Annotated in this window: 216 protein-coding genes, 5 tRNA genes, 1 rRNA gene, 1 other RNA gene and 2 riboswitches (1 of these 225 only partly in view); of the genes, 71 read left to right on the top strand and 152 right to left on the bottom strand. The window is 68.7% G+C overall.

Annotated elements, in window-relative coordinates:
* From KIH31_RS14705 to KIH31_RS14650, 12 genes are all read right to left on the bottom strand, one after another.
* Positions 1-49: the 5' portion of a histidine phosphatase family protein gene (locus KIH31_RS14705; protein WP_214427878.1), read on the bottom strand. It extends 638 nt beyond the left edge of the window; 49 of the gene's 687 nt are visible here — the first part of the coding sequence; it begins with the start codon at positions 47-49; the stop codon falls past the left edge of the window.
* The gene (gene rsfS, locus KIH31_RS14700) at positions 46-444 is read right to left on the bottom strand and encodes a ribosome silencing factor (protein ID WP_214427877.1); all 399 of its coding nucleotides are present in this window, start codon (positions 442-444) and stop codon (positions 46-48) included. Before rsfS ends, KIH31_RS14705 begins: the two co-directional genes overlap by 4 nt.
* Before the next feature lie 20 nt (positions 445-464).
* Positions 465-2,135: a hypothetical protein gene (locus tag KIH31_RS14695; RefSeq protein ID WP_214427876.1), complete on the bottom strand. Its 1,671-nt coding sequence runs from the start codon at positions 2,133-2,135 to the stop codon at positions 465-467.
* Positions 2,136-2,142: 7 nt separating this feature from the next.
* Positions 2,143-2,820 carry a nicotinate-nucleotide adenylyltransferase gene (gene nadD, locus KIH31_RS14690; protein ID WP_307857663.1) on the bottom strand — a complete coding sequence of 226 codons (678 nt, stop codon included), beginning with the start codon at positions 2,818-2,820 and terminating at the stop codon, positions 2,143-2,145.
* A gap of 4 nt (positions 2,821-2,824) precedes the next feature.
* On the bottom strand, positions 2,825-3,064 hold the full coding sequence (locus KIH31_RS14685) for a hypothetical protein (protein WP_214427875.1): 240 nt from the start codon (positions 3,062-3,064) through the stop codon (positions 2,825-2,827).
* A 106-nt stretch (positions 3,065-3,170) separates the two neighbouring features.
* Positions 3,171-4,508 (bottom strand): glutamate-5-semialdehyde dehydrogenase, encoded by a 1,338-nt coding sequence (locus KIH31_RS14680; RefSeq protein WP_214427874.1) that lies wholly within the window; start codon positions 4,506-4,508, stop codon positions 3,171-3,173.
* Positions 4,509-4,517: 9 nt separating this feature from the next.
* Positions 4,518-5,672, bottom strand: coding sequence for a glutamate 5-kinase (proB, locus tag KIH31_RS14675; RefSeq protein ID WP_214427873.1), 1,155 nt, complete (start codon positions 5,670-5,672; stop codon positions 4,518-4,520).
* A complete protein-coding gene (gene obgE / locus KIH31_RS14670) occupies positions 5,659-7,260 on the bottom strand; it encodes a GTPase ObgE (RefSeq protein WP_214427872.1) in 1,602 nt (533 codons plus the stop codon). Before obgE ends, proB begins: the two co-directional genes overlap by 14 nt.
* Before the next feature lie 100 nt (positions 7,261-7,360).
* On the bottom strand, positions 7,361-7,624 hold the full coding sequence (gene rpmA / locus KIH31_RS14665) for a 50S ribosomal protein L27 (protein WP_021470683.1): 264 nt from the start codon (positions 7,622-7,624) through the stop codon (positions 7,361-7,363).
* A gap of 52 nt (positions 7,625-7,676) precedes the next feature.
* Positions 7,677-7,985 carry a 50S ribosomal protein L21 gene (rplU, locus tag KIH31_RS14660; RefSeq protein ID WP_214427921.1) on the bottom strand — a complete coding sequence of 103 codons (309 nt, stop codon included), beginning with the start codon at positions 7,983-7,985 and terminating at the stop codon, positions 7,677-7,679.
* Between the two features lie 282 nt (positions 7,986-8,267).
* Positions 8,268-9,749: a bifunctional hydroxymethylpyrimidine kinase/phosphomethylpyrimidine kinase gene (locus KIH31_RS14655; RefSeq protein ID WP_214427871.1), complete on the bottom strand. Its 1,482-nt coding sequence runs from the start codon at positions 9,747-9,749 to the stop codon at positions 8,268-8,270.
* 40 nt (positions 9,750-9,789) lie between these two features.
* Positions 9,790-9,890: riboswitch (TPP riboswitch) on the bottom strand.
* Positions 9,891-9,911: 21 nt separating this feature from the next.
* Positions 9,912-12,887: an Rne/Rng family ribonuclease gene (locus tag KIH31_RS14650; protein WP_214427870.1), complete on the bottom strand. Its 2,976-nt coding sequence runs from the start codon at positions 12,885-12,887 to the stop codon at positions 9,912-9,914.
* Positions 12,888-13,340: 453 nt separating this feature from the next.
* Here KIH31_RS14650 and KIH31_RS14645 point away from each other — a divergent pair, with 453 nt between their 5' ends.
* On the top strand, positions 13,341-13,994 hold the full coding sequence (locus tag KIH31_RS14645; protein WP_214427869.1) for a vitamin K epoxide reductase family protein: 654 nt from the start codon (positions 13,341-13,343) through the stop codon (positions 13,992-13,994).
* Positions 13,995-14,075: 81 nt separating this feature from the next.
* Here the strand turns inward: KIH31_RS14645 and ndk are convergent, their stop codons facing one another.
* The 6 genes from ndk to KIH31_RS14615 all read right to left on the bottom strand — a co-directional run bounded on the left by ndk (position 14,076) and on the right by KIH31_RS14615 (position 21,052).
* A complete protein-coding gene (gene ndk, locus KIH31_RS14640) occupies positions 14,076-14,492 on the bottom strand; it encodes a nucleoside-diphosphate kinase (RefSeq protein ID WP_214427868.1) in 417 nt (138 codons plus the stop codon).
* A 44-nt stretch (positions 14,493-14,536) separates the two neighbouring features.
* Positions 14,537-14,974 (bottom strand): DUF4233 domain-containing protein, encoded by a 438-nt coding sequence (locus KIH31_RS14635; RefSeq protein ID WP_214427867.1) that lies wholly within the window; start codon positions 14,972-14,974, stop codon positions 14,537-14,539.
* A 4-nt stretch (positions 14,975-14,978) separates the two neighbouring features.
* The gene (locus tag KIH31_RS14630) at positions 14,979-16,340 is read right to left on the bottom strand and encodes a folylpolyglutamate synthase/dihydrofolate synthase family protein (RefSeq protein ID WP_214427866.1); all 1,362 of its coding nucleotides are present in this window, start codon (positions 16,338-16,340) and stop codon (positions 14,979-14,981) included.
* Positions 16,341-16,343: 3 nt separating this feature from the next.
* Positions 16,344-19,610 carry an isoleucine--tRNA ligase gene (gene ileS, locus KIH31_RS14625; RefSeq protein WP_214427865.1) on the bottom strand — a complete coding sequence of 1,089 codons (3,267 nt, stop codon included), beginning with the start codon at positions 19,608-19,610 and terminating at the stop codon, positions 16,344-16,346.
* Between the two features lie 323 nt (positions 19,611-19,933).
* Complete coding sequence (locus KIH31_RS14620; protein ID WP_214427864.1) at positions 19,934-20,677, bottom strand: SDR family oxidoreductase; 744 nt, start codon at positions 20,675-20,677, stop codon at positions 19,934-19,936.
* Between the two features lie 9 nt (positions 20,678-20,686).
* Complete coding sequence (locus KIH31_RS14615) at positions 20,687-21,052, bottom strand: DUF488 domain-containing protein (RefSeq protein WP_214427863.1); 366 nt, start codon at positions 21,050-21,052, stop codon at positions 20,687-20,689.
* A gap of 40 nt (positions 21,053-21,092) precedes the next feature.
* On the opposite strand from KIH31_RS14615, the gene valS reads away from it, so the two are divergent.
* On the top strand, positions 21,093-23,702 hold the full coding sequence (gene valS / locus KIH31_RS14610) for a valine--tRNA ligase (protein ID WP_214427862.1): 2,610 nt from the start codon (positions 21,093-21,095) through the stop codon (positions 23,700-23,702).
* Between the two features lie 285 nt (positions 23,703-23,987).
* Here valS and KIH31_RS14605 read toward each other — a convergent pair whose 3' ends face one another.
* From KIH31_RS14605 to KIH31_RS14575, 7 genes are all read right to left on the bottom strand, one after another.
* Entirely contained in the window at positions 23,988-24,602 is a 615-nt protein-coding gene (locus KIH31_RS14605) for a DsbA family protein (protein ID WP_214427861.1), read from the bottom strand.
* Between the two features lie 21 nt (positions 24,603-24,623).
* Positions 24,624-25,427 (bottom strand): RDD family protein, encoded by an 804-nt coding sequence (locus tag KIH31_RS14600; RefSeq protein WP_214427860.1) that lies wholly within the window; start codon positions 25,425-25,427, stop codon positions 24,624-24,626.
* A gap of 106 nt (positions 25,428-25,533) precedes the next feature.
* Complete coding sequence (clpX, locus tag KIH31_RS14595) at positions 25,534-26,820, bottom strand: ATP-dependent Clp protease ATP-binding subunit ClpX (protein WP_214427859.1); 1,287 nt, start codon at positions 26,818-26,820, stop codon at positions 25,534-25,536.
* A 185-nt stretch (positions 26,821-27,005) separates the two neighbouring features.
* Complete coding sequence (locus KIH31_RS14590; protein ID WP_214427858.1) at positions 27,006-27,674, bottom strand: ATP-dependent Clp protease proteolytic subunit; 669 nt, start codon at positions 27,672-27,674, stop codon at positions 27,006-27,008.
* 32 nt (positions 27,675-27,706) lie between these two features.
* Positions 27,707-28,303: an ATP-dependent Clp protease proteolytic subunit gene (locus KIH31_RS14585; protein ID WP_214427920.1), complete on the bottom strand. Its 597-nt coding sequence runs from the start codon at positions 28,301-28,303 to the stop codon at positions 27,707-27,709.
* A 229-nt stretch (positions 28,304-28,532) separates the two neighbouring features.
* Positions 28,533-29,930, bottom strand: a complete 1,398-nt coding sequence (gene tig / locus KIH31_RS14580) for a trigger factor (protein WP_214427857.1) — start codon at positions 29,928-29,930, stop codon at positions 28,533-28,535.
* A 63-nt stretch (positions 29,931-29,993) separates the two neighbouring features.
* Positions 29,994-30,066: transfer RNA gene (locus KIH31_RS14575), tRNA-Pro, on the bottom strand.
* A gap of 153 nt (positions 30,067-30,219) precedes the next feature.
* Here KIH31_RS14575 and KIH31_RS14570 point away from each other — a divergent pair.
* Positions 30,220-30,290: transfer RNA gene (locus tag KIH31_RS14570), tRNA-Gly, on the top strand.
* A gap of 190 nt (positions 30,291-30,480) precedes the next feature.
* Positions 30,481-30,930 (top strand): Fur family transcriptional regulator, encoded by a 450-nt coding sequence (locus tag KIH31_RS14565; protein ID WP_214427856.1) that lies wholly within the window; start codon positions 30,481-30,483, stop codon positions 30,928-30,930.
* Between the two features lie 35 nt (positions 30,931-30,965).
* Here KIH31_RS14565 and KIH31_RS14560 read toward each other — a convergent pair whose 3' ends face one another.
* The 4 genes from KIH31_RS14560 to KIH31_RS14545 all read right to left on the bottom strand — a co-directional run bounded on the left by KIH31_RS14560 (position 30,966) and on the right by KIH31_RS14545 (position 35,285).
* Positions 30,966-31,862 carry an Fpg/Nei family DNA glycosylase gene (locus tag KIH31_RS14560; protein ID WP_214427855.1) on the bottom strand — a complete coding sequence of 299 codons (897 nt, stop codon included), beginning with the start codon at positions 31,860-31,862 and terminating at the stop codon, positions 30,966-30,968.
* Positions 31,863-31,871: 9 nt separating this feature from the next.
* The gene (locus KIH31_RS14555; protein WP_214427854.1) at positions 31,872-32,354 is read right to left on the bottom strand and encodes a ribose-5-phosphate isomerase; all 483 of its coding nucleotides are present in this window, start codon (positions 32,352-32,354) and stop codon (positions 31,872-31,874) included.
* Between the two features lie 146 nt (positions 32,355-32,500).
* Complete coding sequence (locus KIH31_RS14550) at positions 32,501-33,481, bottom strand: hypothetical protein (RefSeq protein WP_214427853.1); 981 nt, start codon at positions 33,479-33,481, stop codon at positions 32,501-32,503.
* Complete coding sequence (locus tag KIH31_RS14545; RefSeq protein ID WP_214427852.1) at positions 33,465-35,285, bottom strand: gamma-glutamyltransferase family protein; 1,821 nt, start codon at positions 35,283-35,285, stop codon at positions 33,465-33,467. Before KIH31_RS14545 ends, KIH31_RS14550 begins: the two co-directional genes overlap by 17 nt.
* Positions 35,286-35,380: 95 nt before the next feature.
* On the opposite strand from KIH31_RS14545, the gene KIH31_RS14540 reads away from it, so the two are divergent.
* Positions 35,381-35,734, top strand: coding sequence for a hypothetical protein (locus KIH31_RS14540; RefSeq protein ID WP_214427851.1), 354 nt, complete (start codon positions 35,381-35,383; stop codon positions 35,732-35,734).
* On the opposite strand, the gene KIH31_RS14535 is transcribed toward KIH31_RS14540, so the two are convergent.
* Entirely contained in the window at positions 35,697-37,511 is a 1,815-nt protein-coding gene (locus tag KIH31_RS14535) for a chloride channel protein (protein ID WP_214427850.1), read from the bottom strand. The two genes, KIH31_RS14540 and KIH31_RS14535, sit on opposite strands and share 38 nt — an antisense overlap.
* A 113-nt stretch (positions 37,512-37,624) precedes the next feature.
* Here KIH31_RS14535 and KIH31_RS18170 point away from each other — a divergent pair, with 113 nt between their 5' ends.
* The 6 genes from KIH31_RS18170 (at position 37,625) to KIH31_RS14505 (ending at position 44,419) form a co-directional block, all read left to right on the top strand.
* Complete coding sequence (locus tag KIH31_RS18170; RefSeq protein ID WP_214427849.1) at positions 37,625-38,101, top strand: MarR family transcriptional regulator; 477 nt, start codon at positions 37,625-37,627, stop codon at positions 38,099-38,101.
* A gap of 2 nt (positions 38,102-38,103) precedes the next feature.
* On the top strand, positions 38,104-39,126 hold the full coding sequence (locus tag KIH31_RS14525; protein WP_214427848.1) for a cytochrome c oxidase assembly protein: 1,023 nt from the start codon (positions 38,104-38,106) through the stop codon (positions 39,124-39,126).
* Between the two features lies 1 nt (position 39,127).
* Positions 39,128-39,988, top strand: coding sequence for a cytochrome c biogenesis protein CcdA (locus KIH31_RS14520; protein WP_214427847.1), 861 nt, complete (start codon positions 39,128-39,130; stop codon positions 39,986-39,988).
* 48 nt (positions 39,989-40,036) lie between these two features.
* Positions 40,037-41,257: a redoxin domain-containing protein gene (locus tag KIH31_RS14515; protein ID WP_214427846.1), complete on the top strand. Its 1,221-nt coding sequence runs from the start codon at positions 40,037-40,039 to the stop codon at positions 41,255-41,257.
* A gap of 125 nt (positions 41,258-41,382) precedes the next feature.
* Complete coding sequence (gene pepN, locus KIH31_RS14510) at positions 41,383-43,935, top strand: aminopeptidase N (RefSeq protein WP_214427845.1); 2,553 nt, start codon at positions 41,383-41,385, stop codon at positions 43,933-43,935.
* 13 nt (positions 43,936-43,948) lie between these two features.
* On the top strand, positions 43,949-44,419 hold the full coding sequence (locus KIH31_RS14505; protein WP_214427844.1) for an OsmC family protein: 471 nt from the start codon (positions 43,949-43,951) through the stop codon (positions 44,417-44,419).
* A 40-nt stretch (positions 44,420-44,459) separates the two neighbouring features.
* Here the strand turns inward: KIH31_RS14505 and KIH31_RS14500 are convergent, their stop codons facing one another.
* Positions 44,460-45,455, bottom strand: coding sequence for an epimerase (locus KIH31_RS14500; protein WP_214427843.1), 996 nt, complete (start codon positions 45,453-45,455; stop codon positions 44,460-44,462).
* Between the two features lie 96 nt (positions 45,456-45,551).
* On the opposite strand from KIH31_RS14500, the gene KIH31_RS14495 reads away from it, so the two are divergent.
* Positions 45,552-46,196 carry a mechanosensitive ion channel domain-containing protein gene (locus tag KIH31_RS14495; protein WP_307857662.1) on the top strand — a complete coding sequence of 215 codons (645 nt, stop codon included), beginning with the start codon at positions 45,552-45,554 and terminating at the stop codon, positions 46,194-46,196.
* A 4-nt stretch (positions 46,197-46,200) separates the two neighbouring features.
* Positions 46,201-46,704: a globin gene (locus KIH31_RS14490; protein WP_214427842.1), complete on the top strand. Its 504-nt coding sequence runs from the start codon at positions 46,201-46,203 to the stop codon at positions 46,702-46,704.
* 36 nt (positions 46,705-46,740) lie between these two features.
* Here KIH31_RS14490 and KIH31_RS14485 read toward each other — a convergent pair whose 3' ends face one another.
* Both KIH31_RS14485 and KIH31_RS14480 read right to left on the bottom strand, forming a co-directional pair.
* The gene (locus KIH31_RS14485; protein WP_214427841.1) at positions 46,741-47,397 is read right to left on the bottom strand and encodes a hypothetical protein; all 657 of its coding nucleotides are present in this window, start codon (positions 47,395-47,397) and stop codon (positions 46,741-46,743) included.
* Positions 47,398-47,404: 7 nt separating this feature from the next.
* Positions 47,405-47,902 carry a thioesterase family protein gene (locus tag KIH31_RS14480; RefSeq protein ID WP_214427840.1) on the bottom strand — a complete coding sequence of 166 codons (498 nt, stop codon included), beginning with the start codon at positions 47,900-47,902 and terminating at the stop codon, positions 47,405-47,407.
* A gap of 94 nt (positions 47,903-47,996) precedes the next feature.
* Here KIH31_RS14480 and KIH31_RS14475 point away from each other — a divergent pair, with 94 nt between their 5' ends.
* Positions 47,997-48,905 (top strand): acyl-CoA thioesterase II, encoded by a 909-nt coding sequence (locus KIH31_RS14475; protein ID WP_214427839.1) that lies wholly within the window; start codon positions 47,997-47,999, stop codon positions 48,903-48,905.
* Positions 48,906-49,043: 138 nt separating this feature from the next.
* Here the strand turns inward: KIH31_RS14475 and ettA are convergent, their stop codons facing one another.
* The 3 genes from ettA to KIH31_RS14460 form a co-directional block, all read right to left on the bottom strand.
* A complete protein-coding gene (gene ettA / locus KIH31_RS14470; RefSeq protein WP_214427838.1) occupies positions 49,044-50,726 on the bottom strand; it encodes an energy-dependent translational throttle protein EttA in 1,683 nt (560 codons plus the stop codon).
* 67 nt (positions 50,727-50,793) lie between these two features.
* Positions 50,794-51,300, bottom strand: coding sequence for a single-stranded DNA-binding protein (ssb, locus tag KIH31_RS14465; protein ID WP_214427837.1), 507 nt, complete (start codon positions 51,298-51,300; stop codon positions 50,794-50,796).
* A 191-nt stretch (positions 51,301-51,491) separates the two neighbouring features.
* Positions 51,492-51,815, bottom strand: coding sequence for a hypothetical protein (locus KIH31_RS14460; RefSeq protein WP_214427836.1), 324 nt, complete (start codon positions 51,813-51,815; stop codon positions 51,492-51,494).
* Positions 51,816-51,994: 179 nt separating this feature from the next.
* On the opposite strand from KIH31_RS14460, the gene KIH31_RS14455 reads away from it, so the two are divergent.
* Positions 51,995-52,067 (top strand) — tRNA-Arg (locus KIH31_RS14455).
* Between the two features lie 81 nt (positions 52,068-52,148).
* On the opposite strand, the gene KIH31_RS14450 is transcribed toward KIH31_RS14455, so the two are convergent.
* Positions 52,149-52,958: a putative protein N(5)-glutamine methyltransferase gene (locus tag KIH31_RS14450; protein ID WP_214427835.1), complete on the bottom strand. Its 810-nt coding sequence runs from the start codon at positions 52,956-52,958 to the stop codon at positions 52,149-52,151.
* 128 nt (positions 52,959-53,086) lie between these two features.
* Here KIH31_RS14450 and KIH31_RS14445 point away from each other — a divergent pair, with 128 nt between their 5' ends.
* The 3 genes from KIH31_RS14445 (at position 53,087) to KIH31_RS14435 (ending at position 56,801) form a co-directional block, all read left to right on the top strand.
* Entirely contained in the window at positions 53,087-54,835 is a 1,749-nt protein-coding gene (locus KIH31_RS14445; RefSeq protein ID WP_214427834.1) for a diguanylate cyclase, read from the top strand.
* 90 nt (positions 54,836-54,925) lie between these two features.
* Positions 54,926-55,897 carry a DMT family transporter gene (locus KIH31_RS14440; protein ID WP_214427833.1) on the top strand — a complete coding sequence of 324 codons (972 nt, stop codon included), beginning with the start codon at positions 54,926-54,928 and terminating at the stop codon, positions 55,895-55,897.
* Between the two features lie 196 nt (positions 55,898-56,093).
* The gene (locus KIH31_RS14435) at positions 56,094-56,801 is read left to right on the top strand and encodes a YoaK family protein (RefSeq protein ID WP_214427832.1); all 708 of its coding nucleotides are present in this window, start codon (positions 56,094-56,096) and stop codon (positions 56,799-56,801) included.
* Here KIH31_RS14435 and KIH31_RS14430 read toward each other — a convergent pair.
* Entirely contained in the window at positions 56,794-57,486 is a 693-nt protein-coding gene (locus KIH31_RS14430) for a DUF4396 domain-containing protein (protein WP_214427831.1), read from the bottom strand. The two genes, KIH31_RS14435 and KIH31_RS14430, sit on opposite strands and share 8 nt — an antisense overlap.
* 118 nt (positions 57,487-57,604) lie before the next feature.
* Between KIH31_RS14430 and KIH31_RS14425 the strand changes: the two genes are divergently transcribed.
* Genes KIH31_RS14425 through KIH31_RS14385 form a run of 9 tightly spaced genes read left to right on the top strand, consistent with a single transcriptional unit; the run spans position 57,605 to position 66,837 of the window.
* Entirely contained in the window at positions 57,605-58,624 is a 1,020-nt protein-coding gene (locus KIH31_RS14425) for an SDR family oxidoreductase (protein WP_214427830.1), read from the top strand.
* Positions 58,621-58,971, top strand: a complete 351-nt coding sequence (locus KIH31_RS14420; protein WP_214427829.1) for a hypothetical protein — start codon at positions 58,621-58,623, stop codon at positions 58,969-58,971. Before KIH31_RS14425 ends, KIH31_RS14420 begins: the two co-directional genes overlap by 4 nt.
* The gene (locus KIH31_RS14415) at positions 58,968-59,426 is read left to right on the top strand and encodes a hypothetical protein (protein WP_214427828.1); all 459 of its coding nucleotides are present in this window, start codon (positions 58,968-58,970) and stop codon (positions 59,424-59,426) included. Before KIH31_RS14420 ends, KIH31_RS14415 begins: the two co-directional genes overlap by 4 nt.
* Positions 59,423-60,067 carry a gluconate 2-dehydrogenase subunit 3 family protein gene (locus KIH31_RS14410; RefSeq protein ID WP_214427827.1) on the top strand — a complete coding sequence of 215 codons (645 nt, stop codon included), beginning with the start codon at positions 59,423-59,425 and terminating at the stop codon, positions 60,065-60,067. The genes KIH31_RS14415 and KIH31_RS14410 overlap by 4 nt, the downstream gene beginning before the upstream one ends.
* Entirely contained in the window at positions 60,064-61,692 is a 1,629-nt protein-coding gene (locus KIH31_RS14405) for a GMC family oxidoreductase (protein ID WP_214427826.1), read from the top strand. Before KIH31_RS14410 ends, KIH31_RS14405 begins: the two co-directional genes overlap by 4 nt.
* A 2-nt stretch (positions 61,693-61,694) precedes the next feature.
* On the top strand, positions 61,695-63,488 hold the full coding sequence (locus KIH31_RS14400) for a thiamine pyrophosphate-requiring protein (protein WP_214427825.1): 1,794 nt from the start codon (positions 61,695-61,697) through the stop codon (positions 63,486-63,488).
* 6 nt (positions 63,489-63,494) lie between these two features.
* A complete protein-coding gene (locus tag KIH31_RS14395) occupies positions 63,495-64,601 on the top strand; it encodes an enolase C-terminal domain-like protein (RefSeq protein ID WP_214427824.1) in 1,107 nt (368 codons plus the stop codon).
* A gap of 35 nt (positions 64,602-64,636) precedes the next feature.
* Entirely contained in the window at positions 64,637-65,107 is a 471-nt protein-coding gene (locus tag KIH31_RS14390) for a hypothetical protein (protein ID WP_214427823.1), read from the top strand.
* Positions 65,104-66,837 carry a glycoside hydrolase family 15 protein gene (locus KIH31_RS14385; protein WP_214427822.1) on the top strand — a complete coding sequence of 578 codons (1,734 nt, stop codon included), beginning with the start codon at positions 65,104-65,106 and terminating at the stop codon, positions 66,835-66,837. Before KIH31_RS14390 ends, KIH31_RS14385 begins: the two co-directional genes overlap by 4 nt.
* Positions 66,838-66,846: 9 nt before the next feature.
* Here KIH31_RS14385 and KIH31_RS14380 read toward each other — a convergent pair whose 3' ends face one another.
* Positions 66,847-67,389: a response regulator transcription factor gene (locus KIH31_RS14380; protein ID WP_250546018.1), complete on the bottom strand. Its 543-nt coding sequence runs from the start codon at positions 67,387-67,389 to the stop codon at positions 66,847-66,849.
* 355 nt (positions 67,390-67,744) lie between these two features.
* On the opposite strand from KIH31_RS14380, the gene KIH31_RS14375 reads away from it, so the two are divergent.
* Positions 67,745-67,888, top strand: a complete 144-nt coding sequence (locus KIH31_RS14375; protein ID WP_214427821.1) for a hypothetical protein — start codon at positions 67,745-67,747, stop codon at positions 67,886-67,888.
* A 35-nt stretch (positions 67,889-67,923) separates the two neighbouring features.
* Complete coding sequence (locus tag KIH31_RS14370) at positions 67,924-68,421, top strand: universal stress protein (RefSeq protein ID WP_214427820.1); 498 nt, start codon at positions 67,924-67,926, stop codon at positions 68,419-68,421.
* Between the two features lie 21 nt (positions 68,422-68,442).
* Here the strand turns inward: KIH31_RS14370 and KIH31_RS14365 are convergent, their stop codons facing one another.
* The 11 genes from KIH31_RS14365 to KIH31_RS14315 all read right to left on the bottom strand — a co-directional run bounded on the left by KIH31_RS14365 (position 68,443) and on the right by KIH31_RS14315 (position 77,278).
* Positions 68,443-69,297, bottom strand: coding sequence for an NAD(P)-dependent oxidoreductase (locus KIH31_RS14365; RefSeq protein ID WP_214427819.1), 855 nt, complete (start codon positions 69,295-69,297; stop codon positions 68,443-68,445).
* A 9-nt stretch (positions 69,298-69,306) separates the two neighbouring features.
* Positions 69,307-70,317 (bottom strand): aldo/keto reductase family protein, encoded by a 1,011-nt coding sequence (locus KIH31_RS14360; protein ID WP_214427818.1) that lies wholly within the window; start codon positions 70,315-70,317, stop codon positions 69,307-69,309.
* A 66-nt stretch (positions 70,318-70,383) separates the two neighbouring features.
* A complete protein-coding gene (locus KIH31_RS14355) occupies positions 70,384-70,731 on the bottom strand; it encodes a VOC family protein (RefSeq protein ID WP_214427817.1) in 348 nt (115 codons plus the stop codon).
* A 72-nt stretch (positions 70,732-70,803) separates the two neighbouring features.
* Positions 70,804-72,594, bottom strand: a complete 1,791-nt coding sequence (locus KIH31_RS14350) for a GAF domain-containing sensor histidine kinase (protein ID WP_307857661.1) — start codon at positions 72,592-72,594, stop codon at positions 70,804-70,806.
* Between the two features lie 225 nt (positions 72,595-72,819).
* Positions 72,820-73,776, bottom strand: a complete 957-nt coding sequence (locus tag KIH31_RS14345; protein ID WP_214427816.1) for an alpha/beta hydrolase — start codon at positions 73,774-73,776, stop codon at positions 72,820-72,822.
* Positions 73,773-73,946: a hypothetical protein gene (locus KIH31_RS14340; protein ID WP_214427815.1), complete on the bottom strand. Its 174-nt coding sequence runs from the start codon at positions 73,944-73,946 to the stop codon at positions 73,773-73,775. Before KIH31_RS14340 ends, KIH31_RS14345 begins: the two co-directional genes overlap by 4 nt.
* An 87-nt stretch (positions 73,947-74,033) precedes the next feature.
* The gene (csrA, locus tag KIH31_RS14335; protein WP_214427814.1) at positions 74,034-74,324 is read right to left on the bottom strand and encodes a carbon storage regulator CsrA; all 291 of its coding nucleotides are present in this window, start codon (positions 74,322-74,324) and stop codon (positions 74,034-74,036) included.
* 53 nt (positions 74,325-74,377) lie between these two features.
* Entirely contained in the window at positions 74,378-75,196 is an 819-nt protein-coding gene (locus tag KIH31_RS14330; protein ID WP_214427813.1) for a sigma-70 family RNA polymerase sigma factor, read from the bottom strand.
* A gap of 296 nt (positions 75,197-75,492) precedes the next feature.
* Complete coding sequence (locus KIH31_RS14325; protein ID WP_214427812.1) at positions 75,493-76,638, bottom strand: cation diffusion facilitator family transporter; 1,146 nt, start codon at positions 76,636-76,638, stop codon at positions 75,493-75,495.
* Positions 76,638-77,000 (bottom strand): metalloregulator ArsR/SmtB family transcription factor, encoded by a 363-nt coding sequence (locus KIH31_RS14320; protein ID WP_214427811.1) that lies wholly within the window; start codon positions 76,998-77,000, stop codon positions 76,638-76,640. Before KIH31_RS14320 ends, KIH31_RS14325 begins: the two co-directional genes overlap by 1 nt.
* Positions 77,001-77,041: 41 nt before the next feature.
* Positions 77,042-77,278 (bottom strand): hypothetical protein, encoded by a 237-nt coding sequence (locus KIH31_RS14315; protein WP_214427810.1) that lies wholly within the window; start codon positions 77,276-77,278, stop codon positions 77,042-77,044.
* A gap of 129 nt (positions 77,279-77,407) precedes the next feature.
* Between KIH31_RS14315 and KIH31_RS14310 the strand changes: the two genes are divergently transcribed.
* On the top strand, positions 77,408-77,668 hold the full coding sequence (locus tag KIH31_RS14310) for a hypothetical protein (RefSeq protein ID WP_214427809.1): 261 nt from the start codon (positions 77,408-77,410) through the stop codon (positions 77,666-77,668).
* Between the two features lie 11 nt (positions 77,669-77,679).
* On the opposite strand, the gene KIH31_RS14305 is transcribed toward KIH31_RS14310, so the two are convergent.
* Together KIH31_RS14305 and mptB are read right to left on the bottom strand one after the other, a co-directional pair.
* Positions 77,680-78,090, bottom strand: coding sequence for a DUF3224 domain-containing protein (locus KIH31_RS14305; protein ID WP_214427808.1), 411 nt, complete (start codon positions 78,088-78,090; stop codon positions 77,680-77,682).
* A gap of 53 nt (positions 78,091-78,143) precedes the next feature.
* Positions 78,144-79,697, bottom strand: coding sequence for a polyprenol phosphomannose-dependent alpha 1,6 mannosyltransferase MptB (gene mptB / locus KIH31_RS14300; RefSeq protein ID WP_374224886.1), 1,554 nt, complete (start codon positions 79,695-79,697; stop codon positions 78,144-78,146).
* A 305-nt stretch (positions 79,698-80,002) separates the two neighbouring features.
* Between mptB and KIH31_RS14295 the strand changes: the two genes are divergently transcribed.
* The 5 genes from KIH31_RS14295 to def all read left to right on the top strand — a co-directional run bounded on the left by KIH31_RS14295 (position 80,003) and on the right by def (position 83,400).
* Positions 80,003-80,662, top strand: coding sequence for a hypothetical protein (locus KIH31_RS14295; protein ID WP_214427807.1), 660 nt, complete (start codon positions 80,003-80,005; stop codon positions 80,660-80,662).
* Between the two features lie 34 nt (positions 80,663-80,696).
* Positions 80,697-81,299 carry an oligoribonuclease gene (gene orn, locus KIH31_RS14290; RefSeq protein WP_214427806.1) on the top strand — a complete coding sequence of 201 codons (603 nt, stop codon included), beginning with the start codon at positions 80,697-80,699 and terminating at the stop codon, positions 81,297-81,299.
* A 155-nt stretch (positions 81,300-81,454) separates the two neighbouring features.
* Positions 81,455-81,530: transfer RNA gene (locus KIH31_RS14285), tRNA-His, on the top strand.
* Between the two features lie 112 nt (positions 81,531-81,642).
* Positions 81,643-82,797, top strand: coding sequence for an acyl-CoA dehydrogenase family protein (locus tag KIH31_RS14280; RefSeq protein ID WP_214427805.1), 1,155 nt, complete (start codon positions 81,643-81,645; stop codon positions 82,795-82,797).
* 30 nt (positions 82,798-82,827) lie between these two features.
* Positions 82,828-83,400: a peptide deformylase gene (def, locus tag KIH31_RS14275; protein WP_214427804.1), complete on the top strand. Its 573-nt coding sequence runs from the start codon at positions 82,828-82,830 to the stop codon at positions 83,398-83,400.
* 18 nt (positions 83,401-83,418) lie between these two features.
* On the opposite strand, the gene KIH31_RS14270 is transcribed toward def, so the two are convergent.
* On the bottom strand, positions 83,419-83,598 hold the full coding sequence (locus KIH31_RS14270) for a hypothetical protein (protein ID WP_214427803.1): 180 nt from the start codon (positions 83,596-83,598) through the stop codon (positions 83,419-83,421).
* A 170-nt stretch (positions 83,599-83,768) separates the two neighbouring features.
* On the opposite strand from KIH31_RS14270, the gene KIH31_RS14265 reads away from it, so the two are divergent.
* Positions 83,769-84,335, top strand: a complete 567-nt coding sequence (locus KIH31_RS14265) for a type 1 glutamine amidotransferase domain-containing protein (RefSeq protein ID WP_214427802.1) — start codon at positions 83,769-83,771, stop codon at positions 84,333-84,335.
* A 149-nt stretch (positions 84,336-84,484) separates the two neighbouring features.
* Here the strand turns inward: KIH31_RS14265 and rnpB are convergent.
* Positions 84,485-84,863: RNase P RNA component class A (gene rnpB, locus KIH31_RS14260), an RNA gene on the bottom strand.
* A 37-nt stretch (positions 84,864-84,900) separates the two neighbouring features.
* Here rnpB and KIH31_RS14255 point away from each other — a divergent pair.
* Positions 84,901-85,665 (top strand): YaaA family protein, encoded by a 765-nt coding sequence (locus KIH31_RS14255; RefSeq protein WP_214427801.1) that lies wholly within the window; start codon positions 84,901-84,903, stop codon positions 85,663-85,665.
* 13 nt (positions 85,666-85,678) lie between these two features.
* Here the strand turns inward: KIH31_RS14255 and KIH31_RS14250 are convergent, their stop codons facing one another.
* From KIH31_RS14250 to KIH31_RS14235, 4 genes are all read right to left on the bottom strand, one after another.
* Complete coding sequence (locus KIH31_RS14250; protein ID WP_214427800.1) at positions 85,679-86,857, bottom strand: zinc-dependent alcohol dehydrogenase; 1,179 nt, start codon at positions 86,855-86,857, stop codon at positions 85,679-85,681.
* 76 nt (positions 86,858-86,933) lie between these two features.
* On the bottom strand, positions 86,934-87,878 hold the full coding sequence (locus tag KIH31_RS14245) for a reverse transcriptase-like protein (protein WP_307857660.1): 945 nt from the start codon (positions 87,876-87,878) through the stop codon (positions 86,934-86,936).
* A 3-nt stretch (positions 87,879-87,881) separates the two neighbouring features.
* Positions 87,882-88,622, bottom strand: coding sequence for a zinc ribbon domain-containing protein (locus KIH31_RS14240; protein ID WP_214427799.1), 741 nt, complete (start codon positions 88,620-88,622; stop codon positions 87,882-87,884).
* 96 nt (positions 88,623-88,718) lie between these two features.
* Positions 88,719-89,633, bottom strand: a complete 915-nt coding sequence (locus KIH31_RS14235) for a Nif3-like dinuclear metal center hexameric protein (RefSeq protein ID WP_214427798.1) — start codon at positions 89,631-89,633, stop codon at positions 88,719-88,721.
* A 122-nt stretch (positions 89,634-89,755) separates the two neighbouring features.
* On the opposite strand from KIH31_RS14235, the gene msrA reads away from it, so the two are divergent.
* From msrA to epsC, 3 genes are all read left to right on the top strand, one after another.
* The gene (gene msrA / locus KIH31_RS14230; RefSeq protein WP_214427797.1) at positions 89,756-90,280 is read left to right on the top strand and encodes a peptide-methionine (S)-S-oxide reductase MsrA; all 525 of its coding nucleotides are present in this window, start codon (positions 89,756-89,758) and stop codon (positions 90,278-90,280) included.
* A 92-nt stretch (positions 90,281-90,372) separates the two neighbouring features.
* Positions 90,373-91,308, top strand: coding sequence for a cysteine synthase A (gene cysK / locus KIH31_RS14225; RefSeq protein WP_214427796.1), 936 nt, complete (start codon positions 90,373-90,375; stop codon positions 91,306-91,308).
* A gap of 44 nt (positions 91,309-91,352) precedes the next feature.
* Complete coding sequence (epsC, locus tag KIH31_RS14220; protein WP_214427914.1) at positions 91,353-91,943, top strand: serine O-acetyltransferase EpsC; 591 nt, start codon at positions 91,353-91,355, stop codon at positions 91,941-91,943.
* A gap of 76 nt (positions 91,944-92,019) precedes the next feature.
* Here epsC and gndA read toward each other — a convergent pair whose 3' ends face one another.
* Positions 92,020-93,456 carry an NADP-dependent phosphogluconate dehydrogenase gene (gene gndA, locus KIH31_RS14215; protein WP_214427795.1) on the bottom strand — a complete coding sequence of 479 codons (1,437 nt, stop codon included), beginning with the start codon at positions 93,454-93,456 and terminating at the stop codon, positions 92,020-92,022.
* A 246-nt stretch (positions 93,457-93,702) separates the two neighbouring features.
* Here gndA and KIH31_RS14210 point away from each other — a divergent pair, with 246 nt between their 5' ends.
* The gene (locus KIH31_RS14210; RefSeq protein WP_214427794.1) at positions 93,703-94,425 is read left to right on the top strand and encodes a FadR/GntR family transcriptional regulator; all 723 of its coding nucleotides are present in this window, start codon (positions 93,703-93,705) and stop codon (positions 94,423-94,425) included.
* Here KIH31_RS14210 and KIH31_RS14205 read toward each other — a convergent pair.
* The 6 genes from KIH31_RS14205 to KIH31_RS14180 form a co-directional block, all read right to left on the bottom strand.
* Entirely contained in the window at positions 94,422-95,510 is a 1,089-nt protein-coding gene (locus tag KIH31_RS14205; RefSeq protein WP_250546015.1) for an L-idonate 5-dehydrogenase, read from the bottom strand. The two genes, KIH31_RS14210 and KIH31_RS14205, sit on opposite strands and share 4 nt — an antisense overlap.
* A complete protein-coding gene (locus tag KIH31_RS14200; protein WP_214427793.1) occupies positions 95,500-96,279 on the bottom strand; it encodes an SDR family oxidoreductase in 780 nt (259 codons plus the stop codon). The genes KIH31_RS14205 and KIH31_RS14200 overlap by 11 nt, the downstream gene beginning before the upstream one ends.
* Positions 96,276-96,800 carry a gluconokinase gene (locus KIH31_RS14195; protein WP_214427792.1) on the bottom strand — a complete coding sequence of 175 codons (525 nt, stop codon included), beginning with the start codon at positions 96,798-96,800 and terminating at the stop codon, positions 96,276-96,278. The genes KIH31_RS14200 and KIH31_RS14195 overlap by 4 nt, the downstream gene beginning before the upstream one ends.
* Positions 96,801-97,191: 391 nt before the next feature.
* Positions 97,192-98,706, bottom strand: coding sequence for a glycerol kinase GlpK (gene glpK / locus KIH31_RS14190; protein WP_214427912.1), 1,515 nt, complete (start codon positions 98,704-98,706; stop codon positions 97,192-97,194).
* Between the two features lie 38 nt (positions 98,707-98,744).
* Entirely contained in the window at positions 98,745-99,494 is a 750-nt protein-coding gene (locus tag KIH31_RS14185; protein WP_214427791.1) for an MIP/aquaporin family protein, read from the bottom strand.
* Positions 99,495-99,649: 155 nt separating this feature from the next.
* The gene (locus KIH31_RS14180) at positions 99,650-101,398 is read right to left on the bottom strand and encodes a glycerol-3-phosphate dehydrogenase/oxidase (RefSeq protein WP_214427790.1); all 1,749 of its coding nucleotides are present in this window, start codon (positions 101,396-101,398) and stop codon (positions 99,650-99,652) included.
* A 211-nt stretch (positions 101,399-101,609) separates the two neighbouring features.
* On the opposite strand from KIH31_RS14180, the gene KIH31_RS14175 reads away from it, so the two are divergent.
* The 4 genes from KIH31_RS14175 to KIH31_RS14160 are packed head-to-tail and all read left to right on the top strand — an operon-like array spanning position 101,610 to position 105,398.
* A complete protein-coding gene (locus tag KIH31_RS14175) occupies positions 101,610-102,527 on the top strand; it encodes a sugar-binding transcriptional regulator (protein WP_214427911.1) in 918 nt (305 codons plus the stop codon).
* 60 nt (positions 102,528-102,587) lie between these two features.
* Complete coding sequence (locus KIH31_RS14170) at positions 102,588-103,427, top strand: aldo/keto reductase (protein WP_214427789.1); 840 nt, start codon at positions 102,588-102,590, stop codon at positions 103,425-103,427.
* A 1-nt stretch (position 103,428) separates the two neighbouring features.
* Complete coding sequence (locus tag KIH31_RS14165) at positions 103,429-104,316, top strand: alpha/beta fold hydrolase (RefSeq protein WP_214427788.1); 888 nt, start codon at positions 103,429-103,431, stop codon at positions 104,314-104,316.
* Entirely contained in the window at positions 104,313-105,398 is a 1,086-nt protein-coding gene (locus KIH31_RS14160) for a glycosyltransferase family 1 protein (RefSeq protein WP_214427787.1), read from the top strand. The genes KIH31_RS14165 and KIH31_RS14160 overlap by 4 nt, the downstream gene beginning before the upstream one ends.
* A 29-nt stretch (positions 105,399-105,427) precedes the next feature.
* On the opposite strand, the gene KIH31_RS14155 is transcribed toward KIH31_RS14160, so the two are convergent.
* From KIH31_RS14155 to pyrR, 14 genes are all read right to left on the bottom strand, one after another.
* Positions 105,428-107,533 (bottom strand): primosomal protein N', encoded by a 2,106-nt coding sequence (locus tag KIH31_RS14155; RefSeq protein WP_214427786.1) that lies wholly within the window; start codon positions 107,531-107,533, stop codon positions 105,428-105,430.
* A gap of 4 nt (positions 107,534-107,537) precedes the next feature.
* Complete coding sequence (metK, locus tag KIH31_RS14150; protein WP_214427910.1) at positions 107,538-108,746, bottom strand: methionine adenosyltransferase; 1,209 nt, start codon at positions 108,744-108,746, stop codon at positions 107,538-107,540.
* 85 nt (positions 108,747-108,831) lie between these two features.
* Positions 108,832-110,046, bottom strand: a complete 1,215-nt coding sequence (coaBC, locus tag KIH31_RS14145) for a bifunctional phosphopantothenoylcysteine decarboxylase/phosphopantothenate--cysteine ligase CoaBC (RefSeq protein WP_214427785.1) — start codon at positions 110,044-110,046, stop codon at positions 108,832-108,834.
* A gap of 30 nt (positions 110,047-110,076) precedes the next feature.
* Complete coding sequence (rpoZ, locus tag KIH31_RS14140; RefSeq protein ID WP_214427784.1) at positions 110,077-110,337, bottom strand: DNA-directed RNA polymerase subunit omega; 261 nt, start codon at positions 110,335-110,337, stop codon at positions 110,077-110,079.
* 38 nt (positions 110,338-110,375) lie between these two features.
* A complete protein-coding gene (gmk, locus tag KIH31_RS14135) occupies positions 110,376-110,969 on the bottom strand; it encodes a guanylate kinase (RefSeq protein ID WP_214427783.1) in 594 nt (197 codons plus the stop codon).
* Positions 110,969-111,286 (bottom strand): integration host factor, actinobacterial type, encoded by a 318-nt coding sequence (gene mihF / locus KIH31_RS14130; protein ID WP_214427782.1) that lies wholly within the window; start codon positions 111,284-111,286, stop codon positions 110,969-110,971. Before mihF ends, gmk begins: the two co-directional genes overlap by 1 nt.
* Positions 111,287-111,404: 118 nt before the next feature.
* Positions 111,405-112,109, bottom strand: coding sequence for a maleylpyruvate isomerase family mycothiol-dependent enzyme (locus tag KIH31_RS14125; RefSeq protein ID WP_214427781.1), 705 nt, complete (start codon positions 112,107-112,109; stop codon positions 111,405-111,407).
* 14 nt (positions 112,110-112,123) lie between these two features.
* Positions 112,124-112,918: an orotidine-5'-phosphate decarboxylase gene (gene pyrF / locus KIH31_RS14120; protein ID WP_250546042.1), complete on the bottom strand. Its 795-nt coding sequence runs from the start codon at positions 112,916-112,918 to the stop codon at positions 112,124-112,126.
* 175 nt (positions 112,919-113,093) lie between these two features.
* On the bottom strand, positions 113,094-116,393 hold the full coding sequence (gene carB, locus KIH31_RS14115; RefSeq protein WP_214427780.1) for a carbamoyl-phosphate synthase large subunit: 3,300 nt from the start codon (positions 116,391-116,393) through the stop codon (positions 113,094-113,096).
* Positions 116,393-117,628 (bottom strand): glutamine-hydrolyzing carbamoyl-phosphate synthase small subunit, encoded by a 1,236-nt coding sequence (carA, locus tag KIH31_RS14110; RefSeq protein WP_214427779.1) that lies wholly within the window; start codon positions 117,626-117,628, stop codon positions 116,393-116,395. Before carA ends, carB begins: the two co-directional genes overlap by 1 nt.
* Complete coding sequence (locus tag KIH31_RS14105) at positions 117,625-118,146, bottom strand: hypothetical protein (RefSeq protein WP_214427778.1); 522 nt, start codon at positions 118,144-118,146, stop codon at positions 117,625-117,627. Before KIH31_RS14105 ends, carA begins: the two co-directional genes overlap by 4 nt.
* Before the next feature lie 10 nt (positions 118,147-118,156).
* Complete coding sequence (locus tag KIH31_RS14100; RefSeq protein WP_214427777.1) at positions 118,157-119,506, bottom strand: dihydroorotase; 1,350 nt, start codon at positions 119,504-119,506, stop codon at positions 118,157-118,159.
* Complete coding sequence (locus KIH31_RS14095; RefSeq protein ID WP_214427776.1) at positions 119,503-120,504, bottom strand: aspartate carbamoyltransferase catalytic subunit; 1,002 nt, start codon at positions 120,502-120,504, stop codon at positions 119,503-119,505. The genes KIH31_RS14100 and KIH31_RS14095 overlap by 4 nt, the downstream gene beginning before the upstream one ends.
* Entirely contained in the window at positions 120,501-121,070 is a 570-nt protein-coding gene (gene pyrR, locus KIH31_RS14090) for a bifunctional pyr operon transcriptional regulator/uracil phosphoribosyltransferase PyrR (RefSeq protein ID WP_214427775.1), read from the bottom strand. Before pyrR ends, KIH31_RS14095 begins: the two co-directional genes overlap by 4 nt.
* A 193-nt stretch (positions 121,071-121,263) precedes the next feature.
* On the opposite strand from pyrR, the gene KIH31_RS14085 reads away from it, so the two are divergent.
* Positions 121,264-122,544: a PrsW family intramembrane metalloprotease gene (locus KIH31_RS14085; RefSeq protein ID WP_214427774.1), complete on the top strand. Its 1,281-nt coding sequence runs from the start codon at positions 121,264-121,266 to the stop codon at positions 122,542-122,544.
* 85 nt (positions 122,545-122,629) lie between these two features.
* On the opposite strand, the gene nusB is transcribed toward KIH31_RS14085, so the two are convergent.
* The 13 genes from nusB to KIH31_RS14020 all read right to left on the bottom strand — a co-directional run bounded on the left by nusB (position 122,630) and on the right by KIH31_RS14020 (position 135,708).
* A complete protein-coding gene (gene nusB / locus KIH31_RS14080; protein ID WP_214427773.1) occupies positions 122,630-123,040 on the bottom strand; it encodes a transcription antitermination factor NusB in 411 nt (136 codons plus the stop codon).
* Positions 123,040-123,603 (bottom strand): elongation factor P, encoded by a 564-nt coding sequence (gene efp / locus KIH31_RS14075; RefSeq protein ID WP_214427772.1) that lies wholly within the window; start codon positions 123,601-123,603, stop codon positions 123,040-123,042. Before efp ends, nusB begins: the two co-directional genes overlap by 1 nt.
* A gap of 156 nt (positions 123,604-123,759) precedes the next feature.
* Complete coding sequence (aroB, locus tag KIH31_RS14070) at positions 123,760-124,851, bottom strand: 3-dehydroquinate synthase (RefSeq protein ID WP_214427771.1); 1,092 nt, start codon at positions 124,849-124,851, stop codon at positions 123,760-123,762.
* Positions 124,848-125,471: a shikimate kinase gene (locus KIH31_RS14065; protein WP_214427908.1), complete on the bottom strand. Its 624-nt coding sequence runs from the start codon at positions 125,469-125,471 to the stop codon at positions 124,848-124,850. The genes aroB and KIH31_RS14065 overlap by 4 nt, the downstream gene beginning before the upstream one ends.
* A complete protein-coding gene (gene aroC, locus KIH31_RS14060; RefSeq protein WP_214427770.1) occupies positions 125,471-126,670 on the bottom strand; it encodes a chorismate synthase in 1,200 nt (399 codons plus the stop codon). The genes KIH31_RS14065 and aroC overlap by 1 nt, the downstream gene beginning before the upstream one ends.
* Before the next feature lie 26 nt (positions 126,671-126,696).
* The gene (locus KIH31_RS14055) at positions 126,697-127,593 is read right to left on the bottom strand and encodes a shikimate dehydrogenase (RefSeq protein WP_214427769.1); all 897 of its coding nucleotides are present in this window, start codon (positions 127,591-127,593) and stop codon (positions 126,697-126,699) included.
* Positions 127,594-127,596: 3 nt separating this feature from the next.
* Complete coding sequence (mltG, locus tag KIH31_RS18420) at positions 127,597-129,225, bottom strand: endolytic transglycosylase MltG (RefSeq protein ID WP_214427768.1); 1,629 nt, start codon at positions 129,223-129,225, stop codon at positions 127,597-127,599.
* Positions 129,222-129,869, bottom strand: a complete 648-nt coding sequence (gene ruvX / locus KIH31_RS14045; protein ID WP_214427767.1) for a Holliday junction resolvase RuvX — start codon at positions 129,867-129,869, stop codon at positions 129,222-129,224. The genes mltG and ruvX overlap by 4 nt, the downstream gene beginning before the upstream one ends.
* 7 nt (positions 129,870-129,876) lie before the next feature.
* Positions 129,877-132,558 (bottom strand): alanine--tRNA ligase, encoded by a 2,682-nt coding sequence (alaS, locus tag KIH31_RS14040; protein WP_214427766.1) that lies wholly within the window; start codon positions 132,556-132,558, stop codon positions 129,877-129,879.
* A 119-nt stretch (positions 132,559-132,677) separates the two neighbouring features.
* A complete protein-coding gene (locus KIH31_RS14035) occupies positions 132,678-132,911 on the bottom strand; it encodes a hypothetical protein (RefSeq protein ID WP_214427765.1) in 234 nt (77 codons plus the stop codon).
* A 33-nt stretch (positions 132,912-132,944) separates the two neighbouring features.
* A complete protein-coding gene (locus KIH31_RS14030) occupies positions 132,945-133,319 on the bottom strand; it encodes a DUF948 domain-containing protein (RefSeq protein ID WP_214427764.1) in 375 nt (124 codons plus the stop codon).
* Between the two features lie 146 nt (positions 133,320-133,465).
* Positions 133,466-134,101, bottom strand: a complete 636-nt coding sequence (rpsD, locus tag KIH31_RS14025; RefSeq protein WP_214427763.1) for a 30S ribosomal protein S4 — start codon at positions 134,099-134,101, stop codon at positions 133,466-133,468.
* 200 nt (positions 134,102-134,301) lie between these two features.
* Positions 134,302-135,708, bottom strand: a complete 1,407-nt coding sequence (locus tag KIH31_RS14020; RefSeq protein WP_307857658.1) for a replication-associated recombination protein A — start codon at positions 135,706-135,708, stop codon at positions 134,302-134,304.
* A gap of 132 nt (positions 135,709-135,840) precedes the next feature.
* On the opposite strand from KIH31_RS14020, the gene KIH31_RS14015 reads away from it, so the two are divergent.
* Entirely contained in the window at positions 135,841-136,509 is a 669-nt protein-coding gene (locus KIH31_RS14015; RefSeq protein WP_214427761.1) for an acVLRF1 family peptidyl-tRNA hydrolase, read from the top strand.
* Positions 136,510-136,590: 81 nt separating this feature from the next.
* Here the strand turns inward: KIH31_RS14015 and KIH31_RS14010 are convergent, their stop codons facing one another.
* Both KIH31_RS14010 and aspS read right to left on the bottom strand, forming a co-directional pair.
* Positions 136,591-137,355, bottom strand: a complete 765-nt coding sequence (locus KIH31_RS14010) for a GNAT family N-acetyltransferase (RefSeq protein WP_214427760.1) — start codon at positions 137,353-137,355, stop codon at positions 136,591-136,593.
* 26 nt (positions 137,356-137,381) lie between these two features.
* Positions 137,382-139,154, bottom strand: a complete 1,773-nt coding sequence (gene aspS / locus KIH31_RS14005) for an aspartate--tRNA ligase (RefSeq protein ID WP_214427759.1) — start codon at positions 139,152-139,154, stop codon at positions 137,382-137,384.
* A 130-nt stretch (positions 139,155-139,284) separates the two neighbouring features.
* Here aspS and KIH31_RS14000 point away from each other — a divergent pair, with 130 nt between their 5' ends.
* Positions 139,285-140,541, top strand: a complete 1,257-nt coding sequence (locus KIH31_RS14000; RefSeq protein WP_307857657.1) for an APC family permease — start codon at positions 139,285-139,287, stop codon at positions 140,539-140,541.
* A gap of 6 nt (positions 140,542-140,547) precedes the next feature.
* Here KIH31_RS14000 and hisS read toward each other — a convergent pair whose 3' ends face one another.
* Positions 140,548-141,891, bottom strand: coding sequence for a histidine--tRNA ligase (gene hisS / locus KIH31_RS13995; protein ID WP_214427757.1), 1,344 nt, complete (start codon positions 141,889-141,891; stop codon positions 140,548-140,550).
* 218 nt (positions 141,892-142,109) lie between these two features.
* Here hisS and KIH31_RS13990 point away from each other — a divergent pair, with 218 nt between their 5' ends.
* From KIH31_RS13990 to KIH31_RS13980, 3 genes are all read left to right on the top strand, one after another.
* On the top strand, positions 142,110-142,913 hold the full coding sequence (locus tag KIH31_RS13990; RefSeq protein ID WP_214427756.1) for a peptidylprolyl isomerase: 804 nt from the start codon (positions 142,110-142,112) through the stop codon (positions 142,911-142,913).
* A gap of 64 nt (positions 142,914-142,977) precedes the next feature.
* Positions 142,978-144,528 carry a DUF349 domain-containing protein gene (locus KIH31_RS13985; RefSeq protein ID WP_214427755.1) on the top strand — a complete coding sequence of 517 codons (1,551 nt, stop codon included), beginning with the start codon at positions 142,978-142,980 and terminating at the stop codon, positions 144,526-144,528.
* A gap of 97 nt (positions 144,529-144,625) precedes the next feature.
* On the top strand, positions 144,626-145,234 hold the full coding sequence (locus tag KIH31_RS13980; protein WP_214427754.1) for a hypothetical protein: 609 nt from the start codon (positions 144,626-144,628) through the stop codon (positions 145,232-145,234).
* A gap of 79 nt (positions 145,235-145,313) precedes the next feature.
* Here KIH31_RS13980 and KIH31_RS13975 read toward each other — a convergent pair whose 3' ends face one another.
* The 9 genes from KIH31_RS13975 to pdxT all read right to left on the bottom strand — a co-directional run bounded on the left by KIH31_RS13975 (position 145,314) and on the right by pdxT (position 155,213).
* Positions 145,314-147,704, bottom strand: a complete 2,391-nt coding sequence (locus tag KIH31_RS13975; RefSeq protein WP_374224885.1) for a bifunctional (p)ppGpp synthetase/guanosine-3',5'-bis(diphosphate) 3'-pyrophosphohydrolase — start codon at positions 147,702-147,704, stop codon at positions 145,314-145,316.
* A 171-nt stretch (positions 147,705-147,875) separates the two neighbouring features.
* A complete protein-coding gene (gene secF, locus KIH31_RS13970) occupies positions 147,876-148,913 on the bottom strand; it encodes a protein translocase subunit SecF (protein ID WP_214427753.1) in 1,038 nt (345 codons plus the stop codon).
* Complete coding sequence (gene secD / locus KIH31_RS13965; RefSeq protein ID WP_214427752.1) at positions 148,914-150,659, bottom strand: protein translocase subunit SecD; 1,746 nt, start codon at positions 150,657-150,659, stop codon at positions 148,914-148,916. It lies immediately after the preceding gene.
* A gap of 122 nt (positions 150,660-150,781) precedes the next feature.
* Positions 150,782-151,228 (bottom strand): preprotein translocase subunit YajC, encoded by a 447-nt coding sequence (yajC, locus tag KIH31_RS13960; protein ID WP_214427906.1) that lies wholly within the window; start codon positions 151,226-151,228, stop codon positions 150,782-150,784.
* 138 nt (positions 151,229-151,366) lie between these two features.
* Entirely contained in the window at positions 151,367-152,446 is a 1,080-nt protein-coding gene (gene ruvB / locus KIH31_RS13955; RefSeq protein WP_214427751.1) for a Holliday junction branch migration DNA helicase RuvB, read from the bottom strand.
* Positions 152,439-153,074 (bottom strand): Holliday junction branch migration protein RuvA, encoded by a 636-nt coding sequence (gene ruvA / locus KIH31_RS13950; protein ID WP_214427750.1) that lies wholly within the window; start codon positions 153,072-153,074, stop codon positions 152,439-152,441. Before ruvA ends, ruvB begins: the two co-directional genes overlap by 8 nt.
* Positions 153,075-153,192: 118 nt before the next feature.
* Complete coding sequence (gene ruvC / locus KIH31_RS13945; RefSeq protein ID WP_214427749.1) at positions 153,193-153,762, bottom strand: crossover junction endodeoxyribonuclease RuvC; 570 nt, start codon at positions 153,760-153,762, stop codon at positions 153,193-153,195.
* Between the two features lie 9 nt (positions 153,763-153,771).
* On the bottom strand, positions 153,772-154,527 hold the full coding sequence (locus tag KIH31_RS13940) for a YebC/PmpR family DNA-binding transcriptional regulator (RefSeq protein ID WP_214427748.1): 756 nt from the start codon (positions 154,525-154,527) through the stop codon (positions 153,772-153,774).
* Positions 154,528-154,529: 2 nt separating this feature from the next.
* Complete coding sequence (pdxT, locus tag KIH31_RS13935; RefSeq protein WP_214427905.1) at positions 154,530-155,213, bottom strand: pyridoxal 5'-phosphate synthase glutaminase subunit PdxT; 684 nt, start codon at positions 155,211-155,213, stop codon at positions 154,530-154,532.
* Between the two features lie 141 nt (positions 155,214-155,354).
* On the opposite strand from pdxT, the gene asnB reads away from it, so the two are divergent.
* Positions 155,355-158,063, top strand: coding sequence for an asparagine synthase (glutamine-hydrolyzing) (asnB, locus tag KIH31_RS13930; protein WP_307857656.1), 2,709 nt, complete (start codon positions 155,355-155,357; stop codon positions 158,061-158,063).
* Positions 158,064-158,209: 146 nt separating this feature from the next.
* Positions 158,210-160,225, top strand: coding sequence for a M3 family metallopeptidase (locus tag KIH31_RS13925; protein ID WP_214427746.1), 2,016 nt, complete (start codon positions 158,210-158,212; stop codon positions 160,223-160,225).
* Positions 160,226-160,268: 43 nt separating this feature from the next.
* On the opposite strand, the gene KIH31_RS13920 is transcribed toward KIH31_RS13925, so the two are convergent.
* Complete coding sequence (locus KIH31_RS13920; RefSeq protein WP_250546012.1) at positions 160,269-161,819, bottom strand: HNH endonuclease signature motif containing protein; 1,551 nt, start codon at positions 161,817-161,819, stop codon at positions 160,269-160,271.
* Between the two features lie 142 nt (positions 161,820-161,961).
* Between KIH31_RS13920 and KIH31_RS13915 the strand changes: the two genes are divergently transcribed.
* Complete coding sequence (locus KIH31_RS13915) at positions 161,962-162,192, top strand: PLDc N-terminal domain-containing protein (protein ID WP_214427745.1); 231 nt, start codon at positions 161,962-161,964, stop codon at positions 162,190-162,192.
* 122 nt (positions 162,193-162,314) lie between these two features.
* Here KIH31_RS13915 and pdxS read toward each other — a convergent pair whose 3' ends face one another.
* The 4 genes from pdxS to thrS all read right to left on the bottom strand — a co-directional run bounded on the left by pdxS (position 162,315) and on the right by thrS (position 166,559).
* Positions 162,315-163,229, bottom strand: a complete 915-nt coding sequence (pdxS, locus tag KIH31_RS13910) for a pyridoxal 5'-phosphate synthase lyase subunit PdxS (protein WP_214427744.1) — start codon at positions 163,227-163,229, stop codon at positions 162,315-162,317.
* A gap of 90 nt (positions 163,230-163,319) precedes the next feature.
* Positions 163,320-163,949 (bottom strand): phosphatidylinositol phosphate synthase, encoded by a 630-nt coding sequence (pgsA, locus tag KIH31_RS13905; RefSeq protein ID WP_214427743.1) that lies wholly within the window; start codon positions 163,947-163,949, stop codon positions 163,320-163,322.
* Positions 163,950-163,953: 4 nt separating this feature from the next.
* Positions 163,954-164,532: an HIT domain-containing protein gene (locus KIH31_RS13900; RefSeq protein ID WP_214427742.1), complete on the bottom strand. Its 579-nt coding sequence runs from the start codon at positions 164,530-164,532 to the stop codon at positions 163,954-163,956.
* Between the two features lie 17 nt (positions 164,533-164,549).
* The gene (gene thrS, locus KIH31_RS13895; protein WP_214427741.1) at positions 164,550-166,559 is read right to left on the bottom strand and encodes a threonine--tRNA ligase; all 2,010 of its coding nucleotides are present in this window, start codon (positions 166,557-166,559) and stop codon (positions 164,550-164,552) included.
* Positions 166,560-166,676: 117 nt separating this feature from the next.
* Here thrS and KIH31_RS13890 point away from each other — a divergent pair, with 117 nt between their 5' ends.
* Positions 166,677-167,120 carry a VOC family protein gene (locus tag KIH31_RS13890; RefSeq protein WP_214427740.1) on the top strand — a complete coding sequence of 148 codons (444 nt, stop codon included), beginning with the start codon at positions 166,677-166,679 and terminating at the stop codon, positions 167,118-167,120.
* 42 nt (positions 167,121-167,162) lie between these two features.
* On the opposite strand, the gene KIH31_RS13885 is transcribed toward KIH31_RS13890, so the two are convergent.
* The 4 genes from KIH31_RS13885 to KIH31_RS13870 all read right to left on the bottom strand — a co-directional run bounded on the left by KIH31_RS13885 (position 167,163) and on the right by KIH31_RS13870 (position 169,123).
* Positions 167,163-167,235, bottom strand: a tRNA-Val gene (locus KIH31_RS13885).
* Positions 167,236-167,335: 100 nt separating this feature from the next.
* Positions 167,336-168,199, bottom strand: a complete 864-nt coding sequence (locus tag KIH31_RS13880) for an NAD-dependent protein deacetylase (RefSeq protein ID WP_374224884.1) — start codon at positions 168,197-168,199, stop codon at positions 167,336-167,338.
* Positions 168,200-168,239: 40 nt separating this feature from the next.
* Positions 168,240-168,707, bottom strand: a complete 468-nt coding sequence (locus tag KIH31_RS13875; protein WP_307857655.1) for a peroxiredoxin — start codon at positions 168,705-168,707, stop codon at positions 168,240-168,242.
* Complete coding sequence (locus KIH31_RS13870; RefSeq protein WP_214427739.1) at positions 168,704-169,123, bottom strand: DUF3052 domain-containing protein; 420 nt, start codon at positions 169,121-169,123, stop codon at positions 168,704-168,706. Before KIH31_RS13870 ends, KIH31_RS13875 begins: the two co-directional genes overlap by 4 nt.
* Before the next feature lie 390 nt (positions 169,124-169,513).
* On the opposite strand from KIH31_RS13870, the gene aceE reads away from it, so the two are divergent.
* The 6 genes from aceE to fabF all read left to right on the top strand — a co-directional run bounded on the left by aceE (position 169,514) and on the right by fabF (position 177,470).
* Entirely contained in the window at positions 169,514-172,252 is a 2,739-nt protein-coding gene (aceE, locus tag KIH31_RS13865; RefSeq protein ID WP_374224883.1) for a pyruvate dehydrogenase (acetyl-transferring), homodimeric type, read from the top strand.
* Positions 172,253-172,386: 134 nt separating this feature from the next.
* Positions 172,387-173,637 carry a CdaR family transcriptional regulator gene (locus KIH31_RS13860; protein WP_214427737.1) on the top strand — a complete coding sequence of 417 codons (1,251 nt, stop codon included), beginning with the start codon at positions 172,387-172,389 and terminating at the stop codon, positions 173,635-173,637.
* Between the two features lie 100 nt (positions 173,638-173,737).
* Positions 173,738-174,694, top strand: a complete 957-nt coding sequence (locus tag KIH31_RS13855) for an ACP S-malonyltransferase (protein WP_214427736.1) — start codon at positions 173,738-173,740, stop codon at positions 174,692-174,694.
* Complete coding sequence (locus tag KIH31_RS13850) at positions 174,691-175,758, top strand: beta-ketoacyl-ACP synthase III (RefSeq protein WP_214427735.1); 1,068 nt, start codon at positions 174,691-174,693, stop codon at positions 175,756-175,758. The genes KIH31_RS13855 and KIH31_RS13850 overlap by 4 nt, the downstream gene beginning before the upstream one ends.
* A gap of 120 nt (positions 175,759-175,878) precedes the next feature.
* On the top strand, positions 175,879-176,124 hold the full coding sequence (locus tag KIH31_RS13845; protein WP_214427734.1) for an acyl carrier protein: 246 nt from the start codon (positions 175,879-175,881) through the stop codon (positions 176,122-176,124).
* Positions 176,125-176,234: 110 nt separating this feature from the next.
* Entirely contained in the window at positions 176,235-177,470 is a 1,236-nt protein-coding gene (gene fabF, locus KIH31_RS13840) for a beta-ketoacyl-ACP synthase II (protein ID WP_214427733.1), read from the top strand.
* Between the two features lie 99 nt (positions 177,471-177,569).
* Here the strand turns inward: fabF and KIH31_RS13835 are convergent, their stop codons facing one another.
* The 9 genes from KIH31_RS13835 to KIH31_RS13800 form a co-directional block, all read right to left on the bottom strand.
* Complete coding sequence (locus KIH31_RS13835; RefSeq protein ID WP_214427732.1) at positions 177,570-178,073, bottom strand: DUF3145 domain-containing protein; 504 nt, start codon at positions 178,071-178,073, stop codon at positions 177,570-177,572.
* Between the two features lie 240 nt (positions 178,074-178,313).
* Positions 178,314-179,240, bottom strand: coding sequence for a tyrosine recombinase XerC (locus tag KIH31_RS13830; RefSeq protein WP_307857654.1), 927 nt, complete (start codon positions 179,238-179,240; stop codon positions 178,314-178,316).
* A gap of 59 nt (positions 179,241-179,299) precedes the next feature.
* Positions 179,300-180,496, bottom strand: a complete 1,197-nt coding sequence (gene dprA / locus KIH31_RS13825) for a DNA-processing protein DprA (protein WP_214427731.1) — start codon at positions 180,494-180,496, stop codon at positions 179,300-179,302.
* 72 nt (positions 180,497-180,568) lie between these two features.
* Entirely contained in the window at positions 180,569-182,113 is a 1,545-nt protein-coding gene (locus KIH31_RS13820; protein WP_214427730.1) for a YifB family Mg chelatase-like AAA ATPase, read from the bottom strand.
* Positions 182,114-182,467, bottom strand: coding sequence for a YraN family protein (locus tag KIH31_RS13815; RefSeq protein WP_214427729.1), 354 nt, complete (start codon positions 182,465-182,467; stop codon positions 182,114-182,116).
* Positions 182,468-182,594: 127 nt separating this feature from the next.
* Positions 182,595-183,248 (bottom strand): RNA polymerase sigma factor, encoded by a 654-nt coding sequence (locus tag KIH31_RS18500; protein WP_374224887.1) that lies wholly within the window; start codon positions 183,246-183,248, stop codon positions 182,595-182,597.
* A complete protein-coding gene (locus tag KIH31_RS18495) occupies positions 183,206-183,613 on the bottom strand; it encodes a sigma factor-like helix-turn-helix DNA-binding protein (protein WP_374224882.1) in 408 nt (135 codons plus the stop codon). Before KIH31_RS18495 ends, KIH31_RS18500 begins: the two co-directional genes overlap by 43 nt.
* A gap of 73 nt (positions 183,614-183,686) precedes the next feature.
* Positions 183,687-184,010: a YciI family protein gene (locus KIH31_RS13805; protein ID WP_214427728.1), complete on the bottom strand. Its 324-nt coding sequence runs from the start codon at positions 184,008-184,010 to the stop codon at positions 183,687-183,689.
* Between the two features lie 112 nt (positions 184,011-184,122).
* Positions 184,123-184,542: a VOC family protein gene (locus KIH31_RS13800; protein WP_214427727.1), complete on the bottom strand. Its 420-nt coding sequence runs from the start codon at positions 184,540-184,542 to the stop codon at positions 184,123-184,125.
* A gap of 80 nt (positions 184,543-184,622) precedes the next feature.
* On the opposite strand from KIH31_RS13800, the gene KIH31_RS13795 reads away from it, so the two are divergent.
* Positions 184,623-185,033 carry a hypothetical protein gene (locus KIH31_RS13795; protein ID WP_214427726.1) on the top strand — a complete coding sequence of 137 codons (411 nt, stop codon included), beginning with the start codon at positions 184,623-184,625 and terminating at the stop codon, positions 185,031-185,033.
* Positions 185,034-185,069: 36 nt separating this feature from the next.
* Here KIH31_RS13795 and KIH31_RS13790 read toward each other — a convergent pair whose 3' ends face one another.
* The 13 genes from KIH31_RS13790 to KIH31_RS13730 all read right to left on the bottom strand — a co-directional run bounded on the left by KIH31_RS13790 (position 185,070) and on the right by KIH31_RS13730 (position 194,461).
* A complete protein-coding gene (locus tag KIH31_RS13790) occupies positions 185,070-185,396 on the bottom strand; it encodes a DUF2469 domain-containing protein (RefSeq protein ID WP_214427725.1) in 327 nt (108 codons plus the stop codon).
* Positions 185,397-185,403: 7 nt separating this feature from the next.
* Positions 185,404-186,186: a ribonuclease HII gene (locus tag KIH31_RS13785; protein ID WP_250546010.1), complete on the bottom strand. Its 783-nt coding sequence runs from the start codon at positions 186,184-186,186 to the stop codon at positions 185,404-185,406.
* 1 nt (position 186,187) lies between these two features.
* Positions 186,188-187,000 (bottom strand): signal peptidase I, encoded by an 813-nt coding sequence (gene lepB / locus KIH31_RS13780; protein ID WP_214427724.1) that lies wholly within the window; start codon positions 186,998-187,000, stop codon positions 186,188-186,190.
* Complete coding sequence (gene lepB, locus KIH31_RS13775; RefSeq protein ID WP_214427723.1) at positions 187,001-187,678, bottom strand: signal peptidase I; 678 nt, start codon at positions 187,676-187,678, stop codon at positions 187,001-187,003.
* A gap of 65 nt (positions 187,679-187,743) precedes the next feature.
* Positions 187,744-188,103, bottom strand: coding sequence for a 50S ribosomal protein L19 (rplS, locus tag KIH31_RS13770; RefSeq protein WP_214427722.1), 360 nt, complete (start codon positions 188,101-188,103; stop codon positions 187,744-187,746).
* Between the two features lie 227 nt (positions 188,104-188,330).
* Entirely contained in the window at positions 188,331-189,116 is a 786-nt protein-coding gene (trmD, locus tag KIH31_RS13765) for a tRNA (guanosine(37)-N1)-methyltransferase TrmD (protein WP_214427721.1), read from the bottom strand.
* On the bottom strand, positions 189,117-189,659 hold the full coding sequence (gene rimM / locus KIH31_RS13760) for a ribosome maturation factor RimM (RefSeq protein WP_214427720.1): 543 nt from the start codon (positions 189,657-189,659) through the stop codon (positions 189,117-189,119).
* Positions 189,660-189,770: 111 nt separating this feature from the next.
* A complete protein-coding gene (locus KIH31_RS13755) occupies positions 189,771-190,013 on the bottom strand; it encodes an RNA-binding protein (protein WP_214427719.1) in 243 nt (80 codons plus the stop codon).
* A gap of 1 nt (position 190,014) precedes the next feature.
* Positions 190,015-190,425, bottom strand: a complete 411-nt coding sequence (gene rpsP, locus KIH31_RS13750; RefSeq protein WP_214427718.1) for a 30S ribosomal protein S16 — start codon at positions 190,423-190,425, stop codon at positions 190,015-190,017.
* 203 nt (positions 190,426-190,628) lie between these two features.
* Entirely contained in the window at positions 190,629-191,072 is a 444-nt protein-coding gene (locus KIH31_RS13745; protein WP_214427717.1) for a hypothetical protein, read from the bottom strand.
* 87 nt (positions 191,073-191,159) lie between these two features.
* Positions 191,160-191,987, bottom strand: a complete 828-nt coding sequence (locus tag KIH31_RS13740) for a VOC family protein (protein WP_214427899.1) — start codon at positions 191,985-191,987, stop codon at positions 191,160-191,162.
* A gap of 66 nt (positions 191,988-192,053) precedes the next feature.
* Complete coding sequence (locus KIH31_RS13735; RefSeq protein ID WP_214427716.1) at positions 192,054-193,136, bottom strand: amidohydrolase family protein; 1,083 nt, start codon at positions 193,134-193,136, stop codon at positions 192,054-192,056.
* A gap of 128 nt (positions 193,137-193,264) precedes the next feature.
* Entirely contained in the window at positions 193,265-194,461 is a 1,197-nt protein-coding gene (locus tag KIH31_RS13730; protein WP_214427715.1) for an FAD/NAD(P)-binding oxidoreductase, read from the bottom strand.
* A gap of 432 nt (positions 194,462-194,893) precedes the next feature.
* Positions 194,894-195,001: riboswitch (TPP riboswitch) on the top strand.
* Between KIH31_RS13730 and thiC the strand changes: the two genes are divergently transcribed.
* Entirely contained in the window at positions 194,998-196,728 is a 1,731-nt protein-coding gene (gene thiC, locus KIH31_RS13725) for a phosphomethylpyrimidine synthase ThiC (RefSeq protein WP_214427714.1), read from the top strand. Its footprint overlaps the riboswitch before it by 4 nt.
* Positions 196,729-196,807: 79 nt before the next feature.
* Here the strand turns inward: thiC and KIH31_RS13720 are convergent, their stop codons facing one another.
* Together KIH31_RS13720 and ffh are read right to left on the bottom strand one after the other, a co-directional pair.
* On the bottom strand, positions 196,808-197,356 hold the full coding sequence (locus tag KIH31_RS13720) for an alpha/beta fold hydrolase (RefSeq protein ID WP_214427713.1): 549 nt from the start codon (positions 197,354-197,356) through the stop codon (positions 196,808-196,810).
* A gap of 51 nt (positions 197,357-197,407) precedes the next feature.
* Positions 197,408-198,994 (bottom strand): signal recognition particle protein, encoded by a 1,587-nt coding sequence (gene ffh / locus KIH31_RS13715; protein WP_214427712.1) that lies wholly within the window; start codon positions 198,992-198,994, stop codon positions 197,408-197,410.
* 319 nt (positions 198,995-199,313) lie between these two features.
* Here ffh and KIH31_RS13710 point away from each other — a divergent pair, with 319 nt between their 5' ends.
* Positions 199,314-200,747 (top strand): glucose-6-phosphate dehydrogenase, encoded by a 1,434-nt coding sequence (locus KIH31_RS13710; RefSeq protein WP_214427711.1) that lies wholly within the window; start codon positions 199,314-199,316, stop codon positions 200,745-200,747.
* 79 nt (positions 200,748-200,826) lie between these two features.
* Here the strand turns inward: KIH31_RS13710 and KIH31_RS13705 are convergent, their stop codons facing one another.
* The 4 genes from KIH31_RS13705 to smc all read right to left on the bottom strand — a co-directional run bounded on the left by KIH31_RS13705 (position 200,827) and on the right by smc (position 207,759).
* Positions 200,827-201,165, bottom strand: a complete 339-nt coding sequence (locus tag KIH31_RS13705) for a P-II family nitrogen regulator (RefSeq protein ID WP_214427710.1) — start codon at positions 201,163-201,165, stop codon at positions 200,827-200,829.
* Positions 201,162-202,538 carry an ammonium transporter gene (locus KIH31_RS13700; RefSeq protein ID WP_214427709.1) on the bottom strand — a complete coding sequence of 459 codons (1,377 nt, stop codon included), beginning with the start codon at positions 202,536-202,538 and terminating at the stop codon, positions 201,162-201,164. Before KIH31_RS13700 ends, KIH31_RS13705 begins: the two co-directional genes overlap by 4 nt.
* A gap of 264 nt (positions 202,539-202,802) precedes the next feature.
* Positions 202,803-203,954 (bottom strand): signal recognition particle-docking protein FtsY, encoded by a 1,152-nt coding sequence (ftsY, locus tag KIH31_RS13695; protein WP_214427898.1) that lies wholly within the window; start codon positions 203,952-203,954, stop codon positions 202,803-202,805.
* A 232-nt stretch (positions 203,955-204,186) separates the two neighbouring features.
* Positions 204,187-207,759, bottom strand: a complete 3,573-nt coding sequence (gene smc / locus KIH31_RS13690; protein WP_214427708.1) for a chromosome segregation protein SMC — start codon at positions 207,757-207,759, stop codon at positions 204,187-204,189.
* Between the two features lie 219 nt (positions 207,760-207,978).
* Here smc and KIH31_RS13685 point away from each other — a divergent pair, with 219 nt between their 5' ends.
* From KIH31_RS13685 to KIH31_RS13675, 3 genes are read left to right on the top strand one after another with little or no spacing between them, the layout of a single operon-like run.
* Positions 207,979-209,001 carry a 3-oxoacyl-ACP synthase III gene (locus tag KIH31_RS13685; protein WP_214427707.1) on the top strand — a complete coding sequence of 341 codons (1,023 nt, stop codon included), beginning with the start codon at positions 207,979-207,981 and terminating at the stop codon, positions 208,999-209,001.
* Positions 208,995-211,634: an alpha/beta fold hydrolase gene (locus KIH31_RS13680; RefSeq protein ID WP_214427706.1), complete on the top strand. Its 2,640-nt coding sequence runs from the start codon at positions 208,995-208,997 to the stop codon at positions 211,632-211,634. The genes KIH31_RS13685 and KIH31_RS13680 overlap by 7 nt, the downstream gene beginning before the upstream one ends.
* The gene (locus KIH31_RS13675) at positions 211,631-212,602 is read left to right on the top strand and encodes an NAD(P)-dependent oxidoreductase (RefSeq protein WP_214427705.1); all 972 of its coding nucleotides are present in this window, start codon (positions 211,631-211,633) and stop codon (positions 212,600-212,602) included. Before KIH31_RS13680 ends, KIH31_RS13675 begins: the two co-directional genes overlap by 4 nt.
* A gap of 56 nt (positions 212,603-212,658) precedes the next feature.
* On the opposite strand, the gene mutM is transcribed toward KIH31_RS13675, so the two are convergent.
* The 5 genes from mutM to coaD all read right to left on the bottom strand — a co-directional run bounded on the left by mutM (position 212,659) and on the right by coaD (position 215,714).
* The gene (mutM, locus tag KIH31_RS13670) at positions 212,659-213,621 is read right to left on the bottom strand and encodes a bifunctional DNA-formamidopyrimidine glycosylase/DNA-(apurinic or apyrimidinic site) lyase (protein ID WP_214427704.1); all 963 of its coding nucleotides are present in this window, start codon (positions 213,619-213,621) and stop codon (positions 212,659-212,661) included.
* A complete protein-coding gene (gene rnc / locus KIH31_RS13665) occupies positions 213,614-214,333 on the bottom strand; it encodes a ribonuclease III (RefSeq protein WP_214427703.1) in 720 nt (239 codons plus the stop codon). Before rnc ends, mutM begins: the two co-directional genes overlap by 8 nt.
* An 18-nt stretch (positions 214,334-214,351) precedes the next feature.
* On the bottom strand, positions 214,352-214,555 hold the full coding sequence (rpmF, locus tag KIH31_RS13660) for a 50S ribosomal protein L32 (RefSeq protein ID WP_055240805.1): 204 nt from the start codon (positions 214,553-214,555) through the stop codon (positions 214,352-214,354).
* Positions 214,556-214,579: 24 nt separating this feature from the next.
* A complete protein-coding gene (locus KIH31_RS13655) occupies positions 214,580-215,104 on the bottom strand; it encodes a DUF177 domain-containing protein (protein WP_214427897.1) in 525 nt (174 codons plus the stop codon).
* 121 nt (positions 215,105-215,225) lie between these two features.
* Positions 215,226-215,714 (bottom strand): pantetheine-phosphate adenylyltransferase, encoded by a 489-nt coding sequence (coaD, locus tag KIH31_RS13650; protein WP_214427702.1) that lies wholly within the window; start codon positions 215,712-215,714, stop codon positions 215,226-215,228.
* 97 nt (positions 215,715-215,811) lie between these two features.
* On the opposite strand from coaD, the gene KIH31_RS13645 reads away from it, so the two are divergent.
* The 3 genes from KIH31_RS13645 (at position 215,812) to KIH31_RS13635 (ending at position 218,486) form a co-directional block, all read left to right on the top strand.
* A complete protein-coding gene (locus KIH31_RS13645; protein WP_214427701.1) occupies positions 215,812-217,035 on the top strand; it encodes an aminotransferase class I/II-fold pyridoxal phosphate-dependent enzyme in 1,224 nt (407 codons plus the stop codon).
* Entirely contained in the window at positions 217,036-217,815 is a 780-nt protein-coding gene (locus KIH31_RS13640; RefSeq protein ID WP_214427700.1) for a spermidine synthase, read from the top strand.
* A 77-nt stretch (positions 217,816-217,892) separates the two neighbouring features.
* Positions 217,893-218,486 (top strand): hypothetical protein, encoded by a 594-nt coding sequence (locus KIH31_RS13635; protein WP_214427699.1) that lies wholly within the window; start codon positions 217,893-217,895, stop codon positions 218,484-218,486.
* Between the two features lie 27 nt (positions 218,487-218,513).
* On the opposite strand, the gene KIH31_RS13630 is transcribed toward KIH31_RS13635, so the two are convergent.
* The 5 genes from KIH31_RS13630 to KIH31_RS13610 all read right to left on the bottom strand — a co-directional run bounded on the left by KIH31_RS13630 (position 218,514) and on the right by KIH31_RS13610 (position 223,247).
* Entirely contained in the window at positions 218,514-220,142 is a 1,629-nt protein-coding gene (locus tag KIH31_RS13630; RefSeq protein ID WP_214427698.1) for an ATP-dependent DNA helicase RecQ, read from the bottom strand.
* Positions 220,143-220,252: 110 nt separating this feature from the next.
* Positions 220,253-221,092: a glucose 1-dehydrogenase gene (locus KIH31_RS13625; RefSeq protein ID WP_214427697.1), complete on the bottom strand. Its 840-nt coding sequence runs from the start codon at positions 221,090-221,092 to the stop codon at positions 220,253-220,255.
* A 141-nt stretch (positions 221,093-221,233) separates the two neighbouring features.
* Complete coding sequence (locus KIH31_RS13620; protein ID WP_214427696.1) at positions 221,234-221,809, bottom strand: DUF3618 domain-containing protein; 576 nt, start codon at positions 221,807-221,809, stop codon at positions 221,234-221,236.
* Positions 221,806-222,177, bottom strand: coding sequence for a phage holin family protein (locus KIH31_RS13615; RefSeq protein WP_250546020.1), 372 nt, complete (start codon positions 222,175-222,177; stop codon positions 221,806-221,808). The genes KIH31_RS13620 and KIH31_RS13615 overlap by 4 nt, the downstream gene beginning before the upstream one ends.
* A gap of 143 nt (positions 222,178-222,320) precedes the next feature.
* A complete protein-coding gene (locus tag KIH31_RS13610) occupies positions 222,321-223,247 on the bottom strand; it encodes a hypothetical protein (protein WP_214427694.1) in 927 nt (308 codons plus the stop codon).
* Positions 223,248-223,804: 557 nt separating this feature from the next.
* Between KIH31_RS13610 and KIH31_RS13605 the strand changes: the two genes are divergently transcribed.
* Positions 223,805-225,346, top strand: a complete 1,542-nt coding sequence (locus KIH31_RS13605; RefSeq protein ID WP_214427693.1) for an HNH endonuclease signature motif containing protein — start codon at positions 223,805-223,807, stop codon at positions 225,344-225,346.
* A gap of 170 nt (positions 225,347-225,516) precedes the next feature.
* Here the strand turns inward: KIH31_RS13605 and rrf are convergent.
* Positions 225,517-225,633 (bottom strand): 5S ribosomal RNA (rrf, locus tag KIH31_RS13600).

Here is a 225,633-nt window from a genome sequence, read left to right as displayed (position 1 = left end):
CTACTTTGCGGCGGCGCCGGGAGCCACCGAGGGAAGCGGCGGCCGTCATTCAGCCGCGGCGCCGCTGCCGGCGGGGGCGTCCTTGGTCTCAAGCTGCAGATCGACAGCCGGGCAGTCCTTCCAGAGACGCTCGAGGGCGTAGAAGACCCTGTCCTCCTCGTGCTGGACGTGGATGATGACCTCGGCGTAGTCGAGCAGCACCCAACGTCCCTCGGACCGGCCCTCGCGGCGCACCGGGCGGAGGTCGAGCTTGATCAGTTCTTCCTCGATACCATCGACGATGGCGTTGACCTGGCGCTCGCTCGGCGCGGACGCGATGACGAAGATGTCCGTGAGCGGAAGTTTGTCGCTGACGTCCAAGGCGACGATGTCCTTGGCGATTTTGTCCGCGGCGGCACGGGCGGCTGCCCGTGCGATCGCGACGGCTGACTCTGTGGCGGTCACTGCTCTCCTAGTGTGGTGGTTCAGTGGCCCAAGCCACTGATAATCATGATCAATCCGGCTACCAGCGCGACCGCGCCGACGGCCAGCACGGCAAGCTGCATCAGCCTGTTGCGGCGCACCCGGTCCAAACCGGCTGTGGCCGCGTCAAGCGGTTCGAGGCCGTGGGCGCTGCCCGCTGGCAGCGGCGGCAGTTTGGTCTGCTCCTCGTGCAGGTTTTCCGGCACGACCGGCGGCCGGGCGATGCCGGATTTGCGCGACCGTGCGACGGCCTCGGCCCGGGCCAGCACGCGCGAGCGACTGTCCTGCAGCTCGTAGCTCACTTCCCGGTCGCGGCTGGTCTGCGGCATCGCCTCGGTGGCAGGCGCGGCAGGACGTGCAGGCGCGGCGGGACGCGCCGGCGGCTGCTGCTTCGGACGGGCCGGCGCAGCCGGCGTCGATGCGGCCGGTGCGGACGCGCGCGGCGGCGCGGGCGCCGGGCGGGGAGCCGGTTGCTGGCGCGGGGGCTGCGGCCGGACGGGCGCGGAGGGGGCCGCGGTCCGTGCAGCCGGGGGCGCCGGTTGCACTGGCGTGGCCTTCGTTTCGGGTGCGTCCGCCGGCCGGCGCTCGCCCTGCTTCGGCTTGGCGGCGGGGCGCAGGCGCGAGGTCGCCGAGGTCACGACGGGCACGTGGGAGGTCGACGGCGGCCGCAGGATCGGCTGGTCCACCCCGGGCACGCGGATGAACTCCAGGGGGGTCACCATCGCGAGGTTATGGGCAGCGGTCGGGTCGTACCGGGACGGCTTGCTCGCCGCGTGTTCCTCCGCAAGCCGCTGCTTGGCTTCGGCCCGGCGGTTCAGCACGGCGGCACGCTCGGCCAGCGCCGTCTGTTCGGCGAGGATCTTCAGGTCCACCGCCGTGGGGTCCTTTTGCGCGGACGCGTCCATCATGGCGATCTGGTTCTTGGCCTGCTCCATGAGCAGGTCACGCGCTGCGTCCGCCTGCTCCGGAGTCATCGCTGCCAGCTCCGCCTGCTCCTGGGCCGCGGCCTGCTGCTCTGCCAGCTCGCGCGCCCTGGCGCGGCGGTCCCGGCGGCCGCCCTGGACCTTCGCGCCCTGGTCCTTGGAAGCAGCCGGCGCGGCACTCGCACCCGGCGCCGCGGCAGCGCCCGGCTTGGCAGAGGTAACAGGCACGGAGGACGCCTGTTCCGCAGGACGCCGGCTCTCCCCTGCCGGCTTGCTGGCCGGGGCGCTGGCCGGCTTGGTGTCCGGCTCGTCGGCGGGCGCGGCCTTCGGCAGGTTCCCGAATGGAGTGTCCGGCGGACTGGTGGGCATTGGCACAACAGGGATGAAGGAGGTAATGGGTGCGCGGTTGGCCTCTACCTGCTGCTGGCGGAGCGCGCGGCGGGACGGCAACGAGCCGCCGTTGTTGAGCTGCCCCTCCTTCTCGGCGAGCTCCTTCATGGCCCGCAGGGCCGCACGGTCGCGTGCCCGGGCCTGCGAGGAGCGTTCCGCCTGGCCTTCGGCGGCCGCGCCGGCTTCGGCGGGAGGCCGGTCAGAGGGGGCGGCTGATGCTGCCCCTGTGCCATCGCCTGCCTGGCTGGGGGCAGGAAGGTGCGGCACGGAGGGGTAAGCCCCGTCTCCCTGCCGCTGCTGAGCGTCCCGCGCTTGCCGTAGTTCCCTCCGGCTGCGGATCGGCTCCTGTTCCTTGCTCATGCGTAACTCACTCGGTGTTGGCTTCTCTTACTGTCAATTCCTGCAAACGTCCGGACCCGCGGATTTCTGCCGGGCCCCGGTACAGCCGGTACTTCGCGATGTACTGCACCACGCCGTCGGGCACCAGATACCAGACCGGATTGGCCTCGGCGACCCGCCGCCGGCAGTCGGTGGAGGAGATGGCCATCGCGGGCACCTCCAACAAACTTACGTCAGAGCGACCCAGATTATGCAGAACGTGTCCGGGCCGCGTGACGCCGATGAAGTGCGCCAGGGACCACAGCTCCTCCACGTCCTTCCAGGAAAGGATCTGCGCCATGGCGTCAGCGCCGGTGATGAAGTACAGGTCCGCGTCCGGGCGCATCCGCCGAAGATCACGCAGCGTGTCGATGGTGAACGTCGGTCCGGGCCGGTCGATGTCAACGCGGCTGACCGTGAAGCGCGGATTGGAGGCCGTCGCGATCACTGTCATCAGGTACCGGTGCTCGGCTTCGGTGACCTCCTGCTTGGCTTTCTGCCAGGGCTGGCCCGTCGGGACGAAGACCACTTCGTCCAGGCCGAACACGGCGGCCACCTCGCTCGCCGCGACCAGGTGGCCGTGATGGATCGGGTCGAAGGTTCCGCCCATGACGCCGAGGCGGAAGCGGCGGCCCCCGTTGGCGGAGGCCGCTTCGGCAGCCGGCACCTGCTTAGGAATGGGCCTGCGCCTGGCCGCGGTCGTGCTTGTTCGGGTGCGCACGGTGCGGGTCCGCGTGCTCCTCCACCGGCTCGTGCCGGTTGCCGAGGTTGGTGTAGGAGACGGTGACGAACATGAGCACCAGCAGCACCACGAAGATGGTCCCGCCGATCACGAACGGCGGCGCGATCGTCGGCGCTTTTTCCTCGGCCTGGCTCGCGGCAACGACCGCACTGAAGAACGGTGTCAGCATTCCTATCCCCTCCGGGTATTACAGTTTTCAATCCGGCGGCTGCCGGACTACATCTTTATCTGGTCCTATGTTACGTGGTCGCCCCATGCGGCCGGCACTTCGCCGCTCAGGCGCGCACCTGGCCTTCGCCCTGGACGACCCATTTGGTCGTGGTGAGCTCCGCGAGGCCCATGGGCCCGCGGGCGTGCAGCTTCTGCGTGGAGATACCCACTTCGGCCCCCAGGCCCAGCTCTCCGCCGTCGATGAACCGGGTGGAAGCGTTCACGACGACGGCGGCCGAGTCGATCTCGGCGATGAATCGCTCGGCGTTGGCCAGGTCGTTGGTGAGGATGGCTTCCGTGTGCCCGGTGGAGTACGTGCGGATGTGCTCAAGGGCCTCCTCCAACGAGTCCACCGTGCGCACGGCCAGGTCCAGGTCCATGTACTCGGTGGCCCAGTCGGCATCCGTAGCCGGCACGCCGGTCACTCCGGCCGGCAACAATCCCAGCACCGCGGGGTCCGCGTGCAGCCGCACACCCGCAGCGGCCAGCGCCGAGAGCACACCGGGCAGGACGGTGGAGCGGGAGTGCACCAGGAGCGTCTCGACGGTGTTGCACACACTGGGCCGCTGGGTCTTGGCGTTGAGCAGGACGTCAATCGCCATCTGCTGGTCCGCGGACTCATCGAGGAAGATGTGCACGTTGCCCTCCCCGGTCTCGATGACCGGCACCGAGGAGTTGTTCACGACCGTCTGGATGAGGTCACGGCCGCCGCGCGGAATGAGGACGTCGACGCGGCCGCGGGCGCGCATCAGGACGTTGGCGCCCTCACGGCCGTAGGCATCGATAGTCTGGGCGGCGTCAGCCGGCAGGCCCTCGGCCTCCAGCGCACCGCGGATCAGGCCGATCAGCGCCTCGTTCGTGTTGGCCGCGGCGCTGCCGCCGCGCAGGATGGCGGCGTTGCCGCTCTTGAGGGCGAGGCCGGCGATGTCCACCGTCACGTTCGGGCGGGCCTCGTAGATGGCGGCGACGACACCGAGGGGCACATTGATCTGCCGCAGGCGCAGCCCGTTGGGCAGCGTCTGTCCGCGCACCACGTTGCCGACCGGGTCCGGCAGACCGGCGAGGTTCTCCAGCGCGGCGACCAGTCCCTGGACCCGCTGCGGGGTCAGCGTGAGGCGGTCCAGCAGCGCGGCGCTCGTGCCGTTGGCCTGGCCGGCGTCGACGTCGCGCTGGTTGGCGGCCAGCAGCTCGTCCTGGTGGGCCAGGAGTTCGTCGGCGATCTTCCGCAGCACGCGGTCCTTGTGCGAACGGTTCGCCCGGCCAAGAGCCCTGGAGGCCAGGCGGGCGCGGTCAGCGATGCCGTACACGGCCGCGGCAAGACCGCCCTCGGCGGTCTCCAGCCGCTGGTCCGTGCCGCCCGTCGCAGAGCCGCCGAAAGCATTCTCAGTTGCGGGAAGAGTCATCCCTCAAGTCTAGACGAGGACCAAATCGTCCACATGCACGACCTCGCGCTCGAACTCCCTGCCCAGGGTCCGGGCCAGTTCCTTGGTGGACCGGCCCAGCATCTTCGGCAGCTCGCGCGACTTGTAGTTGACCAGGCCGCGGGCAATCACCTCGCCGCTGCGGTCCACCAGCTCCACCGGATCGCCGGCCTCAAAGGATCCCTTCACCATCACGATGCCGGCCGGCAGCAGCGAGCGGCGCCGGTGCTTCACGGCCGCGACGGCGCCGTCGTCGAGCACCAGCCGCCCGCGGACGTTGGCCGAATGCGCCAGCCAGAGCAGCCGGATCGGCTTGTTGGAGCCGACTGCGCCAAAGAAGGTCCCGACGTCCTCCCCCGCCAAGGCCTGCACGGCCTGCGGCGTCGATGTGACGAGGGCGGGAATCCCCGAACCCGCCGCGATGCTCGCGGCGTCGACCTTGGTGACCATTCCGCCGGTGCCCACGCCGGCTTTGCCGGTCCTGCCGATCTCGATGCCTTCGAGGTCCTCTGGCCCGGCCACGTGCGGTATGCGCCGGGCTCCGGCCTTGGGCGGCCCGTCGTACAGCGAGTCCACGTCGGAGAGCAGCACGAGGGCGTCGGCCTTGGCCATGTGGGCCACCAGCGCAGCCAGCCGGTCGTTGTCGCCGAAGCGGATTTCGTGGGTGGCCACCGTGTCGTTTTCGTTCACAATGGGCACGACGCCGAGGTTGAGCAGACGGGACAGCGCCCGGTGCGCGTTCGCGTAGTGCGTCCGCCGCATCAGATCCTGCGCGGTGAGCAGGACCTGGCTCACGGTCACGCCGTGGGCGGCGAAAGCCTGGGTGTACCGGGCGATCAGCAGCCCCTGCCCCACGGCGGCCGCCGCCTGCTGGGTCGCGAGGTCCCGGGGACGGCGTTCGAGGCCGAGCGGCGCGAGCCCTGCCGCGATGGCGCCGGAGGAGACGAGGATGATCTCGGTGCCCTGGTTGCGGCGCTCCGCGAGGGCGTCCACCAGGTCGACAAGCGCCTGTTCGGAGATCCCGCCCGCAAGGGAAGTCAGGGACGAGGAGCCGACCTTGACCACGATCCTGCCGGCCGTGGCCAGGCCGGCGCGGTCCGCGATCGGCTGCTTGCGGGCCGCGGGGGCGGTGCTAGAGCTCGTCACCGGCGCTGTCCTCCCTGTCCACGCCCTCCCTGTCGGCCTGCTTCACCGGCTGCTGGCGGCGGCCGCTGACAGATTCGGTCCAGATGCCGGCCTTGCGCTCTGCCTCGAGCTCCGCGCGGGCCGCCGACTTGGCGTCCTTGCGCTCTTGGTATTCCTCGCGCTTCTGTCCGCGCGTGGGCCGGGTGAATTCCTCCAGGCGCAGGTCGGTGCCGCGCGGGGAGGCCAGCAGCTCGGCGCCGCCCATCATGGTCGGCTCCCAGTCGAAGACGACGCCGTCGCCCTCGCCGATCACGACGGTGTCCCCCGGGACGGCTCCGCTCTTGAACAGCTGCTCTTCCACGCCGAGCTTCGCGAGCCGGTCCGCGAGGTAACCGACGGCCTCGTCGTTCGTGAAGTCGGTCTGCTGCACCCAGCGGACCGGCTTTTCGCCGAGCACGCGGAACAGCGGCTCCAAGTTCTTTTCCTCGCGCCGGATCCGGAACCCCGCGGCGTTGACGGCCTTGGGCCGCAGCACGATCCGCTGCGGCGCCGGCTCTGCTTCACGCGCGGCACGGGCGCCGGCGACGATCTCGGCCATCGCGAAGCTGAGCTGCCGCAGGCCTTCATGGCTGACGGCCGAAATCTCGAACACGCGGTAGCCGCGCTCCTCCAGCTCCGGGCGCACGAAGTCGGCGAGCTCCTCCGCCTCGGGCACATCGATCTTGTTCAGTGCCACGAGCCGCGGCCGCTCGTTCAACGGCACGGCCTGGCCGTCGCTCCCGGCGAAACTTGAGTCCACGGAATAGGCCGCCAGTTCCGCCTCGATTGCCTCGAGGTCACTGATCGGGTCACGGCCGGGCTCGAGCGTGGCGCAGTCGAGCACATGCACCAGGACGGCGCAGCGCTCGACGTGGCGCAGGAACTCCAGGCCCAGGCCCTTGCCCTGGCTTGCGCCCGGGATCAGGCCGGGGACGTCGGCGATCGTGAAGCGCACGTCGCCGGCCTGCACGACGCCGAGGTTCGGCACCAGGGTGGTGAACGGGTAGTCGGCGATCTTGGGGCGGGCGGCGGACATGGCCGCAATCAGGCTCGACTTGCCGGCCGACGGGAAGCCCACCAGAGCGACGTCGGCGATGCTCTTCAATTCGAGCACAATGTCGCGGGCGTCCCCGGGGATGCCCAGCAGGGCGAAGCCCGGCGCCTTGCGCTTCTGCGAGGAGAGCGCCGCGTTGCCCAGACCGCCCTGGCCGCCGGCAGCGGCCACGAACTCGGTGCCTTCGCCGACCAGGTCCGCCAGCACCTCTCCGCTGGGGGACTTCACCACCGTGCCCGAGGGCACCGGCAGCACCAGGGTCTCCCCGTTCTTGCCGTGCCGCATGTCCCCCTTGCCGCCTTCGCCGTTGGTGGCGTGGCGGTGCGGCGCGTGGTGGTAGGAGAGCAGGGTGGTCGTCTGGGAGTCCACCCGGAGGATGACGTCGCCGCCGTTGCCCCCGTTGCCGCCGTCGGGGCCGCCGAGCGGCTTGAACTTCTCCCGCTTGATGGAAACGCAGCCATGGCCGCCGGTCCCGCCCGAAACGTGCAGAACTACCCGGTCAACAAAGCTTGCCACGGAGGTCTCCTTGGAATGTGAAATGCAAAATCAGTTTAGTGGTGTTAAAACAACAAGTGGGACGGACCCGAAGGCCCGCCCCACCAGGTGAAGCTAATGACTACTCGGCTGCTGCCGCTGCGACGATGTTCACGACGCGGCGTCCGCGGCGGGTGCCGAACTCAACAGCGCCGGCCTCCAGGGCGAACAGCGTGTCGTCGCCACCGCGGCCGACACCGGCGCCCGGGTGGAAGTGGGTGCCGCGCTGGCGGACGATGATCTCGCCGGCGGAAACAACCTGACCGCCGAAACGCTTCACGCCCAGACGCTGTGCGTTGGAGTCACGACCGTTGCGAGTGGAGCTCGCGCCCTTCTTGTGTGCCATCTCTTGATGCCTGCCTTTTTAGTGTGGGGAACCGGGAAATCCTTCGATCGCCTTAGGCGATCGAGGTGATCTTGACCTTGGTCAGCTCCTGGCGGTGGCCCTGGCGCTTCTTGTAACCGGTCTTGTTCTTGAACTTCTGAATGACGATCTTCGGCCCGCGCAGATCCTCAAGGATCTCCGCCTCGACCTTTACCTTGGCCAGGTCCTTCGCGGCCGAGGTGATCTTCTCGCCGTCAACCAGAAGGAGTGCGGGCAGCTCAATGGTGCTGCCGGCTCCACCGGCGACGCGGTTCAGGGTAACGAAGTCTCCAACGGAAACCTTCTCTTGGCGGCCGCCTGCGCGGACAATCGCGTACACCACTTGGGAACTCACTTCTCTCGACGTTTTACAAAGTTTGCGTGGGGAACCATCAACGCCCTGGATGGGCAGATTTCCGGTTCTCGCTGTGCCTCAACGCCGCGGGCCCCGTATGGAAGGAATTGCCCAGTGTTGGCGTAAGCACCGAGGATCCAGACTACGCTAGACCGGCCCTCGGCTGCAAATGACACTAGCGGCGCCGCGCGGAAACTGATAGGAGCAGGTGCCCTCTCATCCGCGCCACGTCAGCACGCCATCCATCATAGTCGCCGCCGGGGCCACTACTCATGCATGCCGCTCCGGCGCGTCGAAAAACTCCAGTTCGTAGCGCGAGGACTGACGGAACACCGTGCGCATCGCCTCCCGCTCGGCGGCTCCCGCCACCCGGGCGGCCCGGTCGGTGAAGCCGACCGCTGTCCGCGTGGACGCGGCGAAGGCCTCGTCGGCATACGTTTGAAGCCACGCTGCGTAGGGGTGCGTGGCGGCATCGCGTCCGGCCAGGAAGGCTGCGTGGAGGTTCTCCCCCACATCCGAATACAGCCAGTAGCAGGGCAGCACGGCGGCCGTCAGCACGGCATAGCTGCCCGACCCGGCCACGGACGCCAGGTGGTCAAGGTAGGCCTTGGTGACCGGGCCTAGCTCGGATTCCGCCGGGTGCTGCTGCAGCCAGCTTCGGTGCAGCTCGGCCTCGACCTGCAGGCACACCTGGGCCGAGTTCGCCCAGAACAGCTGCTCTTCCTCGGTAGGGGCAAGGGCGCTGGCGCGGGCCAGGACCCGAGAGTACCCGTTGAGGTACCGGGCGTCCTGGGCAAGGTAGTAGGAGAACTTCCGCTCATCGAGGGTGCCGTCGCCGAGCGCCTTGACGAACGGCAGCCCGAAAATGCCCTCACGCAGGTCCGCGATGTCATCCCACAACTGCCGGCTGAAGTCATTGCCCTGCGGCGGCTGGTGCTGAAGGAGGTTCGCGAAGTGGTGGATAGGGCCGTGACCGGTGCCGACCTGGAGTTCGTCGGCGCGGGCCAGCGCTCCCTGCATCCAGTCCTTGACCCGCTGCAGCGATTCGGCCCAGTCGCCGGTGAGCACCTGCACGGTCGCCATGGCGGAGGACAGAGAGCAACCGGTGCCGTGGGTGTTCCGGGTTTCAATCCGGCGGGAGGAGAATTCCACCACCCGCTCCCCCGGCTCACCGGCGGCCCTGACCAGGGCGTCCGGGCACACCGCGCCGTCCAAATGGCCACCCTTGACCAGCACGGCCGCGCCCGTGCGGTCCGACAGGCGCAGGCCCTGCGCCACCGCCTCGTCCCAACTGTCCGCGCGCTGTTCGTCCAGCAGGACGGCAAGTTCGGGCAGATTGGGCGTGAGCAAGTCGGCACGCCGGAGCAGGGATCGCAGCGCGTCCTCGGCAGCCGGCTCGAGCAGCCGGTCCCCGCTGGTCGCCACCATCACGGGATCCAGCACGACGACGGGCGGCCGGACGGCCTCGAGCCAGGCCTCGACGGTGGCGATGACGGCGGCATCCCCGAGCATGCCGATCTTCACGGCGTCGATCTCGACGTCGTCGCTCACCGCCTCGAGCTGCTCGGCGAGGAAGGACACCGGCGGCGTGTGCACCGACCGGACTCCGTGAGTGTTCTGCGCGACCAACGCCGTCACGACAGCCATGCCGTACCCGCCGTTGGCGGCGATGCTCTTCAGGTCCGCCTGGATGCCGGCACCGCCCGTGGGGTCGGTGCCGGCGATGCTCAGGACTCGTGGGGTGGAACGCATGGGCCTGCTCCCAATGACGCGCGGCGGTGCACCACAGGCAGTTCGCCCGCCGCGACATCCCTCCGCTAGTTCGAACTAGTTCAGGTTCAACGGGTTTGGTTCTCAGCCCCGCCAGCGGCGAAGGCACCCCGTGTCACTGACTAACACCCTAGCGGATGCCGCTCACAGGTCCGACGCCGGCACCCCTACCCCAAGGATGATCGGAGCTTCGCCCTGGGGTTCGGCCTTCGCCGCCGCCGGCGGCGCCGCCACGTGCTCGTGGCTGTGGTCGGCCGAAGCGGCAGCCTCGCGCTGTTCGACGCTGGTCTCATTCGCGGCGCCCTGCGCGCGGCTTGCGCTGCGGTGCCTCCGGCCGCGGCGGCCGCGCTCACGGCCCGCGCCAACCTCCTCGTCGTGCTTCTCCTCGAGCGTGTCGAACGCCGAGGTGAGGATGTCCAGGCTCAGCTTCGGCTTTTCCTCAGGGGCGGCTTCACGGGCGTGCTCGGCGAACGGCAGCACGACCTTTTCCCCGCCGATCGTGAGCACCGCTCCGTTGGCATGCTCCTCCACCGCGACGTCGGCGATCTCCGCGACCGCTGACACGGGAACAGTCACGGTGTCGCCGGCATGTTCCTCCTCGCGGTGCGCGGCGTGGGCCGCCGCGGCGATGGTGGCCAGGGCGGCACGGGTTGCTTCGGCCTTGGCCTGCCGGCCGACCTCAACCGGTGCCTCGACCGGCGCCTGCTCGGCGGGAGCCTGCCCGCGGCCGCGGCTGCGACGCTTCTCCCCGCGGGTCGACTTGGGCTGCTCGGTACGCTGCTGGTGATGTTCGGCGGCCACGGTGTGGGCGCGGCGGTGTTCGACCGGCTCGTCGTGGGTGACGACGCCGCGTCCCGCGCAGGCCTCGCACTGCTCACCGAAGACCTCCAGCAGCCCGGTACCCATCCGCTTGCGCGTCATCTGGACCAGGCCGAGCGAGGTCACTTCGGCAACCTGGTGCTTGGTCCGGTCCCGGCCCAGGCACTCCACCAGGCGCCGGAGCACCAGGTCGCGGTTGGACTCGAGCACCATGTCGATGAAGTCGATCACGATGATGCCGCCGATGTCGCGCAGCCGCAGCTGGCGGACAACCTCCTCGGCAGCCTCCAGGTTGTTCTTGGTGACGGTCTCTTCGAGGTTGCCGCCGCTGCCGGTGAACTTGCCGGTGTTCACGTCCACCACTGTCATGGCCTCGGTGCGGTCGATGACCAGCGAACCGCCCGACGGCAGGAACACCTTGCGTTCCAGCGCCTTGTGGATCTGCTCGTCGATCCGGTGGGCCGCGAAGATGTCCTCCTCGGACGTCCATTTCTCCAGCCGGTCCACCAGGTCGGGCGCCACGTAGGTCACGTAGGCCTCGATGGTGTCCCACGCTTCGTCGCCGGAGACGATGAGCTTGGAGAAGTCCTCGTTGAAGACGTCGCGGACGACCTTGATGGTCAGGTCGGGCTCACCGTAGAGCAGCTCGGGGGCGAGCACCTTGGTGGAGCCGGCCTGGCTCTCGATGCCTTCCCACTGCGCGCGCAGCCGGTTGATGTCGTGCGTGAGTTCTTCCTCGCTGGCCCCTTCGGCCGCGGTGCGGACGATCACCCCGGCGTTCTCGGGGAGGCGGTCCTTGAGGATCCGCTTCAGCCGGTTGCGTTCGACGTCGGGAAGCTTGCGGGAAATGCCCGTCATCGAGCCGCCGGGCACGTAGACCAGGTAGCGGCCGGGCAGCGAGATCTGGCTGGTCAGCCGGGCGCCCTTGTGGCCCACGGGGTCCTTGGTGACCTGCACCAGCACCGAGTCGCCGGACTTGAGGGCGTGCTCGATGCGGCGCGGGGCGCCGTCGAGCTTGGCCGCGTCCCAGTTGACTTCGCCGGCGTACAGGACCGCGTTGCGTCCGCGTCCGATATCCACGAACGCAGCTTCCATGCTCGGCAGCACGTTCTGCACCTTGCCCAGGTAGACGTTGCCGATCAGCGAGTCCTGCTGGGTCTTGGAGACGAAGTGCTCCGCCAGGATGCCGTCCTCGAGGACCCCGATCTGGATCCTGTCATCACGCTGGCGGACCACCATCGTGCGGTCCACCGATTCGCGCCGGGCCAGGAACTCGGCCTCGGTGATCACGTGGCGGCGACGGCCCGATTCGCGGGACTCGCGGCGCCGCTGCTTCTTGGCTTCCAGGCGGGTGGAACCCTTCACGCTCGCGACCCGGGTGGCCGAGCTGTCCGCGTGCGTGCGCGGTGCCCGGACGCGGGTCACGGTGTTCGGCTCCTCATCGGTGCCGGTGAGTTCCAGGTCCTGGTCCCCGCGGCGGCGGCGCCGGCGGCGGCGCGAGACAACACCCTCGCCCTCGGCCGCGTCCTCGCCGGCGGCCTCGGTGCCTTCGTCTTCGGATCCGGAGGTCTCCTCGGCGCCCTGGTCGCGCTCGGAACGGTTGCGGCTGCGGCGGCCACGGCTGCGGCGCCGACGCCGGCCGCCTTCCTCCTGCTCGCCCTCTTCCTCTTCCTCTTCCTCATCGGACTCTTCGGCGGCGGCCACGGCCACCGGCCGGGTGAGCGCTGTCAGATCGGGTGCCTGAAAGAGGACGGACACCGGGGACAGCGAAACAGCACCTTCCGCGTCTGCTTCACGTGCCGGCTCCGTCGGGGCTGCTGCCGGCTCGGTGCTGGCGGCGGTTGCGGCAGGTTCGGCTGGGGCCTCGGGCGCGGCCTCCGGCGCCGTCACTGGCTCGGACTGTGCTTTGGCGCTGGAGCGACGACGGCGGGCGGGCGCCTTCACGGCCGCGGCAGAGGGTTCCGCTGCCTCCCCCGCAGGCTCCGGGACCTCGGCCGGCGCCGCGGTGGCGGTGTCCCCGGCTTCGGCGGTCGCAGGCGCCGGGGCGCCTTCGGCAGCCGTTGCCTTGCGGGAGCGGCTCCGGCGGGGGGCTTTGGCCGGCTCGGCCGGGACCTCGTCGGGGGCGGCACTGTCCGCGCTGCTTACGCTCTCCAGGGCGGCCGGCTCTGCGGCGGCCGGCTCTTCGGCGGCGGCCGTCTTGCGCCGGCTCCGGGTTGCCTTCTTTGGCGCCGCGGGGGCACTCTCGAGGTTTGTTTCAGTGGTGGTAGCTTCGGCTACGTCTTTTTCCTGCTCGATATCCATATGTAGGTACACTCCACCCCTGGCGGCGCCGCCACATCCAGCGCCCGAGGGGGCCTTAGTCGTCAATACCCGCGGGCGTTGACAGAAGTCGTCGTCATTCCTGCCAAGTCGCGCCGACAAGGGGCGCAGCAACCAAGGCAGGCCAGCGGCAACGGTTCTCGCCGCCGGACCTTCTGGCGGCGGGCTGCGGTGGATACCAAGGCCTGCGCGGATCGTCGTGATCCGTCCGGGCCCGATGCGTCACCAGCAAGCTGTGAAACGTGTCGCTGGACCGGGGGCCGCATGTGGATCGGCCTCCAGCCAACATCATTCTCTCACACGGGGCTGACGTGCGGCGGGATTGACGGTACGTCCTCACGTCCCGGACCGACAGCACCCAGCGTGCCCCCGGGCTCTGCCGATAGAATCGGCCCCAGCAACGGCATCATCCGCGGACGAAGGAAGCGATCAGTCATGGCCAGCAGCAAGGCGCCCGGAACCCACGAGCCGGAGGGCGCGGTCCTCGGCCGCCCCGCCGTCGAGATACCGGCCGCTGCGCGGGACAGGCCGTTCGGCTGGATCCTGCTGGTCACCGGTGTTGTGTCCTGGCTGGCAGCCGGCGCGCTGGTGCTGGAGCGCCTGGAGCTGTACAAGGACCCGAACCACATCACCAGCTGCGACGTGAACCCGTGGATCTCGTGCGGCCAGGTCATGAAGACGTGGCAGGCAGCACTGTTCGGCTTCCCGAACCCCCTGATCGGCGTTGCGGCGTTCGCCGTCATCATCACCACCGGAGCCGCGCTGCTCGCGGGGGCATCGTTCAAGCGCTGGTACTGGATCGGCCTGCAGATCGGCGTCACCCTGGGCATGGTGATGATTGTCTGGCTGTGGTCGCAGGCCATTTACGCGATCGGCATCCTCTGCCCCTACTGCATCGTCGTCTGGGCGATGATGATCCCGCTGTTCGTGTGGACCACCGTGCGGAACATCGTCCACGGTGTCCTCCCGCTGCCCCCGGCGCCGGCCCGCTTCCTGGCCGAGTGGGCCTGGGTCATCGTCGGCGCGCTGTACGTCGGCGTGATCGCCAGTGTCTTCTTCCGCTTCATTAGCGTTTTCGTCGGGGCCTGACGCCGGGCCCGGACAGGGCCCTGAAGACGCAGCAGGGGCGGCCACCGGATGGGTGGCCGCCCCTGCTGCGTCTTGGTGCGCCTAGCTGAACCAGATCCCGATCTCACGGGCGGCCGACTCGGGCGAGTCGGATCCGTGCACCAGGTTCTGCTGGACCTTCAGGCCCCAGTCGCGACCGAAGTCGCCGCGGATGGTGCCGGGAGCGGCGGTGGTCGGATCGGTGGTGCCGGCCAGTGAACGGAAGCCTTCGATCACCCGCTCGCCTTCGAAGACGGCAGCCACCACCGGGCCGCTGAGCATGAACTCCACCAGCGGTTCGTAGAAGGGCTTGCCGACGTGCTCCTCATAGTGCTGCTCCAGCAGCTCGCGGGTGGCATCGACCTTCTTCAGCTCGGCCAGCGTGTACCCCTTGGCTTCAATGCGGGCCAGGATCCGTCCGGCGAGGTTGCGGGCCACGCCGTCGGGCTTGATCAGGACAAGGGTGCGCTCGGTGCTCACAGTTGCTCCTTGGTTGGTCTTGGTCTCGGGTTTCCCTTGCAAGGCTACCCGTTTCCGGGATGCGCCTGCTCCCACTCGGCCTGGGCCTTCTCGCGGGCAGCGACTTCCCTGTCGATCCGCCGGCCGGTCCTGACCGCGTACCACCACGCCGCGGCGAACAGCACGCCGACAAGGAACATCATCGGTTCCACGAACCCGAGGCAGATCAGCACCAGTTGCAGGATCCAGCCCAGCAGCACGCCCCAGGGCTTGGCCATGAACGCGCAGGAGGCGACCAGGATGACGCTGAGCAGGAGCCCAGCGACGAGCGTCACGGCACCGGGAAGGTTTCCGGTGTGCTGGCCGAAGACCACAAGGGTGGCGAAGAACGCCACGAATGCTTCCAGCCCCAGGACTGTGGAGGTGAACATGACCCTCGTGGAGCGCCGCCGCTTCGGGGTGCCGGGGCGCCAGTCACGCTGGGCCTTGGTCAGCCGTGCCATTGGTTCACACCCCCTTCCCGAGCAGCGTGCGGGCCTCGGCCACCACGGTGATCGAGCCGGTGACCAGCACGCCTCCGGCCAGGTCCTCGTTGGACTCGGCCCGCTCCACCGCCCAGGCGATGGCCTCGTCGAGGGCAGGCTCGGCGTGCACGTTCTCCTCGCCGAAGCCCAGGTCGACGGCCAGTTCGGCCAGCTCCTCCGCAGGCACCGCGCGCGGGGAGGTGGACTGTGTGAAGCAGATGTCGCCGGCGAGGTCGCCGAGCGATTCCTGAAGCTGGCGCAGGATAGCCTCGGCGTCCTTTTCCTGCAGGATGCCGATCACCACCACCAGCTTGCTGAACGAGAACGCCTCCTGCAGCCCCTCGGCGCTGGCCCGGATCCCGTCCGGGTTGTGCGCGGCGTCGACGACGATGGTCGGGGCCGTGCGGACCACCTCGAGCCGGCCGGGCGAGGTGACCTGTTCGAAGGCTGCGTGCAGCAACTCCACGTTCAGTTCCTTCTCTCCCCCGCCCAGGAATGCCTCCAGCGCGGCCACCGCCACGGCGGCGTTCTCGGCCTGGTGGGCGCCGTGCAGCGGCAGCAGCAGGTCCTCGTACCGGCCGGCGAGACCCTGCACGGTGATCATCTGGCCGCCGACGGCGATGGCCCGCGACTCGACGCCGAATTCCACTCCTTCGAAGCGGAAGGGCACCTCCAGTTCCCGGGCCTTCTCCAGGAGCACCTGGGCGGCGTCGACCGGCTGGGCCGCACTGACCAGGAACCCGCCGCGCTTGATGATCCCGGCCTTCTCCGCCGCGATGTCCGCGACGTCGTCGCCGAGCAGCTCGGTGTGGTCCAGGGAGATCGGCGTGATGACGCTCACCGCGCCGTCGCCGACATTGGTGGCGTCGGTGATCCCGCCAAGGCCCACCTCGATCACGGCGACATCGACAGGTTCGTCCGCGAAGACGGCGAAGCCCAGGATCGTCAGGCACTCGAAGTAGGTCAGCCGGGGCTCGCCGTCGGCGAGGAGTTCACCGTCGACGATTTCCAGGTAGGGCCGGATCTCATCCCAGATCCGCACGAACGTCTCGTCGCTGACCGGTTCCCCGTCAATGCTGATGCGCTCGGTGACCTTCGTCAGGTGCGGGCTGGTGTAGCGCCCGGTACGCAGGTCGTGGGCGCGCAGCCCGGCCTCGATCATCCGGGCGGTGGAGGTCTTGCCGTTCGTTCCCGTCACGTGAATGATCGGAAAGGCCTTGTTGGGCTCGCCGAGGATTTCCATCGCCCGGAACAGCGGGGCCAGCCGCGGCTCCATCTTGTTCTCCGGGGCACGGCCCAGCAGTTCGGCGTACACGCTCGCCACCGAGTATTCGTCAGCGGTCATCTCTTATGCCTCCTGCTTCTGCACCCGGACACCGGCGACGCCCTCGGCGAGCACCAGCTCCAGGCTGAGGGTCTCGCCCTTGACGAGCTCCGCGTTGGCGCGCAGGGCCTCGAGGACCTCCGCCGGGCCCGTCACCGTGGTGCTGATCCGGTCGCTCACATTCAGGTCCGCGTCCTTCCGGGCCTGCTGGATGGAGCGGATCATGTCACGGGCGATGCCTTCGGCCTCCAGTTCGGGCGTCACCGCGGTGTCCAGGACCACGAACCCTCCCCCGGGCAGCACCGCGACGGCCTTCGCCGCCGCTGCTCCGCCGGCGGATTCGGCGACCACGGTCTCGAGCGTGTACTCATGCGGTTCGAGTTCCAGGCCGCCGGCGGTCACCGTGCCGGAGTCGCTGACCGACCAGTCGCCGGACTTGGATCCCTTGATGGCACGCTGCACGTCCTTGCCCAAGCGCGGACCGGCCGCACGCGCGTTGACCACGAGCTTCTGCGAGATGCCGAACTCCGCGGCGTCGGCCTGGTCCGCGTCCACGACCCGGACCGCCTTGAGGTTCAGCTCCTCCGCGATCACTGCCTGGTAGCCGGCGGTCAGCGAGTCAGCCGACGGCGCCACCACTGTCAGGCCGGGAAGCGGCAGCCGGACCCGCAGGTTGCCGGCCTTGCGCAGGCTTGAGCCCACCGAGCAGATCTGCCGGGTGCGGTCCATCGCCGCGACGAGCTCGTCGTTGGCCTCGAACTGCGCGGCGTCCGGCCAGTCCGCCAGGTGCACCGAGCGGCCGCCGGTGAGCCCGCGCCAGATCTCTTCGGACACCAGCGGCAGCAGGGGCGCGGCGACCCGGCAGACGGCCTCGAGCGCAGTGTAGAGCGCGTCGAAGGCGTCGGCGTCCTCCTCGAAGAAGCGCTGGCGGCTGCGCCGGACGTACCAGTTCGTGAGCATGTCCATGTACTCGCGCAGGGTGTCACAGGCGCCGGAGATGTCGTACTCGTCCAGCGCCGCCGTCATCTCCGTCACGAGCGCGCCGGTATTGGAGAGCAGGTAGCGGTCAAGGTCGTTGCTGTAGCCGGTGTAACGCAGCTGCGCCTCGTGCCCGTTGCCGCCGTCGGCCGAGTTTGCGTACAGGGTGAAGAAGTTCCAGCTGTTCCACAGCGGCAGCAGCACCTGCCGGACGCCCTCGCGGATGCCCTGTTCGGTCACCACCAGGTTGCCGCCGCGCAGGATGGGCGACGCCATCAGGAACCAGCGCATCGCGTCCGAACCGTCGCGGTCCAGCACCTCGGACACGTCCGGGTAGTTGCGCAGGCTCTTGGACATCTTCTGCCCGTCCGAGCCGAGCACGATGCCGTGGCTGATCACGTTGCGGAAGGCCGGCCGGTCGAACAGTGCGGTGGCCAGGATGTGCAGCGTGTAGAACCAGCCGCGGGTCTGGCCGATGTACTCGACGATGAAGTCGCCCGGGTTGTGGTGCTCGAACCAGTCCTGGTTCTCGTGCGGGTAGTGCACCTGGGCATAGGGCATCGACCCGGAGTCGAACCAGACGTCGAGCACGTCGCTGACGCGGCGCATCGTGGACTTCCCCGTCGGATCGTCCGGGTTCGGCCGGGTGAGCTCGTCAATGAACGGCCGGTGCAGGTCCACCTGTCCGTCGGCGTTGAGCGGCAGGCGCCCGAAGTCGGCTTCGAGCTCCGCCAGCGAGCCGTAGACGTCGGTGCGCGGGTAGTCCGGGTCATCGGACTGCCAGACCGGGATCGGGCTGCCCCAGTACCGGTTGCGGCTGATCGACCAGTCACGCGCGTTTTCCAGCCACTTGCCGAACTGGCCGTCCTTGACGTTCTCCGGGATCCAGTTGATCTGCTGGTTCAGCTCGACCATCCGGTCCTTGATCTTCGTGACCTCGACGAACCAGGAGGAAACGGCACGGTAGATCAGCGGGTTGCGGCACCGCCAGCAATGCGGGTACGAGTGCTCGTAGCTGGCCTGCCGGACCAGCCGGCCGGACGCCTTCAGGTGCTGCGTGATGGGCTTGTTCGCTTCGAAGACCTGCAGCCCGGCAATGTCAGCCAGTTCCGTGTGCGCGAAGTACGGCAGGAACTTTGCTCCCTCGTCCACCGAGACGATGACGGGGATGCCGTTCTCCTCGCACACCTTCTGGTCGTCCTCGCCGAAGGCGGGCGCCTGGTGCACGATGCCGGTGCCGTCGGTGGTCGTGACGTAGTCGGCCACGAGGATGCGCCAGGCGTTCTGCGTGCCCCATTTTTCGGTGTCGGCGTAGTGGTGCCAGAGCGGCTCGTAGCCGATCCCTTCGAGCTGGCTGCCCAGGTAGGTGGCCGAGACGGCGGCGTTCGCTTCCTCCGCCGAGGTGTATCCGAGGTCCTTCGCGTAGGAGCCCAGCAGGTCCGCGGCAATCAGGAACCGGGCGCCGGTGTGGGCCTCGGCCGCTGCGGGGCCGGCCGGGACGACGGCGTAGCGGATCCCGGGGCCGACGGCGAGAGCGGCGTTGGTGGGCAGCGTCCACGGCGTCGTCGTCCAGGCCAGCGCGCGCACGCCCGCGAGTTCGCGGCTGGTTCCGCTCTGACCCGCAAGCAGCGGGAAGGTGACGGTGACCGTCTGGTCCTGGCGCATCTTGTAGACGTCGTCGTCCATGCGCAGCTCGTGGTTGGAGAGCGGCGTCTCATCCACCCAGCAGTAGGGCAGCACGCGATAGCCGTTGTAGGTCAGGCCCTTCTCGTGCAGCTGCTTGAAGGCCCAGATGACGGATTCCATGTACTCGACGTTGAGCGTCTTGTAGTCGTTCTCGAAGTCCACCCAGCGGGCCTGGCGGGTGACGTAGTCCTTCCACTCGTCGGCGTACTTCATCACCGAGGCGCGGCAGGCGTCGTTGAACTTGTCGATGCCCATGGCCTCGATTTGGGTCTTGTCCGTCATGCCCAGCTGCTTCATCGCCTCGAGCTCGGCGGGCAGGCCGTGGGTGTCCCAGCCGAAGCGGCGTTCGACGCGGCGGCCGCGCTGGGTCTGGTACCGGCCGACGAGGTCCTTGGCATAGCCGGTGAGCAGGTGGCCGTAGTGCGGCAGCCCGTTCGCGAAGGGCGGCCCGTCGTAGAAGACGAACTCGTTGCTGCCGTTCTCCCCCGCACCGCGGTTGTCAATGCTGGCCTGGAAGGTGCCGTCCTCGGCCCAGTACTTCAGGACACGCTCCTCGATTTCGGGGAAGCGCACGGAAGCGTTGGCGGGAGTGTGTGCGGTACTGGCCTTCGGGTACTGCGGCGTCATGTTTGTCATCCTGGAAAGAGCTGGCGTGTGGGTGCTGTCAGGATGCGAGGACGGCTCCCGCCGCCGCCCCGGGGGGCCTTGGCCGGTACCGCGGTACCACCTCACTTGCTGTCCGCCGCCCCGCAGTCGCGGATACGACGGACAACCGCTCATTAGCGCTGTGACGGGCGTACCCGTCCGGTTCTACTGGCGGCCCGGGGGCCGTTTTCTTCCGGAAGCTCACCGGTGATGGCCGGGTCAAAGCTGGTGCGACCAGTCTACTGTGCCGCGTGCCCGCGCCGCCATTTCGGCGCGGGCACGCGGCCTGCTGAAACGGCGGGCTGCTACTTGCGGATCACCTTGTGTGCGGCGGCCTGCGCCACCGGCCGGATGACCACCTGGTCGAGGTTGATGTGGTGCGGGAGGTTGAGCGAGTAGGCAATCACGTCGGCCACGTCCTCGGCGGTCAGCGGCTTCTCGACTCCCTCGTACACCTTGTCGGCCGCGGCCGTGTCCCCGCCCAGGCGGTTCAGCGAGAATTCCTCGGTGCGGACCATCCCGGGCTCGATGTCGATCACGCGCACGTTGTGCTCGGCCTCTTCCAGCCGCAGCGTGTTGGCGATTGCCCGCTCGGCGTGCTTGGCAGCGACATAGCCGCCCCCGCCTTCGTAGGCCGTCAGCGCCGCCGTGGAGGTAAGCAGCAGGATGGTCCCCTCGCCGTTCGCGCGCAGCGCGGGCAGGAAGCCCTGGGTCACGCGCAGCGTGCCCAGCACGTTCACGTCGTACATGCGCTGCCAGTCCGCGACCTTCCCCTCGGCCACGCTGTCGACGCCGAAGGCCCCGCCGGCAATGTTGACCAGGGCGTCGATGCCGCCGCCGGCGAGCACTTCGTGCACCAGCCGGTCGACGTCGGCCTGGGCGGTGATGTCCGCGACGAGCGCGGTCGCGCCGGCTCCGGCGGCGACCTCCTTGAGCTTCTCTTCGCGGCGCGCGACGGCGATGACGTCCCAGCCGCTGGCGGCCAAGGCGCGGACAGCTGCCGCGCCGATGCCTGAACTTGCTCCTGTAACCACCACTCGTTTCGTCATGGTCCCAGCCTAGTCAGAGCCGACAATATCCGTGGAAAGGTACCGCTGCAGGATGCGAGCATGGTTGGATTCCTCGTCCCGCACTGAGTACAGCAGTGTGACCACCGGCTGCTCCGTCAGAAGCCGCTCGAGCCGGGCGACCGCCGGGTTGGCGTCCAGTTCGGCCAGGTACCGTTCGCTGAACTCCGCGAAATTTCCCGCCCCGGAGTGGAACCAGTGCCGCAGTTCGGTGGAGGGCGCGATCTCCTTCAGCCATAGATCCACCTGGGCTTTGTCCTTGCTCAGGCCGCGCGGCCAGAGGCGGTCCACAAGGACTCGGAAGCCGTCGTCGGGGGCAGGCTCGTCATAGATCCGTTTCGTGAGCGGCACATTCATACGACGCATGCTACTCGCGGGCCGTGAAAGAATTGGGCCCATGGCAGATCTCACCCCGGGCACAGACACGCCCATCAACGTTCCCGACCGTCCCGCACTCGAAGGGCTTGAGGCTGCTTTGACGCAGCGCTGGCGCTCGGAAGGTACCTACAAGTTCAATCCGGACACCACCCGCGAGGCCGTGTACTCGATCGACACTCCCCCGCCCACAGCGTCGGGCTCGCTGCATGTGGGACACATGTTCTCCTACACCCAGACAGACGTCCTGGCACGCTACCAGCGCATGTGCGGCAAGAACGTGTTCTACCCGATGGGATGGGACGACAACGGCCTGCCCACCGAACGCCGGGTGCAGAACTACTTCGGGGTGCGCTGCGACCCTTCGCTGCCCTACGACCCCGGCTACCGCCCGCCGGCCACTCCGGCGAAGAACGAGCGCGACTTCGACCAGATCTCGCGCCGCAATTTCATCGAGCTGTGCGAAGAGCTGGCAGTCGACGACGAAAAGGTCTTCGAGGACCTCTTCAGCACCCTCGGCCTCTCGGTGGATTGGGACCTGTCCTACCGCACCATCGACGACACCTCCCGCGCCGTGAGCCAGCGCGCCTTCCTGGCCAACCTGGCCGCCGGCGACGCCTACATGGCCGAAGCACCGACGCTCTGGGACGTCACCTTCCGGACCGCCGTCGCCCAGGCCGAACTGGAGGACCGTGAGCGGCCCGGCGCCTACCACCGCGTTGCCTTCCACGCCCAGGACGGCTCCAAGGTTTTCATCGAGACCACCCGACCGGAACTGATCCCGGCCTGTGTGGCCCTCGTCGCCCACCCGGACGACGAGCGGTACCAGCCGCTCTTCGGCAGCACCGTCACCTCGCCCCTCTTCGGGGTTGAGGTCGAGATCAAGGCCCACCCGCTGGCCAAGCCGGACAAGGGCTCCGGCATCGCCATGATCTGCACCTTCGGCGACCTGACCGACGTCACCTGGTGGCGCGAACTGCAGCTGCCCACGCGTCCGGTTGTCGGCCGCGACGGGCGCATCATCACGGACACTCCCGCCTGGATCAGCGGCGAGGCAGCCGAGCAGAACTACGCCGCCCTCGCCGGCAAGACGACGTTCAGCGCCAAGGAGGCCATCGTCGAGCTGCTGCGCGGCAGCGGCGACCTCGACGGGGAGCCGAAGCCGATCACCCACCCGGTGAACTTCTACGAAAAGGGCGACAAGCCGCTCGAGGTCGTCACCAGCCGCCAGTGGTACATCCGCAACGGCGGCCGCGACGCCGACCGGCGCGAGCGGCTCGTCGGACGCGGACGCGAACTCCAGTGGCACCCGGCCTTCATGCGCTCGCGCTACGAGAACTGGGTCGAGGGACTCAACGGCGACTGGCTGGTCTCCCGCCAGCGCTTCTTCGGCGTCCCGATCCCGGTGTGGTACCCGCTCGACGCCGCAGGGAACCCCGACTACGGGAACCCGGTGCTCCCCTCCGACGGGATGCTCCCGGTGGACCCGGCGGCCGAACCGGCGCCGGGCTACGACGAATCGCAGCGCGACGTGCCGGGCGGCTTCACCGGCGATCCCGATGTCCTGGACACCTGGGCCACCTCCTCACTCACCCCGCAGATCGTGGGCGGCTGGAGCCGCGATGACGAGCTGTTCGCCAAGGTCTTCCCCTTCGACGTGCGCCCGCAGGCGCACGAGATCATCCGCACCTGGCTCTTCTCCTCCGCGGTCCGGGCCGACGCCCTGCAGGATTCGGTCCCGTGGAAGCACGCGGCCATCTCCGGCTGGGTGCTGGACCCGGACCGGAAGAAGATGTCCAAGTCCAAGGGCAACGTCATCGTGCCGACGGACGTGCTCGAGGAATACGGCTCCGACGCCGTGCGCTACTGGGCCGCCTCGGCCCGGCTCGGCGCCGACACGGCGTACGAAATCGGGCAGATGAAGATCGGCCGCCGGCTGGCCATCAAGCTGCTCAACGCCTCCAAGTTCGTGCTGAACCTCGGTGCGACCGAGAAGTCCGTTCTGGCCACCGACGGCGACGTGCTGTCCAATCCGCTGGACCGCGCGCTGCTGACCCAGCTCGCCGACGTCGTCGCCGACGCCACGAAGGCGTTCGACGCCTACGACTACGCGAAGGCCCTGCAGATCGCCGAGACCTTCTTCTGGTCCTTCACTGACGATTACGTGGAGCTGATCAAGGACCGCGCGTACGGGGCTGCGGGGGACGCCGGCCAGGCCTCGGTGCTCGCGGCACTGGCGACCACGCTGGACGCCCTGCTGCGGCTGTTCGCGCCGTTCCTGCCGTTCGCCACCGAGGAGGTCTGGTCCTGGTGGCGTGCCGGATCGGTGCACCGGGCGTCCTGGCCGCAGCCGGTGGCTGTGAACGACGGCGACGTTGCCATGCTGGCGACCGTCGGTGCGGCCCTGAGCGGCCTGCGCAAAGCCAAGTCCGAAGCCAAGGTCAAGCAGCGCACCGAGGTCCTGGAGGCGACCATCACCGCCCCCGCCGGAGACGTCGCGCGCCTGCATGCCGGCCTCGGGGACCTGAAGGCCGCCGGCAACGCCCGGGAGATCACGCTCGTGGAAGCTGGCGGTGAGCTCACCGTCAGCGACGTCGCTCTGGCCGCTCCCGAGGAGTCGGTCAAAGCCTAGGTCGCCGCGGGATTAAAAGGGGAAGCCCCTTCAGCGTATACGCGTTGGAGGGGCTTCGACTTTTTGGTTCGGCTGTGACGTTCCGAGCCTCCCGGACTCCTTGGACTTTCAGGTCTTTCTGCCTCATCACCGGCAGTCTGCGGATGAATTTTCACCCATCCCAGAACACTGAATCCTTGGTGTCCGTTCCCGCTGTTCTTTCGTTCAGCGTGGATTAATTCTGCTCCTGCGTCGCGGCTTTCGCAAGAGGTTTTTTAGAGGACCGGCGCACACAAACCGCTGCGCTTAGTCGAACTCGGGGCTCGTCGTGCGGCTGCGCTTGAGTTCGTAGAAGAACGGGAACTCGGCCATCGCGACGGCGCCGTCCCAGATCCTGCCGGCGGTCTCGCCGCGCGGGATGCGGGTCAGCACCGGCCCGAAGAAAGCGGTGCCGTTGAAGGCGACGACGGGGGTGCCGACTTCCTGGCCCACCTTGCTGATGCCTTCCTCATGGCTGGCCCGGAGCTGGGTGTCGTATTTGTCCAGCTCGGCGAAGGCTGCCAGGTCCGCCGGGAGGCCGGCCTCGGCCAGTGACTCCTCAATCACGCGCGCAATGTCGCCGTTGCCCTCGTTGTGGATCCGGGTTCCCATGGCGTCGTAGAGCGGCTTCACAACCCCGGCTCCGTGCAGTTCGCTGGCGGCGGTGATCACGCGCACCGGCCCCCAGGCCTTCTTCATCAGGTCCTGGTAGCTTTCAGGCAGATCATCCTTGTCCTCGTTCAGGATCGCGAGGCTCATCACGTGCCAGTCGACGTCGAGGTTGCGCACCTGCGAAACCTCGCCGATCCACCGGGAGGTGATCCAGGCGAAGGGGCACATCGGGTCGAACCAGAAATCAGCCTTGTTGCGGGTCTCGCTCATCAATTTCTCCTTCGTCGCGGGTCAGCGCGGGGCCAGAGTGTCCTGGCCAAGCTTGTGGTTGATCATGACGCCGTCGACCATCTTGTCCTGCCACGCCCGGAACCACCCGGACGTCGAATCGAACAGCGGGGAAAGCCAGAACAGCAGACCCAGCAGGCCACCGGTCAAAGAGCTTCCCAAGCTCATAACCAAATAGCGCAGGAAAGTCTTCCCCCAGCCCAGGGGCTGCCCGTCCTGGGCGCTCACCAGCCGCAGGCCGAAGACGGCGAAGCCGAAGCTCTTTCCCTTCCTGGCCAGCCACCACCAGAGGAAGATCCCCAGTGCGAGCATCACGACGCCGAAAACGGCCATTCCGGTGAAGGCCTGCGCGGCGAACTGTCCGGCCACGGTCCGGCTCGTCGACGCCGGGCTGGTCGCGGAGTAGGACAACAGGTTTGCATAGGCCGGTCCGAGCGACGCGAAAAACACGACCAGTCCAATCACGCCGGTGATCAAGCCGTCCACGAAATTGGCCGCGATCTGCAGCCCGGCGCTGACCGGAGCAGCGTTGCGCAGCGCGGTTCCCACCGGCGCGTAGCCGCCGAAGACGCCCGGGCTCTGGTAGCCGGCGTAGGCGGCCTGTTGCTGCCACGGCTGCGGCGGTCCGTACTGCGGGGGCTGGTAGGACTGCTGCTGGCCATACTGTCCGGGCTGCTGCTCACCATACGGTCCGGGCTGCCGCTCACCATACGATCCGGGCTGCCGCTCACCATACGACCCGGGCTGCTGCCGGCCATAGCCGCCGGGCTGTTCGGGGCTGCGGTCGTCCGAGGGTGTATTCGACATGGGGGTTGCCTCCGGAGCTGATGGGAAGGACCCGGAGCGAACTCCGGGTCCTTGGCACTATACGGGACGGCTTGCTGAACCCCCGGCCGGCGGAGGCACCGAGGGATCAGGCCGTCTTGCGGCGCTTGACAACGTCGTGCGGGACCAGCGTCGGCTGTGCGACCTTGGCCACGACGTCCGCGGTGATGACCACGCTGGCGATGTCGTCCCGGCTCGGCAGGTCGAACATCACCGGCTGGAGCACGTCCTCCATGATCGCCCGCAGGCCGCGCGCACCGGTGCCGCGTTCGAGCGCCTGGTCGGCGATCGCGTTCAGCGCTTCCTCTTCAAACACCAGCTCGACGCCGTCCAGCTGGAACATCCTCTGGTACTGCTTGATCAGGGCGTTCTTGGGCTCGGCGAGGATCTGGATCAGCGCCGTCCGGTCAAGCTTCGAGACGGTGGTGATGACCGGCAGGCGCCCGATGAACTCGGGAATGAGGCCGAACTTGAGCAGGTCCTCCGGCATCACGTCCGCATAACCGTTGCCGTCGTCATCCTTCAGCGAGGACAGCGGCGCGCCGAACCCGATGCCCTTCTTGCCGGCGCGTGAACCGATGATCTCCTCGAGCCCGGCAAAAGCCCCGGCCACGATGAAGAGCACGTTCGTCGTGTCAATCTGGATGAACTCCTGGTGCGGGTGCTTGCGGCCGCCCTGCGGGGGCACGGATGCCACCGTTCCTTCGAGGATTTTCAGCAGGGCCTGCTGGACGCCTTCGCCGGACACGTCGCGGGTGATCGAGGGGTTCTCGCTCTTGCGCGAGATCTTGTCGATCTCGTCAATGTAGATGATTCCCTGCTCGGCCTTCTTGACGTCGTAGTCGGCAGCCTGGATCAGTTTCAGCAGGATGTTCTCGACGTCCTCGCCCACATATCCGGCTTCGGTAAGCGCCGTCGCGTCCGCCACGGCGAAAGGCACGTTCAACCGTCGGGCCAGCGTCTGGGCCAGATAGGTCTTGCCGCAGCCTGTCGGGCCGATCAGCAGAATGTTGGACTTGGCGATCTCCACGTCGTCGTGGTGTCCGCCGTCGACGAGCGATCCGTTCTTGGGCGCGTGCCCTGCCTGGATCCGCTTGTAGTGGTTGTAGACGGCGACGGCGAGCGAGCGCTTCGCCGGCTCCTGGCCGATGACGTATTCCTGCAGGAATTCGAAGATCTCCCGCGGCTTCGGGAGCTCGAAGCTGCCCAGATCCGCGACTTCAGCGAGCTCTTCCTCGATGATCTCGTTGCACAGCTCGATGCACTCGTCGCAGATATAGACGCCCGGGCCCGCAATGAGTTTGCGGACCTGCTTTTGGCTCTTGCCGCAGAAAGAGCACTTCAGCAGATCAGCGCTCTCGCCTATTCGAGCCATGTGGAGTTCCCTTCGTGTCTTACTCTCGCGCTGCGGCCGGTGCACCGGGTGCCCGGCCTGTCCCGAAGGACGATGCCTGAAAAACTGGCTAGCTCCACTGTAGGGCACATCACCGACAGAGCGGGTACAGCAAACGCCGGAGCCGCCGACTTTACGCGGGCGGCTCCGGCGTGTGCTGCCGGCGCCTACTTGGCGATGGCCGTGGCCTTGATCTTGCGGGAGTCCAGGACCTGGTCGATCAGGCCGTAGTCGCGGGCCTCCTCGGCGGTCAGGATCTTGTCGCGCTCGATGTCGTTGTTGACCTGTTCCGGTGTGCGCCCGGAGTGGCGGCCGAGGGTCGTCTCAAGCCAGCTGCGCATACGCATGACTTCGTTGGCCTGGATCTCGATGTCGGAGGCCTGGCCGCGGTCGCCGCCGGCGAGGGCGGGCTGGTGGATGAGCACGCGGGCGTTCGGCAGTGCCAGGCGCTTGCCGGGGGTGCCGGCAGCCAGCAGCACGGCCGCGGCACTGGCAGCCTGGCCCAGGCACACCGTCTGGATCTCGGGCCGGATGTACTGCATCGTGTCGTAGATGGCCGTCATCGCGGTGAACGAGCCGCCCGGGGAGTTGATGTAGAGCGTGATGTCGCGGTCCGGGTCCGTGGACTCGAGCACCAGCAGCTGGGCCATGATGTCATCGGCCGATGCGTCATCGACCTGGACGCCCAGGAAGATGATGCGGTCCTCGAAAAGCTTGGTGTAGGGGTCCTGGCGCTTGAAGCCGTACGGCGTGCGCTCCTCGAACTGGGGAAGCACGTAGCGGCTGGTGGGCATGTTCTGCGCGGATCCGCCGGCGGCGCTGAAGTTGAAGTTCATGGTGCTGGTCTCCTGGTGTGTCTCGGTGCCGGTCAGTTCTGCGCAGTTCCGCCGCCGCCCGAGACGGACCCGGAGTGCGCTGCGATCTTGTCGAAGAAGCCGTATTCAAGGCCTTCGGCCGCCGTGAACCACTTGTCGCGGTCGTTGTCCTTGAGGATCTGCTCCACGGTCTGCCCGGTCTGCTCGGCGGTGAGCTCAGCCATGACCTTCTTCATGTGCAGGATCAGCTCGGCCTGGATCTTGATGTCCGACGCCGTGCCGCCGATGCCGCCGGAAGGCTGGTGCATGAGGATGCGGGCGTTGGGGGTCGCGTAGCGCTTGCCCTTGGTGCCGGAAGAAAGCAGGAACTGTCCCATCGACGCTGCCAGGCCCGTGGCGACCGTGACAACGTCGTTCGGGATGAACTGCATCGTGTCGTAGATCGCCATGCCGGCCGTGATCGATCCGCCCGGGGAGTTGATGTAGAGGTAGATGTCCTTCTCGGGGTCCTCGGCCGAGAGCAGCAGCAGCTGCGAGCAGATGGTGTTCGCGTTCTCGTCCCGCACCTCCGAGCCCAGCCAGATGATGCGCTCGCGCAGCAGACGGTTGTAGATGTAATCGTCCCGGCTGGCCGGCTCAACGGCGGCCATGGTGGGGGCCGGTGTTTCGTTGGACATTGGTTGGTACCTCTCACTCGCTGTGGACTGGCCAAGTCAGACAATGCCTGCCTTCTGTTTCCTCTTTGGACAGTAGCCGTTCCGGCCCGCGTTTTGTTTCCGCAAAGCGTGCTGTTCGCTGACGGCGCACCAGTGCCGGAGCCGCTTAAACAACGGCCGCCGCCCTCCATGGTGGAGGACGGCGGCCGGTGGCGCTGCGGGACTAGAAGCGGGCTGCACCCGGATCGTCGGCGGCCGGGGTCTTGGCCTGCGCGGCGGTTTCTTCGGATGCCTCGGGAGCCTCTTCGGCAGCCGGAGCTTCCTCTTCACCCGCGGGGCGCACGAACTCGCTCAGGTCCACGGTCTCGCCCTTGCTGTCGGTGACCTTGGCTTCGGCCAGCACCACGGCGAGGGCCTTGCGGCGGCGGACCTCGGACACCATCATCGGGACCTGGCCGCTCTGGTCGATCAGCTGGGCGAACTGGTTCGGGTCCATGCCGTACTGGCTGGCCGTCGAGACGATGTAGTCGATCAGCTCGTTCTGGCTGACGCCGACCTCTTCCTTCTCCGCAATAGCGTCGAGGATGATCTCGTTCTTGAAGGCGCGCTCGGCGTTGGTCTTGACCTCGGCGCGGTGCTCTTCGGTGTCGTGGTCCTCGGCCTGCTGGCCGGCCTCGGCGTTGAAGTGCTGCTCGATCTGCTCGGTGATGACGGATTCCGGAACCGGAACCTCGATCATTTCGACGAGCTTGTCGAGCACCTTGTCGCGGGCTTCGACGCCCTGCTTGACGATCGCGGACTCCCCTGCCTGCTTGGCCAGGTCGGCGCGCAGTTCCTCAAGGGTGTCGAACTCGCTGGCCAGCTGGGCGAAGTCGTCGTTGGCCACCGGCAGCTCGCGCTCCTTGACAGCAGTGACCTTCACCGACACCTGCGCGTCCTCGCCGGCGTGGTCGCCGCCGACGAGCTTGGTGTCGAAGATTGCCGACTCGTCGACGGAGAGTCCGGTGACAGCCTCGTCGAGGCCTTCGAGCATGGTGCCGGAGCCGACCTGGTAGGACAGGCCCGTCGCGGAGTCGACCTCTTCGCCGTCGACCTTGGCGCTGATGTCGATGGTCAGGAAGTCGCCGTCGGCGGCGGGACGCTCGACCGGCTTGAGCGTGCCGAAGCGGCCGCGCAGCTCGTCGAGGGCCGTCTCCACGTCGGCGTCGGACGTCTCGGCGGCCTCGACCTCGACGGCGATGCCGCTGTAGTCGGGCAGTTCAACCTCGGGACGGATGTCGACCTCGACGTGGAACTTGAGCTGGCCGTCGGTGGCGGTCGGGTCCGGGACCTCGGTCACCTCGACCTCGGGGCGGCTCAGCGGGCGGATGCCCGTCTCCTGCACGGCGTTCTGGTAGAAGCCGTTCAGGCCCTCGTTGATGGCGGTCTCCAGGACATAGCCGCGGCCGACGCGCTGGTCGATCAGCTTGCTGGGGACCTTGCCCTTGCGGAATCCGGGGACCTGGATCTGCGAGGCGATGGTCTTGTAGGCCTCGTCGATGCTTGGCTTCAATTCCTCGAAGGGGACCTCAACATTGAGCTTGACCCGGGTGGGATTGATGTTCTCGACGGCGCTCTTCACAGCGGAGTACTCCTGGATTGGTGGATGATGGCGACTCCCCGGGCGGATGCCGGGCCAGCCGTGTCGGGGCGACAGGACTCGAACCTGCGATCTCCTGCTCCCAAAGCAGGCGCGCTAGCCACTACGCTACGCCCCGTAGTGCACAGGCTAGTCTAAAGCGAAAGCGAGCGGTGTTGCACATTTGACACTACCGGCCGCAGGTATGATTTAGTTATCTCCGGTCGCAATGACCGACGGCACGGATTGCGGGCGGTTCACCGCCATGGCGCACTGAAGGTGCCGGCCCTTCGGGGATGTAGCTCAATGGTAGAGCCTCAGTCTTCCAAACTGATTACGCGGGTTCGATTCCCGTCATCCCCTCGTCTGGCCCCTCTCCGGAGGGGCCTTCTGTTTTTAAGTCACTCGGCCTGCTTATTTGTACTGCGTCTAAATCTGTACTGCGTCTAAATCTGTACTGCGTCTAAATTTGTACAGCGTCTAAATTTGTACAGGGTCTAAATCTGGATAATGTGTAAGCACTCGAGCTGCGTCGACCCGGAGGAGGGCAGCGGTGACCGTTGATCCCCTTGCGCACCCGACGTCCGACGACGTCGCGGCCCGGCTGCGCTCCCGCGGGCTGCGCGTCACCGGTCCCCGGCTCACCGTCTACCGCACCCTGGCCCGGCTGGGCGGGCACCGCTCGGCCGACCAGGTCGCCGCGGCAGTGGCCGGTGACGGACCGGGCCTGCCCCGCACCAGCGTGTACAACGCCTTGAAAGCCCTCGCCGACGCCGGGCTGGTCGCCGCCGTCGACGCCGGCCCCGGGACCGCACTGTATGAGGTGCACGGCCACAGCCACCACCACTTCCTCTGCCGCCGGTGCGAGGCCCTCCTGGACGTGCCTGCCGCCACCCCGGTGCAGGACCTGCTGGGGCTGCAGCTGCCGGGAGCGGTCATCGAGTCCGCCCAGGTCGTCCTCCGCGGGGTCTGCCCGCAGTGCGCGGGCACTCCCGCGTCCTGATCCTGCGTCTGAGCTGGTCCTGGGTCCGGGACGAATCAGGCGGAGCCGCCCTGGCAGCCGGGGCACCAGTACAGCTTCCGGGCGGCCATCTCCGCCTGCGCCACCGGCGTCCCGCAGCGCCGGCAGGGCAGGCCCGTCCGCTTGTAGACATAGTGCGCGTCCTCGCGCGACGCCGGGCCGTCCGGGTTGCCGCGGTCAGCCGGCTCGGTGGTGACGATCCGGCCCTGGTGCACTCCGTCGGACATGCAGGAGCGCACCGTGCGCCAAAGCGCGAGCGCCTCGGCCTCGGGTACGCTCCGGCCGGGCGCCCGCGGGTCCAGCCCGCGCAGGAACAGCACCTCGGCCCGGTACACATTTCCCACGCCGGCGATGACTTCCTGGTTCATCAGCAGTTGCCCCACCGCCGCGGACTTCGCGCCCAGCCGGCGGGCGAACTCGGCAGCGCCGGCGCCGTCGTCGGCGTGCAGCGGGTCAGGACCCAGCCTTGCCGTGACCGCCGCCATCTGCTCCGCGGTCAGCACCTCGCAGGCCGACGCGCCGCGCAGGTCGGCCCAGCCGTGTTCCGATTCCAGCCGCACCCGGACCGCGCCAACCGGGGCCGGAGGACCGTTGTAGCCGCCGCCCCGCACGGAGCCGCTTTCCTGCTCCCCCACCCGTCGTGGCGCGCCGATGCTGGAGGCGCCGGCGAACGTCTCGTCCCCGCCGAACTCCCAGGCGCCGTAGAGCCCCAGGTGCACCCGCAGATGGAGGTCGTGGTCGAAATGCAGGAAGAGCTGCTTGCCGTGCGCCGACGCGCCCAGCAGCACGTGGCCATCAAGCAGCCGCGCGCCGTCAGCGAACCTGCCCTGCGGGCTCGATGCCCTCAGCGGCTGGCCGGAGAAGACCGATCCGAACTGGTGCGCCAGCCGGTGAATGGAATGTCCCTCGGGCATGACCGCTCGCTACTCGACGATTTCCCCGCTCGTCTCATAGACGGCAATCTTGCCGATCCGCCTGACGTGGCGCGGCGCCTGGCTGAAGGGGTGCGTCAGGAACGCTTCGATCAGCTCGGTGGCTTCTTCCAGCGAGTGCTGCCGGCCGCCCACGGCAATGACGTTCGCGTCATTGTGGTCCCGCGCCAGGCGGGCCGTGTCAATGTTCCACGCCAGCGCTGCCCGCACGCCGCGGACCTTGTTCGCCGCAATCTGCTCGCCGTTGCCCGAACCGCCCAGGACGACGCCGAGCGCGTGCACCCCGGACACCTGGTCGGCGACGACCGCTTCAGCGGCCCGGATGCAGAACGAGGGGTAGTCGTCCTCGGGGTCGTATTCTTTCGGCCCGTGGTCAACGACCTCGTAGCCCTTGGAGCTGAAATAGCCCACCAGATGGGCACTCAGTTCCAGGCCGGCATGGTCGGTGGCGATGTGGACGCGGGGGTAGGACACTGCAGTTCCGTTCTGCTCGGGAGGTGCTGCGGCGGCGCGGGCCGGGGACCCGTGCGGCCAAGGAGATTAACGCTCGACTCTAGGGTACAAGTTCCGCGGCGCCGGCCCGGTTCGTTACCGGGCCTGTACGTTACCGGGCCTGTTCGTTACCTCCCGGCTGACCCTGCGGCCCGGAGCACCGCGGCGAGCTCTGCTGCGCGCTCGGCGCTTCGCGTTCCGACCACGACGTCGGGGCCGCCGCGGCGGTGCACGACGACGACGGGCCCGCTGCCGACCAGGTAGGAGGAACCGGCGGCCGTGACCCGGTAGCCCCAGCCGCCGTAGTCGCGGGCGGTTACCTCCCGTTCCTCGGCGCCGGCCAGCTCGGAGGCCGGCACGTTCAGCACCCTGACCAGCCCGGCGACCGCGACTTGCAGGCCGCCTGGACCCGCGGCGACCCGGGCCGCGAGGAACGCGGCGGCGAGCAGCACCAGCAGGACCACCAGCACGCCGAGCCACCACGCGGCCAGCGCGGTCAAGGTGCCAACAGAGACCGCCATCATCACGAGAAGGGTGTATACCGTGCTTCGCGGGTGCAGCCAGTAGACCAGGCCGGATTCCTCCTGCTGCGGCGCGAGCACCCGGCGGACCGCCTCCTCGTCCTGTTCGGTCCAGCGCGGCGGCGGCTGGTAGACAAAGCCCATCGTGGCGCCCAGGCCGAGGGCGGCACCGGCTCCCATCGCAAAGACGATGCTGTCCATGCTGCCGGCCCGCGCGTCGGGCACGTCGAGCTGGCCGACCACCAGCGACGCGAAAACGGCTGCCAGCAGCAGGGCCACCGCCGTGCCCGCCCCCATCAGCATCCGGCTCAGCACCGCCGAGTCCCGGCGGCGCGCACCTTGGATCATCAGGACGGCGCCTCCGGCCACGATGCAGCACCCCGCAACCGCGAGCAGCACGGGCAGCGGCGCGAAGACATCGGCCCCGGCAGAGCCCCAATGCAGTGCCAGCGGATCAGGCAGGCGACTGCGGAGCAGCCAGGTCAGCAGGTCAAAGACGGCAGCGAGCACGAAGGGAAAGCCGATCGCGAAGCGCAGCGCCCTCCGGTCGAACCGTTCCTGCCGGAACCCCTCATCGCCCGGCCGCATAGCCTTGCATCCCGCGTGGATTGGCGGCCGCATACAGCACGCCGCTCGCCGGGTTCCGGCCCGCCACGCAGAGCCTGCCCAGGGACCAGTCACCGGCCCGGGTCACCCGGTGCCCGCGTTGCTCCAGCCCGGCAATGACCTCCTCGCCGAGCCGGTCCTCGACCACGGCGCCGGCCGGCTCCCAGGTGCGCGGCCAGAACGAGCCGGCGAGGGAAGTGGTGTGGAAAGCGGGCGCGTCGATGGCTTCCTGCGGCGAATAGCCGCCCACGATGGTGCGCAGCAGGTAGAGCAGCTGCCACTGGTCCTGCTGGTCCCCGCCCGGGGAGCCCAGCGCGGTGTCGGTCCGGCCGCCGCGGGAAAGCATGGTGGGGGTCAGCGTAGTGCGCGGCCGGCCGCCGGGCCGTAGCGCGGAGGGCGCCTCCGACTCCAGCCACGTCATCTGCAGCCGGGTCCCGAGGCAGAAGCCCAGTTCGGGCACTGTCGGGGAGGACTGCAGCCAGCCGCCCGACGGCGTCGCCGCGACCATGTTGCCGTGCCGGTCCGTGACCGCAAGGTGGCAGGTGTCGCCCCGGGTCTCCCCGGAGGCTCGGACCGTCGGCTCGCCCACCGCCCCGTCCGGCGCGGCGGCGGTTCCGGCGCGCCACTCGTCCTCGGTGAGGAGCTTGGGCAGGTAGGGCTCGACGCCGTCGATGCGGCCCGGCCGGAACTCGGCGGATGCGCTCTCGCCGATCAGCGCGCGGCGCTCGGCTGCGTAACCGGAGGAGAGCAGCTGCTGCAGCGGCACGCGGGTGCTGTCCTGCGGGTCCCCGTAGTAGGCGTCCCGGTCTGCCATGGCCAGCTTCAGCGCCTCCAGGATGGTGTGGGCGCCCAGCTCCGTAGACGGATCCAGATGCGCGTCGTCGAACCCGTCGAGGATCGCCAGCGTCTGCAGCAGGACGGGCCCCTGCCCCCAGGGACCGGTCTTGGCAACCCGGACGCCACGGAAGGTCGCGGATACTGCAGGCTCGAACCCGGCCCGGAAGGCTGCGAAGTCGGAGGCCCCGATCACGGCGGCGTGGTCTCCACCGGTCGAATGCCGGTGCGGCGTCTTCAGGAACGCCGCGGCTTCCCGAGCGACAAATCCTTCCCGCCAGGCTCGGCCTGCAGCCTCAATGCCCTCGCGCCGGCTCCCCGCTCCGGCCGCCTCGGCGGCAAGCCGTTCCAGGGTGCGTGCGTACGCAGGGTTGGTGACCAGCTCACCTGCCTCGGGGACGCGCCCGCCGGGCATCCACTGGGCGGCGGAGCTGGGCCAGTGCTGTTCGAAGAGTTCGCGGACGGCGCCGATGGTGGCCGTAACGCGCGGCGCGACCGGGTGGCCGCCGCGGGCGTAGCCGATCGCGTACTCCAGGATGTCCGGCAGCGGCCAGCTGCCGTGCTCGGCCAGCAGCGTGAACCAGGCCTCGACCGCTCCGGGCACTGCCGCGGCCAGCCCACCGGTGCCCGGGACGAGGTCAAGCCCTTCGCCGCGGAAATGCTCAATGGTCGCACCCGCCGGGGCCGGCCCCTGACCCATCAGCACCTTCGGCTCGGCTCCGGCGACGCTGATGAGGGCGCTCATGTCCCCGCCCGGCCCGTTCAAATGGGGTTCGACCACGTGCAGCACGAAGGCTCCCGCTGCCGCGGCGTCGAATGCGTTCCCGCCGCGTTCGAGCACCGCCTGGGCCGACGCGGAAGCCAGCCAGTGGGTGGAGGAGACCATCCCGAAGTTCCCTTGCAGGGTGGGGCGGGTGGTGACAGCAGGCGGCGGGGTGAACGGGAAGACCATGGAGCACAGCCTACGCTTCGGGGACCAACGGCTCTGCCGTTTCCGCCGGCTCCGCGCCAAACTGGGGTCGGGGCGGAAGCGTGGAGGAGCTGGCAATGAAGGCGTTGGAGCAGGTGGCCGTCGGGATGAGGGTGGTCGACGCCGGGGGCCACGAAATCGGCAAGGTGCACCTGGTCAAAGCTGCCGATCCGAAAGCCGCGGCGTTCGAAGCCCGGTTGGCCGCGGCGCCCGGCAGTCTGATCAATCTGGGCCTAAGCTCCATCGCCGGCCGCGAGCCGAAGGTGCCCCCGGAGATGGCCGTCCGGCTGTTCCGCGAGGGGTACATCAAGATCGACGCCGAGGGCTTCTTCGGCACCGACAGCTACGCCGCAGGGGACGTGATCGACAGGGTGGAGCAGCGCACCGTCCACCTCACGCTGACCCGGCACGAACTCGACGCACTGGAGTAGGCGCAGGGCGGGAGAGGACCCGGAGCACCGCGTCGGGGCTGATCCAGCCGCGCAGGACGCCGTCGCCGTCGGTCACCGGGACGCCGCCGCTGGCGGCAAAGTCGAGCACCGGCTGCAAGGCGGTGTCGAGGGTGTCGGTCAGCAGGACGGTCGCCGGCATCTCGACGACATCGGAAAGCCGCAGGCTGTCTTTGTCCTGGTCGCTGCCGAGCACCTCGGAGAGCCCCTGCACCGTGGCAAGGCCCTGCAACCGGCCGCCGGGTTCCGTAACCGGCAGCGCCGAGCGGCCCGAAGCGAGCAGCAGCTGCGCGCCGTCACCCACCCGGAGCGCACCGGAGAGGATGCCTCCTGTGCTCTCGTCCATGACCGCCGCGACGGTGGTCCCGCGCAGGACCTCGGTGCCGGGGTGCCGCTCGAGGTCCACGCCCCGGCGGTGCAGCTTCAGCGTGTAGATAGTGTCCTTGCTCAGGACCTTGGAGACACCGGTGGACACGACGATCGCGAGCATCAGCGGAAGGATGATGGTGTACTCCCCCGTGAGCTCAAACATGATGAGCACCGCGGTGATCGGCGCCCGGGCGGCTCCGGCGAACACCGAGCCCATCCCCACCAGCGCGAACGCGCCCACCTGGCCGTGCAGCCCCGGCACCAGCGCGCCCGCTGCCTCTCCGAAGGCAGCGCCGAGCATGGCCCCGATGAACAAGGACGGCGCAAAGACGCCGCCTGAGCCTCCGACGCCGATCGTCAGGCTGGTCGCCACCATCTTGCCCGCCAGGAGCAGGAGCAGGAAGCCCAGGGCGTAGCTGCCGCCGACCCCTGCCTGCAGTACGGGGTAGCCCACCCCGTACAGCTGCGGGAGTGCCAGCAGCAGCAGCCCCAGCAGGAGGCCGCCGACCACGGGACGGAGCCACTCCGGCCCCCGCCAGGCCCAGTCACAGAGGTCCTCGATCTTGTACAGCACGCGGGTGAAGCCGACGCCCACGGCGGCGGCGAGCAGTCCCAGCAGGATGAAGAGCGGGTATTCCCAGGCGGTTGACACTGCGAAGGGCGGCAGTTTCAGGAACGGATCGTCCCCGAGGAGGGTACGGCCGATCACCGATGCCGTCACCGAGGACAGGACCACGGCCCCGAACGATCCGGCTGTGAAGTCCGAGAGCAGCAACTCAAGCGCGAAGAACACGCCGGCGATCGGCGCGTTGAAGGTAGCAGCAATGCCGCCGGCCGCGCCGCAGGCGACGAGGGTCCGCACCCGGGTTTCGGGAAGACGGAAGATGCGCGCCAGGCTCGAGCCAAGGGCCGAGCCGATCTGCACGATCGGGCCCTCGCGCCCTACCGAACCTCCGGAGCCGATGCAGACCGCCGACGCCAGAGCTTTGACCACGGCGACCCGTCCGGCGATGCGCCCGCCGCGCTGGTTCACCGCGTACATCACTTCGGGGACGCCGTGGCCCCTGGCTTCCGGAGCGAAACGCTGCACCAGCGGACCTTGAATGAGACCGCCGACGGCCGGGGCAAGCACGACAAAGAAGGCTCCCAGGAGCGGAAGCCAGGGGTGGGCCGGGTGGCCGTGGCTGGCGGAGTAGTCAGCGGAGCCGGAGAAGAACCAGGTGGCAGCCGTGATCAGCCACCGGAACCCGACCGCCGCCAGCCCGGCTCCGGCACCGACGCACACCGCGAGCAGCGATAGCCCGGAGGAACTCGACCCCAGTCGGGCCCACATGGTCCTGGGCAGGCGGGCCTGGCGCTGCACGACGGGGGCGGTTGGCAAGGCGGACACGGCACTCCTCAAGCGTTGCGCGGCGCAACGGATGTACTGGGACAATGGTTGTACACCGATAATATATGTATGGTGATAAGAGTTTGCACCACCGCTATCGAAAGGTCGGGTCTGTGACCGCCACTGAAGCACGCACGGCCGGAGGACCCGTGGACCCTGCGCTGACTGCGTCACGGGCAATGGTGGGAGTGATTGCACGCTCGCTGGCGGGTATCGCCGACACTGTGAGCCTCCCCCAGTTCCGCGTCCTCGTCCTGCTCGCATCCCAAGGTCCGAGCCGGATGGGTGACCTGGCTCACCGGCTCGGCCTTCACCAGTCCAGCTTCAGCCGGACAGCCGACCGCATGGAGGCAGCCGGGCTCATCACCCGCCGGCCCAGCCCGGGAAGCAGGCGGGAAGTGCTCATCGAAGCTACGGACGAAGGCCTCAAACACGTCGACGACGTCACCGAGGCGCGGCGGAGGGACATCGCTGCCATCATGGAACGGCTCACCGCCGCCGAGCAGGCGCAGGTAGCTGCAGGCTTCGAACTGTTCGCACGGGCCGCCGGCGAACCGTCGGTGGCTGACGGCCTGCTGCTCGGGCTGTAGGGATGACACCGTTGTCCATGCCCGGCGGCGCCAGCGGACCCGGGATGACCGGGCCGATGTGGATGCCGGCGCTTCCCCCGACGGTCGAGCGGGTCCTGGCCTGGCACCCGCAACCTGTCCCGGTGCTGCCGCTGTTCGGCGCGTTCCTGCTCGGCGCCTATCTCACAGGGCTGCTCGTGCTGCACCGCCGGGGCGTGCGCTGGCCCCTCCCGCGGACAGTATTTTGGGTCCTCGGCATCGGGACCTTCCTCGCCGTGACGGCGACCGGCGTCGACGGATACGGGATGGAACTGTTCAGCGTCCACATGGTCCAGCACATGGTGCTCAGCATGCTCTCCCCTGTCCTCCTCGCCCTGGGGGCACCTGTCACCCTGCTGCTGCGGGCGCTTCCCGCCGGCCGGGGACGGCGCGGCGCACCGCGGCGGGCTGTGCTCTGGCTCCTGCACACCCGGGGCGCCCGCGTCCTCGCCCACCCCGCGGTGACAACGGCACTGTTCCTGATGAGCCTGTACGGGCTGTATTTCACCCCGGTGTTCGACTTCCTGATGGGAACCTGGTGGGGGCACAACCTCATGCTGCTCCACTTCCTTTTGATCGGCCTGCTCTACTTCTGGGGCATCCTCGGCGTCGATCCCTCCCCGCGGCAGGCATCCGGCGGGGTGCGCCGCTCGGCCCGGGCGGTCCTCCCCATCCTGGAACTCGCCGCGACCACGCCGTTCCACGCCTTCTTCGGCGTCGTCGTCATGATGTCCACCGGGCTGATTGTGCATTTCTACGCGGCACCCATACCGGGCTGGAGCATCCAGCCCCTCGCCGACCAGGCCACCGGCGGCGGCATCGCCTGGGGCTTCACGGAGCTGCCCACGCTGCTGGTCCTCGGCGCCCTGGTCATGAAGTGGCAGAAGTCCGAGGCACGCTCCACCCGCTCCGCGGAGCGCCGCAAGGGGCGCAACGGCGACGCGGACCTGGAGGCCTACAACGCATACCTGCGCAGCCTCGAGGGCCGCACGGAAGGCAGGAGCTGAGGTGACCGCACCCCTCGACGGAGGCTCGCCCCTCTACGCGTTCACGCTCGGGCTCGCCGCCGCACTCAACCCGTGCGGTTTCCCGCTGTTGCCGGCTTACCTCTCTCTGTTCAGCGGCGGAGCTGAAGGCCGGACCGCTCCTGTGGTGCCACGGGTGGCACGCGCCCTCCTGTCCGGGGCAGGGGTGACGGTAGGCTTCATCCTCGTCTTCGGCGCGCTGGGGCTGCTCATTGAAACAGGAGCCCAAATCGTCACCGAGTGGCTGCCGTGGGCGATGGCCGCGGTGGGGCTGGCCTTGGCCGCCGCCGGCGCCCTCACTCTGGCAGGCAGGCCGCCGCGCCTTCCGCTGCCCGTTCCGGGCGTTGCCGCGGGCCGCTCGCTGACGGCCATGGCGGGCTACGGCGCCACGTACGCCATTGGATCCTTGACCTGTTCGCTGCCGCTGTTCCTCGCCTCCGTCGGCAATGCGTTCCTGCGCCGAGGCTTTCTCAACGGGTTCTCGACCTACCTCGCCTACGCCCTGGGCATGGGCCTCTTCGTCACTGCCGCCGCAGTCGTGTCCTGCACGGCCGGGGCAGTGATGCTGCGCAGGTTCCGCTCAGCGGGCCGCTGGCTGCCCGCCTTATCCGGCATCGTGTTGTTCCTTTCCGGCGCCTATCTTGCCTTCTACTGGGTCTCGGAGCTGGTCTCCCCTGCCGCCGGTCCCGCAACCGCCGCGGCAAACGGCCTCCCGCAGGCTGCGGTCGCGCTGATCGGCGCGCATCCGCTCGGGACCGCCGCCGCACTGGGAATCCTCGTCGTCGCGTCGTACGCCCTCGTGGCTTACCGGTCGCTGGCATCCTCCCGGCGGCGCGCCCGCTGAACGGCCGGTCGCCGACCTCCGAAAACTCGCTGAAAGGTCCCATTCCCTATGACAGTCCCCCCACAGGACAGCCCCCAAACCTCCGGCGGCACCGGCAAAGGACCTGCCCTGCTGTGGGCAGCCGCCGCGCTGGCGATCGCTCTCGCAGTGGCCGGCATTTTCCTCACCGCCGGGGGCCACGGTCACCCCGCTGCCGCGGCGGCGGCTGCAGCGCCGGTCGAGCCCGGCATCAACACCGCCGCATCCGAGCTCATCCAGCTCGACGTCCTTCCCGCGCCGCCGCGCACCGCGCCCGACTTCCACCTCACGGACCAGCACGGCCGCGCTGTCAGCCTCTCCCAGTTCCGCGGCAAATCCGTCGTCCTCTCGTTCAACGATGACCGCTGCCAGGACCTGTGCACGCTTCTGGCCCAGGACGTGTCGGCTGCCAACCAGGACCTGGGCAGCGCCGCGCGGAACGTCGTCTTCCTGTCCGTGAATGTGAACCCCTTCCACCCCGCCGTCAACGACGTGAGGGCCTGGACCCAGGAGCACGGCCTCGGGAACGCGGCGAACTGGATCTACGCCACCGGCAGCGACGCGCAGCTGAAGGCAACGGCCGCCAAGTACTATGTCCCGGTCAGCACCGACCCGAAGACCGGCGAGGTGACGCACGGTTCGGAACTGTTCTTCATCGACCCGTCCGGCAAGCAGGTTGCGATGGGCCAGTTCGGCACCGAGTCAGCCAACACGGCGCTGTTCGCCCATGCCATGGCGCAGATGGCGGCAGACCTGCTCCCGGACGCCGGCTCCATCAGGGTTTCCGGACCGCAACCCGCCGAGGCCGCTGCCGGCACGCCGGCACTGAACCAGCCCGCACCCGGCTTCACGCTGCCGGTTCTTTCACAGCCGGAGAGCACCACCTCTCTGCGGGCGCAGCGCGGGAAGTACACGGTGCTCAACTTCTGGGCGGGCACCTGTTCGGCTTGCGTGAGCGAGATGCCCGCACTCGAGAAGGCCCACCGAGAGCTCGGGCCGGCCGTGTCCTTCCTCGGTGTCGACGTCGCCGACCCTGCCGGCTCCGGCACTGCCCTCGCGCGGCACTCCGGCACCACCTACCCGCTGCTTACCGACCGCACGGGCACGACGGCAGCCGCCTACGCGATTCCGGGACTTCCCTTCACCGCCATCATCGGCCCGGACGGAAAGCTCCTCGTGCGCCACCCCGGCACGTTCAGCACGCAGCAGCTCGAATACATTCTCAACACCCTCGATTCGTCGCTGAAATGACGGCACACCTCCGCACCGGCCCTCGGACCGTACCGGGGGCCCTGGTGAGAGAATGGCAGCATTGAGCGCCGGCGCCAATCCTGCCGGCGGCCACCCCAAACACTGGAGGCACAACCTTGCCAGGCATGAACCTGACGCGCGCCGAAGCCCGCGAGCGCGCCGCCCTCTTGAACGTCCAGTCCTATGACGTCAGCCTCGACCTGACCCGGGGCGGGAAAGTGTTCGGCTCCACGACGACGGTGAGGTTCAGTGCCGTGTCGGGAAGCTCCACCTTCATTGACGCCGTCACCAGCACGGTCCACTCGGTCACGCTCAACGGAGAGCAGCTGGACCCGGGACAGGTCAGCGACGGCGTGCGCATCCAGCTGCCGTCCCTCGCCGAGGAGAACGAGCTGACCGTCGTCGCCGACGCGCTGTACATGAACACGGGTGAGGGCCTGCACCGCTTCGTGGACCCGGTGGACGGAGAGGTGTACCTGTACACGCAGTTCGAGGTCCCCGATTCGCGCCGGATGTTCGCGGTGTTCGAGCAGCCGGACCTGAAGGCGCGCTTCCGCTTCACGGTCACGGCGCCGTCGCACTGGGACGTCATCTCCAACTCCCCCACCCCGGCGCCGGTCCAGGCGCCCTCCGGCGAGGACGGAGGCGCCCGCTCGGTCTGGTCCTTCGAGCCGACTCCGGTCCTGTCCTCGTATGTGACCGCCCTCATCGCCGGACCGTACCAGTCGGTGCGCGGCGAGCTCACCAGCGCCGACGGCCGGACGATCCCGCTGGGCGTCTTCGCGCGCAAGTCCCTGATGCAGTACATGGACGCCGACAATGTCTTCGATCTCACCCGCCGGGGCTTTGAGTTCTTCGAGGCGCAGTTCGGCACTCCGTATCCGTTCGAAAAGTACGATCAGCTCTTTGTCCCCGAATTCAATGCCGGAGCCATGGAGAACGCCGGGGCCGTCACCTTCCTGGAGACCTATGTGTTCCGCTCGAAGGTGACCGAATCCGTCATCGAACGGCGCGCCATCACCATCCTGCACGAGCTCGCGCACATGTGGTTCGGTGACCTCGTCACCATGAAGTGGTGGAACGACCTGTGGCTGAACGAGTCCTTCGCCGAGTACATGTCACACCTCGCGGCGGCGGAGAACACCGAATTCAGCCACGCCTGGACCACCTTCGCGTCGCTGGAGAAGTCCTGGGCCTACCGGCAGGACCAGCTGCCCACGACGCACCCGATCTTCGCCGAGATCAACGACCTGCAGGACGTGGAGGTCAACTTCGACGGGATCACCTATGCCAAGGGCGCGTCGGTGCTCAAGCAACTCGTTGCCTGGGTGGGCCAGGAGCAGTTCATGGCCGGCGTGCGCGAATACTTCGCCAAGCACGCGTACGCGAACACCGAACTGACGGACCTGCTCTCCGAGCTTGAGGCGGCCAGCGGCCGGGACCTGAAGCAGTGGTCGGAGAAGTGGCTGGAAACCGCGGGAGTGAACACCCTCGCGGCGGACCTGGACCTGGCCGAGGACGGCACGATCCGTTCCTTCGCCGTCCTGCAGAGCGCCATCGAAGAGCAGCCCACGCTGCGTCCGCACCGGCTCGCGATCGGCTTCTACGACCTCGCCGACGGCAAACTCGTGCGCACGCACCGCGAGGAGCTCGACGTCGACGGTCCGCGCACGGAAGTGCCGGAGCTCGCCGGCCTCCCCCGGCCCGCACTGGTCCTGCTCAATGACGACGACCTCGCCTACGCGAAGGTTCGGCTGGATGAGCAGTCCCTCGCGACGGCAAAGGCGCACCTGAAGGACTTCGACCGGTCCCTGCCGCGCACCCTCGTCTGGGCCTCCGCCTGGGACGGCGTGCGCGACGGCGAAACCTCCGCACGCGAGTACGTGGACCTCGTGCTCTCCAACGTCGCGTTCGAATCGGATTCCACGGTGGTGACCGTGCTGCTGCGCCAGCTCGCCACGGCACTGGACTACTACGTGGCACCCGAATTCCGGGACCAGGCCTCCGCGGACGCGGCCGGCCGGCTCCGGGAGCTGAGCGCCGCTGCGCCGGCCGGCTCCGACGCCCAGCTGCACTTCGTGAAGGCCTTCGCCCAGCACGCCGGCACGGCCGCCCAGTTGGACGACGTAGCCGGTCTGTTGGCGGGCAGCTGGGTTTTGGGCGGCCTGACCGTGGACCAGGACCTGCGCTGGGAACTGCTGACCTCCCTGGTGGCCGGCGGCCGTGCCGGCCAGTCCGAGATCGACGCGGAACTGGAGCGGGACCACACCGCCAGCGGCCAGCGTGCCGCGGCGGCCGCCACCGCCGCTGTTCCGACGGCCGAAGCCAAGGAAGCCGCCTGGCAGCGGATCGTCGTCGAGGGCTCGCTCTCGAATGCGATCCAGGGCGCCGCCATCCAGGGGTTCACCCGCGTGCACGACGTCGCGCTGCTGGAACCGTTCGCGGAGCGCTACCTGCAGGCGGTGCCCGAGGTGTCGAAGTCCCGCACGCATGCCCTGGCCCAGCAGATCCTCGTCGGCCTCTACCCCTCCCGGCTGATCAGCGAGGAAACGGTGCGGCGCACCGACGAGTTCCTTGCCGGCCTGGACCCTGAAGCTGCGGCCGTCCGGAGGACGCTGCTGGAGAACCGCGACGGCGTCGTCCGGGCCTTGAAGGCCCAGGCCGCCGACGCCCGCTGAGGAGGCAACACCAATGGTCATCGGCAACGAGCACTCCTACGAAGTGACAGTGCGCTGGACCGGGAACCGCGGCACGGGGACCTCCGGCTACCGCGCGTACGGACGGGACCATGAGGTCTCGGCCGCAGGCCTTCCGGCGCTGCTCGGGTCCGCGGACCCGACCTTCCACGGCGACAAGGACCGGTGGAACCCGGAACAGCTGCTCCTCTCGGCGCTTGCCCAGTGCCACATGCTCTCCTACCTGCATGTGGCAGTCAGCCACGGCGTGGTCGTCCTCGGCTACGAGGACACGGCCACCGGGACCATGGTGCTGAACCGGGACGGCAGCGGCCAGTTCACCGCCGCCACGCTGCACCCGCGGGTGAAGCTGGCGGACCCGGCGCAGGCCGCACTGGCGGATTCGCTGCATGAAGAGGCCTCCGCCAAGTGCTTCATCGCCCGGTCGGTCAACTTCCCGGTGGGACACGAGCCCAGCGCCGGCTAGCCGGGTAGCCGACTAGCCGGGCGGCTGCGCTGCTGACCCGTCAGGGCCGGGTCGCCGCCCGGAGGAGCGAGACCAGTTCGCGTTCCCGGGCGGCGCTCAGCCCTGCCTTGCGCGGCCGGTCCAGCCCCAGCTCCCGCTCGTACGCCAGGGCGGCTTCCACCGTCTCCTCCAGCGGCCGCAGCGTCAGACCCTGCTCAAGGGCCGCGGCGGCGGACCGGGAACCGAAACCCTCATAGCCGGACGGCAGCCAGAGCGGCAGCGATTCCTCGCCCGCCCAGGGCCTCACCCCCTGCGCCTGAAGCCAGTCCGCGGGCGCCGGGACTGCGGTGCCCTCGAACCCGGAGGCTTCCATCGCCGCGCCGAGCACCGTGCGCAACTCGGTCGGGCGGCCCACTGCGTTGAACGGCCCGGTGACGCCTTCTTCGGCCGCGTCGATGAGCCACGCCGCCAGATCCCGCACATCGATGACCTGCACCAGCGTCTCCGGGGTGTCAGGGACTACGGCGGGCTCGGAACTGCGCGCGAACCGCGCAGGCCAGTAGCCGAACCGGTCACTGCCGTCGCCCGGTCCGCCGATCAGGCCCGGGCGGCTGATGTGCAGGCGGGAGCCGACCGCCTCCACGCTGAGCTGCTCGCAGGCAACCTTGGCCTCGCCGTAGTCCCCGGGTCCTGCCTCGGCGCCCGAGTGGTGCGGCAGCAGCACAGCTTCCTCGCCCAGGCCCGGAACCGCATGGTCGGCGTAGACGGAGCAACTGGAGACATACGTCCAGTGCCGCGCCCGCGGCGCCAGCACTTTCAGCGCCTCGCGCACATGGCCCGGCTGCCAGGAGACGTCGACGACGGCGTCCCAGTCGCCGTCGAGCCCGTCGTAGGCGCGCGTACCATCGGAACGGTCCGCGGCGACCAGCGTGGCGCCTTCCGGGACACGCCCGGACACACCTCGCGCGAGGCAGGTGACCTCGTGGCCGCGCTGCACCGCTTCACGCGCGGTATGTGCCGAGAGAAAAACCGTTCCGCCCAGGATCAGGATGCGCATCCTCCCAGACTACAAAGCTAGGCTTGATGGGTCATTAGCTCCGGCCGCCGCCCACCGGGCCTGCGGCGGCCCCGACCAACCGCAGGAGGAACATAGGTGACAGGCAACTGGGAAAACGACTGGCACATACTGGCCGGCGCCGGCTGGGTCGTCCTGGTCGGGCTGCTCGTCTGGGCCGGCGCCCAGTTCGTGATCTCACGAATCGTCAACAGGATCACCAACGGGTACGCCATGTTCAAGAAACCCCACTTCCGCTGGGCGGCGCCGGTGCTGCGGACCCTGGACCACGCCCGCAGGGTGCAGCGGGCCGAGACGATCGGGTCCCTGCTGCGCAGCGTGATTACCGTCGTCATCGTCACCGTCGTGGTCATCACCGTGCTGCAGACCCTGGGCATGCCCGTCGCGACCCTCCTCACCAGCGTTGGCATCCTCGGCGTGGCCGTCGGCTTCGGCGCCCAGCAGCTCATCCGGGACTTCCTGTCCGGCATCTTCATCACCTTGGAGGACCAGTTCGGCATCGGGGACGTCATCGAATGCGGCGAGGTCGTGGGCGTGGTCGAGTCGCTGGGGCTGCGCATCACGCGTGTCCGGGGCGACGACGGCGCCGTCTGGTACCTGCGCAACGGAGAGATCCTCCGGGTCGGCAACCGGTCCCAGGGCACCTACGTGGCGCCGGAACCGGCCGGAGCGGGCCCGGAGACCTCCCCCGACGCTGCGCCCGAGCAAAAGGCTGGAGAATAGGGTTATGTCCGATTCCCGTGATCCTGCCGGCCCCCGTCCCGACGACGCCGAGGGGGGCACCCCCATCCCTTCCCGGTTCGGCGCGCCGCTCGCCCGGCTTGTGCCCGTCGGGCGGCCGTTGGACCAGCCTGCCTACACCGAAAACTTCTATGAGGCAGTGGGCGGACACGAGACCTTCGTGAAACTCGTCGATGTCTTCTACGAGGGCGTCGCCGAGGACGAACTGCTGCGTCCGATGTACCCGGAGGAAGATCTGGGACCGGCCAGGGAGCGCCTCACCCTGTTCCTGGAGCAGTACTGGGGCGGCCCGCGGACCTACCTCGAACGACGTGGACACCCCAGGCTGCGGATGCGGCACGCCCCCTTCGAGGTGACACCCCGGGCCCGGGACCGGTGGCTGGCCCACATGCGGACCGCCGTCGACGCACTGGAGCTCCCGCCCCTGCAGGAGGGCACGCTCTGGGACTATCTGGAGCGCGCGGCGCACTCGATGGTCAACAGCGCCTGAGCTCCAACAGCTCCGCCCTGCGGGTTGGCTGGCGGTTCAGAGGCTGGCTGCGGGGCGCACCAGGACATGGCCCTGCGCGGTGCTGATCCGCACCCAGCGGGCCTCCTCGTAGACGGACGCGGTGCCGCCGGGAGCCCAGAAACCGAGGGCGTACCCAGCGAACGCCGCCCCGGCCGGAACCTGCGGCGCGTCCGGCAGCGGCCGGCCCCAAACGGTTGCCCGGACATTGTTGACGATCAGTGCGCCTGGATTTGCCGGCACCGTGTCCGCCACATCGCGGACCCCTGCCTTCGCGGCGGCGATCAGTTCATCGGTGCCCAGCTCCCCGGTCCTTGACCAGCCGCCGCGCGGCGGGCTCACGGCCGCCCAGGCCTCGTTGGCGCCTACCGGCGGCAGCGGCAGGACGGCGTCGTCGACCCCCATCCGCGCGAGCCGGTCCGCCACGGACGCGAGCGGGACGGTCACATCCACCTCGGCCGGATCGGCCAGCGGCATGGTGCGCAGGCCCAGGATGGTCGGCATAGCCTCGCCCAGCAGGCGCGGGCGCATCACGCACACATAAGCGGCGAGGACCTTCCCGCCCGCCTGCAGGCGCACCGCGCCGTCCTCCGCCGCCCGGGCGCGGGTAACGAAGGTGCGCAGGTCCGCTGCGGTCCGCGGGTCGGCGAGAACCAGCTCAGCCGGGGTTGCCACCGGCGGCTCAGCCCTGTGCGGGGGCGGTGTCGCGGCGGGGCCGGTACGGAACGTCGCCGCCCAGCCAGGTTTCCAAGGCGTGGCGCTGGGCCTCGCTGAGCGGCACCGGCTTACCGGTCGCCCGGCTCACCAGCACCATGCTGGAGGAGGCGACGGCGTACACGGTCGAGCCGTCGTCCTCGGCCACCCGGTACCCGAAGTCGAAGCTGGAACTGCCGATCCGGGTCACCCAGATCTCGACATGCACCGGGTGGGGCCGGTACAGCAGCGGCGCCGAGTATTCAATCTCGTGCCGGGCGGCCAGCACGAAGTTTTCCTCGCCGACGAGCTGCTCGAAGGTCTGCTCGGCCGTCGCGCCGCCGCCGGCCGCGCTGCCAAGGGAGGTGTGGATCAGCTGGCTCCGGGCGTCCTCGAGGTAGGTGAAGTAGGTGGCGTTGTTGACGTGGCCGTAGGCGTCGACGTCGCGGAAACGGACCTGGAGCGGGAACTGCAGCGGTGCGGACATGTTTTCCATCTTCGCAGAGGCATAGCCGCGCCGTGGAATCGCCGGACCGGCTGCCGTTTTGGGTGCCCGCCCCGCGTCCCTTTAAAGTCATGCTATGAGCCTTTCCGCGGAGCTGCCGGACCCGACCGCCAACCTCTTGGAGTTGCTGGACCTGAGCAACGCCGACGGCGCGCAGACCGACGAGGACATCTTCGTCGGTGTGTCCGAGCGCCAGCCCCGGCAGCGCGTCTTCGGCGGCCAGGTGCTCGCCCAGTCCCTGATCGCAGCCATCCGCACCGTGGACGCGGACCGGCCCGTGCACTCGATGCACGGGTATTTCCTCCGGCCCGGCGATGCGGAGCAGCCGATCACTTTCGGGGTGGAGCGGCTGCGGGACGGCCGTTCGTTCTCGGCCCGCCGCTCGCATGCCTACCAGAACGGCGTGCCGATCCTGTCGATGATCGCCTCGTTCCAGACGCCGGACAGCGGGATCGACCACCAGGCCGCCATGCCGGAGGACATGCCGGACCCTGAATCGCTGCCGAGCACGGCGGACCTACTTGGCGGGTTCGACCACCCCGTGGCCAAGTCCTGGGCCAACGACCGGCCATTCGATGTCCGCCACGTCGACGGCGGCATTTACGTCAGCGTGCAGGGCGAGCGGGTGGCACAGCAGGCGGTCTGGATGAAGACCTTCGGCCCGATGCCTGAGGACCCGAACCTTCACCGCGCCGCACTGGCCTACGCGAGCGACTACACGCTGCTGGAGCCCTCGTTGCGGCGCCACGGGCTGAGCTGGATCTCCAAGGGACTGAACGTGGCCAGCCTCGACCACGCGATGTGGTGGCACCGGCCAGTGCGCGTGGACGAATGGCTGCTGTACGTGCAGGACTCCCCCAGCGCTCAGGGGGCCCGCGGACTGTCCACCGGCCGGTTCTTCAACCGCGACGGCGTGCTCGTCGCCTCGGTGGCGCAGGAGGGGATGATCCGTATTCCGGAGGGAACCCTCGCCGAGCACCGCTGACCGCAGACGGCGGTCGAAGCAGCACCCTGCCGGACGCAGAAATGACGCGGTTTCCCGCCTGCGACGCGCCATGAGGCGTGTCGCAGGCGGGAAACCGCGTCATCAGTGCGGAGCAGTTCTGTCGCGGCCGGGCAGGGCCTAGTCGCGGGTGAGGCGGCGGTGCGTCACCCGGTGCGGGCGCGCGGCGTCGACGCCGAGGCGCTCCACCTTGTTCTCTTCGTACGATTCGAAGTTGCCCTCGAACCAGTACCAGCTCGCCTCGTTCTCCTCGGTGCCTTCGTAGGCCAGGATGTGCGTAGCCACCCGGTCCAGGAACCAGCGGTCGTGCGAGACGACCACGGCGCAGCCCGGGAATTCGAGCAGCGCGTTCTCCAGGCTGCTCAGGGTTTCAACGTCCAGGTCGTTGGTGGGCTCGTCGAGCAGCAGCAGGTTTCCGCCCTGCTTGAGGGTCAGCGCCAGGTTCAGCCGGTTGCGCTCACCGCCGGAGAGCACGCCGGCCTTCTTCTGCTGGTCCGGGCCCTTGAAGCCGAACGCCGAGACGTAGGCGCGCGAGGGCATCTCGACCTGGCCGACCTGGATGTAGTCGAGCCCGTCGGAGACGACCTCCCAAAGCGACTTGTTCGGGTCGATGCCGCCGCGGGACTGGTCGACATAGGAGATCTTGACCGACTCGCCGATCTTCAGGTCCCCGCCGTCGAGCGGTTCCAGGCCAACAATCGTCTTGAACAAGGTGGTCTTGCCGACGCCGTTGGGGCCGATGACGCCCACGATGCCGTTGCGCGGCAGCGAGAAGGACAAGCCGTCGATGAGGACGCGGTCCCCGAAGCCTTTGCGCAGGCCGGTGGCTTCAATGACCATCTGCCCGAGCCGCGGTCCCGGCGGGATCTGGATTTCCTCGAAGTCCAGCTTCCGCGTCCGCTCGGCTTCCGCTGCCATCTCCTCGTAGCGGGCCAGGCGGGCCTTCGACTTGGTCTGGCGGCCCTTGGCGTTGGAACGGACCCAGTCGAGTTCCTCGGACAGGCGCTTGGCGAGCTTCGCGTCCTTCTTGCCCTGCACTTCGAGCCGGGCGCGCTTCTTCTCCAGGTACGTGGAGTAGTTGCCTTCGTACGGGTAGAGGTGCCCGCGGTCCACTTCGGCGATCCACTGGGCAACGTGATCCAGGAAGTACCGGTCGTGGGTCACGGCCAGGACCGCCCCGGGGTAGCTGGTCAGGTGCTGCTCCAGCCACAGCACGCTCTCGGCGTCGAGGTGGTTCGTCGGCTCGTCGAGCAGCAGCAGGTCCGGCTTCTGCAGCAGCAGCTTGCAGAGCGCGACACGGCGGCGCTCACCGCCGGAGAGGACGGACACGTCGGCGTCCCGCGGCGGGCAGCGCAGCGCGTCCATGGCCTGCTCGAGCTGGGAGTCGAGATCCCAGGCGTCCGCGGCGTCGATTGCTTCCTGCAGCTTGCCCATTTCTTCCAGCAGGGCGTCAAAGTCGGCGTCCGGGCTGGCCATCTCCTCGGAGATCTGGTTGAACCGCTCCAGCTTCGAATGGATCTCGGCGACGCCCTCCTGGACGTTGCCGAGGACCGTCTTCTCCTCGTTCAGGGGCGGTTCCTGGAGCAGGATGCCGACCGTGTAGCCAGGGCTCAGCCGCGCCTCGCCGTTCGAGGGGGTGTCCAGCCCGGCCATGATCTTCAGGATGGTGGACTTACCGGCACCGTTGGGCCCGACGACGCCGATCTTTGCGCCGGGATAAAAGGACATGCTTACGTCGTCGAGGATGACCTTGTCGCCCACAGCCTTGCGGGCCTTGGTCATCGTGTAGATAAATTCCGCCATGCCTTAAGGCTAGTGGGTCCCCGGGTGGAACACACATTCCGAAGCCTGGTCCCGGCGCAGGCTTCCGTCAGAAGACCGGCTCGGGGTCCGGCGCCTGCTCCTCTCCCAGCGGGGCCGCCGGCTCCCGCGCCTGCTCCGGCCCGCTTCCCTCCTCGGCTCCCGGAGCCGGCTCGGTCCGCGGCGCAGGCGAATTCCTGCCCGCGCCTTCGCCGCCCTTGGCGATGTCCCGCACGAAATTGGCCGAGCCCCACATCAGGTCATGGCCGAGCGCTTCGGCATCGATCTCGGTGGAGGTGAACTGCTTGCCGTCCTTCTCCCACTGCCGGATCCTCAGCCTGCCCACCACGATGACCGGCTGGCCTTTCTTGATGCTGCAGGACGTGTGGCTGGCAAGCTGCCGGTAGGCGGACACGGTGAACCAGTTGGTCGGTCCGTCGATCCAGACCCGCGCGTCGCGGTCGTACTTGCGTTCCGTCGCGCCGAGCCGGAATGAGGCCACCATGGTGCCTCCCGGCGTCGTCCTTGAGTTGACTTCCGTTGCCACAAAACCGCGGATGGTCATCGAATCGCTCATCGCTGCTGCCTTTCTCTGGGCCGGATCTTTGGGCCGGATCTCTGGGCCGGATCTTTGGGCCGGGCGGCCCCCGGCTGTTCCGAATGACACCAGCCTCAGCCAGACACCCGCCCGGAGGACAGCAGCACCGGTCCCTATGTGGACGGCCGCGCTCCGCTCCGGTGCTGTGGCGGACAAGCGGGCAGCGTGGCTCAGTGATGATGGGTGATGTTCAGATACACCGCGTCGCCTTCGACCCGGTCGACCGAGCCGGACTCCTCGTAGAAATCCTGCTCAAAGCCCGGGGCATTCACCTGGATGTAGCCTTCCCGGACCAAGTGCTGGCGCTCTTCGTCGGGCAGGTCCTGCGCTTCGCTGAACAGGTGGGCAAACCAGCCGGGCAGGTCACCCTCGCGCGGCCGGCCCTCGTCCGGGACCGCATCCGGGTCCCCGGCGCGCACCGTCCTGACCTTGCCGACCTTCTTGCCCGCTGCGTCGAAAACATCCATGCCCTCGCGCACTTCATTCAGGTCCATCGGGAACTCCCTTATCCTCGTTCCGGCTACATGGTGCGCGCCAGCATAGTCCCTGCCTCACGCCCGGTCGATAGGCCGAACGGCCGGGCGCGCGGCGTCGCAGCGGGCCGCGGCCGTTCCGCGCGGTGCGACTTGATATCGTAAGAAGCGGCCCGGAAGAAGCAGCTTTTCCGGGCTTAGCCTCGGTAGCTCAGCGGATAGAGCAGGAGCCTTCTAATCTCTTGGTCGCAGGTTCGATTCCTGTCCGGGGCACTCACGTCCCACTGATGCGTGCGCGCTCCCACACTGACGCACCTCCGCTCACCACAGCGCTTCCTTGAACGCGGGCGGGGCCTACGCGGAACCGGCAGCCGCAGTGCCGACGACGACGGTCCCACCGCGCGTCCGGGAAGAGATTGTGCGGGCCGAGAGCCCCGCACGGACGAAGGCTGCGGCGGTTTCCGGCGCCTGCCGCCGGCTGGTCTCGACCAGCAGCGCTCCGCCCGGGGAAAGCCACTCCGGTGCCTCGGCAACAACCCGTCGCTGGACCGCCAAGCCGTCGGAGCCGCCGTCGAGCGCTGCGAGCGGCTCATGAAGGCGGGCCTCCGGCGGCATCAGCGCGATCTCGGCCGTAGGCACATAGGGAGCGTTGGCGACGAGCACGTCGACGCGCCCGCGCAGGCGTCCCGGCAGGGCCTCGAACAGATCCCCCTGGCAGACTGCGCCGATGCCCTCAAGGTTGCGGCGTGCACACCGGACGGCGTCCGCCCCGATATCGGCAGCGAAAAGGTCGATCCCCGGCACGGCAGCTGCCACGGCGGCCCCGACGGCTCCGCTCCCGCAGCAAAGGTCCACGACCACGGTTCCCGGGCGGCCCAGCAATGCAGCTTGGCGCACCAGCAGCCGCGTCCGCTGCCGCGGCACGAAGACGCCGGGCTCGACGGCGACCCGCAGCCCGCAGAACCCGACCCAGCCGACGATCTGTTCGAGCGGCAGCCCGCCAACCCGCTGGCGCACCATGTTTTCAAGCTCCCCCGCTGATCCTGCCGCGGAACGCAGCAGCCGGGCCTCCTCCTCGGCGAACACGCAGCCGGCGGCGAGGAGCGTCGCCACGACGTCGTCGGGCGGCGTATCCGGGACAGGCGATGGCTGCTGCGAGCTCATGCGTGACTCCTCCACTGGCCGGGATGCTGCTGGAAACGTTAGCGGGCACGGCGGGCACGCGGAAGGCCGCTTAGCCCACTTCAGGGCGGCAATTCGGTGCGGCACCGGAGCCATTGGATACTGTGTAGATGGACAGCCGCACACCCGATCGCGCAGACAGCCGGGCGCATCCATTGTCCGGTCTGGAGCGGGCGGCGCTCGACCACATTCCCGCAATGGTTGGCTACTGGGACCGACACCTGCGCAACCGCCTGGCGAATGCCGCCTACACCGACTGGTTCGGTCTGGGACCTGAGCAGCTTCAGGGCATTCACTTGAGCGACCTGCTGGGCGAGGAGCCGTACGCCCAGACTCTCCCCTCCGTCCGGGCCGTGCTGGCGGGCAAGCCGCAGCTGTTCAGGCGCACCATGACGAACGCGGGCGGCGAGACCCGCGAATTCCAGGTGTCCTACGTGCCGGACGGGAGCGCCGCGCGAGTCCCCGGCTTCTTCGTCCTGGTCACCGATATCACCCGGCGCGCGTTGGCCGAACGCCGGGAACGGGAGAGCGCTGACAGATACCGCGCCCTTGCCCGCAGCGTGCCCGGCGTCTTTGTCCTGCTGTTCGACGCCGACCTTCGGTACATCATCGCCGAAGGCCAGGAACTGGCCACGTTCGGCCACCGCCAGGTCGAGCTTGAAGGACGCACCATCCACGAGGCCCTCGACCCCGGGCTCGCCGAAGAGCTTGAGCCGCGCTACCGGGCGGCTCTGGGCGGCCACGAGAGAACGTGGAAGCGAACCATTGGTCACCGCACCTTCACGCTGACGGCCGCCCCGGTCCGGTCCGGGGACGCCATCACGGCAGGGATCGTTGTTGCCGTCGACGTCACCGACCGGCTGCAGCGGGAGCAGACCTGGGCCGCGCTGCACGACATTGCCACGGCGGTGGCGCGCAGCGCGGCACCCGCCGACATTGCCGAACGCGTCGCATCCGTGCTGCAGGACCTTTTCCTGGTGGATGTGGCCGCAGTCGTGCGCTTCAGCGGTACGGGCACCGCTGAGATAGTGGCCATGGCACCGGCGCTGCCGGGCGCCCTGAGCCGACTTCAAACCTTCGGTCCCGCAGACATGTCGGCCGCTGGCCAGGTCGCTCTGACGGGCAAGCCCGCACTGGTGAATTACGCCCCCTCCGGCGGCCTCGCCAGTGAGCAGTTGCTGGCGGTCGGGTTCCACGCCGGTGCCGCCGCGCCGATCCGCGTGCACGGGGAACTGTGGGGCGCCATCTCGCTGGCCTCGACGTCGGCCGCGGGGGTTACGCCCGCCATGCTGGAGAGGCTGGCCGAATTCGCCGAGCTGGTGGAAATCGCGATCGGAAACTCCGAAGCGTGGTCGACTCTGGAGCTGCAGGCCAGCACCGACGGGCTGACCGGTCTGCCCAACCGCAGGGCCTTTGAGGAACGCCTGGCCAGCGAAACGGCCCGGGCAGCGGCAGTGGGCGGGGCGCTCAGCGCGGTCGTGCTGGATATCGACCACTTCAAACGCGTCAACGACGGCTTCGGGCATCCGGTGGGCGACACGGTCCTCGTAGAAGTGGCGGCGCGCCTGAAGCGGGTCGCACGCGAGGGCGAAATGATGGCACGTCTGGGCGGCGAGGAGTTCGTCTGGCTGTTGCCGGGAACCACCGGCGGGCATGCGCTCCAAGCCGCCGAGCGCGCCCGGGCCGCGGTGGCCACCGCCGCGTTCGGCGACGTGGGCTGGCTGACCGTCTCGGCAGGAGTATGCGAACTGGGCGACTCAGGGAACGACGGGCTGGTCGCCTGCGCGGACGAGGCGTTGTATGCCGCCAAGCGCACCGGCCGCAATCGCAGCCAGCGGTACGGCGCTTCGGCCGGCTGAGGGCACGCCCCATCTCACTTTCACGCCCCGGCGGCCGTTTTCCCTGCGAAGTGTTCACGACCAGGCTGCGAAGCTGAGAAAGAAGGAACCATGACCACCATCGCGATCCGGAAGCCCCGTCGAGTGCTCATCCAGTACCTGGCCCTGGCTCTCACCTGGGACGCCAGCTTTCTGTTCATCAAGGCGGGCCTCGAGGGACTCTCCCCGGCCCAGGTGGTTCTCGGCCGGCTGGTCTTCGGCGCCGCGGCTCTGGGGATCGCCGCCGCCGCGACCCGCCACAGGGTGGGCCTGCCAGTCACGGTCTGGGGCCACCTCGGCGTCGTGGCCGTGCTGCTGTGCGTCGTTCCCTTTCTGCTTTTTGCCTGGGCCGAGGAACACATCTCCTCGGGCCTGGCGAGCATCTTCAACGCCGCCACTCCCCTGATGACGCTGCTCGCAACGGCCGCCGCCCTGCGAGCGGAACGGCCGGGCCGGTTGCAGTTCGCGGGCCTCCTCACCGGTTTCGCCGGGGTCGTGCTGATCATCGCTCCCTGGGGCATCGCCTCCGGCACGGCCCTGGGCGCGGATCTCGCCTGCCTGGGAGCAACGGCGTGCTACGGCGCCGGGTTCGTCTACCTTCGTCGCTTCGTGTCGCCGCTGGGCCTGCCGTCCCTCGCGGTCGCGGCCGCCCAAGTGGGCCTGGGCGCCGCCATCATGCTCGTGCTGGCGCCGTTCCTGGCGGCCGGGCCGGTGCATCTCACTCCCCCGGTGCTGCTCGCCGTCGCGTCGCTTGGTGCCCTCGGCACGGGCCTGGCCTACGTGTGGAATACCAACGTGGTCGCAGGATGGGGTGCCGCCAATGCCTCCAGCGTCACCTACCTCACCCCGCTGGCGGGCGTGCTGCTGGGCGCACTCGTGTACGCCGAGCCGGTCAGCTGGAACGAGCCTGCGGGCGGCGCCGTCGTGATCCTGGGTATTGCCCTCAGCCAGGACCGGCTCCGCCCCCTTGTATCCGCCGTCCACCAGTTCCAGCGCCGCCGCACAGCCGGCCAGTCCGGCGACACGGCCGGGCTTCGGCAGTGAGGCTGGCGCCGGAGAGCAACGGAGCCGGCCCTGCCCCTGCTCCAGAAGTACTACGGGCGCACTGAAATAGGCGCCCGCCGCAGCAGCGCTGCGGCGGGGTGGACGACGGGTCCGTGCGAGAATCCGACAGGATGACTTCTGTTGGTCCCTGCACCGCTAGTCCCCGCTGATCCGCCCCGCGCCAGAAAGACCCGCCATGATTACCCGACTCCGTTCCGCCCACCAGCCCCGCGTCCACCTCGTGTTGATGCTGGTGCTCACGTTCTCGACCGGAGTCAACGACGCCGTGGGCTATCTGGGCCTGGACCGGGTGTTCACCGGCAACATGACGGGCAACGTCGTGATCCTGGCGATGGCCCTCACCGGCGCCGGTGGCCTGCCCGTCCTGGGCCCGGCGATCGCGCTCGGCTGCTTCCTGCTCGGAGCACTGGTGGCCGGCCGCACGCTCAGGGACGAAGCCTCCGGCTGGAGCCTGCGCACATCCGGTCTGCTGTCCTGCGTCGCTGCCGTCATGGCTGCCGTCGCCGTCGCCCTGTTTGCCCGGATGGACCAGGTAGAGCTGGCCCGCTACGTCATTACTGGTGCGCTCGCCTCGGCGATGGGGCTGCAGGCGGCCACGGCGCGGCACCTGAGTGTCAAGGAGGTCACCACCGTTGTCGTCACCTCGACCCTCACCGGCCTGGCGGCGGACTCACGGTTCGGAGCGAACACGGGCACCCACGGCGGCCGGCGTCTATGGGCCGTAGGGGCGATCATGGCCGGGGCCGCCGCCGGCGCCGCGCTGCTGCAGTTCCACCTGGGTCTCGGGGTCATGCTGTCGGCGCTGTGCACCCTGGGGGTGACCGCCGCAGGCGAAACGGCCCGCCGCGGCCACAACAGCCAGGAGCCTGCGCCCGCTACATAGCTTCCTTGATGCCGCGCCGAATCAGCCAGACATTGGCCGGCCACGCGGTGGCGAAACCGATGATCATCCCGATCTGCATCAGGAACCAGTAGACGGGCGAATCGGGGTGCAGGTGGGGCGCGGGAAAGAACACGAAGGACATCAGGGCCATCCACCCGAACAGGCCCACTTCGAAGGCGGACAGCGAGAGGATGTCCGCCTTCGCCGCTGCTGCGATGCCCTTGCGGAAGCCCAGGCCGCGCATGGGGGCGATGGCGAAGTACTGGAAGGCCAGGCCAAGCGCGACGGCGAGCAGGTAGTCTCCGACGTACTCAAACCACAGGGCCGTGCCGGCGATGCTGAGGCCGAGCCCGAACACGGCAAACTCGGCGATGATGTCGCCGAGGGTGCAGCCCGCTCCGCAGTGGCTCACACCCACGGCTACGGTGGCCCACTTGGGTTTCTCCGGGGGCTCCTCAAGGCCTTTCTCTTCCAGCCATTTGCGGCTCGTGACCCGGCCGAACCGCCAGTAGGCCCAGACCGCGGCGGGGCCGAAGTACAAGGCCGTCACCGGCCACACTGCCTCCATCACCCGCATCCGCAGGCGGTACCGCCGTGCGTAGATGTCGACGAGGATGACGGCCGCGCTGGCGAATGCGGCGGCGAGGAAGATCCAGGCCAGGACTGTGAGCCACAAAGGGGGCATCGACTCGCTCCTTTGGTTGGGAAGAGACTTTCAGGTTTTTCTAAGGGTACATACTATTGCGCACTCGCAACGAACTTGGATAGCTTAGTAAGGACCCCGTAACGAAGGAGCAGTCCCGATGAGCACAGGCCGCAGGATCGTCGTTGTCACCGGAGCCACAGGAGGGATCGGACGAGCGTCCGCGATCGCCTTTGGCCGGGAAGGGGCGGCAGTGGCCCTGCTCGCCCGGGGCGAAGCAGGCCTTGAAGGAGCCGCCCGGGAAGTGGAAGCAGCCGGCGGCCAGGCCCTGACCGTCTCCGTGGACGTAGCGGACGCCGCGGCCGTGGAAGCAGCCGCTGAGCGCGTGGAACGGGAACTCGGCCCGATCGATGTCTGGGTCAATGTGGCTTTCACCTCGGTGTTCTCGCCCTTCACCGAAATCCAGCCGGAGGAGTTCCGGCGCGTTACCGAAGTCAGCTACCTTGGCTACGTCTATGGAACGATGGCGGCGCTGAAGTACATGCGTCCGCGCAATCGCGGAACCATCGTGCAGGTCGGCTCCGCCCTCGCCTACCGGGGCATCCCGCTGCAGACCGCGTATTGCGGGGCCAAGCACGCCATCCAGGGGTTCAACGAGGCCCTGCGCTGCGAGCTGCTCCACGATCGGAGCGGCATATCAACCACCATGGTGCAGATGCCTGCCGTCAACACTCCGCAGTTCTCCTGGGTGCTGTCCCGGCTTCCGCACCATGCGCAGCCGGTACCTCCGATCTACCAGCCCGAAGTCGCTGCCAAGGGCGTGGTCTACGCCGCCAGCCATCCGCAGCGGAGGGAATACTGGGTCGGCGGCAGCACGGCCGGAACCCTCCTGGCGAACGCGGTTGCCCCGGGCCTGCTGGACCGCTATCTCGCCAAGACCGGGTTCAAATCCCAGCAGACCTCCCAAAAGCGTGACCCGGACCAGCCCGTCAACCTCTGGGAACCGGCGGACCAGGAACGCGACTTCGGTACGCACGGCATCTTTGACGCCAAGTCGACCGACCGCAGTTCGCAGCTGTGGGCTTCACAGCACCACGGCGTTGTGGGCGCCGCCGGCGCCGCCCTGCTCTGCACGGCCGCCACAGCGGGGGCTTGGCTGCTGCGGAAGGCAGCGCGGTGAGCCCGCTGGAGTTCCTGCGCGCCGGGTACGGCGCCGGGGAGCTGCTCGCGCCGGACGCCGTCGAAGGGCGCCTGCTGGGCCATGCCGCCGACCACCGAAGCAAGGTGGTGATCCGCATCCTCGGCGCACGCCATCTGGTGCAGGCGGCGCTCACCAGCGGCCGGGGTCCGGCCGCACACCGGGTAGGCGGAACGGTGGACCTGATTCACGCCGTCACCATGCTCGCACTCGCCGCGGCGGACCGCCGCCGGCGCAGGGCCGCCACCGTGAACGCTGTGCTCGCGCTGGTGTTCTCTGCTGCCGAATTCACCCTCGGATCAACCCTCAGCCACCGGAGGTCGCAATGAAGAAATCTCAGCTGCCGGCCGTGCCCGTGCACGGCGTGGACCGCCTGGTACGCAACGTCGAAACCGGAAGGTTCGAAAGATCCCTCTCGGGGCTGACCGCCGTCGGCGCGCTGGTGACCGCGGCGGAGATCTACTTCGAGCACGACAAGGCCAGCTTCGGCAACAAAATGATGTGGTTGCCCGTGGCACTCGGTCCGGTGGCTGCCGCGGCCGGTGTCGCAGGGGTCTTCAGCCGCCGCATGGCCAAGACCGCGCTGCCCTTGGCCAGCGCCGCCATCGTCGCCAACGGCCTGCAGGGAACCTATCTGCACGCGCGGGGTATTGCCCAGAAGCCGGGGGGCTTCTCCAATCTGCGCTACAACATGGAGATGGGGCCGCCGCTGCTGGCGCCCCTGCTGGTGACCATGGTCGGCGGCATGGGACTGCTTGCCGCCGTGCTGAGGCGGGAAAAATGAGCAGCCTGCCGCTCAGCCCGGCCGACGGCGGCGGGCGCTACCCCGGCTTCCGCACCCTGGACCAGTCCCCGCACTGGGACGCGGCCACCACCGAGGTGGTGCTGGCGAGGGTCGAACATCCGCCCGGCATCCGCTTCTTCGCCGCCCGCGAACAGGCTCTGGCGCAGGCACTGTTCGACCTGCTGCTGGCCCAGACCGGCGAGCCGCGCGTGCCCGTGCTCGAACTGGTGGACGCCCGCCTCGCCGACGGCGAGACCGACGGCTGGCACTACGACGGCATGGACCCCGACCCCCAGGCCTGGCGCGCCACACTCGCCGCCCTCGACGACGAAGCCCGCGCGGGCTCCGGCTCCGGATTTGTCGAGGCGGACGCCGACGCCCAGCGGGCGATCCTGCAGCGGGTGCAGGCCGGTGGCCAGGACGACTGGCACGGCTACCCGGCCTCGCATGTATGGAGCCTGTGGACGCGCTACGCCTGCACAGCCTTCTACTCCCACCCGTGGGCCTGGGATGAAATCGGCTTCCCGGGGCCCGCCTACCCCCGCGGCTACAAGAACCTCGGGGTGGACAGGCCTGAGCCGTTTGAGGTGCCGGACGCCCATCCGGCCGAAGACCCGGTGTCGAGAGGGGCCCGGTCATGACGTCCGTCCGGGACCGGAACGAATCCGCGTGGCTGCTGCCGCCCCACCCGGGCCAGAACCATCAGCTGCGGGCGGACATGCGGCGCTTCGCCGACGACGACGAGATCGACATCGCCATCGTCGGATGCGGAGCAGGCGGCTCCACCCTGGTGCAGCGCCTCGCACGCCGCGGCTGGCGGGCTGTTGCCTTCGACGCCGGCCCCTTCTGGGACCCGGAACGTGACTGGGTCAGCGACGAAGCCGGCTCGCACCACCTCTACTGGACGGAACCGCGCGTCATCGCCGGGGACGATCCGGTGCCGCTGGGTTCGAACAACTCCGGCCGCGGCGTCGGCGGTTCCATGGTCCACTACGCCGGGTACACCCCGCGCTTCCATCCCAGCGACTTCCGCACGCACACCGCGGACGGCGTGGGCGCCGACTGGCCGCTGTCCTACTCCGATCTGAAACCGTTCTACGAGGACATCGAGGCGGAACTTCCGGTCGCCGGGGAACCGTGGCCCTGGGGAGATCCGCACAGCTACCCCCACCGGCCGCACCCGGTATCAGGAAACGGCGAACTCTTCCTGCGCGGCGCCCGCGCCTGCGGCATCACGGCGAAAGTAGGCCCCGTTGCCATTGCGAACGGCCGCTTCGGTAACCGGCCGCACTGCATCTACCGCGGCTTCTGCCTGCAGGGCTGCAAGGTGAACGCCAAGGCCTCCCCGCTGATCACGCACATTCCGGATGCCCTGGCGCACGGCGCGGAAGTCCGCGCCGATTCCATGGTCAGCCGCATCGGGTTCGATGAGCGAACCGGCCGGGCGACCGGCGTGCACTACCTGCGGAACGGGACCGAGCACTTCCAGCGCGCCCGCATGGTCGCCGTCGCCGGGTACTCCATCGAGACCCCCCGGCTGCTGCTCAATTCGCGCTCGGCGCGCTTCCCCGACGGCATGTGCAACGACTTCGACCAGGTGGGCCGCTACCTGATGGTGCAGGGCGCGCCGCAGACGGCCGGACGGTTCGACGCCGAAGTGCGCATGTTCAAGGCGCCCCCGCCGGAAGTCAGCACCGAGGACTTCTACGAGACCGATCCCACCAAACCGTACAAGCGGGGATTCTCCATCCAGACCGTCTCCCCGCTGCCCATCACCTGGGCGGAGCACGTCGCGGCGCAGGGTCACTGGGGCACCGACCTCCGCCGCTACATGAGCGATTACCCGCACTGGGCCTGCCTCGGCGCGCTCTGCGAGTTCCTGCCGCTGGAAGGCAACCGGGTGACGCTCGCCGAGGAAACCGACCGCCATGGGCTGCCAGTGGCGCGGTTCAGCTACAGCCAGTGCGACAACGACCGGCAGCTGATGGACGCGGCCCAGGGCGTCATGGAACGGATCCTGCGCGCCGCCGGCGCCGACGAAGTGATCACGATCAAGCGTTTCGCCCACCTGGTGGGCGGGGCGCGGATGGCGGCCGACGAGAGGCACGGGGTTGTGGACCGCAATTGCCGCAGCTTCGCCGTGCCGAACCTGCTCATCACCGACGGCAGCGTGCTGCCCACCCAGGGAAGCGCCAATCCGGCGCTGACCATCATGGCCGTCGCGGCGCGGGCGGCCGCCAGCCTGGCCAACCGAGAGGAAGAATGATCATGGCATCCCAAACAGTGGCGGACTATCTGCTGGCGCGGCTGCGCGAGTGGGACGTCGAGAAGGTTTTTGCCTTCCCCGGCGACGGCATCAACGGCACACTCGCGGCCTTCGGCAAGGCGAACAACCAGCCGAAGTTCATTCAGGCGCGGCATGAGGAGATGGCCGCCTTCGAGGCGGTCGGCTACGCCAAGTTCACCGGCAAAGTGGGCGTCTGTATGGCCACCTCCGGCCCCGGCGCCATCCACCTGCTCAACGGCCTGTACGATGCGAAACTGGACCACGTCCCGGTGGTCGCCATCGTCGGCCAGACCGCCCGCAGCGCCATGGGCGGGTCCTACCAGCAGGAGGTTGACCTCCTGGCCCTGTTCAAGGACGTGGCGTCCGACTACGTGCAGATGGTGACGGTACCGGAGCAGCTGCCCAACGTCCTGGACCGCGCGATCCGCATCGCCCATTCGCGGCGCGCACCGACGGCGATCATCATCCCCTCGGACGTCCAGGAACTTGAGTACACGCCGCCGTCGCATGAGTTCAAAATGGTCCCTTCCAGCCGCGGGGTGGCCTGGCCGCAAATCCAGCCCGACGACGCGTCGGTGCGCGGCGCAGCGGCCTTGCTGAACGAGGGGCACAAGGTTGCCATGCTGATCGGCCAGGGCGCGCGCGACGCCGCGCCGGAAGTGATGCAGGTTGCCGACCTGCTGGGGGCCGGTGTCGCGAAGGCGCTGCTCGGCAAGGACGGGCTGCCGGATGAGCTGCCGTATGTCACGGGGTCCATAGGCCTTCTCGGCACCCGCCCGAGCTACGAAATGATGGCCGAATGCGACACCCTGCTCACCGTCGGCTCCAGTTTTCCCTACACGCAGTTCATGCCCAAGGAGGGGCAGGCCCGCGGGGTGCAGATCGACATCGACGGCGGCATGATCGGCCTGCGCTACCCCTATGAGTTCAATATCGTCGGCGACGCGGCGGCTACCCTTCGCGCCCTGATCCCCCATCTGGAGCGCAAGCAGGACCGCTCCTGGCGTGAGGATCTTGAGTCGAAAATCAGCCGCTGGTGGGAGACGATGCGGAAGGAGGCGATGGTGGAGGCTGACCCGGTGAACCCCATGCGGCTGTTCGCCGAGTTCTCCGACCGGATGCCGGACGACTGCATCGTCACGGCGGACTCCGGGTCCGCAGCCAACTGGTATGCCCGCCAGCTGAAGTTCCGCGGCACGGTGCGCGGCTCCCTCTCGGGCAACCTCGCGACCATGGGGCCCGGCGTCCCCTACGCCATCGGCGCGAAGTTCGGTCACCCGCAGCGGCCCGTGGTGGCCTTCGTGGGCGACGGCGCCATGCAGATGAACGGCCTGGCGGAGCTGATCACCATCCAGCGCTACTGGCAGGAATGGCAGGATCCGCGGCTCATCGTGGCTGTGCTCCACAACGATGACCTGAACCAGGTCACGTGGGAGATGCGGGCGATGGGCGGCGCACCGCCTTTCCGGGAATCGCAGGCCCTGCCCGACGTCGACTACGCCGCCTTCGCTTCCAGCCTGGGCCTGCAGGGCATCAGGGTCGACTCCCCCGAGGACCTCGGAACCGCCTGGGAGAAGGCCTTGGCTTCGGACCGGCCCACTCTCCTTGACGTGCGGACGGACCCGGATATCCCGCCGATCCCGCCGCATGCGACGCTGGAGCAGGCGGTGAACAGCGCGAAGGCCGTCCTCAAGGGCGACGACAGCGCCTGGGGCATCATCAAGGAGGGCGTGAAGACCAAGGCGCAGGAATTCCTCCCGCACAAGGAGGGGTGAGCGGCGATGACAACCGACGGGCCGACGCTCGGTCAGCTGGATGTCTCGGTCTACACCGTCCCGACCGACGCACCGGAGGCCGACGGAACGTTTGCCTGGGATGCCACCACCATGGTGCTCGTCCAGGCCCGTGCCGCCGGCGCCACCGGCATCGGCTGGACGTATGCACCGGCCGCCTGCGCGGCGCTGATCAAGGACCTGCTTGAACCCGCGCTCTCCGGCCTGGACGTCTTCAACATCCCGGCGGCGGCAGAGGCCATGGCCCGCGCTGTCCGCAACGCCGGCCGCACCGGTGCCTGCGCCTACGCAATCTCCGCGGTGGATTGTGCCCTCTGGGATCTGAAGGCGCGGGTGCTCGGGTTGCCGCTGCACCGGCTGCTCGGCACCGTCCGGGAGACGGTGGACGTCTACGGCAGCGGAGGGTTCACCAGCTACGACGAGCACCGGCTCCGCAGCCAGCTGGAGGGCTGGTCGCACGGCCAGGGCATTCCGCGGGTCAAGATCAAGATCGGCGAGGACCGGGGGCGGAATGTGGCCCGGGACCTGGCCCGGATCCGGCAGGCCCGGGACGCCGTCGGGCCGGACACGAGCCTTTTCGTGGACGCCAACGGCGCCTATACGGCCAAACAGGCGGTTCGCGTCTTCGACGCGGCCGCCGCGGAGGGAATCGAGTGGTTCGAGGAACCCGTATCCAGCGACCATCTGGAGGGCCTGGCCCAAGTGCGGCGGGCGGTAAGCGCGGACGTCGCCGCCGGCGAGTACGGGACCGACCTGTTCTACTTCGCGCGGATGTGCTCCGCGGACGCCGTCGACTGCCTCCAGGTGGACGTCACCCGCTGCGGAGGTATCACCCAATGGCTGGCCGCGAGCGCCGTGGCCGCGGCAGCCGGTCTCCAAGTCTCGGGGCACTGCGCCCCTAACCTGGCCGCCGCACCGGCAGCGGCCGTCCCCAATTTCCGGCACCTCGAATGGTTCCACGACCACGTCCGCATTGAGGACATGTTCTTCGACGGCGCCCTGGATCCTGCGGGCGGCTCGGTCCGCCCGGACGACGGGCGGCCCGGCAACGGACTGGAACTGCGCGAAGCGGATTCGAGGCAGTACCGGAGATGACCCTCCCCACCACAACCAACGAGAGGACCGAACCCGTGGAAAGCACCGACCGCGGCAACAGCCGCGCCGTGGAACGGCAACTGGCGATCTTCGATGTCGCCAAGCAAGGCCGGGGAAAGCGGGTCCCCGAGATCCGCCGACTGCTGCGGGGCGAGTTCCGGCGCCGGGGCCTTCCGCAGCAGCCGGACCTCTGGGTGGATGCCGTGGCCACCGAAGCTTCCTACGGCAAGCCCTACATCCTGGACTTCGAGGTTGCCGCGCAGGCCGACAAGGTCTCACCCGTCCCGGATGAAAGGATCCGGAAGATGGTGCACGAGCGGCCGCACCCGGAACCGGCCGAGGCCGCACCCGGGGCAGGGGGCCGCCAGACCCAGGTTCCCCCTCCCGGGGATGAGCACCGCGAGCAGCTGCTGGGCTATCTCGCGGTGGCCAGCGTGGTGGCCGTCTTCCTCCTCGGCCTCGGGGTGGTGGCGGCGAGCGAGTCCCTGCTGCGGCGGCGCCGATGAAGGACACCGTGCCGGTACAGGTCCTGCGGGAATACGCGCTGCTCGCGGACGGCGAGCGCGGAGCGCTGATCGGCCCCAGGGGCGACATCGCGTGGATGTGCGCCCCGCAGTGGCACGACGACGCCGTCTTCTCCTCGTTGATCGGGGGCGGGGGCGTCTTCTCCGTTACCCCCAGGGACGCCCGGATGGTGTGGGGCGGCCAGTACGAGGACGGCGCCTTGATCTGGCGCAGCCGCTGGGTGACTACCGGCGGCATCGTCGAATGCCGGGAAGCCCTGGCCCTGCCGTCCGACAAGGACCGGGCCGTCCTGCTGCGGCGCCTTCGGGTGCTCGAAGGGACAGCGCCCGTGCGGGTGAGGTTCGATCCGCGGCCCGGCTTCGGCCGCGACCGGATACCGCTCAGGCGCGACGGCGGTGTCTGGGCCGGGAGCGGTGGCGGCCTGCACGTGCGCTTGAGCGGTCTGGCCGGCGCGACGCTGGACGGGGACGGACTCACTGCCGAACTGGCCCTGTCCCCCGGCCGTGAGCACGACCTGGTGCTGGAGCTCTCCGCCGCCTCCCTCCCGGCCATGCTTCCCGCAGCCGGTGCCTTGTGGGAGTCCACCGAACGGGAATGGGCCGCGGCCGTGCCGGACCTGCAGGACACTGTTTGTCCCGTCGATGCCCGGCAGTCGTACGCCGTGCTGCACGGCCTGACAAGCTCCACCGGAGCGATGGTGGCCGCGGCCACCATGGCGCTTCCGGAGCGGGCCGCGGCGAAACGCAACTACGATTACCGCTACGCCTGGATACGGGACCAGTGCTACGCCGGTATGGCCACCGGGGCCGGGTCGGCGACCGCCTTGTTCTGCAGGTCGGTGGGCTTCGTCGCGGACCGGCTGCTCGCGGACGGAGCCGACCTCAAGCCCGCCTACACGGTGTCCCTCGGACGGGTCCCGGATGAGCGGTCCCTTGACCTTCCTGGCTACCCGGGGGGTTCCGACAAGGTCGGCAACTGGGTGAACGAACAGTTCCAGCTGGACAACTTCGGTGAGGCGCTGCTCCTGTTCGCCGCCGCGGCCGGCCACGGTCCTCTGGCTCCGGACCAGTGGAAGGCCGCCGAACAGGCGGCCGCGGGAATCGAGCACCGGTGGCGGGAGCCGGACGCGGGGATCTGGGAACTGCACAATGAGCGGTGGACGCACTCCCGGCTGACCTGCGTCGCGGGCCTTCGGGCGATCGCCCGGTTCGCGCCCCGCTCCCAGGCGCGCCGCTGGGACGAACTGGCCGACCGCATCCTGGCCAGGACTGCCGCCACCTCCGTGCACCCCAGCGGCCGCTGGCAGCGCTCGCCCACGGATGCCCGCCTGGATGCCTCCCTGCTGCTGCCCGCCATCCGGGGGGCCGTGGCCCCAACGGACCCGCGGTCGTTGGCCACGGTCAAGGCGGTCCGCTCCGAGCTGGAGGAACAGGAGTATGTGTACAGGTTCCGGCATGATGACCGCCCGCTTGCTGAGGCGGAGGGCGCCTTCCTGCTGTGCGGATTCAATCTCGCGCTGGCCCTTCACCGGCAAGGCGACGAACTGGAGGCGTTCCGGCGGTTCGAACGCAACCGCGCCGCCTGCGGCTCCCCAGGGCTGTTCACCGAAGAATACGACGTCGGCCAGCGGCAGTTGCGTGGCAATCTGCCGCAGGCGTTCGTCCATGCCGCGATGTTGGAGACGAGCCACCGACTGTACGGTTCGGGGTAGCGGCAGCCCTCAGGCCGGAAGCCTCAGCGCTTCACCCGCCACCCGGGACAGGGCGGCGCCGGGCTGGCGCAGGCGGCCGTTCCGTACCGCTGCGGCGCGCGCCCGGAGCTCCTCCGGCTTGAACGGTTTCGCCAGGTAGTCATCGGCGCCCGAGGCCAGGCTGCGGACGGCTTCCGCCGCCTCGGCTCGGGCGGTGAGCATCAGGATGTAGGCGTCGCTGAAGATCCGCAGCCGCCGGTTGACCTCGGTGCCGTCGAGGTCAGGCAGCCCGATGTCCACCGTGACCAGTTGCGGCCGGTGCTGCTCCACGAGTGCAATCCCCTGCGCGCCGTTGACGGCCTCGTGGGCTACGAAACCTGCCTGGCTGAGCAGCAGGACCACCAAGCCGCGAATGTCCGCGTCATCCTCGATGACGACGGCGCGGAAGCTCCGGTCGCTTACTTGCCTCGTCGCTGGCGGCCCCTCGACGGCACAGGGGCGCCGACGCTGCATGCCCGCTGCATGCACGCCGGCCGCCGGCAGAGAGGTAATCGAGACCGTTGGAAGAGACATCGCACGATTCTTTCGAGAGACCCGTGGGGCACCTTCGCAGGCACCTCCTCGTCCCCAGCGGACGAGTAGTCCCAGAATGTACGGTAGGCGGCTACGCACACAACGGGGGCGGCTACTCGTATTTTCGCGGGGGCTACGCGTGCACTACTTGGTTTTGCGGGGCAGTACTCGCCGGGTCCTTCACAGACCGCGCCCGGGCCGCCCGGATGACGCTCTTGAGGCGATCTTTGACGCGGCTAAGGCAAATCCTCACGCTGAGGATGCATGATAGGGGCAGGAAAAACCCTCGGAACGAGCGGAGGAACAGAGGATGGGCGCTCCACGGTTTGAAGATGTTCGGGGACGTGCGTGCAGCATGCTGGACCATGCCCACGACACGCTCAACGTTGACCAGGTGCTCAACGGCGCGTCTCCGTCCTCCGAACAGCGCGAGGCGCTTGAGGAAGCGCTGCGCCTGGTTGAGGCGGCCAAGGCATCGCTGGAGAAGACAGGCCGCTGACGAGTCCTATCGGTCCTACGGATGCGGAGGGCATCATGAGCGTTCCTCAACCTTCGGCAGGCACTGAGGCAGGCACGCAAGCTGTGATCGTGGTCGGCGTCGACGGTTCGGCGCCCTCGGTCCAGGCCCTGCGGTGGGCGGGGCGGCTTGCGCCGACGCTCGGGGCTTCCATTGCGGCGGTCGCGGCATGGGAGTTCCCGGCTGAATCGGCCTTCGGCGCCTACCCGCCCGTGGACTGGAACCCCGAGCAGGACGCGGCCGCCGCGCTGGATGAGGCTGTCACGGAGGCCTTCGGCGAAGCCGTCCCGGACGGACTGCAACGGCGGGTACTGCGCGGACAGGCCGCCCGGGTGCTCCTGGAGGAGAGCCGGCCGGCGGCGATGCTCATCGTCGGCTCCCGCGGCCATGGAGGCTTCGCCGGGCTCCTGCTCGGCTCCGTGAGTTCGGCCTGTGCTGAGCATGCCGGATGTCCCGTGCTCGTGGTGCACGAAAGCGGCGCCCCCGGCCGGGAGGCCGAAGGCGCCGCGTCCTGAGGGACCGGACGTCAGGGCAGGTCAGCCCTGACCGGCGTGGTCCCGCCAGCTGTGCTTGGGCTCGTACCCGAGCAGCCGCCTGGCCTTATCGATCGAGAGCAGGGTTTCGTGTTCCCCGACCTCCTTGGTGACCGTGACGTTCGGGAACACCTCGGCTGCCAGTGACGCGCTCGAGCGGCTCATCACCGTGTCCGCCGCCGCGATGATGAAGGCCTCGAAGCCCGGCTGAGCGTTCTCCAACGCGCGGAGGACCGCCTGGGCGCCGTCCCGTCCGTCGATGTAGCCCCACAGGTTCCATTTACGCTTCAGGGCGTCCGCATCGAAGGAGGGGAATGCTGCGTAGTCCTCCGGGTCCATGACGTTCGAAAAGCGCAGGCCGGTGATGCTCAGCTCAGGGTCCCAGCGGGTGAGCTGGATCGCCATCTGCTCCTCGAGGTGCTTGACCAGCGAGTAGGTGCTCTCCGGGCGCGCCGGGTACTCCTCGTCGACCGGGATGTAGGGCGGGTCGATGTCGAACGGCAGCCCGAGCACCGTCTCGCTGGACGCGTAGACAATCCGCTTGATTCCCCCGCGGCGCGCGGCCTGGAAAACGTTGTAGGTGGAGACCATGTTGTTGTGGAACGTGGCCGCGTCGGGAATGATCCCCGGCGCCGGAATGGCCCCCAGATGCACGACGGCGTCAAAGCCGGAGTGGCGGTCGTCCACGCCGAGGATCGCGTCCAGCACCTGGCCGTAGTCGCTCAGGTCAATCTGCAGGAAGCCCGGCGCGCGCTCCCCGTAACGGTCGAAATTCATCACGTCGTGGCCTTCGTCGGCCAGCCGCTTCACAACACTGCGGCCGAGCTTTCCGCTCCCGCCGGTAACAGCAATCTTCATTGGATCTCCTTAGGCTTCGCGGGTCTTGGGCGAGCTGTCGTGGGTTTTCGCCGGATCACGTTCGGCCAGGGAGCCGATCGCGTCGTCGATCTTGGCCATGATGCCGGCGTCGAGTGTGACCCCGGCCGCCTTGACGTTGGAGGCGACCTGTTCGGGACGCGAGGCTCCGATGATCGCAGAGGCGACGTTCTTGTTCTGCAGCACCCAGGCAATAGCGAGCTGCGCCATGTCCAGTCCGGCCTCCTCGGCAACCGGAGCCAGCTTCTGCACCCCGGCCAGGACATCCTCGGACATCCAGCGCTTGATCATGTTCGCGCCGCCCTTTTCATCGGTGGCGCGGCTGCCGGCGGGAGCCTCCTGGCCGGGCTTGTACTTGCCCGAGAGCACACCCTGCGCGATCGGGGACCAGACGATCTGCGAAAGCCCGAGCTCCTCGGACACCGGAACCACCTCGGACTCGATCACGCGCCACAGCATCGAGTACTGCGGCTGATTGGAGATCAGCTGGAAGCCCAGGTCCTTGGCCAGAGCTGCCCCCTGGCGGATCTGGTCCGCCGTCCATTCGCTGACGCCGATGTACAGCGCCTTGCCCTGCCGCACGACGTCGGCGAACGCCTGCATGGTTTCTTCCAGCGGGGTTTCGTAGTCGAAGCGGTGAGCCTGGTACAGGTCCACATAGTCGGTCTGCAGCCGCTGCAGCGACCCGTCGATGGACTCCATGATGTGCTTGCGGGAGAGCCCGACGTCGTTGTGGCCCTTCGGTCCGGTGGGGCCGAAGACCTTGGTGAAGATTTCCAGGGACTGGCGCCGCTCGCCCTTGAGCGCGGCACCGAGCACGGATTCCGCGGCCGTGTTCGCGTAGACATCCGCTGTGTCGAAGGTGCTGATGCCGGCGTCGAGCGCTGCCCGCACGCATTGGGTGGCGACGTCGTTCTCGACCTGCGAGCCGTGCGTGAGCCAGTTGCCGTAGGTGATTTCCGAAACTTTGAAACCGCTGTTGCCTAGATATCTGAATTCCATACTTTGAGGCTATAAGGGCTCCGCGGGTCCGCGTAAGGAGAAGGCTGGCCCTGCCAGACCCACCCGTCAGGCGCGCACGAACAGGCAGAACGGGTGTCCTGCCGGGTCAAGGTGCACCAGGACGTCCTCCTGGGGCTGGTGGCCGGCGAGCGCAGCTCCCGCCGCAAGGGCGTGCGCGGAGGCACCCGCAAGGTCCTCGACGGCGATATCCAGGTGGGCCATCATCTGCTGGCTCCCGGCCGTGGCCGGCCATACCGGGCGGACATACCCGTCGTTGCTTTGGAACGACAGGCCCGCGCCGCCCGCCGGCGGCCGCAGCGTCACCCATCCGGGTTCGTTCGCACCGTACGGCCAGCCCAGCAGACGCTGGTGAAAGGCCGCCAGCTCGCCGGCGTCGGGGGCGTCGAGCACCATGCCCGCCAGGCTTAGTGCCGTTGAATCCGTGATGGGTGTACTCCTCGGTTCGCTGCTTCAGTGGGGCGGCGGTCAGCCTAGCGGCACGGTCCATCTCAGCCGGGTGCCGTGGCCCGGGCGGCTGTCCACCGCCAGCTCGCCGCCAAGGATCCGGGCACGCTGCTCGATGTTGGCCAGTCCGCTGCGCCGCGCGGGGCGGCTGAAGCCGCGACCGTCATCAGTGATCAGCACTTCGACGCTGCCGGCGGCCTCCGCCACGGTGATATCGATGGCTGTGGCCCCGGAATGCCTGACCGCGTTGCTCAGCCCCTCGGACAACACCGCCAACAGGTGCTCGGCGACGGCGTCCGGTACTGCGGTGTCGATCTCCCCCGCGAGGTCAAGATGGGGGGTGAGGGCAAGCGACTTCGTCACCTCCTGCACGGTGCTCAGGATCCGGGAGCTGAATGCCTCCGACCCGGCTCCGCGCCGCAGCGAGTAGATGGTGTCGCGCAGCTCCCGGATGGTGCTGTCCAGTTCGCCGGTGACGGTGTTGATGCGCTCCAGGGCGACGCCGTCGGTGGTGAACCGGCGCAGGCTCTGCATGCTCAGTCCCGCTGCGAAAAGCCGCTGGATGACGACGTCGTGCAGGTCCCGGGCGATTCGGTCCCGGTCGGTGAACACCACGTCCTGCTCGCGGAGCCGGTTGGCGCGGGCGAGTTCCAGGGCCAGCGCCGCCCGTGAGCAGTACACCGCGCTCATCTCGACATCGGTCGGTGAATACGTCATGGCGCCGCGCCCGCGGGCCAGCACCAGGACCCCGCCCTCGGTGCCCTGGTGCCGCAACGACGCGACCAGCGCGGGGCCGAGCTTGTCGGACTCTCCCGCCCCGATGAGCTGGGCGGCTTCGCTGACGGATTCGGACTCCCCCGACTCCTGCACGCGCGCGATCACCGGGGATGACACCGGCACCGACTGGCCGGCGGACAGGGCCTGCGTGCCCACCGAGGTCACACAGCGCAGCGTGCCGCCCGCTTCCGGAACGGCGATCAGCGCCAAGGTGGACTCGGATTCGCGCAGCGCGCGTTCAGCGATCAGTTCCAGGCCGCTGGCCGCTCCCTCCGGATTCGCGGCCATGAGGCGGCCGCTGACATCCATCCCTGCCTCCAGCCAGCGCTGCCGGCGTCGGGCCTCCTCGTACAGTCGGGCATTCTCGATCGCTACGCCGGCCGCCGCTGCGAGCGCGATGGCAAGCACCTCATCCTCTTCGGTGAAGTCTTCCCCGCCGCGCTTCTCGGTGAGGTAAAGGTTGCCGAACACGGTTCCCCTGACCATGACCGGCACGCCGAGGAAGGACCGCATGGGTGGATGATTGGGCGGGAAACCGGCAGCCTTCGGATGCCGGGTCAAATCATGCAGCCGCAGCGGGCGCGGCTCCCGGATGAGGTGCCCGAGAACACCCTTGCCGGTCGGCAGCTCACCGATCAGCGACGCTTCGTGCTCATCGATCCCGACGGTGATGAAGTGCGTGAGCTCCTCGTGGTCTCCGATCACGCCGAGGGCGCCGAACTGCGCGCCGATGAGCTGGCAGGCGGAGTGCACCACGCGGTCCAGGACGGCTTCGAGGCTGAGATCCTCCGCGAGCGAGACGACGGCGGAGAGAAGCGACTGCATGCGCTGCTGGGCCTGAATCAGCTCGTCGGCGCGCGCGACAAAGTCCTGGACCATCTGTTCCAGCCGGGGTCCGGAGAGCGGCAGAAGCACCTTGCGCTCGCTGTCTTTCCCGGGCCTGCCCTTGTCGGGCTTGTCAGTGTCGGGCTTGTCAGTGTCGGATTTGTCCGTGACGGGCCTGTCTTTGTCGGGGCCTTCGCCGGCAGCAGCCATAACCGACCCTTCGTCGTGTGGCTGACCTCGCGCCGCGCGACGGTTATCGCGCCAGCCGTTTTCTGTGCCCGGCCGCCGCCGCGGGGCTGCGCTGCCCTGCAGCACCCGTCGGCCGTCAGTTGCTTGGTGCTGTCACCATACCCACTCCCCGGCGCGCCATCAACGAGTAGTGCCATTTGGCACAGACTGTTGACTTTTTTCGGCTTAGCGCCAGCGCGCGGCAGCTTAACTCCGGCGCGCGGCCGCCGCCACCCGCTCCACGCCGGCGTCGCTCATGATGACCGTGTAGTGGTTCACGTCGTCGACGTCCTCGGCGCGGATCGCGGGTGCGGAGGCTATCCACTGCTGCAGGTATTCCGGGGTGTAGAGCGCCCGCTCCTCGTTCAGCAGTCCCCGCGGTGCCCGCAGGAAGCTGATCGGCCCGGGCGGGGAAGCAAGCACCTGCTCAACGACCGCACCGATGGACAGGTCCCCGGCGTCAGCCGCGATCGCCTCAATGTTCGAGGACGGCCGCAGCGCGGGCTCCGCGCCCTCGAGGTCATAGTCCACATAGGCAGCAATGGCCTCGTTCCAGTCCTGAAAGGCCGGGTGCTTGCGCCAGAAATCCCGGTAGGCCGCCCGGCTTTCAAAGGTCATGCTCAGCCGCGCCGCAGCGGGCCCGAGCACCGAGTTCATGACGTCCTCCCCGGAGATGCCTTCCGGCAGTTCCAGCGGCAGGCCGCCGTCCACCAGCACCATGGACGCGACCAGCTCCGGGTACTTCCCGGCGAGCGTCATCGTGACAAAGGCGCCCATCGAGTGGCCCACGACGACGACGGGCTCCGGCCCGGCGAGGGCGCGCAGCACGGCCGCCACGTCCTGGGCATGGGTGTGCATTCCGAACGGTCCCGGCAGCGCATTGCTCCGGGCGCGCCCGCGCAGGTCCGGGGCAATGATCCGCGCCTCGGGCATTGACTCGGCGAACGCAACCCACGCCATGTGCGAGGCGGTGATGCCGTGGATGGCCAGCACCGTCAGCGCCGGCTCGGCGCCGGAATCCGGGTCCCAGATGCCGACCCGCAGTGCGCCGCCCTCGACCGGCACGTCCGCCGTGCGGTACCTGCCCTCGTCGGCGGCGCCGGCGTACGGCCCCTGCCCCTGCCCCTGGGTATCGCCGGCAGATGTCTGCGGCTGTGCGCTCATTTCTTCTCCTCCATGTTGCCGGCCTGCGCCCCTTCGGGGGCCAGGGCACGTTCGATAAAACCCATCATTTCCTCAAACACCTGCGGCGGAATTTCACGCGGGCCTGCGGCGGGCTGCTCCGGGTCCTCCCACAGCACCCAGCGCATGCCGATCAGCTCGCCGATCCCCATCAGCGCCCACGCGGCGACTGTCGGGTCCAGCTCGCGCCGGGCTTGGACCGCCCGTGCCCGCGCCCGGGCGCCGGGGGCTTCCGGGGGCTACTTGCCGGTTTCGGCGGTGCCGGCACCGGGAGCGCCGGGGCGCGGCGCGTCGACGGCGGCGACGCGGCCGAGAAGGTTCTTGAGCTCTTCCTCAGCCCCGGGCGCGGCCTGGGCCGCGGCAAGGTTGGCATTGGAGACGGCTTCGATCACTTCGCTGCGCTGGATGGTGACGCCGCGGGGGGCGTCGATTCCCAGGCGGATGTTGTCGCCCCGCACATCGAGAACGGTCACGACGATGTCCTCGCCGATCAACAGCTTCTCGCCAATTTTGCGTGTCAGTACCAGCACTCTTTGAGCCTACCTTGTGTCCGAATCCCAGTTGATGTGCCGGCGTGGGCCGGTCAGGAGGCGGAATTCAACACCGGCTCGACAGCCCTGACCACCCGGGTGATGCCGCCGAGCGTGTGCTCTGCGACTGCGGCGAGATAGGCGTTGCGGCGCAGCGGAGCGATCCGGGACTGCGGCGCCCGGTCCGTGCCGGGCTCGTCCGAGTAGTGCGCACTGAACCCATCCTGCATGAGCCGGATCGCTTCCGCGCGCTGCTGGGACACTGCCGAGTGAGTGGATCCGAGCTCTGCGGCGATTTCCTTGACCGTGCGGTCCTCGAAATAGATCTGCTCGACGATGTAGCGCATCTTCTCCGGCAGCGCCGCCACGGCCTCGCGCAGGTAGCCGAGCCGCTCGGCATCCAGCACCGAGCCCTCCGGCGTCGCCACATCCGCGGCCAGGTACTCGGTCGTTGCGTGATCCAGCGGGGTGACGCTGCGAGCGGCGTCCGTCAGGGCTTCATCCGCAACGCTGCGGTCCACTCCCAGTGCCGCCGCGATCTCGTCAACAGAGGGGGTCCGGCCGAGTGCACCCGTGAGCGCCTCCTGCACGACCAGCGTCTCTTTGATCCGGCGGCGGACCGACCTGGTGGCCCAGTCGCTGGCGCGCATCTCGTCCGCGAACGCCCCGATGATCCGGCGCCGCGCGAAGGCGCCGAAGGGGATCCCCAGCTCCGGGTTGTACGACTCAGCGCACGTAACCAAGGCCAGCGCCCCGGCGGAAGCCAGATCGTCGCGGGACAGATGAGATGCTTTGGCACATACTTCGGCGACTAGATAACCTACCAAGGGCAGGTTGTCGACAACCAAGCGGTTGCGCTCGGCTTGATTCACGTTGAGACCCCCAAGACCGTTTCATATTTAGAAGAACACCCTGCCGCGACATGACGTGGAGACCAATCCCGTCATGCTTTTCCGCGCTCGGTGTTCAGGTGAAAGATATCACCAGATTCCGGCCCCCACTAGTCAATTCGGCGCGCCGCTTTTTCGCGCGGCGGATACCTTGGCTGACGTCCTGCGCGTAGGTGGGCTGAATGGCGCTGAATTCAGCCCAAATTTGGCTGGAATTCGCAGATAAACGTTGCCCTTACGCAAACATCTGCATCACGGTTGTTTTCGCAAAATTATAATCAGTGGCCGGACGGAACGGGATTGAGGGTGACGGAATCCAGGCCCGGCAGAGCGCGGCGGAGCGCCCCGTCGGCCGCATGTTCGAGCTCGTGGAGGGCGCTGACGCTCATCCCAGGGTCCGTCACCACCGTGAGGTTCGCGTGCAGCCGGTGCCCCAGCCAGCGAAGCCTTACCGTGTGCACGGCGTCGACGCCCGGGAGCAGCCGCACTGCTTCCTCGGTCCTGTCAACCAAGTCCGGGTCGACGCCGTCGAGAAGCCTGCGGCCGATGTCACGGGCCGTCCCCCAGAGCAGGACGGCGATGGCCACCGTGATCAGCAGGCCCACGATCGGATCGGCCAGCGGGAAGCCCAGCCACACACCGATCACCCCAAGCACCACCGCGAGGGAGGTAAAACCGTCAGTGCGCGCGTGAAGCCCGTCGGCTACCAGCGCGGCGGAGCCGATGCGTCGGCCGACGCGGATGCGGTAGACGGCCACCAGCTCATTTCCCGCGAAGCCAATCAGCCCGGCTGCGAAGACCCAGCCTAGATTCGAGAGCCCGTGCGGATGGAAGAACCTGTCGATGGACTCCCACGCGGCCACAATCGAGGAGAGGGCGATCATCGCCACGATGAACAGGCCGGCGAGGTCTTCCGCCCGCCCGTAGCCGTACGTGTACCGGCGGTTCGCGGCCCTGCGTCCCAGCAGGAAGGCGATCCACAGCGGGACTGCCGTCAGGGCGTCGGAAAAGTTATGGATGGTGTCCGCCAGCAGCGCCACAGAGCCGCTGAACAGGAAAATCACCAGCTGAAGCACCGCTGTGGTGCCCAAACCCGCCAAACTGACCTTCACGGCGCGGATACCCTGGCTGCTCGACTCCATCGCGTCGTCGATCGAGTCCGAGGCGTCGTGGCTGTGCGGCACAAACAAGCCGTACAGGAAGCCCTTGAGCCCCGTCGGGTGCTCGTGCCCGTGGTCATGGTCATGGCCGTGCCCATGGTGGTGCCCGTGGTCATGCCCGTGCCCGTGGTCGTGGTCATGGTGGTGCCCGTGGTCATGCCCGTGGTCGTGGTCATGCCCATGTTCGTGCCCGTGGTCATGGTCGTGGTCATGCCCGTGGCCTGCGGGCGGTGATGCCGGGCCGTGCGTCGGGTTCTCGCTCATCAGGCGGGCTCCTCGTTGAGGTGGTGGTGGCGCGGGGACTGGTCCAGGGCATGCTCCGCCTGGAAGATTGCGTCGGACACGAGCGTTCGCGCATGCTCGTTCTCGAGCCGGTAGAAGACACGGGTGCCGTCCTGGCGGGTGGAGACAATGCGCGCCAGGCGCATCTTCGCCAGATGCTGCGAGACGGCCGCCGGCGATTTTCCGACGGCTTCAGCCAACTGGTTCACGGGCAGTTCCCCGTCCCGAAGTGCCAGGATGATCCGGACCCTGGTCGCGTCCGCGAGCATCGCGAAGATCTCGACTGCCAACTCGACGTAGTCGCTGTCAATCGCCAGCCCGCAGGACCGCTTATCTGCGTTCATGCGCATATTCTTTCACACAGTGCCGGCCGGCGGCGCCGGCGTCACCCCGTCAGACCGGAGGCCACGTCTCCCAGCTTGGCGGACCATTCCGTCGAACGCGCACTTGCACCGTCGCCGGCCGCTTCGAACTCGACCAGCGCCCGGGCGATGGTTTCCAGCGCGGTCGCGACGTTGGTTCGGATAGCCGGATACTCCGGGTAGGACTGGGGGTCTCGCGCCGCATTTTCGAGCTCAATCGCTGCCGAGAGCAGCTGCTCACTGACGTCCGTCACACTCATGATGCCGCCTCCTTTTGCCGCTTCTTCACGGTTGATCCTACGGCCGCGCGCGACGAGCGGGAGGATCGCCGAAACCTCTGGCGCCGGCCGGTTCCCGCCGTTAGCATCAATTAAGTCGAGGAGGTTGGTGTGACCCGTGACAAAGTGACGGCGGCGACGATCAAAGCCGAGCGCCTATTGAAGGAATTGCAGCGCAACCGCGCCAAGGGGGTACTGACCGACGCCGAATACCGCAGGGCCGTCGAGACCGCGGTGGCCCTCGAAAGCCAGAAGCGCGCCCCGCGGCCGGCGACCGGACTGCTGCCGGTCCTCCCGGTTCCGGTTGTCCCTGGCGAACCCGGATCCGGGGACCTCGCCCAGGAAGACGAGCAGCCGAGCCCGGCAGGCTGAACCCTCAGGTCCTAGCCAAACCTCAGCGTCAGGGCGAGGGTGTGGCGGCCTTCGGCGTCGACGTCGTACACAGCCTCGCCGCGGACGCCATCCAAGCCGCCGGTTCCCGAGTCCGGCACGATGTTGCCGAAGCTGCGTGCCTCGATGCCGTCCGAGACCCCTCCGTGCTGGATCACCATGCTGCCGGTGCGGTGGCCGATGCTGCCGGTGAAGAGCTCGGTCGCGAGGTAGCCGCCGCCGTCCGCTCCCCCGACGATCATCACTTCGGCCACGCTGGTGCCGGTGATCGCGCCGTCGAAGATCTTGGTCACCTTGGCCTTGGACCATGCACTGGACACGTCCCCCGGCGAGGCAGGAATCGGGTCCCACCGCGCGACGTCGAATTCGGTCACCAGCTCATGTTCATCAGCAGAAGCCGCCATCCACCCAGTATTGCTGCGGAAGCAGGGCCAGTACAGGTCCGGCGGGGCCGGAGTCAGATCACCGGGTCCAGGGGCATGGGCTGGTCGACCTTGCGGAACAAGTGCTTCGTCTTTGGATCGACGAAGATCAGGTACATCGCAAACAGCACCGCGATGACCGCTGTGGCGCTGCGCGCGAGGCCGAGCGCGAACCGCAGGTCGTCGGTCTGCAGGTAGGGAAAGACGTCGAGCTGGTCGACCAGGCCGTAGATGATGAAGAAGGACACGGAGATGTACAGCGCCTTCACCTGCCAGTCGTTGCGGATCCCGGTGACGGCGAACAGCGGAATCAGCCAGACCACGTACCAGGCCTGCACCATGGGGGCCAGCAGCACGACGGCGGCGAGTGCGTACGCGAGGCGCCGCACCATGCGGCGGTGCTCGCCCCGGAAGACCGTCCACGCAATCGCACCGAGGGTGAGCGCCTTGCCGGCGGTGAAGGCGTAGCCGGCGAGCACCCAGCCGTCGAGGCCGAACTTGTCGGTGATGCTGGCGATCACCAGGCCGATGAAGCCCACCGGCGCGTACCAGATCCAGACGCTGCCCGGTGCGCTCAGGCCGTTGATCCAGCCGAAGCCGAAGCCGTTGACCAGGCCCAGGGCCCAGAGAGCACCCAGCGAGAGCGCTGCTGTCGCGGCCCAGAAGGCGATCTTGCGCCCCCACCCGGCGCCCCGTCCGGCCCAGAGCATGCCGATGAACGGCAGCATGATGAGGGTGATCGGTTTGACCGCCACGGACAGCGTGACCAAGGCTATGCCGGTCAGGGGCCGCCGGACAGCGGCGTAGTAGAGCCCCGTGAGCGCCAGGCCGAGCATCAATGAGTCGTTGTGCACGCTCGCAATGAACGTCGTAAGGAACAGCGGGTTCGCTGCGGTCAGCCAGAGGGAGCGGTGCGGGTTGATCCCGTGCAGCTCGGCCAGCCGGGGGACGTAGACGATGCACAGCGCCACCCCCACCAAGGCGACCAGGCGGAACAGCAGCACGCAGATTTCCGGCTGCACCTGGGTCACCCAGACAATGAACTGCTCGATCCAGAGGAAGACCGGACCATAGGGGGTCGGCGCCTCGGTCCACATTTTGTCGGCGCCAAGCTGGTAATAGTTCGACAGCGTGGAAATGCCATCCTTGTAGGGATTGAACCCTTCCACCATCAGGCGTCCCTGGCCGACGTAGGCGTAGACGTCGCGGCTGAAGAGCGGCACCGAAAAGAACATCGGAGCGCCCCACGCGGCGACAGCCTGCAGGGTCGCCTTGCGTGCCTGCGGCCCCCAGACGCGAACGCGTTGTCCGAGCCGGAGCCACGCGCGCACGAGCAGCATGCCGCCAACGGAAAGCAGCACGATCGAGATGGCCACCCCGGCGGCTTCGGTGCGCATCCAGATAAAGAATGCCACCCGCCTCAGCGGCGAAGCGGGGGCAAGCCAGCCTATGCCGGCAGAGCCGATCATCAGGAATAGCGAGCCAAGGAATCCGGCCAGAATCGCGCTGCGCGGCCGGTCCACTTCCGGCTCCGGCACCGCTTCCCTCGAGATCGGCATCGGCCGGACCGCGGGCACCGGCGCATTCATCTCGGGCGGATCCTATCTGTCGGCTGAAGTCGGTCGGCGTTCGGTCGCGCCCCTCGCCCGCAGCGCCTGTTCGGGAGCCGGGATCACGGGACGTTCCGCTGCGCGGTACGCCGCGGTCGTGCCTGAATTTTAGCACCGGGGCACTTCGGCGGCGTGTGCGGCACGGATGCGGCCGCGGTACCTTACCCTAGAAGCAGATTCAGTCGACAGCGGGGGAAACAAGTCAAGTGGGCCGGCACAAAGCTACTCCCCCGCCACCACCGGCACCGGAACCCTCGCTGCTGGCATGGGGTGCGTTCACTGCCGTGGCAGCCGGTGTCGCCATGGCGCTGAGCCGGGTGCCCCTGGCGCTGTGCATCGCCCTCCCCGTCTTCGGCGCCGCGGTCTTCGCCGCGCTGTGGTGGCACACCCGCCGCCTCGCTGCCCGCGAGCTGCCTGAGGCGGCGGTGGCCGCGGACCAGCGCCCCGAACCCGCACCCGCCCCGCAGCGTCGGGAAGATGCACCGGGCACGGCGCCCCAGACCCGGCGCTCCGCCCGCCGCGCCGGCCCCGCCAGGGAGCTCGTGCCGGCGCGGACTGCCCGCCCCGCTGCCCATGAGGCGCCAGCACCAAGCCTGGCGGCGGCTGCACCGTCCCGCCGCGCCGCACCGTCCCGCCGCGCTGCACCGTCCCGCCGCCGGGCGGCAAGCCAGCCCAGCGGGCGCCGGGCAGCGCCCGGCCATGCCGCGCACCGGGTGTTGCCGGAGCGCCGGCAAGCCGGCATCCCCGCCACCGGCACTGCCTCCCCCACGCCGGCCGGCACCAAACCAGCCGGCACAACTGCCGCGGCAAGCCGCTGGAACCGCACGTTCGGGCCTCCTGACACGGGGAGCCTGCCCGTGCTGCGTTACGTGGAGAACCCGGAGCCGCTCATCACCGCACTGGAAGCGGAGCATGTCCGGCAGATGAGCCACTCCAGCCTCTGACGGAGCGCCATACGGCCCGGGGTACATTGGTCTGGTGCCTATATCGAATGAACGCATCGTCTGGATTGACTGCGAGATGACCGGCCTTGACCTCGAGGCCGACGCCCTGATCGAAGTCGCTGCCCTGGTGACCGACTCCGAACTGAACATTTTGGGCGACGGCGTCGACGTCGTCATCAAGCCCGAGGACGCGGCGCTGGCCCAGATGAACGATTTTGTCCGGGACATGCACACCTCCTCCAAGCTGCTGGACGAACTGCCCCGCGGCGTCTCCATGGAAGAGGCGCAGACCCTGGTGATGGAGTACATCACGGCCTGGGTGCCCGAACCCAACAAGGCACCCTTGGGCGGCAACTCCGTGGGCACCGACAGGATGTTCCTCGCGCGCGACATGCCCGCCGTCGTCGAGCACCTGCACTACCGCGTGATCGACGTCTCGACGATCAAGGAGCTTTCCCGGCGCTGGTTTGCCCGCGCCTACTTCCAGGCGCCCGTCAAGAGCGGCGGCCACCGTGCCCTGGGCGACATCCGCGACTCGATCAACGAGTTGCGCTACTACCGGGAAGCGGTGTTCGTGGCCGCTCCCGGGCCCGACTCGCAGACCGCCAAAGCAATCGCCCAGAAGATCTCGCAGTAGTTTTTCCGCAGGTCAGGGGCATATTCGGGGACAAAACGGCGGCTCTTTTCCCTGTCGGGGGGCCAAAATGTCACGAGCACCCCTCAAGAGCAGGTAGACTATTTCTCGCTGCTGATCGCAGGTCCGGATAGCTCCGGCCGGTTCGGGGCGACTTGGTGGGATTAGCTCAGTTGGCAGAGCGCCTGGTTGTGGTCCAGGAGGTCGCGGGTTCAACCCCCGTATCTCACCCCAAGGAGGCTAGTGCCTCAGCGAGGCCGCACCGGAGAAATCCGGTGCGGCTTCTTGTTTGTGTGCCATTTCCGTGCGGCACGGGACGGCCCCGGCCGGATCAGGGAGGACGAGGATGCAGCGCAATCTCTTCGAAGAGGACCACGAACTGTTCCGCGAGGTCGCGGCCGAGTTCAACGCCCGCTCAGTCGCCGCCGACTATGCCGACTGGGACGCCGCGCACCTGATGCCGCGCGAGCTGTGGACGGCCGCCGGGGAACAGGGCCTGCTCGGCCTGGCCGTGCCCGAGGAGTTCGGCGGCGCGGGGATGCCGGATTACCGCTTCCGCGCCGTCCTGGACGAGGAATTTGCCCGCGCCAACCACCTCGCGGTGGGCCTTGCCTTCCACCTGCACGACGACCTGGTGCTGCCCCACCTGCTTGCATACGGCAGCGAGGAACTGAAGCAGTACTGGCTGCCCGCCATGGTTTCGGGCGAAAAGGTCACCTCCGTTGCCTGGACGGAACCGGGGGCCGGAAGCGACCTGCGCGGCATCCGGACCAAGGCCGTCCGCGACGGCGACGACTGGCTGATCACTGGGCAGAAGACCTTCATCGGCAACGGCATTTCCGGCGACGCCGCCCTGGTGCTGGCCCGCACGGACGGCGGGACCGGGCGGGGTTCCCGCGGGAGCTTCAGCTTGTTCATGGTCGAGAAGGGCGAGGGCTACACGACCGGCCGGCAGCTGGACAAGATGGGCCTGAAGGCTTCCGATACCGCCGAGCTGTTCTTCGACGGTGTCCGGGTGCCCGCTCGCAACCTGGTCGGCGAAGCAGGCCGCGGCCTGGAGTACGCCGCCGGTCAGCTGCCCCAGGGCCGGCTCGCCATCGCCGTCGCCTCCTCCGCCGTCGCGCGCACGGTCTACGAGGCAACGGTCGCCTACACCAAGGACCGGAACGCCTTCGGCGAACGCGTCATCGACTTCCAGAACAGCCGGTTCGCCCTGGCCGACATCCTCACCGAGGTGGAGGTCACGGAGAGCTACGTCGACCGTGCCGTTCTCGCCTTCAATGAAGGACGGCTCGGCGCCGCGGACGCGGCCCGGGCCAAGCTGTGGGCCAGCGAGCGCGTCAAGTCCATCACCGACCGGTGCCTTCAGCTGCACGGCGGCTACGGCTACATCCTCGAGTACCCCGTCGCCCAGGCTTTCCTCGCCGCGCGCCTGCTGACCATCTTCGGCGGAACCAGCGAGATCATGCGCGACGTGATCGGCCGGGAAATCGCCGGCTGAGGCCGGCAGCGGAGGCTTGGGAAGGCAACAATGACCGTTCACCCCGTCGTCATCACCGGCGAACCCGTGCTGCACCGGCGCGCCGCCGAGGTCGTCAACTTCGACGACGAGCTGCGCACGCTGATCGCGGACATGGTCGAGACCAATGACGCCGCCAACGGCGTCGGCCTGGCCGCCCCGCAGATCGGCGTCGGCCTGCGGATCTTCGTCTACCGGTACGCCAACGACGACGGCGCGCCCGAACAGGGCGTGCTGGTCAACCCGACGCTGCTGCTCTCCAAGGTGCCCGGCAGCGCGCCGGACCCTGACGAAGAAGTCGAAGGCTGCCTGTCGGTGCCCGGGCTGCACTTCCCGCTCAAACGGGCGGACTATGCCAAGGTGAGCGGCTTCGACGGGTACGGCCAGCCGGTGTCCTTCGAGGCCTCGGGGTGGTTCGCGCGGGTGATGCAGCACGAGTACGACCACCTCGACGGCAAGCTGTACGTTGACAAGCTCAACGACCGCTACACCCGCAAGGCCAAAAAAGCCATCAAGGCCAGCGGCTGGGGCGTCCCCGGAGCGTCCTGGATGCCGGGAGTGGACCCGGACCCGTTCGGGCACTGACCCGGCACCGGCCGGCCGCTACTGCTCCCTGAGCACCCGCTGCAGGTCCGTAGCGGCGATGTCCTTGAGCTCCTCCAGTTGCGCCAGCCGCGCTTGGCTGATGTCCCCGCGGGCGTGGTCGCCCTTGGCCTTCTCGTACTGCCGCACTGCTTCGGCGAGGTTTTCCTGAGCCTGCTCAAGGGGTGTGTGTTCGCTCATGCCTGCATGATGGCAGAGAATGCTGAAGCTTTCCAGAAGGGCACCGGGCGTGCCCAGGATGCCCGCCAAGAAACCAAGCTTGCTTATCAATCTGGTTTCTTCATAGGCTTGAAGCGAGGCCCGGAGACACCCGGACGTCACCGACAGTTGACTCTCATCAAGGAGGAACCATGTCCGAACAGAATCTCAGCGGCAAGAAGATTGCCTTCCTGCTCACTGACGGCGTCGAGCAAGTCGAACTGACCAGCCCGTGGCAGGCTGTCAAGGACGCCGGCGCCCAGCCTGTCCTGGTCTCGCCCAAGAGCGGTTCCGTCAAGGGGTTCAACCACGTTGACCCGGCTGACGAGTTCCCCGTGGACGTGGCGGTGTCCGACGCCAACGCCTCGGACTACGACGCACTGGTCCTGCCCGGCGGCGTGGTGAACGCGGACGACCTGCGGGTGGACAAGGACTCGGTGGCCTTCGTGCGCGACTTCTTCGCCAGCCACAAGCCCGTCGCTTCCATCTGCCACGCCGCGTGGATCCTGATCGAAGCCGGCGTCGCCAACGGGCGTAAGCTCACCTCGTTCCACACGCTGGCGACCGACCTGAAGAACGCCGGGGCCACCTGGGTGGACGAGGAAGTTGTCGTGGATCAGGGCCTTGTCAGCAGCCGCAACCCGGACGACCTGCCGGCGTTCAACGCCAAGATCGTCGAGGAGGTTGCGGAAGGAAAGCACGCCGGCCAGACGGCCTAGCTGCTCTCACTGCCGCCGGCGCTTCGGGCGCCTCGGCGCAGGCAGAAAATGACGCGGTTCCCCGGCGGGGAACGGCGTCATTTCTGTTCGCGCGTCATTTCTTTTCGGGCGCCATTTCTTTTCGGCGCGTCATTTCTTGACAGGCTGAGGGGACGGGCCGGCCTGTGAGCCGGGTTCTGTCATCCGCGCGGGTTGCCCCGTGCGGAGTAGCGATCATCCATCTAGGACCGCCGTTGCCGGCGGCCTCAAGCGGTCTACCCGGACGCTCGGGCGGGCAGCCCTCAAACGCGTCCTGTCTGACCTTGCTCCGGGTGGGGTTTACCGAGCCTTCCCGGTCACCCGGGAAGCTGGTGGTCTCTTACACCGCCGTTTCACCCTTACCTGCAGCGCCCGAAGGCGGCAGGCGGTCTGTTTTCTGTGGCACTAGCCTGCGGGTTTCCCCGAGTGGGCGTTACCCACCACCCTGCCCTGCGGAGCCCGGACTTTCCTCGGTGCGCCGGGGCGCAACGCGATCGCCCGGCCGACCCGTCCCGAGTCAAGTGTACCGGGCCGGTAGGATCGTGGGGTGCTGATCCTCCTCCCGCCCTCCGAAGGCAAGACCCCCGCGCGCAAGGGGGAGCCGTTCGACGCCGGCCGGCTCCAGTTCCCGGGGCTCACCGCTGCGCGGGGCGCCGTGCTGGAGGCCCTGGCCAAGGTCAGCGCCCACGAGGACGCGCAGCAACTGCTCGGAGTGGGCGCATCCCTCGCCGCCGAGGTCGAGCGCAACACGCGGCTCCGGGCCGAGCCGGCGGCGCCGGCGCACGCGGTGTACTCCGGCGTCCTCTACGATGCCTTGGGCTACCGGTCGCTCACGGCCGCCCAGCGGCGGAAGGCGGATTCCGCCGTCGTCGTGATTTCCGCCCTCTGGGGCGCCATCGGGTTTGCTGACCCGATCCCGGCCTACCGGCTCTCCATGTCCGCGTCACTTCCGGGCCTCGGCCGGCTTGCCTCCTACTGGAAGCCGGTGCTCACCGAGCACCTGTCCGCGCGGGCCGACGGCGAGCTCGTGGTGGATTGCCGCTCTTCGACCTACGCGGCCGCGTGGCGGCCGGACCCGGGCCGCAGCGTGGACGTCAACGTCTTCCAGGAGCGCAACGGCAAACGCACCGTCGTCTCGCACTTCGCCAAGCACACGCGCGGCGAGCTTGTCCGGCACCTGCTGACCCGCCGCGGCGCCGCACCCGCGACCCCGGCGGCCCTGCTCAAGGCCGCCGGGGAACGCTGGGATGCGGAGCTGGTTGCCGGGACGGCCAAGCGGCCGCACGCCCTGAACCTCATCCTCCCGGGCTAGGGCTCGGCTGGTCTCAGGGCTGCAGGACCACCTTGATGCAGCCATCCTGCTTGTTCTTGAACTTTTCGTACATCGCCGGCGCCTCGGACAGCGGGGCGCGGTCCGTCACCAGGTCCATCACTCCGAGCGGGTCCGAGCTGTCTTCGACCAGTGGCAGCAGATCCGGGATCCAGTGCTTGACGTTGCACTGTCCCATCCGCAGGGTCAGCTGCTTGTCGAACATGGTCAGCATCGGCAGCGGCGATCCCTGGCCTCCGTAGACTCCGGAGATGGACACCGTGCCGCCCCGCCGGACGGAGTCGATCGAACCGAGCAGCGCGTCGAGCCGGTCCATGCCCGCCGTCTTCATGGCCAGCTTCGCGAGGGGGTCCGGCAGGAAACCGACCGCCTGCTGGGCCGCCGACGCCACCGGGTTGCCGTGCGCCTCCATCCCCACGGCGTCGACGACGGAGTCCGGACCGCGCCCGCCGGTGCGCTCGCGCAGCTCCTCGCGGGCGTCCTTGGTCCAGTCCAGAGTGGCGACGCCGTGCCGCTCGGCCATCGCTCGCCGTTCCGGGACCCCCTCGATGCCAATGACGTCGTAGCCCAGATACTTGCCGATCCGGGCCGCGAACTGCCCTACCGGTCCGAGCCCGACCACGGCGAGTGTGCCTCCGGCGGGCACATTGGCGTACTGCACACCCTGCCAGGCCGTCGGGAGGATGTCGGAGAGGAACAGGTAGCGTTCGTCCGGGGCGTCAGTGTTCTCGATCTTGATCGGGCCGTAGTCGGCGAAGGGCACGCGCAGCAGTTCCGCCTGGCCGCCGGGCACCGAGCCGTAGAGCTCGGTGTAGCCGAACAGTGCCGCGCCCGATCCGTGCTCGTGCACCTGGGTGGTTTCGCATTGGGACTGCAGACCGCGCTTGCACATGAAACAGGTTCCGCAGGCGATGTTGAACGGCACGACGACGCGGTCGCCCGGCTTCAGCTTGGTGACGCCCGCACCGACCTCCTCGACGATTCCCATCGGCTCGTGTCCGAGGATGTCGCCCTTGTTCAGGAAGGGGCCGAGAACGTCGAGCAGGTGCAGGTCCGATCCGCAGATCGCGGTGGAGGTAATCCGGATGATGGCGTCGGTAGGTTCCTGGATCACAGGATCGGGAACGGTCTCGACGGCGACTTTACGGTTGGCTTGCCAGGTCAGTGCTTTCACGCCAGGTACTCCTGTCGTTCGACTTCCAGGTCGCCGCCTGCTGCTCGACGGCGTCTCACCGCCCCCACGCTACGCCTCAGTCCGCGACGAGTTCCACTTCGAACCCGTCGGTGTTCTCCAGGTACGCCGCATAATGGTCCGCTCCCCCGGCGTAGGGGTGCTTGTCCTCGAACATGAGCCGCCATCCGTGGCTGGCAGCACGGCGGGCCAGCAGATCGACCTCGGCACGCGTGCCGGCCCTGAATGCCAGATGGTTCAGCCCGGGCCGTCGGCGCTCGTGCGGCGCCGCCGCAACGTCCGGCCCTGCCTCAAGCACCACATAGCCGTCGGCACCTGCAAAACATGCCCCGCTGTCCCAGGAGTCTTTCCGGACGTACCCGAGCCGCTCCAGCAGCCAGCCCAGCGACTCCTCCGCCACCGCGAAGTCGCGCACCCAGATTTCCACATGGTGCAGGCGGCCGGTGGGCACCGGCGGGACTTCCGTGGCAACCTCAATGAGGTCATCGACGCCCGCTGCGGGTACCGCGGCCGGTTTCTTCTTCGGCTGCCAGTCAATGCCGGCCTCCCCGGCGTCCATCGCCTCGTTCGAAAGCCGGTCCGCGTCCTTGTTCTTCTCCCGGGGAATCCACTCGTACTTCACCCGCCGGGGGTCGACGGCGCGGCGGGCTTCGCCGGCCAGCGCGCGCATGTCTTCGTGCTTGATCTTCCACCGGCCGCTCATCTGCTCCACGACGAGTTTCGAGTCGGCCTTGACCAGGATCCAGGCCTCCGGGTCGATCTCGTGGGCCATCTTCAGGCCCGCGACCAGCCCGGAATACTCGGCAACGTTGTTGGTCGCCCGCCCGAGATATTCGGCGCGTTCAGCCAGGATCGTTCCGGTGTCGGGGTCGCGCACGAGCGCGCCGTACCCGGCGTGGCCGGGATTGCCGCGCGCGCCGCCGTCGGTTTCGACGACGAGGATGCGCCGCCCCGCCTTCGGCGCGGAGGAAGCGGTCAGGTCATCGGTTTCGAAAAGCGTCACCGGTCAGCTGCCCCACTCCGAGGAACGCACCAGGATGCAGCCCGAGTCCGGGCAGAACACCACGTCGTCCTCCGCGGCCTTCGTGATGTCCGCCAGGTCGCCGGGGCTGAGCTGGAACCCTGAACCTTCGGACTTGCCGTGGAACAGCCGTGCAGCCCCGATGCCGCGGCGTTGCAGGGTTTTCTCGTACAGGGCGAGCAGCGCCGGGTCGATCCCGGCGGCGAACTCGGTCCGCTGCGCGACGACGGTCTTGCGCTCGGCCTCGAGGGCGGAGAGCTCCGCCTGCAGTTCGGCGCGCAGTTCCTCGAAAGCCTTCTCGTGCGCCGCGCCGGCCTGCTGTTTGGCGTCCCGGTCCAAGCTGAGCGCGTCCACGCGCTCCATGGCCTCCAGCTCGATGTCTTCGAGGTCGGAGCGCCGCTTGTTCAGCGAGGCAATGTCGTGCTGCAGTGCGAGCAGGTCCTTGGACAGGCCGGTGCCGCTGTTGAGCCGGGCCTCGTCGCGCTGGATCCTGCCGGCGACCTGTTCGACGTCCCCCTCGGCCCGGGCCAGCTCCCGCTGCGCGTCCTTGAGGGCGGTTTCGGCTGCCGCGAGCTCGCTCCTGGCGCCATTGACGGCGGACGAAAGCTCCGCCACCCGCGGATCGGCCTTCACCTTCGCCGCCCGGTTCGCCAGGGACTTCAATTTCGCGTCCAGTGCCTGCAGGTCAAGCAGCTTCATCTGCTCCTGCGGTGCTGCCTTCGCCACGGTACCTCCATGCATTACCGGCAAGGGCCGGGCCGTGCGCCCGGCTGTTCAACAGTACGCTAGCGGCTCGGCGGCGGCCAACGGCCAAGGCGGCACTCAGCTGCCGGGGGTGAGGATGAAATCCCACGGGTCGGTGTTCGTTGAACTGACCCGCAGTTCGACGTCGTAATGCTGGTCCTGCAGCACGTTGCCCAGCGCCTCGGCGGCGGCGGGCAGCCAAAGCCACTCACTGGCGAAGTGCGAGAGGTCCATCAGGTAGGGCCGGCCGTTGACGGCCGCCTCGCGGGCTTCCGACGCCGGGTGGTGCCGCAGGTCGGCCGTGACGAAGACGTCGGCTTCGTGGCCGCGCACCGCGTCGAACAGGCTGTCGCCCGCGCCCCCGCAGATCGCTACGCGGCGGACCAGGCCCTGCCGGTCCCCCGCCACCCGGACGCCGCCGGCCACCGCGGGCAGGATGCCGAACACCTTGGCCGCGAAGTCCCCGAGGCTGAGGATCTCGGGCAGGTCACCGACCCGGCCGATCCCTTCTTCGGCCAGGCCGTTGGCGGCCGGGGTCAGCGGTGCGACGTCGGTGAGGCCGAGCGCGTCCGCGAGCACATCCGACACACCGCCAACGGCGCTGTCACCGTTGGTGTGCACGGTGAGCAGGCCGCAGCCACCCTCGATCAGCCGGTGCACCGTCCTGCCCTTGGCACTGGTGGCCGCGACGGAGGTCACGCCCTTGAGCAGCAGCGGGTGGTGCGTGATCAGCAGGTCCGCACCCCACTCGAGCGCTTCCTCGACCACCTCGAGGGTGGGGTCCACAGCGAACATGATGCGGCTCACCGCTGCCGCCGGCCGGCCCACCACGAGTCCGACCGCGTCCCACTCCTCGGCGAGGGACTCCGGCCACAGCTCTTCGACGGCCAGCATGACGTCCCCCAGGGTGGCGGCGGCCGCCGCCTGGACCTCTGCAGCTGCCCCGGACTCCACTTCGTCGCCGGCCGGGGGCTGCGGGCTATCTGTACTCATGAATCCATTCCTACCCTAGAGCGGGCCTTTCGCGCACTGTAAGTAGCCGCCGTGCGGCCCTGCGACCGGCCGGCGGACCGGATGCGGGAATGTTCCGCGGCCCCGGGACATTGATATAAACCGTGAAGACTTTTGTACTTGGCGGTGGATGCTTCTGGTGCCTGGACGCGGTGTACCGGCAGACCAAGGGCGTGACGGACGTCGTCTCGGGCTACACCGGAGGGTTCATGCCGAACCCTGACTACTACTCGGTGTGCTCGGGAATGACCGGCCACGCCGAGGTTGTTGCGGTGACCTTCGACGAGATGGTGATTCCGGGGGACGTCATCCTGGACATGTTCTTCATTTCGCACGATCCGACCACCTTGAACCGTCAAGGCTACGACGTGGGAACGCAGTACCGCTCGTCCATGTTCTACACCGATACCGCCCAGCGGGAGCAGTTCCACGAGGCCATCAGCCGCAACCAGGAACACTGGAGCGACCCGATCGTGACCGAGGTGACGCGGCTGCCGGACTTCTACGAGGCCGAGGACTTCCACCAGGACTACTACACGAAGCATCCGGAGCAAGGCTACTGCCAGGTGATCATCAACCCGAAGCTGGCCAAAGCCCGCAAATATTACTCCGAATGGCTGGTGGCTTAACGAAGCAGCCACAGCCCCGTTAGCATCAGGTCAAACCGTCCACTTTCGGAACCAACGACAGCATTCTCGATCCAACGACAGGCAGGAACCCGATGGCACGCATTTACGACGACGTCACTCAACTGGTCGGCGGCACCCCCCTGGTGCGCCTGAACAGGCTGACCGAGGGCCTGGACGCCCAGGTTGCCGTCAAGCTGGAGTTCTACAACCCGGCCAACAGTGTCAAGGACCGCATCGGCGTCGCCATCATCGACGCTGCTGAGAAGGCCGGGGCCCTGAAGCCGGGCGGCACCATCGTCGAAGGCACCTCGGGCAACACCGGCATCGCGCTGGCGATGGTCGGCGCGGCCCGCGGCTACAAGGTCATCCTGACGATGCCCGAGACCATGTCCACCGAGCGGCGCGTCATGCTGCGCGCCTACGGTGCGGAGATTGTCCTGACCCCGGGCGCGGAGGGCATGCGCGGAGCGGTGGAGAAGGCGCAGGAGATCGTCGCGAACACGGAGAACTCCATCCTGGCCAAGCAGTTCGCGAACGAGGCCAACCCGGCCGTGCACCGCGCCACCACCGCCGAGGAGGTCTGGAATGACACCGACGGCGAAGTGGACATCTTCGTCGCCGGCGTGGGCACCGGCGGAACGGTGACCGGCGTCGGGCAGGTGCTCAAGGAGCGCAAGCCGGGCGTGAAGATCGTCGCGGTCGAGCCCAAGGACTCCGCGATCCTTAACGGCGGCGCCCCGGGACCGCACAAGATCCAGGGCCTTGGCGCGAACTTTGTGCCGGAGATCCTCGACACCGACATCTACGACGAAGTCATCGACGCCACCATCGAGGACTCGGTGGCGACGGCGCGCGCACTGGGCGTCCAGGAAGGCATCCTCGGCGGCATCTCCTCGGGTGCCATCGTGTGGGCGGCCCTGGAACTGGCGAAGCGGCCGGAGAACGCCGGCAAGCTGATCGTGGCGGTAGTGTGTGACTTCGGCGAGCGTTACATCTCGACCGTGCTCTACGACGACATCCGCGGCTAGGCTTCGGGCCCGCACCTCTCCAACAGAAAGCGCCCAGCTTCTTGATCAAGAGCTTTGTCTCACGCCTTCTCGAGGACCTCGAGGCTGCCAGGTCGCATGACCCGGCAGCCCGGGGCTCCGTCGAGAATTTCTTCGCCTACTCCGGACTGCATGCGATCTGGATCCACCGCCTCACCCACTGGATGTGGCAGCGGCCCCAGCTGCGCTTCCCCGCGCGGCTGCTCTCGCAGTTCGCGCGTTTCGCCACAGGCATTGAAATCCACCCCGGTGCGACGGTAGGGCGGCGGTTCTTCATCGACCACGGCATGGGCGTGGTGATCGGCGAGACCGCCGAGATCGGCGACGACGTGATGATCTACCACGGGGTCACCCTCGGCGGGCGTTCGCTGGCGCGCATCAAGCGGCACCCTACGATCGGTGACCGGGTCACGATCGGCGCCGGGGCCAAGGTGCTCGGCCCCGTCATCATCGGCCCGGACAGTGCGATCGGGGCCAACGCCGTGGTCGTCAAGGACGCTCCGCCGGACTCGATCATCACCGGCATTCCGGCCACCTGGCGGCACCGCGATTCCAGTCGGGAACGCAAGCCGTTGGTCGATCCCGCCGAATACATCGACCCGGCCATGTACATCTAAGGCGTACGCCACGCAAAAGGGGCCCTCCGCACTGTGGATTCACGGTGCGGAGGGCCCCTTTTGAGTCCCGGCGGGACTAGTGCGTGTCGACTGCTTCGACCTCGGACTTGTCCTCGCCCCAAAGGGTGTGGAAGGTTCCGTCGCGGTCCACCCGCTTGTAGGTGTGCGCCCCGAACAGGTCGCGCTGGCCCTGGATCACGGCAGCCGGCAGGCGCTTGCGGCGCAGGCCGTCGTAGTAGGCCAACGAGGAGGAGAACACCGGCGTCGGGATGCCCAGCTGTACCGCGGTGGCGACCACACGGCGCCAGGCCGGCAGCACGTCCGCGATGGCCTTGCTGAACGCCGGCGCGAACAGCAGGTTCGCGGGCTTGTCCGCCGCCGCGTAGGCCTTGGTGATTTCCTTGAGCAGTTCGGCGCGGATGATGCAGCCGCCGCGCCACAGCGACGCGATCTCGTCCAGCTTCAGGTCCCAGCCGTACTCCGCGGCGGCAGCCGTGAGCATGTCGAGGCCCTGGGCGTAGCTGACCAGCTTCGAGGCGTAAAGCGCCTGGCGGACGTCCTCGACGAAAGTCTCCGGCACCTGCACGTCGAGCTCGTTGCCGGCGAGCAGCCCCTGGGCCTCCTCGCGCTGCGCCGCCTGGGAGGACAGGGCGCGGGCAAAGACGGACTCGGCGATCCCTGACACCGGCGAGCCGAGCTCAAGGGCGGAGATGACGGTCCAGCGGCCCGTGCCCTTCTGGCCGGCGGCATCGACGACCACGTCCACGAACGGCTTGCCCGTCGCGGCGTCGACGTGGCCGAGCACTTCCGAGGTGATCTCGATGAGGAAGGAGGCCAGGTCGCCCTTGTTCCATTCAGCGAAGATCCTGGACTGCTCGGCCGGCTCGATTCCGGCTCCGCTGCGCAGCAGGTCATAGGCCTCGCCGATAACCTGCATGTCGGCGTATTCGATGCCGTTGTGGACCATCTTCACGAAGTGGCCGGCGCCGTCGGTGCCGATCCAGGCGCAGCAGGGCTTGCCGTCCACGTGGGCGGAGATCTTTTCCAGCAGCGGACCGAGTGCCGCATAGGATTCCTTCGAGCCGCCGGGCATGATGGACGGGCCGTTCAGCGCGCCCTCCTCGCCGCCGGAGACGCCGATGCCGACGAAGTGCAGGTCCTTCTTCGCCAGTGCCGCCTCGCGCCGGCGGGTGTCCTCGTAGTGCGAGTTGCCGGCGTCGATGACGATGTCCCCGGGCTCGAGCAGCGGCTCGAGCTGTTCGATCACCGCGTCCACCGGGGCACCGGCCTTCACCATGATGAGCACGCGCCGCGGCTTCTCGAGCGAATCGACGAGCTCCTGAAGGGACTCGGTGCGGACGAAGTTGCCTTCGTCGCCGTGCTTGGCCAGCAAGGCGTCCGTCTTCTCGACGGAACGGTTGTGAAGGGCGACCGTGAAGCCGTTGCGGGCCAGGTTGCGGGCGAGGTTCGCCCCCATCACGGCAAGGCCGGTAACACCAATCTGGGCTGTCATGCTTTCTCCAATACTGCTGGGGGCAGCCGATGCTGCCAGGAAAGTACGGGCCGCACCCGGGCGGCCGGGGGCACTGCCTCCAGCCTAGGGGCGCGCCGGAGGGATGGTGAAGTCCCGCTCGAATGCTGGACCATATATTGAACAGCGTACGCTGTGCTGAACAAATCGATAAGGGCGGCGGCACGTTCCCGCCTTCGGCGGCTGCGCGCCCCCTGTCCCGACGGCCCCGCGGCTATGCTTGGGACCATGCCGAGCAGCCTGCACCACCAAGCCGTCGAAAGGCTTGGCACCCGCATCGTCGAGGGTGACCTCCCGGCCGGCGACATTGTTCTGGCCGAACAACTCGAGGCCGAGCTGGGGGTGTCCCGGTCGGTGGTGCGGGAGGCCGTCCGCGTGCTCCAGTCCTTGGGCATGCTCGAAGCGACCAAGCGCGTCGGCATCCGGGTCCTGCCGCCCTCGTCCTGGAACGCGTACGACCCGATGATCATCCGCTGGCGGCTGGCCGGCCAGGGTCGCGGCGAGCAGCTGCGCTCCCTCACCGAACTGCGCACCGCCGTCGAGCCGATGGCCGCCGAACTCGCAGCGCTGCACGCGCCGGACAGCACCCGCCAGCAGCTGCTGGAGACGGCCGAGCAGATGCGCGCGGTCGGCCGCGCCGGCGATTTGCAGACCTTCCTGGAGCTGGATATCCGGTTCCACGCGATGGTGCTGGCGAGTTCGGGAAATGAGATGTTCGCCCGGCTCGCGGATTCGATTGCCGAGATCCTGCGCGGCCGGACCGACCTGGGCCTCATGCCGGACCACCCGCACGAGCAGGCCATGCAGTGGCACGTCGAAGTGGCAGCAGCAATCCACGCCCGCCGGCCGGAGGCGGCCCGCGAAGGCATGGACCGCATCATGCGCCGCACCGAAGCCGAACTCGAGACTGTCTGGCAGGGCAAGACCCGCGCTTTCGGTTCCATCGCCTAGAACTCCAGCAGGACTTTGCCGGAGACCGACGCATCCGCGGCCACCTCGAAGGCCTCGAGCGCGTCCGCGGCGGCGAACCCGTGGGTGATGACTCCGTCGACCGCGAGCGAGCCGTCGGCGAGGGCGGCAATGACGTCGTCGATTTCGTCATTGAATCGGAAGGAGCCCACCAGTTCGAGTTCCCTGGTAATCGCGAGCGACACCGGCACCGGCTGGTTACCGGAGGGCAGCAGCCCCACCATGACCACGCGGCCGCCGCGCATGGCGCCGCTGACGGCCGAGGCCAGGCCCCGCGCACTGCCTGAGGATTCGAGCACCACGTCTGCCTCGACGGCTGCAATGCGGGCAGCGGCGTCATCGGAGCCTGCCTCGATGGTCCGGGTGGCCCCGAGCCCGGCTGCGATCTCCAGCGGCTTCCGGTGCAGGTCCACGGCCGTGATGTCGGATGCCCCCGCCCGCCGGCACACCGCCACGGCCAGGGCGCCGATCGGACCCGCTCCGACCACGAGGACGCGCTTGCCGCGCAGGTCCCCGGCGCGGCTCACGGCGTGCCAGGCCACACTGGCGGGTTCAACGAGTGCGGCGGTGCGAAGCGGGAGCGTCTGCGGAAGCGGGCGGAGCATCCGCGAAGGCAGGACGGCATGGCGCGCGAAGGCGCCGTCGGTGTGCGGGAACCGCGCCGCGCTGCCCAGGTAGGTGCAACCGGGCGAGAGGTTCGGCCGGTCCGCCGGGTAGCGCGCGCCGGCCCCGCCCGGCGTCGCCGGATGCACCGCGACCGGGGTCCCTGCCGCCGGTCCGGAGCCATCGGCCGCGGACCGCACCACGGTGCCGACCACCTCGTGGCCGAGCACCATCGGTCCCTTCAGCACTGATTCACCGGCCGCACCGTGCTTCCAGTAGTGCAGGTCGGACCCGCAGATCCCGCCGAAGGCTATCCGGACGACAGCACTGTCGGGCGCAGGAACCGGCAGCGGGACGGTCCGCACTCGCAGGTCCCCGGCCGCGTGCGCGACGACGGCGAGGGCTTCGGCGGGGAGGTCCTCCGAGTGGCCGGCTGGCCCGGGCACACTGGCTTCAGACGACAACAGTCATTCCTCCGTCGATGAAGATGGTCTGGCCGTTCACATAGTTGGCGGCATCCGAGGCCAGCCAAACGGACGGTCCCACCAGGTCCTGGGCGGTCCCCCATCGCGCAGCGGGCGTCCGGCGAAGGATCCAGGAGTTGAAATCCTCATCGTCGACCAGGTTCTGGGTCATTTCGGTGTGGATGTAGCCGGGGGCGATGGCGTTGATCTGCAGCCCGCTGGCGGCCCACTCGGCGGTCATCGCGCGGGTGAGGTTCCGCAGCCCGCCCTTGGCTGCCACGTAGGGCGCGATGGTGGGCCTGGCCAGCTCAGCCTGCACGGAGCAGATGTTGATGATCTTGCCCCGGCCGCGGGTGACCATCCGGCGTGCTGCTTCGCGCCCGACCAGGAAGGCGCTGGTCAGGTCCGTTGCCAGCACCCGCTCCCAGTCGGCGGGATCAAGGTCCAGCATGGGGACGCGGTGCTGGACGCCGGCGTTGTTCACGAGGATGTCGAGCGGGCCGACGTTGGCTTCCACCCAGGCGATGCCCTCCGCCGCAGCCTTCGGGTCGGTCACGTCAAACGCTGCCGCATGCACGCGCCTGCCGTCGACGGAGGCTTGCAGCGCAGCACGCGCCGCCTCCAGCCGTCCGGAATCCAGGCCGTTCAGCACCACTGTGGCGCCGGCGTCGGCGAGTCCGGCCGCGATGGCATTCCCGATTCCCCTGCTGGAGCCTGTGACGAGCGCGACGCGGCCGGTCAGGTCGAAGAGGGAGTTTGAGCGGCTCACGCCGGGGCCCCGCACCCCAGCCCGCTCACGATCTGCTCGACCATCGCCGCGGGGGTCTGGCGGACGTCCACCAGGAGGTGCTTTTCGTCCGCCGCGAGCGGTTCCAGCGTTGCTAGCTGGGAGGACAGCAATGCGGGCGGCATGTATTCGTGGCTGCGGGCGGCCATCCGCTCCGCGATCGTGCCACTGTCCCCCGTGAGATGGACGAACACCAGGCCCGGGGCGAGTGCGCGCAGCAGGTCGCGGTACGAACGCTTGAGGGCCGAGCAGGCCACGACGCTGGAGTGCCCCTCGGCCTGGCTGTCAGCCAGCGTGCGCCCGATGGTTTCGAGCCAGGGCCGCCGGTCGTCGTCGTCGAGCGGATGGCCCGCCTTCATCTTTTCCTTGTTGGCCACCGGGTGCAGGTCATCTCCGTCTATGAACGGAATGCCGAGCCGCTGGCCCAGCAGCGCTCCCAGCGTGCTTTTGCCGGACCCCGAAACGCCCATGACAATAATCGGCGGAAGGTTCACCTGGTTCATTACCACTCCATCGTGCGGTCGCCGGACGGGTCTCCCATGACGCGACATCCGGCTTTAAATCATATTTATTACAGCCTAGGGGTGGGCCCGATCACTGTCAATACCCCGGGCACGGCGTCCTTCCCGCCATGTCCCCGATGTTCCGCGTACCGTTTTGGGTACTTAGGACACTTGCGCGAGGATACACGGCCGCGTATCGTGGTGGCACCGGCTCCCCACCGTCGTATCCCCCAATAGCGACGGCGGGGAGCCGTCTTTTAACGCTCGTTCAAGTCAAGGCTCCCGGACAGCGCAGCCGGGCTCCCGGACAGCGCAGCGGCCCGCCCGCCCCGGAACGCGCCGCGGGCGGGCGGGCCGGAAGCGGACGGGCCGCAGGGAAAAGCCGGGGACGTTAGCGCACGTCTTCGTCCACCCAGTCCATCGACTTCGTGACGGCCTTCTTCCACAGACGCAGCTGGCGGTCGCGCTCGCCCTCATCGAGCTGCGGCTCCCAGCGCTTGTCCTCTCCCCAGTTGGCCGAGCACTCGCCCAGGTCCTTCCAGAAACCGACCGCAAGGCCGGCTGCGTAGGCTGCGCCGAGCGCGGTGGTTTCAATCACCTTCGGCCGCACCACCGGCACGCCGAGGATGTCCGCCTGGAACTGCATGAGCGCATCGTTGGCCACCATGCCGCCGTCGACCTTCAGCTCCGTCAGGGGCACTCCCGAGTCGGCGTTGACGGCGTCCAGCACCTCGCGGGTCTGGAAAGCCGTGGCCTCCAGCGCGGCGCGGGCGATGTGGGCCTTGGTGATGTAGCGGGTCAGGCCGACCAGGGCACCCCGCGCATCGGACCGCCAGTACGGGGCGAACAGGCCCGAGAAGGCCGGCACGAAGTACGCACCCCCGTTGTCCTCGACGGACGCCGCGAGCTGCTCCACCTCGGGGGCGGAGTTGATGATCCCGAGGTTGTCCCGCAGCCACTGGATCAGCGATCCGGTGACGGCGATGGAGCCCTCCAGCGCGTAATGCGGCTTGTCCTCCCCCAGCCGGTAGCCCACGGTCGTCAGCAGCCCGTTCTTCGAGTGGACGATCTCCTCGCCCGTGTTGAAGATCAGGAAGCACCCGGTGCCGTAGGTGTTCTTGGCCTCGCCGGCGTCGAACGCGGCCTGGCCAAAGGTGGCGGCCTGCTGGTCACCGAGAATGCCCGCCACCGGCACTTCGCGCAGCAGCTGCGAGGTGTGCACGGTGCCGTATTCCTCGGAGGAGGACTTGATCGCGGGCATCATGGACCTCGGCACGCCGAACGCGGCGAGGATCTCGTCGTCCCACGCGAGGGTCTCGAGGTCCATGAACATGGTCCTGGAGGCGTTGGTCACGTCGGTGATGTGCACACCGCCGTCAGTGCCGCCGGTGAGGTTCCAGACCACCCACGAGTCGGTGTTGCCGAAGAGCAGGTCCCCTGCCTCGGCTTTCTCCCGGGCTCCTTCGACGTTGTCGAGGATCCACTTGATCTTGGTGCCCGAGAAGTAGGTAGCCAGCGGCAGGCCCACCTTCTGCTTGAACCGCTCGACGCCGCCGTCGGCCGCCAGTTCGTCCACGATCGGCTGCGTCCGGGTGTCCTGCCACACGATGGCGTTGTAGACCGGCTTGCCCGTCGTCTTGTCCCACACCACAGCGGTTTCGCGCTGGTTGGTGATCCCGACGGCGACAATGTCGTGGCGGGTCAGGTTGGCCTTCGAGAGGGCGCTGCCGATCACCTCGCGGGTGTTGTCCCAGATCTCCACCGGGTTGTGCTCCACCCACCCGGCGCGGGGGAAGATCTGCTCGTGCTCCTTCTGGCCCGAGGAGACGATGTTGCCGCTGTGGTCGAAAACGATGGCACGGGTGCTTGTGGTGCCCTGGTCAATGGCAATTACATACTGAGACATCATTGTTTCTTTCTGTAGGAGTGGATTGGAGCCGGTTCTCAGGAAGCTGCGGGCACGATCAGCGGAAGCCACATGGACATGAGCCCGGCGAGGACGCCGCCCACGATCGGGCCTGCGATCGGGACCCACGAGTACGCCCAGTCGCTGGAGCCCTTGCCCTTGATCGGCAGAACGGCGTGGGCGATGCGCGGGCCGAGGTCACGTGCGGGGTTGATGGCGTAGCCGGTCGGGCCGCCGAGCGAGGTGCCGATGACGACGACGAGCAGGGCCACGGCCAGGGGGCCGAGCTGGTTCGGGGAGTTACCGAACATCTTGATCACGAACACCAGCACGAAAGTGCCAATGACCTCTGTGACGAAGTTCCAGCCGTAGGACCGGATGGCCGGGCCGGTGGAGAACACGCCGAGCTTGGCGGCCGGCTCCGGTTCCAGGTCGAAGTGCTGCTTGTGGGCCAGCCACGCGACCACGGCGCCCAGGAAGGCGCCGGTCAGCTCGCCGCCGATGTAGGTGATGATCGATGTGAAATCGACCGGAATGCCGGGAACAAACTCCTTGATCCCGCTCGAAGCGAGACCCAGCGTGACGGCGGGGTTCAGGTGGGCGCCGGACTTCGCCGCGACGAATACGCCGGAAAACACGGCAAGACCCCAGCCCCAGGTCACCATAAGGAACCCGCCACCGTTTCCCTTGGTGCCCTTGAGTGCGACGTTGGCAACCACGCCGCAACCCAGAAGTGTCAGCATCATCGTGCCGAACACCTCGGAGATAAATACAGTACCCAGAGACATCTTTGACTCCTCAGTTTCTATTCATTTGTTCAGGCGGCCCCTGTTGGGGCCCCCGTGGGGGCGGACCAAACCCTGCCCGCACCCCGCGGCCGCCCGTTGCGCCGTGCCTTCAACGGGCGGCCCTCTTGAGCCTCTCGCCGTGTGTCCCTGGCGGTTCAGGCGATCAAGTGCTGCACCTCCACGCCGTGGTAGCGGTGGAGGACATCTTCGGCGTGCCGGATCTCGTCGGCCACGCGGGTGGCATCCCAGCCAAGTTCCTCGGCCAGGACCGCGCCCAGTTCGGCCAGCAGTTCGGCCGTCACAAGGCCCCGGAAGGCGAGGGAGGTGCGCCGGATGAGTACGTCGACGAGGTGGCCGATCTGCTCGTTCTCCACCATGAAGGCCACTTCGCGCGAGCTCAGTTCGCGGGTCGAGTCGAATGCCAGGTCGGGACCGGCCTGCAGGTAGTCGATCACCTCAGCGGCACGCGTGCCGTAGCGGGTCAGCAGGACCTCGACCCGGGCCGCGTCCAGTGCCGGGGTCATGTGGTCCTTGATCCACTGCTGCTCCTCGGCTCCGGTCGCGGGGAAGTTTACGCCGCCGCCGATGGGCAGGCGGGCGGTGGAGACGGTGCGGGTCTTGCCCAGCAGGCCGAGGACCTCGTTGGTGAGGTGCTCCGACAGGGCACGGAAGGTGGTCCATTTGCCGCCGACCAGGCTCAGGGCGGGAACGGTCCTGCCGGCCACCCGCCGCTCGCCGCGCTCGATGCGGTAGTCGCGGGAGACGAACCCGGGTTGGGTCTCGTCGTGGCGCGGGAGCGGCCGGACGCCGGAGAAGGTGTACACGATGCTGTCGCGGCCGACCCGGATGGACGGGAAGACATGCCCGATGAGGTCAAAGAAGTAGTCGATCTCCGCGTCGGTGCAGACGGCGTCTTCCGTCATGTCGGCGTCGACGTCCGTGGTCCCCACCAGCACCCGGTCCCCCATCGGGTAGATCAGCACGATGCGGCCGTCGGTGTGTTCGAAGAAGAGCTCGCGGCCGGCACAGGCGGCCAGCAGCTCCGGGTGGTCGAGGACGATGTGCGAGCCCTTGGTGCCTCCCATGAAGCGTGACGGCGTGCCGAGCGCGGCGTTCGTCTGGTCCACCCACGCGCCGGTCGTGTTCACGATGACATCCGCGGCGAAGCTGAAGGTCTCCCCGGTGAGCTCGTCGCGCAGCTGGATGCCGGAGTCGTCGATGCCGACGGCGCTGACGTAGTTCGTGGCGCGGGCCTGCGGGTTGGCGCGTTCGCCGTCCTGCAGCACATCCAGCGTCAGCCGCTCGGGGTTGTGCACGGAGGCATCGAAGTAGGTCGCCGCGTATTTGATGCCCGGGTTCAAGGCCGGCAGCTCCTGCAGTGCCTTCTGCCTTCCGACGAACTGGTGCCGGGGCACTTCTCCCCCGCTGCGGGAGAAGGAGTCGTAGATGCTCAGGCCGAGCTTGATCAGGAAGGCGCCGCGCTCGGTGGGCTTGCCCTGCTTGTGCGTCAGGAACCGCAGCGGCGCGGAGAGGATGCCTGAGAAGGTGCTGAAGACGGGGATGGTGGTCTTGAGCGGCTTGACGTAGTGCGGTGCGATTTTCAGCAGCCCGTTGCGTTCGACGACGGACTCCTGCACGAGCCGGAACTCGCCGTTCTCGAGGTAGCGGATACCTCCGTGGATCATGTGCGAGGAGGCGCCGCTGGCCCCCTGGCAGTAGTCCCCGCGTTCGACGAGGGCGACGTCAATACCCTGGAGGGCAAGGTCGCGGAAGGTTCCAACACCGTTGATGCCTCCGCCGATGATGAGCACTTGCGCCTGCGGACGGTTCCGCAGATTGTCGACCTTGCGGCGGCCGGCGGGTGAGCCTGAGTGTCCGGCGGTTCCCTGGTTCTTCAAAGCCACTCCTTCGGGCTTGAACTTCGCGCCCCGAGGCGCCTGCTCCCATTATTCTTGAGAAAGGTGGAAAATACAGTCAAGCCACCTGCACAAACGTGCAACGCGAGTAAGGGTACTCATGCCAGCCACACCTCCCGCCGCCGGTTCGCCGGCTGGCGCCCCTTCCCCCACCGGGTCCTACGTCGGCCGGACCGCCGAGGCGCTGCGTGCAGCGCAGATGTATTACCTGCAGGACCTGACGATGGACGCCATTGCGCGGGAGCTGCGCACCTCCCGCTCCACCGTCTCCCGGCTGATTTCCTCCGCGCGCGACGCCGGCCTGGTCCAGATCCAGATCCGGAGCCCGCTCGAAAGCGCACCGGAGCTGGAGCGGCTGGTGCGGGAGAAATACCAGGTCGACGTGCACGTTGTCCCGGTTCCCGACACCCTTCACGAGACGGACGTGCTGGACAGGGTAGCGATCCAGGCCGCGCGCACGATCGGGCCGCTGGTGGACTCCAACGCCATCGTCGGGGTCGCCTGGGGTTCCACCGTGAGCGCGGTCAGCCGCCACCTCACCCGCAAGATCACGCACGACAGCACCATCGTGCAGCTGAACGGGGCGGGCAACACGCAGACCACCGGCATCACCTACGCCAGCGAGATCATGCGCCGCTTCGGCTCCGCCTACGGCGCCCGGGTCGAACAGTTCCCCGTCCCGGCCTTCTTCGACCACGCCGAGACGCGCACGGCCATGTGGGCAGAACGCAGCGTCCAGCGCATCCTCGGCCTGCAGGAACGGATGACCACCGCCATCTTCGGTGTCGGGACCGTCGACGCCGACCTGCCCAGCCATGTGTACGCCGGCGGCTACCTCGACGAGGAGGACCTGGAGTCCCTGGCAGCGGACGCCGTCGTCGGCGACGTCGCGACCGTCTTCTTCCGTGCGGACGGTTCCGACGACGGGATTGTGATGAACGCCCGGACCACCGGCCCCAGCCTTGACCTGCTGCGCACGGTGCGCCGGCGCATCTGCGTCGTCTCCGGCGCATCAAAGGTCAAGGGGCTGCGCGGGGCGCTGGCCGCCAACCTCGCCACCGACCTGATCCTCGACGAAGGCACGGCCCGCCGGCTGGTGGCCGACGACGGGCAGTAGCGCACGCCCGACACCGGCCGCCGCACCCGCGCGGCAGGTATTCCTCGGTAGAGTCGAAGCATGTATTCGGTGCCCTCGCTCAGGCTCAACAACGGCATTGCCATGGACCAGCTCGGATTCGGCCTCTACAAGGTCCCGCCGGGCGACGCCTTCGGGCTGGTGACCCAGGCGCTCGAAGCCGGCTACCGCAGCATCGACACCGCCGCCATGTACGGCAACGAGCGAGGCGTCGGGGAGGCGGTGCGCCGCTTCTGCGAGGAGGATGGCGGAACCGCGCGCGAGGACATTTTCGTCACCACCAAGGTCTGGAACGACGACCAGGGCTACGACCGCACGCTTGCCGCGTTCGACGCGTCCCTGGCCGAACTCGGCCTGGACTACGTGGACCTGTATCTCATCCACTGGCCGTGCCCGCAGCGCGGTTTGTTCGTGGACACCTACAAGGCGCTGGAGAAGCTCTACCGCGAGGGACGGGTGCGGGCGATCGGCGTCTCGAATTTCCAGCCGGACCATCTGCGCACCCTGCTGGATGCGACGGACGTCGTGCCGGCCGTGAACCAGATCGAACTGCACCCGTGGCTGCAACAGCACCGGCTGCGCGAACTCCACGACCAGCTCGGCATCCGCACCGAAGCCTGGAGTCCGCTCGGACGGGGCCAGGTGCTGGCCGATCCGGAGCTGGAGCGCATTGCGGCAGAAGCCGGCCGCTCGGTGGCGCAGGTGGTCCTGCGCTGGCACGTGCAGACCGGCAACGTGGTGATTCCGAAGGCCAGTTCGGCCGCCCGGATCAGGGAGAACATCGGGATCTTCGACTTCACGCTCGACGGGACGGCGATGGAGCGGATCGACGCATTGGACCGCAACCAGCGCAGCGGATCGCACCCGGACAAGGTCAACTGAGGTGGCGGCGGAACTGCAGGAGCGCACCCGGCACCGCACGTTGCACTGGGGCGGGGCCGAGATCCACTACTGGGAATACCTGCCGGCGGCCCGCACGCAAGGCAGCCGGACGATCGTCGCCGTGCACGGATTCCGCGGCGACCACCACGGGCTGCTGCGGGTCGTGGAGGAACTGCCGGACCAGCACATCATCATGCCGGACCTTCCGGGCTTCGGTGTCTCGGGTGCCTTGGCCGGCATCCGTCACGATGTGCCCGGGTACGCATCCTTCCTCGAGGCTTTCCTCGACGCCTTGGAGCTGGGGCCGGATACCGTGCTGCTCGGCCATTCCTTCGGCTCGATCGTGGCCAGCCATTTCGTCGCGTCCCGTACGGGGCGGGTCAACCCGCTGATCCTCGTCAACCCGATCGCTTCCCCCGCCCTCGAGGGGCCCAAAGGGGTGCTCTCCAAGCTCGCCCTGGGCTACTACGTGGCCGCAGCCCGGCTCCCCGAACCGGCCGGCCTGGCCCTGCTGCGCAGCCGGCTGATCGTGCGGCTGATGAGCATCACGATGGCGAAGACGCGCGACAAGCAGCTCCGCCGGTTCATCCACGCCCAGCACGCCGCCTACTTCAGTGCCTTCGCCAACCGGGACATGCTGCTGGAATCCTTCCGGGCCTCCATCGGGGGAACCGTCCGCGAGGTTGCGCCCCGGCTCGCGCTGCCTGTGCTCCTCGTCGCCGGCGCCGAGGACGACATCGCCCCGCTGCCCACGCAGCGCCAGTTGCTGGAGCTGCTGCCGGACGCCGAGCTGAGCGTCATCGGCGGCGTGGGGCACCTGATTCACTACGAGACGCCGGCCGAGGCCGCGCGGTCCATCACGAGTTTCCTGGAGAGGCACCCGGCGTGAAGATTGCCATCGATGCACGGTTCACCCGCACCGACCACCACGATGGCATCAGCCGGTACGGCTCCAGCCTGATCGCGGCCGTGTCCCGGATTGCCGACGTCGTCATGCTGATCTCCGACGAACCCCAGCTCGCACTGCTGCCCGACGTGCCATGGGTGAAGATCGGCAGCCCGTTGTCTCCACGCGAGCTGTTCGTCGCGCGCCAGGTGAACAAGCTCGGCGTCGACGTCGTGGTCTGCCCGATGCAGACGATGGGCAGCTGGGGCCGCCGCTACGCGCTGGTGCTGACCCTGCACGACCTCATTTACTACGAACACCCGGCGCCGCCCGGCTTCCTGCCGCTGCCGGTGCGCGTGCTCTGGCGCCTCTACCACAAGGCGTACTGGCCGCAGCGGGTCCTGCTGAACCGGGCCGACGTCGTCGCAACGATCAGCCGCACCACCGAGTCCCTGATGCGCCGTTACCGGCTGACGCGCAGGCCGATCCGGATCGTCGGCAACGCCCCTCAGGCGGCCAGGCAGCCGCGCGACCCGTCGCTCGCGCCGGAGAAGTCCCTCGTCTACATGGGCTCGTTCATGCCGTACAAGAATGTCGAGACAATGATCCGGGGCCTGAAGGAACTGCCCGACTACACGCTGCACCTGCTCAGCCGCGTGACCCCGGAGCGCCGCGCCGAGCTGGAGGCGCTGGTCCCGGACGGCGCGCAGGTGGTGTTCCACAACGGCGTGACGGACGAGGAATACGACGAGCTCCTGCTGCGCTGCACTGCGCTCGTCACGCTCTCGCGGGCGGAAGGCTATGGTCTGCCGCTGGTCGAATCGATGGCGCTGGGCACGCCGGTCATCGTCAGCGATACGCCGATATTCCGCGAGGTGGGCGCCGATGCGGCGGTCTACGTGGATGCGCAGTCGCCGGCCGCGTTTGCCGCAGCCGTGCGGGAACTGGAGGCGGAGGGGCATTGGCAGGAGCGTTCCCGCGCCAGCGTGCTGCGTGCAGCCGACTACAACTGGGACACCTCGGCCGCACAGCTGGTGGAGGTTGCCCGGGAAGCCGTGGCCCTGCGCACCGCGCGCCGCAGTTGAAGCAGGCAGGCACCAGGACAAACCCGGCCCTACAGCAAACCGGGCCCGTCGAACCGGATGTTCACCGGGCTGCCGGCGCGTTTTGCTGCGGCGGTTGCCTTCGCGGCCCGCAGTGACGCCGATACCGCCGCGGCTGCCGCATACGGGATGAAGAGCAGTGCCCGGTGTTCCGGAGCCTCGGCGCCGTGGCCGTGCGCGGAGGCCGACTCGGCCACCGGCACCGGGCCGACCACGCGGACCTGCGGCGGCAGCCCTGCCGCGTGCAGCAGCGCCTCCACGGCGTCGTGCTCCCCGGTCAGCGCTGCGACCCGGACCGCCGGTGGCAGGCCAAGGTGCGCCCGGAGCGATAGCTCGGACGCGGCATACGCGGCGGGGTCCCACCGCACCAGCGGCCCGACCACGCCGTCGTCGGAGGCTGTCACCACCACTGTGCCTCCCTCGCGCGCGGGGGTCACCAGGGCGCCGGCGTTGAGCCAGCGACGGAAGGTCTCTTCGCCGGCGCGCAGCGCTTCGCGCCGCAGCAGCACGTCCCCGTCCAGCAGGAGTGCCGCCGCGTAGCCTTTCTCGGCGACAGGCTCCGCGCCGACGGTGGCCACCACCAGGGCAGGGCGGTCCGGGACCGTGGCCCTGACCTGGTCCCCCGACGAGGAGACAACCGTGACCCCGGGAAAGGCACGGCCCAGTTCCTCGGCCGTGCGGGTCGCCCCAATGCTGGTCCGGCGCAGGGCGGTCGATCCGCAGGTGCGGCAGGCCCAGTTCCGCTCCGGCTTCGCGCACCACCGGCAGGTCGGCGTGCCGCCGCTGCCGCCCGTGGTCAGCGCCAGCGGCCCCTCGCAGTGCCGGCAGCGCGCGGGCTCGCGGCAGACCTGGCAGGCGAGCGACGGCGCGTACCCGGCCCGGGCCACTTGGACGAGCACCGGACCCTTTTCCAGGGCTTTCTTGGCGCTCTGCCAGGCGACATGAGGCAGCCGGGCTGTGCGTGCCAGAGGATCCCGCGCGGTCTCGTAGCTGTCGGTGCTGGCCACCACCCGCGGCGCCAGCGCGCGGACAGCGGAGCGGTCCGGCTCGATCGGACCGGCCCATCCAGACTCCACCAGCCGCTGGGCTTCCGTGCTGCGGGTATGCGCGGCGAGCAACAGGCCGGTCTTCTCCTGCTCGGCGCGCAGCAGCAGCACCTCGCGGCTGTGCTGGTACGGGGAGCGCTGCTCCAGATGCAGGTCGTCGCCGTCGTCCCAGCAGACCAGGAGCCCGGGGTTCTTCACCGGGGCGAAGGCGGCTGACCGGGTGCCCACGGCCACGGCCGCCGCCCCGGTGAGCAGTTTCAGGAAGTTGCGGTAGCGGGGGGTCGGGCCGTCGTCGGCCGTCAGCCGGACGAAACTGCCGGCCGGGAGCACCTCCCCCAGCGCCGCTTCCATCCGCTCGAGGTCGCGGTAGTCCGGCACGACGACGACGGCGCCACGGCCGGAGGCGTGCACTGCGGCCACCGCCGCGGCGAGCTGCCGCGGCCAGCCTGAGTCGCCGTACCCCTTCAGGGCCGTCAGCACCGCGCGCGGCGAGCCTCCGTCGCGAAGGTGCCCGAGGAAACTGGCGGCATTGCGGTAACCGGGAAAAAGCGTTTCGGTGCTTACCGGTTCCGGCGCCGGGGACTCCGAGGGCGCCGGGGACTCCGAGGATGCCGGGCCGAGGTCGCCGGCAGTGAATTCCTTGTCGACCCGTGCAGCGCGCGGCGGCACGGCGACCCGGAGGACGTCACTGAGGGTGCCGGCGTAGCGGGCCGCAACCGCCTCGGCCAGTGCCCGGATCTGCGGGGTGAGCACGGCGGGTGCGCCCACCACCTTCAGCAGCGGACTGAGCTTCGCGGAAGTGTCCGCATGGTCGGCGCGTTCGAGCAGGTAGCCGTTGAGCTCCTGCCCGGAGAACCGGACCTTGACCCGCACGCCCGGCTGCGCGGCTTCGTCCAGCTCTGCCGGAACGGCGTAGTCGAACGGCCGGTCCAGGTGCGGCAGCGCGGATTCGATCTGCACCCGCGCCACGGGCAGCCGTCCGGCAAGGACGGTGCCCGCGGCGGCCACGGGGCCGGAGGAAAACCCGTGCAGCAGCGTGGGCTGCGTCGCAGGGCCGGGCGTGCCGCTCAACGCTCTAGGCGTTGAAGTAGGACTTCAGCGCGTCGACCCGGTCCAGGCGCTCCCAGGTGAAGTCGGCGTCCTCGCGTCCGAAATGCCCATGCGCCGCGGTCTTGGTGTAGATCGGCCGCTTCAGGTCCAGGGCATTGATGATGCCCAGGGGCCGCAGGTCGAAGATCTCGCCGATCGCCGCGCTGATCCGCTCCGGGTCCACCGTCTCGGTGCCGAAGGTCTCCACGTACGTGCCGACCGGGTGGGCCTGCCCGATGGCATAGGCGACCTGGATCTCCGCGCGCCGCGCCAAGCCGGCGGCGACCACGTTCTTGGCAACCCAGCGCATCGCGTAGGCCGCCGAACGGTCAACCTTCGACGGGTCCTTGCCGCTGAAGGCGCCTCCGCCGTGCCGGGCCATGCCCCCGTAGGTGTCGACGATGATCTTGCGCCCGGTCAGGCCCGCGTCGCCGACCGGTCCCCCGATGATGAAGGCACCGCCGGGGTTGAGGATGTGCTTGGTGGTGGAGATGTCCAGGTCGGACTGGGCCAGCACCGGGTTCACCACGTACGTGACCAGGTCCTGGCGAAGCTGCTCCAGTTCCACGGACTGCTCGTGCTGGCTGGAAATCACGACCGTGTCCACGGACACCGGCCGGTCCCCCTCGTAGCCGACGGTGACCTGCGTTTTCCCGTCCGGGCGCAGGTAGGCCAGCGAGCCGTCCTTGCGCACCTCGGTCAGCTTTTCGGAGAGGCGGTGGGCGAGCCAGATCGGGGTCGGCATGTAGACGGCGGTTTCGTCGCTCGCGTAGCCGAACATGATGCCCTGGTCGCCGGCACCCTGCAGGTCGTAGTCGTCCTTCTGGATGCCCTGCCGGACCTCGAGGGAATGGAATACGCCGTCGGCGATCTCCGCCGACTGCTGTCCGATCGAGACCGATACGCCGCACCGCGCGCCGTCGAAACCGTTGGCGGACGAGTCATAGCCAATGTTCAGGATGGTGTCGCGGACGATCTGCGGGATCTCCACGTAGGCGTCGGTGGTCACCTCGCCGGCCACGTGGACCAGGCCCGTGGTGGCGAGGGTTTCGACAGCTACGCGGGATTCCGGGTCCTGGGCGAGCAGCCCGTCAAGGATTGCGTCGCTGATCTGGTCGCAGATCTTGTCCGGGTGGCCTTCGGTCACCGACTCGGAGGTGAACAGGCGCAGTGCCTTGGGGTCCGTGCTGTGCATTGGTGTCGTCACTCATCCACTCTACTTGTTTCGGGGCGGGCCCTGATGCGCTCATGACCCCGTGCTACGGGCAGGTCCGGACCGGCTACAGGGCGTCCAGCTCGCGGGCGAGACGGGCGACGACGGCGGCCGCCACCTCGGCCTTGCTGCCGTGGACCGCCTGTGGTTCGTCGCCGCTGCGCGAAAGGATGAGTACGTCGTTCAGGTCCGTGCCAAAGCCCTTGTCGTGGCCGACCTCGTTGACCACCAGCAGGTCACAGCCCTTGCGTTCAAGCTTGCCGCGGGCGTAGCTGAGCACGTCGCCGCGCTCGTCCCCCGTTTCGGCTGCGAAGCCGACGATTCCCTGCCGGCGGCCTTCCGCGTTCCGTGCTGCGACGAGCTCCTGCAGGATGTCCGGATTGCGGGCCAGGGTGATGACAGGGTCCGCCGCGTCGTCGCGCTTCTTGATTTTCGTGGCCGAAAGTTCAGCGGGGCGGAAGTCCGCGACCGCGGCGGCCATGATGACGGCGTCGGAATCACGGGCTGCAGCAAGCGTCGCCTCACGCAGTTCCAGTGCCGTTCCGACGCTGATGAGTTCGACGCCGGCCGGAGCGGGGACGTCCATGTGCGCGGCGACCAGCCGCACGCGCGCGCCGGCATCGAGGGCCGCCCGCGCCAGCGCCACGCCCTGCTTGCCGGAGGATCGGTTGCCCAGGAAGCGGACCGGGTCGATCGGTTCGCGGGTTCCTCCCGCGGTCACTGTCACTGTCCGCCAGGCCAGCTTCGCCGGTTCCGCCGCGGCCGTCAGCGCCTGGGCGGCCGCGAAGATGTCCTCCGGTTCGGGCAGCCGGCCGGGGCCGGAGTCAGGGCCGGTGAGGCGGCCGCTGGCGGGCTCCAGGACGGTGACGCCGCGGGAGCGCAGGAGGGCGACATTGGCGGCCGTGGCCGGGTGCTGCCACATTTCGGTGTGCATGGCGGGGGCGAACAGCACCGGCCCTCGAGCCATCAGCAGCGTGTTCGTCAGCAGGTCCCCGGCTTGGCCGGTGGCCGCGCGGGCCAGCAGGTCGGCGGTTGCGGGGGCAACGACGATCAGGTCCGCCTCGTGTCCGAGCCGGACGTGGTTGACCTTGTCGAGGTCGTCGAACACCGTGGCGCTGACGGAGTGGCCGGACAGCGCCTCCCAGGTTGCGGCGCCGACGAACCGGAGCGCGGCCTCGGTGGGGACCACCGTGACGTCATGGCCCGCTTCGGTGAACAGACGCAGCAGCAGCGCCGCCTTGTAGGCAGCGATCCCGCCGCCTACCCCCAGAATGATGCGCACGACTCGTCCGGTGCCCCTGCCGCGGCCGGGTTACTCGGCGGCTTCGACCGGCGTGGAAACCAGCATGCCCTCGTTGATCTCGCGGAAGGCGATGGAGAGCGGCTTCTCGTTCAGCTTGGTGTCCACGAGCGGACCGACGTACTCGAACAGGCCCTCGTGCAGCTGCGAGTAGTAGGCGTTGATCTGGCGGGCGCGCTTCGCCCCGAAGATCACCAAGGAGTACTTGGAACCGGCGGCCTTGAGCAGGTCGTCGATCGGCGGGTTGATGATGCCTTCGAGAGGTGTAGACACGAAATTCTCCAAAAATCAGTGGGCTGCACGCGGCGCGGTCAGCGCGGGTGCGGGGTCAGACCCATCAGCGAAACTAGCTCGTCAGCCGCCCGGCGCACGTCATCGTTGATGATGGTGTGATCGAACTCCGGTTCGGCAGCAAGTTCCAGTTTAGCGGTTTCCAGCCGCCGCTGCTGTTCTTCCACAGTTTCGGTCCCCCGGCCTACCAGCCGGCGCACCAGCTCGTCCCACGTCGGAGGTGCCAGGAACACGAAGCGTGCCCCCGGAACTGCCGCCTTGACCTGCCGCGCTCCCTGCAGGTCGATCTCCAGCAGCACGGACTTTCCCTCGGCGACGGCTTTCGCCACGGTGCTGCGCAGCGTGCCGTACCGGTTGTGCCCGTGGACGACCGCCCATTCGAGGAACTCGCCCTCCGCAATGAGCTGGTCGAACTCGTCGGAGCTCTTGAAGAAGTAGTGCACGCCGTCCTGCTCCCCCGGCCGCGGTGGCCGGGTGGTGGCGGAAACCGAGAGCCAGACCTCCGGGTAGTTGTCCCGGATGTAGGTGGACACCGTTCCTTTGCCGACGGCGGTGGGCCCGGCCAGGACTGTCAGGCCGCCTTCGAGGCTGCGGGCATCCGGTCCGCCGGCCATCAGCGCACGCCCAGGTGGTCGACGAGGGCCTTGCGCTGGTGCACTCCGAGCCCGCGGACGCGGCGGGTGGGGGCGATGCCCACTTCGCTCATGATTGCCGTCGCCCGCACCTTGCCGACGCCGGGCAGGGCCTCAAGCAGTTCGCTGACCTTCAGGCGTCCAATCGCTTCCTCGTCCTTGCCCGCCTCGAGCACTTCGGCCACGGTGACGCTGCCGTCCTTGAGCTTGTTCTTCACTTGCGCCCTGGCGGTGCGGGCCGCGGCGGCTTTCTCCAGAGCGGCGGAACGTTCATCGGCGCTCAACGGTCGCAGGCTCACGTGGTTCTCCCGTGCAGTTGTGGCGCGTGGATGCGCTCGGGGGTTTGGACTCTTGATGAACCTATCCGCTATCGCCAGCCAAAATCAATCCGCTTGGGCCTCGGTGCGCTGCGCCGGTTCAGGGGACGACGGGCGCCCGCAGGAGCGCGGCCGCGGCCGCCTGGTTCCCCTCGATACGGCCCTTTGAGGCAAGGTCGCTCCGGTGCCAAAGGCCCAAGTAAAGCTCCGGCGCCGGAGCGGAAACGACGGCGCGAACAGGGCCCTCGCCCACGGTCCAGGCGTCTCCGCCCGGGGTTTCGAACCGCACTGCCGCGGCCACCGGCTGCAGCTGGCCGAGCCGCAGCTGCCGGGGAAGGAACATGGTGAGGACTTCGTCCGTGCCGTCCAGGGCGAGGTCCTGGGAAACCGGTGGCGCTTCCTCGCCGGCCGCCGCGGCGGCGTCCCACGCGTGGATGAGGTGCTCGTGGGCCTGGCGGCGGAGCCAGAACCCCGCAGTCCGCGGTCGCGGACCGAAGTTCCAGCATTCCCGGTTCGGGTCGACGTCGGCCATCGCGGCCAGGAAGACATCGGTGCCGTCCAGGAACCAGGCCGCCTCCGCTCCGGCCGGTGGCTCGGGCTCGGGGGCCGGCGCGCCGGACGCCAGCACACCGGCCACCCAGCGCTCAATCGACCCGACGTGGCCCAGCAGCGCGCCGAGGTTCCAGCCCGGGCACGCCGGCACCGGGTTGCCCAAGGCGTCGGCTCTTCCGGCCGCATCCCGCAGCAGGGCGATGCTTCCGGCGAGGGATGCCAGGTATGCCGCGGCGGAGAGGGGCTGGCGCAACTCAGTACACCCGCTCAGCTCAGCGCGTCGAGCGTCCGGCGGGCGGCGCCGCGCAGGCCCTCCCGTGACGGGCCCGCGGCGAGGATGTCCCGGCTTGAGGTGCCGAGCACCTGCGGGTAGGCGTCCCCGAACGTTGTTTTCAGGTCCGCCGCCGTCGCTCCCTGGGCGCCGAGCCCGGGGGCGAGCACGGGGCCGCCCATCGCCGCCAGGTCCAGCCCGAGGTCCCGGACCGCGGAGCCGACGGTCGCGCCGACCACCAGCCCGACTGAGCCGAGACCGGTCCCGTAGCGCCGGTTTTCCGACTCGGCCGCCTCGGTGATCCGCCGTGCCACGGACTCGTCGCCGCCCACGTGCTGCACCGAGGCGCCCTCCGGGTTGGAGGTCAGGGCCAGCACGAACACTCCCCTGCCAGCTTCAGCCGCCAGGTCCAGTGCCGGCCGCAGCGACTCGAAGCCCAGGTAGGGGCTCAGGGTCACCGCATCGGCGGCCAGGGCCGAACCGTCCCGCAGCCACGCGTCCGCGTAGGCGGCCATCGTGGAACCGATGTCCCCGCGTTTGGCGTCCGCGATGGTCAGCACCCCCACTGCCGCAGCCGCGGCGAGCGTCTTTTCCAGCACCGCCATCCCGGCCGAGCCGTGCCGCTCGTACAGCGCGACCTGCGGCTTGAGTGCCGCGGCCAGGTCCGCCACGGCGTCGACGACGGCGAGCGAGAACCGCTCCAGTCCGTCGACGCCGTCATTGAGCCCCCACTGCGCGAGCAGCCCGGGGTGCGGGTCGATCCCCACGCAGAGCGGACCCCGCGCGAGCATCGCCGCCTCGAGCCGGGCACCGAACGCCGCCCGGTCGGCGGGGAGGGCAGGTTCCCGGGTTCGGCCCGGGTCGGCGGGGAGGGCAGGTTCCCGGGTTCGGCCCGGGTCGGCGGGGAGGGCAAGTTCCCGGGTTCGGCGGGCATCCATGGGCAGGAACCTGCCCTCCCCGCCGTCCTCACGCACCGGCGGAGGCCTTCAGCCCGGCGGCGTGTTCCTGCAGGCTCGTCACGCTCCACTCGTAGGAGCGCATCGCCTCGATTGCCTGCACCGCAGCGTTGAACTCGGCCACGGTCGTGATGCACGGGATGCCGATGGAGGTCGCCGCCGCGCGGATTTCGTACCCGTCCCCGCGGGCCTCGCCGCCGGAGGGGGTATTGAAGACCATGTCCACTTCGCCGGCCACGATCAGGTCCGTGATCGTGCCCTCGCCCTCGGCGCTGGTGCCCTCCCCGACCTTACGGACCGTCGTTGCCTGGATACCGTTGCGGCGCAGCATGTCGGCGGTGCCGCCCGTGGAGAGCAGGTCGAAGCCGAGGTCCGCGAGGCGCTTGACTGCCATGATGACCGACCGCTTGTCGCGGTTGGCCACCGAGACGAACACCTTGCCGGAGGTCGGCAGTGCGTTGTTCGCTGCCGCCTGGCTCTTGGCGAAGGCCGTGTCGAAGAACCTGTCGATCCCCATGACCTCGCCGGTGGAGCGCATTTCCGGGCCGAGCAGCGAATCGACGACGGTGCCCTCCGGGGTGCGGAACCTGCTGAACGGCAGCACCGCTTCCTTCACCGCTACCGGCGCGTCCAGCGGCAGCGTCGAGCCGTCACCCGTTTCCGGGAGCATCTTGTAGGCGCTGCGCAGCTGGTGGATGGTCACGCCGGTGCCGATCAGTGCGGCCGCCTTGGCCATCTGCACGCCGGTGGCCTTCGAGACGAACGGGACCGTCCGGGAGGCGCGCGGGTTGGCCTCGAGCACGTACAGCACGTCTGAGGCCAGGGCGAACTGGATGTTTATCAGCCCGCGCACGCCCACGCCTTCGGCGATGGCCAGGGTGGCCTTGCGCACCCGGTCGATGACATTGGCGCCCAGCGTGATCGGCGGCAGCACGCAGGCGGAGTCCCCGGAGTGCACACCGGCTTCCTCGATGTGCTCCATGATCCCGCCCAGGTACATATCCTTGCCGTCATAGAGCGCGTCGACGTCGATCTCGATGGCGTCCTCGAGGAACCTGTCGATCAGCACCGGGTGTTCCGGCGTGATCTCCGTGGCGTTGGCGATGTAGCGGGCGAGGTTGGCCTCGTCGTAGACGATCTCCATGCCGCGGCCGCCGAGCACGTAGGACGGGCGCACCAGCACCGGGTACCCGATCTCGTCGGCAATGGTCTTGGCGTCCTCGAAGGACACTGCGGTGCCGTTCTTCGGCGCCACCAGCCCTGCGGCGTCGAGCACGCGGCTGAACATGCCGCGGTGCTCGGCCAGGTCGATGGCCTCCGGCGAGGTGCCCAGGATCGGCACCCCGGCGTCGGCCAGCTGCTGGGCCAGCTTCAGCGGGGTCTGGCCGCCGAGCTGGACGAAGACGCCCATCACGCCGCCGGTTCGCTCCTCGGCCCCGATGACCTCGAGCACGTCCTCGAGGGTCAGCGGTTCGAAGTAGAGCCGGGTGGAGATGTCGTAGTCGGTCGAGACGGTTTCCGGGTTGCAGTTGACCATTACGGTCTCGTAGCCGGCCTTGCGCAGGGCCATCGAGGCATGCACGCAGGAGTAGTCGAATTCGATGCCCTGGCCGATCCGGTTCGGGCCGGAGCCGAGGATGATCACGGACGGCTTGGCGTGCAGGCCGACCTCGTCCTCCTCGTCGTAGGAGGAGTAGTGGTAGGGCGTGTAGGCGGCGAATTCGGCGGCGCAGGTGTCCACTGTCTTGTACACCGGCCGGATGCCCAGCGCCTGCCGGACACCGCGTACCACGGCCTCCGGGTTGTGCGTGAGGGCGCCGATCTGCTCGTCGGAGAAGCCGTGCCGCTTCGCGGTGCGGAGCATGTCCTGGGTCAGCGCCGAGGCCGACCGGATCTCCCCGGCGATCTCGTTGAGCAGCTGCAGCTGGTCCAGGAACCACGGGTCGATGCCGGTGGCCGCGTGCAGGTCCTCGACGGAGGCTCCGCCGAGCAGCGCCCGCTGCACCTGGCTCAGGCGTTCGGTCGTGGGCCGCTTCGCCGCCTCGACCAGGTCTGCGACCTCCCACTCCGGCACCGGGCTGAAGTCCAGCTGGGCGCCCTTCTGTTCCAGGGAACGCAGTGCCTTCTGCAGCGCCTCGGTGAAGTTCCGGCCCATGGCCATTGCTTCGCCCACGGACTTCATGGTGGTGGTCAGCGTCGGGTCCGCGGCCGGGAACTTCTCGAACGCGAACCGCGGCACCTTCACCACGACGTAGTCCAGCGTCGGCTCGAAGGATGCCGGGGTCTGCTGGGTGATGTCGTTCGGGATCTCGTCCAGCGTGTAGCCGAGCGAGAGCTTCGTGGCGATCTTGGCGATCGCGAACCCGGTCGCCTTCGAGGCCAGGGCCGAGGAGCGGGACACGCGCGGGTTCATCTCGATGACGACGACGCGGCCGGTGGAGGGCTCGACGGCGAACTGGATGTTGCAGCCGCCGGTGTCGACTCCGACTTCGCGGATCACGGCGATGGCGACGTCGCGCAGCTTCTGGAATTCGCGGTCGGTCAGCGTCAGCGCCGGGGCCACCGTGATCGAGTCACCGGTGTGCACGCCGACCGGGTCGAAGTTCTCGATGGAGCAGACAACCACGACGTTATCGTTCTTGTCGCGCATCATTTCCAGCTCGTATTCCTTCCACCCGAGGATGGACTCCTCGAGCAGGACCTCGCTGGTGGGGCTGTACTGGATGCCGGCGCCGGCGATGCGGCGCAGGTCCTCCTCGTTGTAGGCCAGTCCGGACCCCAGCCCGCCCATGGTGAAGGAAGGCCGCACGACCAGCGGGTAGCCCAGTTCGCCAGCGGCGCTGAAGGCCTCGTCCAGGGAGTGCACGATGATGGAGCGGGCCGATTCGGCACCGCAGCGCTCGACGACGCCCTTGAACTTCTCGCGGTTCTCGCCGAGTTCGATGGCGTCAATGTTCGCGCCGATCAGTTCGACGTTGTACTTCTCCAGCACGCCATTCTTGTCCAGCGCGATGGCGGTGTTCAGCGCCGTCTGGCCGCCCAGGGTGGGCAGGACCGCGTCGGGGCGCTCCTTGGCGATGATCTTCTCGACCACCTCGGGGGTGATCGGCTCGACGTAGGTGGCGTCGGCAAACTCGGGGTCGGTCATGATCGTGGCCGGGTTCGAGTTGACGAGGATGACGCGCAGGCCCTCCTCCTTGAGCACGCGAAGCGCCTGGGTGCCGGAATAGTCGAATTCCGCGGCTTGGCCGATGACGATCGGGCCGGAGCCGATAACGAGGACGCTCTTAAGGTCTTCTCTCTTGGGCATTAGTTTTCTTCCTTGGCGTCGATCGTGGCTTTGGAGACATCGGCGGCGTCGGTGCTGCCCGGTCGTTCCTTCGTCGCGGCCATCAGGTCGATGAACCGGTCGAAGAGGTAGGCCGAGTCGTGCGGGCCGGCGGCGGCTTCGGGGTGGTACTGGACGGAGAACGCGGGGATGTCGAGGCAGGCCAGGCCCTCGACGACGTCGTCGTTGAGGCTGGTGTGGCTGACCTCAACCCGTCCGAAGCGGGCCTCGGGTGCCTGGACGGCGCCGTCCTTGGGGGCGTCTACGGCGAAACCGTGGTTCTGGCTGGTGATCTCCACTTTGCCGGTGCGGCGGTCCATCACCGGCTGGTTGATGCCGCGGTGGCCGTAGCGCAGCTTATACGTGCCGAAGCCCAGGGCGCGGCCGAGGATCTGGTTGCCGAAGCAGATGCCGAAGAACGGCAGCCTCGCGTCGAGCACCTCGCGCAGCAGCCCTACCTGGGCGTCAGCGGTGGCCGGGTCGCCGGGGCCGTTGGACATGAAGACGCCGTCGGGCTTGACGGCGAGCACATCCTCCAGGGTGGCGGTGGCCGGCAGGACGTGCACCCGGACGCCGCGTTCGGCGAAGCGGTGCGGCGTCATGGCCTTGATGCCCAGGTCCAGCGCCGCGATGGTGAACTTCGGCTCACCCTCCCAGCCATGGTCGTTCGGCTCAACGACATAGGCCTTGTCCACGCTGACCTCCTCGGCCAGGCGCGCGCCCTCCATCGGTGCCGCAGCCCGCACCTCGGCGAGCAGCTCCTGCTCGGGCCGGGCGGCGGCGCCGCCGGAGAAGATGCCGGCCTTCATGGTCTTGTGCTCGCGCAGGTGCCGCGTGATCGCCCGGGTGTCCACGCCCTGGATGCCGACAACACCCTGGGCCACCAGTTCCTCGTCGAGGCTGCGCTGCGAGCGCCAGTTGGATGGCCGGCGGGCCGCGTCGCGGACGATGTAACCTGCCACCCAGATCCTGCGGGACTCGGCGTCCTCGTCGTTAACGCCGGTGTTGCCGATGTGCGGCGCCGTCTGAACCACCAGCTGCCGGTCGTAGGACGGGTCGGTGATCGTCTCCTGGTAGCCGGTCATCCCGGTGGCGAACACGGCCTCGCCCAGAGCAGTTCCGGTGGCCCCGTAGCTGCGGCCGCGGAAGGTGCGGCCGTCCTCAAGGATCAGCACGGCAGCCGACGTCGAGGGGTTGGTTTCGTCTGTCACAGTCATTGGTTCTTTCCACTCTGCTCAGTTGCGCCCGGGGCAGCGGGCAGGATTGTTTCAAGGGCCTTGGCGAGCGCGGGTTTGTCGGCCGCTGCGCGGGTGCGGAAACCGGTGTCCAGCTCCCGCTCCCCCAGCCGCCACCGCACCACGAGAAGGCCGTCCTTCTCAACGAATTTACCGGCCATGCCGCGCTCAAGCCGCACGCTGTCCAGGTCCCCGGCGGGGATGAACAGGTCCTCGGCGCCTGAGCGGCTGAACAGCAGCCCCTCGCGGTGAACGCTGGCGACGGCGTTGGACCGGATGCCGAGGCCGCCGGCCGCGATGCGGTCCAGCCAGTCCCCGGCAGTCGTCGTCACCACGTACTGGCCTTCGGCGCTCAGCACCGGTTCGGTCAGGGCCTCCGGGACGGTCGGCAGCCGCACGCTGCCCTGGCGTTTGAGCCGGCTGCGCCACCCGCGCGCCAGCAGGCCGAAGACCACCAGCACCAGCAGGACGGCGAACAGGGTTGGCAGGAGTTTCTCCACCGCCGCCCTCCTAGAGTTCCCCGGCGAAGTCGTACGGCGTGTTCAGCGCGCCGTCGAGCACCGTGGCGTGGCCGCGGAAGAACGTCGCCTTCACCGCGCCGGGCAGCTCGCGTCCGGCGAAGGGGCTGTTGCGGCCCTTGGTCGCCATCGCCGCCGGGTCGACCGTCCAGCGGGCCGCAGGGTCGACGAGCACCAGGTTCGCCGGTTCCCCGGCGGCAACCAGCCGGCCCTGGTCCTGCAGCTGGCCGATCCGCGCCGGCGTGGCCGAGGTGATGCGGGCAAAGTCCGCCCAGGAGATCATTCCGGTTTCCACCAGGGTGTGCTGGACCACGGACAGCGCGGTCTCCAGGCCCGTCATGCCCATTGCGGCCTGGGCCCACTCGCATTCCTTCGCCTCGGAGGGGTGCGGGGCATGGTCGGTGCCGATCACGTCGATGGTGCCGTCGGCAACCGCCTCGCGCAGCGCCGTCACGTCCTCGTCGGAGCGCAGCGGCGGGTTGACCTTGTACACCGGGTCGTAGCTGCGCACCAGGTCCTCGGTCAGCCACAGGTGGTGGGGTGTGACCTCGGCCGTGACCTTGATGCCGCGCGCCTTGGCCCAGCGGATGATGTCCACGGAGCCGGCGGTGGAGACGTGGCAGACATGCAGGCGGGAATCCACATGCTGGGCCAGCAGCACGTCGCGGGCGATGATGGCTTCCTCGGCGACGGCCGGCCAGCCCGTCAGGCCCAGGACCGCGGAGACCTTGCCCTCGTTCATCTGGGCGCCGGCGGTGAGCCGGGGTTCCTGCGCGTGCTGGGCGATGACGCCGTCGAACGCCTTCACATATTCCAGTGCCCGGCGCATCAGCACAGGATCATGCACGCACATGCCGTCGTCGGAGAACATCCGCACCCGGGCGCGGGAATCGGCCATCGCGCCGAGCTCGGCCAGTTGTTCGCCCGCCAGGCCGACGGTGACGGCGCCGACCGGGCGCACGTCCACCCAGCCGGCGGCGCGGCCGAGGCTGTAGACCTGCTCGACCACGCCGGCGGTGTCGGCCACCGGGGAACTGTTCGCCATCGCGTGCACCGCTGTGTAGCCGCCCAGTGCCGCGGCGCGGGTGCCGGTCTCCACCGTTTCGGCGTCTTCCCGGCCCGGTTCGCGCAGGTGCGTGTGCACGTCGACCATGCCCGGCAGCACGACGAGCCCGTCCGCGTCCAGCACGGCCGCGCGGGCGTCGGAGAGGCCGGTGCCGGTCTCGAGGATCACGCCGTCGCCGATCAGCAGGTCGGTGCGCTCTCCCCCGAGCACCGCGGCGCCGCGCAGCAGGTACCGGTCCGCGTTCGGGGTCTGTCCGGCGGGGTTCGCGCTGCTCATGAGCTGCTCACTTTCGTCAGTTCGTTCCGTTCCTCGCGTGTGTCGCCGGAGAGCAGCAGGTACAGCGCCGCCATCCGGACGGAGACGCCGTTGCGCACCTGCGCCAGCACCGTGGAGCGCGGCGAGTCGGCGGCGGCGGAGGAAATTTCCAGGCCGCGGTTCATCGGGCCGGGGTGCATGATGATGGTGTCCTTCAGGCCGAGGCTGTCCAGCGAGGCCAGCCTGCGGTCGTCGAAGCCCCAGCGCCGGGCGTACTCCCGCGCCGAGGGGAAGAAGGAGGCATTCATCCGCTCGGCCTGGACCCTGAGCATCATCATGGCGTCCACGCCCTTGGCCAGCGTGCTGTCGAGGTCGTAGCTGACCTCGCAGGGCCAGTGCTCGACGCCGACCGGCAGCAGTGTCGGCGGGGCCACCAGGGTCACGGAGGCGCCGAGCGTGCGCAGCAGCCAGACGTTGGAGCGGGCCACCCGCGAGTGCAGCACGTCCCCGGCGATCGCGACGCGCAGGCCGGTCAGGTCGGCCCCGGTGGAAGCGTTGCGGTTGAGCCGGGACCAGTGCCGGCGCATCGTGAAGGCGTCGAGCAGCGCCTGGGTGGGGTGTTCGTGGGTGCCGTCGCCGGCGTTGACCACGGCCGCGTCGATCCAGCCCGAATTCGCGAGCCGCTGCGGCGCCCCGGAAGCCCAGTGCCGGATGACGACCGCATCGGCGCTCATCGCTTCCAGCGTCTGCGCGGTGTCCTTGAGCGACTCGCCCTTCGACACGGAGGAGCCCTTGGCGGCGAAGTTGATCACATCGGCGGAGAGCCGCTTGGCCGCAGCCTCGAAGGAGATGCGGGTGCGTGTGGAGTCCTCGAAGAACAGGTTGACGACGGTGCGGCCGCGCAGGGCAGGGAGTTTCTTGACCTCGCGGTCCCCCACGGCGGACATTTCTTCGGCGGTGTCGAGGATCCGCACGGCATCACCGCGGCCCAGGTCCTCGGTGGAGAGAAGGTGCCTCATTCGCCCGCCTCAATGACGACGTCGTTCGCCGGACCGTCGGTTTCCTCCAGCCGGACGCGGACCTTCTCGGCGGACGCCGTGGGAAGGTTCTTGCCCACGTGGTCCGCGCGGATCGGCAGCTCGCGGTGCCCGCGGTCCACCAGGACGGCCAGCCGGACAACACGCGGCCTGCCCAGGTCCACGATCGCGTCGAGGGCGGCCCGGATGGTGCGTCCCGAGTACAGCACGTCGTCGACGAGGACCACGACTTTGTTGTCGATGCCGGTGGACGGCAGCTGGGTGGGCCCGGGAGCGCGGGTGGGCTGGCGGGAGAGATCGTCCCGGAACATTGTCACGTCGAGCAGGCCGACGATCCGCTCGGGGTCGATGCCGGGGTCGGTCGCCGCCAGTTTGCGTGCGAGCCGCTGGGCGAGCGGGTAGCCGCGGCGCGGAATGCCGAGCAGCACCAGGTCCTGCGGACCCTTGTTCGCCTCAAGAATTTCGTGGGCTATACGAGTCAGAGCCCGGTCGATATCCGCCGCGGTGAGTACCACGCGCGACGTCGGACCGGTTGAGGATGTGCTCATCGTCCCGCTTCCCCTTTCCCCGCCTCACAGGACGGAATTAAAAGGATCATTGCTTCCTCAAATTACCACAGCGGCCGGTTCTTCCCCTGTGCCGGCGTCCGGTGCCGGGCGTGAGAAAGACCACTGCCGGTGCTCTCCTGCCGCGCCGCGGCAACACCTTGGGCCGCCGGACCACGGGACCTAAGGTGAAGGCATGACGACGCACGGCCCGCAGGACGGGCGCCCGGAGAACCACTGGCAGGCCCAGCCGCCGGGCGCCTCTGAGGGTCTGTTCAACACCGGGCCGGCGACCCAGCCGACCCCGCTCGCGACGCGCCCGGTGCAGGAGCCGTGGCCGGGGCCGGTGAAGCCCCGGCCCGCGGCCCGGGCGGTGCTGAACACGGCCTTCCTTGGCGGTGTGTCCGTGGTGGTGGTGGGCGTGCTGCTGTATTTCGCGGCGCGGATGGGGCCGCAGGTGTTCATTCTCTGCGCACTGCTCGCCCTGGTTCCGCTGGCGATCTGCCTGCTGGTGCTGCACTGGATCGACCGCTGGGAGCCGGAGCCGAGGCTCGCGCTGCTCGGCGCCTTCCTGTGGGGCGCGGGGGCGTCGGTTGCGGTGTCGCTGCTGGTCGGCGGCGTGGTCACCCGGATGGTCATAGCTTCGGTCGCCTCGGCCGACCCCACGGTGGTCAGCGCGGTGCTGCAGGCCCCGCTGGTCGAGGAAACCGCCAAGGGCATCGGCGTGCTGCTGCTGTTCTTCCTCCGCCGCCCCACGTTCAACGGACCGGTGGACGGGATCGTTTACGCGGGCACCGTCGCGGCCGGGTTCGCGTTCACGGAAAATATCATTTACTTCTACTCGGCCGTCTCGGACAGCGGCACCGTGGGCCGGACGCTGGTCCAGGTCTTTATCCTGCGGGGGCTGCTTTCCCCGTTCGCGCACGTGATGTTCACCGGCACGATGGGCGCCATCCTCGGCCTGGCGGCGCGCTACGGCAACACGCCCGCGGCGCTGCTGGCCTGGGCCGCCGGTCTGATCCCGGCGGTGGCGCTGCACGCGCTGTGGAACTCGAGCACCCTGATCAGCCAGTCCTTTTTGGCCGTGTACATCGTGCTCCAACTGCCGCTGTTCCTGCTGGCCGTGCTGGCCATCGTCCTGATGCGCCGCGCCGAGTCCCGGCTGACGTTCCAGCGTCTGGGCGACTATGTGCCTTCCGGCTGGCTCACCGCGCAGGAGGTGGGCATGCTGGCCACCGGCCAGGGGCGCCGACTGGCGATCAGGTGGGCGCGCGGCTTCGACGCGGACCGGATCATGAGGCGGTTCGCCGTCGCCGCGACGCGGCTCGCGTTCGCCCGGCAGCGGATCGTGGTCGGCAAGGACGTGCCGCGCAACCGGCTCGAAGAGCAGAGGCTGCTGCAGGACATCGCCGAGGCGCGGCAACAGCTGTTCGCCCGGCTCGACGGCGGCCGGACGCCGGGCCAAGCAGCCCGGTGACGGCGACCCTGCAGCCAACCCCGTACAGCACAAAGGCCGCACCCCGTGCGGGGTGCGGCCTTTGTGCTGTACGGGTGACGGGCCTTTAGGCGAGGAGCGTCGGCTTGAGCTGCTGCAGCCTGCCGAGCAGGCCGTTGATGAATGTCGGCGACTCATCGGTGGAGAGCATCTTGGCCAGCTCCACCGCTTCGCTCACCGCGACGCCGTCGGGGACGTCATCGTTGTAGAGCAGTTCCCAGGCACCGATCCGCAGGATGATGCGGTCGACGGCGGGCATGCGTTCCAGCGGCCAGCCCTGCGAGTAGGTCTGGAGGAACTCGTCAATGGCCAGCTGCTTCTCACCCACGCCTTCGACGATGTCCATCGTGTACTCGCCGATGATCTGGTCCGTGGACTCCCGCCGGCGCTTGAGCGCCTCGAGGGGGGAAACAGCGCGCTGCTCCGCTTCAAAGAGAATATCCAGGGCCCGGCGACGGGCCTTACCGCGGGCGCTCACTAGTCGTTGACGCGGCCCAGGTAGTCGCCCGTGCGGGTGTCGACCTTGACCTTGGTGCCGGTTTCCAGGAACAGCGGAACCTGGATTTCGTAGCCGGTCTGCACCGTGGCGGGCTTGGTGCCGCCGGTGGAGCGGTCGCCCTGCAGTCCCGGCTCGGTGTAGGTGATCTCCAGCACGACGGACGGCGGCAGCTCGATGTAGAGCGGGGCGCCCTCGTGCAGGGCAATGTTGACGTTCTGGTTCTCCAGCATGAAGTTCACGGCGTCGCCGACGGTCTCGCCGGGAACGGTGATCTGGTCGTAGTCCTGGTTGTCCATGAACACGAAGTCCGCGCCGTCCTGGTACAGGTACTGGTAGTCCCGGCGGTCCACGGTCGCGGTCTCAATCTTCAGGCCCGCGTTGAAGGTCTTGTCAACGACCTTGCCGGACATCACGTTGCGGAGCTTGGTGCGGACGAAGGCGCCGCCCTTGCCGGGCTTGACGTGCTGGAATTCGATGACGTTCCAGAGCTGACCTTCCAGGTTCAGAACTGTGCCGTTCTTGATGTCGTTTGTGGTTGCCACGATGCCTCTTTCTGCTGGCCGGCTATAGCTGCGCAGGGCACGCTCTGGCAGCGCACCGACGCAATTGTCAAAAATCCAGAGTCCATTCTACCGTGTTTCGGCACGGGCTGCCGTCCGGCACCGTGCGGGAGGCTGTTGGCCGCCCGAAGGCACCGCTTAGCTGGCGATCTCCTGGTAGGCGGCGAACAGCAGCGAGGTGTCCGGAACGTCGAGCATTCCGGGCTTGGCCAGGCCGTCCAGGACGACGAAGCGCAAGAGGTCCCCGCGCGCCTTCTTGTCCCGGCGCATACCGTCGAGCAGGCCCTGCCAGCGGTCCCGCCGGTACGTGACGGGCAGGCCAAGGCCCTCGAGGATCGTGCGGTGCCGGTCCGCAACCGCATCGTCCAGGCGGCCGACGCTGCGGGCGAGTTCGGCAGCGAACACGAGCCCCACGGACACCGCCGCGCCGTGCCGCCAGGAATAGCGCTCGACGAGTTCGATGGCGTGGCCGAGGGTGTGCCCGTAGTTGAGGTACTCCCGCGGCCCTGATTCCTTCAGGTCCTTCGAGACGACGTCGGCCTTGACCGCGATGGAGCGCTCGATCAGCTCGCGCAGCTCCGCGGAGCCGGCGTCGAGCACGGCCTCGGGCCGGTCCTCGATCAGCGCAAGGATGGCCGGGTCAGCGATGAAGCCGCATTTGACCACCTCGGCCATGCCGGAGACCAGTTCGTTACGGGGCAGGGTCTGCAGGGTGTCCAGGTCCACCAGCACCGCGGCCGGCGGGTGGAATGCTCCCACGAGGTTCTTCCCCTCGGCCGTGTTGATGCCAGTCTTGCCGCCCACGGCGGCATCGACCATGCCCAGCAGGCTCGTAGGCATGTGGATCACCTTCACGCCGCGCAGCCAGGTGGCCGCGACGAAGCCGGCGAGGTCGGTGACGGCCCCGCCGCCTACCGCCACAATGGCGTCGGAGCGGGTGAAGTCGTTCTGGCCCAGCACCTGCCAGCAGAACGCCGCCACCTGGATGTGCTTGCCTTCCTCGGCATCGGGGATCTCAGCGGTAACCGCGGTGAACCCGGCGCCCGCCAGTTCCTCGCGCACGAGGTCGCCGGTCAGGCGCAGGGCCCGGGGATGGACGACGAGGACCCGGCGGACGCGCTCCCCCAGCTGCGGAGCAAGCTGACCGAGCAGGCCGTTGCCGACGACGACGTCGTAGTTTTCCGCCGGCGTGGTGCCGGTGACCTTGATGACCGTAGCTGAGGTGTTCACGCCTGTTCTTTCGTCAATGTGTTTTGCTGCATGTCCCGCGGGCCTGCACCCTTGGCCCGCAATGCCTCGGCGTGCCCGTCGAGTGCGCTGCGAAGCTGGCGGACAAGGTCCTCGACCCCGCCGCCGCGCACATCCAGGGTGACGTCGGCGAGCCGCTGGTAGACGGGCCAGCGCATGTCGGCCATGTGCTGCCACCGTTCGGCCGCGTTGCCGGCCAGCAGCGGCCGGCCGGTGCTGCGGTTGATCCGCTCGAAAACGGTGGCCAGGTCCGCCTCGAGGAAGACCACCGTGCAGCTGCGCAGCAGCTGCTGGGTACCCGAGTCGAGCACCGCCCCGCCGCCGAGCGAAACGACGATTTCCTCTCCGCGGTGCGTCTCCAGCACCTGGGCGACGGCGCGGGCCTCTTCCTCGCGGAAGAAGCGTTCCCCGCGGCTGACAAACAGCTCCGGGATCGGCCCGTGGCGCTCCACCACCACCTGGTCAGTGTCGACGAATGCCACGCCGAGCGCGCGGGCCAAGGCTTCGCCCAGGGCGGACTTGCCCACCGCCATCGGCCCGATGAGGACGATCGGCCGCGGCGGAATCCCGGACCGGAAGTCCGGGGACAGCGCTGCGGGCATCACTGCCCGACCGAATCCAGCGCCGCCGGGATGCTGGCGAGGTAGCTTTCGAGGTTCCGCCTGGTTTCGGCCAGCGAGTCCCCGCCGAACTTCTCCGTGACAGCCTCGGCCAGCACGAGCGCCACCATGGCCTCGGCGACAACGCCGGCGGCCGGCACCGCGCAGACGTCCGAGCGCTGGTGGTGCGCCCGCGCCGGTGCGCCGGTGGCGACGTCGATGGTCTGCAGTGCCCGGGGCACGGTCGCAATGGGCTTCATCGCTGCCCGGACGCGCAGGACCTCGCCGATGCTCATCCCGCCCTCGATGCCGCCGGCGCGGTTGCTGGCGCGGGCGATACGGCCCGATTCGTCGCGGACGATTTCGTCGTGGGCCGCCGAGCCGCGGCGCTGGGCCGTCAGGAAGCCGTCGCCGACCTCCACACCCTTGATCGCCTGGATGCCCATCAGCGCAGCAGCGAGCCGCGAGTCAAGACGGCGGTCCCAGTGCACGTAGCTTCCCAGTCCCGGCGGCAGACCGTAGGCGAGCACCTCGACGATGCCGCCGAGCGTTTCGCCCTCCTTGTGCGCGGCGTCGACCTCGTCGACCATCGCGTCGGAGGTGTCCTGGTCGAAGCAGCGCAGCGGGTCCTGATCCAGCGCCAGCGTGTCGCCGGGGTGCGGCAGCGGCCGGCCCTCGGGCACGGCGACGGTCGCGATGGCGACGGTGTGGCTGACGAGCTCGATGCCCAGGCCCTTGAGGAACTGCGCAGCGACGGTGCCCAGTGCAACCCTGGTGGCCGTCTCGCGGGCGCTGGCGCGCTCGAGCACCGGCCGGGCCTCGGAGAAGCCGTACTTCTGCATGCCGGTGAAGTCCGCGTGGCCCGGACGCGGCCGGGTCAGCGGCGCGTTGCGGGCCTGGTCGGCCAGCAGCTCCGGGTCCACCGGGTCGGCTGACATGATCTGCTCCCACTTGGGCCACTCGGTGTTGCCCACCTGGATGGCCACGGGTCCGCCCTGGGTGAGGCCGTGCCGAACACCGCCGAGGATGGTGACCTCGTCCTGCTCGAACTTCATCCGCGCGCCGCGGCCATAGCCAAGCCGGCGCCGTGCCAGCGCGTCCCGGATCTGCTGGCTGGTCAGCTCGACGCCGGCGGGGACGCCTTCAAGAATTCCGACAAGGGCCGGCCCGTGTGATTCTCCGGCGGTCAACCAACGCAACATAAACTCCATCCTGCCATGTCGGGGGCTCAGCGGCCGCGTCGGGGCGCTCCCACCGCGTCACACATCGGGTCGATGATGTCGGCCGCTGCCAGCTCCGGGCGGGCGGTGAAAAGCTTCACCTGTTCCACCGCCTGGTAGATCAGCATTTCCAGCCCGGGCACGATGCCGCCCCCGCTCTGCTGCCAGGCCTGCGCGAGGCGGCTGGGCCACGGATCGTAGGCAACGTCGAGCAGCCGGGCGCCGTCGAGCGCGGTGGATCCCTTTGCGGCGAGGACGGCGGCCAGCTCCTCGGCCAGGCTGTCGGCACCGCGCGGCGGAAGGGTGGACACCACGACGTCGAGCGCCGGCAGGGCCTCTGCCGCGTCCTCGAACGGCAGCAGGCGCACCGCGAGGCCGACGGCGGCCGCGGCATCGACGGCCGCCGCGGCGCGGGACGGATCCCGGACGAAGATGTCCGCGGCCGGGGCCCCGAGCTCGGACAGGGCAGCGACGGCCGCTACGGCAGTGCCGCCGCCGCCGAGGATGCCGGCGCGCGGCTGCGGGCGCACCCCGGCGTGGCGCAGCGCGTTCACGATTCCGGCGACGTCCGTGTTGTGCCCGGTGAGCCGCCGGGCGCCGCCGTCTTGGGCGAAGGTCACCGTGTTGACCACCTTCAGCCGGGCTGCCCAGCCGGTGAGCTCGTCCAGCTCGGGGATCATCGCCGTCTTCAGCGGCATGGTCACCGAGAGCCCGCACCACCCGGCCTCCTGCCGGACCCGCGCCATGAAGGCGGGCAGCGTCTGCTCGGTCAGATCGACCGCCTTGTAGCCGATCCGCTCCCCCAGTGCCCGGTACGCGGCGCGGTGCAGCGCCGGGGACCGGGAGTGCCCGATCGGGTGCCCGAGCACGGCCGCGCGCCGCTCCGGGCCGTCAGTTGGAGCCATGTCCTACTGGCACCGTCCGGGGTGGTCCGAGCACCACTTCTGGTACAAGGCCACGTTCTGGTTGTGCTCGGCCAGCGTCTTGGCGAACCTGGTGTCCCCGGTATCCAGGTTCACGGTCACCCAGTAGTAGGCCGACGTCTTGGTGGGCTTCGCCGCAGCGTCGATCGCCTTTTGCCCCGGGGCGCCGATCGGCCCGACCGGCAGCCCCGGATTGGCGTAGGTGTTGTACTTGTTGGACTTGTCGTTCTTCTCGCTGTCCGTCAGCTCGTAGCCCTTGCGGCCAAGCCCGTAGGACACGGTGGCATCGGACTGGATCAGCCCGCGCGTCTCCGGGTTGTTCGGCACCAGGCGGTTCTGGATCGCGCCCGACACCTTCCCGTAGTCCGCCGGACCGGCCTCGGCCTGGATGATGCTCGCCAAGGTCAGGATGTCGTACTGCTTGCCCGGATCGGTGATGCCGTCCGCCTTGAGCTGGTCCATGGTCCGCTTGACCATCAGGGCCAGGATGTCCTTCGGCTTGGCATCCACCGGGAAAGTGTACTCACCCGGAGCGAGGTAGCCCTCCAGGCTGGGTGCCTTCGCCGGCAGCCCGAAGGACTGGGGGTTCTTCGCCGCCTCCTCGAAGTCCGACACCGGGATCCCCAGCGAGTCCGACAAGGAGCTGAAGACCTCGCTGATCCTGGAGCCGGCGTTCACGGCGGCGTATCCCGTCTTGGGGCCGCCCTTGCCGCTGAGGATGGCGGCGGCGTCGGCGGCCTTCATCTCCTTCTTGAGCTTGAACGTGCCGGGGTGCAGCTGGTCGTTGCCGAGCGCCCTCAGGAACGGGTTCTCCGAAGCGATGACATCCTGCTGCACGAGGTCCGCGGCGACCGCACGGGTGGCGGCCCCCGGAGCAATCTGGAAACTGACCGAGTCGTGGCCCGGGCCGGGGAAGTCCGCGTCGGACTTGGTCGCCAGCAGCGGGGAGATCATCTGGGCCACGAAGAACACCACCGCGGTGAAGAATGCGAGCACAAGCAGCAACGCGAGCGTCCGGCGGCGGCGGCGCACCTTCTTCGACGGCTTTTTGCGGGCCGGGCGGGGCACTGTTTCGACGGAGCCGTGGTGGTAGGCCTCAACGGGTGCATAAGCGTCCTCGTAGGCGACCGGGTGGCCCTCGTGGTCCTCATAACGCACGGGCTCGCCATGTTCATCGACGTACTGGACCGGATGTCCTTCGCCGTCGACGTCTGCATAGTAGTGCTGGCCGTGCTCGTCCTCGAAGACGGGGACGCCGTGGTCGTCGTGGTACGCCGGGTGGGCCCCGCTGTGCACCGGGACGCCGCGGGCGTCGACCAGTTCGGGGGCGGGCTCGGGGGCCGGTTCCGGGGCAGGCGCCGGTTCCGGTGCGGCGGCCGGTTCGTGCCGCGGCGCGGGCGGCTGCTGGGCCGCGGGAAGCGAATGCTCAGCAGGACGGGAAGCATCGGCGGCGGGCGCCGCCTGGGCGGGCGCCTCGGGCCGGCGCTCGTCTGCCTGCCCGTTCCCGGCGGCGGCCTCGGCGGCCAGGCGGGCGGCTTCGGCTTCGCGCCTTTCGCGGCGCGACTGGTACACGCCGGCCCCCGGAGGCATGGGGTCGGACGATCGGTGGCTCACGAGTGCCTCCCTTTCACGTGCTCGGTGGTCGGATCTGCTGCACCCGACGCACCGGCCTGCTCAGAGGCTGGCCGCGACTGCTCACTGGCGGGCGTCACTTGTCGGCCGACGTCGGTCCCCCGTGCTTTTTGGGTGTCGATGGCATGCTGAAGAATGGAGACTGCAGCCACCTGATCCACTACTTTACGATGCTCCCGGCTGCTCAGGCCAGCTTGATGCAGGGAGCGGTGGGCCGAGACGGTGGTCAGCCGTTCGTCCACGAGCCGCACCTGGGCGGCGGAACCGGACCGGGCCAGCCGGTCCGCGAGCTCCTGCGCGTAGTCGGTTGCCATCTCCGCGGAGGCGCCCTCCTTGCCGGAGAGGGTGCGCGGCAGGCCGACGAAGACTTCGACCGCTCCCAGCTCGGCGGCAGTGCGGACCAGGACGCCAATGTCGGAGTTCTTCTTGGTGTCCCGTCTCAAGGTCTTGACCGGCGAGGCCAGGATGCCGTCGGGATCACAGGCCGCGAGCCCGACGCGGACGGTTCCGACGTCCACGCCGAGCTTGGGGCCGCGCGGGAAACCGGCGCTGGCGTGATCCGGGCTGGCCTGATCTGGGCTGGCCTGATCGGCGCTGGCCCGTTCCGCGTTGTCTTGTTCCGGCATCCGGGCCCTAGCGCCGCGCCGCAATCTCGTCGCTGACGGCCTTCAGCGCCTCGGCAACCTTGCCGGCATCGGTTCCGCCGCCCTGGGCGACGTCGTCCTTGCCGCCTCCGCCGCCGCCGAGGATCCCGGCGGCCAGCTTCACGAGTGCACCGGCCTTGACGCCGAGTTCCCGGGCGGCATCATTGGTGGCCACCAGGATCACCGGGCGGCCGTTCGCAACCCCCGCCACTGCCACTGTCGCTGCCGACGAGCCGAGCCTGTTGCGCAGGTCCATCGCCAGTCCGCGCAGGTCTTCAGCACCGCTGACCTGGCCGGCGTCATGGGCAATCACCCGCACGCCGCCGAGGTCGCGGGCGGTCTCGACCAGGCGGGCCGCCGCGGCCGTCAGCTGATCCTTACGCAGGCGTTCCAGCTCCTTTTCGGCCGTCTTGAGCTTGTTCAGCGTCGCGGCAAGGCGGTCCGGCAGCTGGTTGGAAGGAACCTTCAGCATTTCGGACAGTTCGGTGACGAGGGCGCGCTCTGCGGCCAGGTGCCGGAAGGCGTCCATGCCCACGAAGGCTTCAACACGCCGGTTGCCCGAGCCGACCGACTGGTCGCCCAGCAGCGTGAGGCTGCCGATCTGCGCGGTGGAGCCGACGTGCGTGCCGCCGCAAAGCTCGCGCGACCAATCGCCGTCAATTTCCACCACGCGCACTTCGCTGCCGTAGACCTCGCCGAACAGCGCCGTGGCGCCGAGGGCCTTGGCTTCCGCCAGCGGCATGACCTTGGTCTGCACCTGGTAGTTGCTGCGGATCGCGAGGTTGGACACCTCTTCGATTTCCGAGCGGGTGGCCGCGCTGAGGCCCTGGCCCCAGGCGAAGTCGAAGCGCAGATAGCCGGCCTTGTTGAAGGAACCCCGCTGGAGGGCCTCCGGGCCGAGAATCTGGTGCAGGGCGGCGTGCACGATGTGCGTGCCCGAGTGGGCCTGCTCCGCCGCGTGGCGGCGCTCCGCGTCCACGGCGGTCCGGACGAGGGTGTCGGTGCCGATTTCGCCCTCGCGGACGACGGCCTTGTGCACGCTCAGGCCCTTCACCGGGCGTTGCACGTCAAGCACCTCGACGACGAAGCCGTTGCCGGTGATGAGGCCGACGTCGGCAGCCTGGCCGCCCGCCTCGGCGTAGAAGGGTGTCTCGTCCAGGACCAGTTCGATCTCCGAGCCCGCGCCGGCGTGCGGCACGTGCAGGCCCTTGCTGATCAGCGCCCGGACGCGGGATTCACCGCTGAGTTCGTCATAGCCGGTGAAGAGGGTGGCGCCCTCGGACAGCAGGTCCTTGTACAGGGTCAGGTCCGCATGCCCGCTCTTCTTCTCCCGGGCGTCGGCCTGGGCGCGCTGGCGCTGCTCGAGCATCAGGGACCGGAAACCGGCCTCGTCCACTTGCAGGCCCGCTTCCTCCGCCATTTCCAGCGTGAGGTCGATCGGGAAGCCGTAGGTGTCATGCAGTGCGAACGCGTCGGCGCCCGAGAGCGGCTGGTCGGCGGCCTTGGACTCGGCCACCGCCTCCTCGAGCCGGGCGGTGCCCGAAGCGATGGTGCGCAGGAACGCCTTCTCCTCGGCGTAGGCGATCCGGCTGATCCGTTCGAAGTCCTTCTCCACCTCCGGGTAGACGCCCTTCATCGCGTCGCGGGAGGCCGGCAGCAGGTCCGGCAGGCAGGCCTTTTCGACGCCGAGCAGCCGCATGGCGCGCACGGCGCGGCGGATGAGGCGGCGCAGGATGTAGCCGCGGCCCTCATTGGAGGGTGTCACGCCGTCGGCAATGAGCATCAGCGAGGAGCGGATGTGGTCCGCCACCACGCGCATCCGCACGTCGTCGGCGTGGTGCGGGTCCTCCTCGGTCTCCGCGCTGGTGTATTCCTTGCCGGAGAGCCGGGCGGCGACGTCGAGGACGGGGCGCACCTGGTCGGTTTCGTAGAAGTTCTCCACGCCCTGCAGGATCAGCGCCAGGCGCTCGAGCCCGAGGCCGGTGTCGATGTTCTTCTTGGGCAGTTCGCCGAGGATCTCGAAGTCGTCCTTGCCGCGGCCTTCGCCGCGCTGGTACTGCATGAAAACGAGGTTCCAGATTTCGATGAACCGGTCGTCGTCGACCGCCGGTCCCCCGTCCTTGCCGTACGCAGGGCCGCGGTCGTAGTAGATCTCGGAGCAGGGGCCCGCCGGGCCGGGCTGGCCGGTGGACCAGTAGTTGTCCTTCTTGCCCATCCGCTGGATGCGCTCGGCGGGGAGCCCGGCGATCGAGGCCCACAGTTCGGCCGCTTCGTCGTCGTCCTGGTAGACGGTCACCCAGAGCCGGTCCTTGGGCAGGCCGTACCCGCCGTCGTCGACGCTCTTGGTCAGCAGTTCCCAGGCGAAGCCGATGGCCTCGGCCTTGAAGTAGTCGCCGAAGGAGAAGTTGCCGGCCATCTGGAAGAACGTGCCGTGCCGGGCGGTCTTGCCGACTTCCTCGATGTCGAGGGTGCGGATGCACTTCTGCACGCTGGTGGCCCGGCGGTAGGGGGCTTCCTCGCGCGCGGTGAGGTAGGGGATGAACGGCACCATGCCCGCCACCGTGAACATCAGGGACGGGTCACTGGAAATCAGCGAGGCGGATGGCACGGCGGTGTGACCCTTGCTGACGAAGTAGTCGACCCAGCGGCGTGCGATCTCTTGGGATTTCATGGACCTACAGAACCCTTCTCAATTTCCTGCGCAGACGGCCACGAGCCAATCTGCAGACAATCTATTCTGCCTTGAATACGGCCGGCAGGCAGACACCGGCCTTGGCAGCGGGCGCCCGCTCAGGCGCGGTGCGCCGGCTCCGCCGCCTCGACGCCGAGCGCGGACCGCAGGTCGGTCTCGCGCTGGTTCATTCCGTCGCGGACGGCCTCGGCGAAATTCTGCACCCCGTCGGCCAGCCGGGCGACCGCGCGGTTCAGGCCCTCCGGGCCGAGTGCGCTGCGGGTTTCATTGAACTTGCGTACGGCCAGGACGCCGACGGCGACGCCCAGTCCCATCCAGAAGATGCGCTTCATGCGTGTGTGCTCCAGTGTGTGAAAAGACGGCGGTCAGCGGCTGCGGCGGCCGGAGCCGCCGCGTCCGCGGTTGGCGAACGCGGAGCGCACTCCGTAGGAGAAGGCAGCGACCTTGATCAGCGGCGAACCCACCGTGGCGGCGACCAGCGAGGAGAGCGCCGAGATGTTCGCCGAGGCGTCGGAGACGTTGTTGGCGATGCCGTCCACCTTCTGCAGCTGCAGGTTGGTGGTGGAGACGGTCGCGGTCACCTCGTCCATCAGCGGCGTGGCGCCGTCGCTGAGCGAACGGATCGACGCGCGGATTTCGTCGAAGACCTTGCCCAGTTTGTACACCGGGACGGCCAGGATTGCGACGAGAACCGCGAAGACCCCGGCCGCAATCAGGCCTGCGATATCCCCACCACTCATGGGCAGCCACTCCTTAGGAAATCTGTGTTGCTGTTCAGGGCCAGCGGACGGCTCGGTGCCGCCGTGCGCCCTCAAGTACCTTACATACAAAGCAACCCGCGGCGCTTGCCGCGGGCTGCTTCGAAGGGTTGCTGAGCCGCGAGGGCTTAGCGGGCGTAGTACTCGACCACGAGCTGCTCTTCGCAGGTCACGGGGACCTCGGAGCGCTTCGGGCGGCGGACCAGGCGGGCCTGGAGCTTGTCCAGCGAAACGTCCAGGTAGGCCGGAACGTTCGGCAGTACGTCGCGGTGCGCACCGGCGGCAGCAACCTGGAACGGGACCATGGTCTCGCTGCGGTTGTGCACGTGGACCAGCTGGCCCTCGGAAACGCGGAACGACGGGCGGTCCACGCGGACGCCGTCGACCAGGATGTGGCGGTGCACAACCAGCTGGCGGGCCTGGGCGATGGTGCGGGCAAAGCCGGCGCGCAGCACCAGGGCGTCGAGGCGCATTTCCAGCAGCTCGATCAGGTTTTCACCGGTCAGGCCGTGGGTGCGGCGGGCTTCTTCGAAGACGCGGGCAAGCTGCTTCTCGCGGATGCCGTACTGGGCGCGCAGACGCTGCTTCTCGCGCAGGCGGACCGCGTAGTCGGAGTCCTGCTTGCGGCGGGCACGGCCGTGCTCGCCGGGCGGGTAGGGGCGGCGCTCAAAGTACTTGGCTGCCTTGGGGGTCAGCGCGAGGCCGAGAGCGCGGGAAGCGCGGGCCTGACGCTTTGCACGTGAAACCTGGGTCACGTTGGTCATCCAATCTTGGTTCTGGCGGCGGGCCGGTGCACCTCGGTGCTCCGGCTGTGTTTCTTGTTTCCTGGCCTCCGGTAGTGGAGAGTTAGGGCTGCCGCTGCCCTTGGCTACAGCACGCTGAGCACACTCCGGCCCGGTAATGGGCTGAAAAGGATTGTGCCGGCAGCGTTGGCTTGCCAGTCAGCTGTCAAGACTACCGGAAATCACTCCCCGCGGACAATCGAGCGCAGCCGCTCCAGCCGCGGCCCGATCTCCCGCTCGGCGCCGTTGGCCGTGGGCTCGTAGTAGTTGCGGCCCACGAGGTCGTCCGGCGGGTACTGCTGCCGGGCCACCGAGTGCGGCTCGTCGTGGGCGTACTTGTAGCCCTTGCCGTGGCCGAGCTGCTTGGAACCCGGGTAGTGCGCGTCACGCAGGTGCGCCGGAATGGTGGTGCCCCTGCCGGCCCGCACGTCGGCGATCGCTGCGTTTATACCCATGTACGCGGCATTGGACTTCGGCGCGGTCGCCAAGTGCACGACGGCTTCCGCGAGCACGATCCGGGCCTCGGGCATCCCGATCAGCTGCACCGCCTGCGCCGCTGCCACCGCGGTCTGCAGGGCGGAAGGGTCCGCCATGCCGACGTCCTCCGCGGCCGAAATCACGATGCGCCGGGCAACGAAGCGCGGGTCCTCCCCGGCCTCGAGCATCCGCGCCAGGTAGTGCAGCGCAGCGTCGACGTCGGAGCCGCGCACCGACTTGATGAAGGCGCTGGCGACGTCGTAGTGCTGGTCCCCCGCCCGGTCATAGCGCACGGCCGCAACGTCGAGCGCCCGTTCGGTGTGCCGGAGCGCCACGGGGACGGGATCATCGGCCGCGCCGTGCTCCTCGAAGGCCACACCCGCGGCCGCTTCCAGGGCGGTCAGGGCGCGGCGCGCGTCTCCACCGGCGAGCCGGACCAGGTGCGCCAGGGCCTCGTCCTCGAGCTTCACCCGGCCGGCCAGGCCCCGGGGGTCGTCGACCGCCCGCAGCAGCAGGCCCTCGATGTCCGCGGCGGTCAGCGGCTGCAGGGTCAGCAGCAGCGACCGGGACAGCAGCGGCGACACGACGGAGAAGGACGGGTTTTCCGTCGTGGCGGCGATCAGCACCACCCAGCGGTTCTCGACGCCGGGCAGCAGCGCGTCCTGCTGGGCCTTGTTGAACCGGTGGATCTCATCCAGGAACAGCACGGTGGTGGTCTTGTGCAGGTCACGCGCTGTCAGTGCTTCATCCATGACTTTGCGCACGTCCTTGACGCCCGCCGTGATGGCGGAGAGCTCAACGAACTTGCGGCCCGGGCCGCGCGCGATCACGTGCGCGAGGGTGGTCTTGCCGGTGCCCGGGGGCCCCCAGAGGATGACCGAGCTTGGTCCGGCGGGCCCCCTCGCGCCGGCACCGGCGGCGAGCAGGCGCAGCGGCGATCCGTTGCCGAGCAGATGCTGCTGGCCCACGACGTCGTCGAGCGACCGGGGACGCATGCGCACCGCGAGCGGGCTGCGCGGTGAACGGTCGCCGGCGGCAGCCGCTGTTGCGTTGCCGCCGTCCTGCGGCTCGTCCGCTTCGTCGTCGCCGGTCTGGCCGAATAGATCCATCACAACAGTCAAGGCTACCGACTCGTCCCGACAGCCGGGCCTCCCGTCCCCCGAACGGCCGGTTGTGGCGGGCTGTTTGCGCACCAGGCCGCCACGACTGGCCGTTCGGCCGGGGCGGAATGAGATGCTGGCGGGATGAGCAGCCAGACCCCGACGCCGCCGAGCCGCACCGCCTTCGTACCGGGCGAGCGGCTCGCCGGATGGATCGGGCGCTTCGAGGCCTCGCACGGACCGGCTGCCGCCGAACAGACGGATACCGCACTGGAGCTCACCGCTGAGGACGGTGCGTCCGCGCTGCTGGAGGCCCCGTGGCCGGAGGACGGCCGTCCGGGTACCGGGACCACCACGGCCGAGCGGCTTGCCGCCCTCGCCGGCCAGGCCCGCACCATGGGCATTGTGCTGCTCCGGCGCGGGGGCTACGCGGTGGGCCTGGCGCGCGGAGGTGAACTGGTGGCATCCAAGGCAGGACGCCGCCGGGTGCAGTCCCGCACGGCCGCCGGCGGCTGGTCGCAGCAGCGGTACGCGCGCCGCCGCGCCAACCAGGCCGATGAGCTCGTCGAGGCCGCCGCCGGGCACGCCGCCGCCATCCTGCTCCCGGCGGCCCCGGAATACCTGGTGCTGGGCGGGGACCGGGCGCTGTGCCGGGCACTGCTGGCCGAGCCCAAAGCCGCGCGGCTGGGCACACTGCCCCAACTGCGGTTCCTCGACGTGCCGGACCCCACCGCGGCGGTACTCCGCCGGGCAGCCGCCGATGCGGCAGCTGTGCGGATCACCGTCACGGACGCGCCCGGCCCCGCATCATGAGCAGGCAGCAGTTCCGCCCAGGCCGCTCAGCCCGGGCCGCTCAGCCCGGCGAGCAATCAGCGCGGGCAGCAATCAACCGGCTCAGCAGCCGGCGGGAAACCGCCGCAGCGGCGCCTGCCGGAACAGATAGCGTCCGGCGGTCGTGAAACCGAGCTGTTCGTAGAGCTCGCGCGCTCCGGTGTTGGCTTCGGTGACCAGCAGCCAGAACTGCCGCACCCCGTGCGGCGCGCCGGCTGACATCAGGGCGCGCGCGACTCGGCGGGCATGGCCCTGCCGGCGGTGGGCGGCCGCCGTGGCCATGCAGTACAGCCCACCCCACTCCCCGACCAGGGCCAGGCGTCCGACAGCGGCCAGCTGCCCGTCCGCGGTCCGCGCTGAAGCGTACAGCGCGGGGCAGCCGGTGAGGATCCGTACCGCCACTTCACGCCCGGCACCGCCTGTCCTGCCGTCCATGTGCCACCACAGGTCGAGCCACTCGCCCGACGGCGCATCCGCCAGCTCGACCGTCCCCGGCTCGACCAATTCCGGCTCAACCGTCTCCGGCTCAACCCGTGCCGTCTGGATGAGGGTGCGGGACTGCCGGGTGTAGCGGCGGCGGTCCAGTTCGGCGTCGAGCGCCGCCATGGCAGGCTCATCGAGGACTTGGAAGATCGGCGGGAGCCGGCGCGCCTTGTAGTAGGACTCGGCCTCGTCGACGGCGGTCCGCAGGTCCTCCACCGGGCCGGCCGGCCAAACGGAGTTGGCCCGCTGCGTCACGCCCTCCGCCGAGCGCAGCACCCAGCCGCCGCGCAGCTCGGTGTGCGGGGCGGGCCAGGCGCGGTGCAGCAGCGGGCCGAACTCAGGCACTGTGGACCGCAGGGGCACTGCGGACCTCAGGACTCGCGCCGCGGCTCCGGCTTGGCGTCGACGCCGGCTTCCTTGCGCTGCTGGGCGGTGATCGGTGCCGGTGCCGCGGTCAGCGGGTCGAAGCCGCCGCCGGACTTCGGGAAGGCAATGACGTCGCGGATCGAGTCCACGCCCGCCAGCAGGGAGACCACGCGGTCCCAGCCGAACGCGATGCCGCCGTGCGGGGGCGCGCCGAACTTGAAGCCCTCGAGCAGGAAGCCGAACTTCTCCTCGGCCTGCTGCTCGTCGATGCCCATCACGGCGAAGACACGTTCCTGGATGTCGCGCCGGTGGATACGGATCGAGCCGCCGCCGATTTCGTTGCCGTTGCAGACGATGTCGTAGGCGTAGGCCAGCGCCGAACCGGGGTCGGTATCGAAGGTTTCCATGAACTCGGGCTTGGGCGAGGTGAAGGCGTGGTGCACGGCCGTCCACTTGCCTCCGCCGACGGCGACGTCGCCGGCGGCCACGGCCGTCTCGGCGGCTTCGAACAGCGGCGCGTCCACGATCCAGACGAAGGCCCAGTCCTTCGGGTCGATCAGGCCGGTACGGTGGCCGATCTCGACGCGCGCGGCGCCGAGGATCGCCCGGGAGGCGTGCACCTCGCCGGCCGCGAAGAAGATGCAGTCACCCGGGTTGGCGCCGACGGCGGCCGCGAGGCCCTCGCGCTCGGCGTCGGTGAGGTTCTTGGCGACGGGTCCGCGCAGTTCACCGTCGTCGCCGATCAGCACGTAGGCCAGGCCCTTGGCACCGCGCTGCTTGGCCCACTCCTGCCAGGCATCCAGCTGCCGGCGGGGCTGCGAACCGCCGCCGGGCATCACGACGGCGCCGACGTACGGTGCCTTGAAGACGCCGAAGTTGGTGTCCTTGAAGAACTCCGTCAGCTCGGTCAGCTCCAGGCCGAAGCGCAGGTCGGGCTTGTCGGAGCCGTACTTGGCCATCGCCTCCCAGTAAGTCATGCGGCGGATCGGGGTCGGGATTTCGACGTCGATCAACTGCCAGAGGGCCTTCACGATCCGCTCGCCCAGGCCGATGATGTCGTCCTGCTCCACGAAGCTGGCTTCGATGTCCAGCTGGGTGAACTCCGGCTGGCGGTCGGCACGGAAGTCCTCGTCCCGGTAGCAGCGGGCGATCTGGTAGTACTTCTCGAAGCCGCCGACCTGGAGCAGCTGCTTGAAGAGCTGCGGCGACTGCGGCAGCGCATACCAGGACCCCGGCGCCAGGCGGGCCGGCACCAGGAAGTCGCGGGCGCCTTCAGGGGTCGACCGCGTCAGGGTCGGCGTCTCGATCTCCACGAACCCGTCCTCGTGCAGCATCTGGCGGGCCACACGGTTCGCCTCGGAGCGCAGCCGCAGGTTGGCTGACATGCCGGGGCGCCGCAGGTCCAGGTAGCGGTGCTTGAGCCGGGCCTCCTCCCCCACCTCAACGTGCTCGTCCACCTGGAAGGGCAGCGGGTCCGCAGTGTTGAGCACGACGACGGACTCGGCGATGACCTCGATCTCACCGGTGGCCAGGTGCGGGTTCTCGTTGCCGGCGGGCCGCTTCTCCACGGTGCCGGTGATCTGCAGGACGTACTCGTTGCGCAGGCCGTGGAAGACCTCCTCCTCGCGCACCACGACCTGGGCGACGCCGGACGCGTCCCGCAGGTCCAGGAAGGCCACGCCGCCATGGTCCCGCCGGCGGGCCACCCAGCCGGTCAAAGTCACGGACTGTCCAATGTTCCCGGCACGAAGGGAGCCGAGGTCATGTGTGCGCAGCACAGCATTCCTTCCAGGTACTAAGCTGGCGTCGGATCGCGCCAGCCGGAAAAGACGTAAAAAAGACGTTCCGTCCGAGTTTACCCGCGTTCGGCGCCGCCCCCGGCCAGCACCCGACCCTTGGAGAACCTCCGTGAGCGCCCCCGGACACCTCGTACGCCGCCTTGGCACCGGCGACGCCGTGATGATCGGTCTTGGCTCCATGATCGGCGCCGGCGTCTTCGCCGCGTTCACTCCGGCGGCCGCTGCAGCCGGGTCCGGACTGCTGGTGGGCCTTGGCTTGGCCGCCTTTGTTGCCTACTGCAATGCGACCTCTTCCGCGCAGCTCGCCGCCCGCTACCCGACGTCGGGAGGCACCTACGTCTACGGCAGGGAGCGGCTGGGCCCTTGGTGGGGCTACCTGGCCGGGTGGGGGTTCGTCATTGGCAAGACCGCCAGCAGTTCGGCGATGGCGCTGACCTTCGCAGCCTACGCGGCCCCCGCCGGCTGGGAGCGGCCCGTGGCCGTGGCCGCCGTCGTCATCCTCGCCGCGGTCAACTACCACGGAGTGACCCGGACCGCGGGCCTGACCCGCATCCTCGTGGTGCTGGTGCTCCTGGCCCTTGCGGCAGGTGTCGCCGCCTGCTGGCTGGGCGGCGCGGCGCACACCGCGTCGCTGGCTCCTTCCGGGCTGCTTTCCGGGGGCTGGTACGGAACCCTGCAGTCCGCGGGCCTGCTGTTCTTCGCGTTCGCCGGGTACGCGCGAATCGCCACCCTGGGCGAGGAGGTGAAGAACCCGCGGCACACCATCCCGCGCGCCATCACGATTGCCCTGGCCATCACCATCGCGGTCTACGCCGTGGTGGGTGTGACCGTGCTGGCCGCGCTGGGCCCGGACGGCGTCGCCGCGAGTCCGGTGCCGCTGGCCCGTGCCGTCGGCGCCGGGTCCTGGGGCTGGGCGGTCCCCGTGGTCCGGGCCGGCGCAGCGGTCGCCTCGCTCGGTGCCCTGCTGGCGCTGATCGCGGGCCTGGGCCGCACCACGCTGGCGATGGCGCGTGAGAACGACCTGCCGCGCTGGCTGGCTGCGGTCCATCCCCGGTACAAAGTCCCGCACCGCGCCGAGGCGGTGCTGGCGGCAGCGGTCTGCGCGATCATCCTGGTGGCGGACCTGCGCGGCGCCATCGGATTCTCCTCCTTCGGCGTCCTCGTCTACTACTTGGTGGCGAACGTTGCGGCGTTCACCCAGCCGCGCGAGCAGCGTCGGTACCCGCGCGGGCTGCAGGTCGCCGGTGCGGCGGCGTGCCTGGTCCTCGCCGCCACCCTCCCGGGTCCGTCCGTCATCGCCGGCTTGGTGATGTTCGCCGTCGGCGTCGTCCTGCGGCTGGTGCGGCTCCGCAGCTCGAAGACGTAGAAGCGCTCAGCCCTCGACGGCGGTCACCGCGGGAACGAGGTCCTCTGCCGGCGGCATCCACACGGCGGGGTCCGCCGAGGTCTGCTCGCCGGAGCGGATGTCCTTGACCTGGTGGGTGCCGTCCTCGCCGGTGAACCAGACGAACGGGATGCCGCGGCGGTCCGCGTACTTGATCTGCTTGCCGAACTTCTCCGCCTTGGCCGCGACCTCGGTGGCAATACCGCGCGAGCGCAGGGCCGCCGCGACTTCCTGGGCCTCGCTCCAGCTCTCGTCGTTTGCCAGCGACACCAGCACGGCGGTGGGCACACTGCGCGATGCCTCAGCGAAGCGCTGGCTGAGCATACGGGACACCAGGCGCGTCACCCCGATGGACAGGCCGACGCCGGGGAACGTCCGGCTGCCCTTGCTCGCCAGGGAGTCGTAACGGCCGCCGGAGCAGATGGACCCGAGGTGCTCATGGCCCACCAGGACTGTCTCGTAGACCGTGCCGGTGTAATAGTCGAGCCCGCGGGCGATGCTCAGGTCGGCGATCACCCGGCCCGGGGCCCGGCGGGAGGCCTCGCCGATGACCTGCTCCAGCTCGTCCAGGCCTTCGTCCAGCAGCGGATCGCTGACGCCAAGGGCGCGCACCTGCTGCACAAAGGACGTGTCCGGCGTGCGGATCGCGGCCAGCTTCAGGGCCGCGTCCGCCTGCTCGTCGGTGGCGCCCAACTCCTCCTTCAGCAGCGCGGCAACCTTCTCCGGACCGATCTTCTCGAGCTTGTCGATGCTGCGCAGGACGCCGGCGGTGTCGGTGAGCCCGATGCCGCGGTAGAAGCCCTCGGCGAGCTTGCGGTTGTTGATCCGCAGCCGGAAGTCCGGGATGGGCAGCTGGCCGAGGGCCTCGACGATGACCAGGGCGAGCTCGACGTCGTAGCGGAACGGCAGGCTGCCGTCGCCGACCACATCGATGTCCGCCTGGGTGAATTCACGGGCGCGGCCTTCCTGCGGCCGCTCCCCCCGCCACACCTTCTGGATCTGGTAGCGGCGGAACGGGAACGCGAGGTAGCCGGCATTCTCGACCACATAGCGGGCAAACGGCACGGTCAGGTCGAAATGCAGCGCGAGCTGGTGCGGATCCGCCTTCGCCTGATCCTCGTCATCCTCCTGCAGGCGGCTGAGCGCATAGACCTCCTTGTCGATCTCGCCCTTGCGCAGCAGCTGCTCGACCGTCTCCACAGCCCTGGTTTCCACCGAGGCGAAGCCGTGCAGCTCAAAGGTCCGCCGCAGCACGTCCAGCACATGGAGCTCCACCAAACGCTCCTGGGGCAGCCACTCGGGGAAACCGGACAGGGACGCGGTACGTGCCATTGAGGGAGCTCTCCTTGCGTTGCGGCCACCGCCGACCCGCCCTCCGGCGGATTCGCGGCCTTCGTACAGGTGGCCGTGCGTAAACTATGTGCGGCAGCCAGTTTATGCGCTCGGGGCACGCCCCCGGGAACGGGCGCCCGTGCGCGGTGCCGCCAATGAAGGGCGCGCAGCCCGACGCAAGCAAGCTGCAGTACCGGATCATCGGCCGAGGAGGACGTTTGCCCGCCAGCAAGAGGGACGCGCGCGAGCTCAAGAAGCGCGTGCAACAGATGGAAGCGAAGCAGCGGCTGCGTGAAGAGCAGCGTCGCCGCCGCCGGCGCGACAATCTGCTGGCGGCCGGCGCCCTCGCCGTCGTCCTGCTGCTCGCCGTCGTCCTTCAGCTGGCGGTCTTCAGCCACAACCCCACCGAGGCCGAGGCCAAGGCTGTCGAGGCCGGGTTGGGCAGCCCCTCGGCGTCCGCCAGTCCAACGCCGGCGCAGACCAACGGGCCGAACATCCCTGCCGCCTCCACCGCCGCCGGGAAGACCTTCACCGGCCAGCTGGTGCTGAACGGTTCGCCGCTAGGGGTCGAACTCGACGGCAAGAAGGCACCCCAGGCCGCCGCGGTCTTCGCCTCCCTGACCGCGAAGAACTTCTTCAAGGGCCTGTCCTGCCACCGGCTCACCGACGCTCCCAGCTTCGGCGTACTGCAGTGCGGGTCCAAGGACGGCAAGGGCGGCTCGGATCCGGGTTATGAGTGGGGCCCGGTGGAGAACTCGCCGGCCGACGGCAAGTACCCGGCCGGTACAATCGCCGTCGCCCGCGGCAGCAGCACATACAGCAACGGCACCCAGTTCTTCATCGTCTGGAAGGACACCGTCCTGCCGCAGGACACCGGGGGCTACACCGTCATGGGCAAGGTGACCAGCGGCCTGGACGTGGTGAAGAAGATCGCCGCCGGCGGGATCACCCCCGGCACCTCCGGCGCCACCGACGGGGCGCCGAAAACCCCCGTCACGATAGACTCGTTCTCTGTGAAGTAAACGGCCGGCGCCCGCGCCAGCCTCCCCCGGCCGATACACGCCCCCAAGCGAAAGACTTTTAGCGGTGACAGACAGTCAGAAATCCGACGAAACAGCAGTGCAGGCACCGGCGACCGAGCAGGATCCGGCAACCGTGACGGAACCCGAAGCAGCGCCCGCCGAAGCAGCCGCCGCCGAGTCCGCGCCCGCCGAGGCAGCACCCGCCGCCGAGTCCGCGCCCGCCGAAGCGGCAGCTGGCCGCCCGGTCCCCTCGCCGGCACCCGGGCCCCGGCCCACGCCCGCCGCTTTCGCTGCCCGCCCCAAGCCGGCGGTGGTGCCGGTACCGGCTGCCGCAGCATCGGCAGCCGCAGCCCCCGCCGTCTCGCTGGAGGAAGCCTCCAAGTGGGGCCGGGCCGATGACGAGGGCAACGTCTTCGGCCAGGTCGACGGCGAGGAACACAGCGTCGGACAGTATCCCGGAGCCAGCCCGGAGGAAGCCCTGAGCTACTTCGCGCGCAAGTTCGAGGACGTCAGCGCCCAGATCGCCCTGCTCGAGCAGCGCGTCGAGGCGCACGCTCCGTCCGCGGACATGCACAAGACCGTCAAGCACCTGCGCGAGCAGCTCAGCGCCCGCACCATGGTGGGGGATTTTGCGTCAGCCGAGGCGCGTCTTGACACCTTGGACGGCAAAATCAGCGAGCTCGCGAAGGCGGAGCGCGCACAGCATGACGCCGCCCGCAGCGCCGAACTTGCTGCCCGCGAGGCCATCGTGGCTGAAGCCGAGAGCATCGCCGGACAGGATCCTTCCACCGTGCAGTGGAAGACCAGCAGCGCCCGCATGAATGAGCTTTTCGAGACCTGGAAGACGGCCCAGAAGGGCGGGATCCGGCTCGGACGCAGCACGGAGGATGCCCTCTGGAAGCGGTTCCGTGCCGCGCGCACTGTTTTCGACCGGCACCGCCGGGCCTACTTCTCCCAGCTGGACAGCAACAACTCCGCGGCCAAGTCGGCCAAGGAGAAACTCATTGCCGAGGCGGAGGCGCTCTCCAGCTCCACCGACTGGGGCTACGCGGCCGGCGAGTACCGCCGACTGATGGACCAGTGGAAAGCTTCGCCCCGGGCGAGCCGCAAGGACGACGACGCGCTCTGGGCACGCTTCCGCGCCGCGCAGGACGCGTTCTTCTCGGCCCGGCAGGAAGCCAACGCCGCCATCGACCAGGAGTACGCCGGCAACCTCAAGGTAAAGGAAGCCCTGATCGTCGAGGCGCAGGCACTGCTGCCCATCACGGACCTCGCTGCCGCGAAGAAGTCACTTCAGTCCATCCGTGACCGCTGGGAGGACGCCGGCAAGGTGCCCCGGGCGGACATGGGCCGGATCGAAGCGGGCCTTCGGCAGGTCGAAGACGCTGTCCGCCGCGCCGAAGACGAGAACTGGCGCCGGACCGACCCGGAAGCGAAGGCGCGCACCAACAGCGCCCTGAGCCAGCTGGAAGCCACCATCGCCGCGCTGCAGGAAGACCTTGCCAGCGCTGAGAAGGCCGGCGACCAGCGCAAGGTCAAGGACGCCAAGGAAGCCCTCGAGGCGCGGCAAGCCTGGCTGGAGCAGATCAAAAAGGCCGCCGACGACCTGGCCTGACGCCCCGGCCCGGCATTCGAAGGCCCCGCACCGCCGCTTTTCCACATCCGGCAGTGCGGGGCTTTTTGCTGTCCCGGGACCGCGGCATGCTGGGCTAATGGACTACAAGGAAGCAGCGGGCGCAACCCTGATCAGCGACGGCCGCAGGTTGATCCGGCCCGGGGAGCCTTTTACGGCAGGTGAGCTGCGCGCGATGGCACTCGACGGCGTAGTGCGCCAGGTGATCCGGGATGCCTACCTTCGCGCCGGAACCGGGGCCACTCCTGCGCTGCGGGCCCAGGCCGTGGCCTCGGCGATTCCCGCTGCGGCTGCAGCCCGGACCGTGATCGGCCGGCTCAGCGCCGCATGGGTGTACGGCTGCGCACCGCCTCCGCCGAGGGTGGCATTGCTGGTGGACCACGGCCGGCGCATCTCGGCCCTGCGGCCGTTCAGCGGCTGCACCCTTCACGAAGCGTCGCTGGGCCGGTTCGATGTGGTGATGCTGGGCTCCGTGCCTGTCACGAGCCCGCTGCGCACGGCGGTCGACCTGGCGCTGCACGTGATGCCGGAGCAGTCGGTGCCGGCCCTGCAGCGGCTGACCGCCGATCCTGCGTTGAACTGCCCGGCCGATCTTGTCCGCCGAGCCGTACTCAGCTGGCCCCGGGTGCCCGGCCGGAGAGCCGCTCTGGACCGGCTGGAAGCTGTGCGGCGGCCCGGCGCTCCGTAGCCCGGCGCTCCGCAGGACCTGGACACGGACCGTCATGGCAGCTGCTCCCGGCAGCACGTCTCTGCTGCCGGCCGCGACCTCAGGTCTTGCGACGGCTGGATCCCGTCGTGCGGTAGACGTCGAACACGCCGTCAATCTTCCGCACCGCGCTGAGCACGTGGCTGAGGTACTTCGGGTCCCCCATTTCGAAGACGAAACGGGAGATGGCCAGCCGGTCGGTGCTGGTATGCACGCTGGCGGAGAGGATGTTGACGTGGTTGTCCGAAAGTACGCGGGTGACGTCGGAGAGCAGGCTCTTGCGGTCCAGCGCCTCCACCTGGATTTCGACCAGGAACACGCTGGACTGCGTCGGGGCCCAATCGACCGGCACGATGCGGTCCGGCTGGTCGCGCAGGTCCTGGACGTTACGGCAGTCACTGCGGTGCACGGACACCCCGGAGCCGCGCGTGACGAAGCCAATGATGGGGTCCGGCGGCACCGGCGTGCAGCACCGTGCCAGCTTGACCCAGACATCGCCGACGCCGCGGACCACGACGCCGGAGTTGGAGAACTTCGGGCGGCGGGGAGCGGTGGCTATCGTGGTTTCGGCGAGGTCCTCCTGGGCCCCCTCATGGCCGCCGAGCGCGTCGACGAGCTTCTCCACGACACTGGCGGCGGAGACGTTGCTGTCCCCGATCGCCGCATACAGCGCGGAGATGTCGGTGTAGCGCAGTTCCTGGGCCACGCCAAGCAGCGCGTCGTGGGTCATCAGGCGCTGCAAGGGCAGGTTCTGCTTGCGCATCGCACGCGTGAGCAGGTCCTTGCCCTTTTCGATCGCTTCCTCGCGCCGTTCCTTGGTGAACCACTGCCGGATCTTGTTGCGCGCGCGGGGGCTCTTGACGAAGTGCTGCCAGTCCTGGCTGGGACCGGCGCCCTCCGCCTTGGACGTGAAAATCTCCACCCAGTCGCCGTGGTTGAGCTCGCTGTTGAGCGGCACAAGCTTGCCGTTGACCCGTGCACCAATGGTGCGGTGGCCGACCTCTGTGTGTACCGCGTAAGCGAAGTCCACCGGCGTGGACCCGGCCGGAAGCGCCATCACTTCGCCCTTCGGGGTGAAGACGAACACTTCCTTCGCATTGATCTCGAACCGCAGCGAGTCCAGGAACTCGCCCGGATCGGACGTTTCCTGCTGCCAGTCCACGAGGGTCCGCAGCCAGCCCATGTCGCCGTCGCGCGGGCTGCCGACCGCCTGCGCTCCTCGCGCAGGCTGATCCTTGTACTTCCAGTGCGCCGCGACGCCATACTCGGCACGGCGGTGCATCTCGTGCGTCCGGATCTGGATCTCAACCGGTTTGCCCCCCGGGCCGATCACCGTCGTGTGCAGGGACTGGTACATGTTGAACTTGGGCATGGCGATGTAGTCCTTGAACCTGCCCGGAAGCGGGTTCCACCGCGAATGCATCGCGCCGAGGGCGGCATAACAGTCGCGCACCGTGTCCACCAGCACGCGGACACCCATCAGGTCGTTGATGTCGTCGAAGTCCTTGTCCTTGACGATCATCTTTTGGTAAATCGAGTAGTAGTGCTTGGGCCGGCCTGTGATGGTGGCCTTGATCTTGGCCGCGCGCAGGTCCTCGGCGATCTGGCTGCGGATGACGCTCAGGCTCTTCTCCCGCTCCGGCGTCCGGTCCCCCACCATGCGCACGATCTCCTCGTACACCTTCGGGTAGAGCGCGGCGAAGGAGAGATCCTCCAGCTCCCACTTGATCGTGTTCATGCCCAGGCGGTGTGCCAGCGGTGCGAAGATCTCCAGCGTCTCGCGCGCCTTTCGGGCGGAGGACTCGGCCGAGACGAAGCGCCAGGTCCGGGCGTTGTGCAGCCGGTCGGCGAGCTTGATCACCAGCACCCGGATGTCCTTGGCCATGGCGACGACCATCTTGCGCACGGTCTCGGACTGGGCGGCTTCCCCGAACTGGACCTTGTCCAGCTTGGTCACGCCGTCAACGAGGTTCGCCACCTCCGGACCAAAATCCGCGCGCAGCATGTCCAGCGTGTAGTCGGTGTCTTCCACCGTGTCGTGCAGCAGTGCCGCGGCGAGGGTGGTGCCCGTCATGCCGAGTTCAGCGAGGATGGTCGCCACCGCGACCGGGTGGGTGATGTACGGGTCCCCGCTCTTGCGCTTCTGGCCCTGGTGCGCACGCTCCGCGACGGCAAAGGCGCGCTGGATCAGGTCGAAGTCTTCTTTGGGGTTGTTGGTGCGCACGGTGCGCAGCAGCGGCTCGAGGATCGGCGAGTAGCCGGCGTTGCCGCGGCCCGTCAGCCGCGCGAGCCGTGCCCGGGTGCGTTCCCGGCGGCCGGGGAAGGTGGGCCGGATGCCGGCGATGTCCACCGCCGCGGAGGGCTGCCTGGTCACCGCGGGCGCGAGCGATCCGTTCCCGGAGCCTGCGGCGTCCACGGGAACGGCATTCTCAACCCTGTCGGTTGAACTCACTCGCTCGTCCACGGCTGCATCCTCTGCGTCAACACTGGTTTTGTTCAGTTTATGCCCCCGACCGGCCCGGCCTGTACAGCGGACCCGGCGGGATGCAGCGCCGCCCGCCGCCGGCGCACCTTTCAGTGCGCCCGGCGACGGGCGGCGGGGTCCGGAACGGGCCGGAACGGCTCAGGCCTGCGCGAGCGATCCCTTCGCGGCGTCGTCGGCAGCAGCACTTCCGGCAGCCTTCGCAGCCTCACGCCGCGACTGCACCCGCTTGGCCTGCCGCTCCAGCGCCGGCTCGCGGCTGCGCAGCGCCGCGTACAACGGCGCCGCAACGAACAAGGTCGCCGCAGTGCCGATGATGATGCCGACGAAGAGCGCCAGCGAAAGGTCGCGCAGCGTGCCCGCACCGAGCAGCCCGGCGCCGATGAACAGCACCGCCGCCACCGGCAGCACGGCCACCATCATCGTGTTGATCGAGCGCACGAGGGTCTGGTTCACCGCGAGGTTGACCTCCTCGGCGAACGTCCTGCGGGTCGAGGAGTCGATGTGCGAAGTGTTTTCCCGGATTTTGTCGAAGACCACCACGGTGTCGTACAGCGAGTAGCTGAGCACGGTCAGGAACCCGATGATCGCCGAGGGGGTCACCTCGAAGTCGCTGACGGCGTAGACCCCGGCCGTGATGATCAGGGTCGCGGCCATGCCGCCAAGGGCCGAGAGCGACATCTTCCAGGTGCGGAAGTACAGCGCCATCAGCACCGCCGCGAGGCTGACGAAGATGATCAGCCCGAGGACGGCCTGGTTCGTGACATCAGCGCCCCACGTCGGGCCGATGAACGTCGAGGTCACCTGCTCGTTCGTCACCCCGTAGGCCTTCGCAAGGGAGTCGCGCACCTGAACGGTTTCGTTGTCGGTCAGTTTGTCGGTCTGCACCCGCATCGTGTTGCCGGCGACGTTGGTCACGCGCGGGATCTGCGCGCCGATCAGGTTCTTGACCGCCTTCTCCCCCACCAGGGTGTCGGTGGTCTTAACGTTGGAGACGGTGAACTCGGAGCCGCCGCGAAACTCGATGCCGAGGTTGAACCCGCCGCGCAGCACCGGCACCAGGATCGAGATCGCGACCGCCACGAGGGTGACGATGAACCAGATCCGGCGCCGGCCGACGAAGTTGTAGGAGCGCTTGCCGGAGTAGAGGTCGTTGCCCCATGTTGCCAGGGTGTTCATTTACTTGCTCTCCTTCGATCCGCCCTTGGAGCTGGCCGCGAGCTGGTTTTGCCGCTCCGCCAGGCGCCGTTCGGCGATGGTCTGGCGCCGCTCGGCCTCGGCGGCCGCCCGGGCGTTCTTGGTGCGCGCAGCGACCGCTGTCTCCTCCGGGGTGCGGATGCGGCCCGCACCGCGGTACAGCGGGATGGCGCCCAGCCTGGCCGGGTCGAGGCCTGAGAAGCGGTGCCCCTCGCCGAAGAACCGCGTCCGCGCCAGCAGCACCAGGGTCGGGTGGGTGAACATGAACACGACAATGAGGTCGGCGACTGCCGTAAGGCCGAGGGTGAACGCGAACCCGCGCACGTTGCCGACCGCGACGAAGTACAGCACGACCGACGCGAGCAGGTTCACCGCCTTGGAGGCGAGCACCGTGCGCTTGGCGCGCTTCCATCCGTTGGCCACGGCGGACTGCAGACCGCGGCCCTCGCGCAGTTCATCGCGGATGCGTTCGAAGTACACGATGAACGAGTCCGCGGTCTGGCCAATTGCCACGATCAGGCCCGCCACACCTGCCAGCGACAGGCGGTAGTTCTCCGTCCAGCCCAGGATTGCGATCGCCAGATAGGTCAGGCCGCCGGCCACCACCAGGGAGGCAATGGTGACGAACCCGAGGGCGCGGTACTGGAACAGCGAGTAGATGACCACCAGCAGCAGGCCGATGGCACCGGCCAAAAGGCCCATGCGCAGCTGCTCCCCGCCGAGGGTGGCGGAGATCTGCTGCTCGCTCTGGATATCGAAGCTGATCGGCAGCGCGCCGTACTTGAGCTGGTCCGACAAGGCCTTGGCGGACTGCTCGGTGAAGTTGCCGGTGATCTCCGGGCGGCCGTCCGCGATGGCCGCGAGGGCGCGCGGAGCAGAAATGACCTTGCCGTCGAGCACGATCGCGAACTGGGAGCGGGGGTCGGACCCGCCCGTGGCCTGCGAGTCCACGTAGAACTTGTTCAGCCGGGTCGTGACTTCCTTGAACTTCTGCGTGCCCTCCGCGTCGAACTGGATCTGCACGGCCCACTGGTTCGTCGTGGTGCCGCGGCTGCCCTGCTGCAGGCCGTAGCTGGACCCGCTGATGTCCTTCCCGCGCACTTCGACCGGGCCAAGGATGTACTTGGTGCCGGTGTCCACCTCGCAGGCAACCGTGGGCTTGGCCGGATCGACCTTGGCAGGCGGCGGCGTCACGGGGTTGACGCAGCTGAGGTTTTCGAACTGGCGGTAGAGCGTGCCGTCGATCCAGTTCTGGTCGCTCGAGTTGGTCGGCTTGGCCTTGGGCTTGGGCAGCTGCGCGGCCGGCAGCTGCTTGTCCTTGGCGACGGCGCCGCCCTGCCCGGCGGCAAGCACCGGGCGGAAGTTCATGTCGGCGGAGGCCTGGATCAAGGCGCGCGTCTGCGAGTCGGGGATGCCGGGGAGGCTGACGACGACGTTGCGGCCGGACTGGGTGCTGATCTCGGCTTCGGAGACACCCGAGCCGTCCACGCGCTGGCGGATGATCGCCACCGCCTGGTTGAGCTGCTCATCATTGATCGCGGCGCCGCCGTCGACCTTGGGCGCCAGGATCATCTGGGTGCCCCCCTCGAGGTCCAGCGCCAGCTTCGGCGCCCAGCTGGCGCCGCCCCACAGCGATCCCCCTCCCAGCACCAAGGCGCAGAGCGCGAAAATGACGCCCAGCCAGATCAGCGTCCGGCGGGCTATCGAGGTCGGGCCAGTTCGTGGCATCTAAAGATCCTTCTAGGTGCGCGGCGGGCTGTCCGCCGCGTCGGTCGGTGACGCGCGCAGGACCGCCGTCGTCGTTCCGAGGAACGATGACCGCGGTCCTTGAGCTTCTGCTTCGCGGAAGCCTACTTGTCCTTGTTCTCGTTCTGGTCAAGGCGGCGCAGGGTTTCCTCCGGCGTCTCCGGGCGCGCGGGCTCGGCCGGCTGGCCGGGGAGCGTGTCCTCCGTGCTGGTTGCACCGGTCAGGCTGGAGGCATCGTCGGGCACGACAGGGGCGGTGGGGTCGACGGTGGTGGCACCGGCGGGGGCTGCAGCGTCCGCGGCCGGGGTCAGGATCTTGGTGACCGCCTGGCGGTGGACCGTGGCGGTGTTGCCGGGCGAGAGCTCAAGAACAACCTTGTTCTCGGCGTCGTCCACGCTCACCACGGTGCCGTACAGTCCGAAGCTCGTCATCACCTCGACGCCCGGGCCCATCTGTGCCTGCTGTTCCTGCTGCTGCCGCTGCGCCTTCTTCTGACGCCGGAACGTCATGAAGATGAAGACGGCGAAGATCGCCAGCAGGGCAAGGGTCATAAAATCCACAGGTAAGTCCGATCTTGTCATCCAAAGGTGGGCTGCTGCGGCATCCAGGGGTCCCGGACTGCTCCGGTCCGAGGGCGCGAACGTGCCGAGCGTCATACCAGTCTAAGCTCAAAAGCTGTAAAACGCCTGCTAGTCGTCCTCGTCGGCGGCCGGGCTGTCAAGGCTGAAGAGCGGCGCCGGGGCGCCGGCGGCCTCCGGCACGGGCAGTCCCAGGTGCTCCCAAGCGGCCGCAGTGGCGATGCGCCCGCGGGGGGTCCGGCCGAGCAGCCCTTCCCGTACCAGGAACGGCTCCGCCACGGTTTCGACCGTCTCCGGCTCCTCGCCGACGGCGATGGCCAGCGTGGACAAGCCGACCGGGCCGCCCTGGAACTTGGTGACCAGCGCCGTGAGCACCGCACGGTCCAGACGGTCCAGCCCCTTGGCGTCGACCTCGTACATATCCAGCGCGGCGGAGGCTGCGCGGGCGTCGATCTCGGCGATGCCGTGCACCAGCGCCCAGTCGCGCACCCGGCGCAGCAGCCTGTTGGCGATGCGGGGTGTGCCGCGGGACCGGCCGGCGACCTCCGTGAAGCCAGCCGAGCTGACCTTCAGGTCCAGCAGGCCGGCCGAGCGGCGCAGGACCAGCTCCAGCTCCTCGATCGAGTAGAACTCCAGATGGCCGGTGAAGCCGAAGCGGTCGCGCAGCGGACCCGGCAGCAGGCCCGCCCGGGTGGTGGCACCCACGAGAGTGAACGGCGGCAGATCCAGCGGGATCGCCGTCGCCCCGGCTCCTTTGCCCACCACGATGTCGACCCGGAAGTCCTCCATCGCCATGTAGAGCATCTCCTCCGCCGGGCGGGACATCCGGTGGATCTCGTCGAGGAAGAGCACCTCCCCCTCGGACAGCGAGGAAAGGATCGCCGCCAGGTCCCCCGCATGCTGGATGGCGGGACCGGAGGTAATGCGCAGCGGCGCGTTCATCTCGGCGGCGATGATCATTGCGAGCGTGGTTTTTCCGAGGCCCGGCGGCCCGGACAGCAGCACGTGGTCCGCGCTCTTTTCGCGCATCCGCGAGGCCTCGAGCACCAGGGACAGCTGCCGGCGCACGCGCTGCTGGCCAACGAAGTCGGCGAGGTTGCGGGGCCGCAGTGCCGCCTCGATCACCCGCTCCTCGGGCTCGCCTCCCGCCGTCATCAGCGACGGTGCGTCGGATGCCCCCCGGTCAGGCATTGCTTCCCGCCCGCACGCCTGCCCTGGCGTTGTCCGTGCCCAGCCAGCGCAGGGTGGTGCGCAGGATCTCGCCCACGTTGCCGCCGGCGGCAACCTCCGGTGCGGCGGCCAGCGCCTTATCGATGCTGCCGGCGGCGTCCTTCTCGGACCAGCCCAGGCTTGTCATCGCGGCGATCACCTGCGGCTTCCACTGCTCCTGCGCGGACGGGCCCGGGACGGTCTCCCCGGTAGGCACCAGCTTGTCCGCCAGCTCGAGCACAATGCGACGCGCACCCTTCGGGCCAATGCCGGGAACCTTGCTGAAAGCCTTGTCGTCCCCGGACGAGGCGGCGACCCGGATCGCCTCGGCGGAGTGGACGGCCAGCACGGCCAAAGCCAGGCGGGGGCCGATCCCGCTCACCCCGAGCAGAACGTCGAACACCTCGCGCTGGTCCGTGTCGGCGAACCCGTACAGGGTCATCGAGTCCTCGCGGACGATCATCGAGGTGAAGACGGTGACGGTCTGCCCGTGCCGGAAGGTGCTGAGCGTCTGCGGTGTGGCGTTGACGGTGACACCGAAGCCGTTGAGGTCGATGACGGCGGAGGAGAGCCCGACGTGCGCCACCGCGCCTCTGAGAAAACTGATCAACGGAACGCTCCTGCAAAAAGGGTCGGGTCGGAAAAACCGAACATATCTACGAACACCCTAGCAACGAGCGCCGACATCCCGGTCCCGCCACACCGTGGACCGATGGCGGCCAAGCTGGTCAGCGCCGGCGCGCCTTGGCCTCCGCCGCCGCCCAGGCCTTCTGGGCCGGGGTGAGCCCTGCCGACGACGGCGAGCCGGGCGCGGAGGTCGGGCCGGACCGCCACGCGTGCGTGATCGCCAGGGCCAGGGCGTCCGCAGCGTCCGCGGGTTTCGGGGCTTCCTGCAGGCGCAGGATCTTTGTCACCATCTTGGTGACGGCTGCCTTGTTGGCGGAGCCGCTGCCCGTCACGGCGGCCTTGACTTCGGTCGGCGTGTGCAGCGCCACCGGCACCCCGCGTTTGGCGGCCGCAGCGATGACGACGCCGGAGGCCTGCGCGGTCCCCATCACGGTGCTGACGTTCAGCTGGGAGAACACCCGCTCGACCGCGAGCACGGCCGGCGTGTGCAGGTCCAGCCACTCCTCGATCGATGTCGAAATCATCAGCAGCCTGCGGTCCAGCGACACCTCGGGCGGAGTGCCGACCACCCCCACGGCAACCAGCGTGGCCTGGCGGTTTGCCGCAATATCGACCACCGCAAGCCCGCAACGGGTCAGGCCCGGGTCCACCCCCAGCACGCGCAGGCTCACCGGAAACCGCTATTCGGCGTCGAGCGCCGCCATGACCTCGTCGCTCACATCCGCGTTGGAGTACACGTTCTGCACGTCGTCGAGGTCCTCGAGCGCGTCGTAGAGTTTCATGAACTTCCGGGCACTGTCGACGTCGAGCTGGACCTCCATCGAGGGCACGAAGCCGGCCTCGTCGGTGTCGTACTCGATGCCGGCTTCCTGCAGCGCCGCGCGCACCGCCGGCAGGTCCTGCGGCTCGGAGATGACCTCGAAGTTCTCGCCGCTGTCCTTGACTTCCTCGGCACCGGCGTCGAGCACGGCCATCAGCAGGTCATCCTCGGTCAGGTCGTTCTTCGGCAGGCTCACGACGCCCTTGCGGGTGAACATGTAGGCCACCGAACCGGGGTCGCCCATGTTGCCGCCGTTGCGGGTCACGGCGAGGCGGACCTCGGAGGCGGCGCGGTTCTTGTTGTCGGTGAGGCACTCGATCAGGATGGCCACGCCCTGCGGGCCGTAGCCTTCGTACATGATCGTCTGGTAGTCGACCGCTTCGCCGAGCTGCCCCGAGCCGCGCTTGATCGCCCGGTCGATGTTGTCGTTCGGCACCGAGGTCTTCTTGGCCTTCTGCACCGCGAGCTCAAGTGCCGGGTTCCCGGCGAGGTCGGGGCCGCCGATGCGCGCGGCGACTTCAATGTTCTTGATCAGCTTGGCGAAGGACTTGGCGCGTCGGGCGTCAATGACGGCCTTCTTGTGCTTGGTGGTTGCCCATTTGGAGTGGCCCGACATGGTTACGCTTCTCCTCTGATCATGCGAATGAAAAGGTCGTGGATCCGGAGCTCTCCAGTGACCTCCGGATGGAATGAGGTGGCCAGCAGCTGCCGCGATCGTACTGCGACAATTCTAGCGGCCCCCTCGACGGCGGCTTCCTGCGCCGATCCCGTGGGCTCGACCCGGGCCAGGACCTCGACGCCGTCGCCGGCGCGCTCCACCCACGGACCGCGGATGAACACGGCGTGCACGGGTTCGACGCTGCCGTCCTCGGCCGGGAGCAGCCCCGCGAAGTCGAGGTCGGTCTCGAAGGATTCCCGCTGCCGGCCGAACGCGTTGCGGCGGACCGCGATGTCGAGCCCGCCGAAGGTCTGCTGCGGGTTGCCGCCGCGGTCCGTCGCAGGGTCCGTGATCTCGTCGGCCAGCAGGATCATCCCCGCGCAGGAGCCGTACACCGGCATCCCGGCGGCGATCCGTTCCCGGATCGGGTCGGCGAGGTTGAAGATGCGGGACAGTTTGTCGATGGTGGTCGACTCGCCGCCGGGAATAACGAGCCCGTCCACGGACTCAAGCTCGGCCGGGCGGCGGACAGTGATGGCGCGGCCGCCGGATGCCTCGATCGCGTGGACATGTTCGCGCACGTCGCCCTGCAGGGCCAGCACGCCGACCAAAGGCCTCTCTGAGGGCGACGGGGCCTTGTCCAAAACCGTCTCCCGGGCCGCCGTCGATACTGAAATACTCACTCCAACATCATAGTGGGGCCGCCAAATCGGACCCCGGGCTGATGCGGCCCGGCCCGCCCGGGACGCCGCCCGGCGCCGGGCGGCAAGGCCCAAGCAAGTAGCATGGACCGGGACGACTTCAGCGAAAGATTGGTTGGCAGTATGTGCGGAATCGCCGGATACCACGGCTTCGGGGAAGACCAAGGTCTTCTGGAGGCCATGAACAAGTGCATTGAGCACCGAGGTCCCGACGGCGAGGGCTACTTCACTGACGGACAGGTGGGCCTGGCCCACAAGCGGCTGTCCATCATCGACGTCGCCCACGGCCAGGAGCCGATGATCAGCGCCGACGGCGAGACCGTGCTGGTGTACAACGGCGAGGTCTACAACTACCTCGACCTGCGGGCCGAACTGGAGGCGCTCGGGCGCACGTTCCGCACCAACTCCGACACCGAAGTGGTGCTGCAGTCCTACGAGCAGTGGGGCGACGACGCGTTCGACCGCTTCAACGGCATGTTTGGGTTCGCGATCTACGACCGGCGCAACAGCCGGCTCGTGCTGGCACGCGACCACTTCGGCATCAAGCCGCTGTACTGGGCGAACGCGGGCACCGACGTCGAACCGAAGATCCTCTTCGGCTCCGAAATCAAGCCGCTGCTGGCCGCGGACAAACTCGAGCGCAAGGTCAACGAGCGCATCCTGTACCGCTACCTGCAGTTCCGCATCCACGATGAGGAAGCCGAGACCTTCTTCGACGGCATCTACAAGCTCATGCCGGGCGAGAAGATGGTGATCGACACCGCCACCGGCCAGTTCGCCGTCAGCCCCTTCACCCGGCTGCGTGAGGAACTCGAAGAGCTCTCCAAGATCGAGACGCCGTACAGCCAGGACGTCATCGACGAGTACCGCCGCCGCTTCACCGAAGGCGTGCGCCTGCGGCTGCAGTCCGAAGTTCCGGTGGGCACGGCCCTCTCCGGCGGCCTGGACTCCTCCGCCGTCGTCGTCACGATCAACAAGCTCATGCAGGAGAAGGCCGCCGCCACCGACTCGCTCGGCGCCTCGCAGCAGACCTTCTCGGCGATCTTCCCGAACTCGATCAACGACGAAGAGAAGTACGCCGACGCCGTCCTGGACATCTGCAAGGGCAACGTCACCAGCCACAAGATCCTGCCGAAGGCGCACGAATTCGCCGAGGACCTCGAGGATTTCGTGCGCACCCAGGAGGAGCCGATCATTTCCTCCGGTCCGTACGCGCAGTACCGCGTGATGCAGGAAGCCTCCAAGCACGTCACCGTTCTGCTGGACGGCCAGGGCGCCGACGAAATGATGGCCGGCTACATTCCCTATTACTTCGCCTACCTGCGGCAGCTGAAGAAGCGCGGACAGAACGCGAAGCTGGCCAAGGAGATCGCGTCGGCAACCGACATTTTCTTCCGGCTCGGCCGGTTCCGGCTGCAGGGCATGCTCACGGCGAAGAAGAGCCTCTCTGTCTCCACCCTGCTGCGCAAGGACTGGACTTCGCAGTTCAAGTCGGAGACGTTCAGCAACATCCCGGACAACCTCAAGCTGCGCCTGATCGATGATCTGTTCCACAAGTCGCTGCCGGCGGTGCTGCGCTACGAGGACAAGAACACCATGCGGTTCTCGCTCGAGGGGCGTGTGCCGTTCCTCGACAAGGAAGTGGTGAAGTTCCTCTTCAGCCTCGATGACGAGTCCATCATCAAGGGCGGCTGGAACAAGCGCATCCTGCGCGACGCCACCCGCGGACTGCTGCCGGAGATGATCAGCAACCGCCGCAACAAGATCGGCTTCACCACCCCCGAGGCGGAGTGGTTCAAGCTGATGAAGGAGAAGATTTACCAGGTCTTCCTCTCCAGCTCCTTCGAGTACCGGCCGTACTGGGACCAGGACGCCGTGCTGTACGCCTTCGAGGAGTACCTGCAGGGCAAGAACAGCGCCAACACCATGGTCTTCTGGCGCCTGCTCAACACCGAGCTCTGGCTGCGCGAGTTCTTCGACGAGCCCGAGGTCAAGGCCGGCATCGAGGGCAAGAGCGACTACGTGCCCAACGCCGACAAGCAGCTGGAGATCACCGTGCCGGCGGACGGCAACACCTACCGCCGCTACCCCCTGCGCACCGATGTCTTCTACAAGGAAACCGATTTCGATCCGGCCATCGCCGGGTACGTCAAGAGGTTCTTCGACGGCCTACCGGACGCCGGCAACGACCACGCGGAAGCCACGAAGGACACCCCCTGGTACCTGTTCGTAAGCGAGAAGATCGTCGCCATGACCCAGGGCCGCTCGATCCCGGTGTGGGACATCAAGGTCTCCCCCGCCGCACGCGTTCTCAGCAAATTCGTCAGCCGCACCTCCGCCGGCATCGGTCTGGGTAGCCCTTGGTCCATGCAGCTGGCCATCGGCGAGGTGGGCCTGCCGAAGATCCTCTATGCCTCCGCGCGCAGCGTCATCGGCAAGCTCCAGGGCAAGAAGGGCGTCTTCTACGAAGTCGTCGGCCATGACATCAACGCCATCGACGGCGCGGCCGGCTACCAGGTGGGCACCTCGACCCACTCGGTGAAGCTCGCGCCGAAGGATCCCGAAGGCGTCGCCCGCCGGCTGAGCGCCCTCGTGCGCAACACAGTGCCGCCGGAGTACGCGGCAACCTTCGCAGGAACCGCGATCATGGACGCGAACGACCTCGGCGTCGTCGCCCTGGGCCACGACACGGGCCTGGCCAAGGACGTCGTCGAGGGCATCTTCAAAGACAACCCGCAGGGCCAGACCACGGAGACCACTCCGATGTCGCTGGTGTTCCGCTCCAAGGAGTAGCGCCAGCAGCCCGCTTCCTGCCTCTCCCCGCGCGAGCGGCCAGTTATGGCGGCCTTTCCTCACCGGAAGCCGCCGCAACTGGCCGCTCGCCGGCGTTTGAGCGCCTGTTTCCCTACCGGCCCGGCGCATTGTGAAATAGTTCCTTCATGACGAATCCCTTTCTGAGCCCGAGCACGCTCGACTACGAGCTGCCTCCGTTCGAGCAGATCCGCGATGAGCATTACCTGCCTGCGTTCGAAGCGGGTATCCGCGAGCACGCCGCCGAAATCGATGCCATTGCTTCCAACCCCGAGCCGGCCACCTTCGCCAACACTGCCGAGGCCTTGGAGCGGGCTGGCGCGACGCTGCGCCGGGTCAGCATTGTGTTCTTCAACAAGTCCTCCGCAGATTCGACCGACAGCGTCCAGGAGATTGAAACAGTCATCGCCCCGCGGCTGGCCGCACACGAGGACGACCTCTACCTCAACAAGGGCCTCTTCGCCCGGCTTTCCGCCGTCGATGCCGACGCCGAGGACCTCGACGACGAGTCGCGGCGCCTGCTTGAGGAGTACCTGCGCCGCTTCCGGCGTGCCGGCGCGCAGCTGGACGACTCCGGCCAGCAGCGTCTGCGGACCATCAACGAGGAACTCTCGGAGCTGAGCACGCGGTTCAGCCAGTCGGTGCTCAGGGACACCAACGACCTTGCCTTGCTGGTCGACGATGCCGACGAGCTGGCTGGGCTCTCCCCCGATGACCTCGCGGCGGCCCGGCAGGCTGCGGCCGACGCCGGGCATGAGGGAAAGTACCTCCTGACACTGCTCTCTCCCTCCGGCCAGCCGGCCCTCGCCTCGCTGGCCAACCGCGCGACGCGTAAGCGGCTCATGGAGAATTCACTCGTTCGCGGCTCGCGGGAGAATGCGAACAAGAGCGTCGGCATCGGCGCCAGGATGGCGGTGCTCCGTGCCGAGCGGTCTGAACTGCTGGGCTACGGCAACTACGCGGAGTGCGCGACCGCGGACCAGACCGCGCCGTCGTATGCCGCGGTGAAGGAAATGCTGGCCACGATCACTCCGGCTGCTGTGAGGAATGCCCGTGCGGAAGCGGAAGCTCTTGCCGAGGCCGCCGGCCACGATCTGGAGCCGTGGGACTGGGCCTACTACTCCGAGCAGGTCCGTCAGCAGAAGTTCAGCCTCGACCGGGGGGCGCTGCGGCCCTATTTTGAGCTGGACCGGGTGCTGCAGGACGGAGTCTTCTTCGCCGCTAACCGTCTCTACGGCCTGAGCTTCGAGGAGCGGAGCGACCTTAGCGGCTACCACCCCGACGTGCGTGTCTGGGAGGTGCGCGACGCCGACGGCGCAGGACTCGGGCTGTTCCTGGGCGACTACTTCACCCGGCCCACCAAGGTCGGGGGTGCCTGGATGAACCCGCTGGTCGAGCAGTCCCGGCTGCTCGGGCAGAAACCCGTCGTTGTCAACAACCTCAACATCCCGAAGCCGCCCGCGGGTGAACCGGCCCTGCTGACACTGGACGAGGTCCGCACGACGTTCCACGAATTCGGGCATGCGCTGCACGGCCTGCTCTCCGATGTCACCTATCCGCTGTTCTCGGGCCCGAACGTGCCGCGGGACTTCGTCGAGTACCCGTCGCAGGTCAACGAGATGTGGATGTTCTGGCCCGAGGTGCTCGCCAACTACGCCCGGCATCACCGCACCGGTGAGGCGCTCCCACGGGAAACCGTCGACAAGCTCGAGGAGGCAAAGCTGTGGGGCCAGGGCTTCGGGACCACGGAATACCTCGGCGCCACACTGCTCGACCTGGCGTGGCATGAGCTGGCGCCCGGCGCTGAGCCCGGCGACCCGCTCGAATTCGAGGCAACCGCACTGGAGGCTGCGGGAGTGGCCTACCCCCTGGTGCCCCCGCGCTACCGGACCGGCTACTTCAAGCACATCTTCGCCAGCGGCTACGCCGCCGGGTACTACTCCTACATTTGGAGCGAGGCACTCGACGCTGACACGGTGGAATGGTTCAAGGAGAACGGTGGCCTGCAGCGCGATAACGGTGACCACTTCCGCCGCGAGCTGCTCTCCCGCGGCAACAGCCGGGATCCGCTGGAGTCCTTCCGCGCCTTCCGCGGCCGCGACGCCGACATCGCCCCGCTGCTGGAACGTCGGGGATTGAACTAGGGCTCGCACACCGCCGGGAAGGATTCGTCGGGCACCCCAGCGCTCAGATGTTGAAGTAGGTGTTGTGTCTGGGGGTTTGGGTGGGGTCGAGTTCCGGTGGTGGTGTCCACCAGGGGATTCCGTTGCGGAGGGTGATGCGCCAGCGTTCCTTGTGGAGCAGGTGGTGGTGGTAGGCGCAGGCCAGGGCGGCGTTGTTGAGCGCGGTGGGGCCGCCGCGGGACCACCACTGCACGTGGTGGGCTTCGCACCAGGCGGCAGGGACGGTGCAGCCGGGGGCGGTGCACCCGCCGTCCCTGGCAACCAGGGCTTTGCGCTGGTGCGGCGGGAACGCCCTCGCTGAGCGTCCGACGTCCAGGACCTGGCCCTGGCCGCCGAGCACGACGGGCAGCACCTCGGCGTCACAGGCAAGGCGACGGATGCTGCGGGCGGTGACGGGCCCGGTGAACACGAACCGCCCTCCACCCCCGCCTGTCCCGCCGTCGTTTCTGCCGTCCCCGTGTGCCTGGTGATTGGTGGTGAGGTCGTTGAGCAGGTCCTGGTAGCCGATGGTGACCATGACCTGCGGGCGGAGCCCTCCGGTGGCGGGCAGACCGCCCGCGGCCAGCGCCGCCTGGCAGCCGGCGATGAGCCCGTCGAGGAGCTGCTGGGCCCGGGACCGGCGATCAAACACACCCGGCACACCCGCACCCGCAGAACCGTTTCCGCCAGCGCCGCATTCGACGCCACGTTGTGCCGCTTCACTGGTGGTGGTTCTGGGGTTCGTGGCGGTGTGGATGACGGTGGCGATCTGTTCGTACTGCTCGTCGGTGGCGAAGATCTCCAGGTGGTGCAGGCCGCGGTGCCGGCGGCGCAGAAACAACCCCTGCCGGTGCCGCAGCTCCTCCTCCGAGGGCTCCGGCCCGTCCTGGTCAATCGCCGCCACCCACCGCTGCGCCATCCGGACCAGGAAATCCTCATCACTCTCCGACGCCGTCAGAGTCAGCGCCTGCTCCATCCGCCCCGCCGTCTCCGGCGTGCACAGGCGGCGGGTCTTCTCCAGGCAAACCGCGACCAGGGTCGCGGCCCGCGAGCCGAGCATCCCGTCCCGGAACGCCTCCCCCAACACCGGATACCGTGCCGGCACGTCCTGGCCGCCCAAACCCGCCGAGGGCAGCACCGCCTCGCCCAGGGCCAGCCGCCGGCGCGCCTCGCCGACACTGATCCGCAGCACCGACCGCAACAGCTCCGCCGTGTTCCGGAACCCCTCAAACACCGACCCGGCCCCCGCACCGGCGCACGGGCCGGCGCCCGCACCGGAATCCGCCCCGGGCGCCTCCGGCACCAGCGGCCCGGCCGCCCCCGAACCCCCGGAGCCGGCAGCCCGCCGGGCATCAAGCTCCGCCGCCGCCATCACCTGCAGCCGACCGATCACCCGGGAAACCCGCTCCACACCGGCCGCGAATTCCATCGCCTCCGCGTCCGAGCGCAGACCCGCCAAGCCGCCGTCCGCCACCAACCCGGCCAGACGCCCCTCCAACACATCGAGTTCGGACAGCAGCGGATCCCCCGCCGCTACCCGCGGCTGGCGACGCTCCCGGACCTCAAGTACCTCCATAACCTCACTCTGCCACCTGGCTCCGACAGTTTGAGGGCGCAGGAGGAGGCCGGCGTACAAGTGGAAAACCAGCTCCACGCCGGTGCTTGTGGAGGGAGACTCACCCCTCCTCCTTCACCCCAAGCCGGCGCATACTGATTCCATGAGCCTCTCGGTCACCGACCTGCTGACCGTCCTCGTCCTTGCCGCAGCGCTCGGACTCTGGGCGTACAGCATCGTGGACTTCAGCCGGACCGACGCGCGTGATGTGCGCTCCTTCCCGCAGCCGGTGTGGCTCGTCATCATCGTGCTCGGAAGCGTCGTCGGCGGCATCCTGTGGTTGATTGCGGGCCGCCCGAGGACACAGCAGGGCTCCCGGCACCGCCCCCGCTAAGGGCTCCCGCAACAGCACCCACGCCGCTGCATACCTCGGAACGCAAAAGGGGCCGCCCCTTCCGGGACGGCCCCTCCAAAAACTCCGGTCTCAGGCCGGCTTCGGCCTGAGACCTGAACTGCTTACCAGCCGCGCTCGGCGAGGCGGTGCGGCTCGGGAAGCTCTTCGACGTTGATGCCGACCATGGCTTCGCCCAGTCCGCGGGAGACCTCGGCGATCACGGAGGGATCGTCGTGGAAGGTCGTCGCCTTCACAATCGCCGCAGCGCGCTCAGCCGGGTTGCCGGACTTGAAGATGCCGGAGCCGACGAAGACACCGTCCGCACCGAGCTGCATCATCATGGCAGCGTCCGACGGCGTGGCGATGCCGCCGGCAGTGAACAGCACCACCGGGAGCTTGCCGGCCTGGGCAACTTCCTTGACCAGTTCGTACGGGGCCTGCAGTTCCTTTGCCGCGACGTAGAGCTCGTCTTCGGGCAGGGAGGACAGCCGGGCGATCTCGGCGCGGATCTTGCGCATGTGGCCCGTGGCATTCGAGACGTCGCCGGTTCCGGCCTCGCCCTTGGAACGGATCATGGCCGCGCCCTCGTTGATGCGCCGCAGGGCCTCGCCGAGGTTGGTGGCGCCGCAGACGAAGGGGACGGTGAACTTCCACTTGTCGATGTGGTTCACGTAGTCGGCCGGGGTCAGCACCTCGGACTCGTCGATGTAGTCGACACCGAGGGACTGCAGCACCTGCGCCTCGACGAAGTGGCCGATGCGGGCCTTCGCCATGACGGGGATGGACACGGCCTCGATGATGCCGTCGATCATGTCCGGGTCGCTCATGCGCGACACGCCGCCCTGGGCGCGGATGTCCGCAGGAACGCGCTCGAGGGCCATCACCGCAACAGCACCGGCATCTTCGGCGATGCGGGCCTGTTCCGGTGTAACCACGTCCATGATCACGCCGCCCTTGAGCATTTCGGCCATGCCGCGCTTTACTCGGCTGCTTCCCGTGACGGGAGCAGCACCGGACGTTACATCAGGTGTAGACACAAGAAACCCCTATGGGTAGAAAGATGACTGCCTTGAACAAGGCTCAAACCAACATGTCCATACTAGCCCTCGCCGGGATTCGCTCCGAACCTAGAGCCCGTTCCCGCCGTCCTCCGGCACGAGGGCCTGGGCGCGGACCAGCGACACCCGCTGGAAGATGGTGACGAGGCTGGCCACCGCCAACAGCACCAGCACCACGAGCAGCACCGTCTCCGGCAACCCCAGGCCGGTGAAGCCTGTGGTGACCAGCACCGCGACCAGCCGCTCCGAGCGTTCAGCCACGCCGACGTCGGCGCGCATCCCAAGGCCTTCTGCCCGCGCCTTCGCGTAGGACACCAGGCTGCCGAGGATGAGGCAGGCAAGCGCCAGCACAGCGATGGTGTGATTGTTCCCGCCCGTATAGAACCAGACGATCAGGCCGGCAAAGACCGCCCCGTCCCCCAGCCGGTCCAAGGTGGAGTCCAGGAAGGCTCCCCAGCGGCCGGAGCGGCCCAGGGCACGCGCCATCAGCCCGTCCACGATGTCGGAGAACACGAACAGCGTGATGACGACGGTCCCCCAGAACAACTGTCCCTGCGGGTACCAGATGAGGGCGCCGGCGGCGACACCGAGAGTGCCCACGATGGTCACTGCATCCGGGGACACGTGCAGACGGATCAGCAGGTTCGCCAGCGGCGTGAAGATTCGCGCGAAGAGTGCGCGGGCGTACTTGTTCAGCAACTTCCTACCCCTCGCCCTCGGAGGGCCACGCTTCGGCGACCTGGCGCCGCACTTCGCCAAGCGTCTGCGTGATCGCTTTGGTCTGGGCAATGATCGGCAGGAAGTTCCCGTCGCCGCCCCACCGCGGCACGATGTGCTGATGCAGGTGCCCGGCGATCCCTGCCCCGCCCGTGACACCCTGGTTCATGCCCAGGTTGAAACCGGTGGGGCTGGACACCTTGCGCAGCACACGCATGGCGGTCTGCGAGAGCCTGCTGATCTCGTCCGTCTCCTCACCACTGATGTCCGTGTAGTCCGGGACATGGCGGTAGGGGCAGACCAACAAGTGGCCCGGGTTGTAGGGGAACAGGTTCAGGATCACGAACGCCCGCTCACCGCGGTGCACGATCAGCGACTCCTCGTCGCTGCGCGCCGGGGCCGCGCAGAAGGGACAGTCGTTCTCGTCCTTGAACTGGTGCTGGCCGCCTTTGATGTAGGCAAGCCGGTGCGGCGTCCACAGGCGCTGGAATGCGTCCGGGACGCCGGGCAGTTCGAAGTCGTCGACGGACGGCTGGCCGGGCTGTTCCTTGCGGTCTTCGCTCATGCGCGGATCCGGCCGCCCTACTTCGCCCTGCTGCGGACCGCTTCGACAATGCGGCGCACCGCTTCGTCCACGGGCACGCCGTTGTCCTGGCTACCGTCGCGGAAGCGGAAGGACACGGCGCCGGCCTCGGCGTCTTCCCCGCCGGCGATCAGGACGAACGGGACCTTGTCCTTGCTCGCGGTGCGGATCTTCTTCGGGAAACGGTCCGAGCTGATGTCGACCTCGGCGCGGATGCCTTCAGCTTTCAGCCGGTCGACGACGTCGAACAGGTAGTCGTTGAAGGTCTCGGCCACCGGAATCGCCACCACCTGCACGGGAGCGAGCCAGGCCGGGAAAGCGCCGGCGTAGTGCTCGGTCAGCACGGCCATGAAGCGTTCGACGGAGCCGAAGAGTGCGCGGTGGATCATTACCGGACGCTGGCGGGTTCCGTCCGGGGCCTGGAACTCGATCCCGAAGCGCTCGGGGGTGTTGAAGTCCAGCTGGATGGTGGACATCTGCCAGGTGCGTCCGATGGCGTCCTTGGCCTGGACGGAGATCTTCGGGCCGTAGAACGCCGCTCCGCCCGGATCCGGCACGAGTTCCAGCCCGGAGGCTTCGGCGACTTCGGCCAGGGTGCGGGTCGCTTCCTCCCAGAGCTCGTCGGAGCCGACGAACTTCTCCGGATCCTTGGTGGAGAGCTCCAGGTAGAAATCGTCCAGCCCGTAGTCCTTGAGCAGGCCCAGCACGAAGTTCAGCGTCCCGGTCAGCTCGTCCTTCATCTGCTCGCGGGTGCAGTAGATGTGGGCGTCATCCTGGGTCATTCCCCGGACGCGGGTCAGGCCGTGGATCACGCCGGACTTCTCGTAGCGGTAGACCGATCCGAACTCGAAGAGCCGCAGCGGCAGCTCGCGGTAGGACCGGCCGCGCGAGCGGTAGATCAGGGTGTGCATCGGGCAGTTCATCGGCTTCAGGTAGTAGTCCTGGCCGGGCTTGCGGACCGTGCCGTCCTCGTTCAGCTCGGCGTCCACGTGCATCGGAGGGAACATGCCGTCCCGGTACCAGTCCAGGTGTCCGGAAACCTCGTAGAGGTGGCCCTTGGTGATGTGCGGGGTGTAGACGAACTCGTACCCGGCCTCGGTGTGCCGCTGGCGGGAGTAGTCTTCCATCGCCTTGCGGATGATGCCGCCCTTGGGGTGGAAGACCGGCAGGCCGGACCCGAGTTCATCCGGGAAGGAGAACAGGTCCAGTTCGCTGCCCAGCTTGCGGTGGTCGCGGCGCTCGGCCTCGGCCAGGCGCTCCTGGTAGGCCTTCAGGTCGTCCTTGGTGGGCCAGGCGGTGCCGTAGATGCGCTGGAGCTGCTTGTTCTTCTCGCTGCCGCGCCAGTACGCGGCTGCGGAGCGGGTCAGTGCGTAGGCGTTGGAGATGAGCTTGGTGTTGGGCAGGTGCGGGCCGCGGCACAGGTCCTTCCAAACCACATCGCCGCTGCGGGCATCCACATTGTCGTAAATGGTCAGCTCAGCGCCGCCCACCTCGACGTCGGCGCCTTCCCCGGCTTCATCGGAGGCACCCTTCAGGCCGATCAGCTCGAGCTTGTAGGGTTCCTCGGCCATCTCGGCGCGGGCTTCGTCCTCGGAAACCGCCCGGCGGCGGAACTTCTGGTTGCTGTTGACGATCTTGAGCATGCTCTTCTCGAGCTGCTTCAGGTCCTCCGGGGTGAACGGCTCCTCAACGTCGAAGTCGAAGTAGAAACCGTCGGTGATGTACGGTCCGATGCCCAGCTTGGCGTCAGGGCGCAGCTGCTGCACGGCCTGGGCCATGACGTGCGCGGCGGAGTGGCGGAGCACGTTAAGCCCGTCCGCCGACGCGATGGTGACCGGCTCGACCTCAGCGCCCGCGGGGATCGGCTGGTCCAGGTCCTTCAGCTCGCCGTCGACGCGCACGACGACGACGTCGCGGCGGTCCCCGAAAAGGTCGGCGCCGGTCGTGCCCGTGGTCACCACGTTCTCTTCGCCGTCGACGATGAGGGTGATGTTTTCTGGCACTGACACGAGGTCTCCTTTTTCGTTGTACGGCTTCCTCAGAGGCGATGTACGGTGATCGCCTCCAGCCATCCTCGATCGTATCGGTTCGGCCAAACCTGAACCAACCGGTGGCATAGTGGGCCCATGGAACCACGGATCAGCATCATCACCCTGGGCGTGAAGGATGTCGACGCCGCCCGCCGCTTCTATGTGGAGGGCCTGGGCTGGAAAGCCGCCCTGGAGGTCGAGGGCGAGGTCGTGTTCATCCAGGCCGGGCACGGCCTCCTGCTCGGACTGTGGTCGCGGGAGAGGATGGTCGACGACGCCGGCCTTCCGGACCTGGCGGGGATGCCCGGGTCCGCCCTGCACGCCCCGATGACCCTGAGCCACAACGTGGAGTCGGCCGCAGCGGTGGACGCGGTGATCGCTGAAGCCGTCGCAGCCGGCGGCGTGCTCGTGCGTCCGGCCGCAGAGCAGAGCTGGGGCGGCTACGCGGGCTACTTCGCCGACCCGGACGGCTTCCGCTGGGAGATCGCGTGGAACCCCTCGCTCACGGTGCAGGAGGACGGGACCGTGCGCTTCAGCTGAACAGAAAGCCCCCGGCCGCACGGCGGCCAGGGGCTTGTTCGGTGGGTCCTACCGGGATCGAACCGATGACATCCACGGTGTAAACGTGGCGCTCTACCAGCTGAGCTAAAGACCCGTTGGCCGCTTCGCCAGCGACTCACAGTGCCGGTGATCATGCTCTCCGACGAGGACCAACAGTACCCGATCGGCGCCGGGTTCCGCCAACCGCCGCGCAGCTACCGGGGCGGCAGGAGATCTGCCAGCAGGGACAGCGTTTCAGACACGCCGGCGTCGATGTGCAGGTCCGCCAGGTCGTCGCCGCGGGTCGTGCCCCGGTTGACGATGACGACCGGCTTGCCGTCCTTGGCCGCCTTGCGGACAAACCGCAGGCCGCTCATCACCGTGAGCGAGGAGCCGGCAACCAGCAGTGCCCCGCCGTCGTCGACCATCCGGTAGGCGCGGTCCACGCGCTCCTTGGGCACGTTCTCACCGAAGTACACGATGTCCGGCTTGAGGATGCCGCCGCAGACCTCGCAGTCAGCGACAGCGAAACCGGAGGTGTCTTCGACCACCGCGTCCGCATCCGGCGCGATGCGCACCTTACCGGCCGCCTCCAGCCGCTCAATGAAACCCGGGTTGAGCGCTTCGAGCCTGTCCGCTAGCTGCTGGCGGGTGATGACGGTCCAGCAGTTGGTGCAGGCAACGGCGTCGTAGCGCCCGTGCAGGTCCACAACATTCTGGTTGCCGGCGCTCTCGTGCAGCCGGTCCACGTTCTGGGTGATCAGGCCTGCGAGGTGGCCGCGCCGCTCCAGCGTGGCCAGGGCCTGGTGGGCCGCATTCGGCAGCGCATGGCGCAGATGCCTCCAGCCGACGTGGTTCCGCGCCCAGTAGTGCCGGCGGAAATCCGCGCTGCCCATGAACTGCTGCCGGGTCATAGGGTTGCTCGGCGGCGAGTCCGGGCCGCGGTAATCCGGGATGCCGGAATCCGTGCTCATTCCGGCGCCTGTCAGCACGGTGAACGGTACGTTTCCGAGCAGCCGCACGGCCTGCTCCACGAGTTCCGCCAGGCGCGGATCGTCGCCGCGCCCGGAGGAATGCACGGCGCTCACGTTAGTGGCCCGTCATTTCGCGTCCGCCCGTTCAGACGGCGGCCCTCAGCCGGGCCAGAGCCTGCCGGTAACCGTCGAGGCTGCGCGCCTCCCCGGTTGGGTTGAGGGTGATGTCCCGGATGATTCCGTTGGCGTCCACGATGAACGTGCCCCTCCCGGCCATGCCGCGGTCCTCATTGAAGACCCCGTACTCGCGAGCCACCGCCCCATGCGGCCAGAAATCGCTGAGCAGGTCAAACTCGTACCCCTCGGCCCGGGCATAAGCCCGCAAGGTGTACTTGGAATCGACGGAAACCGCAAGAACGCGGGCGTTGTCGGCCTCGAACGCGCGGAGATTGTCCCGCAGTTCGCACAGCTCGCTGGTGCAGATTCCGGAAAAAGCGAAGGGGTAGAACACGACGACGACGTTCTCCCCGCGGAACGAGGACAGACGCACCGGTTCCCCGAACTGGTTGGAAAGCTCGAAGTCCGGGGCCGTGTCCCCGACGGCGAGCGTCACTTCTTGCGGCGCGCGACGAGCCGCGTGGCCGCCCAGTCGCGGGAGACGCCTTCAGTGGAAGTCGGGTGCAGCCCGGCCGTAGGGGCTGCTTCCTGGATTTCCGATGGCGGCACATAGCCGTCCCGGCCGGACTTGGGCGTGAGGACCCAGATCACGCCGCCCTCGCCGAGGGTGGTCAAGGAGTCCACGAGGGCATCGACGAGGTCACCGTCTTCGCTGCGCCACCACAGGATGACGGCGTCGACAACTTCGTGGTCGTCTTCATCGAGCAGTTCGGAGCCGGTGAGATCCTCAATGTCGTCGCGGAGGTCGAAGTCGACGTCGTCGTCGTAGCCGAACTCTTGAACCAGATCCCCGCTCTTGAAACCCAATTTGCCTGCCACATTGACGTCCGTGGCGGCGTCGGCCTCGCTCACGCTTTTCCTCCTACTGCCGGTGACGCCGCCCGGATTGCCTCCGGACGGCGTAGTGATGTGCACTACTACAAGCCAACACCTAAAAGTCCCCCGCTTCAAGCCGGACAGTACGCGTCAGGGCCATTTAGGCGCGCCGGGCCGGGTTTGCGGCCAGTTCCGCACCGCACACGCACCGCATACCGGGCAACACGGGGCGCCGCAACACTTCGGCAACCGCGGTCTGCGGCTACGCATCGCCGCGCCAGCGGGGCTAGAGTGACATGGTGAACCGCTCCGGCCTCCGCTAACCGAGGGTCTTGGCGCTCGTTCCAAAGCCGCCCGACGCGCACAGCAGCCGGGCCCCAGGACAGAATCACCGCAGACACAAACTGCATGTAAGAGAGGTTGGACGTGGCCGGAGAAGAAACCACCCACATCCTGAGCGGGTTGACAAACCAGCTGACCGACCGTGATCCCGAAGAAACCGCCGAGTGGATCGAGTCGCTGGACTCGCTGATCCAGGAACAGGGCACCGAGCGCGCCCAGTTCATCATGCGTTCCCTGCTGCAGCGCGCCGGGGCTCAGAGCGTCGGCGTTCCGATGGTTACCACCACGGACTACGTCAACACGATCCCGGCGGACCAGGAACCGGAATTCCCGGGCGATGAGGAGATCGAGCGCAGGTACCGCGCCTGGCTGCGCTGGAACGCCGCGATCCTCGTGCACCGCGCGCAGCGGCCGGGCATCGGCGTCGGAGGCCACATCTCCACGTACGCCGGCGCCGCGACCCTTTATGAGGTGGGCATGAACCACTTCTTCCGCGGCAAGGACCACCCGGGCGGCGGGGACCAGATCTTCTTCCAGGGCCACGCCTCCCCCGGCATGTACGCCCGCGCGTTCCTTGAAGGCCGCCTCAGCGAGGAGGACCTCGACGGCTTCCGCCAGGAGAAGTCGCGCGAGGGCCACGCCCTGTCCTCCTACCCGCACCCGCGCCTCATGCCCGAGTTCTGGGAGTTCCCCACGGTCTCCATGGGCATCGGCCCGATGAACGCCATCTACCAGGCGCAGTCCAACAAGTACCTGCACAACCGCGGGCTCAAGGACACCTCGGACCAGCACGTCTGGGCTTTCCTGGGCGACGGCGAGATGGACGAGCCCGAGTCGCGCGGGCTGCTGCAGCTCGCGGCGAACGACAATCTCGACAACCTCACCTTCGTGGTCAACTGCAACCTGCAGCGCCTCGACGGCCCGGTGCGCGGCAACGGCAAGATCATGCAGGAGCTCGAAGCCTTCTTCCGCGGCGCCGGCTGGAATGTCATCAAGGTCGTCTGGGGCCGTGAGTGGGACCCGCTGCTGGCCAAGGACAAGGACGGCGCGCTTGTCGGGATCATGAACGACACCCTCGACGGCGACTACCAGACCTACAAGGCCGAGTCCGGCGCCTTCGTGCGCGAGCACTTCTTCGGCAAGACCCCGCAGACCAAGGACATGGTCGCTGACCTCTCCGACGACGAGGTCTGGGGCCTCAAGCGCGGCGGCCACGACTACCGCAAGGTCTACGCGGCGTACAAGGCCGCCATGGACTTCAAGGGCAAGCCGACCGTCATCCTGGCGCACACCGTCAAGGGCTACGGACTGGGCACGCACTTCGAGGGCCGCAACGCGACCCACCAGATGAAGAAGCTGACCCTGCAGGACCTGAAGGACTTCCGTGACCACCTGCGCATCCCGATCACGGACGAGCAGCTCGAGGAAAACCCCTACCTGCCGCCGTACTTCAACCCGGGCCCGGATTCGCCGGAGATCCAGTACCTCCTCGAGCGCCGGAAGATGCTCGGCGGCTTCGTCCCCGAGCGCCGTCCGAAGCACGACGAGATCCATCTGCCGGACGCGAAGGCCTACGAGGTCGCCAACCGCGGATCCGGCAAGCAGATGGCCGCCACGACGATGGCGTTCGTCCGCCTGCTGAAGGACCTCATGCGGGACAAGGAGTTCGGCAAGCGCGTCGTACCCGTCATCCCGGACGAGGCCCGCACGTTCGGCATGGACTCGTTCTTCCCGACGGCGAAGATCTACAACCCGAAGGGCCAGAACTACCTCTCGGTGGACCGCGACCTCGTCCTGGCCTACAAGGAGTCCCCGCAGGGCCAGATCGTTCACGTGGGCATCAACGAGGCCGGCTCGATCGCTGCCTTCACGGCGGCGGGCACCGCCTACGCCACGCACAACGTGCCGCTGATCCCGGTGTATGTCTTCTACTCGATGTTCGGCTTCCAGCGCACCGCCGACTACATCTGGGCCGCCGCGGACCAGATGACCCGTGGCTTCCTGATCGCCGCGACCGCCGGGCGCACCACGCTGACCGGTGAAGGCCTGCAGCACGCCGACGGACACTCGCCGCTGCTCGCCGCCACCAACCCGGCCGTCAAGACGTACGACCCGGCCTACGGCTACGAGATCGGGCACATCGTCCGTCACGGCCTGGACCAGATGTACGGACCGGACTCCACGGACCGGAACTGGATCTACAACCTGATGGTCTACAACGAGCCCATCATCCAGCCGCCGGCTCCCGAGGAGCTCGACGTGGAAGGTGTCGTCAAGGGCATCTACCTGCTCGCCCCGGCCAAGATCGACGGACCCCGCACCCAGCTGCTGGCTTCCGGCGTCGCCGTGCCGTGGGCTCTGGAAGCCCAGCAGCTGCTCGCCGACGACTGGGGTGTATCCGCTGACGTCTGGTCCGTTACCTCGTGGACCGAGCTGCGCCGCGACGGTCTCGCCGCCGAGGAAGAGGCCTTCCTGAACCCCGGTGCGGAGGTCCGCACCCCGTTCGTCACCGAGCAGATGGCCGGCGCCACCGGCCCCGTCGTCGCCGTCAGCGACTACTCCAAGGACCTGCCGGACCAGATCCGCCAGTTCCTGCCCAACGAGTACGCCAGCCTGGGCGCGGACGGCTTCGGCTTCTCCGACACCCGCGCCGCCGCCCGCCGGTTCTTCAAGATCGACGGACCTTCCATCGTCGTCCGCGCGCTCGAAATGCTCGCGCGCCGCGGCGAGGTGGACTGGAAGGCGCCGGGCCAGGCCATCGAGAAGTACAAGCTGCACGACGTCAATGCGGGAACCACCGGCAACGCCGGCGGCGAAAGCTAGGCACGGGCACTTCGGAGGGCGGTCGACACCAGGTCGGCCGCCCTCCGGCGTTTAACCGCCCGGAAGGAACGTCGTCTGACTTGTAGCCTTCGCACAAAATGGAGGGCAGTGCGGGTTAGCCGTATGCTCGATGCATGGCCCAGCCCAACACCACTTCTGCCGCGAAGGCTCCGGCGTCCCCGAGGACCGCCGGGGCAGGCGCCGCCGAGCGCAAGCGCACGCTCGAGCGGCTCCGGCAGAGCATCGGCACCCTCTCCACCAGCACCCTCAAGCAGCTGGACTCGGCGCTGCCCTGGTACCGCGGGCTGCGGCCCGACGAGCGCGCCGCCCTGGGGCTTGTAGCGCAGAAGGGCATCGCTTCCTTCGTCACCTGGTACGAACGCCAGACCTCCCCCGCCTGGGTGCTGAGCGACGTTTTCGGCACCGCCCCGACGGAGCTCACCCGCTCGATCAGCCTGCAGAAAGCCCTCCAGCTGATCCGCGTCGTCGTCCAGCTGGTTGAGGACCAGGTGCCCGACCTGGCCGCCGAAGGCGACCAGGCGGCGCTGCGTGAAGCCGTGCTGCGCTACTCCCGCGAGGTGGCCTTCGCCGCCGCGGACGTGTACGCCCGCGCCGCGGAGACCCGCGGTTCCTGGGACACACGGCTTGAGGCGCTGATCGTGGACGGGATCATCCGCGGCGAGAACACCGACGCACTGCGCTCCCGAATCGCCGCGCTGGGCTGGAACGCCCAGCAGGACAGATTCACCGTCATGGTCGGCAACGCCCCGAGCGAGGCAAATGCGGGGTTCGTCAACGAATTGCGCCGCGCCGCCGCCAGGCACGCGGAGGATGCCCTCGTCGGCATCCAGGGCGACCGGCTCACGTTGATCCTTGGCGGTGTGGCGGACCAGGACACCGCCTACCTCAAGCTCAGCGAACTTTTCGCTCCGGGACCGGTCGTCTACGGCCCGCGCGCCGGCTCGCTCGTGGAAGCCAGCGCGTCCGCCCAGGCGGCCTTCGCGGGCCTGACGGCGGCCCGGGCCTGGCCGTCGGCGCCGCGGCCGGTGGCCGCCGACGACCTGCTGCCGGAACGGGTGGCCTCCGGCGACGACGCCGCCCGGCGCTCCCTGATCAAGAACATCTACCGGCCGCTTGTCAGCGCCTCGAACGGGCTGGTCGAGACGCTAAGTGCCTACCTCGCCCTGGGCCACTCGCTGGAGGCCACCGCGCGGGAACTGTTCGTGCACGCCAACACCGTGCGGTACCGGCTGCGCCGTGTCTGCGACGTGACCGGGTGGGATCCACTGCTCCCCCGTGAAGCCTTCGTACTGCAGACAGCCCTGATGGTCGGCCGGCTCGCAACACCGCCGAAACCACCTCAGGAACGCCCCGCGGGCCGGTAGGCAGGACAACCGGTCATTGTAGACTTCCTACAAAGCGGCTCGATGAGCTTGGTGCACGAAAGTACCGGGCCAAGCCCTCCCTTTTTGGAAAGCTGGTAACGTGCTTGCAATTGTCTGCCCTGGACAGGGCTCCCAGACCCCCGGCTTCCTCGCTCCTTGGCTCGAATTGGCCGGCGCGCGGGACTACCTCGCCGAGCTTAGCGACGTTGCGGCCGTGGACCTCGCCGCGCACGGCACGGTCTCCGACGAGGAAACCATCAAGGACACTGCGGTCGCCCAGCCGCTCATCGTTGCCGCGGGACTGCTGACGGCGCGCGAAATCTTCGGTGCCGGCGGAGCGGCCGGCCTGCCCGCCGTCGTCGCCGGCCACTCCGTCGGTGAGATCACGGCCTCGGCGCTTTCGGGCGTGCTCACCGAGGCCGAAGCAATGACCTTCGTCCGCGAACGCGCCAACAACATGGCCAAGGCAGCGGCTGCCACCCCGACCGGCATGAGCGCCGTCCTGGGCGGCGACGCCGACGCGGTCCGGCGGGCGATCGAGGAGGCCGGCCTCACCCCGGCTAACGTCAACGGCGCCGGCCAGACGGTAGCCGCCGGAACGCTGGAGAACCTCAAGGCTTTTGCTGAGAACCCGCCCGCGAAGACCCGGATCATCCCGCTCAAGGTTGCCGGAGCGTTCCACACCTCCTTCATGGCGCCCGCCGTTGCCGCGCTGGAGGCACTGCGCCCCAGCCTCTCCCCGCAGGACCCGGCGCTGCCGCTGCTGTCCAACTTCGACGGCGCGCAGGTCCGTTCCGGCGACGACGCCGTCGCCAGCCTGATTGCGCAGGTCTCCCGCCCGGTGCGCTGGGACCTGTGCATGCAGACCTTCGCCGCCATGGGTGTCACCGGGCTGCTCGAACTCTCCCCTGCCGGCACGCTGGCCGGGCTCGCGAAGCGCGGCCTGCCCGGAGTTGCTACGGTTGCAGTCAAGACGCCTGCGGACCTGGACGCCGCCCGGGCCTTCGTGGCCGAGCACGCAGGCACCCCGGCACAGCACGAAGAAGGTAACGCGTGAGCACTGAAACCGTCCCGAGCCTGAAGCAGGCACCCGTCCGCGAGTACAGCCGCATCGTCGGCATCGGCGCGTACCGGCCGGAGGTGATCGTCACCAATGACGACGTCTGCCAGTGGATCGACTCCTCGGACGAGTGGATCCGGCAGCGCACCGGCATTGTGACCCGGCACCGCGCCCCGCGCGAGGTGAGCGTCGTCGACATGGCCGAAGGTGCCGCGCGTGACGCCCTCAAGAGTGCCGGCATCGAGGCGTCGCAGCTCGGCGCGGTCATCGTGTCCACTGTCTCACTGCCGTACGCCACGCCGTCGGCCGCCGCACTGCTCACCGACCGCATCGGCGCCACCCCTGCCCCCGCGTTCGACATTTCGGCCGCCTGCGCGGGGTACTGCTACGGCATTGCCCAGGCGGACGCCCTGGTCCGCTCGGGCGCAGCCGAATACGTGCTCGTCGTCGGGGCGGAGAAGCTTTCGGACCTGATCGACAACACCGAGCGCACCATTTCGTTCCTGCTCGGCGACGGCGCCGGCGCTGTCGTGATCGGACCCTCCGACACGCCCGGCATCGGTCCGTCGGTCTGGGGGTCGGACGGAAGCAAGTGGGACACGATCGGTATGACCCATTCGCTGCTCGAGGTGCGCGACCTCTCACTCGCCGCCGAATCCGACGGCCGGACCGCCGCCGCGGTGCTGGAGACCGAAGCCAAGCTCTGGCCGACGCTGCGCCAGGACGGCCAGACAGTCTTCCGCTGGGCCGTTTGGGAAATGGCCAAGGTCGCCCAGCGCGCTCTCGATGCCGCCGGGGTTACGGTCGATGACCTGTCCGCCTTCGTGCCGCACCAGGCCAACATGCGCATCATCGATGAAATGGCCAAGCAGCTGAAGATGCCCGAGTCGGTGGTGATCGCCCGCGACATCGCCGACGCCGGCAACACCTCCGCCGCCTCGATCCCGCTGGCAACCCACCGGCTGCTCAAGGAACACCCCGAGCTCAGCGGCAAGCTGTCGCTGCAGATCGGCTTCGGCGCGGGCCTCGTGTTCGGCGCCCAGGTAGTGGTGCTGCCCTGAGCGGCAGCTCCGTGCCGCCGAATGCAGCAAACTGAATAGGTTTCACAAGCCAAGCCGTCAACCGCGGTTTGACACCCCTAAGCCGGTGGGAGTGCCGGCACAACGAGAAAAGGAGCCATCATGGCTAGCAACGAAGAAATCCTGGCCGGCCTGGCCGAGATCGTCAACGAAGAGACCGGTCTGGCCCCGGAGGCTGTCGAACTCGACAAGTCCTTCACCGATGACCTGGATATCGACTCGATCTCCATGATGACCATCGTGGTCAACGCCGAGGAGAAGTTCGGCGTGCGCATCCCGGATGAAGAGGTCAAGAACCTCAAGACCGTCGGCGACGCCGTCAACTTCATCTCCGGCGCCCAGGAGTAATCCGCCGGTGGCCGGGCCCTCCGGGCGCCCGGCCGCCGCCCCGGGCAGGCACGCCTGTCTGCAACACCTGCACCCGTGCAACGGGGCACAATTCCTCAGAAAGTAGGAACATGGCACGCAAAGTAGTCATCACCGGACTCGGCGCCACGACGCCGATCGGGGGCGACGTTCCCACGATGTGGCGCAACGCCCTGAAAGGCGTCTCCGGCGCGCACACGCTCACGGATGACTGGGTGGCCAAGTACGAGCTTCCCGTGACCTTTGCGGCCCGTGTCTCCAACCCGGCCAGCGAGGTTCTCACCCGCGTCGAAGCCAAGCGCCTCGACCCGTCCAGCCAGTTCGCCGTGATTGCCGCGCGCGAGGCCTGGGCGGACTCGGGCATCAGTGAGGTCGACCACGACCGCTTCGCGGTGGCCTTCGCCACCGGCATCGGCGGCGTGTGGACTCTGCTCGATGCCTGGGACACCCTGCGCGAGAAGGGCCCGCGCCGCGTGCTGCCCATGACCGTGCCGATGCTGATGCCCAACGGCGCCGCCGCTGCCGTCAGCCTCGACCTCGGTGCGCGCGCCGGCGCGCACACGCCGGTTTCCGCCTGCGCCTCCGGCACCGAAGCCATGCACCAGGGCCTCGACCTGATCCGCTCCGGCAAGGCCGACGTCGTGATGGTCGGCGGCGCCGAAGCGGCGATCCACCCGCTCCCCATGGCCGCGTTCGCCTCGATGCAGGCCTTGTCGCGGCGCAACGATGACCCGGAGCACGCCTCCCGGCCCTACGACATCGACCGTGACGGATTCGTCATGGGCGAGGGTGCCGGCGCCTTGGTGCTGGAGGCCGAGGAACACGCCCTGGCCCGGGGCGCCAGAATCTACGGCGAACTGGCGGGCACGTCGGTCACGGCCGATGCCTACCACATCACCGCTCCCGATCCGGAGGGCCTCGGCGCCACCCGCGCGCTGAAGGCGGCGTTGTTCGACGCCCGCGCCCAGGGCACCGATGTCGTGCACGTCAACGCCCACGCCACCTCGACACCGGTCGGCGACAAGCCCGAGTACACCGCCCTGAAGGCTGCCTTGGGCGACCACGTGGACAACGTGGCCGTATCGGCGACCAAGTCCCAGACCGGGCACCTGCTCGGCGCTTCCGGCGCGGTCGAGGCGGTCATGACAGTCCTCGCCGTGCACGAGCGCAAGGCGCCCGTGACGATCAACCTGGAAAACCAGGATCCCGAGATCCCGCTCGACGTCGTCACTTCAGCCCGGGAACTGCCCGCCGGCGACATCGTCGCCCTGAGCAACTCGTTCGGTTTCGGCGGCCACAACGCCGTGATCGTGGTCCGCAGCTACTGAGCAGGGTCGCCTGGCAACGTTGAAGGCCCCCGCCGTTTGGCGGGGGCCTTCAACGTTGCTATGGAAAGGTTGTTACGGGGATTCGGTGCGCCGCCTGGCTCAGCCGACCTGGTGGAGCCAGCGGACTGGGGCGCCTTCGGCCGCGTGGCGGAAGGGTTCGAGTTCCTCGTCCCAGGCCTCGCCGAGGGCGAGGGACAACTCGTGGTAGACGGCCGCGGGATCGCCGGCGCCGGCTTCGTAGGCGTAGCGGACACGGTCCTCGGAGACCATGATGTTGCCGTGGACGTCGGTCACCGCGTGGAAGATGCCGAGTTCGGGGGTATGGGACCAGCGGCCGCCGTCGACCCCGGCGCTCGGTTCCTCGGTGACTTCGTAGCGCAGGTGAGCCCAGCCACGCAGGGCCGATGCGAGACGCGCTCCGCTGCCCTGCGCGCCGGTCCAGGAGAGCTCCGCCCGGTACATTCCGGGCGCGGCAGGCTGCGCCGTCCACTCCAGGTCCGTTCGCTTGTCGACGACGGACGCGATGGCCCATTCGATGTGCGGGCACAGAGCAGTCGGCGCTGAGTGGACGAACAACACACCGCGGGTCATTACAACAGACATTCCATCCTCCATAGCTGTAGGTACGTCTTCCCCAACGACCTTCTACCTGGAGTGGAACTGTTTCCGCGGGCCCGTCACCAGTCCCGTTTCCGATATGAATTTGGCAGATTCAGTGCTGCGCTTCAATGTTTGTGCAATTCAGCGCAGCGTGGTCTTCATTGTGCCGTATCGCTCATCATTATGCCAGTGCGGTTTATCACAGCCCGCCGTTGCCCGCCGTGGTGAGCCGCGGGCGTGTCGTCACGCCCGCGGATGCGCCTGCCGGTAGCTGTTGCGCAGGCGCTCGACGGAGACGTGGGTGTACATCTGGGTGGTGGCAAGGCTGCTGTGCCCGAGGATTTCCTGGACCGCCCGGAGGTCCGCTCCCCCGTCCAGCAGGTGCGTGGCGGCGGTGTGCCGGAGGGCATGCGGACCCGAGGCGGAGGTGTCCCCCAAGGCCTGCAGGAGTTCATCGACGACGGCGCGGACCTGCCGCTGGTCCACGCGGGCCCCGCGGCGGCCCAGGAAGAGCGCCGGCCCGCTCGTCGCGGTGACGAGCTTGGGGCGGCCGCGCGCGAGCCAGTCATCGACGGCGACGGAGGCAGGGACGCCGAACGGCACTGTGCGTTCCTTGTTGCCCTTGCCGAGGACCCGCAGGGTGCGGCGGTCCAGGTCCAGATCGTCCACGTCAACGCCGGCCAGTTCCCCGACACGGATGCCCGTCGCATAGAGCAGTTCGATCATGGCGCGGTTCCGCACAGCCACCGGGTCCCCCTCGTGCGCGGCCTCCTCAACCCGGTCGAAGAGCCTGCCGACCTGCTGCTGCTGCAGCACGCCGGGCAGGGACTTGTCCCTCTTCGGGGCCTTCAGCCGCAGCGCCGGGTCCACGTCGATCAGCTCCTCGCGGAGCGCCCATGCCGTGAAGGTTCTGGCGGTCGCGGCCCGACGGGCCAGCGTGGCGCGGGCCAGACCGGATGCGCTCTGCTCCCCGAGCCAGCGGCGGAGCGTGCCCAGTTCGAGCTCGCGCAGGGTGTGCACGCCCTCGGCCGCGGCGAAACCCAGCAGGCTTTCGGCGTCGGCGCAGTAGGCCCGGACCGTATGCTCCGACCGTGCCCGTTCCGCCGAGAGGTACTTTTCAAACCCGGCCAGGATCCGGGCGAAGCTCTCGGGAACGGGAGGGGTGGTCACTGGGCAACTGTCCCCCCGTTGAGCTTCGCGTTCAAGCAGCCCCGCGGCGTGGCGCATCTTCATTCCGCGGCCTTCCTGCGCCGCCAGCCTCCGGCCGAGGCCTCCGCCAGCCCCAGGAGCTGGAGCCTGCCCAGTCCGGCGAGGACCGTGTCGACATCGAGCCCGGCAACGGTGGAGAGCTTCTCCGGGCTGCTCGCGGCCCGGACGGGCAGCGCGTCCAGCAGGAGCAGGTCCTCCAGGTTCAGCCCGTCGTGGTCGGAAGCACGAGCCGCGTGCCCACCGAACTCATCCGCGAGGGCACTGCCGGCCGGCGAGACCAGTTCCGCGACTTCGGACGCATCGGTGACGCAGACGGCGCTGCCCTCCCGGAGCAGCCGGTGGCAGCCGGCGGAGTTGGCCGAGTACACCGACCCTGGTACGGCTCCAACGGGACGGCTCAGTGAGTCGGCGTGGTGCGCCGTGTTCAACGCGCCGGACCTCCAGCGGGCCTCGACCACCACTGTCGCTCCGGCGAGCGCGGCGATGAGCCTGTTGCGCTGCAGGAACCTCCACCTGGTGGGAGAAGATCCCGGGGGCACCTCGGCGAGCAGAGCCCCCTGGGCGGCAACCGTCCGCAGCAGGTCCTCGTTGCCGGCCGGGTAGTAGCGGTCCACCCCGCAGGCCATCACTGCGATTGTCGGCAGGGCCGACGTTCCGCCGGCGAGTGCGGCCCGGTGCGCGTGCGCGTCGATTCCGTACGCCCCGCCGGAGACGATGCTGTACCCGCGCTGCGCGAGACCGTGGGCCAGCTCCCCGGTGACGGATGCCCCGTAGCTGGTGCTGTCCCGCGATCCCACGACGGCGACGCACGAGCGGGCCTGCGGGAGAGGAGTTTCAGCGCCGCGCCACCAGAGTCCGAGCGGGGTCATCAGGCCGAGATCATTCAGCGCCTCCGGCCAGAGCTCGTCCTCCGGCACGAGGTAGCGGCCGCCCAGCCGCGCGGCGGTGTCCAAGTCGCGTTCCGGGGCGAGATCCGCGACCCTGGGTGCCCATCGGCGCAGCGCCGGTCCGAGGCCTGTCCACCCTCCGCCAACGCCCTCCTCCTCCAGGCAGCGCGCCACCTCCCTCTCCAGTCCGGCATCGCCGGGCGTCTGGCCTGTCGCCACAGCCAGCGCCGTCTCGGGTCCAGCCACGCTGACGAGCGCGAGCCCTGCGGTGTCGGATGGCTCCATGAGGCGTGACAAGGCCGCACGGGCCACGCGTTGCTTGTCCTGCATGCTTCCTCCGTTGGTCGGTTGGCTGTCGTGCGTCGTGACTGTGCGCTGATCGCGGGTGTGCAACCTGCACGGTCAGGGGCTTTGCAGTTGCTGGCGGTAGAGCAGGGCACGCCCGACGTCGTCGACGTCCGGGCAGCTCCTGCCTCCCAAGTCCGCCAGCGTCCAGGCCACACGGAGCACTCTGTCGTACCCCCGGGCCGTCAGGGTGCCGACCTCGACGGCTCTGTCCAGCGCCGCGGTCACTTTCGCCGAGAGGCGGAGAGGCCCGCGCAGCATCCTCCCCGGCACTTCGGAATTGGTGGCGAAGCCGGCGTGCCGCAGGCGTTCCTGCTGGCGCTGCCGGGCCTCTGCCACCCTGGCGGCAATCGTTGCGGTGTCCTCCTGCGGCTCCGGCCGCGCCAGCTCGGCCACCGAGAGCCGCTGGACCTGGATCTGCATGTCCACGCGGTCGAGCAGGGGGCCGGAGAGCTTGCCGAAGTAGCGCCGGCGTGCCTGGGGCGTGCAAGAGCAGTCGGCCCCCTTGCCGACGGCGCGGCCGCACGGGCAAGGGTTCGCAGCCAACACAAGTTGGAACTGCGCCGGATACGCAGCCGAGCCGCCGGTCCGGTGCAGGACCAGTTCCCCACTCTCCAACGGCTGCCTCAGCGCATCCAGGACGCGCCGCTCATACTCCGGTGCCTCGTCAAGGAACAGCACCCCACGGTGCGCGCGCGAGGCAGCGCCGGGCCGCGGGAAGCCGGACCCGCCGCCAATCACCGCTGCCGCGGAAGCGGTGTGGTGCGGGTTCTCAAACGGCGGCCGGCGGACCAGCTGTGCCGTCCCGGGCCTCAGCGCCCCCAGGGAATGGATAGCGGTGACCTCCATCGCCTGGTCATCCGGCAGGTCCGGCAGCAGCCCCGGCAGCCGCTCAGCGAGCATCGTCTTACCCGCGCCGGGCGGGCCGGTCATCATCAGATGGTGCGCCCCGGCAGCGGCCACCTCAAGGGCGCGGCGCGCCTCCACCTGGCCGGCCACATCCCGCATGTCCGGCGCCGCGGCGGCCTCAGCTGTCTCTGCTGAACCGGCGGGGCTCCCGGCGCCGTCGTCGTCGTCAAGGACCAGTTCCTGCGGGTTTGCCCCGAACTCGAGGGCAACCCGCGCCAGGCTGGAAAACCCGCGTGCCCGCACCCCGGGCACCAGCCGCGCCTCTGTTTCGTTGGCCGCCGCCACCACGACGTCCGGGTACCCCGCCTTGCAGGCAGCCATAACCGCCGGCAGGATCCCCCGCACCGGCCGCAGCCGCCCGTCCAAACCGAGTTCAGCCAGGAAGACCGTCCCTCCGGTGTCCCGCACATCGCCAGCGGCCCGCAGTGCCGCCATCACCATCGCCAGATCGAAGGAGGAGCCACGTTTGGGCAGCGACGCGGGAATCAGGTTGACCGTCAGTTTCCGCCGGCTCAACGGCAGACCGGCGTTCTGCGCAGCGGACCGGATCCGGTCCCTCGCCTCGTTCAAGGACGCGTCCGGCAGCCCGAGCAGCACAAAGCCCGGGAGAGTCTGTCCGATGTCCGCCTCGACCTCAATGATGTGCCCGTTCAAGCCGAGGAGCGCCACGGAGAACGTCCGTCCAAGAGGCATTCAGCCCACACCCCGCAGATGCTCCACCACGGGGTCGGCGCCGCCGTCGGACACCACCGCGACTGCGTCAATCCGCAACGGGAACCTCACCCCGTGCTCCGCGCGCCAGGCGAGTCCCAGGGCCCGCAGCCTGGCCAGCTTCACCGGCGTGACCGCCTCGAAAGGGTGCCCATAAGCCAGAGACCGCCGCGTCTTGACCTCGACGGCCACCAGCTCATGCCCGTCGAGCGCGACAATGTCCAGCTCCCCCGCCCGGCAACGCCAATTGCGCGCCAGCACCCGCATGCCCTGCTCCTGCAGGTACACCGCCGCCAACTCCTCGCCTTCCCTGCCCAGAACGTCCTTCGCCCTCATCGCCACCTCCGGAACCAGCCTGCGGCACGGAGGCATTATGGCGCAGGGCGGAAGACGTCCATGTGGAGCCGCCCCGGACAACCACCGCCTGTGGAGGAAGAGGACGGCCTACACCGGCCGGCAGCCGCTAGCCCAGCTCGTCGCGGCGGCGGGCAAGATAGGCGACCTCGGCAGTGTTGCCCGCCAGCTCGATGGCCTTGTCGTAGGCGGACCGCGCTTCCTGGCCGCGCCCGAGCCGGCGCATCAGGTCGGCGCGAGTGGCATGGAAGGCGTGATACCCGCCCAGCCTCGCCTCGAGAGGCTCCACTACAGCCAACGCGGCCTCCGGGCCGTCGACTTCGGCGAGGGCGACCGCCCGGTTGAGCAGGACAACCGGCGACGGGTCGAGACGCAGGAGCATGTCGTAGAGCGCCAGCACCTGCGCCCAATCGGTGTCGGGGACATGGCTCGCACTGGTGTGCACGGCGTTGATTGCCGCGAGGATCTGGTAGCGGCCAGGACTCGCCCCGTCCCTGGCCGCGGTGAGACGTTCCCGCACCAGGGCGTGACCCTCGGCCAGCAGGTCCCCGTCCCACGGCCTGCGATCCTGTTCGCCCAGGGTGACCAGTTCGCCGTCCGGGCCAACGCCGGCGGCGCGGCGGCCCTCGGTGAGGAGCATCATCGCCAGCAGGCCGCTCACCTCGCCGTCGTCGGGCATCAGGTCACGAAGCAGGCGGGTGAGCCGGATCGCTTCGTCCGTCAGGTCCCGCCGTACGGGGTCCGAGTCCCCGCTCGTCGCCAGATAGCCCTCGTTGAAGACAAGGAAGAGGCCGCAAGGACGCCGGAAACACGCGTCGGCAGATCCCCCGCGGACGGTAACCGGTACGGGATTCCTGCTGCCTTGATCTTCGCCTTCGCACGGGAGATTCGTTGTGCCATCGTGGTTTCCTGCACGAGGAAGGCGCTCGCAATTTCGCGGACGGTGAGGCCACCGAGCATGCGCAGCGTCAGCGCGACCCGGGCCTCCATCGCAAGCGCGGGGTGGGCGCAGGTGAAGATCAGCCGGAGCCGTTCGTCGATGATGGGGCCGGTGGGCGCCGGCCGATCGTCGTCGTGCAGCCTCCGGGCTTCCCTCTGCTTACCCGTGTCGCCCCGTCGGTGAGCCACCGCTCGACGGCGGTCGCGAAGGCCTCAGCCGCAGCCTCCTCCTTGGCGATCGTGTCCTCGACCTCGGACCTGTTCACAGGAACGGGCGCACCTCAAGCTTCCGGTTGCATGCTTTGGACCCCGCGGCCGCCACCCGGAGAGCCTCATCGAGGTCGGCGGCGTCCAGGATCCAGAAACCGGCGAGGAACTCCTTGGACTCCAAGAACGGTCCGTCGCTGACGACTGCTTCCGCGCCCCGGTTGTCGACAACAGTCGCCGATCCCGGCGCCCCGAGGCCTCCCGCGAAAACCCAGTGCCCCTCGACCTGGAGCCGGTCGTTGAACTCGTCGATGGCGGCCATCTCCTCCGGGGTGGCCAGGCCGGCCCGGTCATTGATGACGGAAACCAGATACTGCATCTTCGCTTATCTCCTTCGCCTCGGACCGCCCCCTCTGAGGCGGCTGTCTACCACTGCTACGAACGCAGCCGCCGAAATTCGACACCCGTCCCCTGGCTATTGTGCGGCAAGCTCAGTGCGCACCGGGCCCGGGTCCGGGATCGGGTCGTTTCTGTTCAATGATCTGGATGAGGTTGCCGCACGTGTCGTCGAAGACGGCCACGACAGCGGTGCCGACGTCGGTCGGAGGCATGGTGAAGCGGACGCCTTTTCCGGTCAGCCGTTCGTACTCGGCGCCGACGTCGCCGACGGCGAATTGGGCGAGCGGGATCCCGTCGCTGACGAGGGCATCCCGGAACGGCTTCACTGCGGGGTGGTCCGACGGTTCCAGGAGCAGCTCCGGGCCGTCAGGCACTTCGGGCGACACGACGGTGATCCAGAAGTTCCCGCCAAGGGGGACGTCCTGGCGCTTGGTGAAGCCGAGCACCTCGGTGTAGAAGGCGAGGGCGGCCCGCTGGTCGTCGACGAACACACTCGTAAGGGCGATCTTCATCGCACGCACCTCTCTTCGTGCCGGCGGCTCCTGGTCCCCCTAGGATGGGCCGTATCGTCACCCATTGAAAGGGGTAAAGGATGAGCGAGAACTTCAGCAAGGAAGAAAGAGCTGCCATGAAGGCAGCGGTCGCGGAAGCGAAGGCGGCGCGGGAGGGCGCGGACCAGGAGGCCGCGTGCCTCGCCGCGATTGCCGGGATGACGGGCGCGGACAAGGACTCAGCCGAGATTCTGCACCAGCTCATCAAGCAGCACACCGGCCTGAGGGCCAAGACGTGGTACGGCATGCCGGCTTACGCGAATGCGGACGGCAAGGTGATCGTGTTCTTCCAACGGTCGGCCAAGTTCAAGGCCAGGTATTCGACCATCGGCTTCCAGGATGCGGCGAAGCTCGACGACGGCGACTTCTGGCCGACGTCGTACGCCGTGGCGAAGCTGAACGCGGCCGACCAGGACCGGTTGCTGGAGCTGCTGAAGAAAGCCGTCGGCTAGCGCACTGGCGCGGATTACCGGGTGCAGCGGCGGGTGTCAGAGCCCCAGGTGCCCGTCCTTGGGAACTTCGAGCTCGTCGGACTTGATGAGTTCCTCGACGTTGACGTCCTTGAACGTGATCACGCGGACGCTCTTGACGAAGCGGGCCGAGCGGTAGACGTCCCAGACCCACGCGTCCTGCAGGGTCAGGTCGAAGTAGATCTCGCCGTCCGCCGAGCGCGCCTGCAGGTCGACGTGGTTCGCCAGGTAGAACCGCCGCTCGGTCTCGACGACATAGCTGAAGAGCCCCACCACGTCGCGGTACTCGCGGTAGAGCTGCAGCTCCATGTCGGTTTCGTAGTTCTCGAGATCCTCGGCACTCATAGACCCATCATCCCACTTGCGGCAGCGGGCCCGCGCCGGGTGCCGCCAGCTCCTCCTCAAGGGCGTCGTCGCCTCCGGGCGCGGCGTCGTCGGCGTCGAGCTCGGGGCCGGTCAGCCGCCAGCTGACCCGGTGGTAGGGGCTGGGACCGCCGACCCGGATCGCCTCCCGGTGCGCCGCGGTCGCGTAGCCCTTGTTCTCGCACCAGCCAAACTGCGGGTGGGCGGCGTCGAGCTCGATCATGAGGTTGTCCCGTTCGACCTTGGCCAGCACGCTCGCGGCGGCGACGCTGAGGCACTGCAGGTCTGCCTTGATCTTGGTGTAGACAGGCGCCTCAAAAGCAATGCCGGCCGGATCCGCAGCACTTTCGTCATCAAACAGTGAAGCCTGCAGCTGGGCAGCCAGCCAGTTGTGGTTGCCGTCGAGCAGGACGGCGTGCGGCAGCAGCCCGGCGACCGCGATCTGCTCCCACGCCCGGAGCCCGGCCAGCCGCAGGGCGGCGATCAGCCCGACCGTGTCGATTTCCCGGGCAGTGGCATGCCCGACGGCCGAAGCCAGCGCCCAGCGCCGGATTGAGGGCACCAGCGCCTCCCGCTCGGCCCTGGTCAGCAGCTTGCTGTCCCGCACGTTGCGCAGCCCGCGCTGCTCAGCCACGTCGACGAGCACCATGCCCACGCTGACGGGCCCGGCGAGGGCTCCGCGGCCCACCTCGTCGCACCCGACGACGTAGCGGTGCCCAAAGCCGAGCAGGGACTGCTCGAACTTCAGGTTCGGTGCTGCGCTTCGTGCCAACTTACTTGCCTGTCGCCGCCGGTGAGGGGACGTTCTTGAAGACGTCCGGGTAGCTGCCCACGGAGCCGAGGCGGTTCAACGGCCACGCGATCACCGCGGCCTGGCCCTCCACGTCCGAAATGCTGACGAAACCCTTGCTCGGGAGGTTCTGGTGTTCGCGGGAATCCGCCGACTCGTTCCGGTGGTCCCCCATGACCCACAGTTTACCTGCGGGGACGGTCACATCGAAGGTCTTGTCGGAGGGCTGCGCACCCGGGTACAGGTACGGCTCGGTCAGCGGCGCACCGTTTACGGTGAGCTTGCCCTGGGCGTCGCAGCAGATCACCCTGTCACCCGGAAGGCCGATGACGCGCTTGACGAGGTGCTGCTCCGACTCGTCGGGTACCAGCCCCACGAAGGTCAATGCGTCCTTCAGCCAGGTCCCCGGTCCTGTCGGTTTCGGCGCAGCCGCCGGCAGCCAGCCCTGGGTGTCACGGAACACGACGACGTCGCCGCGCTTGAGCGCGATCGGGTTGGGCACCAGCAGGTTGACGAAGATGCGGTCCTGCACCTCCAGAGTGTTCTCCATGGACCCGGAGGGAATGTAGTAGGCCCGGAAGAGGAAGGTCTTGATCAGGAAGGAGAGCACGAGCGCGATGGCAACAATCGTGGCGATTTCCTTCAGCCACGACAGTACGGGATTCCGCCGCCGGCCGGCCTCCGCGTGCGCACCGTGGATCTCTTCCGCCGGTCCCGGTGCCTGCTCTCCGTCGCGGCGCGGCCGCACGGGGTCTTCGTCGTTGGGGAGGGGCGCTTCGGGGGTGTTTTGCGGCATCTAACGGGTGTCTTTCTGTTGGTCGGCCGGTACGCTCACGCGGGGAACAGGGGCTGCCCGGTCCAGCGGCCAGATCAGTTGCACGGCGCGTCCGATGACTTTGTCCTCTGACACCAATCCTCCGCCGGGCGCGCCGAGCAGTGACCGCGAGTCAGCGGAGACCGAGCGGTGGTCGCCCATCATCCACAACCTACCCTGCGGGACCACGACATCGAATTTCAACTCGCTCGGGGCGTCTCCTGGATACAGGTACGGCTCGGTGACCGGGGTGCCGTTAACGGTGATCCTGCCGTCCGCTGAACAACAGCGGAGGTGATCTCCCGCCACACCGAGGACACGTTTGACGTACACCGTGTCGCTGCCTGCCAGGCCCAGCCACTCCCCCAGCGTCTGCACTCCGTCCGCCAGCGGCCCCTTGCCGCTGTGCAGCGGTGCGAACGAGCCGCGGCCGTCAAAGACCACCACGTCCCCCCGCCGCACGGGCGAGGTGAGGTAGTCGGTGCGCAGCACCAGCACGCGGTCACCCGTGTGCAGCAGGGGTTCCATCGATGCCGAGGGGATGTAGTAGACATCCACCAGGAAGGCCCGGACCAGGGCGCTGATGAGCACGGCGAGGAACACGGCCAGCAACACGAAACGCCAGCCCGGGTGAGCAGGCTGGCGTTTCGTGTGTTCCATGTGCGGTTCCTTGGTTCTGCCCAGCGGGTTGACCTCGCGGGCAGCCTTCAAGGACGAGCAGTTGGTTACTTGGAGGTGCTGAAGTCGCGCTTTTCCTTGATCTTCGCTGCCTTGCCGCGCAGTGCGCGCATGTAGTACAGCTTGGCGCGGCGAACGTCGCCCTTGCTCACGAGCTCGATCTTCTCAATGATCGGCGAGTGCACCGGGAAGGTGCGCTCGACGCCGACACCGAAGGAGACCTTGCGGACCGTGAAGGTCTCGCGGACGCCGTCGCCCTGGCGGCCCAGGACGAAGCCCTGGAAGACCTGGACGCGGGAGTTCTTGCCTTCGATGATGTTCACGTGCACCTTGATGGTGTCGCCGGCGCGGAACTCGGGAACGTCGTTGCGCAGCGAGGCTGCATCTACGCTGTCGAGGATGTGCATAGTGTCACTCCTGGTGAACGCCACAGGTCATTCACGTTGGTCGCGGCGGTAAAACCCGCGCTCACGCACGGGGGATACTGCCGAAGCTGGGTTCACCGGCCGGTCCAAGGAAGGTCCTGCGCCGGTGTGCCTGACTGTTGGTTGCGCTCCCCCTGTGGCAGGGGCGAACCCAGTAGGCACGAAGCTCAATTTTGCCACAGCGGGGCAGGCTCCGCCAAACGAAGCCCTCAGGCTTCGGCCCGGCGCCGCGGGCCGCCGTCGGCGACGTCGTACCCCAGTTCGTCGAGCAGTGCCCGGTCCGCTTTGTCCAGGCTCTCCGGCGCGAGCCGTTCGATCAGGTCCGGACGCCGGTCCGCCGTGCGGCGCAACTGCTCGTCGCGCCGGAACCGGGCGATCTTCGCGTGGTTTCCGCTCAAGAGCACCTCGGGGATGTCCCGGCCGCGCCAGGACGACGGCTTGGTGTAGACGGGGTATTCGAGCAGGCCGTCCGAGTGGGATTCTTCGACAAGGGATTCGGGGTTGCCGACGACGCCGGGCAGCAGGCGACCGACAGCCTCGACCATGGCGAGCACCGCCACCTCTCCGCCGTTGAGAACGTAGTCGCCCAGGCTGACCGGGCGCACGTCGAAGTGCCCGGCGGCCCATTCGAGCACCCGCTCGTCGATGCCCTCGTAGCGCCCGCAGGCAAACACCAGCTGCGGCGCTTCGGCCAGTTCGTAGGCCATGGCCTGCGTGAACCGCTCCCCCGCCGGGGACGGAACGATCAGCACGGGCCGGGCTGCGGCATCCCCGCCGACCGCCGCCAGTGCTTCAGCCCACGGCTCCGGCTTCATCACCATGCCGGCGCCCCCACCGTACGGAGTGTCGTCCACCGTCCGGTGGCGGTCGGTGGTGAACGAGCGCAGGTCGTGCACCTTCAGGTCCAGGAGGCCGTCCTGCCGGGCTTTGCCGATGAGGGACAGCTCCAGCGGCGCAAGGTACTCGGGGAAGATGCTGACGACGTCGATGCGCACCTAGCGGTCCCCGCCCTCATCCGGGGCGGAGGGCTCGGCGTTCAGCTCAAACAGCCCGTCGGGCGGGGTGAGCCGGATGTAACCGGCTTCGATGTTGACCTCAGGAACGATCTGCTCGACGAACGGCACCAGGATCTCCTGTCCGTCCCGGCCCTCCACCACGAGCAGGTCCTGGGCAGGCAGGGTGTTCAGCGCCGCCACTGTGCCTACGGTTTCCTCCCCGACGCGCACCGAGAGTCCCACCAGCTGGTGCTCGTACCAGGCGTCCTCGTCGTCGTCGGCAACCTCGTCGGTGTCGATGTAGAGCCGGGCCCCGCGCAGTTCCTCGGCGCGGTTGCGGTCCGGGACCTCCTCGAAGGCCAGCAGCAGGATGTCCTTGTTCCAGCGGGCCGACTCCACGGTCAGCGGTCCGAGCTTCTCCGGCTCCACCACGAACTCGGTGCCGGGCACGAAGCGCTCCTCGGGCACGTCGGTGAGGACCTGGACGGTGACCTCGCCGCGGATGCCGTGCGGCTTGCCGATCCTGGCGACTTGTACCTGCATATCTGTCCCTCCGGTTATAACTGCCGGTTAAGGCATTCGGCCCCGCCACCATTTTCTGGTGTCGGGGCCGAATGTCTGACTGTTCTGAAGAATCAGCGAAGCTGCTGCTCTTTAGCGGCGGCGGTCGGTGTCGACCACATCCACCCGCACCGGTTCGCCGTCGGCCAGAGCCGCGACGACGGTGCGAAGCGCACGCGCGGTGCGCCCCTGGCGGCCGATGACCCGTCCGAGATCATCCTGGTGAACGCGCACCTCAAGGGTTTCCCCGCGGCGGTTGCTCTTCACGCTGACCTTGACATCCTCAGGGCTGTCGACGATCCCGCGGACCAGATGCTCGAGCGCTTCGGCCAGCAACTTACTCTGCCTCGGTGCTTTCGGCGGCTTCCTCAGCCGCTTCTTCCTTCTTGGCCTTCGGAGTGATGGCTTCCTTCACGATGACGGAACCCTTCTCCGGCACGACGAAGCTTTCCTTGGGAGCCTTGGTCTTCAAGGTTCCTTCGGTGCCCGGCAAGCCCTTGTACTTCTGCCAGTCGCCGGTGATCTTCAGGATCGCGGCAACCTGCTCGGTCGGCTGGGCGCCGACGCCGAGCCAGTACTGGGCGCGCTCGGAGTTGACCTCGATGAACGAGGGCTCTTCAGTCGGGTGGTACTTGCCGATCTCTTCGATCGAGCGGCCATCGCGCTTGGTGCGCGAGTCCGCGACGACGATGCGGTAGTACGGGGCGCGCATCTTTCCGAGGCGCTTGAGGCGAATCTTTACGGCCACTTTTGTGGTCACTCCTGGTTCTGAAAAAGGGCGAACCCTGCTTCACGCTCCCGTGGGGCGGGCCGATTCATAGGGTTCAAAAGGACAAGATGCGCACGCGGAGAGAGGGGCCGCGCCGATCGAGTACCTGTCTATTGTGCCAGATCAGCCCGAATTGCGCGATTCGGCGCGCCCGGTCCGCGGCCGGGCGCCGGCGGGACAGCTCAGGCCCCGCTTGACCACAGGTACAGATCCAGGGCGCGGTCAGCGCCGGCCGCTGCCGCGAGCTCAGCAATGCGCTCCACGAGGGGCTGCGCATCGATGTCCAGGTCTTCCATCTCCTCGGACCCGGCCCACTCGCGCGCCACGTCCTCCAGACCTTCGGGGTCCTCAAGTTCGGTCAGTTCCGCGAGCACCTCCGCCAGCGGGTCCGGGACGACGTAGAGCGCCTCGCGCGCGACATCGACCATGGCCAGGTCGGTGTCAATCCCGGCCGCGTGCACCGCCTTGGCGGCAATCGCGCCGAGTGCTTCGAACTCGAAATCGGTCAGTTCACCGGCGTCGACCCGTTCGGGCAACTCCGGCGGCATGGAGCCGGTGTCGAGGGCGTCCGCGAAGCGCAGGGCGTCCGAGTGCGTGGCAACAAAGATCTGAGAGGAAAGCGACATGGGGACCTCCGCTGTCGAGTCAGTGGGCAAGACGTCGTCAACAGCCTACGGTCCCCGGCGGACGCCGGTCCACCGGGGACCGGCGTGCTAGGCCACGGCCACACGGAGCTTGTTGCGCCACGGGTCCTCGAAGCGCAGTTCCAGTCCGGTGTGGTGCGAGCTGATGCCGCGGTGCTTCAGCCGGTCGGCGAGCGCGCCAAGGTCGTCCTCAGCCGGGAGGTGGATCAGCACCTCGCCCAGGCCCAGGGTGTCCTTGCGCGGGCCGGCCCCCTTGCTGTTCCAGACGTTCATGGCCATGTGGTGGTGGTACTTGCCGGCAGAGACGAACAGGGCCTGGCCGTGCCAGCCCGCCGTCCGCTCGAAGCCAAGGGTATCCACGTAGAACTCCTGGGCGGTCTGCATGTCGCCGACCTGGAGGTGCACGTGCCCGACGTCGGCCCCCGCCGCATGCTGGCCGGCGACCGCCTCTTCGGTGAGGTTGGTGGAGAGGTATTCCTGCGGCGGGAGGAACAGGCTGTCCATCACGACTGAACCGTCCTGCCACTGCCAGCCCTCGCGGGGCTTGTCGTAGTAGAGCTCGATGCCGTTGCCCTCCGGGTCGGTGAAGTAGAACGCCTCACTGACCAGGTGGTCGGCGCTGCCCGCGAAGGAGCGCGGGTTGAACCTGGCGGCCGAGGCAACGGTGGCTGCCAGGGATGCCCGGTCCCGGAAGAGGATGGCGGTGTGGAAGAGCCCTGCTTCGCCGCGGGCGGCCACCGGCAGGCCGTGCGCGGGCTGCAGGTGCACCAGCGGGGTGCTGCCGCGCCCGAGGTAGACGCCGCCGTCGGCTTCGGCGACGACATCGAGGCCGAGGGCACGCTGGTAGTAGTCCTGCATGAGCGCCAGGTCGCCCACCTTGAGCATCACGGTGCCCATGGACAGGCCGGCGGAAAGGAGATCCTGGGGATTTACTTGAAGGTTCACGTAAGTTCTAACGTGCGGTCAGCGGATTACATTCCCGCGCAGCACGATGTGTTTCAGGCGGCCCACCTGGGACAGGTCGATGCGCGGATCGGACGCACAGAGCACGACGTCGGCGCTGGCCCCCTCGGAAATGGCACCGGCGCCGAGCCAGCGGCGTGCACCCCAGGTGGCGGCGTCCAGGGCCGCTGCCGCGGGCAGTCCGGCCTCGGCGAGCGCGAGAATTTCGTCGGCGAGGCGGCCGTGCGCGATGGTGCTGCCGGCGTCCGTCCCGGCGTAGATCTCCACGCCGGCCTCCCAGGCCTGCAGGACGCGCTCGTGCCGGCGGCCCCAGAGCGCACGCATATGGGCGGCATAGACGGGGAACTTTGCGTCGGCCCGCGCGGCGATGTCGGGGAACGTGTCGATGTTGATCAGGGTGGGCACGATCGGCACCTGCTGCTCAACGAACCGGGGAATGTGCCGCTCGAGCATGCCGGTGGCGTGCTCGATGCAGTCGATGCCGGCGTCGAGCATGTCGTCGAGGGTTTGCTCTGCAAAACAGTGAGCGGTCACCCGGGCTCCCTCCGCGTGCGCGGCAGCGACGGCGTCCTTCACGACGCCGGCGGGAAATGCCGGCGTCAGGTCCCCGGCGTCGCGGTCGATCCAGTCCCCCACGAGCTTGACCCAGCCGTCGCCGGCAAGGGCCTGCTTCCGCACCGCCTCGACCAGCCCGTCCGGCTCGACCTCGACGGCGTAGTCGCGCAGGTAACGGCGGGTGCGTGCCACGTGCCTGCCCGCGCGGATCAGCCGGGGCAGGTCCTCCCGCTGTTGCACCCAGCGGGTGTCGTTGACGACCCCGGCGTCGCGGACCAGCAGCGTCCCGGCGTCGCGGTCCGTCAGGGCCTGCTCCTCCGCGAGCGAGTCCGGGACGCGGCCGCGGGCATCGAGGCCGATGTGGCAGTGCGCGTCCACGAACCCGGGCAGCACCCAGCCCTCAAGGGTGGTCTCCGCGCACCGCCGCGGGCGGCGAAAGGTGAGCACGCCGTCGACCGCCCAGGCCTCGGCACGCTGTTCGGCCGGTCCGACCAGGACGGGGCCGGTGAAGTGGATGATTCCTGCCATGAAGCCAGCGTAAGCCTCGCCTCCTGCAGCACGCTCCCGTGTGTCCACTTGCGCGAACGGCCAGATGTGGCGGGCTGTTCGCGCGCGAACCCGCCCCGACTGGCCGTTCGCCGGCCCGGGGCCCCGGGTTAGGCCAGGCCCCTCAGAATCAGGCGCCAGTACATGAACGGCAGACCATAGCGCTTGAGCAGCCACATGTCGCTGCGCTCCTTGGTGGTGTCGATGAAGGGGATGCTGGGAGCCGGCTGCAGCGTGTAGTCGAACTCGGCCAGCAGCATCTTTCCACGTGCGGTCGTCAGCGGGCACGAGGCGTAGCCGCTGTACTGCGCGGACGGGGTGCGGCCGTCCATGGCGGCGAGCAGGTTCTTCACGAGCACCGGGGCTTGCTTGCGGATAGCGGCGCCGGTCTTCGAGTTCGGCGTGGAGCCGGCGTCGCCCAGGGCGAAGATTTCCGGGTAGCGCTTGTGCTGCAGCGTGTGCTTGTCAACGTCAACGTAACCGGCGGGGTTGGCCGGATCCGCGAGCGGGGTGCGCTTGAGCCAGTCCGGTGCGGACTGCGGCGGGACCACGTGCAGCAGGTCGTAGTGCAACGTCTCCGTGACGCCGGATGCGTTGTCCCTGATCACCGCCTTGTTCCCGGCGGGATCCACCTCGGTCATCTCGCTGTTGAAGCGGACCTCGATGCCATACTTGGCCACGACCCGCTCAAGCTCATCGGCGAATACCTTCACGCCGAACATACTCGGCGTCGGCAGCACCATGACCACCCGAATGTCACCCAACACGCCCTTCTGACGCCAATAATCGGCCGCCAGATAGGCGATCTTCTGGGGAGCGCCGGCGCACTTGATGGGGCCGGAGGGCTGGGTGAAGACGGCGGTGCCGGACTTCAGGTTCCGGATCATGTCCCAGGTCTTGGGGGCCAGATCGAACCGGTAATTGCTCGATACGGTGGGGGTTTCGATTGCCTCCGCCATCCCCGGAATCTTGTCCCAGTCCAGCTGGATGCCCGGGCATACCACCAGGTAGTCATAGCTGACCGAGCCGCCGCCAGCGAGGGAAACGGTGCGGCGTTCAGGGTCAATGTCTGTCGCGGCATCCTTGATCCACGCAACCCCTTGGGGCATGACGGACGCCTGCGGCCGCACCGTTTCCTCCTGTCGGGCGGAACCGCCTCCCACCAGGGTCCACAGCGGCTGGTAGTAGTGCCGCTCGCTCGGTTCGATCAGGCCGATGTCGGTCTTTCCTGCCCGGCGGAGTCGGGCGGCGACGCTCACCCCCGCATTGCCGCCTCCGATGATTAGGATCTCGTGGTGCATAGCCATGACTCAGAAGCCTTTCTGCGATTCGCAGCGTCGCGCCTCAATGCGGACGCCGATTCCAATATGGCGACCTGTGGATACCCTAGGGGGTATGTGCTTCAGATTACACCCGCGCATCCGCAGGGGCTAGAGGCGCCACGTCAGGCGCCTCAGCCCTGCGCGAACGGCCTGGATCAGCCGGCGTCCGGCGCAGCCGCCTGCCAGGAATTGCGGGTGCGCCGGCCGCAGCGAGAATCCCATCACGGAAGCATCCCAGCCCGACACGCAGGATTGTGCCGGGAAGACCGATCCGGGACGGCACATCGGCCCTGCCCTCACTCCCCGCCCTGGCCCTACCCGCCATCGCGGCACTCCCTCCGGTGAATATCAAGCCTGACTGCGACGCCGCACGGGCGTCGCCGGTTGGTCCGAGGGCACGCGGTTCGGTAACCTCGGTTGCATCCACACGGGAGCCCTTGCAGGGGCTGAGATCGGGCTGAGGCAGCCCGCGACCGTCGAACCTGTCCGGGTCATGCCGGCGAAGGAAGTAGGAATCCCTCATGAGTTCCATGAATTCACACACTCTGGCGTACCTCGAGGACCACGGGCACGGCATCCGCGTGCCCGTGACCGAGATCGAACTGGAGAACTCGCCCGACGGCTCTGCCAATCCGCCGCTGACCGTCTACCGGACGGCGGGCCCCGGCAGCGACCCGGTGGTCGGCCTCGAGCCGTTCCGCTCGGCCTGGATCGAGGGCCGGGAAGACACCGAGGCCTACGCAGGACGCAGCCGGAACCTGCTCGACGACGGCCGGTCCGCCATCCGCCGCGGAGAGGCCTCAGCGGAATGGAAGGGCGCCAAGCCGGTCCCCCGCCGGGCGCTGGAGGGCCGACGGGTCACGCAGATGCACTATGCACGGCAGGGCCTCATCACCGAGGAGATGCGCTTCGTCGCCCTGCGCGAGAACTGCGACGTCGAGCTGGTGCGCTCCGAGCTCGCCGCCGGCCGGGCGATCATCCCCAACAACATCAACCACCCGGAATCGGAGCCGATGATCATCGGCAAGGCTTTCCTGGTGAAGATCAATGCCAACATCGGCAACTCCGCGGTCACCAGCTCCATCGCCGAGGAGGTCGACAAGCTGCAGTGGGCCACCCAGTGGGGTGCGGACACGGTCATGGACCTCTCCACCGGGGACGACATCCACACCACCCGCGAGTGGATCCTGCGCAACTCCCCCGTGCCCATCGGCACCGTTCCGATCTACCAGGCGCTGGAGAAGGTCAACGGCGAGGCGGACAAGCTGACCTGGGAAATCTTCCGCGACACGGTGATCGAGCAATGCGAGCAGGGCGTGGACTACATGACGATCCACGCCGGCGTGCTGCTGCGCTACGTCCCGCTCACGGCCGAGCGGGTCACCGGCATCGTCTCCCGCGGCGGGTCCATCATGGCCGGCTGGTGCCTCGCGCACCACCGCGAGAACTTCCTGTACACCCACTTCGACGAGCTGTGCGAGATTTTCGCCCAGTACGACGTCGCGTTCTCGCTCGGGGACGGGCTTCGGCCAGGTTCGACGGCGGACGCGAACGACGCCGCCCAGTTCGCCGAGCTGGACACCCTCGCCGAACTGACCAAGCGCGCCTGGGAGTACGACGTGCAGGTGATGGTCGAAGGTCCCGGCCACATCCCGTTCCACCTCGTGCGCGAGAACGTGGAACGCCAGCAGGAACTCTGCGACGGCGCGCCGTTCTACACGCTCGGGCCGCTGGTGACCGACGTCGCCCCCGGCTACGACCACATCACCTCGGCAATCGGCGCCACCGAGATCGCCCGCTACGGCACCGCCATGCTCTGCTACGTCACCCCGAAGGAGCACCTGGGCCTTCCGAACAAGGACGACGTCAAGACCGGCGTGATCACCTACAAGATCGCGGCGCACGCGGCGGACCTCGCGAAGGGCCACCCCGGCGCGAACGAGCGGGACGACGCGCTTTCCAAGGCCCGCTTCGAGTTCCGCTGGCGGGACCAGTTCGCGCTTTCGCTGGACCCGGTGACCGCCGAGGAGTTCCACGACGAGACGCTGCCCGCGGAGCCGGCGAAGACGGCCCACTTCTGTTCGATGTGCGGGCCGAAGTTCTGCTCCATGCGCATCTCACAGGACATCCGCGACCAGTTCGGCGGCACCACCGAACAGGCGATCATCGCGGGGATGGAGGAGAAGTCCGCTCAGTTCCGGGAGTCCGGCGGAAAGGTCTATCTGCCGGAACCCAGCCTCAGCAAGCCCTGACGCCGCCGAGAGGCCGGTTGTGGCGGGTTTCCCGGTCGGGAGCCCGCCGCAACCGGCCGCTCGCGCCCGGAACGTCGGGCTACAGGGAGTGGACCCGGATGAAATCCACGAGCGCCTGGTGGCCCTGCGCCGAGTCCTGCGGCCGGTGGTCCCCGGCGGCATGAACGTGCACTGCCCCGGTGGTCGCCAGATACCCGGCGATCTCCTCGTACAGCGGCTCCCACGCGCCGGTGACCACCAGGGTCGGCACGCCCGGGACAATGTGCAAAGGAGCTTCCCATACCGGTGAAGCTTCGCCGGCGTGAGCGGCCACGTACCGTTCCGTGGCGGGCAGGTCCCGGGTCAGCGACAGGCACGCGGGCTCGAACAGCGTCAGCGACCGCACGGTATCCGGGTGGGCGACGGCCGCCAGCATCGCCGGCACCGCGCCGTCGTGGTGGGCGACGACGTGCCCGCCCTCCCCGAGCAGCTCGGCAAGGGCGTCGGCGTCGGCCGCGAAGCTGCCGTCACCGCCGGGCCGCTTCATGAACAGGCAGTCATACTCGAGCGCAAGCTTGTGCTGGTTCGGCCACGCGGCAGCACCGAAGCGCCCCGCTCCGTGCACGAACACAATCCGCTCTTTGGCCACGTCTGGATCCTAGTCTCCGCCGCCGACACACGGGCCGGGGCCGAACAGGTATTACTTGCCGCCGAGGAACTTGTCAAAGCCCTTGGGCAGGTTCAGGGACGACGGGTCGAAGTCCTGAGCACCCTGGCCGAAGGACGCGCCGGTCGGCACGGACTTCTGCTGGCTGCGCCGGGCGGCCGCGGCTGCTTCTTCCTGGGCGCGCTTGGCCGGGTTGCCGGAGCGGGAGCCCTTCGACTTGCCCTTCGCCTGCTGCTTGGCCTTGCGCGCTCCGCCGAAGCCGCCGGGACCGGGCATGCCGGGCATTCCCGGGATGCCGCCGCCGCGCGCCATCTGGCGCATCATCTTCTGAGCCTGCCCGAAACGCTCCAGCAAGCCGTTGACCTCGGTGACGGTGACGCCCGAGCCCTTCGCGATGCGGGCGCGGCGCGAGCCGTTGATGATCTTCGGCGCAACGCGCTCGTGCGGAGTCATCGAGCGCACGATCGCCTCGACGCGGTCGATCTCCCGCTCGTCGAACTGCTCCAGCTGCTGCCGGATGTTCTGCGCGCCCGGCATCATCATGAGCATCTTCTTCATCGAGCCCATGTTGCGGATCTGCTGCATCTGCGCGAGGAAGTCCTCAAGCGTGAAGTCTTCCTGGTCGGCGAACTTCTTCGCCATCCGGGCAGCCTCATCCTTGTCCCAGCTGCGCTCGGCCTGCTCGATCAGGGTCAGGATGTCGCCCATGTCCAGGATGCGCGAGGCCATCCGGTCCGGGTGGAACATCTCGAAGTCGTCGAGGCCCTCGCCCGTGGAGGCGAACATGACCGGCTTCTCGGTCACCTGCGCCACGGACAGGGCGGCACCGCCACGGGCGTCGCCGTCGAGCTTGGAGAGCACGACGCCGGTGAAGTTGACGCCCTCGTCAAAGGCGAGTGCGGTGTTCACGGCGTCCTGGCCGATCATCGCGTCGAGGACGAAGAGCACCTCGTTGGGGATGATCGCCCGGCGGATCTGCCGCGCCTGCTCCATCATTTCGGCGTCGACGCCGAGGCGTCCGGCCGTGTCGACGATGACGACGTCGTGCAGCTTGGCCTTGGCTTCGGCCACGCCGTCGCGGGCCACCTGCACCGGGTCGCCCGTGGGGACGTCGAGGTCCGACGTCGTGCCCGGGTGCGGTGCGAAGACCTTGACGCCGGCGCGGTCACCGACGACCTGCAGCTGGGTGACGGCGTTGGGGCGCTGGAGGTCGGCGGCGACCAGCAGCGGGCTGTGGCCCTGGGACTTGAGCCACTTGCCGAGCTTGCCGGCGAGGGTGGTCTTACCGGCGCCCTGCAGGCCTGCGAGCATGATGATGGTCGGCGGGTTCTTGGCGAAGCGGATCCGGCGGGTCTCGCCGCCGAGGATCTGCACGAGTTCCTCGTTGACGATCTTGACGATCTGCTGGCTCGGGTTCAGCGCCGCCGAGACCTCCGCACCCAGGGCGCGTTCGCGGACCTTGGCGGTGAACGCGCGCACCACGGGCACGGCGACGTCGGCATCCAGCAGCGCGCGGCGGATCTCCCGCACCGTGGCGTCGACGTCGGCCTCGGAGAGCCGGCCCTTGCCGCGCAGGTTCTTGAAGGTTGCTGTCAACCGGTCAGAGAGTGAATTGAACACGTGCCGTGCACTTCTTTCAGGACGTCGGAGACCGGGCCCGGCGGGTCCGGCAGTCAACAGAGCCCCGCGGGACTCAACTACCTAGGTTACCAACACCCGCGCCGGTCCTGCGGGCAGTGCGCACGCGGCCTCGCGACGGCGCTTCAGGGCGGCACCGCCAACTCTGCCCGCCGGTCCCCCTGCGGCGGCGGTATCAGGGCGTCCTGGCCGGTCCCTGGCCCGGTTCCTGGCCCCGGCCGCGGGCAGAGTTGGCGCGGGAGGGCAGCGTGGAGGGGCGTGCGCACCGGACATTTCCAGCCGGGAGTGACATGCTGGGCCTGTGACTCAAACCACCCAGGACACCGCGCCCGCAGCTGAACACCCCCATGCAGCCCAGGTCAGGACGCTGCTCATCCTCGGCGCCTCGGGCGACCTCACCGGCCGGCTGCTGCTGCCCGGGGTCGCGCGGCTGGTGGCCACCGGAGGTGCGCCCGGCGTCCACGTCGTCGGTGCCGGCTCGGACGGCTGGAGCCAGGAGCAGTGGCGGCAACGCGTCGAGGACGCCGCCGCGGGGGCCGCGGACGACGCCGGTGACGACGGGAAGTCGGCCCTGAAGGACCTCGCCGTCGACACCAGCTACCACCGGCTCGACGTCACTGCCAAAGGGGAACTGCCGGAGCTGCTGCGCAGCTTGGAGGGACCTGTCGCCGTCTACTTCGCGCTGCCGCCTGCCGTGAGCCAGAAGGCCTGCGAGGTGCTCACGGCCGAGGATCTTCCTGCCGGGACCCGGCTGGTCATGGAGAAGCCGTTTGGCTCCAGCGAGGACTCCGCCCGCGAACTCAACCGCACGCTGGCCTCACTGGTGCCGGAGGACCACATCCACCGGGTGGACCACTTCCTGGGCAAGTCCACTGTCTTCAACATCCTGGGCCTGCGCTTCGCCAACCGCATCCTGGAACCGCTCTGGGACAACAACCACATCGACAAGATCGAGATCATCTTCGACGAGGATCTCGCGCTGGAAAACCGGGCCCGGTACTACGACAAGGCCGGCGCGCTGCGGGACATGATCCAGAGCCACCTGCTGCAGATCCTCGCCGTCATCGCCATGGATGCACCGGCCACCCTGAACGAACGCGATGTCCGGGACGGCATCGCGGCCGTCCTGCGGGCCAGCTCGGTCCGCGGGCCATACGCCCGCAGCACCCGCCGCGCCCGCTACACCGCCGGCCAGCTCGGCGACCGGTCCGTGCCGGCCTATGTGGACGAAGACGGCGTCGACCCCGCGAACGACACCGAAACGTTGGCCGAGGTGCAGGTTTCGGTCGACAACTGGCGCTGGGCCGGCGTCCCGTTCATCCTGCGCTCGGGCAAGGCCCTCGGATCAGCCCGCAAGGAAGCCGTCATCACCTTCAAGGCGGTTCCGCACCTGCCGGTGGGGCTGAAGGGCATCGACCGCCCGACCAGCCTGCACATTGGATTCGGCCCCGACCGGCTGGAGCTCGAGGTGGACGTGAACGGGCCCGGCGACATCTTCACGCTGGACAGGGTGAGCCTGGAAGCGGACCTCAGCGGCTCAAAGCTGCTCCCCTACGGCGAGGTCCTCGAGGGCGTCCTCACCGGAGACCCGCTGCTCTCCGTGCGCGGGGACACGGCCGAGGAGTGCTGGCGGATCGTGGACCCGGTGCTGGCGGCTTTCAAAGCCGGCACCGTGCCCATGGACGAGTATGCGGCCGGCTCCGGCGGCGCGGCGGACTGGCCCGCCAGGCGGTAGGAGCCCGGACGCGGCGAGGCCCGGCAGGAACTTGTCCTGCCGGGCCTCGCCGTCGAACTTCGGTGAACCAGGGGCCGCGTCAGACCGCGGCTGCTCCGCGTTCACCGGTGCGGACCCGGATTGCTTCGTAGACGTCGACGGTCCAGACCTTGCCGTCGCCGGCGCGGCCGGTGTTGGAGCTGGCGATAATCACGTCGAGGATGTCATCTGCCTGCTCGTCCGTCGCCAGGACCTCGATCCGGACTTTCGGGAGCAGATCCACCTTGTACTCGGCACCGCGGTAGACCTCGGTGTACCCGCGCTGCCGGCCGTACCCGCTCGCCGCGCTGACGGTCAGTCCCTGCACCCCGTAGCTTTCGAGCGCGCTGCGGACGTCATCGAGCTTCTCCGGGCGGACGATGGCGGTGATCAGTTTCATGCTTCGATCCTTTCCTTGGACCCGGCGGTGGCGTCGGCGTCCTTCCCCTTGTGCGAACCGTGCTGGATCTGATCGTGCAGCGGCTGGAAGCTTCCGGCCACCCCGACTCCGCCGTATTCGTAGGCGCTTTCAGCATGCTGGCTCAGGTCCACGCCGTCAATCTCGTCCTGGGTGCTGACCCGGAAGCCCATGGTCTTCTTGATGACCCAGCCGATGGCGAAGGAAAGGACGAAGGAGTACACCAGCACCGAGCCGGCGCCGATGGCCTGCTTGCCCAGGAGTTCGAAGCCGCCGCCGCTGAACAGGCCGTCGCCGGCCGCCGGCGAACCCGGATCCGCCGCGAGGCCGATGAACAGGGTGCCGACGATGCCGCCGACCAGGTGGACGCCGACGACGTCGAGCGAGTCGTCGTAGCCGAGCTTGTACTTCAGGCCGATGGCCATGGCGCACACCGCTCCGGCGAGCAGGCCCAGCACGATCGACCACAACGGGGTGATGGCGGAGCAGGCCGGGGTGATGGCGACCAGACCGGCCACGGCACCGGAAGCGGCGCCGAGGGAGGTGGCGTGCCCGTCGCGGACCCTCTCGACGACCAGCCAGCCGAGGACCGCGGCGCAGGGCGCGACGAGGGTGTTGATCCAGGCGTAGCCGGCGATGCCGTTGGCAGCCAGCGCTGAGCCGGCGTTGAAACCGAACCAGCCGAACCACAGCAGGCCTGCGCCGAGCATCACGAAGGGCAGGTTGTGCGGGCGGTGGCTCGGGTCCTTGCCAAAGCCGCGGCGCTTGCCCAGCAGGAGCGCCAGGGCCAGGCCGGCCGCGCCGGCGTTGATGTGCACCGCGGTGCCGCCGGCGAAGTCAATGACGCCCAGGCCCTGCCCCAGCCAGCCGCCGACCGCGTTGCCGGCCGCGTCCTTGTTGAAGTCGAAGACCCAGTGCGCAACCGGGAAATAGACGATGACCGCGAAGAGTCCGGCGAAGACCATCCATGAACCGAACTTGGTCCGGTCCGCGATGGCGCCGGAGATCAGCGCGACGGTGATGATCGCGAAGACCGCCTGGAAGCCGACGAACACGATTTCCGGGATGGTGCCGACCAGCGGCATGTCCTTGCCGGTGGACAGGATGTTGCTGAGTCCGAACTTTTCAAACGGGTTGCCCACCAGGCCGCCGAAAGCATCGGTGCCGAAGGACATGGAGTAGCCGAAGAGGACCCAGAGGACGCCCACCAGGGCGATTGCTCCGAAGCTCATCATCATCATGTTCAGTACGGCTTTGGCACGGGTCATGCCGCCGTAGAAGAACGCAAGGCCCGGAGTCATCAGCAGCACAAGTGCCGCCGATGCCAGGACCCAAGCTGTGTCGCCAGTGTTCATGGTCACTGCCCTTTCTCATTTACTGGATGCCTGCCGCGTTCCGCCCCCGCGCAATGTGGCTCAGTAATGAGAATGGTCAATGGTTGTTTCACCTGTTCGGGGTCAACATTGCCGCGTTGTTACAAGAAGCTCTCCGAAGTAAATGGTGGGTCTCGGGGATGTTTCGCCGGTGTTTCGACGTCGCCCTGACCAGCCCGGATGCCTGCCCAGGGCGCCTTGGGGGCCGTCGTCGGGGGCCGTCGTCGGGGGCCCTAAGGGGGCGGGTCAGGCGAGCAGCGCGTCCACGAAGTTCTCGACGTCGAACGGCGCCAGATCGTCCGCGCCCTCGCCGAGGCCGATCAGCTTCACCGGCACGCCCAGGCTCTTCTGGATCGCGACGACGATGCCGCCCTTGGCGGTCCCGTCCAGCTTGGTCAGCACGATGCCGGAGATATTGACGACCTCGGAGAACACACGGGCCTGGTTCAGGCCGTTCTGGCCGGTCGTGGCGTCGAGCACGAGCAGCACCTCGTCGACCGTCGCCAGTTTCTCGACGACCCGCTTGACCTTGCCGAGCTCGTCCATCAGGCCGACCTTGTTCTGCAGACGCCCGGCGGTGTCGATCATGACGACGTCGACCTCGCCCTCGATGCCGGCGCGCACGGCGTCGAACGCGACCGAGGCGGGATCGGCTCCGTCGACGTCGGACTTGACCGTGGGCACGCCGACGCGGCGGCCCCAGGTCGCCAGCTGCTCCGCGGCGGCCGCGCGGAACGTGTCCGCCGCGCCGAGCAGCACGTCCTTGTCCTCGGCGACCAGGACCCGGGCGAGCTTGCCCACCGTGGTGGTCTTGCCGGTGCCGTTGACGCCGACAACCATCAGCACCGCAGGGCGGCCATCATGGCGGGAAGTGTTCAGGGACCGGTCCATCGCCGGATCGATCAGCTTGATGAGCTCCTCGCGCAGCAGGGCCCGGACGTGCTCCGGGTCGCGGCTGCCGAGAACCTTGACCCGCTCACGCAGCGCGTCCACCAGCTCGGTGGTCGGCTCCGGGCCGAGGTCGGCCAGCAGCAGAGTCTCCTCGATCTCATCCCAGACGTCTTCGTCGATCTTGTCGCTGGAGAGCAGTGCGAGCAGCCCCTTGCCGAACGCGGTGTTCGACTTCGCGAGCCGCTCGCGCAGGCGCACCAGCCGGCCCGCAACCGGCGCCGGCGTCTCGATCCCCGGCACTTCCTCGACGAGGGCGTGGTCCTGCACCTCGGTGCCGGCCGGCGCGGAGGGCACCTGTGTAGCGCCCGTCCGCGGACGCTCTTCGGTGAGCGTGCCGGTGCCGCCAAGGGCGACGTCGTTCTCGTCGCGCGTGGTCGGGTACACCGTGCCGCGCGGTTTGCGGCCGCCGCGGACCAGGCCCACGATGATGCCGCCCACGACGACCATGCCGACGGCGATGAGGATGATGACGGGGAGCAGAGCCGAGAGATCAATCACGCCACAAGCTTCTCACGAGGCACCGGGGCTGTGGACCTGCCCGGGCGCCGCTGCTGGTCCTGTCTTCCGCTGCCGTTCCGGTCAGCCGCTGCTGCTGCAACCGGGGCGCCGGACCGAAACAGCAGCGGAATCCGCTGACGCCGCCCGCCAGTCCCGGCCCAGCCCCAGCCCCAGCCCCGTCCTACCCGGCGGGGGCCAGCCGCTGGCTGATCACTGTCGAGACGCCGTCGCCGCGCATGGTGACGCCGTAGAGGGCATCCGCGACCTCCATGGTGCGCTTCTGGTGCGTGATCACAATAAGCTGGCTCGACTCGCGCAGCTCCTCGAAGATCGTGATCAACCTGCCCAGGTTGGTGTCGTCGAGGGCGGCCTCCACTTCGTCCATCACGTAGAAGGGCGAGGGCCGGGCCTTGAAGATCGCCACCAGCAGCGCGACGGCGGTCAGCGAGCGCTCGCCCCCGGAGAGCAGCGACAGGCGCTTGATCTTCTTGCCCGCCGGCCGGGCCTCGACCTCGATACCCGTGGTGAGCATGTCGTCCGGGTCGGTGAGCACGAGCCGTCCTTCGCCGCCGGGAAAGAGCCGCGCGAAGACGTGGTCGAACTGCTCGGAGGTGTCCTTGAAGGCCGCGGTAAAGACCTGTTCCACGCGTTCGTCGACCTCGCGGATGATGTCCAGCAGGTCCTTGCGGCTGGCCTTGAGGTCCTCGAGCTGGCTGCTGAGGAACTGGTGCCGCTCCTCCAGCGCCGCGAATTCCTCCAGCGCGAGGGGGTTGACCTTGCCCAGCGCGGACAGGTCGCGCTCGGCGCGCTTGAGCCGCTTCTCCTGCTCCTCGCGGACAAAGAGCCTGCCCTCAGGTTCCTCGGCCGGCCCGAGCGCGGCCCACTTGTCGGGTTTGGCGGGCGGCCCGGGTACCAGCCGGTCCGGCCCGTACTCGGCGACGAGGTGCTCGACGCTCAGCCCCAGTTCCTCGATGGCCCGGTTCTCCAGCGCCTCGATCCGCAGCCGTTGCTGGGCGCGCGCCATCTCGTCCTTGTGCACCGAATCGGTCAGCTGTGCGAGCTCGGTGGTGAGCTCCTCGTTGATGCCCCGCACCTGCGCGAGCTCGCGGTCCCGCTCGGCACGGACCTCCTCGGCGATGTCCCGCTCGCGGGAGGCCGCAGCAACCGAGACGTCCATGTACCTCAGCACCTGCTGCACCGCCCGGGCGACGGCGGCGGCCTTGGCAGCCTGCAGCCGGCGACGGCGGGCGCGCTCGGCGGCCTGGGCGCGGGCCTGCCGCTCCGCCGCCGCGGCCCGCTCCAGCGCGGCTGCGCGGTTCGCCGTGGACGTGAGCTGTTCCTCGGCGCTGCGCAGTGCCAGCCGCGCCTCCAGTTCGGCGGCGCGGGCAGCGGTCGCAGCATTGGCGAGCGCATCGCGGACCGCGGTCGAGGGCTCCTCGTCCACCGGGGCATCCTGGGCGGCAGCGAGCCTGGCGGTGACGGCCGCAAGATTCTCCTGCTCAGCGACGATTCCGGCTTCCGCGGCCTCCAGCAGCGTCGTCAGGCGCTCACTCTCGCCCACCGCCGAGCGCAGCGTGGACCCCAGGTTCCCGAGCCGCTCGGCGACGGCGGCCAGCCGCGCGTCCGAATCATGCAGGCGCTCCAACGCGGTGTCCGCGCGCTGCTGCAGCTCCTCCCGCCGGGACCGGGCTGCGGCCAGGGCGAACCTGGCGCGCTCCCCGCGTGCCTGCGCCTCGGCCAGCCGCACACCGGTCTCGTCCACCGCCGCCTGAACCTCGATCAGCGACGGGGTGGACGCGGACCCGCCACGCGCGGCCACAGCCCCGAGCACGTCCCCGGCGAGCGTGACCGCGGTCAGCTCCGGCCGGGCTGCGACGAGGGCCTTCGCGGCGTCGAGGGTTTCGACGACGGCGAACCGGCCCAGCAGCGACGCCACCGCGGCACGTGCGCCTTCCTTCACCGAGACCAGGTCCCCGGCGGCGCGCGCGCCGTCCGGCAACTCCCCTGGCGCCTGCGCCGGAGCTTCCGCCCCGCCCTCCGGGGCGTCGGCGAGCAGCAGCCCCACCTGCCCGGCGTCGTCATCCTTTAGTCTTTCCAGCGCCCGCACGGCCGCGTCAGCGTCGACGACGACGACGGCATCCGCCGCTGCCCCGAGCGCGCCCGCGACGGCGGCCTCATAGCCGGGCTCCACTGTGATCAGGTCCGGGACCGCGCTGAGCACCCCGTCCAGGCCTGACTCCAGCAGCGCCGACGAGCCGTCGCGGCGGTTCAGCCCCACCTGGAGCGCATCGCGCCGGGCAGTGAGCGCGCTGCGTTCGCGTTCGGCCTCGCGCTCCTCGGCGTTGAGCTTCTCGATCTCCGCGAGCACGTCCTCCAGCTGCGCGCTGGCCTCTTCGTATTCGGCGTCCAGGCCCTCCTCGCCTTCCTCCACGCCGGCCGCTTGGGATTCCAGCGCGGTGAACTCCGCCTGCGCCTGGCGCCGGCGCTCCTCGCCCTCCGTCAGGGACGTGCGCAGCCGGCCGACCTCGGCCTCCGCGGCTTCCACCCTGGAGCGGGCCGCTCCGACCTGGCCGGCAAGCTTGGCAAGCCCTTCGCGGCGGTCAGCCGAGGCGCGCAGCAGTGCCTCGAGCCGCCGGTCTTCCTCGACGGCAGCCTGTTCGGCCTCGGCCTTCGCATCGACGGCGTCCGCGAGCGCTTCACGCCGGTCCTCGATCAGGTCCTCGAGTTCGGCCTGCTCCTCGCGGACCATCTCCGCCTGCTCGTCGAGCTCGTCCGGGTCGCGGCCGGAGTCCGGGACGGCGTCCTCGGAACCCAGCAGGCGCTGGCGCTCGGCGGCCAGATTGCCCAGCGACCGCATCCGTTCGCGGGTGGAGGACAAGTGGTACCAGGTGTCGCGGGCGGCGTTCAGCCGTGGTGTGGCTTCCGCCGCGAGCTGTTCCAGCTGGGCCTGGCGGCGGCGGCCGTCCTCGAGGGCGTGCTCCACCTCGGCCCGGCGTGCCTTGAGCGCTGCCTCGTCCGCCACTTCCTGTTCCAGCGCTGTGGTGAGCGTGACCAGGTCATCGGCCAGCAGCCGCGCGCGAGCGTCGCGGACCTCGAACTGCACCTGCTGGGCGCGCCGGGCGACTTCGGCCTGCTTGCCCAGCGGCGTGAGCTGGCGGCGGATTTCCGCGGTGAGGTCGGTCAGCCGCTGCAGGTTGGCCTGCATGGCCTCGAGTTTGCGGACAGTTTTTTCCTTGCGGCGCCGGTGCTTGAGGATGCCGGCGGCTTCCTCAATGAAGCCGCGGCGGTCCTCCGGAGTGGCGTGCAGCACTTTGTCCAGCTGGCCCTGCCCGACGATCACGTGCATTTCGCGGCCAAGGCCCGAATCGGACAGCAGCTCCTGGATGTCCAGCAGGCGGCAGTTGTTCCCGTTGATTGAGTACTCCGAGCCGCCCGCGCGGAACAGCGTCCGGGCGATGGTGACCTCGCTGTATTCAATCGGCAGCACGCCGTCGGAGTTGTCGATGGTCAGCGACACGTGCGCGCGGCCGAGCGGCGGACGGCCCGCGGTGCCGGCGAAGATGACGTCTTCCATCTTCCCGCCGCGCAGCGTCTTGGCGCCTTGCTCCCCCATCACCCAGGCGAGCGCGTCAACCACGTTCGACTTGCCGGAACCATTGGGCCCGACCACCGCGGTGACGCCGGGCTCAAAGTCGAAAGTGGTCGCCGAAGCGAACGACTTGAAGCCGCGGACGGTCAGACTTTTCAGGTGCAATGTCTTCGGGTTCTCCTGCTCGGAGCGTGCTGGGACATCTACAATCTACTGCGGACCTGCGACAACTCCGTGCAGCACCGGTGCGAAGCGCCGCCTGCGGATGCCGCGGGCGGCATATGCACGAAGGGGCCTGCACCGGGCATAGTTAACCTCTTGGGCTTGTGCTGGAAGGTGCAGTAAGACGCCGGAGCACGGGCAGGACATGAACAGGGGCTTGATTTGGTAGGGAATGCGACATTCCGGCACCGCAATACCGCATTGCTTTCGGTGAGCAGCGTCGAAGCTCCGACGATCGTCAGTTCCACCGATTTCGACCGCAGGCTGGCCCCCACCCTGCGGCGGCTCAAATTTCCACCGAAGCTGCTCGAACGGGTCGCCGGCATCACGCACCGGCGCTGGTGGGCCCCGGGGACCTCGTTCGACGACGCCGCCATTGAGGCAGGCGCGAAGGCGCTGGCCGAGTCCGGCATCGAGGCTTCCGAAGTCGGACTGCTGATCAACACGTCCGTCACGCGGCGCAACCTGGAGCCGTCGGTCGCGGTGAAGATCCACCACGGGCTTGGCCTGCCGTCGTCGGCGATGAATTTCGACCTTGCCAACGCGTGCCTCGGCTTCGTCAACGGCATGACGCTGGCCGCCAACATGATCGACTCCGGCCAGATCAAGTACGCCGTGATCGTCAACGGCGAGGACGCCCAGGCCACGCAGGAGGCCACCCTGGAGCGCCTGCAGCGGCCCGAGACCACCCGCGAGGACTTCAACCGCGAGTTCGCGACCCTCACCCTGGGGTCCGGCGCTGCGGCGGCCGTCCTCGGCCCGGCGGACCAGCACCCCGGGGCGCACCGGATTGTCGGCGGCGTCATGCGCGCCGGCACCGAGCACCACGAACTCTGCGTGGGCGGCATCGACGGCATGAACACCGACACCAAGGGCCTGCTCGACGGCGGCCTGCAGCTCGTCGTCGACGCCTGGCACGAGGCCCAGCCGGAGTGGAACTGGACCGCGATGGACCGCTACGTCACGCACCAGGTGAGCAACGCCTACACGCAGGCCATCATCGACGCCATCGACCTGGACCCGCAGAAGGTTCCGATTACCTTCCCGCACTGGGGCAATGTCGGGCCCGCGTCGCTGCCGATGACCCTCGCTGCCGAAGCCCAGACGCTCGGTGCCGGGGACCGTGTGCTGTGCATGGGCGTCGGCTCCGGGCTGAACACCGCCATGGTGGAAATCGTTTGGTAGCCGCCGACTGGCCCGGCGTCGACCCGGAATGGTCGCGCGAGATCGATGTGGCCTCCACTTCCGCCGCGGATGAGCCCGGAACAGTGCGCCGCTGGCACCTGCTCGACAACGGCGCCCAGCTCTCCCGCCGCGGCCTGACTCCGGCCGGCACGCTGCTTTGCGTGCACGGCAACCCGACTTGGTCCTATCTGTGGCGCACCCTGCTGGCCGCCGGCTCCGATCCCGCCCACCCGTGGCGCGTGGTGGCGGTGGACCAGCTGGACATGGGCTTCTCCGAGCGCACCGGCACCTTCCGGCGGCTGGCCGACCGGATAAGCGACCTGGGCGACCTCACCGCAGCCCTCGGCCTGGGCGGCCCGGTCGTCACCGTCGGCCACGACTGGGGTGGCGTGATCAGCCTGGGCTGGGCGCTGGCACACCCGCAGCAGCTCGCCGGCGTCGTGCTGACCAACACCGCCGTCCACCAGCCCGCCGGCTCGCGCATCCCGCCGGCGCTGCGGCTGGCCCTGCACCCCGCCGTCCACCGGTGGGGCACGACGACGTCGGACGCCTTCCTGCGCGTGACGCACGCCCTGGCGCATCCGCCGCTGGCCGAGGACGTCCGCAGCGCCTTCATGGCCCCTTACCGCGGCGCGGACCGGCGCGCCGGCGTCGGGAACTTCGTGGCGGACATCCCGGCTGACGAATCCCACCCCAGTTTCCCCGCACTCATCCGCCTCGCCGAAGGGCTGCGGGAGCTGACGGTTCCCGCCCTGATGCTGTGGGGGCCGCGGGACCCGATCTTCTCCGACCGGTACCTCAAGGACCTCATCGGACGGCTGCCGCACGCCAAGGTGCACCGCTTCGAAGGCGCCGGCCATCTGGTCGCCGAGGACCGGGACGTTGCCACCCCGATCTTCGAGTGGCTCGCCGAGCGCACTGACACCCCGACGGCCGCCCCGCCGGCCACCGACACCGACCCGCTCTGGGCACCGCTCACAGCTTTGGCAGCTGGCCCGGACTCCGCACAGACCGCCGTGGCGGAGATGGGCGAGGACGGGCGGATCGCGCGGTCCTTGAGCTGGCGGGAACTGGAACACCAGGTCGCTGCCCTCGCCGCCGGGCTCCGCGACGCAGGGGTGACACCCGGCAGCCGGGTGAGCCTGATGGTGCCCCCGGGCGTGGACCTGACGGTGGTGCTGTACGCCTGCCTGCGGCTTGGCGCAGTAGTGGTCGTGGCAGATGCAGGCCTGGGCACCCGTGGCCTCAGCCGGGCCGTGAAGGGGGCGACTCCGGACTTCCTGATCGGGATCGACAAGGCACTCGCCGCTGCCGCCGTGCTCGGCTGGCCGGGCCGGCGCATCAGCGTGGGCACCCTGCCCGCAGGCCGCCGCCGCGTGCTCGGCGTCGAAACCTCCCTGGCTGACCTTCAGGCGCGGGGGGCGGCGCCCGGCCCCGCAACAGCAGCGGAGGCCCCCGCCCCCGACTCCCCCGCCGCGGTGCTCTTCACCTCCGGCTCCACCGGCCCGGCCAAGGGCGTGCTGTACACGCACCGGCAGCTCGCCGCGATGCGGGACACCGTGGCCGCGACCCTGGGCATACGCCCGGGAGCACGGCTGGTGGCCGCCTTCGCACCGTTTGCGCTGCTGGGGCCGGCGCTGGGAGCGGTCTCGGTGACACCGGCCATGGACGTCACCGCCCCGCGCACCCTGACCGCCCGCGCGCTGGCAGACGCGGCCGGAGCCATCGACGCCACCGTTGTCTTCGCCTCCCCCGCCGCCCTGCGCAACGTCCTGGCCACGCGGGACGCGCTGGCTCCCGCCGGGCAGGAGGCCCTGGCCCGGGTCGGGATGCTGCTCTCGGCCGGCGCACCGGTGCCCGAACCCCTGCTCGCGCAGGTGCAGCAGCTGCTTCCGGCAGCCTCGCTGCACACCCCGTACGGCATGACCGAGGCGTTGCCCGTCACCGACATCAGCCTTGAACAAATCCATACCGCGGAGGCGGACGCCGCGGCCGGCACGGTGGCAGGAGCGGGCAACGGTGTCTGCGTGGGGCTGCCGGTGCACGGCGCCCGCGTCGCCGTCATCCCGCTGGCGTCGGACGGCACCGCCCCCGGCAACGACCCCGTCACGGAACCTGGGGTCACCGGGGAGATCCTCGTCAGCGCCCCGCACGTGAAGCAGGCCTACGACCGGCTGTGGTTGACCCAGCGCGAGAGCATCCGCACCCCCGGCTGGCACCGCACCGGGGACGTCGGGCACTTCGACGCCGCCGGCAGGCTCTGGGTGGAAGGCCGCCTGGCCCACGTCGTGACGGCGCCGGACGCCGTGGTGACCCCCGTCGGCACCGAGCAGGCCATCGAACGGCTCGACGACGTCGCACTGGCCGCCGTCGTCGGGGTCGGCCCGGCCGGGACCCAGGCCGTCGCCGCCGTCGTCGAAACCGTGCCCCCGGCCCGCCGCGCCGGACCCGCCGGACCGCAGCTGGCCGGCCGGGTGCGCGACGCAGCCCGTCAGGCCGGTGTCAGCATCTCGGCCGTCCTTGCCGTCCCCTCGCAACCGACCGACATCCGCCACAACGCCAAGATCGACAGGACCCGGCTGGCCCGCTGGGCGTCGCGGGTCCTCTCCGGCGGCCGGCCGGGCAGGCCGTGAAGGTCCTTGTCACCGGGGCCAGCGGCCTGCTGGGCGGGGAAACGGCCCGGCTGCTGGTTCGCCAAGGCCACGAGGTCACGACCTTCCAACGCCGCCCCTCCGGCGTCGACGGCGCCACAGACCTTCCCGGATCTGTGACGGACGATGCCGCCCTGCGCCGCGCCGTTGACGGCGCCGAGGGAGTCATCCACCTCGCAGCGAAGGTCTCCTTCACCGGACGCGCGGCGGAGTTTGACGAGGTGAATGTCGAGGGTACGCGCCGGCTGCTCGCCGCTTCCCGCGGCGCCGGAGTGCGGGACTTCGTCTTCGTCTCGTCCCCGTCCGTGGCCAACTCCGGGGCCGCCATCGCAGGGCTGGGCGCCGAGCCGGCGGACCCGGTGCGCGCGCACGGCGACTACTCCCGCACCAAGGCCGAGGCCGAGCTGCTCGCACTCGCAGCGGACGGCCCGGACTTCCGCGTCGCCGCGGTCCGCCCGCACATCGTCTGGGGCCCGGGCGACACCCAGCTCGTCGAACGGGTGCTCGAGCGCGCCGCGCAGGGCCGGCTGCCGCTGCTCGACGCCGGCGCAGCCCTGATCGACACGACCTATGTGGACAACGCCGCCTCGGCCATCGTCGCTGCCCTGCATCGGATGGAACACATCCGCGGCCGCGCGCTCGTGGTCACCAACGGCGAACCGCGCCCGGTCGGCGAGCTGCTGGCGGGCATCTGCGCCGCCGGGAGCGTCCGGCCGCCGGCGTGGAGCGTGCCCGGCAGGCTCGCCCGGGCGGCCGGCTCCGTGGTGGAAAAAGTGTGGCTCCGCGCCGGCCGCAGCGACGAGCCGCCGATGACCAGGTTCCTCGCCGAGCAGCTCTCCACCGCCCACTGGTTCGACCAGCGCGAGACCCGGAAGCTGCTGCACTGGACCCCGGGAGTCAGCCTCGACGAAGGCCTGGCGAAGCTGGCGGAGCACTACCGGAACCGGTGAGCCAGGGCCACGGCGAAACGCGGCGCGAGCTGCGCTCTCGCGGAAAGAGGGCAGCCCTACCAGCGGCCGTTGCGGGGCCGGGGCTGGCACACCGGGCAGGTGTAGGAGGACCGGTTCATGAACGAGTCCCGGCGGATGATCCCGCCCTTGCCCTCGGCGGCCCGTCCTTCCTCGACGCAGCGCGGGCAGGGCTGCCCGGCCCGGCCGTAGGCGTTGAGGGATCGTTCGAAGTAGCCGGAGGCCCCGTTGACGTTCACGTACAGCGAGTCGAAGCTGGTGCCGCCGGCGGCCAGGGCGCGCAGCATCACCTCGCGGGCCGCGTCGACCACCCGCTCGGCCTCTGCGCGGCGCAGGGTGTCCGTGGCCCGCGCGAAATGCAGCTTCGCCGCCCACAGCGCCTCGTCCGCGTAGATGTTGCCGATGCCGGAGACGAGCCCCTGGTCCAGCAGGGCGCGCTTCAAGCCGGTGCGGCGGCGGAGCCTGCGGTAGAACAGCTCGAAGGAGAAGGCCGGATCCAGGGGGTCCCGGGCAATGTGCGACGCCGCGGCTGCCACGAGCGGTGCGGCGGACGCCGATTCGCCGCCGGGCAGGCCGTCGTCGGTGGGGACCAGGTCGTCAAGGAACAGGCCGCCGAAGATGCGCTGGTCCACGAACCGCAGTTCCTCCGGCGCGTCCTCGCGGTGCGAGAGGCGCAGCCGGACCTTCAGGTGCTTCTCATCCGGTACGGAGGCGTCCTGCATCAGCAGCTGACCGCTCATGCCCAGGTGGGCCACCAGCGCCACGGTCGGCGCGGCGTCAGCGGGCGCATCCTCCCCGCGCAGCGGTAGCCAGAGGAACTTGCCGCGGCGCACGACGTCGAGCACGGTTGCTCCGGTGAGGTTTCCGATAAAGTCTTCGGCCCCGAGCCCGTGGCGGCGCACCGAGCGCGGGTCGAGGACATCCACCTCGAGGATGGTGCGCCCGGCCACCCAGCCCTCAAGACCGCGCCGGACGACCTCGACTTCGGGCAGCTCAGGCACCGGCGGCGGCGCCCTGAGGTGAGGCGCCCTGAGGAGTGGCCGTAAGGGACCGCCAGGCGTCTTCGGCGGCTTCCTGCTCCGCTTCCTTCTTGGAGTTTCCGCTGCCCTTCCCGTAGGCGGTGCCGCCAATGAGCAGGGTGGCGTCGAAGGTGCGGGCGTGGTCCGGGCCGTAGCCGGTGACCTGGTACTGGATATTGCCCAGGTGCCGGCTGGCGGCGAGCTCCTGGATGTTCGTCTTCCAGTCCGTCCCGGCCCCGAGGGCACCGGCGTCGGCCAGCAGCGGGCCGACAAGCCGCATCACGAGCTGGCGAGCGGTTTCGAGATCGTTCGCCAGGAAGGTGGCCCCGATGAGAGCTTCCATCGTGTCCGCCAGAATCGAGGCCTTGTTGTTGCCCTTGGTGAGCTTTTCACCCTGCCCGAGCAGGATGTGCTCGCCCACACCGAGCTCCCGGGCGATGCCGGCAAGAGCGCGGGTGCTGACCACGGCAGAGCGCCGCTTGGCCAGATCGCCCTCGGGCAGGTCGGGGTGGTCACGGTACAGTGCATCGGTGACCGAAAAACCCAGGATGGAGTCGCCGAGGAACTCGAGGCGCTCGTTGGTGGGGATGCCGCCGTTCTCGTACGCATACGAACGGTGGGTGAGGGCAAGACGAAGCGTCCCGGCGTCGATGTCGACGCCGAGACGCTTCAGAAGTTCTGCAGGTTCTGCCACTGTAACTGCGGGCAGACCTTAAACGTCCGCTACCTTGCGGCCCTTGTACTCAAGGAACAGCGCGGTGCCGGCGGAGTCGGTGACAACCTTGGCCTGGTGCGGCAGGCTGTAGGTCACGCGGCCATTCTCAACGGTCTTCACCAGGTTGGGCGCAGTGGCCTTCCACTGGGACCGGCGGGCACGGGTATTCGAGCGGGACATTTTCCGCTTGGGAACAGCCACGGCTTTACTCTTTTCTCTCTCGTCTTATTGGTCGTCGGTTTTGCCGGTTAAGCCTTGCAGGGCCGCCCAGCGAGGGTCCAGGACCTCGTGGTGGTGCCCCGGCTCGTCTTCCAGGCGGATTCCGCATTCGGAACACAAACCCTGGCAGTCTTCCCGGCACACCGGCTGGAACGGCAGTGCTGTTACCACTGCGTCCCTCAGCACCGGCTCGAGATCGATTTCGTCGTGCTCGATTCGACGCTGTTCTTCTTCGTCCTCGCCCTCGAAATGCTCGGCATCCTCGTAGGCGAAAAGCTCCTGCACATCGACCTGCAGGTCATACTCAAGGGGATCCAGGCATCTGCCGCATTCGCCCGTCACATGGGCGTCTACGGTTCCGGAAACCAGAATTCCTTCGTGTACGGCCTCCAGCCTCAGATCAAGGCTCAGTTCCGAGCCTTCCTGAACGCCGATGAGCGCCACGCCGAAATCCTTCGGCGCGGGTACATGTTCGGTAAGCGTTCGCATCGTCCCCGGGCTGCGCCCGAGGTCCTTGACGTCGAGCGTCAGGGGCGAACTTTCTTCGCGGTGAATGGAAACTCCTAAAGAACACGGGACCGACTAGCAATCTTAGCCCGGATTCGGGCATCAACCCAAATCGTCGCACCCTATGGCGAGGCGCAGGGCAGGCTCACCCGGCGGCGTCGGACTGCTCCTGCGACATGGCCCGCAGAACCGCCTTGGGCACGAAGTCGGAGATATCCCCACCCAGCGAGGCGACCTCCTTGATGATCGTAGAGGAAAGGTGCACGTAGTGGCCCTCCCCGGGCAGGAAGACGGTCTCGACGCCGGTGAGGTGCCGGTTCATCGTCGCCATCGGCAGTTCGTAGTCGAAGTCCGACGACGAGCGCAGCCCCTTGACGATCGCGCTGGCGCCGCGGTCGTGGCAGTACTCTGCCAGCAGCCCTTCGCCCATCGGCTCGACGACGATGCCCTTCAGTGAGGCCAGGGTCTGGCGCGCCATGCCGAGCCGCTCCTCCAGCGTGAACCGGTAGCGCTTGGCGTAGTTGGTGGAGACCGCAACGATGACCTCATCAAAGAGGCCGCTGGCCCGGGCAATGACCTCGAGGTGCCCGTTATGGATAGGGTCGAAGGATCCGGGGCACACCGCGCGTCGCATTGTTTGAATCTACTTCACAACGTTGCGGCGGCAAAGGAGCCTCAACCCGCGCGGCGGCGCTATGCTCGCCTTGCAGCACACGTCTCGGAAGGCCCCCATGCAGCACTCGAACCACCCTGCGCCCTGGCAGCGAACTGCCGCCGGCGCCAACCTCCTTGGCGAGGACGGAACCCTCGGCGTCACGATCTTCGAGGAAATGACCACCCTCGCCGTCGCCACCGGTGCCATCAACCTCGGGCAGGGGTTCCCGGACGAGGACGGGCCGGCCGTGATCAAGGAAGCCGCCATGGCCGCGATCGCCGCCGGCGCCAACCAGTACGCGCCCGGCAAAGGGAACCTACGCCTGCGCGAAGCTGTCGCGGCACACCAGGAACGCTTCTACGGACTGACCCCGGACCCGCAGTCCCAGATCATCGTCAGCACCGGCGCCACCGAAGCACTCGCCGCGACGCTGCTGGCCCTCGTCGAACCCGGCGACGAGGTCCTCACGTTCGAGCCCTTCTACGACTCCTACGGGGCTGTCATCGCCCTCGCCGGCGCCCGCCATGTGACGGCGCCGCTGCTCGCCCCGGACTTCCAGCCGGACCTTGACGCCCTTGAGGCCGCGTTCAGCGACAAGACGCGCGTGGTGCTGGTCAACAACCCGCATAACCCGACCGGCGCCGTCTTTGGCCGTGAGGTCCTCGAACACATCGTCCGGCTCGCCGACCGGCACGACGCCGTCATTGTCACCGACGAGGTCTATGAGCACCTCACCTTCGGTGTCCGCCACATCCCGGTCGCCACGCTCCCCGGCGCGGCCGAACGCACCATCACCATCTCCTCGGCCGGGAAGACGTTCTCCTTCACCGGCTGGAAGGTCGGCTGGCTCAGCGGTCCGGAGCACCTGGTCGCAGCTGTGCGCACGGTCAAGCAGTTCCTTACCTACAGCTCCGGTACCCCCTTCCAGGACGCCGTCGCACTGGGCCTGGAACTGCCGGACGCCTTCTTCACCGGTGCCGCGGACGCCCTGCGCGCCAAGCGGGACCTGCTCAGCGACGGCCTGCGCGCGGCGGGCATGGACGTCTACACCCCGCAGGGCACATACTTCGTCGTCGCCGACGCGGAACCGCTGATTTCCGGCAGCCTCTTCGATGACGCAACCTCCCTGGCGCGCGCGCTTCCCGAGCTGGTGGGTGTCGCCGCCGTACCGGTGTCCGTGTTCTGCCACGCCGACGGCGCCGAGCGCACCCGCTCCCTGGTGCGGTTCGCGTTCTGCAAAAAGGAAGACGTCCTCCGCGAGGCCGCCGAACGGCTCGCGACCTTGAAAGACAGGCTCTGAATGCAGCACCGCCGAAGCCGGCTGATGAAGCTCAGCGGCCAGCACGCCGTCATCGAACCGGATGGTTTCACCGACGGCGCCTTCATCCTCAGCATCGGGGGCGCCGAGCAGTCCCACGTTGACCTTAAGCACCCGGAACACATTTTCTACGAGTACCTGCGGCGCATCGGCAACATCATCGACGTCGTCGCACCGGCGGGTGAGCGGCTCAGGGTGCTGCACCTCGGCGCCGGGGCCCTCACCCTGGTCCGCTACATTCAGGCGACGCGCCCGGGCTCGGAACAGTACGCCGTCGAACTTGAACGGGAACTCGAGGACTTCGTACTCAAGGAGCTTCCGCTGGCCCCGGAGACGCGGCTGGAAATGCACCACGGAGATGCGCGTGCGCAGCTGGCCGCCTTCCGGAAACTGCCCAAGTTCGACGTGATCGTGCTCGACGTCTTTGCTGGTCCTGAGGCTCCGCCGCACCTGACCACCCCGGACTTCTACGCGGAGGCCGCCCGCCTGCTGGGACCCGCCGGCATCCTGGTCGTCAACGTCGGGGATGATCCGCCCCTCACCTTCGCCCGCAGCCAGGTCAAGGCCCTGCAGTCCGCGGTCACCGATGTCGCCGCGCTGGCCCAGGAGAGCATGTTCACCGGACGCTACCCCGGCAACATCATCCTTGCCGGCGGCCGGCAGGCGTGGAACCCGGAGTGGACCGCTGCCCTGCTCGCGGCCGGACCTCACCCGGCAGCAGTCCTCACCGGGATGGACCTGGCCGCCTTCGCCGACGGGTAGCGCGGCCAGCTGACAACCCGTGCGGACCGGGACCTGGTGCTCGTTACTTTTGAGTAACCGGGGGCTACGATCTGGCTATGACTGAAGGACCGGATCGCGACGAGTACGGCAGGAAGCTCGCCGATGCCAGACTGTGGCAGACCTGCCAGACCTTCGAGGCAGCACTGGACCTGGCTGTCCGGTGGTTCGAGGGCAAGCTCTCCTACATGCCGGGAATGCACGCCCCGTCGCCCAACTCCGCTGCCTGCCCCGATCTGGACGGTATGGCCGCACTGAACCGCGCGGGGCTGCTCACGATTGACGGCAGGCAGGGGCGCCCCTTGGAGAACGGCTCCGGAAGCAGGCAATTCGTGGTCGGTTTCGGCACGGAAGACACTGCCGGAAAGCTGCTGGCGCTGAGCTGCCGGTCCGACTTGGTCATTGCCGGGCACGCGCCGGGCACTGAGAACCACGCCAACATCCCTGCCGCGGCCAAGGACGGTGCGCCCGCGCGGTGGCTCGGGCGCACCAAGGGGATGAACCTCGACGGAGGATGGGAGCTGTGGGCCGAGGAGGCCAACCCGGTCCTGGCGGATACGCTCTCCGGCCTCTGGTACCTCGAGGCCTTCGACCCCCGCTGGGGCAGGTCCGACGCCCTGCTGCCGTCCATGCTGGAGGCGCTGCGCGGCTGAGGATGCCCGCTACCGGCGTCTGCCGGGCTACCGGCGTCGGAGGACGGGGTTTTCGGCGAGCACCTCACGTGAGAGCGTCTTATAGCCCTCCTGCTCAAAGAGCACCGTCAGCCGGTCCGTCTCGACGCTCATGACGAGGCCGGGACCCCACTCCCGGTGGACCACCGCGCTCCGGGCCGGGAATTCCTCGTCTTCGTCGTCGGGGGCGAGATCCTCGGCTGTGCCCGCCAGGCAGTTGTCGCAGTTGCCGCACCTTTCTGCGAGTTCCTCACCGAAGTACCCCAACAGGTACTGGCGCCGGCAGCCGTCCGTCTCGGCGTAGCCGCGCATCATCTCGATCCTTGACCGGTCGAAGCGTATCCGCGCCTCGGCCGCCTCCACCGACTGGCGTACCGCCTCCGGGATGCGGACCGGTCCGGTGAGCCTGAACGTGCTCTTCTCTGCGGTGAGCACGCCGGCAGCCTCGAGAAGGTTGACGGTGTTGGTGACCTTCCGGGGAGTGAGGCCAAGGGATTCCTTCAGGTCCGCCAGCCGGAGCGACTCATCGTTCTGCGTGAACGCCTTCAGCACTGTCCGAAGGGCGTCCTCGTCGGCATGATGGGTGCTGAAGAACCGGCGCATGCCCAGGTCCTCGGACCGGTAGTGCAGGAAGGTCGCCGCGTCGCCGCCGTCCCTGCCCGCGCGGCCGATCTCCTGGTAGTAGCTGTCGAGCGAATCGGGGATGTCGGCGTGCACGACGAACCTCACATTGGGTTTGTCGATGCCCATGCCGAAGGCCGTCGTGGCGACGACGACGTCGACCTCGTCATCCAGGAAAGCGTGATGCACGGTTTCGCGCTCCGAAGCCTTCCGGCCGGCATGATAGACCTCAGCCCGCACTCCCCGGTGGGACAGCTCGGCCGCATATTCCTCGGAGTCCTTGCGCGTTGCCACGTACAGCAGTCCGGGTTTCGGCAGGTCCGTCACCTGGTCGAGGACCGCCGAGCGCTTCCCGGCGTCCTCATGGTGCCGCACTACCGTCAAGCACAGGTTCGGCCTGTCGAAGCCCTGGGCGACGACCAGCGGATCCCTCAGCCGCAGGCGGGTAACGATCTCTTCCCTGACCGGAGCCGAGGCGGTGGCAGTCAAGGCGACCGCCGGCACCGCTCCCAGCCGCTCCCGGACCTCTCCCATCCGCAGATAGTCCGGGCGGAAGTCGTGGCCCCAGGACGCGACGCAATGGGCCTCGTCCACAACGAACAGAGCCGGTTCGACGTCCCTGAGCCGCTCCACGACGTCGTCCTTGGCCAGCTGCTCCGGGGTCAGGAACAGGAACTTCGCTTCGCCGTCCGCCACGGCCGCCCAAGCCCGTTCCTGCTCCGCCGTCGAATGCGACGAGTTCGCAGCTACCGCGCGCAACCGGCCGGGACCGGCATTCAGATCTTCACGTTGGTCCTCCTGGAGGGCGATCAACGGCGAAACCACCACCGCCGGGCCGTCCGACATGGCCGCGGCCAGCTGGTACACGGCGGATTTTCCGCTGCCGGTTGGCATCACCACCAACGTGTCGCGGCCGCTCAGGACGGCTTCGACTCCCTCGAGCTGCCCGGGCCGCAGCGTCTCCCACCCAAACTCTTCCTGCGCCACGCGTTCAATCTTTTGGCTTTTCGGCGCCATCCGGCTCCTTCTTGGTCAGCGGTGACGGCATCTCTGAACCCACCATCCGGGCACTGCCTCGGGCACGATGGCCGGCGGCGCAGCGGTTGGGCAGGTGTCCGGGAGTGCCCTTACAGGATGGGGCGGCCTCCGGTCACGGCGACCCTCGCTCCTGAGACGTAACTGCCGTCGTCGGAGGCGAGCAGCACGTAGACCGGTGCGAGCTCCGCCGGCTGTCCGGCCCGGCCGAGAGGCGTGTCCTGGCCAAAGGACTCGACCTTTTCCGGCGGCATCGTGGCCGGAATGAGCGGCGTCCAGATCGGGCCCGGTGCCACACTGTTGACCCGGATGCCCTTCTCGCCCAGCATCTGGGCCAGGCTCGCGGCAAAGTTGGCGATGGCGGCCTTCGTGGCGGCATAGGGCGCGAGGGCCGGACTGGGCATGTCCGAGTTGACGGATGAGCTGCCGATGATGGCTGACCCCGGCGCCATGTGCGGCACGGCAGCTTTCACGAGGTGGAACATGGCCCCGATGTTGACCTTGAAGGTGTAGTCCCATTCCTCCTCGGAAATCTGGTCCAGGGATTCGTGGGTCATCTGGTAGGCGGCGTTGTTCACCAGGATGTCGACCTTGCCGAACTCCCGCACCGCCGTGGCGATGATGTCGCGGCAATGCTCCGCGCTGGAGAGGTCGCCCGCCACAACCACCGCTTTCCGGCCGGCCTCTTTGACGAGCCGGGCCGTGTCCTTCGCGTCGTCCTCCTCGTTCAGGTAGGAGATCAAAACATCCGCGCCTTCGCGGGCATACGCAATCGCTACTGCCCTGCCGATACCGCTGTCCGCGCCGGTGATGACGGCGGCTTTGCCGGTGAGTTTTCCACTGCCCCGGTAGCTCTTCTCGCCGCAATCGGGCGTCGGTGTCATCTTCGCTTGAGTGCCTGGCACTTCCTGCTGCTGGACGGGCTGGTTCATCGACGTCTCCCTTGATGTGTTCGTTACAGTGCCGAAATCCGTACAGTGCCGAAATCCGTGCTCGCTCGTGAGGGCCAGGACCCGGCAGGTCCTGGCCCTCACCGAACGAGGGAAAGCTGAGCCGCGGGCGGCCCTTACTGCTTAGCTCTCCCGGACGTTCTGTGTCGCTTCCTGGGCGCGGTCCTGGACGGATGAGGTCTGGGTTTGGGCCTCGTCCTTGACGTTGGAAGCCGCATCCGTGGCGGTTGCCTGCACGGACTGGGCTGCCTGCTGGGCCGGCTCCTTGAGGTTGGACGCAACCTCCGAGGCCGCGCCCTTGACCTGTTCGGTGAGCGGCTCAGCCTTTTCCTTCACCGTCTGGGCAAGCTCCTGTTCCTTCTCCGACGGCGGGATCAGGGACGAAACCAGCATCCCCACGCCGAACGCGACCAGCCCTGCGGCCAAGGGGTTCCCTCGGGTCTGCCTGGCAACGCGGTGCGGGACCTCGCCCACCGCCTCGCCGGCACCGGAGACGGCGTCGCCCGCCCGCCCGGAGGTGTCGTCAGCGGCACCCATGATCTTGTCCTTGGCGCCGAACACCGCGTCTTTGATCTTCTCGGTCTGCCGGTGGGCGACGTGGGAGGGGCTGACCTTGTCAGCTACCGCATCAACGTTGTAGCTCAAGTTCTGTCGGGTCTGTTCGATGTTTGCTCTGATGACCTCAGGGTTCTCGCTCATCGTGGCTCCTGACTCGGTTTGAGGGTTTCGGGTATCTTGCCTACGGATTCGGCGGTTCGGGGAAGGCCCTTGACGGACTGCATCTCCTTCTTGCCTCGGGAATACAGAACGGCTCCGATGATGGCCCAAATGACCGCGACGACGACGGCGGACCAGCCAAGACCGATCAAGTAGAAGCCCAACGACCACCACAGTGCCAGCGAGAGGAACAGCAGAACGAAGTGTCCTGCGACTCCGGCGCCGGCGTACATGCCCGCGCCCTTGCCGGCGCGCGTGGCCGACTGCTTCGCCTCGGCCTTCGCCAACTCCACCTCCTGGCGGAGCAGGGTGGACAAATCGGAGGTCACGTCCGAAAGCAGCTCACCCAATGAGGTGGTCGCGGCCTTCTCCTCCGCCGGGGGTGTCGCGCCAACCCCTGGGGCGGTGGCGGGGTAGTCCCCGGCGGTGCCGGCTGCGTAGCCCGGTGGCGGCCCGGGAGGGTTGGCTGACGATTCGTAGCCGGGTGCGTGGCTCATCGCAGGTCCTCCCTACCCCCAGGGGCCGGAGGAAGAAGTCGCGTCTCGGCGGACGGGCTTTCAGCGGTGGGATCCTCGTAGGGTGCTTCGGGTACCGGCTCACCCGGATACGGTTCGCCAGGATACGGCGTGGCAAGCGGCGTGCCGGTTTCCGAGGCGTAGCCGGCGCCCCCGACATATCCCTCGCTCATCGGGTACTCGGGTTCGACCGGGGCGCCGACGGCACCGGGTGAGGCGGGAGCGCCCGGGTAGGCCACGCCGGCAGGATAGGCCGCACCAGCTGGGTAAGTGTCTCCCGCTGGATAGGTCTGTCCGCCGGGGTAGGTCTCTCCCCCGGGGTAACCCGCGCCGGCTGCAGAGGTGGTGCTGGCCGGGTAGGTCGTTCCGGTCCGTGCCGTCGTGTCCGGAGTCGTGTCCGGCGCGCCAGCGGTGAGGGATCGGGTCAACCTGCCGGCCAACAGTCCTGCGCCTGCTGCGATTGCGAGGAAGGTGCCAGGACGCCGACGGGCGTAGGACTTCACTTCCTCCAGCAAAGAACCGGGGTCACGGTTGTCCAGCCAGTCGGCGACCGATCCCGCCCGTGAGGCGGCCTGGCTCACCAGGTCCGAGGCGAGGCCGGAACCCTCGCTGTTCTGAGCCATGGAGTTCAGCTCCTGATGGAGCGAGCGTAGCCCTTGTGCGGCCTTGGTTTGTTGCGCCGCGGCCTGGTCGGTGAGCTCCTGGCGTGTCTGGTGCATCAGGTCCTTGACCTGGTACTTCGCCTCATGGGCGACATCCGCTGCCTCGCTCTTGGCCGTCTGCGCCACGGCGGAACCAGCAGAAGCGGTTTCGTGCGCCACGTTCTTGGCCTCGTCGGTGGCAGTGGCGGTTTTTGATTCGCCGGTCCGGTTCTCGACCGGGCCGGTGGTGAACGGATCTGTCATGATCGTCTCCTTTGCCTGTTGCGATGAACGCCGCGCTGGTTTCACAGCCCGCACGGCAACCGGATATGCGGTCGCAATGCGTATTCAGTAAGCATGCTTACCGAAGTTATAAGCAAGCTTACAATCTTCAGCCGAGATGTAAAGGGGAAGCGTTGGCGAAACCGGGTCCTTGGACGACCATCACGGCCCCTTCGCGGGCTCAAGCGCGCGGAATCCAGACCGTCGCGGGCAAGGCGAAAGCTTCGAAGTTTTGTGGGAGCAAGGTGGAAGAGTGAGGCCATGGAGGTCCTCACCGCTCCCCCGTCTTTGGCCCCATCAAGCGCCCTGGTATCCGGGGTCAGGGGTGACGTCTGCTTGCCCGGCGGCCGGGGCGGGACAGTCCGCCGGAAATGTCGGCGGCAGGTGGAAGAGTGAGGCCATGGAGGTCCTCACCGCTCCCCCGTCTTTGGCCCCATCAAGCGCCCTGGTATCCGGGGTCAGGGGTGACGTCTGCTTGCCCGGCGGCCGGGGCGGGACAGTCCGCCGGAAATGTCGGCGGCAGGTGGAAGAGTGAGGCCATGGAGGTCCTCACCGTTCCGCCGCCTACCACCCCGGTTCCCGGTTCCGTTCCGGGGCCGGCCGGTGACGCGGGCCCGAGCGTGGGCGTGGCTGGCGGTCCGGGGGCAGGTGTGTGCGCGGAGGTGGCTGCGGCCGCGGCCTGGCTGCGGGCCGCTGCCGGGGACGCGTCCGCGGCCGCGGAGCTGCTGGGCGCCGGGGAGGCAGTGGTGCTCGCTGCGGCGGTGGAGGAACTCTCCCGCACGGTCGAGTACCTCCAGTTGGCCGCGGCCCGGGCCGTGGAACGCGCCCACCGCCAAGCCCGCACTGCAGGGGCGCTGGTGCAGCCCGCGGACCAGCCCCCGGAGACGGCCCCGGAGGCGGCCGTGTTCGAGGAGTACCGTTCGGCCCCGGAGTTCCTGCGCGCCCGGCTGCGGATCAGTATCGCCGAAGCCCGCCGCCGGCTGGCCCAGGCCGCGGTCCTGCTGCCCCGCACGGGCCTGACCGGGGAACCGGTCCCGCCGGTGCACGAACACCTCGGCGCGGAACTGGCCGCCGGCACCGTCTCCGGCAAGGCCGCCGGAACCATCACCCACACCCTGGACCATATCCGCGGGCTCTGCACCCCGGACACCGCCGAACGGATCGAACAGGACCTCACCGCCACCGCCGCCCTCAACGACCAGGATTTCCTGGTCCGCACCGCCCAACGCTGGGTCGCGGCAATCGACCAGGACGGGCCCGAACCCTCCGAGGAGGAGCTGCGGCACCGGCAGGGGCTGTTCCTGCGCCGCCGGCACCGCGGCCTGCACCACCTGGAGATCTTCGCCACCGACGAGCAATACGAACAGATCGCCACCGTCATCCACACCGCCACCAACCCCAGAACCACCACCAGGGGGGGCAACGGCAGCAGCGGCGGGGCGGGCGAGGGTGTGCCGGGGGTGTTTGACCGCCGGTCCCGGGCCCAGCAGCTCCTGGACGGGCTCATCGCCGGCTGCCAGGCGGCGCTGGCCGCGGGCGGTCTGCCCGCCACCGGAGGGCTCCGCCCGCAGGTCATGGTCACCATCGGCTACCAGGACCTGCTCAACGACCTCACCACCAACACAACAGACGGCGGAAAAGGGGGCGGGACAGACGGCGGGGGTGCGGGGAGGTGCGTGTTCACCGGGCCCGTCACCGCCCGCAGCATCCGTCGCCTTGCCTGTGACGCCGAGGTGCTGCCCATCGTGCTCGGCGGCCAGGGCCAGGTCCTGGACGTCGGACGCTCAGCGAGGGCGTTCCCGCCGCACCAGCGCAAAGCCCTGGTTGCCCGGGACGGCGGGTGCACCGCCCCCGGCTGCACCGTCCCCGCCCCCTGGTGCGAAGCCCACCACATCCAGTGGTGGTCCCGCGGCGGCCCCACCGGAATCCACAACGCCGCCCTGGCCTGCGCCTACCACCACCACCTGCTCCACAAAGAACGCTGGCACATCAGCCTCCGCAACGGCATCCCCTGGTGGACACCACCACCCGACCTCGACCCCACCCAAACCCCAAGACACAACACCTACTTCAACATCTAAGCATTGCTTCCACGCCTGGCCAGTCGCGAAGTGCCGCGGGGGTGCGGTTGGTGAGGGTTCCGCCCGTGGGGTGGGGTCGCCGGCTGCAAAGTGGCGGCTGCGGGGGTGGTGTGGTGGTTAAGTGGTGAGGGCCCCGCACCTGGTGGTGCGGGGCCCTCACTCTAAGTGTGGTCCGGCGGTGTCCTACTCTCCCACACCCTCGCGAGTGCAGTACCATCGGCGCTGTGGGCCTTAGCTTCCGGGTTCGGAATGGGACCGGGCGTTTCCCCCACGCTATGACCGCCGTA

This window comes from Paenarthrobacter sp. DKR-5, assembly GCF_018531425.1.
Lineage (GTDB): Bacteria > Actinomycetota > Actinomycetes > Actinomycetales > Micrococcaceae > DKR-5.
This window is presented reverse-complemented; position numbering and strand designations above follow the sequence as displayed.

Bases quoted from the DNA above. Each gene is read 5' to 3' on its own strand.
- KIH31_RS14695 (WP_214427876.1), bottom strand. From the start codon at position 2,135: ATGAGCAAGGAACAGGAGCCGATCCGCAGCCGGAGGGAACTACGGCAA.
- KIH31_RS14685 (WP_214427875.1), bottom strand. From the start codon at position 3,064: ATGCTGACACCGTTCTTCAGTGCGGTCGTTGCCGCGAGCCAGGCCGAG.
- KIH31_RS14680 (WP_214427874.1), bottom strand. From the start codon at position 4,508: ATGACTCTTCCCGCAACTGAGAATGCTTTCGGCGGCTCTGCGACGGGC.
- rpmA (WP_021470683.1), bottom strand. From the start codon at position 7,624: ATGGCACACAAGAAGGGCGCGAGCTCCACTCGCAACGGTCGTGACTCC.
- KIH31_RS14655 (WP_214427871.1), bottom strand. From the start codon at position 9,749: ATGCGTTCCACCCCACGAGTCCTGAGCATCGCCGGCACCGACCCCACG.
- KIH31_RS14650 (WP_214427870.1), bottom strand. From the start codon at position 12,887: ATGGATATCGAGCAGGAAAAAGACGTAGCCGAAGCTACCACCACTGAA.
- KIH31_RS14645 (WP_214427869.1), top strand. From the start codon at position 13,341: ATGGCCAGCAGCAAGGCGCCCGGAACCCACGAGCCGGAGGGCGCGGTC.
- KIH31_RS14635 (WP_214427867.1), bottom strand. From the start codon at position 14,974: ATGGCACGGCTGACCAAGGCCCAGCGTGACTGGCGCCCCGGCACCCCG.
- KIH31_RS14630 (WP_214427866.1), bottom strand. From the start codon at position 16,340: ATGACCGCTGACGAATACTCGGTGGCGAGCGTGTACGCCGAACTGCTG.
- ileS (WP_214427865.1), bottom strand. From the start codon at position 19,610: ATGACGCCGCAGTACCCGAAGGCCAGTACCGCACACACTCCCGCCAAC.
- KIH31_RS14620 (WP_214427864.1), bottom strand. From the start codon at position 20,677: ATGACGAAACGAGTGGTGGTTACAGGAGCAAGTTCAGGCATCGGCGCG.
- KIH31_RS14615 (WP_214427863.1), bottom strand. From the start codon at position 21,052: ATGAATGTGCCGCTCACGAAACGGATCTATGACGAGCCTGCCCCCGAC.
- valS (WP_214427862.1), top strand. From the start codon at position 21,093: ATGGCAGATCTCACCCCGGGCACAGACACGCCCATCAACGTTCCCGAC.
- KIH31_RS14605 (WP_214427861.1), bottom strand. From the start codon at position 24,602: ATGAGCGAGACCCGCAACAAGGCTGATTTCTGGTTCGACCCGATGTGC.
- KIH31_RS14600 (WP_214427860.1), bottom strand. From the start codon at position 25,427: ATGTCGAATACACCCTCGGACGACCGCAGCCCCGAACAGCCCGGCGGC.
- clpX (WP_214427859.1), bottom strand. From the start codon at position 26,820: ATGGCTCGAATAGGCGAGAGCGCTGATCTGCTGAAGTGCTCTTTCTGC.
- KIH31_RS14590 (WP_214427858.1), bottom strand. From the start codon at position 27,674: ATGAACTTCAACTTCAGCGCCGCCGGCGGATCCGCGCAGAACATGCCC.
- KIH31_RS14585 (WP_214427920.1), bottom strand. From the start codon at position 28,303: ATGGCCGCCGTTGAGCCGGCCAGCCGGGACGATTACATCTACAACCGT.
- KIH31_RS14560 (WP_214427855.1), bottom strand. From the start codon at position 31,862: ATGCCCGAGGGACATTCCATTCACCGGCTGGCGCACCAGTTCGGATCG.
- KIH31_RS14550 (WP_214427853.1), bottom strand. From the start codon at position 33,481: ATGCGGCCGGGCGATGAGGGGTTCCGGCAGGAACGGTTCGACCGGAGG.
- KIH31_RS14545 (WP_214427852.1), bottom strand. From the start codon at position 35,285: ATGGTCTTCCCGTTCACCCCGCCGCCTGCTGTCACCACCCGCCCCACC.
- KIH31_RS14540 (WP_214427851.1), top strand. From the start codon at position 35,381: ATGAAGGCGTTGGAGCAGGTGGCCGTCGGGATGAGGGTGGTCGACGCC.
- KIH31_RS14525 (WP_214427848.1), top strand. From the start codon at position 38,104: ATGACACCGTTGTCCATGCCCGGCGGCGCCAGCGGACCCGGGATGACC.
- KIH31_RS14515 (WP_214427846.1), top strand. From the start codon at position 40,037: ATGACAGTCCCCCCACAGGACAGCCCCCAAACCTCCGGCGGCACCGGC.
- pepN (WP_214427845.1), top strand. From the start codon at position 41,383: ATGAACCTGACGCGCGCCGAAGCCCGCGAGCGCGCCGCCCTCTTGAAC.
- KIH31_RS14505 (WP_214427844.1), top strand. From the start codon at position 43,949: ATGGTCATCGGCAACGAGCACTCCTACGAAGTGACAGTGCGCTGGACC.
- KIH31_RS14500 (WP_214427843.1), bottom strand. From the start codon at position 45,455: ATGCGCATCCTGATCCTGGGCGGAACGGTTTTTCTCTCGGCACATACC.
- KIH31_RS14490 (WP_214427842.1), top strand. From the start codon at position 46,201: ATGTCCGATTCCCGTGATCCTGCCGGCCCCCGTCCCGACGACGCCGAG.
- KIH31_RS14480 (WP_214427840.1), bottom strand. From the start codon at position 47,902: ATGTCCGCACCGCTGCAGTTCCCGCTCCAGGTCCGTTTCCGCGACGTC.
- KIH31_RS14475 (WP_214427839.1), top strand. From the start codon at position 47,997: ATGAGCCTTTCCGCGGAGCTGCCGGACCCGACCGCCAACCTCTTGGAG.
- ettA (WP_214427838.1), bottom strand. From the start codon at position 50,726: ATGGCGGAATTTATCTACACGATGACCAAGGCCCGCAAGGCTGTGGGC.
- ssb (WP_214427837.1), bottom strand. From the start codon at position 51,300: ATGAGCGATTCGATGACCATCCGCGGTTTTGTGGCAACGGAAGTCAAC.
- KIH31_RS14460 (WP_214427836.1), bottom strand. From the start codon at position 51,815: ATGGACCTGAATGAAGTGCGCGAGGGCATGGATGTTTTCGACGCAGCG.
- KIH31_RS14450 (WP_214427835.1), bottom strand. From the start codon at position 52,958: ATGAGCTCGCAGCAGCCATCGCCTGTCCCGGATACGCCGCCCGACGAC.
- KIH31_RS14445 (WP_214427834.1), top strand. From the start codon at position 53,087: ATGGACAGCCGCACACCCGATCGCGCAGACAGCCGGGCGCATCCATTG.
- KIH31_RS14440 (WP_214427833.1), top strand. From the start codon at position 54,926: ATGACCACCATCGCGATCCGGAAGCCCCGTCGAGTGCTCATCCAGTAC.
- KIH31_RS14435 (WP_214427832.1), top strand. From the start codon at position 56,094: ATGATTACCCGACTCCGTTCCGCCCACCAGCCCCGCGTCCACCTCGTG.
- KIH31_RS14430 (WP_214427831.1), bottom strand. From the start codon at position 57,486: ATGCCCCCTTTGTGGCTCACAGTCCTGGCCTGGATCTTCCTCGCCGCC.
- KIH31_RS14425 (WP_214427830.1), top strand. From the start codon at position 57,605: ATGAGCACAGGCCGCAGGATCGTCGTTGTCACCGGAGCCACAGGAGGG.
- KIH31_RS14415 (WP_214427828.1), top strand. From the start codon at position 58,968: ATGAAGAAATCTCAGCTGCCGGCCGTGCCCGTGCACGGCGTGGACCGC.
- KIH31_RS14410 (WP_214427827.1), top strand. From the start codon at position 59,423: ATGAGCAGCCTGCCGCTCAGCCCGGCCGACGGCGGCGGGCGCTACCCC.
- KIH31_RS14405 (WP_214427826.1), top strand. From the start codon at position 60,064: ATGACGTCCGTCCGGGACCGGAACGAATCCGCGTGGCTGCTGCCGCCC.
- KIH31_RS14400 (WP_214427825.1), top strand. From the start codon at position 61,695: ATGGCATCCCAAACAGTGGCGGACTATCTGCTGGCGCGGCTGCGCGAG.
- KIH31_RS14395 (WP_214427824.1), top strand. From the start codon at position 63,495: ATGACAACCGACGGGCCGACGCTCGGTCAGCTGGATGTCTCGGTCTAC.
- KIH31_RS14385 (WP_214427822.1), top strand. From the start codon at position 65,104: ATGAAGGACACCGTGCCGGTACAGGTCCTGCGGGAATACGCGCTGCTC.
- KIH31_RS14380 (WP_250546018.1), bottom strand. From the start codon at position 67,389: ATGTCTCTTCCAACGGTCTCGATTACCTCTCTGCCGGCGGCCGGCGTG.
- KIH31_RS14375 (WP_214427821.1), top strand. From the start codon at position 67,745: ATGCTGGACCATGCCCACGACACGCTCAACGTTGACCAGGTGCTCAAC.
- KIH31_RS14370 (WP_214427820.1), top strand. From the start codon at position 67,924: ATGAGCGTTCCTCAACCTTCGGCAGGCACTGAGGCAGGCACGCAAGCT.
- KIH31_RS14365 (WP_214427819.1), bottom strand. From the start codon at position 69,297: ATGAAGATTGCTGTTACCGGCGGGAGCGGAAAGCTCGGCCGCAGTGTT.
- KIH31_RS14360 (WP_214427818.1), bottom strand. From the start codon at position 70,317: ATGGAATTCAGATATCTAGGCAACAGCGGTTTCAAAGTTTCGGAAATC.
- KIH31_RS14355 (WP_214427817.1), bottom strand. From the start codon at position 70,731: ATGGTGCTCGACGCCCCCGACGCCGGCGAGCTGGCGGCCTTTCACCAG.
- KIH31_RS14350 (WP_307857661.1), bottom strand. From the start codon at position 72,594: ATGGCTGCTGCCGGCGAAGGCCCCGACAAAGACAGGCCCGTCACGGAC.
- KIH31_RS14345 (WP_214427816.1), bottom strand. From the start codon at position 73,776: ATGAGCGCACAGCCGCAGACATCTGCCGGCGATACCCAGGGGCAGGGG.
- KIH31_RS14340 (WP_214427815.1), bottom strand. From the start codon at position 73,946: ATGGGGATCGGCGAGCTGATCGGCATGCGCTGGGTGCTGTGGGAGGAC.
- KIH31_RS14325 (WP_214427812.1), bottom strand. From the start codon at position 76,638: ATGAGCGAGAACCCGACGCACGGCCCGGCATCACCGCCCGCAGGCCAC.
- KIH31_RS14320 (WP_214427811.1), bottom strand. From the start codon at position 77,000: ATGAACGCAGATAAGCGGTCCTGCGGGCTGGCGATTGACAGCGACTAC.
- KIH31_RS14315 (WP_214427810.1), bottom strand. From the start codon at position 77,278: ATGAGTGTGACGGACGTCAGTGAGCAGCTGCTCTCGGCAGCGATTGAG.
- KIH31_RS14305 (WP_214427808.1), bottom strand. From the start codon at position 78,090: ATGGCGGCTTCTGCTGATGAACATGAGCTGGTGACCGAATTCGACGTC.
- mptB (WP_374224886.1), bottom strand. From the start codon at position 79,697: ATGAATGCGCCGGTGCCCGCGGTCCGGCCGATGCCGATCTCGAGGGAA.
- KIH31_RS14280 (WP_214427805.1), top strand. From the start codon at position 81,643: ATGCAGCGCAATCTCTTCGAAGAGGACCACGAACTGTTCCGCGAGGTC.
- def (WP_214427804.1), top strand. From the start codon at position 82,828: ATGACCGTTCACCCCGTCGTCATCACCGGCGAACCCGTGCTGCACCGG.
- KIH31_RS14270 (WP_214427803.1), bottom strand. From the start codon at position 83,598: ATGAGCGAACACACACCCCTTGAGCAGGCTCAGGAAAACCTCGCCGAA.
- KIH31_RS14265 (WP_214427802.1), top strand. From the start codon at position 83,769: ATGTCCGAACAGAATCTCAGCGGCAAGAAGATTGCCTTCCTGCTCACT.
- KIH31_RS14235 (WP_214427798.1), bottom strand. From the start codon at position 89,633: ATGAGTACAGATAGCCCGCAGCCCCCGGCCGGCGACGAAGTGGAGTCC.
- cysK (WP_214427796.1), top strand. From the start codon at position 90,373: ATGGCACGCATTTACGACGACGTCACTCAACTGGTCGGCGGCACCCCC.
- gndA (WP_214427795.1), bottom strand. From the start codon at position 93,456: ATGACAGCCCAGATTGGTGTTACCGGCCTTGCCGTGATGGGGGCGAAC.
- KIH31_RS14210 (WP_214427794.1), top strand. From the start codon at position 93,703: ATGCCGAGCAGCCTGCACCACCAAGCCGTCGAAAGGCTTGGCACCCGC.
- KIH31_RS14195 (WP_214427792.1), bottom strand. From the start codon at position 96,800: ATGAACCAGGTGAACCTTCCGCCGATTATTGTCATGGGCGTTTCGGGG.
- glpK (WP_214427912.1), bottom strand. From the start codon at position 98,706: ATGTCTCAGTATGTAATTGCCATTGACCAGGGCACCACAAGCACCCGT.
- KIH31_RS14185 (WP_214427791.1), bottom strand. From the start codon at position 99,494: ATGTCTCTGGGTACTGTATTTATCTCCGAGGTGTTCGGCACGATGATG.
- KIH31_RS14175 (WP_214427911.1), top strand. From the start codon at position 101,610: ATGTATTACCTGCAGGACCTGACGATGGACGCCATTGCGCGGGAGCTG.
- KIH31_RS14170 (WP_214427789.1), top strand. From the start codon at position 102,588: ATGTATTCGGTGCCCTCGCTCAGGCTCAACAACGGCATTGCCATGGAC.
- metK (WP_214427910.1), bottom strand. From the start codon at position 108,746: ATGCACAGCACGGACCCCAAGGCACTGCGCCTGTTCACCTCCGAGTCG.
- gmk (WP_214427783.1), bottom strand. From the start codon at position 110,969: ATGGCCGGCGGACCGGATGCCCGCAGCCTCGAAGGCGGCCTGACAGTC.
- pyrF (WP_250546042.1), bottom strand. From the start codon at position 112,918: ATGCTCGCGCGGGGTCCGCTCTGCGTGGGGATCGACCCGCACCCCGGG.
- carB (WP_214427780.1), bottom strand. From the start codon at position 116,393: ATGCCCAAGAGAGAAGACCTTAAGAGCGTCCTCGTTATCGGCTCCGGC.
- carA (WP_214427779.1), bottom strand. From the start codon at position 117,628: ATGACTGTGACAGACGAAACCAACCCCTCGACGTCGGCTGCCGTGCTG.
- KIH31_RS14100 (WP_214427777.1), bottom strand. From the start codon at position 119,506: ATGAGCAGCGCGAACCCCGCCGGACAGACCCCGAACGCGGACCGGTAC.
- KIH31_RS14095 (WP_214427776.1), bottom strand. From the start codon at position 120,504: ATGAGGCACCTTCTCTCCACCGAGGACCTGGGCCGCGGTGATGCCGTG.
- pyrR (WP_214427775.1), bottom strand. From the start codon at position 121,070: ATGAGCACATCCTCAACCGGTCCGACGTCGCGCGTGGTACTCACCGCG.
- KIH31_RS14085 (WP_214427774.1), top strand. From the start codon at position 121,264: ATGACGACGCACGGCCCGCAGGACGGGCGCCCGGAGAACCACTGGCAG.
- KIH31_RS14065 (WP_214427908.1), bottom strand. From the start codon at position 125,471: ATGCCCGCAGCGCTGTCCCCGGACTTCCGGTCCGGGATTCCGCCGCGG.
- aroC (WP_214427770.1), bottom strand. From the start codon at position 126,670: ATGTTGCGTTGGTTGACCGCCGGAGAATCACACGGGCCGGCCCTTGTC.
- KIH31_RS14055 (WP_214427769.1), bottom strand. From the start codon at position 127,593: ATGGCTCCAACTGACGGCCCGGAGCGGCGCGCGGCCGTGCTCGGGCAC.
- ruvX (WP_214427767.1), bottom strand. From the start codon at position 129,869: ATGCCGGAACAAGACAACGCGGAACGGGCCAGCGCCGATCAGGCCAGC.
- alaS (WP_214427766.1), bottom strand. From the start codon at position 132,558: ATGAAATCCCAAGAGATCGCACGCCGCTGGGTCGACTACTTCGTCAGC.
- KIH31_RS14035 (WP_214427765.1), bottom strand. From the start codon at position 132,911: ATGAAGCGCATCTTCTGGATGGGACTGGGCGTCGCCGTCGGCGTCCTG.
- KIH31_RS14030 (WP_214427764.1), bottom strand. From the start codon at position 133,319: ATGAGTGGTGGGGATATCGCAGGCCTGATTGCGGCCGGGGTCTTCGCG.
- rpsD (WP_214427763.1), bottom strand. From the start codon at position 134,101: ATGACCAACGTGACCCAGGTTTCACGTGCAAAGCGTCAGGCCCGCGCT.
- KIH31_RS14015 (WP_214427761.1), top strand. From the start codon at position 135,841: ATGAGCAGCCAGACCCCGACGCCGCCGAGCCGCACCGCCTTCGTACCG.
- hisS (WP_214427757.1), bottom strand. From the start codon at position 141,891: ATGGCACGTACCGCGTCCCTGTCCGGTTTCCCCGAGTGGCTGCCCCAG.
- KIH31_RS13980 (WP_214427754.1), top strand. From the start codon at position 144,626: ATGGACTACAAGGAAGCAGCGGGCGCAACCCTGATCAGCGACGGCCGC.
- secF (WP_214427753.1), bottom strand. From the start codon at position 148,913: ATGAACACCCTGGCAACATGGGGCAACGACCTCTACTCCGGCAAGCGC.
- secD (WP_214427752.1), bottom strand. From the start codon at position 150,659: ATGCCACGAACTGGCCCGACCTCGATAGCCCGCCGGACGCTGATCTGG.
- yajC (WP_214427906.1), bottom strand. From the start codon at position 151,228: ATGACCCTTGCCCTGCTGGCGATCTTCGCCGTCTTCATCTTCATGACG.
- ruvB (WP_214427751.1), bottom strand. From the start codon at position 152,446: ATGCCTGACCGGGGGGCATCCGACGCACCGTCGCTGATGACGGCGGGA.
- KIH31_RS13940 (WP_214427748.1), bottom strand. From the start codon at position 154,527: ATGTCGGGCCACTCCAAATGGGCAACCACCAAGCACAAGAAGGCCGTC.
- asnB (WP_307857656.1), top strand. From the start codon at position 155,355: ATGGACCGGGACGACTTCAGCGAAAGATTGGTTGGCAGTATGTGCGGA.
- KIH31_RS13925 (WP_214427746.1), top strand. From the start codon at position 158,210: ATGACGAATCCCTTTCTGAGCCCGAGCACGCTCGACTACGAGCTGCCT.
- KIH31_RS13920 (WP_250546012.1), bottom strand. From the start codon at position 161,819: ATGGAGGTACTTGAGGTCCGGGAGCGTCGCCAGCCGCGGGTAGCGGCG.
- KIH31_RS13915 (WP_214427745.1), top strand. From the start codon at position 161,962: ATGAGCCTCTCGGTCACCGACCTGCTGACCGTCCTCGTCCTTGCCGCA.
- KIH31_RS13900 (WP_214427742.1), bottom strand. From the start codon at position 164,532: ATGAGCGAAGACCGCAAGGAACAGCCCGGCCAGCCGTCCGTCGACGAC.
- KIH31_RS13890 (WP_214427740.1), top strand. From the start codon at position 166,677: ATGGAACCACGGATCAGCATCATCACCCTGGGCGTGAAGGATGTCGAC.
- KIH31_RS13860 (WP_214427737.1), top strand. From the start codon at position 172,387: ATGGCCCAGCCCAACACCACTTCTGCCGCGAAGGCTCCGGCGTCCCCG.
- KIH31_RS13845 (WP_214427734.1), top strand. From the start codon at position 175,879: ATGGCTAGCAACGAAGAAATCCTGGCCGGCCTGGCCGAGATCGTCAAC.
- fabF (WP_214427733.1), top strand. From the start codon at position 176,235: ATGGCACGCAAAGTAGTCATCACCGGACTCGGCGCCACGACGCCGATC.
- KIH31_RS13835 (WP_214427732.1), bottom strand. From the start codon at position 178,073: ATGTCTGTTGTAATGACCCGCGGTGTGTTGTTCGTCCACTCAGCGCCG.
- dprA (WP_214427731.1), bottom strand. From the start codon at position 180,496: ATGCAGGACAAGCAACGCGTGGCCCGTGCGGCCTTGTCACGCCTCATG.
- KIH31_RS13820 (WP_214427730.1), bottom strand. From the start codon at position 182,113: ATGCCTCTTGGACGGACGTTCTCCGTGGCGCTCCTCGGCTTGAACGGG.
- KIH31_RS13815 (WP_214427729.1), bottom strand. From the start codon at position 182,467: ATGAGGGCGAAGGACGTTCTGGGCAGGGAAGGCGAGGAGTTGGCGGCG.
- KIH31_RS13805 (WP_214427728.1), bottom strand. From the start codon at position 184,010: ATGCAGTATCTGGTTTCCGTCATCAATGACCGGGCCGGCCTGGCCACC.
- KIH31_RS13800 (WP_214427727.1), bottom strand. From the start codon at position 184,542: ATGAAGATCGCCCTTACGAGTGTGTTCGTCGACGACCAGCGGGCCGCC.
- KIH31_RS13795 (WP_214427726.1), top strand. From the start codon at position 184,623: ATGAGCGAGAACTTCAGCAAGGAAGAAAGAGCTGCCATGAAGGCAGCG.
- KIH31_RS13790 (WP_214427725.1), bottom strand. From the start codon at position 185,396: ATGAGTGCCGAGGATCTCGAGAACTACGAAACCGACATGGAGCTGCAG.
- lepB (WP_214427724.1), bottom strand. From the start codon at position 187,000: ATGCCGCAAAACACCCCCGAAGCGCCCCTCCCCAACGACGAAGACCCC.
- lepB (WP_214427723.1), bottom strand. From the start codon at position 187,678: ATGGAACACACGAAACGCCAGCCTGCTCACCCGGGCTGGCGTTTCGTG.
- rplS (WP_214427722.1), bottom strand. From the start codon at position 188,103: ATGCACATCCTCGACAGCGTAGATGCAGCCTCGCTGCGCAACGACGTT.
- rimM (WP_214427720.1), bottom strand. From the start codon at position 189,659: ATGCAGGTACAAGTCGCCAGGATCGGCAAGCCGCACGGCATCCGCGGC.
- KIH31_RS13745 (WP_214427717.1), bottom strand. From the start codon at position 191,072: ATGTCGCTTTCCTCTCAGATCTTTGTTGCCACGCACTCGGACGCCCTG.
- KIH31_RS13740 (WP_214427899.1), bottom strand. From the start codon at position 191,987: ATGGGCACCGTGATGCTCAAGGTGGGCGACCTGGCGCTCATGCAGGAC.
- KIH31_RS13735 (WP_214427716.1), bottom strand. From the start codon at position 193,136: ATGGCAGGAATCATCCACTTCACCGGCCCCGTCCTGGTCGGACCGGCC.
- KIH31_RS13730 (WP_214427715.1), bottom strand. From the start codon at position 194,461: ATGGCTATGCACCACGAGATCCTAATCATCGGAGGCGGCAATGCGGGG.
- thiC (WP_214427714.1), top strand. From the start codon at position 194,998: ATGAGTTCCATGAATTCACACACTCTGGCGTACCTCGAGGACCACGGG.
- KIH31_RS13705 (WP_214427710.1), bottom strand. From the start codon at position 201,165: ATGAAACTGATCACCGCCATCGTCCGCCCGGAGAAGCTCGATGACGTC.
- KIH31_RS13700 (WP_214427709.1), bottom strand. From the start codon at position 202,538: ATGAACACTGGCGACACAGCTTGGGTCCTGGCATCGGCGGCACTTGTG.
- ftsY (WP_214427898.1), bottom strand. From the start codon at position 203,954: ATGGTCGTCGTGGGCGGCATCATCGTGGGCCTGGTCCGCGGCGGCCGC.
- coaD (WP_214427702.1), bottom strand. From the start codon at position 215,714: ATGCGACGCGCGGTGTGCCCCGGATCCTTCGACCCTATCCATAACGGG.
- KIH31_RS13645 (WP_214427701.1), top strand. From the start codon at position 215,812: ATGCAGCACTCGAACCACCCTGCGCCCTGGCAGCGAACTGCCGCCGGC.
- KIH31_RS13640 (WP_214427700.1), top strand. From the start codon at position 217,036: ATGCAGCACCGCCGAAGCCGGCTGATGAAGCTCAGCGGCCAGCACGCC.
- KIH31_RS13635 (WP_214427699.1), top strand. From the start codon at position 217,893: ATGACTGAAGGACCGGATCGCGACGAGTACGGCAGGAAGCTCGCCGAT.
- KIH31_RS13630 (WP_214427698.1), bottom strand. From the start codon at position 220,142: ATGGCGCCGAAAAGCCAAAAGATTGAACGCGTGGCGCAGGAAGAGTTT.
- KIH31_RS13625 (WP_214427697.1), bottom strand. From the start codon at position 221,092: ATGAACCAGCCCGTCCAGCAGCAGGAAGTGCCAGGCACTCAAGCGAAG.
- KIH31_RS13620 (WP_214427696.1), bottom strand. From the start codon at position 221,809: ATGAGCGAGAACCCTGAGGTCATCAGAGCAAACATCGAACAGACCCGA.
- KIH31_RS13610 (WP_214427694.1), bottom strand. From the start codon at position 223,247: ATGACAGATCCGTTCACCACCGGCCCGGTCGAGAACCGGACCGGCGAA.
- KIH31_RS13605 (WP_214427693.1), top strand. From the start codon at position 223,805: ATGGAGGTCCTCACCGTTCCGCCGCCTACCACCCCGGTTCCCGGTTCC.